This is a genomic window from Paenibacillus oryzisoli, from assembly GCF_050467285.1.
GTDB lineage: Bacteria > Bacillota > Bacilli > Paenibacillales > NBRC-103111 > Paenibacillus_E > Paenibacillus_E oryzisoli_A.
Genome location: NZ_JBCMUN010000006.1, coordinates 519,045 through 749,730, shown reverse-complemented (window position 1 = coordinate 749,730; position 230,686 = coordinate 519,045). Strand labels below are relative to the sequence as shown.

Sequence of the window (230,686 nt, the reverse complement as noted above, 5' to 3'; positions counted from 1 at the left end):
TCGACCCGGCCGAAGGCCTGTCGCTGCAGGACATTTTGCAGCTGCATCTGCTCAGCGAGCTGGAGAAGGAGCAAGCTGCTGAGCGGCGTGCGTCCGGCAGAAAAGAGGAGTCGGAAGAATCGGACGAGGACGACGATCGCGTGGAGCTCGAAGTTGAGCTGAACGCGCATCTGCTCAAGCTCATGCGGCAGCTTGCGCAGCCATCCGACATTCCTGAATTGCCTGTTCCTGAAGGCCTGCGGGCTGAACTGCGCGGCTACCAGCGCCAGGGCTTCACCTGGCTCAGCTATATGCGGCAGTCCGGTCTCGGCGCTTGTCTAGCCGACGATATGGGGCTCGGGAAAACGGTTCAGTTCATTACGTATCTGCTCCATCATAAGCCGCTGTCGGAGCAGCCTGCCCTTCTTGTCTGCCCGACTTCCGTGCTGGGCAATTGGCAGAAGGAGCTCGCCCGCTTCGCGCCAGAGCTCCGCGTCATGCTCCATTACGGCAAATCGCGGATGGGCGGTGACGAGCTAACTGAAGCTCTCCAACACACCGATATTGTGCTGACGTCCTACACAACGGCGCTGCTCGATCAGGAAACGCTCCAAGCGTACACGTGGAGCTCACTTTGTCTCGACGAAGCGCAAAACATTAAAAACGCCGCCAACAAGCAGTCCGCAGCAATCCGCTCGCTCAGCGCCCTGCATCGCATTGCGCTGACAGGCACGCCGATCGAGAACCGGTTGTCGGAGCTGTGGTCAATCTACGATTTTATGAATCCCGGCTTCCTCGGCAGTCAGCGCGGCTTTCAACAGCGCTTCGCGACGCCGATCGAGAAGCATCAGGATATGGAGCGCACCGCGCAGCTTCAGCAGTTCATCAAACCGTTTATGCTGCGTCGCAAGAAAAAAGACCCGGCCATCCAGCTCGATCTGCCGGATAAGCTGGAGAACAAGGTCTACATCAACCTCACGGCCGAGCAAGGTGCGATGTACGAACAGACCGTGAAGGATCTCATGTCACGCATGAAGCAGCTCGAGGGCATGGAGCGCAAAGGCGCCATTCTCGGCGCGTTGACGCAGCTCAAGCAGCTGTGCGACCATCCAGTGCTGCTGTCGAAGGAGCTGGAGATTGTGGAGAGCACACAGCTCTCCGAGGAGATCCGCGAGATGCTCATCGGACGCTCCGCCAAGCTGGAGCGGCTCGTCACGATGGTCGACGAGCTGCGCGATGAAGGCGACTCTTGCCTCATCTTTACCCAGTACGTCGGCATGGGCCGCATGCTGGCGAATCTGCTCAGTGCGCAGCGCGGCGAGCCGGTGCTCTACTTGAACGGCTCTACGCCCAAACAGGCGCGAGATGGGATGATTGAGTCATTTCAGGCATTTGACGGCGTAGGGCCGGGTCCCGGCATTTTCGTGCTGTCGTTGAAAGCCGGCGGTGTCGGCCTCAATCTGACCGCCGCGAATCATGTGTTCCATTTTGACCGGTGGTGGAATCCGGCTGTTGAGAACCAAGCGACCGACCGGGCTTATCGGATGGGTCAGAAGAAAAATGTCCAGGTGCACAAATTCATCTCTCTCGGCACGCTGGAAGAGCGAATCGACGAAATGCTGGAGAATAAGATGAGTCTCAGCGAGAATGTCATTTCCTCTTCCGAGGGCTGGATTACAGAGCTTTCCAATGAGGAATTGCAAGACTTGTTTACACTTCGGCGGACGTGGTAGAAAATTTTTTGGGAGGGCATGCATAATAATCCAATACCTCCGCAAACTACTCCCATACCCTTCCTTAAGGAGTGATAACCCATGGCTAGAAGCAAACAATTAGTCGTGCAAGAAGCAAGAGCAGCTCTAGAGCAAATGAAGTACGAAGTGGCGCAAGAACTCGGTATCGCACTGCCGCAAGACGGTTACTACGGTTACATGGCAACGCGTGACACCGGCTCCATCGGTGGTCAAATCACGAAGCGCCTTGTGCAAATCGCCGAACAGCAATTGAACGGCTTCCGCCGCTAGGCTCGAAGGCTACATAAAAAGAAAAAGACGGGATCTCACCTCACACGAGGCAGAATCCAGTCTTTTTCTTTTTAGATCACAAATGCTTCGAACACCGGTGAGCGCAGCCTGCCGCTTCGGCTCCATGCTTTTGTTTTGATGCTGGCCATGATAACCGGCTCCATATAAGCAAAATGTTCGTCTTCCTTATAGACGAGCCTGCCTTTTACCTGCTCAATCGCAAGCCGATGCTCCGGTTTTACGCCGTGCTCAATAACGCCTACCGGCAATTTATCCCCGTTCGGTCCGTCGATCGATGCAAGCAAGGCAAAATTGTTTTTGCGATACCCGGAGACATATACGTCCGCATGCGTCCAGTTCGTCACCTTTTGCCAAGCTTGAGAGCGTTTTCCTTGTTGGTAGACGGAATTATCCTTGATGGACTTGATGACAATACCTTCAAGCCCCTGCTTGCATATTTCCTCGAAATAGCTTGTAGTTGAACCTTCGTATATGGGAATTTTTTTGTAACTTGCAGTCTCTGTGAAAGCTTCGTCCAAGTATTGTTTCCGTTTCAGCAGCGGCAAATGCGTCACATCGATACCCTTATATCGTAAAATATCGAAAGCATAAAACACGACCGGACGCAAATTTTTACGGGAATAATACCTCGCCGTCATCGCCTCAAAATCCGGTTTGCCCTGATCGTCGAGGACCATCAGCTCCCCATCCAATACCGTTCCTTCTGGAAGTGGACATTGCAGCAGCTCTGGGAATTTGTGCGTAATGAGCTCCTGATTTTTCGTGTAAACATAAAGCCTATCCATTTGGGACACGATAACTCTAACGCCGTCGAGCTTCTGCTCGGCAATATGATGTTTACTGTTAAAAGGTTTATTGTTTTTCGCTTCATAAGGCTTCATAGGAGCAATGAACATGTATGATCACCCTAGCTTCCATGATACTGTACGCAGCGGGATGTGCCTATAGGAACTTGAAGGTAAAAAAGTGAAAAGCCTCCTTAACCGGAGGCTTTTCGACTATGCGTATGCGGTTTGGATTAGTGCATTCCTTCAAATGCAACGTCTGAGCGAACTTCTTCGCTCTTCGCTTTTCGACCGCGGCGCAGGAATAATCCGAGGACCGCTCCACAGATCGCCACGAACAGCATGATATGGAACGTCTGGCCAAAAGCGTCCGGCGCGACAGTCAGCATCGCTTTTTGCATATCGGCCGGCGAGGTTACCGCCAGCTTCTGCGCTTTGATCTCGGCCGTAACTTTGGCCGTTAGAATCGTCACGACAATCGCAACGGCAAAGGAGCTGATAACTTGCTGCATCGCACTGGTGAGCGAGGTGACGCGGCTGACGAGGTCTTGCGGCGCTTTCTGAATCAGATGCGAGTTGATCGGCATCATCATGAGTCCCATGCCTGCGCCCGCCATAATCAGCGGCAAAATAAGGTCGTGGCCTTCCGTTGTCGCACTGACATGCGAGTATTGGAAAATCGCGCCGGACACTAAGCTCAGGCCGATAACGACGAGCCAGCGAACGCCGATTTTATCGTATAAATAACCGCCAATCGGCATCATAAATGCCGAAGCTAGCGCCTGCGGGAACAGTGACAGCCCGGTGTCAAAGGCACCGTAGCCCCGCGCTTGCTGCAAGAACTGCGGCAGCAGGAAGATCGCGCCGAAGAGGCTGAACTGCACGACCCACTGAACGAAAATACCGAACGAAAAGTCTACGGATTTGAAAACGCGCAGCTCCAGAAGCGGGATTTTCGCACGCAATTCAACGATAACGAACGCGATTAAGGCGAGTCCGCCAACGATGAGTCCAGTCAATGTTTTCGTGGACGTCCAGCTCCCCGCACCTTGCGTAATGCCGTAGGATAGAGCGGCAAAAGCGATCGGCCCCAGGATCATGCCCGGAAGGTCGAAGCCTGCGACCGGCTTGCGCGGCGCGATCGGCAGCTTCCACATGCCGAACACAAAACTCACGATGCCGACAGGCAAGTTAATGATAAAAATCCAATGCCAGGAATGATATTCAACCAGCCAGCCGGACAGCACCGGACCGATTGCCGGCGCCAGCAGAATTGGCACGCCAAGCATGCCCATGACTTGCCCGATTTTGTTTGGCGGGCTCAAGCGATACACATAGGCCATCGCCACCGGCATGACAAAGCCACCGCCGAGACCTTGCAGAATCCGGAAGAAAATCAGCATTTCCGCGCTGTTTGGCGTCGCGCATAAGGCGGACGCGATTGTGAACAGCAGTACCGAGGTCAAGAAAACATTTTTCGCTCCAAAACGGTCCGATAACCAGCCCGCGAGCGGAATAACCGCCGCTGAAGCCAGCATATACCCCGTCACCGCCCACTGAATCGTCGGCAGATCCGTTTTGAAATCGACAACCAGCTTGGATAGCGCAACGTTCATCGCGGTCGTATCCAGAATAACCATGAAAATTCCCACAATAATAGCGATAAGCGGGACGATGATGCTCGTAATTTTAAACTCCGGCTCTGAGCTGCCGGTTGGCGCGGTTTGACTCATCCGAACTCCTCCTTAGACAATCTCTATCGTCTCGTGTTACAATGTTTACGGACAATTGTCCGCTAACTCATAATACGGGACAATTGTCCGCAATGTCAAATGAATTTTTTATTGTTGATTTTACACATCAGGAGGAGCCAGGTATGAAACAACCCGATGATCCAAACACACAACCTACACCTGAATCGGGCCAACCGAATGCTACCCCCGGCGGCCGCAGGGAAATCCGCGATCACGAATACCGACAGCGCATATTGAGCGCCGCGCGTACACTTCTTACGACTCAAGATCTAGAATCCGTTACCATGCACCAGATAGCCAAAGAATCCGGCGTCGGTCAGGGGACGCTTTACCGGCGATACCCGCATATCGGCGATATTTGCAGCGATTTGATTAAATCGACAACGCAGCAATTTGTCGGTGAAATGGAGGAGCGTTACGGCTCGCTGGGCCCTGATGATCGCGGACTTGCCGTTCTTGAAACCTGTTTGCGGGACTTCATCACTTTCGTCGATAAGCATGTTTCACCGCTAGCGATGATTAGCTCCATGCACGCCGCCGATAAGCGGCATCATACGATTTTGCAAAAGCCTTTTTTTGTCCGGCTGCACGGGCTCATTGTCCCTTTACTCGAGCGAGCGGTCGCCCAAGGAGATATCGAACCGCTCGATGTTACGCTCACGGCCAATATCATCCTCCTTTCGCTTATGCCCGAGCCTTATCTGTTCCACAAAAACAACTTGGGTTACACCAAGGAATCCTTCATTGACGGGATTTGCCGGCTGTTTGTGAAAGGGTTATGACGGAGGCGCAGAGATATGAATTCCTATCAGCAAATTTTCTGGAAAAAATATATCGCTCAAGCGAAGCTCGACGTTACCTACGCCTCTTACACCAAAGTTTCGCGGTCTTGGAACGACGAAAACCCCGCATGCCCGTTTAATCGCCTGTATTTGATTATGGAAGGCGAGGGATTCGTCCGGGTTGGCAAGCAAGTTTTCTATCCCAAGCCGGGCGAGCTCTACCTCTTGCCTGCCGGCAGCGATCAGGCTTACGGTACGATCAGCGATGACACCTTCGGGAAATATTGGTGCCATTTCAGCGCCAAGATTGGCGACTTGGATCTTTTTCAGATTTTGCAAGTATCGCCGTTTATCGAAGTGAAAGCGCTCGAACTGTGCAAAGAGAAATTTGAACACTTGATCACTTGGAGAAAAGACAACGCCATGACATCGGAACTCCGGCTTCATGCGGCGCTGCTCGATTTGATCGCCGATTATATCGAACAAAGCTCATCGATGAAGCTGAGCATCGGCAGCACCCCGACCTACGAGAAAATGAACAATGTGCTCGACTACATGGCTGCCCATCTGTCTGAGCAGGTGTCGATCGAGGAATTGGCGCAGATTACGCACTATCATCCGAACTATTTTATCAACGCTTTCAAACAATTCACGGGGTATTCCCCAATTCACTATATGAACCACCTTCGCGCGGAAAAAGCCAAAGAACTGCTGCTCACGACGGAGCTGAGCGTCTCGCAAATTGCCGAGTCGTTCGGGATGGAGCTGTCGTATTTTTCGCGGATGTTCAAGGAGCATACGGGTTTTAAACCAACCGGGTTCCGGGAGCTGCGGCCGCGGTAGAGGGTCGTTCGGTGCGGTAGAACGCGGTGGGATCCAGGTTATCGGGATAATAGATAGCGAGCGGAACGTCAGTGCGCGATTTGGGCAGAATCATACAGGTCTTCTCGATCCTCATCATCCGTGCAAGATCGGCACCGGACACATTCTGGCCAAACGTTTAGACTGGCTTGAAAATAGAAATAGCGGCAGCCTTGGGCTGTCGCTTATTTAATGAATGAACGCGCAAATTCCACCTGCGCAGGCTGAATCCGCATCAGTTGGACTGGCCGCGAGTCTGGAAAGCGAAATCCTCTTCTCTACTTAGATCGGAGCTTTTTTTAATGGCTTTTGAAGCGCGTCCACAGCGGCTGCGAATATACTTGTTGCTAGAATGCCCATCAGACATAAGGAGGTAGGCCCCGCTGCATCATCACTGTCCGTAACTGAAGCGAGCACCCTTAAACTTACGATTGCTATCACAATGAGAATAATAACGGCAAAAGCACATTTCTTTATGATCTGCAAGGATTTAAGGGCTAGGTCCGAGAAAGCATTGTTTTTTTCGATGTAGGTTAACAGTTTATAGGCTTGATACAACGCAACAGAAACCGCAGTACAGAATCCGTATGAACATATTAAAAAGGGGATGAGGAAGTAAGCCGTATCTGGATGTACCTTTGCATCTTTAACGCTTATCCCAGGCAGCCAGATGCATAAAGCAAGAACGCCAATCCCAGCCAGAAAAATAATTACCTTTAAGAACGTGGTTGAGCCTCGTCTAACATTCATTGAAATCACCTCACTTATTTAATAACAGCATGATCTTATCATATTATTTATCGTTTTACAATAAATACATGTTGTTATTAATTATATTATTATTGTTACAAATCTATTCTCTGAATTTAAGCAAAAAAATAAGAGCATTTCTTTAAAAAGAAATACTCTCAAGCAAAGTCCATTATTTTTTAAAATAATGCCCTTGTTCAAGGTCTTCAAGCAGACCAAGCTGTACAGGCCGCCAGCCGAGCAGATCCTGCGTCTGTGCACTCGACCTAGGAATATCAAGTGCAGCCAGGACGCCAAGAAAACCAAAATGAGCTTCTGCCTCCTCACGGGAGATGCTGACCACTGGCAGATTCAGGTGCCGCCCGATAGTAGCTGCAATGTCGCGGAATGGGATACCTTCATCGCCGACACCGTCCAGCCGCGAACCTGCCGGGGCCGCTTCTACAGCCAGACGGTACAGGGTTGCCGCATCCAGGCGATGAACGGCCGGCCAACGATTGGCTCCATCGTCGATGTACGCGGAGAATCCCTTCATGCGGGCGGTGTGGATCAATTGAGGTACAAACCCCTTATCCTGCTCCCCATGCACCGATGGCGCAAGTGACACAATGGATGTCCGTACTCCGCGTTCAGCCAGTCCAATTACCGCATTTTCAGAGGCAATCCCATTGGCGTGAGCCGTAATAACGAATGGTTTGCCTGTGCCTTGGAGCACGGCTCCCATTGCTTCTACGGCACGCAGATCCATAGCAAGCGATTCTGCAAAATTCGAAAAATCATGTATAAACGCCAGATGAATGACACCATCTGCAGCAGCGGCGCCGCGCCGAAGGCTGTCAAGATCATCGAGCGTACCGCGGTGAGCTTCTGCACCGACCTTCTCCAGTTGGGCGGCACCGTTGTCAGAACGGGTAAGACCCAGAACCTGATGACCTCCCGCTAACAACTCACGAACAACTTCGGAACCGATATAGCCGGTTGCTCCGGTTACAAAAATACGCATAATAATCACTCCTACAAAGTATTCCCACGCAATTGGGGTTGATGAATCGAACAATTACAGCATAAACTATAGAGTGAACTCTAAAGCAAGTCATTCTGAGGAGAAATCGAGATGAAAATTCAAGAATTAGCGGTAAAAATGGGTTTGTCCGTTCATACGATCCGTTTTTATGAAAAGGAGGGCCTATTCGACAGTCGCCATGTGCAGCGGGAGAAAAATATCTACCGCAATTACTCCGACGAAGCCGTAGAGCGCCTACAAATGATCAAGAAATTTCAAGGCCTCGGGTGCTCGCTGGCCGAGTTAAAAGAGATTTTTCAGGATAGCGATACCAACACGAAAACTCACCAGCAGATCATTGATTGGATCGAGCAAAAGAAAGCTGAGATTGTGCAGAAAAAAGCCGAATATGACCAAATTCTCGAGACGTTGGAATGGATGATTGCCTACAGGAAGCTCTTAATGACCGATCCGCAACAAGCTGAAACGATGTTCAAAGCTAGAAAGGCCGTCTCCCCTCACTAGGCCGCTCGCGCTCTTCTCGCATTTCCATAAAAAAAAGCGCTCCTCAGAGCGCTGCTGCTTGCTCTATCCGCTTACGGATAGAACGCATTTGCCTTTGTCGTTGTCGGACACCACCGGGTGTTTAGCAGGAACTTGATCAGCGACTGTTTCGCCCGCTCCGTGCCGATGTAGTTCAAAGATTCCGCCGCATGTGCGCGAACGTAACGATTCTCGTCACCTAGCGCAACCTCGAGCTGTGGCACGGCCGCTTCTGCCGCGCGACCCAAGCGGGACAGCGCGAGGCTCGCCATGAAGCGCACCTGCGCGCTCTCGTCCTGCAGCGCACCGGACAAAGCGGCAACGGCAAGATCGACCTGCACCTCCATCAGCCCTAGTGCATCCACCGCCGTGTGGCGCACCAAAGGGGCAGGATGCCGGAGCAGTGCCGCCAGCGCCGGCACCGCATCGGCCGCCAGACTGCGCAGCTCGCCGAGCGCGAACGCGGCGCGGGCGACGATCTCGCTGTCCGCTTGTTGCAACGCGGCGATCAGGCCCGGCACTGCGTCGGCGCCCGCAACGGATAGCCCGTAGGCGGAGACGCGGGAGATGTCGCGGTTGTCGCTTTGCAGTCCGAGCAGCAGCGAATGCACTCCGGCCTTGCCGCTGGCCGCAAGTTCATAGGCGGCGTCGATGGCAACGGGCTCGCTCGCACCGAGCTGCTCTGTCAGCTTTTTCAAATGAGCCGGCTCCGCAGCCACCGTACCGGCCAAACTGCCGACTCGCCCGGACAACCAGTTCCAGGTCTCCTCCCACATGCGGTCGTGCTCTGCGATCGGCAGCTTCAGTTCCGCAGGCTTTTGCCAAGTCGCCACCTGATTGTCCCAGCTCGGCGATTTCGGCATCTCTGTCCGCATAAACTCAAACTTCAGCATATACCGCGGCTGTCCCAGCACGTTCGGCGTTGAGCGATGCCAAATATCGTAATGAATCAGCGCAAAAGTTCCCGCTCCCCCACTCGCCAGCGCCTCACCCGGCGCCTCGTCGTCTTCAAATGTCCGCGTTTCATAATTTTGCGTCCCCGGCATAATACCGGTTGGCCCTAGTTCAACGGGCGTATCCTGCGGGAAATACATGATCATCGCCCAGTGGGGATGATGGTTCCGCAGCCGGCTGTAGCCCCAGTAGCTGTCTTTATGCCAGCCGCCAGGCTTGCTGGACGCGTTATAATGCCCATGACGATGCGCATGCATCATATAGTTCGGCCCAAGCACGCTGGTGAGTGCGCCGGTCACGACCGGATGGTCGAATACGTGTTGCAGTTCGCGGATGCGCGGCAGCAGATTATTCCCGGGATTCCCCTCCTCCTCATAAACCGAATTCAGCTGAGCCACCAAATTTTCATGAAATTCACGCGGAAAATCTGTTTTTAAAATCAAAAATCCTTGTGCGATAAACGTCCTCATTTGCTCGTCTGTGAGCAGTTGCATACCCTTCGGTTCCATGGGGCAGCCTCCTTGGCAAGTGTTGGATTGCGTCGTTCATGGCTCCATTATAAGGAGGCTGCCGCAGGCTTTGAATCCACAATCCTAATTTGAACTTGCACAATATTAAGCCGTTTCACGCAAATATTATCGCAATAGTTAGAAGAGATTAGGCCGCACCTCATCATCTTAATCTTGTGCAAACCCGGCATAGAAACGTGCTTACACCCCAGCCCTCCATTGCTTTACACTAGAAGAGATTGCGTGTTAAAAAGCTATTTATAAAGGAGCTGAGCACCTTGGCGGAACAGATTATGCAAGGATCATCCAGCATCGTGATGAACGAAAAAGACAACGTCGCCACCGTCCTGCGCGATGCTGCACCTGGCGAGACACTGACGAGCAGGATCGGATCGCTGACGTATATGACACTCGTATTGGAAGCGATTCCATTTGGTCATAAAATTGCGCTCTCCCTCATCCCCGCCGGCCAGATCATCACGAAATACGGCGACCCGATCGGGCGAGCCATCTGCGACATTCAGCCCGGCCAACACGTCCACATACATAACATAGAAGGGATACGCGGCCGCGGCGACCTTACCCATGCACCGATTGCAACGCCAAGAGCTGAATCCGAAGGGAGCTTGTCATGACGACTATTTTGGGGTATCCACGAGACAATGGTGAAATCGGCATTCGGAACCATCTGCTGATTATCCCGACCGTCATTTGTGCTAATCATGTGTGCAACCGCATCGCCCACGCCGTACCTGACGCTGTCGTCATTCCGCACCAACACGGCTGCAGCCAAATCGGTGACGACAAACATCGAACGTTCGACGTCCTAGCTGGCACAGGCAAAAATCCAAACGTCGGCGCCGTCATCATCGTCAGCCTGGGCTGCGAGGTCATCGATCCTTGGGCGTTAGCCGACGCCATCCGTCCGACGGGCAAACGCGTCGAAGTGTTTGACATCCAATCCATCGGCGGCTCGATCAAAGCGATTCAGCACGGCACTGACCTGGCGCGGACCATGCTAGCCGAGCTTGCCCAGCAGCCCAAAACACCTGTGCCGCTGAATCGGCTCAAGGTCGGCGTCAAATGCGGCGGCTCCGACGCCACCTCCGGTCTCGCTTCGAACCCGGCGCTCGGCGTGGCCGCGGACCGGCTGATGGCCGCCGGAGGCAGCATCGTCATCGGGGAGACGACGGAAATTATCGGGGCTGAGCATATCCTCGCCAGCCGATGCTCAACTGAAACGACCAGCCGCAAGCTGTACGATGCGATTGGCCGCTTCGAAAGCGAGATCTCTCGCATGGGTGCAGACATGCGCGGAGGCAATCCAAGCCCGGGCAATATTGCGGGCGGGCTCTCGACCATCGAGGAGAAATCGCTGGGCTGCATTTCCAAGTGCGGCACCTATCCCATCGAGGATGTCATCCGTTATGCGGAGGAAGTGCCGGCGCATGGGCTTTATTTTATGGACTCCCCCGGCAACGATATTGAATGCGTCTCCGGCATGGCCGCGGGCGGCGTGCATCTGGTCTGTTTTACGACCGGCAGGGGGACGCCGACAGGTTCGGCTGTCATCCCGGTGATCAAAATCACCGCAAACGCCCACACCGCCGTTAACATGGCCGACAATATGGACGTCGATGTCAGCGGCTTGCTAAGCGGCTCGCTTCCGCTCAATCACGCGGGCGAGGCTATTTGGCAGGAGATCCGTGAAGTCGCGGAAGGCCGGCTGACCAAGGCAGAGCTGCTCGGGCATCAGGAATTTAGCATCAATCGCATCGGTCCCAGCTTATAACAGCGCAGGCATCACGTATCCGTACACCGCAATGAAGTGACAGATGCTCCCGCCCAGCACAAAAAGATGCCAAATCGCATGATGATAACGCAGCCTGCGCCATAGAAAAAAGGGAACGCCCGCCATATAAGAGATGCTGCCATACAGCAGCAAATGGAACCCGGCGCCGGGCAGGCGGTGAAACAAAGGCACAATGACCCCGAACATGTTGCAGCCCATGATCAGGTAAAGGAGCAGCCCCCACGGCAGGAAGCGGTCGATGACTCTGCGGACGAACAGCACGCCGCCCAAGGCGAGCAGCCAAATCGCCGTAAGCAGCTCGGTCGCTAGCCTTCCCTGCCAGGCGATGAGCAGGAACGGCGTATACGTGCCCGCGATGGCGATAAAAATCGCGGCGTGATCGAGCCGTTCGAACCGCTCGCTCCATTTGGGCGAGCGTGTGCTGTGCAGCAGCGTTGACGCCGCGTACAGCAGGCAAAAGGAAGCGCCGAACACCGCGTTGCTCGCCATGTAGACGGCGTCTTCAAACAGCGCCGCACGCTGAAGCAGCAGCACGAGCCCCCAAAGGCTAAGGCCAATGCCGATGCCGTGGCTCAGCGCGTTGACAGGTTCTTCTTTGAGCAGGAATCGAAGATGCATGGCAGAGAGACCTCCTTGGACAGTGGTCTCTTTATTTTTGCCATCGATGGGGGTGGATATGTATGGAAAAGCCCCGCATGCGGTTTGCTTGCGGGGATTCTTAGGTATTATTCCGGCACAATGTTGAAAGTCAGCCAATCTGTCAAAAACACTTTGCCGTTAATCTTATATTTCAAACCAGTAATCCCATACACCGTTACGGGATTGTCCAAATTTGTTGATCTTACCAGCGCCACATCCACGTAAGCAGCGCCATCGGATACGTGCAATTCACTGTCAAGAGTGCTAAATGGAGGAAGCACAAGTGAGACATTCAGGTCATCCCCATTCAACTCGCCCTTAATTTTTTGGAGGTCACCCTCATGGTAGTCATAATCCGACAAATAAATTCTTAGCTTGTCAGCGGAAGTCAAGCTAATAGGCAGGTGGAATGTCATTGCTCCATTCTCAGTTGTGAGTGCTTGGTACACTTGCCCGGGAACCGAATCTAACGGTTGAATTGAATGAATAGCCAATTTCATCGCCGTTCTCAACATCGTCTGAACTGGCTCGCTACAGCCCAAGCTATTACATGCCTCAACTGAAATTGCAAGCTCGGAAGCGACTGGCAGATTAGTTAAATTAGCAAAAGGATCCTGGGTTCTTGCAATCTCAGTACCGTTAATTTTTACCACATACTCAATTTTATTGTCACCGTTGGAAAAATTATCATTGGGACTCCACGTTAAAATCGCGGTGTTACTGCCCGTGAATTGCATGCTCAACCCCACTGCTGCGTTAGGTTTCTTGTACAGGAACCCCATCCCCGAGGAATACGGCTCTCCAGATTGAAGTGCAAATTCCTCCGTGGTAATGCTGGAATATCCTTCTTTGGTAATTTGAAGCTTATATGGAACTCCTGAAGGAACCTGTTCGAATCTAAATTGGCCAGCACTATCGGTTTGCGTAATCTTGTCCGTGCCAATCAGCCTTACAGTGGCATTAGGAATGACTCCTTTAGCAAATTCAAACACGACTCCGAATACAATTCCGGGCAATTGTGTGTCCGGTAGTGGAAACTCTTGAAACGGATTGTTCGGCATAGGACAACCTGTCGTAGTACAAAGATTTTCTGTTCCACCTGTAAATGAAACTGGAGCTTTACCGCGATATATCATCGAATAATTTGCTCCTGCAGCTTGCGGTGGAACCGTCAGCAAGATATAGTTTTGCAGATAAGCGTATTGTGTCACTCTAGAGATTGGCAGATTTGGAATTTGAAAATCTTCCATCTGGGACTGTACAACAGGATGATCAAAATAGACAAGCAGCAAGTCCGATCTAACGCTCTGTACAGAATATACGGCTGCATCGTACTGCTTCACAATCAATGTAAAAACCTTTGTAGCTGCTGCTGCTCCATCACGAATTGTTAAGGTTAAATGGACCGTTGCATCTCCGGAACCCGAAGCAGGGCGATGAAAGTCTCCCCGTGTTGTGAGAATTTCAGGCCTGTCGCTCTCCCACTCATTACTTTGTCCCGGCATATTCATAGCTGGGAAATCTGGAAGTACAGACACGGACTGAGCTGAATCCTCTGCATAATACTGAATATGATAATTTTCCAATTGGGCTTGAAACTGCTGAATCGAATTCACTGCCTGTGTGTAAGTGGCTAAGTTCAACTCTGCTTCTGTAACGCCCAATCTTTTAGCATTTTCAATCGATTTATCAGCTTGAGTAATCAAGTGGTTACGATCTGTAATATCTAATTTCCAGTTGCTTATGACATCGATCGTCGCCGCCACAGCCGCCGCCCTCGCTGCCTCCCTCACCGTCGCATCAATTACTGCTGCCGGATAACTCTCAAGCAATTTTGCAACAGCATCCGGATCACCTTTAATGGTAACAGGGGTATTAGAAACGATTTGCTGAATTTGAACGACGCCTGTAACTGTTACAATTGGTGTCCCGCTCCCAAAATTAATCGTATGAATGACTGTAGGCTGAGAGTTCCCGATAGAGGGCGCTTCGATCTGGAGTTGAGCACTCCCCGCATTGTTCGTAACGCTGCCGTCGATGTTTCCGCGCAAAGAAATCGTTTTCCCTGCAGCGCCAGGCTGAATAGTAATCGCACCAAGCGTTCCCGTCGTCGTCGCCGACTCAAGAATCACCTGTGATTCAACCGATGTGCTGGTCACCACAGCCCCGTCCAGCGCCAAAATCCGAACCGACTGGCCGTTGTTATTGATCGCATTGACGACCAACATCGTGATCGTGGAACGACTTAATTTGATCGAGCTGACCGCACCGGACTTCACTTGAAGATTGTCAGCATGAATGTTAGTTAACGTGACTTCTCCACTCGGACCAGGGTCGAGAATTAAGGTTCCCACCGTGGTTTGACCAGAAGATGGGCCATAGCTGCCTGGATCGCTGACTGTAATGGTATCAAAGGCATTCCCGCTTGCCAGCTTCTGCGCAACAGAAGTACCTGGACTTGGGCTCGGTGTCGGAGAAGAAGGACCAGGAGCGCCACCACCGCCAAAAAATCCACCCATTCCTTTCACGACAAGCGCAATCGGCTGTCCCCGAAACGTTAATTGATACTCTGTACCCGAGTTTTGTGAACTTGTTGTCAAGACAATGACTGATTTGCTGCCAGACTTATAAGCCGCCTGTTCTACTTTGAGGGACTTATCAAAGCTGAAATCCGCTTTATCGAGTGCTTCCAAATCCTTATCAAACGTCACCTCAACGCTTGTACTGGAAACCGCTTCGATTTTGGTTACTTTCATCGTTTGAACGCCGTTTGCAAGCTCTTTCGACTTGCTAATATACGCATCGCGATGTTCCTTTACCTCATAAGCCAATCTTGCGATAGCTTGACGGTCTGCGAAACGTTTTGGCGCAAATAACGGCTCTCCGTTCGGACCGTCTTCTCCGTTTACAAGATGAATTTCAGATGCTAGGATAACCGCATTTTTCGCCCAATCCGAAACTTCCTTGATATCGGCGAAATCTTCCTTCGACATCGTTGACAACGTCAACTTGTCCAGTCCTAAAACGCGTGTCAGGAACACGACTAATTCTTCACGCGTTACATTCGCATCGGGTGAGAACTCATTTTCCGAAGTTCCTTGCGTAATCCCCGATTTTACTAAAGCATCCACGTAATTGGCATACCAGCTTGAAGCCGCAACATCCTTAAAAGAAGTAGAAGATGCACTCCCTTCATCAACTTTTAAACCAAGTGCCAGAACCAAAATCTTAGCCAGCTCCGCACGTGTCACCAATTTCGCAGGCTGGAAAGAACCATCTTCATAGCCGGAAAGCACACCGGCGCTGACCAAGGCCTCGATTTCAGATTTGGCATAAGATTGATTGATGTCAGAAAGCGGCTGGGCAGCGTCTCCCTCTGCTTGAGCAACAACCCCAAAGCTAAGAATCATCGATAAAACAAGTAAGCATGATATAAAACGCTGAACATATCGACGCACTGTTTCTCCTCCGTTATCCCCTGATTGTATGATACAAGCAACATTATAACGGAGCGGCCCTCCAAACGTAATAAACATTAAGGAAATTTAACCTTTTCCGACAAAAAACGACACAACCTCACGGCTGTGTCTCCTCTTTCTTTTTACCTAACCTTGCGAGAATCTCCCTCCGATGCTTCACCACAATCAGCGCCGCATTGCCCGCCCAGATCCAGAACCAAGCCGCCGGGGCACCGCGCACGAGCAAATAAACGCCGAGCAGCAGCACGCCGAGCACCACTTGCTGGCCGTCGATCTGCGAAGAGATCGGCTTCCATTTATGCACGATTTTCATGACCAATTGCAAAATCGCCAGGATGACCGCCAGCGCCAGCGAAACTTCAAAGCGCGACAGTGCGCTCCAGACGCCGAAGGTCACGGCGATCGCCTTGCCGCCCCGGCCCTTCAAGAATGGCGAGAACGCATGGCCGATAATTGGCGCAAGCCCAACCGGAATGAGCGCATAGCCCTCCATCCCGCCCCAATGTCTGGCCGCCAGCACGATCCCGTAGCCTTTTCCGAAGTCGAGCACGATTCCGGCAAGCCCCAACCGATAACCCGCCGACTGCCATAGATTAAGCGCACCAGGGTTCCCATCGCCGACGCTCCGCAGGTTGTGACGCGCCAACCGCCCGAGCCAATAGGAAAACATCAGCGAGCCTGATACAAAGGCGCACAATGTCCAGAAAAGCACGATCATAGCTCTCGCCTGCTTCCCACTTTGACATGCCGTCCCTTCCAGGCAACATGTCCCAGAAAGACAACTTGAAACATCGAATACCCCATCACCATGAGGAAAAACAACGTGGAAATCACGTACAATACTGGCATTGCTACTCCGAATATCCCTATGTAACCAACAAAATAAAATAACTGCGCCATATACAATACGTAGCCGATCAGCAGCGGCAAGCCCCATGAAGTCCCCAGCAGGAAGGGGAAGCAGCAGGAAAGTACCAGTCCGATCGCCCACAACGCAATGAGCGCAGTCGTCCCTCCTCTCAGCTTCGCGGTGCCAAGCACGGCGCCTTTGCCGAAACCCTGAATCGCGCTTCGCAGTCCTCCGGGATACATGCGGAACGATACCAGATCTTTGCCGATATAGTTGGTGACGGGAATGCCTTCCCGGCGATACGCTGCGCCAAGATTAAGATCGTCGAGCATTTCATGGCGAATGCCTTCATGCCCTTTTACCGCTTCATAATCGTCTCTAGCTGTTAAAATGCAGGAGCCGTACAACCCTTGCCGAGGGTTCGTCCTCTCGAACGGCGATGTGAACGCAAAGACGCCCAGCACATTAAAAATGAGCGCAAGCCGCTCTCTGAACGTTTCGGTATAATGAAAAGGGACGACGGACACAACGCCGCCGGTCGCCTCACGAGCACGAACAAGCAATTCTAAAGCTCGGGGAGCAAAACGAATATCCGCGTCAAGAAACGCGATCAAATCGCCAGTTGCATGCTGATAACCGTTCCAGACGGCCCAATTTTTCCCCGTCCAGCCTGGAGGCAAGCTCGAATTGGCGATCACAGTTACGCCGAAGCTCTCGGCAATCGCTTTCGTCTCATCCTCAGAGAAGTCGTCCACAACAATGATTTCATAAGGCTGCAAAGTTTGAAGCTGCAGCGAACGCAGCAGATGAGGCAAGTTGTCCTGTTCATTTCTAGCGGGAATAATAATTGACAGTTTAGGATCCTGCCTGAGAGGCGTATCGCTTGGGGGAATCACATTTCTGCGGAAAAGTATAAAACCAACCAGGCATCCGAGTATACAGACCAGAACAATTGCCACTTCGACAACGCCTCCTTCGCCTCAACCCTGCTACGGATTCTTGTGCGACTAAGATGACACATTCTTACTTTTCATGCCTAACAAACTCTACAGATGTATATGACGATTCGTCTGCGCTTCATGCGAACTATTCGTCCAGTATGCTATAATTAACGATAACACCCGAAAGGAGATGCTACAAGCATGAAAATTTATGTGATTCTATCCTTTGACGGGGAGAACATGGAAAATGTCTACGTGGGAACGGACGAAGAAAAAGCGCTCGGCTTCAAAGCTGCCGACTTCGAGAATTGCGCCGCACTCTTCGTGGAAATCTGGGAAGACGGCGAGAAAACCGACGACTTCCGCTTAGAGGAAGAACAAGCCTAGACATTCCTTTACTTTAATAGAAAGGTTGATACCGCACAATGGACTATGCCTTCGCCATACAACCCGCCAGCTTTACCCGGTTTGAAGAGGAAGCCGAGCTGACGCAACAATGCAAAGTGTGGGGACTGATTTCCGAGAAAGCGACGAAAGCCAAGACGTTTTATTACAAAAGAAGCAACGTCAGCTTGACCTGCTCGATTGTCGGCTATGTCGATGCTATGACCGCCGTGATCGAACTGGATTCGAATCAATTGCACTGCATCCATCCTTCGTATCTGAAGGAGATGCAAGCGGCAGGCTTTGGTCAGCGAAGCGCGACAGCATCCGAGGATGGAACTGCTGCTGAAGAAACGGAGCAGGCTCAGACGGAAGAAGCCGAAGCGCCTAAGCCGGCTCCTGACAAGGAAAAGCCTAAGAAAGCGGCTGCTCCGAAAGAGAGCAAGCCCAAGAAGGAGAAAGCTGCCAAGCTTCAGCTCCCCGAAGATAAGGTCAAAATGAAGGCTACGATTACCGAGTTTGCGACGGTGCCAAACCATTTTACCGAGACTGACGACGAAGTCATCATTTATGAAGCGGTTTCCATTCTCGATCCGGAGATGGAGATCGGAACCGCCTGGTCCAGCTACAGCAATACGTTGAAAAAACTGGAGCTTGCCGTCGGCGATATGCTTACCTTCGAATGCAAAATCGTGGCGAAGAAGCTCGCCAAGCACCCTGTGCCGTACAAAATCAATAACCCAGCGAAAATGCAAAAGGTGACGGAGTAGACGGTCCTTCATACGCTGGGGTGAACACAGAAAAACCAAGAGCTCCGCGAAAGCAACTCGCAAAGCCCTTGGTTTTTTTAGTTTTTCTCTATTGCTTCCGTCTCCTTCTAACGGCAAGCTCTTCCTTGAGCGCCTGCTCAATAGACGCGGCCATGAGGTCGAATTTTTCGGCGACCGTGTAGGGAAGCACACATCCGCAATGCTTGCAGCGCTGCAGATGAAGATCAGTTGGTTTTCGACATGTTGGACAAGTGTTCACTGGGTTGTCAGCCACCTTACATTTATAGAATGCTTCTAGCGTATGGACTCGGCTTTAATGCAGTAGTTTGCCCAACGCCTCAATTTCCTTCTCGGACAAGCCTGTTACTTCTACAATCAAAGAGATGGACATTCCTTTTTGCAGCATATTCAAGGCGATTTCCTTATCACGTTCTGTTTTGCCTTCCAACTTTCCTTCTTCTCTTCCTTCTTCTCTTCCTTCTTCTCTTCCTCTTGATGCTGCGTAGTCCAGTGCAGACTGCTCATCGAGCAGGGCTTTTTTTCGCATTTCGTACAGCATGCGCGCTTCCTTATCCTGACTTAAAAACTCCAACGTCGTCATCGCTTTTTTCAAACCTGGTGTATCCATGGCTAGTTCCTCCCATCGTTCTTGATTTGTGCCGTTAATGAACATCAACCAGTTGACTAGGCGGTTGTCCATTTGATGGGATTTGACCCCCAGCTTCGACAACTCCATAAAATGAATTTCAATATCGTCGATGAGCAGCTCGCCCGTATGGATTTCCTTCATATGAAAAATATGATGAAACCGCTCATTCATCATACAGTTAAATGTCAAAATGTTAATGGAAATCACTTTTTGCAAGCTTGCATAGAATTTGCCTTCCTCCAACTGTTCCTCGTACAGTTTCGCCGAGTAGTACAGGCTACGCTTTGCCATATCGTACTTGTTACTGACCTGGATTTCGAGATTCACCTGTTTGCCGTCTTCGGTTTTGGCGCGGACATCCAAGATCGACTGTTTGTCGTCCATGGCATTTTTATCGATTTGCGGATTGAGGATCGTCAGACTTACAAACGGCTTAGGCTCTGTCTCCCGCAATGCCTCGTTCACGAAATTAAGCAGGACCTCATCTTTATTTTCTTCACTGCCAAATATTTTTTTGAAAACAAAATCGACAGACGGCTTTAACAGTTCAGTCATCATTTCAACTCCAAACAGCGTGCGGATTTTTGGCATAATTTATTTCCATTATACCACAAAATAGATACGTCATAGACAGGAATGCGTCCTATTGATTGAGAAAAAGCCCCCGACCGAGACTCGGTACGGGGGCTTTGCATTTACGGCTCTTCCTTCAGCTGCACGAGGCCGTGTGAGACGGAAGTGCCGTTAAACAGGGCCGGATCGACTATGAGCCAGCCGCCGTCGGCGTAGGTGTCTTTCCGCGAATAGTAGAGCGGAAAGCCTTTGAACGTCACCTGCCGCAGGCCGTCGTCCCGCGTAATGAAGCCGAAGTCGTCCGCCTTTAGACCCGGCGATGCAACCGTGTATGCGGTATAGAACAGCGGATGCTCCTGCAAGCAGTCCGCCGAGCATACGCTCGCTCCCTCGGGATCGAGATTGTTCACGTACAGCGTGCGGCCTTCACCATCCGTCAAAATGCTTCCCGTGCCTGCCCTCTGCAGCTTCACGGTATCCGGCGCTTTGACGGTGTAGGTACCGTCGATGCTTTCGCCTTTGACATAGCCGGGCTGGAAGTCCCGGATGAAGTAATACAGCGGCATGCCTCGATAGGCGATCTGCCGCACACCGTCCGCGCGCGCCAGCACGCTGAAATCGGCCGCGTCCAGCTCAGCGGGCACAAGTAGCGCACCAGCCGCCGTGAACAGCGGCCAGTCGTCCACGCACGCGCCGGCGCAATTGCTTTGCATGCGCCCGTCGGACGTGCGCGCATACAGCGCCATGCCCTTCGCATCCGCCATGTACGCCCCCAGCCAGTCACTCGGCTGGAGCGTTACCGTCGGATAGCGAAGCGGCGCCGCCAAGGCGCCGTCCAGTCGGCTGGTCTTCACGAGCGTCTCGAACAGTTTATCGCTCGCACCCTTCACCGGCTGCTTCAGCAGTTCAACCAGCGCGGCTGCGAACTGCCGGCGGCTGACGCCGTCCCACCGCGCAGCGCGGGACAAGCCGGCGGCGCGCGCTGCGCTGCGCACGGAGGCGAAGGTGAAATCCTCACCTTCGCGGTAGCCAAGCGCCGTCAAGCGCAGCTTCTCGAGCTGCGCAGCCGTCAGCTCCGCCGACGGCGCAAACCGCTCGCCCCCGACGCCGTTCCAGCCCAAGGCGGGATTCGCCTTGAGATACGCGAGCACGGGCTGCTCGGTCGCGCCAACCTCCCCGGCGTCGGCGAACGTCGTCGCGCTGGTAAAAGCAAGCGCCTGCGCTTCCAGCCCCTGCAGGCGCAGCAATGCAAGAGCCGCTTCCAGGCGCGGCTCCGGCGCAGCCCAATAGGTCGCCGCGTCGCCCGCGACTTGCATCAGGCCAAGCGAGAGCACGAGCTGGGTCTCGCTCACCCCGAGCGGTTCGGCCGCCACCACCCCAACCGGCACACTAGCCGCGGCCTCAACATCCGCAGCAGCCCCATCCAGCAGCATTCCCAGCACGCCCAACCACACGCCGAGCCGCCTTCCGCCATGCACCGTCAGCCTCATTTCGCTCCTCCTTCCGCCCAGCATGCAGGCAAGGCAGCCTTCAGCTCGGCCACCACAGCGGGATGCACTTCCGCCACGTTGCGGCGTTCCCAGGGATCTTCGGCCACGTGGTATATTCGATCTGGCCGATCCCGCTCCACGATCAGCTTCCATACCTTGTTCGCCGCAACACGCCAAGCGCTCGGATGCTGCGGGCCTTCGTCCAGCCCGGACACCTGCGCATCCCGGGTATCGCTCGCATCACCCACGAGCACCGGTCGCAGCGAAACGGCATCCACCGCTTCAGGCATGACCAAGCCACCGGCCAGATCCAGAATCGTTGCACCTACATCCTGCAACTCCACTAGCGTGTCGCGAATCTCCCCGCGCAAAATGCCAGGCCCGCTCACGATGAGCGGGATCGAGATGGAGCCCCGCTCCGGCTTGCATTTGCCCCACTTGTCGTAGTCACCCAGCATATCGCCGTGGTCGGAGGCGTAGATGACGACCGTCCGATCCAGCTCGCCCCGCCGCCTCACTTCTTCCAGCAGCTCGCCGACATTTCGGTCGATATTCGCCAGCATGGCCGCGTAGTTTTGCCGGATCTCGTTGGAATTGGCTGCTATCTTTTGCGCGCCCTCCGGAGGCGGGAACGTCAGATCGGCCCAATCGCGCTTCATCCGATGCGTAACATCCCACGGCTCATGCGGCCCAGTAAAATTCACCATAAGAAACCACGGCTGCTCCTTCGGAAAATTCCGCAGCATAGAGACCCCATTACGCGTCAACCAATTGTCACAATATGCCTCATCCGGCAAATCCGTTGCATGGGTGAGATGCCCGCGTCCCGTCATATCCTTCAAATGAATATCGGCCAGACCTTCGCGATACAAATACGCCATATACGGGTCTTTCGGCGAGTCCTTGCCGGAAATAATGGCGTCAATTTTGCCCGCGTTGTCAATGGCATCGGTGAACCCCATCTCGCCGAGCTCGGGAATCCAGCCGTCCAGCCCCCACCAGTGCGTCGCCTTCGTTAAATCGAACTTGCCGACGCCGCCGACGCGATAGCCATTCTCCTTTAACACCGAATAGAACGTGCGCTGCGTCACATCGTAGTTGTGATGGTTGCCGACAACACCGGCTCCCTCGTAGCGTTTCCCCGATGCCAGGCATGCTCGCGCAGGTGCGCAGAGCGGAGACGGCGTAACCGCCCGGTTAAATGTTACCCCACCAGCCATAAGCGCCGCCAAATTCGGCATGCGCAGCGGCAATTCCTCCATCCCCAGCGCCGCCAGCACATCCGGCGGATAAGGCAGCCAATCCCCGCGATGCGTGTCGGGAAACAGAAACAAAAAATTCGGAGCCTTGCTCGCCCCTATCTCCTCAACCATCCCACTCCCCCCTTGCCATTTTAAACGTTCATGATCCCCGCAAGTGGATCTTTCACCCGCGTCTGCCACGCCAGCATTGCCTGTTCAAGCCGTCTCAGATGCTCCTGCATCTCCGGCTCTTCGGAACGATCCCTCGTCTCCCAGGGGTCCGAATCAAGATCAAAGAGCTGAATTCGATCCGTGCCAATATCACCTGCGCGCAAATAGCGAATATATTTCCACCTGCCGTCGCTGACCATGCGCTGAATATGCTTATACGCTGCAAAAACATGCTCCCTGCCCGCTCCCCGCAGCAGATTGACGCCCTCCACATGCGCCGGCACCGGCACGCCCGCCAGCTCGCAAAGCGTCGGAAAAATATCCATCTGACAGCCGAGACCGCTCTTCATAAAACCTTGCGGCAACCCGGGACCGCTCATGATCAGCGGGATATGAATACTGTGTTCGTAGATGTTTTGCTTGCCGAGTAGGCCGTGCTGTCCAAGCGCAAGCCCGTGGTCGGCGGTATACACGACGATGGTGTTCTCGGCGTGTCCACTCGCTTGAAGCGCTGCCATAATCCGCCCGATCTGCTCATCCAAATGCGAAATCATACTATAATAATCGGATAAATGCTGCCTGATCTCATCCGGATCGCGAGGCGTCGCCGCCAGCTGCTCGTCGCGAACGGTCAGCTCCCCGTTGTCAAACGGATGCTCGCGCATAAAATTGTCCGGCAGCGGAATGCTCGCCGCCGGATAGCGCCCCGCATACGCCGGCGGCGGGGTGCGCGGATCGTGCGGCGCAGTGAACGCCGCATAGAGAAAAAACGGCTCCTTCGAACCGTCAGCCTGCTCCCCAATAAAACGAATTGCAGCCTCCGCAAACAATTCCGAAGAGAACGTCGTGCTCAGCGTCGCCCGCTCGTCGGGATACACGCTGCTAGCATCGAAGTCGTGCACCGGCAACCCGACATGCTCGCCCATGCCGCCGAAAAAAATGCTCGCACCATCCGAGAAGCACCGCGCGAAGCTTTCTTTGCCGTTATGCCATTTGCCCGTCCCGAACGTACGGTAGCCGCTCTTCCGAAACATTTCCGGTAAATACGCAAACTCCGGATTCAGCGCCCAGTACTTGGCGTTCTCCGTCTGCGCCAATGTCACTTCGCCCGCCGACACGGTTGCCTTAAACACATTCGTCCCCGTCAGCAAGCTCGCCCGGCAAGGCACACAAAGCGCAGCCGTCTGTCCGCCCATTGTATAAATGGACTGGAACAGGACCCCTTCCGCCGCCAACCGGTCCAACACAGGCGTCTGTACGACCGCGTTCCCGTACGCCCCAATCCCGTCGAAGCGGTGGTCATCCGCAATCAGAAATACGACATTCGGTCTTGCGCGCTCAGCTTGCTTCTCTTCCATCGGTTCCTCCCCCTTGCTCACATGCCGCAATCTATTTCAGCGCGCCGCTGGTCAGCCCACGCTGCATATACTTTTGCCCGAAAATGTAGAGTATGACGATCGGAATGGTGATCAGCACCAGTGCCGCAAACACTTTATGGAAATCCGACGTATATTCATTGATAAAAAACTTCGGTGCCATCGTCACCGTCAGCATCGTTTCCTTATTAATAAACACCAACGGAAACAAATACTGGTTCCAGGAATTCAAAAACGCCAAAATGCCGATTGTCGTCAGCACCGGAACGGCCAGCGGCACAACCACCATCACGAATTTGCGCCAGCTGCCTGCGCCGTCCATTTCGGCGGCTTCCAGCAGTTCATTCGGAATGTCGTCAAAGCTGTTTCTGGCCAGCAGCAAAGAAAACGGAATGCTCATCGCCACCTCGGGGCCGATCAACGACAAGTACGTGTTCATCCAGTGAAGCGCTTTAATCGTTTGAAAAAGCGGAACCAGCATGGCAACCGGAGGAATCATCAGGCCGATCAGGCAGATGGCGAACACTGTACCGTCTCCGGGAAAACGCAGCTTGCTGAAACCGAACCCCGCCAGTGCCACGACGGCTAGCAGCAGAATGACGACCGACACCGACACGATAAAGCTGTTGATAAGAAAATGCGGAAACAAATCCAGCGTCAGCACGGCACGGTAATTGTCCCAGCCCCCGCCTTCCCACGAATACAGCAACAGATAGACGAGCGGCACAAGCCACAGCAGCGCCAGCACAATCAAAGCCCCGTTCATCGACAACCGCTCCGACAACTTCAACCGTCCAAACATGGCGTTACCTCCTCATCCGGTTATAAACGCGCAGCTGGAAGATCGTGTAGCCGAAAGCGATCAGCAAAAGCACGACCGACACCGCACCGCTGTAACCCGTATTGTATTTGAGCAGCGATTCCCGGAACAAAAAGGTGGAAATCAACTCCGTCGCGCCGCCCGGCCCGCCTTCCGTCATAATCCACACCAGATCGAACACCTTCAGGGCGTGGATAATGCCCAAAATGCTTAACGTAATGTGTGTCCCGCCCAACATCGGGACAATGATGTACCGGCACTGCCGCCAGACGCCGGCGCCGTCGATTTTAGACGCTTCAAAAATTTCCTGATCGATATTCAAAAGACTCGTATAATAAATCAGCATATAAAAGCCGCTATTTGCAAAAATATACACCGCTGCGATTGCGTTCAGTGCAGATGACGGCTCTGACAGCCACGAGCGGGTCAAGCCGCTGAGGTTCAGCGCTTTTAACACCCCGTTCAGCAGTCCGAAGTTGGGCTCATATATGCCCGCGAATGTCGTCCCGATCGTCACCACCGCAATCACGTGCGGCAGAAAGAAGATCGATTTGAACACCCCCTCCGCCTTCCATACGCCGTTCAGCAAAATCGCCAGCAGCAAGCCAAGCACCATCGAAAGCGGAATCGTCACCAGCAGAAAATAGCCGGTATGGCCAACTGCTTCATAAAAGTTCGCATCCTGAAACAGATGCACATAATTATCGAGCCCGACAAACAGTTTGGGGCCGATTCCCGTCCACTCGAACATGCCGATATAGATGTTGTAAAAAATGCCGAAAAAGGTGAACACAGACACGAAGACGAGAAGCGGAAGCACATAGAAAAGTCCCGTAAACCGTCTCCTGCTTCGTTTTTTGACAGCTCTGCGCATGCTGCTAGATTCGGTTATCGCCATTTCCACAGGTATCCTCCTCGCTTCGCATCCCCGAGAGGGAGAGAGCCGCCGTCAAGCAAGCCCTCCCACCCAAGTGAATGTCTTCTCCTAGGCGACTTTCCGAAATGGGCGGTAATTTCGGAAAGCGCCACTAATGAAACGAAATATAGTCGAGATGAGCAAAATAATTATTGGAATTCGCATTTTTCGTATGCTTCACGACCATTTTAATCGTATGCGATCCCGCTGTCAGCGCTTGATTGCTGTAAGCCAGCACTTTATTTTGCTGGGAAGCGGCGTAAGAATCGAACGTCGTCTGAAGAACGCCATCGAGGTAGATGTCGAACTTGCCACCGGCCACCCCTTTTTGCGTGTACAGCTTGACGCCTGTGCCCGTAAATGTATACTCCGCCGCATCATTCAGCGTGGAGCTGTACGAAATTGTCCCGTCATAGCTCGTTGAGCGGGAGATGTGGTTCCAAGCGCCCGTGTACGTAATGCCGGCATTCGTATCATCGACAATCGTATCGCTCGGCTGCGCTGGCGGATTCACCGAATACTCGAACAAGTCAAGGTTGACGTTGTAGCCTGAGGAGCTCGGGTTTTTCGTGCCGGTCACTACCATCTTGATCGTGTGCGCCGTATTCGTGAGCGACGTCGTTTCGTACGCCGTCACGTCAAAATCCGCAGATGCCGCATAGGAATCGTACGTCTCCACCTTCGTACCGTCGATATATATATCGAAGATGCCGAGGTTTGAATTCTTTTTCGTGATTAAACGAATGCCGGTTCCTGTGAATGTATATTCGGCGGAAGCACCCGTTTCCCCGCTGTTGCGGTCTGTGCTTTTGAAATAATTGGAGTTGCTCTGATCCGCCCAATTGCCTGTGTACGTGATGAGCGGGCTCCGGTCGTCGGTCTGCTTCCAACGGACAATTTGCCCAATATCGTGCAAAAGCTGAATGCCGGCGTCGGAAATTTTGCCGTTTGGTCCCGGCGGCACACTCACCGCAAACGAAGCGTAGCGTTTATTGTAATAATGCACTTTGTTCGCGTCATACGTCGCGCTGTTCCAAGGAGACACCGGGCCTTCGTTGTTGTGGAACGACCAGTAATCCGCATAGTAGCGCCAAGCTTCCTCCCATGGCGTATCGTTGCCCACAGGCGGATCGCCGTTCACGAGCTCCGTAATGTGCACATCGGACATCGAAGCTTTCGTATCGTCATGGAAAAAGACGAGCGTGTTCGGCTGAATCGACTTCACATACGTTTCCAGCTGCGCCGCCTGATTGTTCGTAATCGCGCTCGCATGGTCGAACCAGATCGCCGCTACATCGCCGTAATTCGTCAGCAGCTCGCCGAGTTCGTTCTCCGCAAACTGCGTATACGTGCTGTTACCAGACACGCCGTTCGGGAAATGATAACGATCATCAGCGTTAAAATAAATCGCAAACTTCAGACCGTACAGCGCACATGCATCGGAGATGGCTTTGACCACGTCCAGGTTCGGCGCCGAACTCGTCGCAATGTCGTACGTCGTGTACGCACTGTCCCAAGCCGCCCAGCCGTAACGGTGCTTCGCTACCGCAATCACATAATCCATACCTGCGTCTTTCGCCGCCGCCACCCATTGATTCGCATCAAAATCCGTCGGCGCGAATAAGGTGGACGGGAAGTTCTGCGGATCGCCGTCACCACCGTCCGTACCTGTGTACGTATTCAGTCCATAGTGTGGGAAAAAGCCGAAGCCAAGCTGCACGTACTCATCCGGTGTGATCGCTTTTGCACTGGGTACAGGTACGAGGAAGGAAATCAACGCTGCCGCAAGGAACAAATACAGGGAGCTCATGAAAGTTTTCTTTCGCATTGGACACCTCCATGTCAATTGAGTGAACTACCTTTTCACTGTGTCTGAAGCTTTCTGCACTTCCGTCATCGCTTGCTCGGCCGTAATCGTGCCGCTCGCCACCTTCTGCAAGTTGGTGAACAGCGCCTGCTCGATCGGCGCATTGTCCAGGAAGCGAATACCGCCGACATCCTTCGTCATTTCATTGATGATGAGATCGACGGATTGCTTCTCGATGTCAGTTTTCAGGTTCGTCGTATCCATTGACAACCCTTCCTTCACCGGCAGGAATTGCAGCCCTTTGCTGAGGATCGATTGGTAGTCGCCAGTCGCCATAAACTCCACGAAGCGCCATGCGGCTTCTTTGTTTTTCGAATCCTTGCTGATCCCGAGCGGCACGTCGGCGTTAATCAGCACGCTCGTTTTCCCGCCGGCAATCGTTGGCATCGGCACAAGACCGAAGGTGCGGTCGCCGATTTTGAGATTGTCTTTGTTCGCCACGTCCGTCATAATCCACGCCCCGACGAGAATCATCGGCAATTGGCGCTTCTGGAGATACATCTCCCGCAGATCTGGGTCGAATTTGGTAGTCAGGTTGCCGTCCTGGAAAATTTTATCCGTATAAAATTGCTTGAACGCATTTGTCGCTTGAATGAACGATGGATCGGTGAACTTCACTTTGCCTGCGTCGGCGTCGTACAGTTTGCCAGGCGCAATCTGATTCACCAGTGTGTAAAAGACGTCCGTTACCGTCGCGCTTTTGCCACCGGCGAAACCAAGCCTGGGCACAACGCCAGGCAGCTTGGCGTCTTCGAATTTTTTTACGGCTGCTTTCAAGTCGTCGTATGTTTTTGGCGGCTCAGCGCCGACTTTTTTAAAGAGATCGACGTCGTAAGACAGGAAAGGCGTGACCGCTACCCCGGTCGGCATCGTTTTATAATTGTTCTTTTTCGCGGAATCAAGCGCCGTTTGTTTGAAATTTTTCTCCCAATCTTTGCCCAGTGATTTCTCGGCAAGGGGTGCCAGGGGTTCGAGGATCGGGGAATAATTTTTGATCATCGGCCCGTTTGCGAATGCCATCACATCGGGAACTTCACCGCCTTGAATCGCCACCTGAATTTTCTTCTCATAGTCGGCGGACGGCGTGCGCACGTAGTTCACCTTGATATTCGGATACTTGTCGTTAAAAGCTTTGATTAGCGGCTGCCAAACATTATCCTCCGGCGACCAGGACCAGAATGAAATCTCGCCCTTGATATCGACCGGTTTCTGTGTTTCCGGCGCCTTGGATTCCGCTGCGGCTGTTGTGCTGGCGGCCGGCGACGCCGTACTGTTCGTGGATTGCGATGAGCACGCGCTGACCATCAACACCGATGCAAGCAGCGTACTTGCTAGACTTAACTTCCTCATGATCGAACACCCCTCGTTCAAAGTTAGGAAACGTTTTCAAGCCTATTCCCTATTTAATATAAACGTTATACTAATAAAATACATCCCTTTTCAAAAAATTATTTCGTTGCGTTTGAAAATCTTACAAAACTTGGATTTCCAAATACTCGTCGCTATTCCCTCCTTATACAAAAAAATCCCGCCATTTTCATCCATCGGGATGAATAATTGCAGGAATCTCCAGTCATCTGGTCGATTTCTCAATATTAACTTAAATTCACACCGTTTTACTCGGCTTTGAATTGATTTTCATATTAGCACCAGCTTTTCGCATCGTCAATCTTTTTTTGAATTACGATAATTCCTTTGACATCCTCGGTTTATTTGTATAATATTTTTACTAAATAAACCATTTCGGCTTACAAGTAAGGTGGGATCGCCATGAATGCGAAGGGGCCGATCGGCAATTTCGATCTTGTGAAAAAAATTAATATGGAGCATACCATTGGAACCATCCTCCGATATCGCCCCATTTCCCGGGCCAAAATCGCCGCCATTACCGGATTGAACAAAATGACGGTATCGAGCTGTGTAGACTTATTTCTGCAAAAAGGTCTCGTCATCGAGCTTGGCACCACCGGCACATCCAGAGGCCGCCCACCGACACTCGTAGACCTGAACGAGCAAGCGGGTATCTGCGTCGGGATCGACATTGAGGTCAATCAATTCACCGTGCTGGTTACCGATATTTCCGGCAAAAAGCTCGACAGCCGCATCTACGCCATGTCCTGCAGCGAGCCTCAGCCAGTGGTGGATGCAATTGGCCGGCTGCTCGCGGAGCTGAAGAATATACATGCCCATCGCGTGCTTGGCCTTGTCGGTGTCGGCATCGTCATTCCGATTTATTACAATACACAAGCTAACGTCGTCGAGTACAGCGCGAATCTCAAAGCGTGGACGGATTTTCCGCTGCTGGGCAGCTTGGAGAAGCAATTCCCGGATCTGCCGTTTTACATCAACCCTACGCCATATGCCGGCGCCATGGGCGAAGTGCAATTCGGCCGGGCTCGCACCGCCAATCATCTCGTCTATGTCTCCAGTTCGTGGGGACTCTCGGTCGGCGTGTACAACAACGGTGAACTGTTCACCGGAACTACCGGGACAGCCGGGCGGCTCGGTCATTCCACCATTCATATGAACGGCAAAAAATGCTCCTGCGGCAACCGCGGCTGTTGGGAAATGTACGCCTCCGTCAAGGCGCTCTACGATATGCTGGACACGACGCAGCCCCAGCTACCGTTCGCCGACATCGTCAGCGGCCTGCAGCAAGGCGACACCCGCATCATCGCTGCGGTGAGCGAACTCGGCCACTACCAGGGCATCGGCCTCGCCAACGTCCTGAACGCCTACAACCCGCGCATCATCTGCATCGGCGGACTGCTGGCCCTCCTCGGCGAGCCGCTGCTGAGCGCGATCTGGAAGACCCTGCACGACATGGTGCCGGAGCGCTTCCTCCAGCATCTCGAAATCTACTGCTCCGATCTCGGCGAGCTCGGTGTCGCGCACGGCGGCGTCTCCATGGCCATCCGCCACTTGCCGAGCGCCGTGATCACGTATTCGCTGCAGGAGGAGTAGGGGCGGCGCCTGCTGACGTGTAAGATCACCGTCCGGGCTCACGCTAATCTTGAGAACCTGCATTTCCTACAGCAAATCCAGCAAAATCAGCGAATTTCGCGAGGAAACCTGCAGTTTGTACAGTTAAATCGCGGCCTGTCCCCTATTTTCGGGAAAAATGGGCCAACTGAGGCGATTTTGATGTAGGTTTTACAGGTTGTTCCCTTCGGTTGACCCTTTTCGGAGGAAAAACCTGTAGGTTTTGCAGGTAAGGGGGCGAGTGGTCCGCTCTTCTCCCTCACTTGGTTGGAGAAATGCCAGCTTCGTGTCAACAAACGGTACGGCTAATCCGCTGTGCCGTATTTTTTCGCTCCGAGGCAGCTATCGCATTTATTTTCACAAAAATTGTATTATCTATCTTACAAAGATGAGGCGTACATGAACGAAACCGGAAATGGAAGCAGGGAGATCACTTATATAGGTTTTTGGCAGAGAGTGGGCATGCATCTTTTGGACCTTCTCATTATCGGGATTCCCGTTGTCTTGTTATATCGGTTTTCGCTAAGTGTTTCGATTACACTCGGCTCCCCTCCCGTTTATATACATTAGTTGCTGCTATGTTCTTTTTATGTGTTTATGGTAGTCAAGTTTGGCGGAACCCCGGGCAAATTAATCAATAAAGCGAGAATTGTCAATAAGGATGGCGGTTTTCTTCATTTTGGAGCTGCGTCCTATGGATTGTACGTTTCGCGCGCATCCGGCACGCCGTCCAGATAGGCGACCGCCTGCTTGCCGTCGTAGGTAAAGCCGACCACATGCCACGCCTCCCGCGACACCTCGGTCGCGCCGAGCTGTGCGGGTATCAGAACGGGTTTTATTTTAGCTTCGTCTTCACCAAAGTCATGAAAATAAGCCCTTCGGCGTACCGAAGGACTCATCAAACGCAATTTATTTTGCAAAATAATCGCTCTCGTGGATCAAATCCGCGATATGAAACGCGCTGAGCAGATGCTGTTTGTCCGCTTCTGTCGGCGGTGTGCCCACGATCGTGCCGTCATTCAGCATCGTATAGTCGCGCTGCGTATTCACGAGCACTTTCCCCATCGCCGTCCCCGCAAAAGCGCTCGAATCGACACCCATTAAATACGCCAGCGTCGGCAGTGTATCGATCTGGCCCCCAACCGTCGGAATCGTTTCCCCTTCTAGTCCTGGCTGATAGACCATAAACGGCAGCTTTAGTGTATGCTTGCGCCAAGCTTCGTTTTCCATCGGCGGCATCGCGTCCACCTGATCCTGATAATACTTATGAACACCCGTATGATCTCCGTAAATGGCGATCACCGATTGCTCCAGCAGGCCAAGCTGCTGCAATTTATCCAAAAAGGCGCCGATCTGCTTATCCGTGTAATGGATCGCCTGGAAATACGCGCCCATGATCGAACTGTCGAACGCCGGGTCGAGCTGCAGTTCTTTGGTCGCTTTGGGCATGTCAAACGGCCCGTGGCTGGACAGCGTAATGACGTGCAGCAGGAACGGTTGCTGCAGCGAGCCCACTTTCTCCCCAAGCTGGCGGAGATAGGACTCATCGGAAAGACCGAGGCCTACGACGTCATCGACCTTGTATTGACGCAGATCCCAGCTCGTCTGGTAGCCAATGTTGTGGTGCGCCTCCACCCAGTTCCAGCTGCCCGCCGGCTCGGAATGCGTGGATACGGTCTGATAACCCAGCCCAGCCATCAGCTTCGGCAGGGAATGGTACGTATTCGTCGGATAGCGGAAAAAGTTCGCGCCATACCGGATCGGATACGTCGACGTCGTCGTCATCAGGTCGCTGTCCGAGGACGTCCCGTTATTCACTTGCTCATAGAAATTCGAGAAATACAGCGAATTCCCCATCAAACGGTTCAGATTCGGTGTAATCTCCTGACCGTTCACTTTTTGATTCAGAACAAAAGCTTCCAACGATTCGACTTGAATCACGAACAGGTTTTTCCCTTGAAACTTGCCTTTGTAGGCGTTGTCGGGCAAATGCTCGTTGTTGGCGCTGAGCCACGCTTTAATTTCCCCGTCTTCCTGCGGAGTCAGCGACTTCATCTTGTTCGAACCCAACAAGCGAAGCCCGTCATAGAGATGGTAGCCGATCGGCGACATATCCGACATCGATTGGAACGGCGCCCAGCTTAAATTGAAGAAAAGCATCTGCCGGTTCGTGACATTCTTCACGTCGATGCGGTAGTGCTCCGTTTCGACGACGCCCACGGCCAGCAGCATCAACACCGCCGCCAGCACCGGCCGGCGGCGCTTGCCATCCGTGCGCGCGGAGTAGCCAGCGTAACCGTAGCTGCTGCCATAGCCCCCGCCGTAACCACCGCTGTAGCTGCTGCGTCCACGAAGGCGGATCAGCCCGTAGATCGCGAGCACGAGCAAATCAGCGGCAAACCACAGGTCGAACAGCCGGACATAGGACCACAAATCAAGCCCGAGCGGGTTGAAGCCGGCGGGATGCAGCACGAAGCGCAGCGATAGGAATGCCGCATAAGCGCGGTAATAGATGAGATCGCACATTAATCCGATGCTGAACAGTGCGTTGAACGCCAACAGATAGATGCGGCGCCCACGGCTGCGAAAGAAAAGCCCGATCGCGATCCAGAATACAATAAACATCAGATGCGACAGTACCGGAGGCACCGTAAAATACATGTTGGAAATGCTGAGCCCCTGGTTGTCCGGCGCATGCAGCGCAGCCAGGAGCAGCTGCGATTTGAGCAGAATGGCGGCAAACGTCCAAACGAGAAGCCCATTCCGGGTTAGGCCCAGCATAAGCCGCGCGGGGAGCGCTTGCCATGCGGAGCGTCTTCGTGATGATTGCAAATACAAGCCTCGTTCACCTCATGTTAGTCTGTAAGAGTAAGATTTCAATTTCTCCATTTTAACACAATTCGCTCCGAACTGTGAGCATATTTCCGCCAATTTCCAATTTGCGCATACGTAAAACGACCCCCATCCGAACATGTCGGAAAGGGGCCGTTCCTATTTGATGTATATCCAAATATCCGTCTAATGCTGAACGCTCGAGCTTGCCGCTTGAATGGCCCCGAACGCCCAGTAGGTTACCGGCACATCCGACCACAGCTGCGCTTTGCCCGTCAAGGCCGGACGCCCGATGACACGGTTCAGCATCGTCACGGCTTCCGCACGACTGAGCTCCCGATCCGGTGCAAAGCTGCCGTCTTCGTAGCCGTCCAGCAAGCCGGCATGCGCTGCCGCTTCAATGGCTCCCGCAGCCCAGTGGCCTTGTGTATCTGTAAAGCTTGGTACCGATTTCGCCATCTGCAGACCGGATACTCTGGCAAAAATCGCAGCAGCTTCTGCGCGTGTGACCGCGCGATCCACTTTGAATTCACCATCTTCATAGCCGTCCATGAAGCCAAGTGCGGAAATCACCGAGATCGCCTTGACCGCCCATGCGGGAAATTGCGCGCTGTCCCCGTATGCAGGTGCTTTGGCATCAGTCGCTGCGGCCCTGTTCCCGTACAGTCTGTCCAGCATCGCCGCCAGTTGCCCGCGTGTGACAGCAGCTTCCGGACGGAATGTTCCGTCTTCGTATCCCTCGATGTAAGCTTGCGTCGGCAGAGCTGACTTGGCATCAATGATGGTAAAGGTACTGAACTTCGTTACCGTAAAGCGGATTGCCGGTTTGCCTGCATCATCCGAAACCGGCTCCCCTTTCACCCATTCCTTCGTTCCGTCGCTGTGCTCGATGTAAACCATCAAGCGAGAATTTTTGTCCGCCGTGTAATCGCCAAGAGGCAAAGTCAATTGAACTGGCTGGGACTGCAGGTTCGTCTCAATCGTCATCGGCCTGCCGACGACGACAGCAGCCTCAGCAGCCTGGGAGCTGCCGTTAGCCTTAGCTCGTTCGCCCGCTTCCTGCTGGGCAGCGGCGTCTTTGACAGGGACGACGTGGAAGTACAAGTCCCCGCTCGAAGCCGACAACGAGGCAACCGGAATCTGAATGGACGCGCCGCGCGTTTCAATGGTGAGTCCAACACCGGCATTCGTCAGCTTCTCCAGCGCTTCGCGAGGCAAGGAGACCTGAACGTCAGCCACTTCATCTTTCGTATCCGGTACGACGATTACCGCTTGGCTCGTGCCGGATGCTTGAAGCGCTTCGACGGCGCGAGCCGCCAGGTCAGAAGTCAAGCTTACCTGATCGTGCTTGAGTCCTTTGTCATCTTTTGTCCGTACGATCTCGGCTTGAGAGACGACGCTGCCGCTGCTTGAGCCGCCAAGCACATCAATCTGTATGATTTCTTTATTCGAAGAGTCCGTTCCAGGACCCGTTGAATAGTCCGGCGGCGGCTCAACAGCCGATATAACCTGCGTCACCGAAGCATCCGGATACCCGGCAGCCTTCATCGTGATTGTTACTGCCCCTGCTTGAAATGTTCCTTTTTTGAATAGGAGCAGCCCTTCAGATAGCACATACGCGCTGCTGTCCGCTGTCTGACCGTTGTAAACAACGCTTGTTACCGCATTGCGCCAAATACCATTGTCCGCAAACGTAATTTCGATGTCATGCTCCGTGTCGTTGTTCGTCGAATCTGCCACCAGCGTCGGCGATGTGATCAACACAGTTTGCTGAACAATCGATTTTTTATATCCTGCAGCTGCGATCTCAATCGTATAGGTTCCGGCCTCAAGCGGCTGCGTAATGTGCAGCATCCCCGGTGACACTTGGTACGTCGCCTCTACGACGGTTTCGCTCTTTTTAACAGTCACGCCTGTAATCTGGGAGCGCCAGTCGGCATCGTCTGTAAATGTCAGATCTAGCAGATGCGCATCATCATTATTAGACGTGTCCGCCGTCAGCGCCGGCGAGGCCAAGCCTGTGTTGAAGTTGGGGTTCGTGGTACGGATGGTTTGGTAATCGTCCCCATCCACGATATAGTAGTACCCATTTTCATAAGCTACGCCATATTTCGCCTGAACCAGGCTGTCAAGGGTTGCAGCTTGGGTAAAACCATTCTCATCGAGTTGGTACACATACGCGCCCGGCGTTTCTCCAAACAACACAGCACCTGTCGTCGCGTGCATACCCCCTGCGGTATCTGTATACAGATTCATCATAGCACTTGGACTGTCGGCCACAACTACCCATTGCGGCGTACTTCCGGAGGTGTCTAATTTATAAAGCTTTGCTGCGTTGTTAAGCGGCTGCAGCGAATTGTATTTGCGAATATTGGCAAACACCGTACCCGCTGCATTTACAGCGACCCCTGTATACGCAAACTTGTCGTCGCCTGCATCCGGAAGCACAGGGATCTGCGACCAGTTGCGGCTTTCGTCCAATTTAAACAGGTTTTTGCTGCCAAACAAATATACGGCACCTGTCTGGCTAACTGTCAGTGGATTTAACGCCCCATCAGTCACTGCGTTTTGAGGCAGCGGATAAGAAGACCAAGATGACCCGCTATCCGCGCTGATCCGTACGACAATGCTGTTAGGCGTCATGGGATCGATGAGATCGCCAATGTATCGATCATTTCCGCGTGCTACATATGTATATACACTGCCAAACTCCTCTTGCGGCGGCCAACCCTGGGATTGCCATCTCATGTCGGACTCGCTTCGGAAAAAGAGTCCCTCCTCTCCCAATTGAACGCCATAAACCACGCCGCTCACTGAAAGAACAGGCGCCAACATCGAACTGTCTGCCGTAATATCGTACCAAACCGAAGGCACCAAACTCACGGTTTGTACAGCCGACGCATCGCTGTAACCCGTTGCTTTGACTTTCACTGTATAGCTTCCTCCCTTCGTCAAGCCAGTGATTGTGATCTTGTCGGCCTGCGTCCAATTCGCTTGCGCGGAAGGTGAGCTAGGCGAAATGTCAACCGCTGTGATTGCGTTCTGCCAGTCGGCATCTTCCGGGTAGGTCAGTTCAATGTCGTGAGCCGTATCATTGTCGCTTGTATCCGCCGTAAGCGTCGGCGGCGACTTGAGATTACCGAATGTCGGACTCGTCGTCCGAATGATTCCGTCGCTGGAATAATCCAAAATGTAATAGTATTCACCATCGAAAACAACGCCGCCTATCGTCCAGTTCGAATTGCTCGTTGTAGCTGTATTATCCAGCGAAGAACCGTCAAAGGTGTAGATATGGGGCTTTGAAGTCAGCATGAAGTTCGTGCTGCCATTTGCAATATGGATTCCCCCGCCGGCATCGACAAACATCGTCATATTGCCGCCAGACAGCGTTACGTTCACGAGATTCCAAGTCGAACTGTTGTACGCGTACACAGCAGCCGTTGAACTCATTCCATCCGTTTTCATCATAATGCTGTACAAATGGCCTAATGCATCCACGCCTGCGCTTGTATACCTGTATTGATAGCCGCCTTCTGGAGGCTTCGGCGCAATTATCGTCCAAGTCCCACTTGTATCGCGCTTATACAGTAAAAAAATACTAACCGCGTATAAATTCCCCTGCGTATCGAAAAACATCGATTGCACGAAGTTGCCGTTTAACGTTGAAAAACCGCCGGCAGGCCCAGGCACATCCGTCCAGGTTTGCCCATTATCCACACTTTTCATAATTTTAGAAGGAATAGCGTTAGGAAGCGCATTCTCATTCCCGCGATCGAGAATATAGAAATCACCGTTTCGCACTACGAGCTTATACGCTTGCGTAAATTGATTCGCTGGCAAATCAACCAGCTTGGACCAATTGGCGTCGCTCGCCCCTCTGACTAAGATTTTATTTCCATACAGCAAATAGAGCTTGCCGTTCTCCCCTGCTAAATAGCTTGCACCACTATCGGCATTTGACTTAATATCACGCCAGGCTGGGCCTGATGCATACGTCTGACTCTGGCTCCAGAGCAAACCCGGAACCACAAGGGCAAGCGCCAACAGCAGATGCAGCGCCTTCTTCCATGCGATATGCAGCTTCATTTCCGCTTCCATCTCCCCGTCGAAGTTTGTCATTTTTTGAGACTAAATAACTATAACAGGGAGCGCTGAACGAATTCTGAACATGCATGACTCAAGACCTAGTTGTGACGCGAAACCTCAATTACAGCCCATCAATTAACGCTTGTCCGTAGTCTTGAAACTCAGTCGTAGGCGGAGTCCCCATTTCTTCCGTCATCAGCTGGCAAAAGGCGGCATAACTTGCACGCAAGCCCTCCGCATCGCCGATCGCAGCCAAGCACGCAAGCTGTTCCCTCGCCAGCCTTTCCGAATACGGATGCAGCTCGCGAGCGCGTCTGACGCGCCGCAATGCCGTATCGAGCGATCCCGCTGCGCGTTCGGCAGAGGTGAGCCTCATCGTTAAAACGACGTAATTTTGGAGCAGTTCTTCCCTTCTGGCCTTTGCCCAAGGGTAGTCTTCTTTGTCAAGATAATGCCCTCTGTATAGCTCCCAGGCCGCAGCCGCCTCCGGTTCAACAAGCCCGCCTTGCGAAGCCGCATCGGCCGCCTGCAGGAATAGATCCACATCGGTACGTAGCCCTTCGCCGTGCAAGCGATAGCTTTCCAGTGAAAAGTCGAGCGCACCGCCAAGCCCTGTTTCCTTTAGCATGCGTCTTACTTGATAAATAGCCGTGTGCAAATGCGACGTCGCTTTGTCCAATTCATAGGAGGGCCAAATTTCATCCAGCAGCACATCTTTGGGCAGCCACACCTCCCGATGCTGAAGCAAATAAGCAAACAGTTCCTTCGACTTCAGCGTACGCCACTTGAGCGGAGGTTGATTGGAAGCTCCCCGAATGGACAAGTGTCCAAACAGCTCGATAGCGGGTTGCTCCGAAGTTGGGCTCGCTTCCTTCCGGTCCCGCGCTTGCCTCGCAACCGACTTTCGCACCCTCTCGAGCGTTGTCGCAAAGCGGCTCGGATCAATCGGTTTGAGTACATAATCCAGCGCATTGACGTTGAAAGCCTCGAGCGCATACGTCGAATAAGCGGTCACGAACACGACGCGGATCTCGTCATCCAGCGCTGCGATCGTTTCTGCAGCTTCCAGCCCGCCCATACCCGGCATTTCCAAATCAAGAAATACGAGCTCGACCCGCTCGCGCGACAGATGGCTCAATCCCTCAGCCGCTTGTTGATAGACTCCAACGATCTCAATGTCCGCTTCTTTCTCCAGCATCCATTGCAGTTGCAGCAGCGCATGCCGTTCATCATCAATTAGAATCGCTTTCATACTCCACACCCTTCGGGATGATAAAGCTGACGCGGGTTCCCTCCCCAGGCCAGCTCTCAATCTGCAATTGCTCGCCGTACATCAGCCGCAGCCTGCGGCTAATGTTGGCTAGTCCGACGCCGCCGGTTGCACTGATTTCCGCCAACCTGTCCGGGGGTATCCCCACGCCATCGTCCTCCACCGCCACTTGCCACACGCCTTCGCCGTCCATGACGCGAATACGAATCGTGCCGCCTTGCGGCTTGCGCATAATGCCATGCCGTACAGCGTTCTCGACAAGCGGCTGAATCGACAGCGGGGGCACGCCAATCCATTCCTTGCTTTCAATGTCATACTCGACCCGCAGCCGATCTTCAAATCTGGCCGATTCAATCGCCAAATAGGATCTCACCAGTTCCAATTCGCTGCGCAGCGGTACGCTTTGCGCCAGGTTGCCAAAATCAAAGCTGCCGCGCAAATAACGGCTTAATTGAAGCAGCAGCTCCTCGGCCCGTGGCGGTTCCAGCCGGCAGACGGTCATAATCGTATTAATCGCATTAAACAAAAAATGCGGTTTAATCTGTGCCTGCAGGAATGCAGTCTCTGTGCGCACGAGATTTTTGATCGAGCTGCGCAGCTGCAGCAGGGTGCCGACACGAGCTTTCAGCTCCGCCACCTCATACGGCTTCACCAGGATATCGTTGGCGCCCGCGCGAAACCCAACCAGCGATTCCTCCTGACGCCGTCCTTCGCTCAGCAGCAAAATCGGCAGCTCGGACAGCATCGCATGCTCCCGAATGCGCCTCACCAGCTCCATCCCCGAGATGTCCGGCATGATCAAATCCACGATGACGAGGTCAAACCGGCCGGCATCGGTGAGAAGCTCCAGTGCCTCTGCCCCGCTCTCGGCAATCCTGCACGAGACCCATGCATCACTTAGCAGTTGCCCCATCGCCAGAGCGCCGAGTCGATCGTCGTCGACGATCAAGATGGAGCCTTGAGCCCCTCGCTCTGTCCCATCCTCGAATGCAGCAGCCTCCTCGCTGGCCGCCGCATAAGCGCGTATACCGCCTGCCTCATCCGACGACATCCAGCCACTTGGCGCGTGTCTCTCGATATGCCCTTCCGCTTCGGAAGCAGCGGGCCAAGAGATGCACAACATTTCGTCGTCATCGTCCGCTTCGACGGTTCGCCAAGTGCCACCGCCCAGCTCGATCAGCCTCTTCGTTACCGACAATCGCACGCGCTCCGCCGATTCCGCCGCTGTTTCATCCGTTGCATAGAACTCCGATTCTTCCCGTTCAATGTCCAGCGCTTTACCGATTCCTGGCGCCCTGATGGCGAATGTCACTTGGCCATTCTCATCCTGCAGCGTCAGGCGCACGACACGGTCTCGAATATGACTCATGGCATAAGCAATCAGATTATGCACAATTTGCCCTAACCGCCGCTCATCGGCAATCAGAAGAAGTGGGCGTTCTGGCAGTTTTTCCAGCACCCATCTGCTGTTCGCATCAGACGGATACATATCCAGCACCGTACGAACCACAGACTGTACATTCACGATACGAGCATCGTAGTTGGCTTCACCACTATTTAATAGATTGAAATCGATCAGATCGTCGACCAAATAAGACAACCGTCGGGCAATACCCTGAATAAGATCCAGGCGTTCCTCAGACTGCGATTCGCGTCCTTCCAGGCCGTCTGGCACCTGTGCAAGGTTAACGATGCCGTGCAAGGGCTCCCGAATTTCGTAGGAGGTATTCAGCATAAATTCGTCTTTTCGCTCATCAAGCCGCAGCAGCCGCTCCGACATTCGCTCCGCATGCCTGAACAGCTCGGAGAATCGCTCAACAATGAGATACGCTTGCGAAGCGCTGAAGACAAGAATCGCATACGGAAGGAACGTTTGGTTCTCCAGTTGTCCAAACCCGCTAAGCAAATACACCGCAAGCATCACCATCACACTTTGAATGCTGGCCGCCAGTGCAAGCGTCTGCGCTCCTTGTGTGAGGATTGCCCGAACCAGCACATAGATGACATAGGCGATCGACAGGAAAGAACACACCAGCAGGAGCGCTTCCCAACGTGAAAACAGGGAGGTCGGAAGCCCAATCCCCGCCAACGTCAGCGCCAACGTCACGAGCAGCATCAACCGATTCAGCAGCCGGATGCCGAAATGCGGATAGAGCAGCACCACATACCGAGCCAAAAAATAGTAGACAAACGCGGATGAAATTAACTGGATCCGCAGCACTTCTTCATAATTTAAGGAAAGCAGCGCCAACGCCGCTTTCTCTCCATGCGTCAGCACAAAAATGAGGCAGGAGACGCAAAACCCGCCAAGCTGCGGTAAAGGCGCTTCCCGCCTTCGCAGCCGGAAGAACAGCAATAAAAACACCGCCGGAATTAAAAAGCCACCCGCTGTCATCCAGTATTCAAACAAATTGATCTCGCGTGACCGGGCGATCGCTTCCTGCGTCCCAAACCAAATCGGGGATATAATGCCGCCGGTAGCATAGCTGTAATTTGCCACTTGAACGTAAATCTCCGCCTCGTCCCCTTCCAATTGGAAGTAGCTGACATACGGCATATTGCCCGAAATGGTGTTCGACCGCTGGAATCCAGGACGACCGCTGCCGCCCACTTCTTTGCCGTTCACAAAAATCGTGCTGGACATTCGTATATTCGTCGTATGAATCCCATAAATACCCTCTGTGCCTTTGGGCAGAAGAAGACGAAGGCGATAAGTCGCCGTCCCTAATCCCCCTTGGAGCCCCTCCATATCGTTCCAGACGCCTGGTACAGATAACGTAAGCGGCGGAGGCCGTGATGCAGCGTCACGGTCTGATGTTAACAGCTGTCCCTCGTACAGCTGCCATTCACCGTTCAGCCGGATCTCGCCTCGCGACAACGCCTTTTCTTGGCGAAGATCTATAACGCCGCCCGAAGCCAATGGCGCTTGCTTCGTCCGCACGCCGTGAAGCTCGCTGGCGATCCAGATCGCAGGCAGAAGTGTGATGAAAATGAAACTGACGAATAGCTTGAGCCAATAATTGTTCATCGCATGCGGCTCCTCTCTATCAAGCATTATAACGATTTCACCGAGGAGGGGCTAGACATAACATTGTCCTCGCGCACGATAGGTGCAAAACAAAAAGCCACCTCCGAACCAAGCCGGAGAGGGCTGCTGCATGGTAATATCAAGTTCATTGTTGAGGCGTCACCCGATGATTTCATCCACCATGCGGTTCGTAAGCGCGCCTAATTTTTCAATTTCAATCGTCACGACGTCGCCATGCTTCAAATACACGCGCTCCGCCTCCGGTTTTCCGAGCACGACGCCTTCCGGCGTCCCCGTCAAAATGATGTCCCCCGGCGACAACGTCATATGCTGCGAGATGTAGCTGACGATTTCGTCACAGTAAAAAATCATATCGGACGTGTTGGATTGCTGCCGAACTTCCCCGTTCACCGTACACTTGATGCTCAATTCGTTCGGGTTGCCGACTTCATCTGCCGTGACCAGATATGGCCCCAGCGGGCTGAACTTGTCGCACGACTTCCCGAGAAGCCATTGCGGAGTACGCATCTGCAAATCGCGGGCCGACAAATCATTGACGTTGCAATAGCCCAACACATGATCCAACGCATTCGCCTTATCGACATACTTGGCCTGCTTGCCAATTACAATGACCAGCTCCGCTTCGTAATCGACTTGATTCGTAACGCGAACCGGTAGCGGAATGTCAGTCTGATGGGCGGCAATCGTGTTGCTGAATTTGTTAAAAAGAATCGGATACGCCGGAATCGCAGCGTTCGTCTCCTCGGCGTGCTTACGGTAGTTGAGCCCGACGCAGATGATTTTGCCCGGCTCGGGTACGCACGGTCCGTATGTAACGTCGGATTCTTGCAGCACAACGCCGGACAAGCTTTCGGTGGAAGCTTGCAAGTCTGCGACATAGCGCTGCAAGTTGGCGGAGCAGGCCGTCCAGTTGCGGATCAAATCTGTGATGTTGCTAGGCAGCCCTTCTTGCGGCTTTTGCGCCAGAGCAGCCGTCAAATCGAGGACAGCCTCCTCCTTTTTTACGCCCAGATGCCATTGATTGTCTATAGCGATGGTGACAAGTTTCATCGTGGAACACCCTTTCTGTGTCGTTGGACTGTGTCTTACGCGTTTTTGCCAAAAACAACGCCGCCGTCAATATAAAGCGGCGACCCCATCATAAACTTCGACTCGTCGGAGGCGAGGAACAGTGCCGCTTTGGCCACATCGTCAGGCCGCCCCAAGTCATTGCTAAGCTGCCTGGATTTCAACGAGGCGACAGCAGCCTCTTGGTCCGTGTAGGATTTTCGCAAATAGTCTTCGACGAACGGAGTCAGGATCGTGCCCGGCAGCAGCGCGTTAACACGGATGTGATACGGCGCATAATCGACCTGCATCGATTTGGTCAGCGCCAGCACAGCTCCCTTCGTCGCCGCATACGAAGCTCTTCTGGCCAGGCCGATCTCGGCGATGCAGGACGACATATTAATAATGCTGCCCCCGCCCTGCGCCATCATATGCGGCAGCACGTATTTGGACGGCAGGTACACGCCCCTGATGTTGACCGTCATGACCCGATCCCACTGCTCCGGCTCCACCTCATGCAAGGCACCCACGCCGCTAATTCCCGCATTGTTAAAAAGTACATCAATTCGCCCGCACTGCGCAATCGCCTGCTCCACCATCCGCGCAACCGACGCCGGATCGGTCACGTCCGCCTGAAGAAAAATCGCTTTCCCCCCGGCAGCGCGAATCGCTACGACGGTTTCTTCGCCTTTTTCCGGTTGAATATCGTTCACAATCACATAGGCGCCCTCTGAAGCAAAAAGATAAGCCGAGCTCTGGCCGATGCCGGAGCCCGCTCCGGTAATCAGCGTAACTTTATCCGCCAAGCGCATATAGGTCAACTCCCGTTGGTTTATTATAATAAACTAAGTTTATAATTAAGAACAACCTTATTGTACCCCCGTTTCGGAGAACGGTCAATGCTAAATCTGGAAGGGGGTGAGCACGAGCGGTGGAGAAATACGCTGCTGGGAGGTGAACCGGGATGGGGGCTGGATTGAAGGACAAAATGGTTGGTGCGGAGGCGGCGTTGGGAGATGGGAACGGGCTTGGGAACGGGGGCAGCTGGTGTGAAAGACTAGTTTGTTGGTGCGGCGGCGGAACTCTGGTGGCGGGGAACGAGTGTGTCGGCGGGGAAAGGGGCTAGAACCTGCAAAAGCTACATTACATTTTCGAAAAATTCCCGAAAATAACAAAACACCTGCAAAATGTACATGTAAATTGGCTGCTCCCTCTGCATTTGCCCCGATTTTAGAGGGAATCCGCAAATTTTCATGTAAGAAATGCAGGTAAATTCTCAATTCGGCCCCTTTCCCAGCAATTTTGCTGTAGGAAATGCAGCTTCTCCCGTCCTCAGTTCCTCTTCCTCAGGCTTCCGCTCGCCGACCGACCGGCCACCCTCACTTCCGCAGGCCCTGCGCCGCCCTTGCTCATCCGCGCCCTAACCGCCCTCCGCCGCCCGCGCCGCCGGCCCCCCCTCGCTCGCTCCGCGCGAGCAGCACAAAAAACGCGCGAGGCCCTAAGCCCTCGCGCGCGCACTTCCCCTCTGCGGCTAGATGGCCGCAGATAGCTCCAATGCAAACTGGCGTATCGCTTCCGCCGCCAGTCCCTGCTTCACTGCCCATTGGTGCATGGGCATGGTCGTGCTTACGGCGGCGGTGACGTCGCCGCCGCGCCCCCGCACGGGCGCCGCTACGCAGCAGAAGCCCTGCACGATCTCCTCGCGGTCGATCGCGAGGCCGGTGCGCCGCACCTCGTGCAGCTGCGCGAGCAGCTCGTCGCAGCTGCGCACCGTATGCGGCGTGAACGCCTCGAACGCGCCGCCGGCGTACAGCGCCTCCACGCGCTCATCCGGCAGCTGCGCGAGCAGCATTTTGCCCATCGCCGTGGCATACGCCGGCAGGCGCATGCCGGGCTCCGAGATCAGACGGACGTGGAGGCTTGCTTCCTTTTTCGCCAAATAGACGATGTCCCCTTGCTCCAGCTTCGCCATCTGCAGTGTCTCCCCGATCCGCGCCACGTAAGGCTCCGCCTTCTCTGTGAACAGCTTCACAAGGCTCATGCCCGTAAAATACGCATTGCCCAGCAAGCCGAACATGGCGCCAAGCGAGTACGTGTCTCCTTTTTCCTTGACGACCCAATTCAGTGCTTCCATCGTGTGCAGGAGGGAGAACATTGTGCTTTTATTGATCTGCGTCGCCGCGCTCAAATCCGTCAGCTTGAGCTTCGAAGGCTGCTCCGCGAGCAGCTTCAGCACTTCCTGCGCGCGTTCGAGCGCCGGTACCCAATATTTTTTATCCATGACTGCGTTCACCACTTCTATCCCAACTTGTCTTACCGTGATGATAACACAATCTTTCTTCGCGTGAAAAGCGGCTTACAGAATCGTTTGGAAGGTTGATCTGTGGGCGTTTTTGTACTTGATTCCGCCTTCGTCCCATACGAGCACATCCGTTACCTCGTCCTGCAGGTTGAGCGAATGCAGCATCAGATGTCCTCCAAGCTCCGACAGCCGGTAAATGTCCGTCGATGCGCAGGCGTACAATACACCAACCCGTCACTGGCTGATTGCCAGATGCGATCCGTTTCCATACAAATCCTCCCCTGCACAGCAAGTGCAGTGCTTTTTCTCCAAATACAGCTCAGCTGCGAGCCGCAAGTAGTCCACCGACTTCGAAACGTCCATCTCGGATGCGCGCAACCGATGCGTCTCACCATGAAATAAATCAACAACTTCAATATCCGCAGGCAGCTGCCCGAAGGCGCGTTGACAAAAAACGACGCTCATATGAAAATACAACTGCACCGCCGTCTCGCTGGCATCCACCATATATTTGTAAAGCGTCAGACGATGCTCCCCGCCGGATTGCGCCATAACCTGCACGATCATCGACAAGCCGAGATCAAGCTCTTCCACCCAGACACTGGTGCATTCGAATAGCAGGATCGGCCATTCTACTGCATTGTCTTCATCCGTCAATTTCAAATAGAGCTCCAGCAATAGCTGTTCCTTCACCTGTTTATAGTGACCACTGGAACCGAATTTCTGTACCTTATTCGTCCAACGCTGTTCAAAGGCCTGAGTCAGTGTTGCAAAAGTCCGGCTCACAGGCTGGAGCATATACCAATCGTTCACCGCGTGAAACGCCGCGTATTGTGCTAATTGCCGCCAATCCGTATCATCTATTTCCCGCGCGGGCTCTCTTTGGGCAATCGATCGCATCCATCGCTCCAATTGATAGTCCGCGACAACACGCATCGTTCCCGTTCCAATTTCGACCTCGCTGTTCATCGCGTCTCCCTCCGTTGTTGTGAATCTGATCCACGCATTCAATGATAATCATTTTCAATTAAATTTATTATTTGAATGATAATCGTTCTCAACAACAAAGTCAAGGCATGCGCCATGGGAAAATCTCTTACAAAACGACATCGCATTTCGACCAACTTTTTCTAGCAAATCCGTTACGCTATGAAAAAAGATTCATAGGAGGGCTGCGCATGATCCAAAATATTGAAATCGTCATGATTGCCGTTTTTGTGGTAGGTATTATGCTGTCTATGTGTCTCGACGTATTCAAACGCAACAAGAGCATCGTACAATCCGCCTATCTGCGCTCCATGCAGCAGCCAACTGCCCAGCGGGATCTGCGTGCGGCGCAGCCGAAAAAGGAGCAGCCCGTTACGGCTCCCCCTGTTCCATCCGCCCCAGCAGCGGTCTATCCGATGTATGTCGATTGCAGCCAGCCATCTGCTTTAGCCGGCAACCCCAGCGTATCTTCGCAAGCCTAGCGACCAAACCCATAAAGCTATCCCCAGTACTGCGAGCGTTACGAGCGGCACGCCCCACAACGCCCATTCGTAGCGCTCATGGTGCAGCAAATAGGCGGCCGGGTAGAAGCTCCCGATCGCATAGGGAAGCACATAAGTCAACAGCCCGCGCAGAACTGGATGAAAAATTTGCAGCGGATAGCGTGCAAAATCGTACAGCCACGTTACGGGAAAAATCAGCGATCGGACTTCATGCACCCAAAACGTCAGCACACTGATCGTAAGCAAAACGGCGAATTGAATCAGCGCGCTGCACAGCAGAGCCAATACGACAAACCCGACTTGCCCATACGACCACGTCATGTCCAGCTTCAGCGCCGAGTACGTCATGATGACGATCCCGGTGCACAGCTGCCCCACCCCGTTCAGCTCCTGCCCATAACCGATGGACTGGAACAGCACCCCGACTGGCCGCACCATCATCATATCCAGCTTGCCGTAGCGAATATAGCCTGTGATGAGAAAAGGCGCGTTCAGAAATGTCTGATTCAGCGCTCTTCCCGCGGCCGCCAAGCCAAACAAAAAGACGAGTTCATAGAAATCCCACCCCGCCAGCGCCGGAATCCTGGAGAAAATAACGGTTAAAAAAGCAAGCGTACTCCCCTGCGCAATGATGCCTGCCACAATGGCGATAATCGTGTCTGCGCGGTATTCCACGAGCGTTTTCACATATATTTTTAAAAATTGCCCATACATGCCGAGTAAAAAGCCTGCCTGCTGCAAGGCGTTACGTTTTGGCGCCCTCATCCGCTCACCCCCCGTTAATTGCCAGTCGTCTGGCCGCCTTCATCCACAGCAGCCGACTGATGCCAATCATCACCAGCGCCCATGCAAGCTGCTCGACAAGTGCCATGCCCATAGCGGGACCGGACAGACGCCCGGTATAAATCGACAGCGGGATGTAGGCCAGCGCTTGAAACGGCAGCACTTGCAAGATCATCTGCATCGCATGCGGAAAATAATCGAAAGGGATGAGCGTCCCTGCAAAAATGTCCACGATGGCCCGCTTCGCAATCTGCACCCCGAACGTATTCGTCGTAACGAACGAGATCATCATGATGATCGAATTGAGGCTAAACGCCACGAGGAATCCGATCGCGAGCGACACGACAAAGCCTAGCCCCGCTGCAACGTTCGGCGGCGGCTGTATGCCCAGCACGAAAATCAACAGCAGCAGCGCCGGCACGTTCACCCACAGCATTTCTACCACAAAGAAGCTGGCCGCTTCGACGAACCGCTGTACCTGAAAATCGACCGGACGTATCAAATCCAGTGCAATATCGCCCGTGCGCACGCGCATCGCCATCTCATAGGTCGGCGCCCGTTCCGCAGGAGACCATCTGGCGAAGTTCATCGTCTGACCCACCATGACGTAGGTGATCAGCTGCTCCCATGGCAGCACTTGCTCGGCGGAATAGGCGTAAATCGCCTTCCAGAGCATAAAATACAGAACACAGAACAACAGCGTCGAGATGAGCGTCATTATAAAATCAAATCGAAACTGCATCCGCTGGCGCACCGCAATGCGGGACATCCCGCCAATCCGTCTCCATGCATCCATCATCGGACAGCACCTTCCAACTGCGCCTTCGGGCGGTTCGACGGCTCGCCATGCGTAAGCCCTTCTCGATAAATCCGGGAGATGAGCGCATCGATGTTCTCATCCTGCATCGTGAGATCGCGCGGTTTCGTATACGTAATCAACGTTTGAAGCAGCTCGGACGTATCCGCCGCATGCTGATCATACGAGAGCGTCAGCATCCGCTCCTCAACGCACGCCCTAACCTGCTGATCGGAGAATAGGAGCGCTGCAGCTTCGGCCAGGCTGGGCTCCTCGTACGTCACGCGAATTTGCCGTGCCGTCGCGTAATGTTCCCGGATGTGCTGCAGGGAGCCGTCGTAAATTAATTGTCCTTTGTCAATAATCATCGTCCGCTGGCAAAGCCGCTCAATATCCTGCATATCGTGCGTCGTCAGCAGCAAGGTAATGCCTTTTTCGCGGTTGATTTGCTCGATGAAGGCGCGAATGCGTTCTTTGGCGACGACATCGAGCCCGATGGTCGGTTCATCAAGGAAAAGAATATCCGGCTCATGCAAAAGCGAGGCCAGAATCTCGCAGCGCATGCGCTGCCCCAGTGAGAGCGTTCTCACGGTTCGCTGCAGCAAATGCTCCACTTCCAGCACCTCGGCGAACGCTTTTAAATTGGCCCGGTACCGGTCCCAAGGAATGCTGTACATGTAACGATACAGCTCGTAGGAGTCGTTCACCGGCAAATCAAAGAGCAGCTGGCTCCGTTGTCCGAATACGACACCAATTTGATAAGCGCTCAGCTTCCGATTCAAATGCGGGACTCGGCCGGCGACCTCAATGCGTCCTCCGCTCGGCTCCAGGATGCCGGTCAGCATTTTAATCGTCGTCGACTTGCCGGCTCCGTTCGGGCCCAGATAAGCAACGCTCTCGCCTTGCTCAATAGAAAATGAAATGTCCTCCACGGCCACCATTTCCCGCCGCTCCGGCCGAATCAAGCTGCGAAGCGTGCCCAAGCGCCCCTCTTTGCGAACGGAAGTAACAAACGTTTTGCGTAAATGCTGGACATCGATAATTGGCATAAGGCACCTCCTCTCAGAATACGCATTTGAAAGTTAATTATAGCAAGAACGCATAATGATGTATTGCTTTTTTTACGGTGCGACCCTCCGAAAATTTTCCAATTCACGAATGCTATAGATAGTTGCCTCATCATATGTTTTACGCCATTTATAATTGGGTAAGGAGAGAAAAACATGAAGAAGCCATCGCGTATGAGAAAACTGCTCGTCGGCACGATCGCCTTCACGATGATCATGGGGGTTGGCACAACGGCTTTTGCCAGCGGGGGCGGCCGGGACCATGATGATCACAACAACAACAGCAAAAACAACAACCGCAGCACAACGCGCAATTATCCGTTAAAGCTTCATTTCAAAGACACGCAAGGCAAAGAGTACGAATGGGCGCTCCGTTATATTATCGATCTGGCGAGCCGCCGCGTCTTCGAAGGGTACGACGACGGCACCTTCAAGCCGCAGGCTACCGTGACGCGCATGGAGGCGATTGCCGCCGCTGTGCGGGTAATGGGGCTTCGCGACGAAGCGGAGTCCGCTAATGCGATGGCGACAAAGCTGAACTTCCTGGACGCCGCCAAGGTTCCGGCTTGGGCTGTCGGGTACGTGGCGGTCGCGCTGGAAAACGATCTGTTCGGCGAGACGGAATCGTATGTCAATCCGAACCAGCCAGCCGACCGCCTGTGGGCGACGACGCTGCTGGTCAAAGCGCTCAAGCTGCAAAATCAGGCCGAAGCGCAAATGAACGCCAAGCTGCCGTTTGCGGACAGCGGCTCGATTCCGGCAGGTTCCGTCGGCTATGTCAAGGTCGCTGTCGACCAAGGCCTCGTCGATGGCTTCGAAGACAACACGTTCCGACCGAAGCAGCTCGTCGCCAGAGCGCAGATCGCCGCGCTGCTTGACCGTGCCGGCAATCAACTGCCGGGTAACAGCGACGGCCTCATCTCCGGCACAATTCTAGCGCCGGTTACTGGCAGCACCGTCACGATCTCCACAGGCGGGCAAACTTCTACACTGGCGTTGGATGCCGATGTCTTTATTTTCAAGAACGGAAGTCGGGTTTCCACAGCAGCGCTCGCCATTGGTGATACAGTGAAGATCCGTTACTACAACGGCAGCGTCATTTATTTGGAAGTCACGCAGCCCGGCAGTACGTCGCCGGTTACGCCGGGGCAGGCGGTCGGCGTCCGCAACGGCATGGTTGCAGCAGCCGTGGCGAACAACCGGCTGACGCTCGTTATTAACGGACAGTCCGTCGCGCTGCCTTTGCAAACGAACGCCCTGTTCTTCCGGAACGGTTCGCAAATCAGCGCCTCCGGCCTGCAGATCGGCGATCTCGTCACGACCCGCTCCTACAATAACGGCATCGTCTACGTAGAAGTGACGCAGCCGGCGGGTTCGAACGGCTCCCAGCCCGCGCTTTCCGGCTCGGTCAGCGGACCGATCGCCTATCCGATCAGCAACGGCTCGCTGACGATGACCGTAGGCGGTGAAATTCGCGGCTACTCGCTCAGCAGCGGCGCCATCGTCTACCGCGGCGGCGTACTGACGACGACATCGTCGCTTGAAGTCGGCGACGTCATCACTGCGTATACCTACAACAACACTGTCGCGGTCATCGAAGTGACCCAGCCGGTCGTGAAGCCGACTTCGACCGGGGATTTGACGGGTACTGTTGTCGGCCCGGTGGCCAATAACGTGCTGACGCTCACAAGCGGCGGCATCACTTACAGTCTACAGCTTGACGCTAAGACATTCGTCTATGTGAACGGCTATCCGAATGCAGCTTCCGCGCTGCAAGCTGGCAGTGTCGTGAGCCTGCATTATTATAACGGCGTAGTGAATTACGTCGTCGTCTCGCAATTTGCCGGCGGCGCTTCCTCCCCGCTGCCAAGCACCAGCACCGCGACCGGCTCCGTCATTTCAGCGTCGGGAGATACCCTAGTGCTCGTGAACGGCACACAGGCACAGTCGCTTACGTTGGATGAAAATGCGTTTATTTACCGGGGCGGCGTGAAAGTGGCAAGCTCTTCGCTGCAAAACGGCGATGTGGTGAAAGCGGTCGTCTACAATAACAAAGTCGTCTATGTCGAGGTGACACAGACGACCAGCGGCTCGGGCCAAAACTTCTACGTCTCCGGCACATTTAACAGCGTAACCTTCAACAATCAAGGCAAAATCGCCACCATCTCCGTCAATCAGACCACAAGCAGCGGCAGCACCGTCACCTCGGTGTACGCGGTCTCCTCTTCGGTTGTGATTTCCGGCAGCATGTCGGGACTCGTCGCGAATCATGCCATTTACCTGCAAGGGAACGGGCAAGTGATTACGAGCATTACGATTCCATAAAAAGGAAAACAGCAGCTCCAATCGCGTGTTCTCGCGGTTGGAGCTGCTGTTTTGTTACTGTTTTGTTGAATAAGGTCCTCTCAATCCCTTTGACCAGCGAATAAGCCGAATCCGTCTCGCACCTCATAGAATCGCTTGGAACGCATGCCGAATCACATCTCCCCTGCTAATGATCCCCGCCAACACGCCTTGCTTCACGACAGGGAGCCTCTTGATCTGTTTCTTTCCCAGAATTGCCGCTATATTTTCAATCTCCTCATTGACATCCACCGTAATGACCTTCTTGTGCGCGATTTGCATAATATTCAGCGGGAGCACACCGCGAACACGATCTTCGAACTCTTCATTGTCTCCCTTAACAACAGCTGTATAAAAATAAGAATATAAAATATGGTCCTCATGCTTGCCAATATACCGCATAATATCTCCCGCGCTGAGGTAGGCAACCACTTCGTTCCGATCATTCACAACGGGTAAACCGCTAATGCGATATTTGATAAATTTCTCAATAACAACACGTACAGGGTCTTCTGTTTTCACTTTGTACACTTGTCGAACCATAATTTCGTGTGCTTTCATAACAGCTTCCCCCTACATCAAAGTATGGCGAACGACCTGCAACTGCTGCTCGATGACATCGTACACTTTCATTATACAACGAATTCGAGCATACGAAATAAAAAAGACACAACCTAATCGCTCAGGCGTGCCTTAATCTTTGCTGCACCTATTGAGGAACATTCATCGATTACCGTAAAAACATACTCAGCGGCTGAATCTTCAGCCGTTTCAATTCTTCATAAACGAGCCTAGCGACTTCGATGCCGCCTTTTTGCTGAAAATGCGTATTATCTTCCACGCCGTCCGGGAAGTTGACGAACTCGCCTGGCGCCAGCCACATGAACAACGTCTTCGTCCCTTCGGGGCCGAGCTGTTCGAACAAATCTTTGCTCCGCACCGCCAGATCGATCAGCGGAACTTCAGCTTCCTCCGCTAGCTCGCGCATCGCTGTCAAGTAAGCGCCGTGGGTATCGCGCAGCGTGCCGTCCTCCTCAAAGAAGCGGCGCTGCACGGAGGTGACGAGAATCGGAATCGCTCCGCGCTCCCGTGCACCGTCAATGTACCGCAGCAGCGTCTCTTTGTACGTGGTAAAGGGCTCCGTGCGCCGCTCCTCATCGGGCTTCTGATCATTATGCCCGAACTGAATCAGGAGGTAATCATTCGGCTTGATCTCGCTCCAAATCGTAGCCAGCACCCCTTCACTGATAAAACTTTTCGAGCTGCGGCCCGACAGCGCATAGTTGGCAACGGCCGCGTCCTGCTTGACGAACAGCGGCAGCATTTGCCCCCAGCCGGCATACGGATAGCCGTCCGCGGGCTGGTCCGTCACCGTCGAGTCGCCGGCTAGGAAAATCGTGCAGGCGCTCGGCGCCGCCTCGACTTCCACCGCGTTGATGCGCGGGGTCAGGCCGGTGAACGCCAGCTGGAGCTGTCCGTCCGTTACCCAGACGGAAAAACTCGCGCGAACGAACTGCCCTGCCAGCGTGCGCTGCTTATGCAGGACGAGCCGGCCAGCGTTCGTCTTGATTGTCGTCTCCGTATCGGCGATCTCATCGCCGAGCAGAACGGACACCTGGTGCGTCCCGTTCGGGACGTCCACCGCAAACGTGGCGCCCAGCGGGATGCAAAAGTCCTGGCGCAGTGCAGCCGGCTCGCCGCGATCTTTGGCGTACACGCGGCCGGCATCGTCAAAACCGTAACCGACGGCTTTCGTGTACACAGTCTCCGGCGTGACCTTGATGTAGCCTTCCGCTGCGGAGGCCACTTCCTGCGCCCCTGACGTCCCCGCCACCGCTGCGACTGGGCCAAAATCAAACTTCATTGGTGCTGTCATGTTGCATCGTCCTTTCTATAGCAGTCCAGCAGCCTTGCAAGGTGGCTGGCAGGCATTGGCTGGCTGCTCGCGCTGGCTGGACTATGAGCTTGCATCAAAAGCTGCAAAAAGGCTGGCATTTCTCAGCTTTTTCTCGATATTTGCGAAATGCCTGCGATTTGGCAGGCATTTTTCCGGATAAGCCCCGATTTCAGCCCATCGGGAGAAAAAAACTGCTTTTTCGCAGGCTTGTGCCTGCTTCCAAGCAAAATGAAGAAAATGCCTGCCTTTTTGCAGGCTTGACTGAGTTCGAGCGGCCCAGCCGGGTGGCGGCGGCAATGAGGGCCGCGGCGCGGCAGAAGCCAGCGGACCATCGCGCCCACCCGCAGGTCGCCTCACCTCCAGGGTATGAGAAATCGACAACTCCCTCCCCTTTCTCTAATCTGCCACTTCCTGTTCAACTGGAATTTCTCCATCTCATTTTAGCCAAATGGTACGTTTCTCCCCACTGAACTGGAAAACCTCCAGCACATTTTGGAAATCCCCTCGAATTTAGGCGATTATGCGTGAATGTGCTGGAGAAATTCCAGTTGAGCAACCTCTTTTCACGATTTCATCCCACCTAAACTGGAGAAATTCCAGTTCAGGTTTTGCACCTATGCGCGCTGAGGGGGATTGCCTGCCGCAGGGTAGAGCCGCCCCACGCTCTACGCACTTTGCTGCGCGGACGCCCTGCCGCGAGCAGCGCCTCCTCCGCGCGCTAAGCCCGCACGCGCCGCAACGAGGGCCGCGCCCCACACGCGGCTGCCCCCGCTCACCCCAGCGCCACCTCGCCGCCGGGGTACAGCGTCGCGTGCGACAGCCGCTTTGGCTGCGCGAGCGGCGCGGCGCCGGCCGCAACGCGCACATCGAGCGGCGCGCTGGCGTAAATCCGCAGGGTCTCATCGTCATAGATGAGCACCTGCTCGAGCCCGCTGCCAACGAGGTCGGCATGCACGGCGTAGCCCTCGTGCGGGAAGCTCACGACCGGCTGCCCCTCGCCGTCATACAGCGTCGGCAGCACGCCGCCGCCGCGCCGATAGGCGAGGATCAGGTCGGGCGCTCCTTCCGCCCAGCCGCGCAGCGGCTCAATAATCGTCAGCCAGCCGTCGGTCTGACGGTCTTCTTTCCACAGCTCGCGGCCCTCGCTATCGAGAAGGAAGAGCGCGTCCTTGCCTTTGAGTCCCTTGCCATCGTCCTCGCGGACGAGTCGGTCGAGTCCGGCGACTTGCAGGCCCGGCTGCCCCGGCAAGAACCGCCCCAGCGCGATATGCTGGGACTCGATCGAGCCGGCGTAGCGCCATAGCTCGCGCCCACGGCAGTCGTACATCACCGTCACGCTGCCGCCGATGACGAGCTCGGCTTCGCCGTCGCCATTCACGTCGCCGACCCAGATGCAGTCGGCGTGATCGTCGAGATCCCGGCAGCTCCACAGCAGCGTGCCGTCCTGGTCGAGCATGTCGTAGCCGGCCATCACTTCGTCAAAGCCGTCGCCGTCATAGTCATACACCCAGGGGTAATGCCCAGGGTTGCCTTCATGCGTCCACAGCAGGTTGAAGCTGCGGTCGAATGCCCAAAGCTTGTGATAGCGGTCTTTCAAAATCACATCGCCCGCATAATCCGTCCCCGTCAGCTTCGCCAAGATAATGCAGTCGTGAGCATGCTCATGCGGCAGCGTATGCGACGCCTTCACTTCCCCGTTCACACCATTCAAAACCACCAGTCGTCCGTCCATCACACAGACGACCTCCAACCGCCCATCGCCGTCCATATCGGCGATTTGCGCCGGATAGTCCGAGCCGGGTCTCCCCGCAGTAAGACTTGGCTTGCCGGTCTGCCACAACAGCTTCCCATCCAGATCGTACGCCGTCACGCACTGGACGTAGTGCGGAATGTACCGCACATCCTGCCGGTCATCCGGCTGCACGAGCACAACCTCCATGCGGCCGTCGCCATTGATGTCGCCGAGCAGCACTTTGCAGCGCGGCCCGGCGGCAGAGATATCGATAGCTCCCAAGCAATACGGTTCTTGTCTCATTTCACCATTTCCTCCTGGCGTTCCGCCCTATTCGGCAGGCTGTCTGCAATCAGTTCCAGCGCAATCACTGTATTCAGCGACCACTGCGCAGCCTCGTTCGTATTCATCCAGTCGAATTCGCGCAAAGGCTCGACATACATCACGTCCGCAGCCTCCGTCATCAAATCGACTTGCGCAAACGGATTCCCCAGCAAAATCTCCCAACACAACCGCGCCGTCTCGGCATCCTTCCGATAATAAGCACCATACGCGGTAATCGCCGCGCTCAGCACGGGATGCTCGAACCGCTTCGTCGACACCAGACCGCGTGTAAGCTCGTCCTTCTTCTCCTGCGTTTGGTTGTAGTACACACCGAATTCCGACAGCATGTCTTCCCACTCCGGATCTTTCAGCATGCCCGCCAGCTCAAACCATACCTGCGGTCCGCCCATGCAGATCGCCAGATGGCGGCCCCAGTTATCGTCGCCCATCGGCGTCAGCACGCCGGTCTTCGGGTCGTAGCCATACGTTGGCCCGGAGATCAAGCGGAAGTTCGCCGCCTTAATGCAGGCGAGGCCCGTTAAGATTTTATCCCGATACTGCGTATCCTCGTACCGTTCCCAGCGCGTCATCCAGTTGGAGGAGAAAGCCGCCCAGTCCGGACCAACCCGAATATGCGTCGGATGCTCGTCCTTCGGAAAGTACGCGCGCATCGGATCAAGATTGACCGTCGTAAAGTCGGAATCCTTCACTTCGTCCATCATATCGCCGATTCGCTCATCCGCTGTCAAATAGTAAAAATAACGATGAAGCCCTGCCATGCCAATGCGAGCTTCCTTGCAACCGCAGCCCCAGTGCATGACGTTGTGGCGTGAACCCAGACCTGCGTACTCTCCGAAATGGTACACGTCCACTTCGCTCGTATGGCGCGTCATCGCCTCCGCCAAGCGGAAAATATCGCCGCGCCCCGAGCGCAGGAACATCACCCACAGCCACATATTCGGTGCCAGCTCGGTGTTCTGCCACGCACAGCCACCCAAATCGTAATTCCAGACGTGCCGTACGGGATCGTAGCTGTGCATGAAATCGCCGTAGTCCCAGAAGCCGTACCAGCGCCGCTGCTCGACCTCCGCCAAATAAAAACCGATGATGCCGTCGAGCCGCTCCTCGAGCAGTGACTTTGCCGGCGTGCTGCGATCCGGCAAGCTCCAGATGCCGAAAGCGCCCGAAGCATGATAGTATGACGGCTCGCACACGAGCAGCGACGGGGACTCCGTCTCTGCTCGCATATGCCGCAGTGCCTCACTGTCCGGCGTGCGATCCGTCGCCCACAGCATCAGCTCGGAGGTATTGCCGATGCCGTAAGGTGTCGCGCGCAGCTCCTCGGCGCCTTCATAGGAGGACTCCACGTGCGTCTCCGTATCGTAATGCCGCAGATCCATCCCCCCGCCGTCGGGTGACCACAGCCACACCGTGAACTCCGCTTCCGCCGAGGACGTGCCGTGCACCACGAAGCCCGCGGGGTGCTTCTGCCAGAAATTGCGCAGACCAACGGCCAATCCGCCGCCTTCGCCGCCGACATAGCCGAGCCCTCCGGCACGGCGGCCTTCCGCCGCTTTGACCCAGGAGCAGCCGACTTTGGTCCGCTTTTGCACCAGATAGTGCTCGGAGGAGCCTTGCACCAGCTTGAAGCTGTCCCACGTAGCCGAATCGTCCAGCAGAGACAGGAAGTATGCATCCTCAGTCTGATCAAACGCAACACAGTCACCTGAGGTCTGACGCTCATATAACTCACGGTACTTCCCTTTCGTCCGACGCGTATGCAGCGTCTTCGGCGATTCGCTGAACGTGCCTTCATCCCCGGCAAAGCGAACGTGGCGATTATAATGCGCTCCGCGCATCGGCACTGAGAAACGAAGTCCCAGCCCGCGAATGAGATCCGTATGCGGATTGCCGTCGTAGAAGAACGTGTGCACCAACCGAATCGTATCCAGACCCGCATACACATACAGCCGCAGCGTAAAAGGAAGCCATTCCCGCGCGCCGCTCACAGCCCGCAGCCGGCCGTCGATTTTGACCACCCCGCGCACCGGTCCACGCTGTTCAACGACGGCTCGCATGATGCGGCTTTCATAAGCTGCTTCCTTCACCGTCCTGACGCCGGACGCCTCGCTGACTTCCTCTTGCAGGCAGACGAGCTCGCCGCCGCTGCACACTTCCGCGCCATCACGCATCACGCTGCGAATCACTTGCTTGCCCCGCTTGCCAACGACGAGCGCAATGGCCCCGGTATCGAGCGTAATCGCTTCCTCGGATTCTTGCACGACAATACCGTCCGTGCCGCCCGCCGTGCTTCCCGCCCTAAGCGTAAAGCCGTCCAGCCCCTCCGGCACGACCGCCGCATGTGCGGACCATTTTACACTGCCGTCCGGCCAATAGGCCGTCGGCCAGCTTTGCACCGGGATGTCCTCCGCCACAGCCGAACCACCCGCCAAATGAAACGTCTCCTCACGCTTCACTTCTCCTTCGCGCCAAGGCACGCCCCACGTAAGACCCACGGGACGCACGGCCTTTTCATTCAACCAACGCAGTTGCACATCTGTTCCCGACATTCAGCCATCATCTCCCTATGAAGTTTAGCCTCATTGTAGGGAGTCGTCACTTTACCGGCAAGGGGACTTTCTTGCGCACGCCAATAGCGGCGTTTGCACTTTTTAGCCCCATTTATACTTTTTCGAAATCAGTTTGATCGGCTCAGCTCACGATAGCGGGACGGCGTCATGCCCTCCAGTTTTTTGAATATGCGATTAAAATACGTATGCTGATAGCCCACATGATCCGCGACATCGTTAATTTTCATTTCGGATTCGCGCAGCAATTCCTTCGCTTTGTCCATCCGCAGCTCCGTCAAGTAATCGATAAAGTTTTTGCCCGTCACCTGCTTGAACGCTTTGCTGAGGAAAAACGGCGACGTGCCCGTATGATCCGCGCAATTATCCAGCGATATATCGCTTCTGTAATTTTGCTGCAAGTAGATCATCGTCTGTTCGATAATGCGTTTCACATGCGCGTCCGAGCGCCCGGACAGCTCTGTCAAAAACGGCGTCACGACCCTCTCCTGAAACCAACTCACCATTCTCGTCCCCTCTCTGATCTGGGAAAGCTGCTCGTACAGGTTCGCTCCTTTAAACAAGCGGCTCGGATTGATGCCCGACACCATAATCGCTTGCTGAACGTTGCCTAACAGCTGCAGCATCCCTTGCTGCACGTCAATCTCTTTGGCGCCATGGCACGATAAGGCATCTAGGAAGGCAAGCAGCGACTCGCTTGCTTCGCTTTCCCTTCCCGTTCGCAAAGCCTGAATCAATTCTCTTTCGATGGCAAAAGGATATTGAAACTCGCCTGCGTCTTCGCCTTCGGCAAGATCCGTTTCCAGATCGATAATTTGATTGCTATTTTCAAAATTGCGGTAGGACACCGCCTGCTTCGCCCGCTCAAACGCGAGCGGAATCTCGCCGATGCGCGCCGCAGGCCGGGAAATCGCCATTGTCACCCGCAGCTTCAGAATCGAGTTGATCGACTGCTTCACCTCTTCGCTAAACGCCTGACAAGCCTCCTGAACCGATTGCTGCTCCGGCAATACGAGCAAAACAGCCGCGGTCAAATCATGGAAGTTCAAAATGTCGCTCTGCTCGAAGTACTGTGAGGCCAGCTCCCCGATCATATTCACGGCCGCGAACGTGACGAGCCCTTCCTCGCCGCTGCGGAAATTCACTTCCTCGCTGGCAATCCCGATCAGCTGCACATAAATGACGACGAACTGCTTGTCCTTGACCTCCCATTTGAACCGCTCCATGCGCCGGTGCAGATCCTCTTCGGAGTAGGAATTCAAGTAGCCCAGCATCAACTGGTGCAGAAAGCTTTCCTTCACATGCGGCAGCTGCTCGATCAGCTTCGTATTGAGTTCTAGGCTTTCGTTATGCAAATGACGCCACTGCATTTCAATCAAGGAGAACTCGTCGCCTTGACTGCTGACCACCGCAGGGCCTCCGAGCAGCGTGACAAGCCGTTTCACAGGCAAGTAAATGCGCCGAGATGCCAGCCAAGCAAGCCCCGCGGCTATAAGCAGAATAATTAGGGAAATCGTAATAATCAGTTTCGAAATAAAGACGACCGGCGACGTAATATTCGAAATCGGGGAAGCCGATACGTACGTCCAATCTTCGGCAATCCGCGACAAACTGCCATACGATACCGTGTACGTCACATTTTTCCAGTCGATGACAAATGAACCTTTCTTCGTATGCAGCGAAGCCAGCTTCTCCCGCAGCGCATGAACAAACGGCGAATTCAGCGCGCTGCCGCTGGACGAGACAAACAGCTCGCCGTTCCCTTGAATGAGGAACGTTTCCCCTTCATCGTAAGGCGTCAGCATACTCAGCAAGCTGGCTACCTTCTGGCTGTCAAAGCGAAACACCAGCACGCCGAACGGTTTCAAGCTGCCGCCAGGCACGTGGTGAACGAGCGCCAATTCCTTATTCTCCGGATGCGCGGTGTCGAAAGACCATTGCGTCCAGTATGTCGTATTTTTATCCCGAATGAGCGGCTCGTACAGGGCTGTCGCGAGCTTCGTGTCGATCGAGTTGAATTCCGGATTGAACAGCACCGACTGCGTTCCGCCGACATACAGCTCTGCTCGCTTGACCATCGCATTGGAGCCTTGCATGGCGATCAGGGTGCGTGTAATATCCTGCGTGCGTTCAAAATTTCTAATAAAATCAAGACTGCCCAAACTGTAATCAAACTTGGTGTCAAACGCCCAATGTGAAAGCAGCAGCTCCAGATTGCCCAATTGATCGTCGACTTGTTCGGAGCGCTGCTCGATTTGCCGATTATGCAGCTGCAGCAGCTCGCTTTCCACGCGTCCGCCGGCGATCCAATACACCGTAGCGCCCATGATTAACCCCGGAATCCCAGAAACGATAAAAATCGTGATTAAGCTTTTGCGATAAAAGCGGCCCTGCGCTCCGACCAATCGGCCCAATCGTTTGACAAGTCCTTGTCTTACTGCATTCAGCATGCGCTCACCAACCATTCGAAAATATTGTACAAGCGTAGCCCCTAAGGCGTGTCTGGTGCATTCAGACACGCCCTCACCTTTGAGCGTATACCGGATCATCCCTGGCGTGAAGTGAATATACCGAGCATTTCTGCTACTTTTCCGACTTTCTCCCGCGCCGGATGTGGAAAAGAGCCGCGATCAGGGCGCGGCTCTACGTTGATTACTTTTTCACTGCTGCATACAGGTCATTCATTTCTTTCACCAGGTCGTCGCCGCCGGATTTTTTCCATGTGTCGAAGGCAGCTTTCAGGCCGGCTTCATCGGTTTGACCGACGATGAATTTGATGCGGGCATCGTTGATGATGTTGTCAAGCTGTTGACCCTTTTGCGAATATACGGTGGAGATGAATGGCTCAGCCGGATTCGCCACAACATATTGTTCCGCTTCCTTCTGGATTTTCGTCGTTTGCAGACGCAATGGCGTTTGTTTCACTTTAAGACCAGTATCTTCCGGAATGTATGGCAGCATTTGGTTCAGGCCTTCCACTTCGGACTCGAGCAGCGCTGTATCCTTAACTGGCACAACAGCGTCGCCGTCTTTCGTGTAGTGCTTGCCTTCGATCCCGAAGCCGGCAAGTGTCGTCAGGTCCGGTTCATTCATTTGATCGAGGAATTTAAGCACGCGTTTTAATTCAGCTTCGGTTTTCACAGTGGACTTGGAAATCGCCAGAATGCCTGCGAAGCCCGATGTCGGCAGTGCTTTCATGCCGTTTTTGCCCGTGACGCCGATCAAGTTATCCACATAGTGTATGCTTGGATTATCTTTGCCGTCTTTGGCGAGCGCAGCATGGATCTTGTCATCCAAGCGGGCTGCGTTGTCCGTAACGTCTACGATGACGCCAGCCTGGTTGTTGACGACCGGATCGTTCCATTTCGCGGAATCAAATACGGCGAAGTCCTGGTTGATCAGCTTCTCGTCATACAGCTTTTTCATAAACTTGAGCGCTTCCAGGTACTCGGCTGTTTGATGCTCCGGTACCAGCTTGCCGTCAACAACGCCCCATTTGTTCGGCGCGCCGAACCATAGCTTCATAATGTCGAAGCCGCTCGCCCATTGTCCTGTCCATTTGACCAATACCATACCATACGTATCGTCTTTGCCGTTTTTGTCCGGATCTTTCTCTTTAAACGCTTTCAACATGTTGTAGAAATCGTCGATCGTTTTCGGCGGCTGCATGCCGACCGCGTCCAGCCAGTCTTTACGGTAGTTGATGCCGTTCCGGCCGAGTGCACGGCCGCGGTATACCCCATAGTTTTTGCCGTCGATCGAGGAGTTGTTCATGATGACCGGGTTCGCTTTGCTCAGATTCGGGAAATCCTTCAGGTACGGGCCTACTTCCCAGAACGCACCGGATTTGGCGGCGTTGACGAAGCTCGGATTTTTCACATCGCCGACGTAAATGATGGACGGCAGCTTGCCGGAAGCCAGCGTAATATTGAATTTATCGGTATAGGAAGAGTTCGGCACCCATTCCAGATGAATTTTCGTATTGGTCTTTTTGTCGATTTCGGTGGTCACAGGGCCATCGTCTTTCGGATAATTCGTTTTGAAAATCGGCAGCATGATGCTGAGATCAAGCGGTGCCAGGTTCTGCGCTGCGGCTGTCGATGTCGCTTGGCCAGTTGCCGCTGCGCTTGGTGAAGCGGAAGATCCTTTGCTGTCGCTGCCGCACCCCGTTACGGTTGTAAGGACAACTGTGCCGACTGCTGCTGCGGCTACCCATTTTTTCGAATTCTTTTTCATATGTTCATGCCTCCCCATAAAATAGAATACCCTATATCAGAAACCGTCAGCCTTTCACGGAACCGATCAAAACCCCTTTGGCAAAATGCTTTTGCAGGAACGGATATACCAGCAAAATCGGAATGGTGCCGACCACGATGACGGCCATTTTAATCGACTGCTCCGGCGGCTGCACGAAGTTCGGGTCCATCGAATTGATATCGCCCGCCGCAGATTGCGAGAGCAGGACGATCTGCCTGAGCAGCACTTGCAGCGGCCATTTCGCCGGATCGTTAATGTAGAGCAGTGCAGAGAAGAAGTTGTTCCAGTGACCGACCGCGTAAAATAACGTGAATGTCGCCAGCACCGGCATGGACAGCGGAAGCACGATGCGCCACAGGAGACCGAGCTCCGTGCAGCCGTCCATTTTGGCCGCTTCTTCCAGCTCCGGTGGGAGCTCCTGGAAAAAGTTTTTGACAATGATCAAGTTAAAAGCCGAGATTGCGCCTGGGATCATGAGCGCCCAGTACGTGTCCAACATATGAAGCGAGCGAATGACCAGATAGGTCGGGATCAGTCCGCCGCCGAACAGCATGGAGAAAATAATCAGATTCAGCACGGTGTTGCGCCCCATCAGCGTACGCTTGGAAAGCGCATACGCCATCGTAACCGTAAAGAACAGGTTGACGAGTGTGCCGACAATCATTACGTACAAGGATACGCCGATGCTATGGATAATCGTATCCGTCGAAAATATAAATTTATACGCGGCCAAGGTAAACGTCTTCGGGATTAGAAACACCGCCCGCTGCGTCAGCTCCGCATCCGAGGCGAAAGAACCCGCCACCACGTAGATAAACGGCAGAACCGCCACCACGCCGATGATGCCCAGGATGAGATAGTTCAACACATCAAAGATTGTACCCGGGATCGTGCGATAGTGCCTACCCATGTGCCCCGCCCCCTTTCCCAGTTGAAATTAATAGATCCCCGATTGTCCGAAGCGTTTGGCCGTCCAGTTGGCACCAAGCACGAGAATGACGCCGACAACGGCTTTGAAAAGCCCGACCGCCGTACTGTAGCTGAACGCCCCTTGCGTAATCCCCATCATATAGACGTAGGTGTCAAAAACTTCAGCGACCTCGCGGTTCAGCGGATTGCGCATCAGGAAGATCTGCTCAAATCCGTTATCTAGCACGTCGCCCATACGTAAAATAAGCAAAATAATGATCGTGCTGCGAATCGACGGCAGTGTAATGTGCCAAAGCTGACGGAAGCGATTCGCCCCATCCATAATGGCCGCCTCATACTGCTGAGAGTCGACGCCAGCCAGCGCCGCCAGGAAGATGATCGTGCCGAAGCCGCACTCCTTCCACATCGTCTGCAGAATAATCATCGGACGGAACCAGTTCGGACTGGCCAGAAAATCGATTTTATGGCCGATGTACTTTTGCAGCATCTCGTTGATCAGCCCGCCTTCGGTCGTCAGGAAGACATACGTCAAGCTGGCCACGATGACAAGCGAGATAAAATGCGGCACATAGATGAGCGTTTGAATCGTTCTTTTATAGAAGCTAACCCGAATTTCATTGAGCAGCAGCGCGAGAATGATCGGCGCCGGGAAATAAAAAATCAGATTGTAGAACGAAAGCAAAAGCGTATTGCGCAGCAGCATGAAAAACTCGGGATTGTCAAAAAACACACGAAAGTGCTCGAAGCCGACCCAGTCGCTTTTCCAAAAGCCGAGAAAGGGCTGATAATTCTTAAAAGCCAGCAGCACTCCCCACATGGGCACATATTTAAAGATAAGGAAGTACAGGAGCCCCGGCGTCAAAAGTACATACAGCCATTTGTCTTTTCTCAGCCTGCCCCAGATGGCGGATTTGCGTGCGCCTTGTGCCCGTGACGTCTGAATGAATTCCCCTTTACGAGAAGCCGCTGCTTCTTTCATGCTTGTCACCTCCATATTTTCCTATTAAATGCGTGTTCAAAAAGTCGGGTTTTCAGCACCGAGAAGATTGCGAGAACCGTATGGCCTTATTATGCACGGACAGCGATTTGCCGCCTATCAGACATTTTTGAAAACCCTTCCAAACCGGGATCGAACAAGCGCTGCAAGAAAGTGCAAATGGGTTAAAAGAGTTGAAACCGCCTTCATTCCGCGGCAAAAAAGTATTATTGTCCCGGGGAGTAAATACTCCTATAGTAGAAACCATACAGGCAATCCTTATATAAATTGAAGAAAAGTGAGTGACTACGATGGGAAACAAGCTTTACCATGGCGCGGCCTGGTATCCTGAACTTTGGGAGCCTGCTGTGCAGGAGCAAGATATTGAATTAATGAAACAAGCCGGCATTAACGTCGTGCGGATTGGTGAATTTGCCTGGTCGACGATGGAGCCGACGGAAGGCGACATCTCTTTGGACTTTTTTGTTCGCACGATTCAAAAGCTGACAGACAACGGCATCGAAACCGTCATGTGCACGCCGACGCCAACGCCGCCGATCTGGTTCACGCACGGCCATCCGGAACGGATGTATGTGAACGAAGAACTGCAAGTGATGGGCCACGGTTCGAGGCAGCACGCCTGCACGAACAATGCGGTGTTCCGCGAAAAAGCCGCGATCATCACAGAAGCCATCGCCAAAGCGGTCGGGCCTCTGGCCGGCGTCATCGGCTGGCAGATCGACAACGAGTTCAAGGCGCATGTCGCCGAATGCCGCTGCCAGACGTGCCTCACCCTGTGGCATGAATGGCTGGAGCAGCGCTATAGCACGGTGGACAAGCTCAATGAAGCGTGGGGCGCGGACATTTGGAGCGAGCGCTACCTTAGCTTTGACCAGGTGCCGCAGCCGAATCCGGCGCCGTTCCTGCATAATTCGTCGCTCAGCACGATGTATCAGCTGTTCTCGTACGAGAAAATCGCCGAGTTCTGCGACGAGCAGGCAGCGATTATTCGCAAATATTCCGACGCGCCGATTACCCACAATAGCTCCGTCGCTTTCCATGTGGATAACGAGCGCTTGTTCCGCGATCTCGACTTCGCCTCATTCGATACGTATGCGACGTGGGATAACTACCCGAACTATCTGCTAAATAACGACCTGTGGCGTAATTTCAAGATGGGCCGCGACTTTTGGATCATGGAGACAAGCCCTTCCCATGCCGCTTCGCTGGAAAGCTATGCCAAGCCGCATCCGAACGGCTATCTGCGCGCCGAAGCCGTCGCCGCCTACGCGCTTGGCGCAGAAGCGTTCTGCTACTGGCTTTGGCGCCAGCAGCGCGCTGGCTGCGAGCAGCCGCACGGCTCCGTGCTCTCTACGTGGGGCAAGCCGACCGTAGGCTTCGCGAACGTGCTGGAAGTGGCGGAGGCCCGGGCGGCCATCGAGCCTGCCATGCTGTCCACGCGGCCGCGTCAGGCGGAAGTCGCGATGACATACTCGGACCGCGCCAAAGCGTTCCTCAAGACGGAGCCGCACCAGAAGCTCAATCACCGCGCGCTCGTGACCAATTTCTACGAGCGCATCCTACACACCGGCTTGCACCGCGATGTGCTGCCAGAAGGCTCATCGCTTGACGGCTACAAGCTGCTGCTGACCCCATTCCTTCCGCACATTTCCGCGGAATTTCTGGAACGGGCCATCGCCTTCGTGGAACGCGGCGGCGTGTGGGTCGTCGGCCCGCTGTCCGGCGGCCGCACGGAAGAACATACGCTGCACACGGACGCGGCCCTCGGCCGCCTGGAGCAGCTGGCAGGCGCCGAGACCGTGTACACGTTCCCGATGGACGGAACGGGCTCGATTGGCCGCGCCTTCGGCGCAGCGGAGCCGCTCTCGCTATGGAGTGCCGTCTTCGCGCCGCAGGACGGCGCTGTGGCGGTCGGCACCGTCGATGGCGGGCTGACGCCGGGCATGGCATTCTTGACCGAGAAGACACACGGTCAAGGCAAGATCGTGCTGCTCGGCAGTATGCCGACGGGCGAGCAGCTTTTACACAGCCTCATCGTGCATTATGCCGATGAGGCGGGCGTGACGGTCCGCACGGACGTCACGAAGGGCACAATCGTCGCGCCGCGCGCGGGGGATGACGGCGACGTCTGGGTCGTCGTCAACATGGACGGCGCGGGCGGCCGTGTGACCTTACCGCGCGCCGGGCGCGACGCGGTGACCGGCGAAGCGGTAGCCGCAGGCGTGCTGGAAGTGGCACGATACGCATACAAAGTAGTCCAATTTGCGGAATAAGGTTAAAGGATGTCCTGTGAAGGACATCCTTTTTTTACTTTTTCTGCACTGTGGCCGTGGTTTCCAACATATATCGGAGTCCGACTTATTATACTGATTACGTACGACATCTGGGTGAGGAGTGTGGCTGCCTTGGCAAATGAATTTGTTGCGCGGTCGTTGGATGAGGTGCGGTTCTGGTCGCGGATTATGAAAGAGCATTCCCTTTTTCTAAAGCTGGGCTTTCGCTGCGATGATACCCAGCTCATTCAGGAGGCGAATCAGTATTACCACATCTTCGAGGGGATCGAGGCGCGGTCTCACGCCTACACGCAGGCAACAGATCCCGAAACAATCCGCAGATTTAACATCGAAGCCCACCATGCGGCGGTACACATTTGGGCTTTCAAACGCAAGGTGCTCGGACTCATCGTCTCGTGCCAGCTGCCGGGCGCCAACAATTTTCCGCTGCTCGTCGACCATACGAGCCGTGAGGCCAACTACTTCCGCAACAGGCTGGAAGAATTGAATGCCGGGAAGCTGGAGCCGCTGCATGATGCGATCATCGATGAGAACGTGTTTTTCCTGCGCATTATGGCGGACCATGCCAAGTTCATCGGCCATTTGCTTGATCCTTCCGAGCGGCAGTTAGTCGAGCAAGCGCGGAATTTCAGCCATGATTTTGATCAACTGCTTTATCAAGCACTCGATTTGAGCAGCATGCGCCCGCAATCCCAAACCGATCCGCTGCTCGGTCAATTTCTCGATCAGAACCGGGTTTCCGTCGCTTCGCTGCGGGATTTTAAAAAGACCGCCCGCGACCTCATCGAAGCTTGCCGAATCAAAAGCATCATTCATCCGCTGCTCGCCGACCATGTTTTCCGGGAAGCGGAGCGCTTCCTGTGCCTGATTGATATGTTTGAAGCCAGCCTGACCGGCAGCAGCAGCACTACGGCTTTAGAATAATTTTGAGCGCATCGTCTTCCTTTTTTTGAAAAATAGTATACGCATGCTCCGCGTCATCGAGGCCCAGACGGTGCGAAATAATGTCCGTCGGGTCGAAAACGCCTTCCTTGATTTGGCGGTACAAGTCCGGCATGTAGTGGATGACCGGCGCTTGGCCCAACTTCACGGTAATATTCCGTGCAAACAAATCACCAAACGGGAAGGCGTTATAATTCATGCCATACACCCCGGTGACTTGGATGGTGCCGCCTTTACGCACGAGCTTCGTCGCCATGCGGAACGCCCCGAGGCCGCCGCCCTGCAGCTTGAGCATCGTCTCTACTTTCTCCAGCAGCGTTTTCTCCGAATCCAGCCCCACCGCGTCAATCACGACATCCGCCCCGCCGCCGGTCAGTTCGGCAAGATGATCCAAGAGATCGTCCTGCTTTTTAAAATTGAACGTCTCCACCTTATTCGTCCGCTTCGCATGCTCCAATCGGTACTCGATATGATCGATGGCGATGACGCGCCCCGCCCCCTTCAGCCAAGCAAATTTCTGCGCAAGCAGACCCACCGGCCCGCAACCGAGGATAATAACGGTATCTCCGGCTTTCACCCCGGCATTATCCACGCTCCAGTAAGCCGTCGGCACAATGTCGGATAGAAACAGGAGCTTTTCATCCTCCATCTCCGCATCCTCCGGCACCTTGAAAGGAACAAAGTTGCCATAAGGCACGCGCAGCAGCTCGGCCTGCCCGCCGGCGTAGCTTCCAAATGTCTCCGAATAGCCGAAATAGCCCCCAGTATCTCCATGCAAAAAATCGTTGGAGTTATCGCATTGGCTCTCTAATTGATGCGTACAGTACCAGCATTGACCGCAGGCGACATTGAAAGGGACAATGACACGGTCCCCTTTTTTCACCTTGGTTACCTCTTTGCCAACCTCCTCGACAATGCCCATCGGTTCATGGCCGATAATGAAATTGTCCGGCGTGTTGGGAATTTCTCCATTAAACAGGTGTAAATCGGAACCGCAAATCGTCGTTGACGTGACCCGGATGACAATATCGTCGGGTTTCTCGATTTGCGCATCCGGCATCTCTTTGACTTTTACATTTCGAATGCCTTGGTAAGTCACAGCTTTCACATCATCACACCCCTTATCTGGTTGGCATGTCTAATTTGTCCTACGCCCATGCTGCCTATTCTGGCCTGCGCGATTTTAGAAAGATTTAAGAAATCGTTGAGATCCCGTTGAGAATCGGCATGTACAATGGCAGCATAACCATTGTTGATAGAGGAGCAACATGGCATGCTGCTTGCTGCTCCCCGACCCTAAAGAATTCGGAGGCTCTATGAGTAAAAAACTTACCCTTACCGCTGTCTGTATCATTCTCGCTGTCGCAGCCGTCGCTGTCTTCCCTTATTTGTCGCTGAATCCCGACAGCAGCCGGACTTCGCTCACAACAAACTTCCCCCTGCATTATCCGCTACTAGTGCTTCATATTGCGACAGCGCTTCTCGCGCTGCTGAGCGGATTGGTGCAATTGAGCGCCCGCTATCGCGCCAAGTACCCGAACCGGCATCGCATCCTGGGCCGTGTCTATGTCATCAGCATTCTCATCAGCGGATTGCTCGGATTGGTACTGGCCTTTTATGCCGAAAGCTATACCAAAGCGCTCGCCTTTCTGGCCCTCAGCCTTCTGTGGCTGTGGACAACCTGGCAGGGCTACCGCTACGCGGTGCGAGGCAATCTTGTGCAGCACCGCCGCTGGATGATGCGCAGCTACGCGATAACGCTCGTCGCGATCACCGCGCGGCTGGTCGTCCCATTCTGCATCCTGTTCAACCTGATTTTCCACGGCTTCCACTTGCCGGAGGGCGGCAGGGAGCAGATGATAGCGGAGATTTTAGACGTGAATGTGTGGCTGGGGCTGCTGATTAACGTGATTATTGTGGAGTGGGGGTTCGTGCAACGGGGGAAGTAGCCGGGCATGTTCATGACAGGCAGCGCTGGATATATCCTTATTGGGCAGGGGATACCAGAGCACCAAGCCAGCAAAAAAGCAGGAATTTTCCCCTTTCCCTCCCTGTTTCCCTGAAATTCCTGCAAAAGCGCAGGCATTTCGGGTGTGCCTGCCCTTGTTGAGCGAGTTCGGGCGAAAAAACTGCCTTTTTGCAGGCATCTTGTGCAAGACGTCATTTTCGTGGAAAAAGCCTGCCTTTCCGCAGGAATTTCCTGATCGCTTCGGCAAGTACCTAAGCAGCCGACCATGCCGCTGTGCGGCACCGGCACCAGCACCAGCACCGCCTCCCTCCGCTCGACTCGCCAAACAAAATAAAGCTCCACTCGGCCAAACCCGAGTGGAGCTTCATCATTAACAACCGTTGCCGAACAGATTCTTCCGCGAGTTCAGCACTTCGGCCAAGAACGTCAGCGCCAGCCCCTGGCCCCAGCCCTGGATGCGCTTGTCCGGCACGCCTTTGTAGCCGGCGTCGTCGTCCATGACGGCAGTGCCGGCCGATACGCCGGTCACAAAGCCTTCCGGCGTGATCTTCGCCAGGATGCCGTCGATCGCTTTTTGCGTGTACTTGTTGTACAAGCGTCCTCGTGTGAGCAGCGCCGCGGCGATGCCGGCGGAGCCTGACGTTTCCAGCGGCGCAGACGGGTCGTCCAGCACCGTGTGCCACAGGCCGGATTCGTCCTGCAAGCGGACGAGCGTGCTCAGTTGATCGCGGAGCGAGCCGTCGATGATCATAAAGGACGGGTGCGTGACTGGGATCAGCACGAGCGCTCTTGCCATCGTCAGCGCAGCCCACGAGTTGCCGCGAGCCCAGTAGATCGAGGACATGTTGTGTCCTTTGATATTATCCCAACCATGATAGTATAGATTGGTCACCGGATTTTGCAGCACATTTTCATGACCGTGGTATTGTCTTAAGCCGTCTGCGAAATAATCGTCATTGCCCGTCAGTTTGCCGACACGGAGCAGGAAGTAGCCCGCCATAAACATCGTGTCCACCCAAGCCTGCTCCGGGAAGTTGTACGATTCTGAATTCACCGTGTGTTGAAGGATACCGTCCCCGAAACGCTCAGCGTCATGTGTCAGGAACTCCGCCATTTCCTTGACGATGTTCAAATATTTCTCGTCCTTCGTCACTTCGTAGAGCGTAATCAACGCATGCCCGATGGACACCGCATTGACGGACAGCTTTGGCAAGCCGTCTTCAATATTTTCGTCCACCCACGCTTGCAGCTTCGTTAAATAGTTTTCATTTCCAGTTGCCGCATATGCCTCGCAGACGCCGTAGAACGCGACGCCGCCCGGCCAGTCCCAGCTGAAATCCATTTGAAACGTACGTTCAACAACACGGTCGATCACCGCGCGCAAATTATTTTCATCCCATTCTAACTTAGGCATATCTTCGTTTTCCTCCTCCATGTTACCTTATCCTTTCAAGCCGCTTGTGCTGATGCCTTCCACGATATACCGTTGGAAAATGAAGAACACGACAACGATCGGTACAAGCGATGCAGATGCCATTGCGAACATGCCGCCCCAGTTGTTCACGGACTCGCCGTCAAGGAACAGCTTGAGCGCCAACGATACCGGGTACAGGCTCGGTTTGTTCAAGTAAAGCAGCGGGTTAATAAAATCTTCCCAGCGCCAGTAGAAGGAGAAAATCGTCGATGTAATGAGCGCCGGTACGATCAACGGAACCAAAATACGGAAAAAGATGCTGTATTTGCTGCAGCCGTCCATTTTCGCCGCTTCATCCAGTTCGATCGGGATCGTCCGAATGAACTGCATAATCAAGAAGATAAAGAACGGGATGGCAAAAAATTGCGGAATGATGATAGGTAAAAACGATCCAACCCAACCAAGCTTCGTGAACAGAACGTATTGCGGAATGATCGTAACGTCATGCGGCAGCATCATCGTCAGCATCATGCAGCCGAACCAGAAGCTTTTGGCGAAGAATGGAATACGACCAAACGCGTAAGCGACAAGGGCCGAACTAACGACTGCACCAATGGTAGACAGGATAACGATGTAGAACGAGTTCAGGAAGAACTTACCGAACGAGTTGCCAGCGAAACCTTTCCAACCTGTTTGAAAATTCTCCCACGCAATATGGCTTGGAATCAAGCTGTACGCCGTTGAAAAAATCTCATCATTGGGCTTGAGCGAGCTGACAAGGAGCCAAATAATCGGGTACATCATCACAATCGACAGCACGATTAAAAGGAGATGATAACCAAAGCGTTTGTAATTATTCGAGTAGGCCATGTTATTTCTCTCCTTTGTTTTCGTAGTAAACCCAGTATTTCGAGGTTTGGAAAATGACCAGTGCGATCACGCCAACCAGAATGAGCATTACCCATGCCATCGCGGACGCATAACCCATTTCGTAGAACTGGAACGCTCTGCGGTATAAGTACAGGGAGTACAGCAATGTGTTATCCAGCGGTCCGCCTTCGCCGCGAGAAATGATGTACGCTGGCGTAAAAGTCATGAACGCAGAGATCGTTTGCATGATCAAGTTGAACAGGATAATCGGGCTGAGCAAAGGAAGCGTGATTTTGAAGAACTGGCGAACCTTTCCTGCTCCGTCAACGCTTGCGGCTTCATAGTACGAAGCTGGAATGTTTTTCAGACCTGCAAGGAAGATCAGCATAGAAGAGCCGAACTGCCAGACGGACAAAGCGATGAGTGTCCAAAGAGCTGTCGACGGGTTTCCGATCCAAGATGTATCCGTATGGATGCCGATAACACCTAACGCCGAGTTCAGCAAGCCTTTATCTCCGAACACTTGCGTCCACATGATGGAAACCGCCACGCTGCCCCCGATCAAGGATGGCAAGTAAAACGAGGAGCGGTAAATGCCAATGCCCGAAACTGCTTTGTTAAGCAGCATCGCAACCATTAGCGCGAAAGCCAGTCTGAGCGGCACACTCGCAAATACATAAGTAAACGTTACGCTGACGGATTTCCAGTACTTGTCGTCTCCCGTGAACATTTTGTGATAGTTGTCAAAACCGATAAAATTAGGTGCATCGAACAGGTTGTAGTCCGTAAACGAATAAAAGAGCGATGAAATAATGGGATACAGCGTAAAAATCAGAAAACCCAGAATGAAAGGGGAAGCAAATACGTACCCCACCAGATTGTCGTTATAACGCAGCTTGTTCATTGGTGCTCAACCCCTTGCCATGGAATGTCTGAAGGATGAAGCCTCGCTTCCTCTCTTCTCTATGTCTTTATTATAAAAGAGTTGCCGAGCGGTCAGAAGGAAAAAAACCGTTGTGTTTGTATAAATAACAGAGGTGTAAAACCCTCTTGCCATGCGGTTTTGAAGCATGAAAAAAGCCCCCGCAACGAAAGGTCGCGGAGGCTTGATCTTAATATTATTTTTTGTTTTTGGCCAAAATAGCGTTCGCATCTTTACGGAATTTCGCCGCGCCTTCTTCCACGGTCAGCTTTTTGTACAGAATTTGCTCAGCTGTATCTTTGAGCAGTTTCTCTACTTCTACGGAACCGATTGGGCTCGGAGGATCCATTGGGGAAGCGTTTTTCTCAGCCCATGCCACGTATTCAAATACTTTCTTTTGCTCAGGAGACAGCAGCGGCATCAAAGCTTCTTTGACTTTGGAGGAAACAGGCACACCACGCTCGCCCATGATGATTTTGTTCGCATCAATGTCGTTGATCAAGAAGTTTACAAATTTAGCTGCTTCTTCTTTGTTTTTGGAGTTCTTGGATACAGACCAGAACATACTTGGTTTCAGGAACAGCGCTTTGTTTTGGCTCCAGCTTGGCGTTTTCGCGATATCCAGTGAACGCTTCGCCGCCGTATTAAAACCAATAAATTGGTTGGACCATTGGAAAGTGGCCGCTGCATTGCCTAACACCATCTCATCGTCTTCCGCAACGCCTTTTTTCTGTGCCAGTTTATCTAGAGGCAGGATGTAACCGGAGTCATACCACTTTTTGTACATCGTGTAGTAGTCGATGAACGGTTTATCGTCGGAGTAGCCCAACTGCGTTCCGTCAGCCGCGTACAGTTTTTGACCTACGCTTCTCAAATAGAACGGGAAGTAGACGTCATGACGGAGATCTCCGCCAAGCAGCTTGCCCTTCGCTTTCAGTGCTGCGCCAACTGCGTCCAAGTCACTGAATGTCCAATCATCCTTCAACGTAACGCCAGCGTCTTTCAACATTTGGGAATCAATCGTAGCACCCAAGGCATTCGATCCAGCGTTCATGGCAACCAGTTTCCCGTCGACTTTACCGCCGGACAAGTTGTTCTCAGAAATATCTTTCACATCGAGCACGCCGCTCGTTGTAAACGGTGTCAAATCTTCCAATTGACCTTTGGATCCGTACTGCGTCAGATAGGAGATGTCCATCTGGAACACGTCAGGCAATCCGTTTGCCGCAGCTTGCGGAGCGAGTTTTTTCCAGTAGTCGTCAAATGCCGCATACTCGGATTCGATTTTCACGTTCGGATTTTTTTGTTGGTACAGCTCAATCAATTTCAACGTGTAATCATGGCGTGATTGTCCGCCCCACCATGCTACGCGCAGGGTTACCGGTTTATTGGACGCTGCAGCCGTTGCTGCCGCGGACGCGCTTGGCGCAGTCGTGGAACCTGTATCCTTACTTCCTCCTGAAGAACATCCCGCTAACAGTAATGCAGCCGATAGTACAGTGAACATCGCTTTTTTCATCTGTGTATCCTCCCCTTATTGGTGAATATCTGCTGTTGTATTGCTTATCCTTATTATCGCGGGGAAAGGACAAAAGGAGAATCCAAAATACAGACGTGATTGTTTAATTTCCAGAGGTATCTGATGATTTCATGAATTCAGATGGGGTCGAACCCCGATATTTTTTGAATACTTGACTGAAATACTGGGGATTGTCGCCGAAGCCGAGCCGCTCCGCCAGTTCAAATATTTTAATATCGTCTTCCTGCAGGATGAGCTCCGTCGCCTTGTCAATCCGTGCTTTCATCACGTAATTGGAAAACTTCTCGCCCGTCTCCTTCTTAAATAATTTCCCCAGATAATCGGCATTCATGTACAGCATCTCATTCGCCACCCAGTTCAGAGACAGCTCGGAATTGCCCAGTTGATCGTGAATAATATCGATGACTTTGCGGACAATCGCGCTGATTTTGACTTTATTTTGCGAATAAAACTTTTCAACCATCGCATGGACGACCGTTTCCAGAAACGACTGGATCGACTGCAGCGAGTTCATTTCGACGATAAGCGGAATTTTCGCCACATAGTGATTCATCTCATCCGGCGCACATTGCCGTACCAGCGAGACGAACTGCTGAATGACGTACGACTTGGACACCTCGATATTGAGCTGCGCCTCCTTCAAGGAGCAGATCAGATCGGCCAAAGCTTCCTCCGCCTGCTCGCGGTTCCCGGATTTGACGCTCATATTGAGCCGCTCCTCGTCAAATACAAGCTCCTTCACTTGCCCGCCGACCAGCGACATGTCCGTATCCTTGCGGGTAATTAAGCTTCCTTCGCCCAAATAAAAGCGGTAATTCAGCAGCTGCAGCGCCTCTTTATACAGCGTTCTTGCCTTCGTAATATGCCCGGGCTCGCTGAGCGAGATCGTGGCGTCCATTTTGTAATATTTTTGAAAAATATCCCGCGTCGCATAGATGCGCTCCTGCAGCGCCTCGGGCTGGCCTGTGTCCTCCAGCACGATTAGCACATGATTCCCGATCGTCGTGCCGAGCAGCGGGTTGTCGAGCATTTCCTGAGCAATGTTCCGAATCGCGAACAGATGCTCATACTCGTATGTGCCCTCGAGCTGAAAGAGCAAGAGCCGAATGCGGTAATCCGGGTCCAAACGGAACAGGCTGCGAAAATATTCCCAGTCCTGCTCACCGTACGTTTTGTTCGTCACGAATTCCTTGAGGAACTGCTCCTTCACATGCGGCATGACCTTGGCGAGCTCCGCCTTCATATTTTGCACGAACGATTCTTCCTTCGCCGTTTGCGCCAGCTCCTCCATAATCTCCCGAAGCGCTTCTTCAATCTTGGCCTCATTCGTTGGCTTCAGCAGGTAATGGCGGACGCCATACTGCATCGCCTTGCTTGCGTAATCGAACTCCCCGAAGCCCGACAGCAGCACAAAACGAATATGCGGATGCGACTCGCTCACGCGGGCAACCAGTTCCAGCCCGTCCATCCCCGGCATGCGAATGTCACTGATCACGATGTGCGGAGCCAGCTCCTGAATCTTATCATAGGCCTCCACGCCGTTGCGCGCCGTTCCGACCAATTCCGTCCCCAGCGCAGCCCAGTCCACCAACCGCGAAATCCCGTCTAAAATTATTCGCTCATCATCCACAAGCATCACTTTGATCATAAGATAGCCTCCCTTTCACCTGGCAGCCGCAAAACAATTTTAGCGCCTTGCGTCGCTTCTTCGTCGACCTGTAACCCATAATGTTCGCCAAAAGCAAGCTTAATCCGCTCATCGATATTGAGCAGCCCAATGCCCTTGCCTTTGGTGCGAATCTCGCCGCTGCGCAGCCTGTCCAGAATGCCCGGCGGCATGCCCGGCCCCGTATCCTCCACAGAGAGGAACACGCCCTCTTCTGTACTCCAGCCGCGAACCGTAATCTGGCAAGGATCGATAATCGTCTCCAGCGCATAATGAATCGCATTCTCCATCAGCGGCTGCAGCGTCAATTTGGGAATCGGGCAAGCGAGCAATACATCGGGCACCTCCAGCTCGAATTGCAGGCGGTCTTCGAAACGCATTCGCTGAATTGTCACGTAGCTTTGGACAATGTCCAGCTCCTCGCGGAGCGGAATAATCGGCTCCTTCAAATCGATAGAGTTACGCAGCAAATGGGCAAGCGCTTCCACCATGGCGGAAATTTCCGACTGCTTGTTCACCTTCGCCATCCAGTTGATCGATTCCAGCGTATTGTACAGAAAATGCGGATTAATCTGCGATTGCAGCGCCTTGAATTCCGTTTCTTTGATTAACAGGCGGTTGGCGTAGTTCTCTTGAATCAGCGTATTGATGCGTTCAATCATAAATCGGAAGCTGCGCTGCAGCAGTCCAATTTCGTTCATGCTGACCTGTCCGCCAGATGCAAGCAGATTCGCTTCCTCGAAGTTCCCTTTCTCCGCCAGCTTCATGCGGGCCATCAGTTCTTCGATCGGTTTCGTCAGCCCGTACGAGAAACGGATGCCAATCGCAAAGACGACGATAAAAATGCCGATAAACACAAAAATGACTAATTCTTTAATAAACAGAATTCGATCGAAAATTTGCTTGAATGGCGTCACGTTAATATACGTCCAGCCGGTATTCGCCGATTGAATGCGCGTAATAAAATATTCTTCGCCGTTTATTTCCTGATTGGTGTAGCCTTTTCCTTCGGTAAACCCGGCTTCAATCTCGCTTAAAGAGAAAGGCTGGGCACGCGGATAAATGATGCTGCTGCCCGACGCGATGATCAGATCGCCCTCCGCCGGAGCGAGGTCCTGAATAATTTTTTCAATATTGATGCGGATTTCCAGCGTCCCCAGATAAGAAAGATCAAAGTTCGAGCTGTGAAAAGACCGAATTTCCCGCGTCAAAATGAGCGCAGAATCCACGGCATCCGGGTACATCCACCTGCTTTCTCCCGTTCCCTCCGCCGCCTTGTCAAGAATGCTCTTGCGCTTATTCGGGTCCTGGCTGATCATATTGCCGCCGGCATACTCGCTGCCGAAGGCATCAATCAGCTGGATCGAGTAGAGGTGCGGCTCCTCGCCCGCGTACGTGATTAATTTGTCGGTCAACATTGTACTGAGCAAATGCTTGTCATAATCGGACGGATTTGCCTTGAGCGCGCTTAGCCAATCCTGTACCTGATCCTCGCCCATCAGCCGGAAAGACAACTGCTGTATGCGCTTCAGCTCCGTCTCAATCGCCTTGGAGGACAAATTCAAGACGCGGGACGATTTGTCATAGATTTGTCCGTCATAGATCGAGAACGCATATTGCTGAAGCGCAATCGTAATTGATAGGGAAACCGCGATAATCAGCGTGATCAAAATAGAAAGCTTCGTCCGAATTCTCATGTGAAGGAATGTCTGAAAAAGAGTTCGTAGCTTCATCGTGCGCGCTCTCCTTGCTATCGATAGGTATGGCCCCGGCCTGCCAGTCGGTGCATTTGTTTTGATTCATTATTATGCACCTGCCGCGGCCCACGGTCAACGTCTTTCAGAGAAAACCAAAGAAGAGCCTCGCGAATACGTTCGCGAGACTCCGGATTTTATATTGCGCTAACCGCTATTTTACCAATCCTAAAGTTTTTAACTGGGCTGCAACCGAATCGCGGTAAACCTTGTACTTAAACTGGGTATCCAGTGTCTCAAGGAAAGCGTCATATTCGCTAAGCGGACGTTTGCCATAAAGGAACTTAATGATTTCCTCAGAGAAATAACGTTCGGCATCAGCCGGATTATAGTCGTTCGGAATATCCACTACGCCGTTATAGGCCATAATGCGGGGTTCTTTCGAGATAAAATCAATGTAAGGAGTTTGCTTGACGAATTTAGTAGCCAAATATTTCATTTCATTTCTGCCGAGGAATTGATACGTATAGAAATATCCGCCGTCCTGTGCGAGTAAAGGAGTTGCTGTAACTTTGCCATTATCTATCGTAAAATGCTTGCCTTCCACACCAAATTGCACCAGGTTCGAGCCTTTCTCTCCCGAAATATAATTCAGCAGCTCAATAATTTTCTCGATCTTTTTCGGGTTTTTCTCTAATGATTTGGGAATTGCGATTCCGCCTTGCCGCGAGCTGTCCCACGTACCGTCGAATTGCCCGCCCGGCCCTTTTGGCGCGTTAATCTGAATCCATTCCGCTTTAGGGTTGATTGCCTTAATTTGTTCCACATATTCATCCTTCGACATGTTCGCCCAATCAATATACACAATCCCAACTTGTCCTTGAATCGCTTTTTGCTGGTGCTGCAAAGCACCGTTCGTCACCACATCCGGATCGATCACTTTCGCATCGAACAGCTTTTTCGAAAAAGCAAGCGCATCTTTCATCGCCGGATCATGAAGCGCGTCTGTCACTTTGCCGTCCTTCACGTACATACTGCCCGGCACACCTACACCGTATCCGCCGAAGATTGGCGATAACGCCGCACCGATTCCCGGATTGAACTTGAAGTCACCGAAGCCTCCGCCTCCGCCTCCGGTAAGGCCAAACGTATCTTTTTTTCCATTCTGATCCGGGTCATCATTCGCAAATGCGACAGCCACCTTGGCCAGATCATCCAACGTCTGAGGCACCGGAAGCTTCAGATTGTCCAGCCAATCCTTGCGCACCCAATAGGAGAAATAGTCCAGTCCTGCCGCCCTTGGCAGTGCATACAACTTACCGTCAACATAATTTTTCTGGAAACCTCCAACAAATTTTTCCGCTTGCGCCAATTTACCGACGTAAGGCGTAAGATCAAGCAAAGCGCCTTTTCGGGCCAGTTGGGCAACCGTCTGGCGGTCGTTGATTTGGAACAGATCGGGCAAATCAGAAGAAGCGACCCGCACATTCAGCAAATTTTGATAATCTGTTGCATCCGTATAAGAGGATATGTTGATGTTCGTGTTCAACGCTTTGTCCAGCTCTTGTTTGATCACATCGGCATCCGGCGCCGGCAGCTTTCCTCCATTCACCATAATCTCCAACTTCATTGGCTCTGCGGATGCCGCGGCTGGTGAAGATGAAGCTGTGGAGGAGGAGGAGGACTCCGTGCTGCTTGTGTTCTCGCTGCTGCACCCTGCAAGCAAGCTGCTTGCAGCCAGAACGGATACAGCCGACAGAATGAGGTTACGTCTCTTTTTAATCAATCGATTCCCCTACTTTCGTTTATTATATATTGAATAGGCTTATCGCCATATTACAACCATGACTACCCCTTAACGGAACCTAGCATCATACCTTTGGTAAAATGCCGCTGCACAAAAGGGTATACGACAATTAGCGGCAAACACGCGATGATCACAGCAGCCATTTGCAAAGTGACGGTCGGAACCGAGTTATCCGCAGCATTCAAGCTGCTGCTGGACTGCATAAGAATATCTCTTACAACAACCTGCAACGGAAACAAGTTCCGATTCGTCACGTACATAATTGCCTGGAACAGCTCATTCCAATGCGATACCCCATAGAATAACGAGACCGTCAGCAGAACAGGAACGGAGAGCGGCAACACAATCTGCCATAAAACGCGCAACTCTTTAGCCCCGTCAATCTTCGCGGAATCAAACAGTTCCTCAGGGATATTTCCAAAAAAGCTTTTCATAATCAGCACATTATAGCTCCAAATGATGTTGGGAATAATCATCGCCCACAACGAATTGAGCAAGCCCGTTTGCTTTACGACCAGATAAGTGGGAATAACGCCGCCGTTAAAAATAAAAGTCAAGATTAAACCGGCCAGCAGAATCTTTCGGCCCGGCAGTCCCTGGCGACTTAATGGATAAGCAATTAAAGTCGTTAATGCCACATTAAGAAAGGTCCCGAGAAGCGTAATGATCATCGTTATTTTGAAGGCGGAAGGAATTTGATCCTCCGAGAACAACTGTCTATACGCGCCAAATGTAATGGATTTAGGGATAATGACGTAGCCGCCATTTTTCAGCACCTCGCTAAAAGGTGTCAGTGAGACGGAGAGTACATACAGCAAAGGGAATAAAGCCGTCAGCCCCATAAGAGCCAGGAGCAGGTTGATCGTGAGATTAAAGAGGCGTTCTCCTTTACCTGTTACCACACTGAACTCCCCCATTTCTTAGCCAACGAATTTGCCAAAAGAACCAGGATGATACCGATCACCGATTTGAACAGCCCCACTGCTGCACTCAGACTGAAATTCAACTGCTGCAGCCCTGTGCGGAATACCCAGGTGTCGATGATATCGGCTACAGGATAAACCTGAACATTGTACAGGATATAGATTTGTTCAAAGCCTGCATCGAGAAAGTGACCCAACCTCAGGATTAAAAGCAGAACAATAATATTTCTTATTCCCGGCAACGTGATATGCCAGACCATGCGCAACCGGCTAGCTCCATCCACTCTGGCGGCTTCGTACAGCGTAATGTCAATCGCGGTCATCGCAGCCAAGTAGATAATGGCCCCATAGCCAATTTGCTGCCAAATATCCGTGCTAATCAAAATACTTCTAAACCATTCTGTGGATGTCAGAAAGCCGATCGAACTGCCCCCCATATTCTGGATCAGCAGATTCACCAAACCCGAACTTTCCGATAGCAGCGACAGCAAAATACCAAAAATAATGACCCAGGAAAGAAAGTACGGCATGTAAGTCAGTGTCTGAATCAACCCTTTGAACCAAGCTGTTCTGCATTCATTCAGCAGCAAAGCCAGCAGAATCGGCGGCATCGTTCCAAACAGCAGCTTGTAAAAGCTGATGATAAACGTGTTCCATAAGAGTTCACCAAAATAGGGAGATTCGTAAAAAGTATGAAAATGCTTGTACCACGGATGCGCCCATGGACTTCCGACAATGCCGTCGGTGATGCTATAATCCTTGAATGCAATAATAGTGCCGTACATCGGGTAATAACGGTAGATAATATAATAGATTACACCCGGCAGCAGCATAAGATACAAGGCTTTATAGTTCCAAATCTGTTTCGCCAATTGAGGTTGCTTCGTAATGAGGATCACCTTCCTTATGATTGCGTTTTCACTTGATAAGGTAATTCTAGCATTGCAAACTCACAGAAAATATACATGCAAATAACAATAATGTACTTACATTAACACCAAAAAGAGCGCCGTCATTTGCACAATGAAAGCGCCCTCCTATTTGGGGACCGACTATACAATAATTGGCATACTGATTCTTACAATCGTGCCTCTGCCAGGTTTGGAAACGATGCGAAGTCCATACTCATTTCCGCAATGAATGCGAATGCGATTGTGGACATTCAGCAGACCAATGCTGTTGAATCCTTTGCTGAACGGACGGAGCTTCTGATCTGTCAGCATGTGTTCGACCTTCTCGTGACTCATTCCTTTGCCGTCATCCAGTACATCAATGAGCAAATGTCCATGAAGAATTTTGGCTCTGACATAAATATTCCCCGGCTTTTTAAGCGGAAATATGCCGTGGATGATTGCATTCTCAACCAGCGGCTGGATCGTCAGCTTAATGACCTGCATGGCAAGCAATTCAGCCCCCACCTCGATGTGCATTGAAAATCTCGGGCCATACCGAACCGATTGAATTTGAGCGTACATACGCAAGCCTTCCAGTTCGTCTGACAGCGTCACAAATTCCGAACGCTTGTCAAAGCTAAAGCTTAGCAGGCCTGTCAAGGAGCGCACCGTTGCCTCGACCTCCTGCAGCCGCTGCTGCTTGGCTAAACTCGATATGCAAGCCAAAGTGTTGTATAGAAAATGAGGCCCGATTTGGCTTTGCAGCATTTTGAATTCGTAGTCCTTCTTACTGGCCTCGATCTCTTTAATTTTGGATACGAGCAGCCAAATCCGTTCCATCATCCGGTTGTAGCTGTGCGTTAATTGGCCAATTTCATCCCCGCGATCTACGTGCAGCTTGGACAAGACTTCCAGATCATTGACCCGATCCATCTTGGCAACGAGCAGCTTTAACGGGGACACCCAAGAGCGAATTAGCAACAAGGATGCGATGCCAAGCCCGATGAACCAGAAAAGCGCCGCATTTCTGTAATTGATATTCAGGACACGCAAATTCCGATAAAAAAAGTCTTCATCCACAAAGGTTACAAGCTGCCAGCCCAGACGGCTGGAAATTGATTTAACAATAAGTAAATTTTTCTTAGCCCCTTTGATAACGCTGCTTCCCACTGGCAGATCCACTACCTGACGAAGAAAATCAGCGCTAGTCTGTGAATAGCCGTCATGAGGCAGCAATTTCGAATCAGCATCTACCGTCACGATGTTGTTGCCCAAAGAAATGACAGTAAATGTCTGATTATAACCCGAAAGGATCGGTGTTAAGCGGTTGGTGAGATTCAACAGATTGATCTCCACGATCACCGTGCCCGCTATGGAATTGGCGGAATCCGGAATCGTTTGTACGAAGGCCATGGTCTTGCCGGAAATTTTCGACTCGTAAGGTTCCGACCAGCTTAATACATTGGGCTTTTCCATCGCCAGCTTGGTCAAATCATCCAAATCGTCATTGCCGACAATACTGTAATAGAGCTGTTGATTGGATACCACATTGCCCTCTAAATCAACTATATAAATCGTTTCCACAATGGAGCCGTTCGAATCCCTGTATTGCTGCAACTCCCTGACAGCTTTCTCGCCGCCTTGGAGCAGATCACTGCGGCTCGAGAGCTGCAGCAAAATCGTTCTCATGTTGTCCACGTAGATGTCCAGCAGTTGACTTGTCTTTTCATTCAGTTGCTGAGTATCCGTCATAAATTGCTTTTGAAATGCCGACTCGGTCGCACGGGAATTATAATAGGAGAGCGTGTAAAACAAAAACGCAGTAATCGCGAACAGGCTGGCGAACCATTTTACCGCCAATCCTCGATTCCGCAGCCAGGAAATGATCTCTCTCATTATCGCATCACTCCTTCTTAAATTCCGAAGGCGTCAGACCGGTATATTGCCGAAATAAAATCGTGAAGTAGCGGTAGCTCTTAACCCCAACCTGATCTGCTACCTCATATACCTTCAGATTCGAAGTAGACAGCAGCTGGATCGCTTTCTGAATCCGCAGCTTGGACAAATACTCGTTGAACGATTCTCCTACGCCCTCGCGAAATAACTTTCCAAGATAGTGAGCGCGCAGCCCTACTTCCTCCGAAATGCTGTTCAGCGTGATGGGCTCAGAAATACGCCGCTGAATCTGTTCAATCGTTTTACGCACTTCCGGCCGTAATTTCGATTCAGAGTTAGCTTCTTCCGAGAGGAGATGAATAATACTTTGAACCAACTGCTCCAATGTGAACGCATGAATAATCGGATTCTGCCTCCAAAGCCAGGCATCTTGTTGAGTGGGCTTCGTTAAGCGCTGCAGCCATTGTGCCAGGAACCTTTTCAGCTCTTCCACGGTCGGCTGATACTCACTGCACCAGCGGGCAAAATCACCTGTAAAGTACTTATGCAGCTCCTTGCGGCTGTTCCCTAACGCTTGCAGCTTGAACTCCAGTTCATCCATAGCGGCAGAATCCTTCTCCGCCGTGTTTTCCAGGGCAAAGGAAGCCTGCAATACATGCACAGTATCCGGCATATAGAAGAAACGATAAGCATTCTTAACAATTCCCTGCAAGGCCATATAATGTTCTTCACTGGTGGCGCAGGGAGGGCTGACCCATCCGATCAGCCGGTATTCTCTGCCAATAAATGAAAAGGTGCGTCCCAGTTCCTTATACAGATTGTCTATATTGCTATGCAGTCGATTGACGATTTCGCACAGCGTTAAATTTCTATCATCATACAGCAAGAGATAGCCTTCATGAAGCGGATACCACGCATACGCAGCGTCGTCTCTGTTCAACACAGCTTGAATTTCCCGAGCCAGAAATTGCCGATCCTTGGAGTAACACTCCAGATGAATACCTGCCATACAGGAAGAAGGACGAATGTGAAGTCCTGCCGCCCCAAAAGCCTCATCTATCTCCGCAGGGGCAAGCTCGCTTTCCAGCAGTCTGTGAATATGCAGCGTTTGTGCCCAATGCCTGGTTGCTACCGTTCTCTCCTGAACAATACTCTCCTTCTCCATCATGGATCTCGCCCTGGTCAACGCATTCCGAAGCTCATTCTCTGTAAGCGCCGTCTTAATTAAATATTCAATAGCGCCATGCTGAAGCCCGCCCTTTGCAAAATGAAATTCACTATGGCAAGTAAGCAGGATTACTTGCGCCGGAATTTGTTCGGCACGCAGCCTTTCGAGAAATTCCATACCATCCATAATCGGCATTGTAATGTCGGTAAAAACGACATCCGGCATCTGCTCTCTGCAGAACACCAACGCTTCTTCTCCGTCTTCCGCTTCTCCAATAATGGTAGCCCCCATAGCTTCCCAATCATAGTTTTTTAATTGCTGCCTTAGGGGAAGTTCATCATCTACGATTAGCACCGTGAGTAGCTGCTGCTCCATGGCTCTTTTCATCCCTTTCACCGATTGCAATTGGATAAGATACAAACAGCCACACAAAACCTTTCCTAAGGAATGTGTGGCTTTATACTAAAATTATAAGGCATAATTATCTTAAATCATATATACAGAACCTGCTTTTAAGCTGCTATGCGTAGCAGCGCACTTCATACATGGCTGCCGATGGATCACCATTCGTCGCATGGATCACAATTCGCAGTTTTGTAGTCGTTACCGGGGGACTCATTGTATGACGGCAATGGCGTTGATAGTTCCCTTCGATGCGAATCACCTCCTGCCACGCTCCCTCGATCCAGGCTACGATGCTGTAGTCCTTGGCGCATTGCGGGTCCTTGTAAAAAGGAGCATAAGCGTGGTATTCACGAACCAGATGCCCTGGAAATGTAAGTTCTACTTGAGCAATGGTTTGAGCTGAATCCCAGCTAAGTTCAAGCCAAGGCACTGAATCCTCGTTCGGGTCCGATTTCCATAAATTTGTGAATCGATGCGGACGGGTTACGCCATTAACAGCATTTGCCGGACTATAGCAGGCTTGCTCCGGCTCAACGCGAAAGCTCATCGTGACCCCATTATCATATCTGCGCATTTTTCCAAGTCCCATTTCGAACGCCGCCATGTGACCGGTTTCAATAGCGCCTGCACGATGCCATTCCACATCTGGGTTCTCCGTTAAATCCAAACGAATATACCGTCCAGGGGCTAAGCCCGAAGCTTCATTAAGCTGGACAGGCCACGCGATCCACTGCTTGTCACCCGGCGGCACCTGAAGAAGGGTACGGGCAAGCGCTGGACCCGGATCTGTCCGGTAATCCCAAATATGCTCGACAGGCACAATTAAGGCTTCAATGGTTTGAATGTGATCCGTCGTATTGGATAGACAGACGGAAACGACATCCAGTTGATCGGAACCGATGGCAATCCATTGCCCTCTGCGCTGCATCAGGTGATCAGATTGGGTACGGTGATTCTGGTCACGCCATACATCCAAGCCTTCATGAAAACCGCCGCTTTCTGGCGTCACTTCATGAAGCTTGGCTGAGCTGCTCGCCGAGACAACGGCACTTAGGGCCAAATCCTTCGTATCCTCATTCTTATAATTCGGCAGAAAACAACCATCCCTCAGCAAAAGCTGCTGCACTTCCTTAATGCCTCTCTCAGGTACTTCTCCGATAAGCAATCCGCTCCTTAGCGCGACTGCAGCAGCTATGCCTGCAGCTTGCCCCATGAGCGCAGTCGTGGACATCACGCGAACCGTCCCCAATGCGGCATGGGATACGCTGACATTTCGCCCGGCCATCATCAGGTTATCCATATCCTTGGCAATGAGAATACGCAGCGGGATGCCGTAAGGACCGCAATAGCTTTTAATCGCATATTCACTCATCTGTGAGTAGCCCTCAGCGCTTGCCTGCTCACTATGAACAGCAAGCAGTCCACCCGGTGTATGCAAATCGAGAAACCAGCCGCCAAATGCGATTTCGTCCGCAAAAACAGTTCTATTGGCCGGATCATGCTCGGTCATAAAATACCTGCCCATAATGCGCCGGCTTTCCCGCTTTCCAGGTACCTGACCGACCCAATCCAAAGCGTAATTCGCTGACTTCTCCTTCAACAAGAGGTCCTTATTCTTGATCCAATCCCACACACCAAGCGTATGTCGGGTCAGTTCATGTCTGATATCCTCGGAATCATAAATCGTATGCCAGGGAACTCCGATCTCCAACCACCAATAGCCACCGCGCATTTCCTTGGGAATTCGTCCATCTTCATAGAAATAAGCGGCATCTTCATGCTGAACTGCCCAGTCCGGCGCCTTGAAAGGCACGGGTCTTCCCATGTCTCTGGCACGGAAATGAATGGAATTGCCCATCGTATCCCCACTAGCCTCCAAGGGTGCATGATACTCATTAAATTCCGCCCGTCCCTCTGATCCCATGCGCCACTCACAGCCAGCCAAATCCGCCACGATGCCATCGCCTGAGCAATCAATGAATAGCTTGCCGCTAATTTCTATTTCTGTCTCTGCATTTGCCACTCTACCGACCACAGCTTGAATCTGCCGCTCCGCATTCTTGACCACATGATGAATCGTCGTATTCAAATGCAGTGTAAGGTTAGGTGTGTTCACAGCCATATCGTACATCGTTAAGTCCCATACACTATTCGTCCAGCCATTCTCGAATATTTCCTCGTGGTTGCGGGCCCTCTCCTCTATGAGCAGCTCGGAAATAATGCCCGTTTCACGAGCATAGCTATGAAAGGCCGCCGCTCCATGCGGCGTTACACGCACTTCCGAGGAACTATTTCCGCCTAGAACGGGTCTATCCTGAATAAGGCTTGTTGTAGCTCCGTGTCTAGCTGCCGATACAGCTGCGCAAAATCCGGCTAATCCGCCTCCAATGACAACGACGTCATATTGTTCTTTAAGATTTTTCAAGAAAATAAACTCCTTTACGCAAAATTTAAAACGTTTTTTAATTCATACCCCTAACGTTTACAGGAAATATTAAGTCATTTTTTTATTTTCGTCAATATTTTATTAAAACGTTTTAGTTTCTATCAGAAAAAACCACGCTCATATCCGCCGTTAATTTCAATCCTGTCCAGCTAAACTCCCGCAAACCCCCCCTATACTCCATGAATTAAACCAAAAACCCCCGCTCATTTGACATGCCCATACGATAATTTTTAAAATCTTTGCAAAAATCAGGAATTCACAAAAATAAATTTAAAACGTTTTACTATAAAGCATTGACTATGGAATATATTGAAATATAATAGGGATTACCCGCCCACAAATAACTAAATCGTTTTATATCCATGGGTGTCAGTGAGAGGAGGAAGGGAGATAACACTTTTTGAAAACGCTTTACCAGGAGGAGATGTCCTAAGATATGTTCACGCTACACACCAGTCTTTTCTTATCCCATCTTACTTTTGAAAATGGAGGATGCCATTATGAAGACAGCTCGACAAAAGTTTCACATATTTTTAATATGCACCCTATTGTTCTCGCTGCTAGGCTATCTTACGCCCGGAATGGGTACTGTCCGGGCAGCATCAAAAACGGAGCTGCTGGATAATGCCTATGATCGCTTCATTGATAACACAGATGCAGAAAAAGTGCCTGGCGAATGGACTTCCAGCACGTTCAGAACCGGCTTTGAAGGCGCTGATTATTTGTACGCCAGTAAAGGAACGGGCAGCGTTAAAATTACGTGGCGTCCCAACCTGGCGATCAGCGGCACCTATAAGGTCTATTATCGACTGCCCAACGGAACTACGAATAGCGCTGATATTGCCAGCAATGCACCCTTTACCGTTAATTCCGCCAGCGGCACGACAACGATCCTGAAAAATCAACGAGCGGCAGGCGGGGATTATGTAGAGCTTGGGGAATTTTCCTTTGCAGCTGGAACGAGCGGCTACGTGCAGCTTACGAATCAGGTGGATTCCCAATATGTCCTTGCAGATGCGGTGATATTCGATTGGGTCCCTCCTGTGCAAGATGCTGCGGTTGCTCCAATGATTCTCGACAATACCAATCTGGCAGCAGCCGACATCGTTGGAACCTGGAGTACAGGCACCTCAAGAAGCAACAAATATGGGAGCAACTATTTGGCCGTCGGGAACGGCCCCGGCGACAAGCAGGTTACCTGGCGTGCTACTTTCACGAAAACGGGAAAATATGGCGTCTATTATTGGGTACCGGATAGTTTGTCCTCCGACAATTCAATCGCCGATGATGCTCCTTACACAATCAAACACGCCTTGGGAGAAGTAACGATCAGAGCAACGCAGCGCGGGGTCGGCGGACACTGGAATAAGCTGGGTTCATTTCTTTTCATTGCTGGAGAAGAAGGAACGGTGCGTCTCACTAACCAGGTCGCAGCCAACAATGTGATTGCGGACGCGATTAAATTTGACTACGAGCCAACCGTTAACGACATTATTGTCGACAATGTGGAGGCTGTTCAAGGAACGCATGGCGTGGGCTGGACATCCTCATCCTTCCGTCCGAACGCTTACGGGGGCAGCTATTACACCTCCTCCAATGATGTGAATACGGTTCAAGCCAACGAACTGACTTGGACGCCTTATATATCGAAAGCCGGGTATTACAATGTGTACTATTGGCTGCCCGAAAGCAAACTTGATGATACAACCATTGCCTCCAATGCTCCCTTCACGATCCATTATGCAAGCGGAGAAGAGACCGTCAATGTAAATGAGCGGCAGGAAGGAAAACAATGGGTCAGACTAGGCAGCTACCCCTTTGCCGAAGGTATCGCTGGCAATGTGCATCTCTCGAATAATGCCGATGGAATCGTAGTTGCCGATGCGATCCGATTTGTTCCGCTGGAAGTGACAACAGACAATACGGATACGACTGCAGTAACACCAACAGGCTCCTGGACTGCCTCATCTCAACAGCCCAATTTCCAAGGTCAAGATTATTTGGTTTCCCCGGCAGGACAAGGCGAAAATACCGTCGTATGGAGACCAACGTTAGATCAGACTGGCTATTACACTGTATCACTTTGGCATCCCGACGATGCGGGAAATGCCGCTTCCAATGCCATGGCTATCGTAACAGCCGCCAATGTAAGCGCAGCTGTTTATGTGAACCAAAAGGAAAATGGCGGGCAATGGAATTCGCTCGGCTCCTTTCTATTTAACAAAGGCAGCAGCGGCAATGTGTCCCTGTCCAATGACGCCAACGGCAAGGTTTACGCCGACGCCCTGCGTTTTACTTATACGGGCGTCGACCTGTTCTATGATGATTTTACACGTGATGATCAATCCCAATGGACCCGGTTAGGCAATTGGCAAAGATCAGGTTCAGGAAATCATTACGAATTGCAAGCCAATACGGGCAGCCCGATTTCTAGCGCTTCCGCTTTCGTTGGCGGTCAGGATTGGAAACATTACGCTGTCCAAACAACGGTCACCCCTGCTTCTGTAAATGGTGAATTCGGGCTTATAACCCGATACCAAGCAGATGGAAGCTACTATCTTTCGCGCTACAATGCTGTGACCCATAAGTTTGAGATTGTCAAAAAAAGCAGCGCTTCCGAAACGGTACTGGCCCAAAGCGATCTGGTTACCTTGTCCGCTAATCAGCCAATCGAACTGCAAGTCAACATGAAAGGGCCTCAAATCACATTGTTCGTGAATGGCCAATCCAAGGCAGTCGTGGAAGATTCAAGTTTCCTTTCGGGCAAGGCCGGGCTGTTCGCCAAAGGGCTGAATGCATCCTTCCAATCTCTCTCGGTATTCGCAATTTCCGGCCCAACAACGCGTTCGGGGAACTACACGATTCAAGGCGCGACGGAGAATATCATCAAGGGGCTTGGTTTTGAAATCCAAAGCGATTCCATCGGCTCGGATGATACCGGCGTAGGCTTGCCGCAAGCGCCAATCGGAGTGCCGCATGATTTGGCTGTGGGCGGCTACGACCAGTTCGGCAATCCGGCAGAACTGGGAGGCTATGACGCGAATGGCAACAAGCTTGACGAGCGAGAACGCCTCGCCAAGGAAATGCTCAGCGGATTCCGATATATGCGTCTCGCTGGCGGCCTGTATTATCGCGGCACGACCGAGGATGGCAAGCAGTTAAAAGAAAGATGGCCGACGCAGCTCACCGAATTGAGCAAGATGATCACGGATGCCAAGGTAGAAGGCGTCGATTTTGAATACTGGTCACCGACACCGTTTTACAAAACAAGCGGTTCCTACATCGGCGGCGTGTTAAAAGTCCCTTCTACCACAACCGTTACGGGAACCGTTTATCATTATGACCAATTTGCGCAATCCGTATGGACAGATCTCAAATATTTAATGGATCATAACATTCCAATTACAGCTTTTGGCTTGCAGAATGAAAGCATTAATTACCTTTATGAAACACTGGCCGGGCACCCTTTAAACTATTCCCATTCCCCCTACACAGCAACTCAATATGTGAATGCAATGAAAGAGGTTGCCCCCCTGCTCAAGCAAAAATTTGCTGATTTGGGCAAACCACTGGAAATTCACGCAGACAGCTGGGATGGGCAGCATTCAAGCGTTGGTCAAGCGCTTAGTGCAGCAGATACGGCAGATCCGGCTTGTATGTCCAATTCATTGATTGCTGATAAGTCTTACTGCACCCTGGTGAATAATATCGATGCTTGGACGTTCCACCGGATTGGCTATGACTCCAATACCGTAATAAGCGAAGCCGACCACTACAAAGATAAATCACTGGGCAAGCCTGTGTATCAAAATGAATTTGAGTACTTTGGCAACCAATTATCGTCAGCCAACTTTGTCAACACAGCGCAATCGGTGATGAACTGGTTTACCTTCGTCAATTCGCCAACCTGGTACTGGCTGCATGCGCTGAAACCCCTGTATAATTCCGAAGCTACCGGTTTCTCGCTTGGCTTCTGGCGCGCATCGGACGATGATCCGATCCCTGGCGAGCCGCATGCCAATCTGGAAAAAGGGCATTGGGAATATAACAACAAGAACTGGAACGCCTTGGCGGGCTTCCTGAAATATATGCCTTGGGATTCCGTCCGCTATGCGGTAAACGAACCGAAAGATGCCGCCAATCATTATTTGACCGACAATCGGATTATGGCCTGGAAAGCGCCTGCTGTGAAAAATCCGTTGAACACGGATAGTCTGCTTCAACCGGGCAAAATGGCCTTCGCCGTTACGAATCGCAGCTCGTCAGACTACTACACGTATAACGTTGAAGTAGGAGCAGGCAAAACCTACAAAGGTTACCGGTATACGGAGGCGGATCACGGAGCAAATTCAGAAGGTGTCGAAATCGGTACGCAAGTCACAACCGCAGAAAATACCACAATCACAACAACGCTGAAAGGATACGCTATCGAATTCTGGGTAGAGCAGTAATATGAAGTAAGGCACACTTCAGTCATGCAACAATAAAAGGCTGGCCCTTATCACCTTCGTGATAGAGCCAGCTTTCTTTTGCTCCTTTGTACTTTCTGCCTTGAAGCGATCTAGCTGCTGCCCGCTACAATGTCCGCGCTGCGCTGCGCAGTGCTCGCCCTTTTAATTAACTGCACATCGATCCATGTTTCTCGCTCGACTTCCTCATCTTGCAACAGTCGAATGATTTTAGCGGACGTCTCCATCCCGATCAAATCATTTCTAATGTGTACCGTCGTCAGAGGCACTTTCAACAAATGCGTGTTCGACAAATTATCTATCCCGGCCAGAGAAACATCTTCGGGTACCGAGACCCCCCCATCATACAGCGCTTCAAGAATACCTAATGCAATCAAGTCGTTGCCGCCAATAATCGCTTGGGGCAGTGCAAGCCCGGATTGCAGCCATTTGCGCATAGCCAAATAACCCGATTCCTGATAGTAGTCGGCATAGATCAACTGCTCGGCCTTAACCTCTAGCCCATATTCCTCATACGCTTTCCTGAAACCGATCAATCTATTCTCGGATGGCGGCAGCTTGGGCACATAGCCAAAGAAAGCGATATCGCGATGACCTAATTCAAGCAGATGCTTGGTGACGAGATACATGGCATTTGCATAGTTCGCATTGACCGAATAGGCCTCTTTAACATTAGGTCGATTGACAAACACAGAGGGGATGCTGCCAATAATGGCCATCGCCTCCTCTTGCGGCATCCGAAGGCCCATCATAACCATGCCGTCAAAACCTTTGCGTGAAACAAGCATTTTTAAATGTTTTAATTCCTCTTCGGCCGTCGTAATATGCAAAACCATCTGAAATGGCGTATTCGATATGCCTTTGGCAAAATGCTTTAACGTTTCAAAATAAAAAGGGCTGTTGAAATAATCGTATTGCGGCCCTGACATCAGCACAAGAATATTGTTGGTACGCCCTCTCTGCAGTCCTTGCGCCATCACATTAGGCACATAATCCAACTGCTGAGCAATCTCCAAGACACGCAACTTGGTTTTCTCGCTAACCCCTTTTCTTCCATTCAACGCCAATGAAACCGTAGCCGGAGAAACCCCTGCCAATCTCGCAATATCATGAATGTTGGATGTCATAGAATCCTCACCTAAATCCCTTTTTTTAAAATGATAAAACGTTTTAAATGTTATTGTCAAATATTTAAACGATATTTCCTGAAGGGAGCTATAAAGAGAAAAGCCCCGCGAACAGGTTCGCGAGACTCTTCAGGAAAGTATGCGTTAGTGTGCGCGCTGCGCCAAACGTTCATGCAGGAAGTCCGCGATATGCACGGCTTCCATCTTGCCCTGCTGCCCGTGCTTGGCGATGCCCAGCTTCATTTGCAGCAGACAGCCCGGGTTGCTCGTTACGAGGTAACGGGCGTTTGTGGCGTTCGCATTCGTCATTTTCTTCTCCAGCAACTGGCCGGCCATCTCCGGCTGTGTGAGGTTGTAAATGCCCGCCGAGCCGCAGCAGGAGCCCGCGTCTTTCATTTCGATGAAAGAGCAAGAGCCTGCCGAGTTAATGAGCTGCCGCGGCGCCGTGCCTCCCTTCATCACATTCTTCAAATGACAGGAGTCCTGGTATGTGACGCTGACTTCCGGCTGCGATCCTGCTTCTGCGAACGGAAGGGTATGACCGTGCTCTACGAGGATCGCGCTTAAATCTTTGACCCGCTTTGCAAACCACGCGGACGATTCCTTCCACGCCGGTTCGTCATGCAGCAGATGGTCGTACTCCATCAGAATCGCGCCGCAGCCGCCGGCATTCGAGATGATGTAATCGACGCCCGCCGCTTGGAACGCCTCGATGTTGCGTTTCGCAAGCTCCTTCGCCTGCGACGTCTCGCCGCTGTGCGCGTGCAGCGCGCCGCAGCAGTTTTGCGCTTCCGGAATGACAACGTCGAAGCCAGCTTCGGAGAGAAGCTCCACCGTATGCACGTTCGTCTGCGTGAACAGAACATCCATCAGGCAGCCGCGAAACATACCGACGGTGCCGACCTTCGTGCCTTTCGCCGGTACGAACGTACCAAGGTGCTCGATGACCCCTTTGCCGGACGCTTGAGGCAAAACCGCTTCCATCTCGGCCATGTGCGCGGGAAACATTTTCATAATGCCCGTGCCTTGCGCCAGCTTTTGCAAACCGGATTGTTGGTAAAAGCGCAGGCTGTAACCGAGCAGCTTCATACGATTCTGCGATGGAAACAACTGCTTAAAGACGAGGCTGCGGATCGGCTTGATCCACCAGCGGTGCTGCGTCGTATGCTCCTCGATCGCGTCACGCGTCTGCTCGATCAGATGTCCGTACTTAACGTCGGCCGGACAAGCGGGCTCACAGGCTCGGCAGCCGAGGCAGTGATACATCTGGTCTTCAAAGCCTGCACCCGGCTCAAGGACGCCGTCCACCGCCGCTTTCATCAGCGCAAGACGGCCACGCGGAGACTCGGCTTCCACACCGGTCTCCTTGAACGTCGGACAGTGCGGCAGACAGAAGCCGCAGCGCATGCAGTTCGTAAGCTCTTCATAATCTAGCTTGAGCCGTAGCGTTTCTTGTAGTTGTGCTGCACTAGCCATGCTGAACCACCACCCTGCGTCTGGATTCTTTGGCAAACAGCTTGCCCGGATTCAGGATATGATGCGGGTCGAACGCATCCTTGATGCCCTTCATCAGCTGAATGCCTGCGGGGCCGACCTTCCACTCCAGGAACGGCGCTTTTACGACGCCGACGCCGTGCTCACCCGTAATCGTGCCGCCAAAGGAAATCGCCGCTTCAAAAATTTCCTCGAACGCCTTCTCGACCCGTTCGATTTCTTCGTGATCGCGCGCATCCGTCGTCGCGGTCGGATGCAAATTGCCGTCGCCGGCATGACCGAATGTGCAAATCGTGACGTTGTACTTCTCCGCGATGCGGTTGATCGCCATGACCATATCCGCGATGCGCGAGCGCGGCACCGTCGCGTCTTCTAGAATTGTCGTCGGGCGCAGCCGCGCGAGCGCGGTCAGCGCGCTGCGTCGCGCCGTCAGCAGCTTGAGCGCTTCTTCCTGCGTGCTCGCGATGGAAACGGACGCTGCGCCTTCTGATGCGCAAATTTCACTGATGCTCGCAATGTCGCGCTCGACCGCTTCCTGATCGCCGTCCTGCTCGATCAGCAGGATCGCCGCCATATCGAGCGGCAGTCCCAGCTTCGCAAAATCGTTCACGACGCGAATCGTCGGATTGTCCATAATTTCAAGCGTTGCGGGGATGATGCGGTTTTCAATGATTTTGGACACCGTACTGGCTGCCCCTTGAATGTCCTTGTACATTGCCAGCATGGTCTTCTTATACAACGGCGGCGGAATGAGCTTCAGTGTCGCTTCGGTGATAACCGCAAGCGTCCCTTCCGAGCCAATTAGCAGCTTCGTCAAGTCGTAGCCAGCTACGTCTTTCATCAGCTTCCCGCCCGTGCGCACGATTTCGCCGTTCGCTAGTACGGCTTCCAGCCCAATGACATAGTCCTTCGTTGTGCCATATTTCAGGCCGCGCAAACCGCCGGAGCATTCCGCAATGTTGCCGCCGATGGTCGAAATCGCCATAGAACTCGGATCCGGCGGGTAAAATAAGCCGATCGCTTCAATTTGCTCGATGAATTGCTTCGTAATCAGCCCAGGTTGAACCGTCGCCGTCAAGTTCTGGCGGTCGATTTCGAGAATCTGGTTCATGCGGTGCATAACCATGACGATGCCGCCTTGCAGCGGAACGGTTCCCCCGCACAGGTTCGTTCCGGAGCCGCGGCTCACGAGCGGAATGCGGTACTCCGAGAGCACTTTCATAATGGCGGACACTTCCGCCGTCGTCGCCGGATAAATGACGCCGTCCGGTAAGCTTTGCAGCATCGGCGTGCCGTCGTAGGAATGCGTAACCAGCGTTTCCTGGTCCGTTTTAAAATAAGCCGGGCCCACAATGGCTTGCAGCTTCTGAATGATCTGTTCATTGAGCATGTATCTCGCCCTCCTCAATCGCTTACCCTCGATAATTCATCATGTGATCTGATGACTTTTCACTTATTGTAGCGTATTATACAATGCAGGTAAAGATGATTTTACGGGGGACTTTTCTTATGGAATATCCGCAGGTTAGACCGCAAAAAGGATCGGACATCGTGCTGGAGGAATTGCGAAGCCGCATAGATTCCGGCTTTTATCCAAAAGGCACGAAGCTGCCGACCGTCGTCGATCTCGCCGCCGCCTTTCAGGTCGGGCGCTCCACGATCCGCGAGGCGCTGAGCGGCCTCAAGGCGATGGGCTGGGTCGACATTCGCCACGGCGGCGGCACGTACGTCCGCTTGACGCTGCCGAATGAGCAGCCTGCGGACGGCGGCTTTTCGTTCGAGCAAAGCCAGTCCCTCCGGGAGCTGCAGGAAGTTCGCCGGTTCATCGAGACCGGCTGCGTCTCGCTCGCCGCGGCGCGGGCAACCGAGGCGGAGATCGCAGCGCTGCGCCGCATTGTCGGCGAGATGGAAACCGCCCTCGGCGATGAGGAAGCGAGCGAGCTGGCGGACATCCGTTTCCATCAAACGATCGCGCAAGCGTCGCACAACTCCCTGCTCATCGGCATGATGGAATCACTGACGGAACGCCTGCAAAGCGGCATGAAGTCGTCGCGGCGCCTTTGGTTTTTCGCCGAGCGGGCGTCCGCCGAAGGGCTGCTCGCGGAGCACCGCGCGATCGTCGATGCCATCGCCGCGCGTGACGAGGCCGGCGCGGCCGCGGCGATGACGCAGCATATTCAGAAGGTCGACCGCGTGATTCGGGCGCTGGCGGAGGAGTAAGCGAGCACTGCGAGCGCTGGCGTGGGCAAGCGAGCCCGGCATTGCTGGTAAGGGCAAGTGAATAAGCGCGGTTCACCGCGCTTATTTGCGCCCTGGCAGGCCACCTCTATTGGCGCCTTTTTTGCGATTTTGCGCCGATTGGAACACACATAGAAGCGGTTTGGTACGCTTATTTTCACCACATTTGGCAATAGAAATGAATTAAGCGTAGTTGACCGCTCTTATGCCTATTTGACACAACAACATGAGATCATGCGACAAATACAACTTGAGCACTATGCGCGATTTGTGCTAAAAGCAATCGAAATCACAGCTATTTTTCCGGGACGGCATGCCGTATAATGATCATCGGAAAATGTTGGAAGAGACGCGGTCTCCTGCCGCAACGATCGGAGGAAATGGACATGAGGCTAGAAGTTCAGCAGTCCTGGTGGGCTATGACAGGACTCGGCAACGGCGTTAGGGAGTGGACAGTGGAGGAAAAATTCGAAAAAATCGCGGAAGCCGGTTTTTCCGGCATTCTAGGACGGCTGCCGGAGCCTGCAGAAGCGGATACATGGCGCCGCTTGCTGGATGCGTACGGCTTCTCGTTCGGGGTACACGCCGCGCCGTTCCCGCAGCTGGGCGACGATTTGGCGCCTTTTTTCGCGCGGGCCAAGGCGTTCGGGGTTCAATACGTGAATGCGCAGATCATGCATCCGTATATGGAAGGCCAGCCGGCGGCTGACTTCGTCGGCGGCTTCATTCGGCAAGCGGAGGAGGCCAGCCTGCCGTTATTTGTGGAGACGCACCGCGGGCGCATCACGCAGGATCTGCGTCGCACCGCGCAGCTCGTCGAGGCACTGCCGCAGCTGCGCCTCACGATCGACTTCTCCCACTACGTGGTGGGAGAAGCGATGGACGGGGCCGTCGCGGACGAGACGGCCGAAGGGCTCTTGGCGACGCTGCTGACGCGCGCGTCCGCGATTCATGCCCGTGTGTCCAACGGGCATCAGGTGCAGGTGGACGTCGGCGAGGACGCCGGCCACCCGGCTGTGCAGCCGTTCCTCCGCTGGTGGCGGATCGGCATGGCGAACTGGCGCCGCACGGCGTCAGCCGGCGACGTGTTCCCGTTCGTGTGCGAGCTCGGGCCTCCGGCCTATGCGATCACGCACGGCGCGAACGGGCAGGAAGCCAGCGACCGCTGGAAGCAGGCGCTGGTGCTGAAGCGGCTCGGCGAGCAGGCTTGGGCCGAGGCTTAAGATTCGCTGCGAGGGGGATTCCCCGCGCGCAGCCCTTGTCTCGGAGCGGCCTTCACCGCGGCGCTTAGCCTGCAAAATGCCTTTGGCATTGCAAACCGTACTACACCGCTCCCGCTTCTAGCGGTGATCAAATCCTGCAAACGTGCAGGATTTTTCTAATTGGGGACCGGTTCGGGGGCAATGGGATGCGGTGGAGTCCGATTTTAAGCTCTCCTAGTGATGAGCACCTGCATTTTGTACAGCTAAAAGTGGGTAATCGTGTAAAAACTGCCCATTTACTTGTAAAACATACAGCTAAATCGTGTACCGTGTATATAAAAAGGGGCACAATCCCGCGTTTTCCGAAAATTAGATGCACATTTTACAATTTTTAGCCGTTTTTTGAAGATTTCGGACAAGTTTGATGTAGTTTTTGCAGGTAAACTGCGTTGTTGGCGTCGTTGAGGTGCCGGAGGTGCTGAAGTTACTGGGGTTGCTTGGGTTATCGGGGTGCTCCCCATCAATTCCCCACGCCCATCTCCTTATACGCCCTTGGAGACATCCCATACCGCCTTTTAAACTGCGCGGCAAAATGATTGTAGTTCTGAAACCCGACATCCACGGCGACTTCCGTGGCAAGCCGGTCCGTATGCGCGAGCAGGATGGCCGCCTGCCGAATCCGCATCTCGTTCAGCGAATCGATGATCGACATGCCCGTCGACGCCTTGTACACATGCGCTAGTCGGGAAGCGGATAAACCGACGGCCCGCGCAAGCGCCTCCACGCTCACCTGTTCCCGCATCCGCAAAGCCAGTAGATGCTTCACTTCCTCAATGCGCGGGTCGCTCTGCGTCGTGAGTCGCTGAGCCAGCAGCAAAATGACTTCACGCAGCGCATTCTCGCTCAGTTCCTGCCAATAGGGCGCCCGCTCCACGGAATCGGAGACAATGCTCGTGAACGCTCGCTGGATGCGTGACCGCAAGGAGGCATGCTCCACCGCATGGATCAGCAGCTCGGTCTCTGGCAGCAAGCTCGTTTCGGCCACCCGATCGGTAAAATGCACCCACAAAAAATGCCACTCCCCGCTCCCCCCATTCTTCCTCGTCCCATATTCGTGCGAGACGCCGGGCCGCATCAGCGTGACATCGCCGGCATGACAGAATCGTTCCTCTCCTCCGATGAGAAAATAGCCACTTCCCTCAAGCGTGAAAGTCATCAACCAATCGCTCATGCCGTGCGGCCTGCGCGTCGAGTAGCCCTCAAACTCATGAAAATGCCCTGCTATGACTGAAGTTTCCCCTCTTTCCCGAATAATCGAAGGCACATCCTGCTTGGTTGGTTTCATCGGCATCACCTCATGAGCGTCATCGTCTTTTTTATATTATAGCAGGATTCATATAGTTTTCAGCTACTTTCTTACTTCAGTCTTTCCCCGCGGTCCGGTACACTAAAGCTACAAGTTCAATAACCAAATGCCAAGGAGGAACACACCATGACTGTCACCCTGCAAAGATTGACCCCGGAGCAAAAAGCCCATTTTGATACCGAAGGGTATCTGATTATCCCAGGTTTATTTTCACCCGAACATCTCTCTGACATCGAGACAACCTTCGAAACCATTAGTACGCAAACGATTCCCGGCCATTTCGAACCAAAACTCGACGGCCATACGGAAGATCCGCTCAAACGGTATCCGCGTGTCATGCACCCGCACCGTTTTAACGAGACCGCCAAAGCTTACATGCTGCACCAGCCCGTTCTCGAGGTGCTCGGCGATCTGTACGGCGAAGAAGCGTATGCGGCCCAAAGCATGTTTTATTACAAGCCGCCAGGCTCCAAGGGGCAAGCGCTGCACCAAGACAACTTTTATCTAAAAGTGGAGCCTGGCAACTGCATTGCCGCCTGGACAGCCGTCGATGCGACGGATGAGGAGAACGGCTGCCTGCTCGTCGTGCCGAAGACGCAGGAGCATGAGATCGTCTGCCCCGACCGCGCAGATAGCGATGAATCCTTCACGACGCATTACGTCAAACCGCCAAAAGACGGTGTCGTGATCCCGGTCCGTATGGACAAAGGCGATGTGCTCTTTTTCAACGGCAATCTGATCCACGGTTCATACCGTAATAAAACGAAAGATCAATTCCGGCGGGCCTTCATCTGCCACTACGCGAACGCATCCGCCATGAGCATTAACCACCACTACAATCCGCTGTACAAAGCGGACGGTACGGCAATCGTGCTGGAAGCGAATCCGGACGGCGGGCCGTGTGGTATCGAGATCGGCGAGTTTACGTACCATTAATTTGGGTCAACACCGCATGAAAAAACGGAACTCTCAGCTGGAGAGTTCCGTTTTGCTGTTCATATCAACCGACCATCCTTGAAGCGGATGATCCGCTTCGCCTGCGCCCCCACCCATTCATCATGCGTAATCAGGACGACGGTGCGACCGTGTTCATGCAGTCTTTTGAAAATATCCAATATCTCTTTGCCCGTCTTCGAATCCAGCGCTCCTGTCGGCTCATCCGCCAGCAGGATGGCAGGGTCGCCTGCCAACGCCCGTGCAATCGCCACCCGCTGCTGCTGCCCGCCGGACAGCATGGCCGGCCAATGCTCCTGCCGGTCCAGCATGTCAACGGAAGCCAGCGCCTGCAGCACCATCGGCTCGCGCTCTTTTCGCGGAATATTGCGGTAGATCAAGGGAAGCTCTACATTTTCATAAGCCGTAAGCCTCGGCAGCAAATTAAAGTTCTGGAACACGAACCCGATTTTCTTGTTGCGAATTTCAGCAAGCTGTGCATCCTTCAGTCGGTGAATCGCTGTGCCGTCGAGCGCATAGAGGCCCTGATCCGCCATATCCAGGCAGCCGACAATGTTCATGAACGTGGATTTTCCAGAGCCTGACGGCCCCATAATCGCGACGAACTCTCCTTGCTCAATGTCAAGCGAGACTTGATCAAGCGCTGTAATGATTTCTCCGCCCATATTGTAGAACTTGCTCACCTTGTCAATATGAATGATCGTCATCCGCGTCGCCCTCCTGAAAGAATGACTTTATACAGTCTATTCCCGCCCCGCAGGAGGTAAGCTGAAAATGTTGGATGCTTGTCAGCAAGGCTGCAATCGGCTTATACTGTTGCTAAGACGAAGAACGTCCCATTTCATGCTGTGTGCATGCGACGGGACGTTTTGTTTTTTAGCCGATGAGAGGGAGTGTGTGCTTATGTCTTTTAAAAACGATCATGATGCTTGGTTAACCCGCCATATAACCAGCAGATCCGGTGAGCGACGCGGAAGACTGGGGAGGGGTCATCTCCATGGAGAAACGGCGTTTGTACGTGATGTGTGGTGGGCGGTTTGCGGACATTTGGCAGAGCTGCATCCCGAGTATGAAGTGATGGATTGGCGGGGCAGATCGTATTTTGCCGATTTCATGTGGAAAACGCCAGGCGCTCAGCTCCTCATCGAAATTAAGGGCTATGCAGCCCACGTACGAGACATAGACCGCAGCAAATATTGCCATGAGCTGAATCGCGAAACTTTTCTGCACGCCATGGGCTATCCCGTCATTTCTTTCGCCTACGACGATGTCGAGCAGCGGTCAGAGCTATGCCAGACTTTGCTGCGTATGGTGCTCAGCCGCTATCAGCCCAACAGTTCAGCTATCAGCCGACCCGTTATGGCAGAGAAAGAACTGCTCCGATTAGCGGTTCAACAAGCATCTTCTATTCGGCCTGTTGATGTCTCGCGCCATTTTGGCATCGATCACAGGACTGCGGTCGGCATGTTGAAGAAACTAAGCACCAAAGGGCTGCTGCTGCCCCTGGAGCGCGGCAAAACAAGCCGCGTCATGCAGTACGCCCTGACGCAGGAGGCGCTGCGCAGCTTGTGAAGCCTACTCCTGCTCAGAAAGGCGGCTTCGCCCCATCATGAACTGGAAAAGCTCCAGTTCATTTGGCCGAATGAGCGGCTTTCTCGCCGCTCAACTGGAAAACCTCCCGCTCATTTCGGGAGGTTCCGGGCTGCGGGCGCCGACTGGCGCTTCTGAACTGGAGGAATTCCAGTTCACTCACCCAAATCGGCGGAAAAAGCAAAAATGAACTGGAGGATCTCCAGTTCATCATCCACCCGCGCGCTACCCGGGCCCACCGGCAGCGGCACCGCCCCTCCATGAACTGGAGGATCTCCAGTTCATCCCTTTCGTGGGCGCCACGATGGCCCCGTGGTCTCCAACCATGCCTGCGCGCTGCCCTACACATACCGCTTAATAATGCTCTCCACGTGCTCCAGATGCGCGCGCATCCGTGCTGCGGCCAACTGCTTATCCTGCGCCGCCACCGCCTGCACGATCTGGTAATGCTCCTCGTACAACTGCTCGGCCACCTGGCTGTTGGCATAAATCTCCACGCGCCGCGTCTCGCGGATGGCCGCCTCAATCGGCGTCATGATCGACTCGAACAGGTGCACCATGATGCTGTTGTGCGTCGCCTTGGCGAGCGAGAGGTGGAACAGCAAATCCGTCCGCTCCCCCTCCGCCTCGCGGCCGATCGACGCCTTCATCTCCTGCATGAGGCTGCCGAGCTGCGCCAAATCCTCCTCCGTCCGCTTCTCGGCCGCGATGGACGCATTCGACACCTCAAGCGCGTGCCGCGCCTCCAGCAGCTCGAACAGCTTCGTCCGGTTGACGCGCAGCGACTCCAGCTCCGGCAGGTTCGGCATGTCGAGCTCCGCCGGTGCCGACGAAATCACCGTGCAGCCGCCGCCCTGGCGAATCTCGATGAGCCCCATCGCGCGCAGGGCGCTCAGCGCCTCGCGCGTCGTCGAGCGGCCGACGCCGAACTTCTCGGACAGCTCCTTCGTCGAAGGGAGCTTATCGCCAACCTGGAGCTGCCCTTGCAGGATCAGCCCTTTCAATTGCTCGGTAATTTCCTCATAGTGATTGCGCTTCGTCAATTTGGTTACGTCCACTTGGCACCATTCCTCTTAGCCTACGATAATCGCATGCACGATGCCGGGGCCGTGTACTCCGATCGTCAAATCGTTCTCAATATCGGCCGAACGGCTCGGCCCCGATATAAAATGAATCCCCGCCGGCAAGTTCTCTCTACCCGCCAGATCGAAGTTCACCAGCGCTTCGCCGAGACGGGTTTTCAAGCGCTCGATCGGGATGATCGCCATGAGCACCGTCGGCAGCAGCGACACCGAGCGGCCCTTGTCCTTCGAGGAAAGCACCGTCATCGAGCCGGTGTACGCCGCTGCATAGTCGGCGATCACGACGCCAAAATCCGCCTCGGCGGCGCGGGCTTTCCAATTCTCCTCGGGATCGCTGTTCCACACGCTGACCTTCGCCTCCGGCAGCTCAGCCTCCAGCCCGAGCGCGTCCAGCTCTCCCTGATTCTGGCGAATCACATACTTCGCCTTCATCTCCCCGGCTTTGCCGACGATGAACTGCTTCGCATCCTCCATGGACGCCACACGCACCACATGGCCCCCGGCCGCTTTAAAATTCTCTGTAAAGCGCTCCACGCGCTCCTCCACCGGCCACTCAAACGCCTGCCAGAAGTCCGGCGCCCCCCGGAAAGGATGAGCCGGCTTCTCCGTCACGCGCGCACGCCCGAGCTTCGCTGCGATGCCGTTCATGAACGACGCCTGCTTCGCGCGGGACGCTTCCTCCATCTGCTTCAGCCACGCCTTATGCTCTTGTGTATCAGCCATGACCATGCCCTCCTCCGGTTTTTCTCGCCTTCACGATCGCTTCCATCCGCTGCTGTACGGCAGGATCGATCTCCTGCAAGCCGTGGCGCAGCTCTTCTTCCAGCGTCTTCCAGCCCTCGCGGAACGTTTGCTTCGGCAGGCTCGGCGTCACGCGGTACGAGTTCCAGCCCTTCAGCGGGCCGAGCTTCGTACGGATTTCGCCGCCGCGGACGACGAGCTTCTGCCCGAGCTTGCCCAGCTTCAAAATCCCTTTCATCCGCCCGGAACCGCCCATCACCGCAGCGAATCCCTTCATCCCGATCGCTTCAATGGCGTTTCCGTGGCCGCTCTCCACCTTGCGGCGGCGCAGCGAGACGAGCATGTCGTGCAGCGGGATTTTGACCGGGCAGGCCTCATAACAGGCGCCGCACAGGCTTGACGCGTTCGCGATGTCGTCCCACTCTGCGACGTTCTTCTGCAGCGCGGGCGTCAGCACCGCGCCGATCGGGCCGCTGTACGTACCGCCGTAAGCGTGGCCGCCGATATGGCGGTACACCGGGCAGGCGTTGAGACACGCGCCGCAACGAATGCAGTTGAGCAGCTCCTGGAACTCCGGATCGCCGAGCTGCAAGGAACGCCCATTATCGACGATGATAATGTGCATCTCTTCCGGACCGTCGCCGTCCACATCGCGACGAGGGCCTGTAATGCCGGACATGTACACGGTCAACTTCTGGCCGGTTGCTGAACGCGGCAGCAGCGTCGCCATGACCTCAAGGTCCGTCCAGGACGGGATGATCCGCTCCATGCCCATGAGCGTGATTTGCGTTTTCGGCACGGTCGTGACCATGCGGGCGTTGCCTTCATTTTCAAACAAGACCATCGAACCTGTCTCCGCAATGGCAAAATTGCACCCGGTCATGCCGATGTCCGCTTCGAGGAACTTCTCTCTCAGCTTTTTGCGGACGAAGCCTGCGAGAATGGACGTATCCGGCGCCAGCGTCTCGCCCGCATCCTTGGAGAGCAAATCCGCGATTTGGTACCGATTTTTGTGAATCGCTGGAATTATGATGTGCGAAGGCGTCTCTCCCGCCAGTTGAATAATGTACTCACCGAGATCCGTCTCAATCGCCTCAACGCCGATCCCTTCCAGCGCATGGTTAAGATGCAGCTCTTCCGTCACCATCGACTTCGATTTGACGACGGTTTTCGCCTGCTTGCGCTGAGCAATTTCAAGCGCAATTTTCACCGCATCCGCCGACGTTTCGGCGAAATGCACGTTCACCCCGTTGGCGCGCGCGTTATCCGCAAACAAGTTCAAATAATAGTCGAGATGCGCAATCGTATGCAGCCGAATTTGGCGCCCTCTTTCGCGCCATTCGTCCCAGTTGCCATGCTCGGCCGACGCCTTCTTCTTGCCGCCGCGCAGCCGCTCGGTCGTAAATTTGACCGCATTGCGCAGAAACTCGTCGTTTAGCGCCAGCTCTGCGCGTTCTTTTACCGTTCCAGCCGTTCCGTGGTTGCCGCTCATGCCTGTTTCACCCCTTCATACAGTAGTTCCGCCAAATGCATGACTCTCACAGGCTCATTCCGGTAGCGCAAATTGCCGGCGATATTCATGAGACAAGCCATATCGAGACCGACGAGCACTTCGGCTTCCGTCTCTTTCACGTGGTCTACCTTTTCCGTCACCATCGCACCTGAAATATCCGCCATTTTCACCGCGAATGTGCCCCCGAAACCGCAGCAATCCTCCGCAAAAGGCAGCGGCACGAACTCCAGGCCCTTCACGTTCTCCAGCAGCTCCATCGGTTCGTCTTTTACGCCCAGCAGTCGACTGCCGTGGCAGGAAGGATGATATGTCACTTTATGCGGGAATTTTGCCCCCAGATCGGTCACATTCAGCACCTGCACCAAAAACTGCGTGAACTCATATGTCTTCTGCTGCAGCTTCTCCGCCTTGGCCAGCATGACCGGGTCATCCTTGAACAAATTGCCATAGTGATGAATCATGTACGTGCAAGAGCCGGAAGGCGCGATGACAAAATCGCTGTCTTCAAACGCTTCCACAATCGTTTTCGCCGTGGCGCGCGCCTCATCCCAGTATCCGCTGTTGTACGCCGGCTGACCGCAGCACGTTTGAATAGGAGGAAAATCAAGCTTCACCCCATGCTTGGCTAAAATCCGTACCATTGCCTCCCCGACACGGGGGTAAATCGCGTCCGATAAACATGTGATAAATAAGGACACTTTCATAGTTCCACCTCAATAAGTGTAAGATTGTCAGGTTGTCAGACAAGTTGAAGTAAAAAGAAGAACCCTTACAATCAGGTTCTCTCTATATTAAACGATTTTGACTGAAATGCCAATCTCCTCAATTTGCTCCCGCAGCTCGCCTGTCACCCGATCGTCTGTAATCAGAACGTCGACATCCGACAGTACGCCGACCTGCGTAAAGGCTCGCACGCCGATTTTGCTGGCATCCGCAATGAGAATGACTTGATCGGCCAGCTCGATCATTTTCTGCTTCACACCGGCCTGGAGCTCATCGGATTCGCTGATGCCCCGAGTGGCATGCACGCCTTTGCAGGAAAGAAACAGCTTGTCGACGTGATAATGATCGAGCGAACGCTCCGCCAAAGGTCCTACGTACGATAACGAGCGCTTGGCGAGCTGACCGCCGGTGGAGATGACTTTCACTTTCTCCTTGCCGGCCAGCTCCATCGCGACCTTGATCGAATTGGTTAGCACCGTGAGCGGAATGTCCGGAAGTATGGACGCCATATACCAAGCTGTTGTGGAGGCATCCAAAATGATGCGGTCATGCGGCTGAATCCAGTTGATCGCCTCGCGCGCAATTCGCTTCTTTTCCTCGGAGAACATCGTTTCCCGTTCAAAAAAAGGCGTCTCACTCGTCTGATTCTCCTTGACGGACACCGCGCCTCCGTGGGATCTGCGCAGACGGCCATCCTGCTCCAGCCGGTCCAGATCGCGGCGGATCGTCTCCTCTGTCACCTGGCACAGCTCACTAAGCTCAGACACACGAATGCTGCCGCGCTCGTTCACGACCTGCACAATCTTTTCATACCGCTCTGCTACTAACATACGAAACCCTCTTTTCTACGCCAAAATCCCTGTTACTGCGAGGAAACGACCGTAAGCGTCCTCCCAAGCGTCACGCTGCGCAGGCTCATACACCTTCACAGGGAACGACTCGCGAATGACCTTGCGCGCTTCCCAAATGTCCGCGAACTCCCCGCGGGCAATCCACTGAACCGCCAGGTTGCCGATAGCGCTGCCTTCCGCAGGTCCTGCCCATACCGGTTTGCCGATGGCATTCGACGTCCATTGGCAGAGCAGCTCATTATTAATGCCGCCGCCAACCATATGCAGGCCGTTAAAACGCTGCGCGGACACTTCTTCCGTCATCCCAAGCACATACCGATATTTTAACGCGAGACTCTCCATGATACAACGGACAACTTCACCAGGGCTTTCCGGCGCACGCTGCCCGGTTTGCTGACAGTACTGGCGAATGCGCGGCGTCATATCCCCGGCGTGCAGGAACAGCACATCGTCCGGATCGATCCAAGCCTGGAAAGCCGGCGCCTGATCGGCAAGCTGCACGAGCTCTGGGAAAGTATAGTTCTGTCCCGCGCGATCCCATTCGCGTTTGGTCTCCTGGAGAATCCAGAGGCCCATAATGTTTTTCAGCAGACGGAACGTGCCGCCCACGCCGCCTTCATTCGTGAAGTTCAGCCGCTGCGAAGTTTCGTTGATCACAGGCGCATCCACTTCCGTACCCATCAGGGACCAAGTGCCGCAACTTAAGTAGGCAAAAGATTTCTCAAGCGCCGGCACTGCCGCCACCGCTGAGCCTGTATCGTGCTCGGCGACGGCGATCACCGGAATGGCGCCGACGCCCAGCTCGCTCTGCACCGAGGGGCGAAGCTGACCAACGCTCGCGCCCGGCTGTACGACCGTACCGAACAAGGTTGCCGGCACGCCGATCGCCGCAAGCAAGTCACGGTCCCAGCTCATCGTGACCGGATTGTAGAACTGCGTCGTCGTCGCATTCGAGAACTCATTGAACATCTCACCGGTCAAGAAATACCGGAGCAGGTCGGGAATCATCAAGAACTTATCCGCTGCTTGAAGGACCGGCGAGTTCGCCGATTTCAAAGCCGCCAGCTGATAAATCGTATTGAACGGCAGAAACTGAATGCCGGTTTTGCCAAAAATGTGAGACGGCGTCAACTCCGCCATCAGCTTCTCCATCACACCGTCGGTGTGCGGATCGCGGTAATGGTACGGATTGCCGAGCAGCTCGCCGTTCTGGCCGATAAGGCCGAAGTCGACGGCCCAGGAGTCGATGCCGATGCTGTGCACCTCGTGTCCGCCTTGCTTCGCCCTGAGCAGCCCCGCCTTGATCTCATGATACAGGCGCAAAATATCCCACTGAAGCCGGTTCCCTACGGAAACCGGATCATTGGAAAAACGGTGAAGCTCTTCTGTTTCAATGCGCCGATCGGTCAAGCGGCCGAGCAGCGCTCTGCCGCTGCTCGCCCCTAAATCGTAGGCAAGGATGCTCACCAGGAAGCACCGCCCTTGCCTCTCACCAAAATATCTTTGCCGTACGCGCTGGACATGTACGCTTTCATCGGATCGAGCGGCAAGCCTTGCTCTTCGCGGATTGCGTGCAGCAGCGGCGTTACGTCGAATTCAAACGCTCTGCGCACCGCGTCTTCCGCGCCCAGCACGTCGCCGTTCGCTTGCGCTTCTTCGATCTCCGCGTGGTTGATCAGCAGCGCTTTCGCGAATTGCGTTTGCACGTTCAGGACGGAACGCAGCATTGCAGGAATTTTCTTCTCAATATTATGCGATTGGTCGATCATGTACGCGATATTCGCCACGTTGTCGCGAATCGCAGCATCTTGATCACGGGATGCATTCAAAATTTGATAGAAAATCAAGAACAATTCATACGGATTCGTTGTACCGACAATCAAATCGTCGTCCGCATATTTACGGGAGTTGAAGTGGAAGCCGCCCAGACGTTTTTCGTCCAGCAAGTAAGCCACGATGTGCTCGATATTTGCCCCTGGCAGGTGGTGACCTGTATCCACAAGCACTTCCGCTTGAGGGCCGAGCTTGAGCGCGTAGTTGAACGCCATGCCCCAATCCGCAATATCTGTGTGGTAGAACGCAGGCTCGAAGCATTTGTATTCGATCAGCATGCGCATTTCCGGTGTCATCGCTTTGTACATTTCACCAAGCGCTTCCAGCATCCAGTTTTTACGTTTGCGGATGTCGCCTTGGCCCGGGTAGTTCGTGCCGTCAGCAAACCAAAGGCTCAGATCGCGGGAGCCGGTTTCTTTGGCAATGTCCACGCACTCCAGCAGATGGTTGATCGCTTTGCGGCGAATCGCAGCATCCGCGTTCGTTACGCTGCCCAGCATGTAATCGTCTTCTTGGAAAAGGTTCGGGTTCACCGCGCCGATTTTGAGGCCCAGACCTTCCGCATGGTTGCGCAGCTTGCCGTAGTCTTCGACTTTATCCCATGGAATGTGGATCGCAACGGATGGGCAAAGGCCAGTCAAACCGTGAACTTGCGCAGCATCTTCGAATTTTTCGAACGGATTGCGCGGCACGCCTTCTTTTTGGAACACTTTAAAACGAGTACCGGAGTCGCCGTAACCCCAGGACGGTGTTTCGATTTTGAGCGCTTTTAGCTGCGTTTTCACTTGGTCAAGGTCAATGCCTCTTGCTTTTTGTTGTTCTTCAAATAATGCGTAAGCGCGATCTGTCATTGTGAACACCCTTTCAATAGTAGATAGGAAAGGAAGCGCCGACCTAAACCGACGCTCCTGTAAGTTGTCTTATCGTGTAAATGCCGCAGGTACGCCGCCGTCGATGGTCAGCATGCAGCCTGTTGTTTTATCGGACTTGGAGGAAGCGAAGAACGCAATTCCTTCTGCGATGTCTCTTGGGAAAATGTTTACGAGCAAAGTCGTACGTTTACGGTAGTACTCTTCCAGTTGATCCGGCTCGATGCCGTATGCTGCTGCACGCTCGTTTCTCCAGGAGCCGTTCCAGATCGCGGAGCCTTGAAGAATCGCGTCAGGCAGAATCGTGTTGACACGGATGCCGAACTCGCCGCCTTCTGCTGCGATACAACGTGCAAGGTGAGCTTCGAGTGCTTTCGCCGCGCTGTACGCTGTCGCGTTTTTACCAGCGTAGACGGAGTTTTTGGAACCGATGAAGACCATGTTGCCGCCGATGCCTTGTGTTTTCATCAATTTGAACGCTTCGCGGGCAACGAGGAAGTACCCTGTGCCGAGCACGTTCATGTTCAAGTTCCATTCTTTCAAGGAAGTTTCGTCAAAAGGACTCGACGTCGCCAGACCCGCGTTGTTGACGATAATGTCCACGCCACCGTAAGCGAGCGCTGTTTCCGCATAAGCCGCAGCAACCAATTCTTCGCTGGTTACGTCAACTTTTACCGCGATCGCACGGTTTTCGCCGTATTTCGCGTTGATTTCAGCCGCTACCTTTTCCGCACCTTCAAGGTTCAAGTCAGCCAGCACGACGTGCGCGCCTTCGGAGACGAGTCTGCGTGCCGTTTCGCTGCCGATACCGCCGGCTCCGCCTGTGATGAACGCGACTTTGCGGGAGAATTCCGCTTCCGCCGGCGCAAGGCTCAATTTGTACAGCTCAAGCGGCCAGTACTCCACGTTGTAGGACTCGTTTTCGCTCAGGGAAACGAAGTTGCCCAGCGCTGTTGCGCCGCGCATAACGGCTACCGCACGGTGGTACAAAGCGCCACTAACTTGGGAGTTTGCCCAGTTCTTGCCTGTGTTGATCATCCCTACGCCCGGGATCAAGATGACGCGAGGCGCTGCTTCAAACATCACGTCGCCTTCGTTTTTGTTTCTTTCAAAGTAAGCTTGGTACTGCTCTTTGTATGCCGAGATGCCTTCTTTCAGCTTCGCTTTCAAACCTTCCACGTCATCTGCATTTGGCTCCCAGTTGATGTAGAGAGGAACGACTTTCGTGTGTACCAAGTGGTCCGGGCAAGCTGCGCCAACTTGAGACAGCGTTGCTGCGTCTTGCGAACTTGCAAAGCCCAGAACGTCCGCTTCGTCGTCGAACGTCAGGATCATTTTTTTCACGTCGCTGACAGCGCCGCGGATGGTTGGCATCACTTGCGCTGCTACTGCGCGTCTAACTTCAGGCGCAAGTGCTTCGTATTTTGCCCCGCCGAACAGTTTGTCTTCGTTCACGCGAGCTTCGATGTAAGCTTCGGCTTCGGAGATGATTTTGATGGTTTGGGCATAGCAGGCTTCGGACGTTTCGCCCCAAGTGACCAGGCCGTGTTTTTCCATGAGAACGAGTTCAGCGTTAGGGTTGGCCAGTACGCCTTCTGCGATCATTTTGGAGAGCGTGAAGCCAGGACGTACATAAGGTACCCAAACGAAGCGGTCGCCAAAAATTTCTTTTGCGATTTCTTTCCCGTTGTCTGCGCAGCAGAGCGAGATGATCGCGTCTGGATGCGTGTGGTCGACGTGCTTGAACGGCAGGAACGCGTGAAGCAAGGTTTCAATGGAGGCACGCGGGTGTTTCGCGTCGATCATGCAGTTTGCAAGGTAAGCAACCATTTCTGCGTCCGGCATTTCTTCTTTCTCGAAAAGAGGGCGAATATCCTCCATGCGCAGACCTGTAAAGTTGCCCGCTTTCATTGTAGCGAGGTCGGAGCCACTGCCTTTTACAAACATCACTTCGACGTCGCGGCCGCGGAAATCTTTTACGATCGTTTTGGAGGATGTGTTGCCGCCACCCCAGTTGCATACACGGCGATCAGTGCCGATGATATTCGAACGATAAACGAGTTGATCCAGACCGCTTTGCAGTTTGGACGCTTCTTGGTTGTCCCACAAACTTTGTACCATGAAAATAACCTCCGTTTATTTGCATTTATTTTTGTTTTCGCTTTTATGTTTTTATATTAGCACCGAAACACAGATTTGTATATATAAAAAAAGAAAAACAAACACATATACAGAAAATCGGGGGCAAGCTGCCTCAACTGCTCAACTGGAATTATACGGGAGGAATTCCAGTTCAGTTTGCTGTCTCCCTTGCTCAGCCTACTCCTACTTATAAATAGGACACACCGCCGAAGCAGCATGTCCTTTTCTTCTGATCTTCGTCCGCGTCGTTGCTGTTACCGTTCTGCAGGCTGCCTCCGTTGCCGAGGCCATTGCTGCCATTTACCGCGATAATACTTTCCCCCATTGAGCAAAAAGAAACCCAAAACCGCTTAAAAGAACGGTTTTGGGTTCACAATACGCATTATTGAATTTTATAAGGCAGCTTAAACGTCCACAACAGCGTCCCATTCTCGGGCGTCGTGCTGTCGATGCCGAAATCGTTGTCGTTCGTAATCACAAGTGTATCGCCATTCACCAGCGAAACGCCTTCGATTTTTTCATACGGGAACTTGAAGCCTACCGCGTCCAGCACCGTCCATTTTTTTACAGGCAAAATGCTGTTCGTTTTCAGATCCTGCACGCTCATTTGCTCCAACGTCTTGCCAGCCGCATCCGCGCTGTCGTACTTGCCAAGAACGTTCGTCGCTGTCGACAAATCCACTTGATAAATGCGTTTCAGCTGCGCCTTATCGCCGGTGAACTTGTCGCGCTCGTCGATGAGCAGCGTGTTCTCGTTCACGGCCACAAGGTCGGAAATCACGATGTCTCCTTGCGCTAAATCCTTAAACTGCTTGGCATCCTCCAGCAAGTAGGTAAACTCGGCCACCGGCTTCAGCGTCGCCAAATCGAACTTCAGGATGCGAACCTGACGGGAGTTGTCCATCGCTTTGTCCGGATTGCGAAGCGCGTTTTGCATCGCCATGAACATGTATTTGCCGTCCGGCGTAATGCCGACCGCTTCCGCTCCGCGGTTTTGGCGAAGCTTGTTATAGACGGCCGGCAGCGTTTCACGCGCAGGCACGAGCGGCGTCGCCGCTTGCGACGCCCACCCTTGCGGTACGATACGCTCGATGATCGTGCCGTCACGCTTCACGTGAACGATGGACGGGCCGTACTCGTCGGAGATCCAGAACGTATCGTCCGTCGGATTGTACGCAAGCCCTTCGATATCCAAACCATATGGATCGTAAGCCAGTTCTTTTTCACCTTTTGGATCGAACGGCGCTTCGTCACGACCTTTAATGTTCGGCAAGCCCGTAATCGCGCTTGTTCCCGAAACCGGATCATTGCCGGACAGCTTTAGCGGCCATTTGTCCAAAATTTTAATCTCGCCGCCGCTCGCTTCAATATTATAAATTGTCGGCGTGTAGTTCGGGAGCGGGAATGTGCGGAGCGTTTTGCCGTTGACGTCGATTTGTCCGTTCGGCCCGCGATCCGCCGTCGTATAGAACACATTGTCCGGATCCCCCGGAAGGTGCGTCAGCGAGGAGCCTACACCCATTTTAATACCATCGGCCAAATTAGGAGCTTTCAGTTCGTATTTCCCGGTCAGAGCAGGCTTGTCCGTCATCGCTACGCTGCTGCGGAACTCGTCCCAATCGACATATTTGCCGGTAGCTTCCGCCAGCGCGCGCACAGGCAAGTACAAGCTGCCCTCAATATTAACAGCAGGGGTGCTCGGAACAACCGTTTTCCCATTGTTAGCGTATGTAATTTGTTCGGAAGTTTCGCCGCTCTTCGTTGCCGCGACAGCCGTACCTGTCACAGCCACGCTAAGTGTAAGCAGCATTGACGTTTGTGCGATCCATTTTTTCATCTCTCTGCAAAGCTCCCTTCGATTAGCACGAATAATAAGTCACCCTTTACTTATAGCAAAGGAATGTTAATCGAAGCGCAGCCCAATGATAAGATTTTGTAAATATACAGTTGATTTCTCAAGCTCTGCGGTTGCGGGATCGTGATATAATGATGGAAACAATCGACATCCAAAGGAGCAGGCTTATGATTTGGAATCAAATGAGTTTTCATAACACAGCGGAATTAGAAGCAATTCCGGGACTTCCCGGCTGGCGGCTGCAGCGTTTTCCCCGAGCGGTGCGCGACAAGCTGGGACACGGCGCCCATGAGAAGGGCCGCTTCGTCTCGCAAGCCTCCACCGGCTGTGAAATCCGCTTCGTCACGGATGCACCGTTTATCCGCATCGCCTTATCCGCCACCGTGGAAGACGGCGATATCGTTGTTTACAACGGCGATTTCTTTCATTCCATGCACCGCCTAAAAACCGGAGAAATCTGCACCCTGCAGTTGAACAAGCCGGAGCGATTCGACGAGGTTGACGCTTCCGCGTTACGGCAAGGCCGGTTCTCTCCGCAAGTGTGGCGTATTGCCATTAGCCGAAACTACTATCCGGGAAGGGCTTTTCAAGTCGCCTTCCATCATCTGGATACGTTCGGACACGACGTTCGGCCTCCGATGCCCGAAGAGCTTCCGGTGCTGACGATGCTTGCCTACGGCTCCTCGATCACACACGGCTCCGGCGCAACCGTTCAGCATCTGGCTTACATCCAGCAGACAGCCAGTCGCTTGGGCGTGGATGTCTGGAACAAAGGCGTCGGCGGATCCTGCCTGATTGAGCCTGCCATGACGGATTACCTCATGCAGCTGGAGGATTGGGATCTGGCAGTGCTCGAGCTTGGCGTAAATATGCGCGGCATGTTCACTCCGGATGAGTTTGAAGCGCGGGCACGCTACCTGATCTCGGGACTGCTTGCGAACCAACCGGGCAAGCCTGTTGTGCTGATTTCTATTTTTCCGAACTCGGCAGATGTACGAAAGGATGCGAATAATCCGCTGACTGAGTCCAATCGTGAATTCATCCAGCGCCTGCAGCGCATTTACGATGACCTACAGCATCCTCATCTGCATTTTGTGGACGGTCATGACATATTGACTGACTTCAGCCGTTTGACCAACGATCTGATCCATCCTTCCGATGAGGGTCACATCCAGATGGGGCAGCATTTGGCGGATCGGCTGAGAGCTCTTGTGGACAAGCTTTGAGCCTATCAAAAGGCGCAAAAAGGCATGCCGCCAAAGCAGCATGCCTTTTTCTTAACCCATTCGAAATGTGCAGCGCTATATGCTCAGCAGCCGTTCAATCTCTTCCCGTGCCGGGATCGACTGCTGCGCCCCTTCCTGCGATACAGCCAGCGCTGCGGCCGCCGAAGCAAAACGCAAACCCGACGCCACGTCCTTGCCCTCTGTGCTTGCCGCCGACCAGGCGCCGATGAACGTGTCGCCAGCCGCCGTCGTGTCAACGACATCGACGCGGAACGCCGGCGACAGCACGGCTTCGCCATCGCGCGCGCGATAATAAGCGCCGGCTTCGCCCAGCGTCAGGATGACCGCCTCTACGCCTTGCGCAATCAGCTTGTCCGCCGCAGCCTCTGCGGCCTCCTCCCCGCTGACCTCGATGCCCGTCGCGCATTCCGCTTCCGTCTGGTTCAGCACCAGCACATTCAGGTAGGCGTACATCTCGTCCGGTACGACCATCGCCGGAGCCGGATTAAAGCAGACCGCCACGCCATGTACCCCAGCCCATTCCATCGCAAAGCGGTTGATCACCCACGGCACTTCATTTTGCAGCAAAATCATATCGATAGCTCCAAGCTGCTCCAAGCTTGTCCGCACCTCGTCAATCTCAACCTTATCGTTGGCGCCGCCGGTCAAGACGATCGTATTCTCGCCTTCGCCATTTACAGTAATGGTCGCCAAGCCGGAAGACCCCGGTTTAACCGCGATATGCTGCGTGTTTACGCCATAGGCGGCAAGTGAATCAATGAGAACACTGCCAAAAGCGTCATCGCCGACTGCGCCGATCATCGAAACCTGTGCCCCGGCTTTGGCCGCGGCCAGCGCTTGATTCGCCCCTTTGCCCCCGCATCCGTACGTCGTGCCGTGGCTTTTGATCGTTTCACCCGGCTTGGGGAATTGATCTACTTCAGATACAACATCCATGTTCAAACTGCCGATAACCGCAATATGCGCCATAACTGCCTCCGATTTCTCGATAGTGTGTGCAACTAACCAATCTACTTATAGTATAAGTTGTACCCATTTGTTTCAGCAATTGCTAATTTCGCCTGCACAGCTTGATGTGAAATCGGGAATGTTGAGGCGGTAGATCAGCCTTGCGGTGAGAAGCTGTATTTCCTACATCAAATTTAGAAAAACAGACCTTTTTAATGAAGCATCTTGTATTTCCTACAGGTAAATCGCCGCTTACATACTGTTTTTTGCGAAAAGGAAGGGCAATGGCGATATTTTCCTGTATGTTTTACATGATTTTGGCGCATATGGACCCATTTATGGATAATTACCTGCATGTTTTACAGGAAAGTGATGGAAGGTCGAGGAAGCGATCGGTTCCCGACTTCAATAAAGCCGAATTTGCCCGAGATTTTCAAGGAAAATGTACAGGGAGATGCACCCACGCGTACCAAAAAAAGCTTGGCGCTAACGCCAAGCTTTTTTGAATCCGCTTCTACACATACGTAGCGGGCTTATACAACCGCACATCGCTAGCCTGCAGCCTCGCGTGCACCTTCTCGATCGCGACGCTGCGCACGTCGCATGCGTCCTCAAGGGCGAGGGACGCCGCGATGCCGGCGGCCTGCCCAAGCGCATAGCACGTCGGCTGCACGCGCATCGACGACATCGCGACATGCGTCGCCGAAATGGAGCGGCCGGCGACGAGCAGGTTCGTCACCTCGGCCGGCACCATGCAGCGGTACGGAATGTCGTAGCCGCTGACGTGGCGTTCGTCCGTTGTTTTGCTGCCGTCTGGGCTGTGGATGTCGATTTCGTAGTTCGTCTGGGCGACGACATCCGAGAACCGACGGCCTCCGACGACATCCTGCTCCGTCAGCGTATACAAGCCGCGAATCTGGTTGGTCTCCCGGACGCCGACCTGATTCGCCACATGCGAGAGCGCATACGTCTCGAAGCCGTTGCGCTGCAAGTAGTGCACGATCGAGAACACTTGACGCAAGGCCTCGGTCTCAGCGTAGTTCGTATCTTTAATCGTGGCGCCGTTGCCCTTGACCCGCGTCATATTCACAAGCAGTTGTCCGTCTTCGCCCCGCTCCCAATACAGGTGACGTCCTTGCGGAAGGTCGGACACCTTCTCATAGTAGTAGCAGCCTTCCGGCAGGAACGGCTTGACCGGTTTGCCGGTGTTCTGCATCATGAACATGAGCGTCATCGGCTGTGTCAGCCCGTCTTGCTCCCGGCCCGACGTATGCGGCACGCCGCTGTCGATCGCCACGCGGGCATCCCCCGTACAGTCGATGAACTGCGCCGCTTCAAAAGCTCTCAGCCCTTCCCTCGTGGACGCGACCACGGCCTGAAGTTTATCGCCTTCCTTGACAGCCCCGATAAATTCAGTATGGTAGATGACCTCGACGCCTTCCTTTTTCATCTTCTCATTCAAATACTGCCGCAGCACGAACGGCGAATATTGCGGAGCGATCGATGTGTCATGATCGTCCGGCAAGTAGGAAGCAAGCACTTCGCTGATCAATTCCCGATAAATGCCCGTCACATTCCCAATTGGCATAAAAATGCTAACGTTCCCGAGCGTTCCCATGCCGCCGAGTTGACCGGATTTTTCAAGCAAAATCACCTTCCGCCCGCAGCGAGCCGCCGCAATGGCAGCCGCCGTACCCGCCGGGCCTCCCCCGATTACCACAACATCGGCCCGTTCGTACGTCTTAATTTGCCGTTGAAAATCATAGGTGCGTTGTTCCGTCATGCTCATTCTCCTCCTGTTTGGGCGCGGCCCCTATCAAAAAAGCCTCCGCTGCCTGAAGTCCATAGCGCTTTCATGGCTTCATTATAAGCGGAGACTAACGGCCTGGCTTTGTCAAAACGTCGGGAGGATTGATCAAAACGTCTTTTTAATTAGGAGCCCTGACTTTGCTCGGGGCATACCCAAAACGCTGTCTGTACATTTTGGAAAAGTGATGCACACTGGAGAATCCGCAGCTGTCCGCAATCGTCTGAAGCGGCAATACCGTGCTCCGCAGCAGTTCTGTCGCGTAATCAAGCCGCAGCTTCAGCAAATATTGATGCGGCGGCATGCCGAACTGCTGGCGGAAATGCTCCGAGAAATAGGAGCGCGACATCAGCGCCTTATGGGCCATTTCCTCCACAGACAGCGGCTCCGACAGCCGATATTGCAAATAGGCCGGCACCCAGTGGAGCGAGGTGGAGCGCTTGCTCTCCGATGTGCTGTGCGATGCATACGTCTTGAGCAGGTGCAGCACAATTTCCGTGGCGTGCAGCTGCGCCTGAAGCTGATCAACCGCATTTTTCTCCTGCCAGTGTGTGACGATCTTCCGCAGCGTGCCCGCCAGCCACTCCGAGCCTGCCGTCTCCAGGACGTAGGGAATCGCAATGTCAGTGAAACTGCGCAAACTCGGCTGCATGCCCGGCGCGTCAGCGTCTTCCCTGCTATCCAGCGGCACAATCATGTTCGCCTTTGGATCCGTGTCAGAAGGGAACCAGTCCATATGCAGCGCCAAAAACAAAATATGACCATCCGACGCGAGCTGGTGAGGAACGCCAGGCCCGACAAAACTGAACTGCCCGGCCCCAACCCGGTGCACACCGCCTTCCACCTGCAGCCTGAACTCACCCTCCAACACGTGCAGCAACATATAATCCGTCACCATTCTCGGTGGCGTTCGCCAGTTATGATAGTGCAGCAAATCCGCATACCGAATATACGGCTGCAGCGCTTGTTTCAGGATGGAATCGGCAGACATGCGCTAAACTCCTTCTATTTATAATGGCCCCTCGGCTTCTTGCCCGACCATCGTTCATCCACCGCTTCACTGGCGGACTGGTACCTGGCGTCTACGCTGAGGCGGTATTGATTCGTTGTATTTTCGAGGGAACAATGGAGCAAAAACATGCCGAAAATCAGCACATCACCCGCTTCGAACTCCGCTGTCGCCCATTTCCCGCCGAATTTCTCCGTAATGAGCAGCGGATCATTCGTATAATGTCCGATCCCGTCGCGATCCGAGTCCTTCGTTCCGTACGTCGCCTTCAACTGATCGAATCGATGTGAGCCCAGACAAATCGCGAGTCCGCCCATCTCATAGGGGATATCGCCAAGCGGACTCCAGACGGTGTAGACGTTCTGCGTGCCCCGTCCCATATAAATAATATCATAATGCGCCCCCGTAAAGTCACCTTTGCCGACGGCCCGCAGCCATTTATAATGATACGTTAAGGAACGCTCACCGAGCAATGTATCCCAAAAACGCATCACATGGTCACCGTTCAGCACATTCAGCAAGGCTGGCAAATCTTCATTCGTGCCGCCCATGAAAATCGTTTTGCTGCCGTCCGCCATGTAGCCCTCTTCCAGCTCCGTATCTCGATCCAGCTTGCCCATGCCCCGCATTTTCTCCAAAATGCTCGTTCTAGCTAGTGCAACCTCTCCCGGATCATGGAATCCGCGCAGCAGCAAATAGCCGTCCGCCTCCAGCCTCGCCCGTAGCGCCTCCACATCGTGCATAATGTCGTTTGAGCTTCGCAGCTCCGTTAAATGGGGACCATGCATCTCCAGCTCCCGACTGCCAACTTTAACCATCCTCTTAGGTCGCCTCCAAACGTTAGGAATACGATAAGTGTACGGAAGAATGCGGCGTAGCACCATGGAGTTCTATCTTTATCACATGTATAATCGTACGTAAATCAAGAAAAGTCAGGAGAACGTCCATGAGCTTCATGAACATCCCTTATCGAGTAGATGTACCGCAGGAGTCTGTCTGCCGATTCGTTTCTATCTGGCACGTCCATGCCGACCCGTCCTACACAGTCAACAAAAAGAACGGCTTCGATGACCCGGGCATCTTTATCACCATCTCGGGGACAGGAACATTCCTGCAAGGCGGCAATTTAAACACGCTTGAACCGGGTACGCTTTTCTTCGTCGAAGCCGGAAGCCCTGCCGTCTACGCCTGCCATGCGGCCGAATGGAAGTTTTACTATCTCGACTTCAGCTCGCTGGACATGGTTCGGCAGCTCGGGCTGCCCATCCATACCGTCGTCCCTATCGCCAAAATGCCAGAAACGGAATACCTTTGCCGCAAACTGACGGAAACGCTCATTGCCAGGCCACTCGGCCACATGTATGCCTCGAGCCTGATCCTGCAGGAACTGCTGCTCCTGTTCGCCAGAACTTACGCCCAGCCAGAAGCTTCGTCCGGGCATCAGGAGCTGACCGATGTGCTCATGTATATTCATTCGCATTTTCATACCAGCCTCACGGTCGATGAGCTGGTTCGGCTCAGTCAGCTGTCGCGCACTGTTTTTTTCAAGCGATTCCGGGCGGTTACAGGCCAGGCGCCAAGCGACTACATCCTGACGCTCAAGCTGAATTCCGCGCAGCTGTCGCTGGAAACAACTCGGCACCCGATTAAGGAGATCGCGGCTAATCTTAGCTTTTATGATGAATTTCACTTTTCCAAGCTGTTCAAGAGAAAATTTGGACTTTCCCCCAAAGCCTACCGGGAGCTGAAAGAGCGCTAGTCTGCGGACATAGGAAAAGACCGCTCTAGTGAGCGATCTTGTTGTGATCTGTTCTATGTGGAATTGCATCGGGTGTATTCCTCCTCGTGTTGTGTAGGGGTGGGGCATGAAACGGCACCCCTCCCCCTTGCAATATATAAGTGGTGGTAAACAGAGTGAAAGCAGTAACGGATGCCACGGCGCTTATTGTCCCGAAAAGTGCGCCATATAGAATCTAACGGTCGCCACAGCGCTTATTTCGATGAAATTTAGTGAAATGGAGCCGATTTGGCTCGGTGGCAACCGTTACAGTTTGAAACGAACGATTTTGGGCCAAATAGCCGCTGTGGCGAGACTGTCGATTAATTGTTTATACTTTGGGAATCTGCGAGAGAACACAAAATGTATACGAAAAATCATATATAATGTGCTGCATTCACATAAAATCAATCAATTCTATTCGAAATATCATACACATTTCGTGATTTGAGGCCTGATTTTGAATATGTATTCGAANNATATGTATTCGAAAAATCATACACATTCTCTACGCGTATCCGTTCACGGATAAAACTGTTCACAGTTAATCGACAGCCTCGTGGCGAGCATTAGCACAGTAACGTACCGTTGTCGCCCCCCTGCGAAGCAAGAATAATCTTCAAAGGGGAATTTACGCCCCTCACAGCTCAAACCCATCCTGCGTCCGTTCCAGCCAGCCGCGCAATTCATCTTCCAGCTCCAGCATTAGCCCCTCCTGCGGGGCCTCCATAAGAATAACAGGATGCAGCTGATACGGATCTTCCTGATGGTCGTACAATATCCGCTCCACCGCTGCGCCTGGCATGTAGCCTTTATGCACGACATAGGTGTACCTCCCGGTGCGGATGCCCCGCCAACCGAATTGACGATTGTCGAGCCCCGCCGCGGCGTAGGCATCCATCGCCTCCTTGCGGCCGGGGAACGCGCAGAGAAACGCCGAAGAGATGTCCGTGCGGCTTTGTCCCAGCACATCGCCGGACAGGTCAAGCCCTTCCACCGTTGCAGGAACCTCAAGCCCTGCAAGTCCCAGCAGCGTAGGCATAATATCGACCGAGTTAAAAAGCAGATCCGTCCGCCCCGGTGCGATGCGGCCGGGCCAGTGCATCAAGCACGGGATGCCGATGGATTCCTCGTGCCACGAATGTTTCGCCATCAGGCCGTGCGACCCCATGAGCTCGCCGTGGTCGGAGGACAGCACGAGCAGCGTGTTCTCGGCCAGCCCAAGCTGCTGCAATTCCCGCCAGATGCGGCCGAACTGCTCATCAAGGCCAGACACTGCGGCGAAGTAATCGCGCGTATAGCGAAGCAGCGCCTCGTCCCCGCTTTCGAACGGCTCGCCTGTGTGCGCCGCGAGGTGATCTGCGCTGACATTCGGGCGCAGCGTCAGCTCCCGTTCGCGGTACAGCTCCTTGTACCGCTCAGGCACTAGCTCGAACGGACTGTGCGGCGGATTCCAGGAGAGGAACAGCGCAAACGGCTTCTGCCCCTCGCTCTGTTCGTCTTTGCGGTCGCCTTCGCCCTCTCCTTTGCCCTTGCAGTTGCCTTCGCCCCCGCCGCCGCGCGACCGGATAAAGTCCAGCGCCACGTCCGTTTCATGTTCGAGTGACCATTGGTCAATTTTGATCATTTCCGGCGTATCCCGCCAGTAATGGGGCTGCAAATGCTGATCGTACGCGCCGTACGAATACCAGAAATCGAACCCGTGCCGTTTCGGCCCCGGCGGGGTGTAGGCGTCCCACGCACGAGCACCGGACTCCGGCGCTGGGCTAAGATTCATCTCCGGCAAATCGAGATGCCACTTGCCGATATAGCCGGTCTGGTACCCGGCGGCCTTGAGCACATCGCCGATGCCCACCTCGTCGGGGCTGAGCATAAGGTCGGCCCCGATTTTGCAATTCGTATAGACGCCAGTCGATTGCGGATACTTGCCGGTCATCAGCGCCGCCCGGTGCGGTGAGCACAATGGCGTGCAAGAAAGCGCATGGTTGAACACCAAGCTTTCCTCGGCAAACCGGTCGATGTTCGGCGTGATTACCTCATCTTCACCCATAAACCCGGCCGCCTGCTTGCGCCATTGGTCCGCGAAAATATAAATGATATTTGGCTTCATTGGTTACCGCTCCCTTACCCTTTGACGGCGCCGGCAGAAATGCCTTCGACAAAATGATCCTGCGCCATAAAGTAGATGATAATGGTCGGAATAATGGCACAGACAGCTGCAGCCATCAGCGGCCCGTACTCTGTCGCGTGCTCCGACTGGAAGTGCTGCATGCCAAGCTGGAGTGTGAACAGCGCATCCGAGTTCAGATAGATGAGCGGCCCAAGGAAATCGTTCCAGGCGTGCATGAACGTGAAGATCGTCAAAGAGGCAATCGCCGGACGGATCAACGGCAGTATGATGCGGGAGTAAATACCGAACTCGCTCAAGCCGTCGATTCTCGCCGCCTCAGACAACTCCTCCGGGATCGACATGAAAAACTGACGGAATAAAAACACGCCGAACGGACTAAAGGCCCCGAGTAAAATGAGCGCCCAATGCGAATCAATCAAGCCGATTTTCTTCATTAACATAAACTGCGGAATCATCATCACCTGATACGGCACCATCATCGTCGCCACATACAGGAAGAACAAGCGGTCCCGCTCTGGAAATTTCACCTTGGCGAACGCATAGGCCGCCGTCGAGCACGTAATAATTTGCAGCAGCGTGGTGAGCACCGCGATTTTAATCGTATTCAAGTAGTAGGTGAAGAAAGGAAGCTCTGTCCACACCTTGCTATAATTCGACCAGTAAAAATGGCTCGGGATCCACTGAATCGGGAATCCGAATATTTCCGCTTCCGATTTGACCGATGCCGAAAGCATCCACAGAAACGGCACGACCATCGACAGAGCGACGACCGTCACGACGATGTACAGCACGGCTTTTCGGATCAAAGCCCCGACCTGCGGACGTCTCTGTACCGTGATGGCAGCCCGATTGGGCGCTGCTTGTGTATTCATACCCGCTTCTCCCTTCTCTCGTATCCCCTGCTGCCGCTAGGAGTAGTTCACCCAACGCTTCTGTCCTCTGAACTGAATGAGGGTAATGATCAATATAATCGCGAACAGCACATAAGCCATTGCCGACGCGTAGCCGTATTCAAAACGCTGGAACGCCGTATAATAAATATCGTACACAAGCATATGCGTGGAGCGCCCTGGCCCGCCCTTGGTCAGCACGAAGACCAGATCGAATACTTTGAAGGAATTGATAATGCCCATAATGACGGTGAAAAAAATGACCGGAGACAGCATCGGCACTGTAATATTTCGAAACTGCGATACTTTGCCTGCGCCGTCAATTTCGGCCGCTTCGTAAAGATCTTTCGGAATGCCCTGCAAGCCTGCGAGATACAGCACCATGTAATAGCCAATTGAATGCCAAATGCTGACGATAATGACCGAAAGCAAGGCCCATTTCGTTGAGGCTAGCCAGGTCGGCGGATTGTCGATCCCGAGACTGTGGAGGAAGCCGTTGATCGGTCCCATCGTCGGATTGTAGAGCAGCTGCCACACGACGGCTACGGCAATCGTGGCGGTAATGTGCGGCAGAAAAATGGCCGTGCGGAATATTTTAACGCCTCTCAACCCTTTGTTGAGCGCGACTGCTGCCAAAATCGCAAGAATCAAGGTCACCGGCACGGAAACGGCCGTCATCACTAAGCTGTTGAGCAAGGAAATGCGGAATGTTTCGTCGCTCCACAAGCGTGTGTAGTTGGATAGACCAGCAAACGTAATGTCGCCGAATCCGTTCCACTCCGTGAAGCTCATCAAGAATGAAGCGCCAACGGGAATACAGATAAATAACAGAAATCCGATGATATTGGGAAGCAAAAATGCGTACCCGGTCAAACGATTGCGCCGAAGCGCTTTACTTGCAGCCTTCATGTGCCTCACCCCTATGGAAGCGGCCGGGCTTCGCCTGTTAAAGCGAAGCCCGCCTGCCGCTTTGTCTGCCCGAACTATTTGCCTGCCTTGTAATCCTTGGCGTATTTATCTGCCCACTCGCTTTGCACGCGCTGACCGATCTTCTGAATCGCTTGATCAACTGTTTGCGCACCAGTGAGCGCCATTTCGCCCTCTTGCTTGTACACGTTGCCCACCAGGATATTCTTCACGCCCGGCAGCAGCGGGTATTCCGGATATTCTTTTTGTTCTACGAAGTAGTGGATGTTTTTCGGTTTCTGACTGCCATCGCCGATATACGTCTTGCGGATGTCGTCATTAATGTAGCCGGTGAGGAACCCTTTGGCCGCAAACTGCTTCGCGCCTTTGGCCCCGCTCATGAACTCCACGACCTTGAACGCTTCTTCTTTATGCTTCGAGCTTTTGTTCACCATCAGCGACACCGGCGTCGCCAGGCTCGTATTGGCGGCTACGCCGTCCGGATGCGGAACAGGCACCACGTCCCAGTCAAAGCTGATTTTCTTCTCCGCTTCCGCTTGGCGAAGCTGCGCCACATGCCAGTCGCCGATGAGGTTCATCGCGACGTTGCCTTTTTGGAACGCCGAGTTGTAATGTGCGGACGTCGTAATCTGCTCGGCCCAGCCCATGATCGAACCGTCTTTTTCCATATCCATCCGGAATTGCAGCCCTTTCTTGAACGGGGACAAGTCCTTGTCGATGATCGACGCGCCCGTCTGTACGCCTTGCATATACCACGTCTGCGCCCAAGGATGCAGGAATGCGCCGTAAATTTTGTTCGCACCCTCGCCTTTCGTCATCTTTTTCGCCAAATCGCGGAATTCGTTCCAGGTCATATCCGCCTTCGGATAGGCAACGCCGGCCTGATCGAATAGCGTTTTGTTATAAAACAGCATCCAGTTGGATTTCCGGTAAGGAAGCCCGTAAATTTTGCCGTTTACTTTCAAGGAGTCGAACAGCGGTCCATAACCGGACACGTCGACATTCGCCTTTTTCACATAATCGTCGAGCGGCTCGAGAATGCCGGTATCGAGGAACACGTCCATGTTGCCGCCGAAAATGTCGATATTTTCTCCCGAGGAGAGCTGCATGCGAAGCTTCTCGTAATATTGTGCCTGCGGGATTGTCTCGAACTGCACATCGATATTCGGATTCTCTTTGCTGAAATCGGCATAAGCCGCTTTAAACGTTTCCAAATCGTCGGTCAGCACGGTTGCTTTCAAGCTTACTTTCTCTGTTTTCGCCCCCGGCGAAGCCGAGCTTGAGTTACCTGTGGACGAACCCGCAGCGCCGCATCCGGCCAGCAATCCAATCAGAACAGAGCCTGTTACCGCAAGTGTTAAGCTTTTTTTCATTTGACACTCACCCTTTTTTTGATATGATTTGTTTGCGCTTTCTTAATTTGAATTATACGTAGAGATCTGCTCGGCAGACAGATGAATGTTTTATTCCCCCCTCAGATGCCTGGCAAAAAGGAAGTGATGTTATGCTGTTTGTGACGCTTGTACTGCTGATTTTCACCATATTGTTCACCTACAAAAAGCTCAATCACACGTCCACCCGCTTCATGTACGGCATCATTGTCGGCTGGGTGCTGTCGTTCGTGTCGTTCACCTTGTACTTGAGCAAGTTTAATTATTATTTCAATGTCATTCACAGCTTTTTCGATTTCAGCCCTGGCACTTGGAATTATCTCGTGCTGACCAAGTTTAACCCAAACTGGCTGATCCGTCTGCTGAACATTGGCGTTGGGCTGTTCTACTGCTCACTGCTTGGCTTCGCCGTCGCCTTTACCCGCAGTCTGCGCACTCGCAGCAATCGGGTGATTTACGGTGTAGTCGGTCTCTTTTTTGTCATCCAAACCGCCTACTATGACCCGGCTGTCCACATTGCGCTCACGAGGGAAATCGCCAGTGCAACCTTCTTCAGTGGAGTGGAAATCGGCTTTAAGAGCGTTCGGTATGTGATACTTTTTGTTGCTTTTGGCCTGTTGTTCAACTATTATTTGAATTATCCGAAAATTAGGTTTATCAAAAATTTGACCTTGTACCACGTTCTGCTCTTTATTCCGCTGGTCGTGATTCACCTGTTCATTTTCTCATGGGCCCCGAAAGTGCTGGTCAAGGAGACGTATCTGGACGGCTACTACAACTATTTGCAGCCTCCGCTCAGCTATCAATCGATTCTTCTTCCTGTCTTTCCATTCGCCATCTATTTAACCTTGTTTCTGCTGATTTATCTCGTGTATAAATTCAATTCCATCGAGATTTACCGCAAGAACCGGGACATTCAGATTAATAAAAGCATCGACACGGCCACGCTCGGCACGCGCGCGTTTACCCATGCGCTCAAGAATCATTTGATCGGCATCCAGTCTGAAGCGGCTTATCTCAAGGAGCGTCATCAGGATGATGCAGAGTCTGCGTACAGCCTCGATTTGATTCTGAAATCTTCGGAGGCAGCCCTTGGCTCCATTAGCGAAGCGGCCGACAAGCTAAAAAATATAAGCCTCAATCTCCAGCCGATGTCCGTGGAGCTGCCGATTCGGCAGGCGATCGACCGGCTGAATGAAACAAGCCTGCGCTGCGACATCTTGTATACGGCAGCGGTGCCGCCTGTGAACTGCTATCTCGACCTCAGCCATATGACCGAGGTGATTTATAATCTGCTGCTCAACGCCAGCGAGTCCTTGCAATTTCGGGATGACGGCCGGATCGTCGTCGAGCGAAGCCAGCAGAACGGCTGGGCGCTGATCCGCATTGCCGACAACGGCCCCGGCGTCGCCGAGGAGCATCTGGAGGCGATTTTCGATCCTTTTTTCACCACGAAAGCCTCCGTCAACAATTGGGGCATCGGCCTGTCCTACTGCCACAAAATCATTGTCGGACACGATGGCAAAATCGTGGTCGAGAGCGAACCAGGCGCCGGGACTACCTTCACCGTATTTTTGCCTATTATCTAACAACATGAATGCCTGACGAAAGGGGAATCTGCATGACGACACAACCACCGATCCGTATTCTGATCGCCGATGATATGGAGCCGCACCTGCGCAGATTGGAACGTACGTTCGCTGGACATCCCGATTGTGTTTGCATCGCTCGCGCTTCATCCGGCCACGAGGCCGTTCAACAAGCCGCTCTGCATAGGCCGGATGTCATTCTCATGGACATTGAGATGGAGTCGCAATATGCGGGCATCGGGGCAGCAAAGGAAATCCACGAGACGTATCCCGGCATGAAAATTATCGTGCTCACCGTGCACAAGGATGAGAATTTTATTTTCGCCGCTTTTCAGACGGGCATTACCGATTACTTGCTGAAAAACGCCTCAGACAGCGAGGTCCTTGAAGCCGTAAGAGCGGCCCATGCGAACGCATCCCCGATCCGCCCAATGATCGCCGAGAAAATCCGCGAGGAGTTTGCGCGTGTCAAGCGGGCGGAGAACAGCCTGCTGAATATTATTCAGATTATTTCGGAGCTGACGCCCAGCGAATTGCAGGTGCTTCGTCTGCTGTGCGAAGGCAAGAAGCGCAAGCAGATTGCCGAGGAGCGCTGCGTGGAATATGACACGATTAAGAAACAAATTAACTCGATTCTGAAAAAGTTTCAGATGCCCGACGCAGCCACGGTCGTACAGACGATCAATGACCTGCGGATTTTTGAGGTGATGAAGAAGTTGTGATCCCAAGAAGGGAAATCCTTGGCGAGCACCTCAGGACTGCTTCTAGGGAGCTGTCGACAGAGCTTGGGTCGTCCACGAACTGGAAAACCTCCCGTTCATTTCTTCACAAATCCGTCGTCCATACTGCTCAACTGGAAAACCTCCAGTTTATTTCAGGAGTTTCCGGAGATAGCCACAAAAAGTGGCAAGTATACAGGATAAATTCCAGTTCAGCACCACACTTGCCCTCATCCAGCGGAATTAAGCTGGAGAAATTCCAGCTCAGTCTTGAAATGGTGGATTCAGCCTGAATAGAACCCAAAGAACCAAGCGTGTGTGCTCGCTTAGCTCTTTGGGTTTTATGTCTTCTGGCCCCGGCGAGTTCGCTCGGATGCTGCGACAGCTAGCCTTCCAAGGCTCCGCCACTCGCCATCGCTTGCATAATCGCAGCATTGATGCGTTCCCGGCAGGCGAGCAGCCAAGCCTCGTCCCTCGGATAAGCCGCAAACGTAATCGGCTCGGAGGTGCCTTCCTCCATCAGCGCGATCGTCTGCTCACGCCCGATGAGAGAGCCGAGCAGCTCCAAGGCCCGCAAATCCTGCAGCGCTTCGCGGAACACTTCCAGCCGCAAGGAGACGAGCGGCGTCCCGTCTTGTCCCGGGTACACGACGAACGGATCGCCGGCAGGGAACGCATAATGCGCATCCGTATTCCGATACGGATCGATAGGGAATTTGGCATATTGTGAGAACCAGAAATTGTAGCCCCAATGGAGGAAGCCCGCAATGTTATATTTATACAGCTGCAAGCCAAGGATGCGGTTCCGTGCGGAAGCCATGCACAGAAAACGGTTGGCAACCGCTTGATACTGGGAGCAGCAATAGTAGGCCCACAATTGCGGAACTTCTCGTTCCAGATAAGGCTCGATATGGTTGCTCGCGACAACCGGCGTTTGCACTAGCCCCTGCTCGTAAAACGAAATTTCTGAAAGCGCATCCAGAGAAGGGATGTCCCCCATGAATTGCCGTACCCACCGACTAGCGCTGCTGTAGGGCACCAAATGCTCGTGCGTTGGTTCATCGGAAATATGATAATACGTGCGCTGCAGCAAGTCATTTTCCTTGAGGAAACCCACCAGTTCAGGCAAAAACTGCGCCAGAAAGCCCAAATATTCCTCGCCTGCCGCATCCGTCTCCCAACCGAAAATGCGCTGCAGACTGCTATCCACATACGCCATAATTTTGGGCGCATGCTTCGCCCCCCATTGCGTGAATAGATGTGAGAGCTCGAACACTTTCACGCCGTTGCGGTTACCCATCTCGACCCAGCGCTTCAGTCTTTCAAAGCCAAATGTATACGAATCGCCATCCTTCCAGACGTCCACCAATTGAACTGTAGGGCGTTCTCCACCAACCTGCGTATCAAGCGGCGGCGTAAAAATCGGCGTCAGCAGCATATTGCAGCCATACGCGACCGCCGTTTGCACATAAGACTCCACAATCGTCCAATACCGCTCGCTGAACACCTCCGTACCGTAATAGACAGCCAAGCTGTCCGTATGAAACCATTCCGTATGGAGCAATTTTTGTTCCGGCAGTACGGCTGCAAGTACGGTGAGCGTGAACGTTTCACTGGCAAGCGTTTCCCCTGCCGTACCCGTGAACGTGATCGTCACGTCGTGCGAGCCTGTCGGTGCGCCGCTACTCAAATCCACGGTGACCCAAATCGAGCGCCACTGATTCGGCACCGCTGCAAGCGTTCCGAAATCCGGTACAGGTTCGAGCAAGTCGGGGTATAAGCCTGGCGTATCGCGCAGCACGTCACCGTCATGGTTCGGGTAGTTGGGAAATTCAGCCGGCACAAGCTGCACGCTGCGCAGGCTGACGCCGTCTTGCAAAGTCGACGTTATCGCCAAAGAGAAAGAACTCCGAGCTTTAGCCCGATAAGCGATTTGAAAAGTGTAGATTTCCCCTTGCAGGGCAGATGCGGTATGGAACGCTGCTGCCTGAAGCTCTTCGTCTGCGAAAACTTTAACCAAAGAGGAGAGACACCGCGTCTCGAATTGCGGATTTAACGTTGGCATGACAGGTCTCCTTCACTTATACTGTGGATAACGCTTGCATGACTAATATAACTTCAGGGCAGCCCATTGGCCGCTTGAAGTTTATGTCATGCAGCTCCAGTTTACCGGGTCATCCTGCAGAAGGGAATGAAATCGATGACACGCTTCTTGGACTCTATGATCAGTCCGCAGCCTATTCGCATCGTGGATCTCAAAATCGATCCTTCCAAGCTCAGCATCCGCTCCCTCACGGTGACCGGAATGGGACATTTGCCGGGCCGGACCTTGCAGCGCAGCCAGGCCATCTTCGACAGTTGGGCCCTTCTGTATATCGCGGGTGGCAGTGGCTTTTACCGTGTGAATCACGGCCCTTTGCAGCGTGTGGAGAAAGGCTGCTTCTTCTTTGTATTTCCCGGAAGCGCGATCGATTTCGGTCCGGACGAGGGCGGACATTGGGATGAATATTACATCCGTTTCGAAGGCAGTCGCGTTGAGGAATGGCTGGGAAGCTGGCTCCTCCAGACAGACACCGTAAAGCGCGCAGGGTTTGAGCACATGTATATCGCGCAGCTCGATGCCATGTTCCTTCTCCTGGAAAGCGGGTCTCCCCTGCAGATCGATCAAGCAGCCCTTCAGCTTGAAGCGCTGCTGTTTAATTGGATGGCCAAGTCCATACTGCCGCAGAGCCAAGCGGCCACTTCCAAGGTTATCGATGTGCTGCAGGATATTGCGACGAGCCTGTACACCCCGCTTGATGCCGAGCAGCTCGCCAAACGTCATCATATGGCCGTCTCCACACTGCGCCGACTGGTTAGCCAGCATACCGGCTACCCCCTGCATGACTACATTCACCGCCTGAAAATGGAGGAGACGAAAAGGCTGCTGAGCACCGAACTGCCCATCAAGGAAATCGCCGATGTGCTAGGCTATCCCGATGAAAGCTATTTCTCCCGGCTGTTCAAAAAATATACGGGACTGGCGCCGAAGCATTATCGCGCGCGGAACTAAAAACAACGACGCCATTCACGAGGAATAGCGTCGTTGTTTGCTTATGGCTTTATATCGGCATTAGACGTAAACCTGCGGATTTTGACGGCGGCATTCTTCCATGACCCAAAGCTGCTGACGCACCTGTTGCGGCGTGATCTCGAGCGGCTTGCCTTCCACCAGCGTCGCATACAGCATGAGATACAGCTTCTCTGTCATGTGCTCGAAGGCGGTTTTGCCGTTCGGCAGCGCCAGCTCCCAAGCGCCGGTCTGCCACGGCAGCACTTCCGAGCAGTAGGCCGGTGTGCCGTCGCTTTTGAACAGCGGCTCCCGAATCAGCTTCTGCTCAGGCGCTTCGGACTCGACGAAGTATTTCCATTCGAGCTTCTCGGACGAGCCGTGCAGTCCTCCGCGCGTGCCTTGAATGTTGAACTGCTCATGCGGGAAAGCGCATGTCGATGAAATCTCAAGATCGATGGTCGGCTTGCCGGGCCCGCGCATAATAAGTTTCACGTAATCTTCGGCATCGCCAAACGTATTAGCCCGATCCAAGATGCACAGCACCTGCGGGTCGGCGCCTTCGCCGAACAGTTGAAGCGCCTGATCGACCGGATGCGGGCCGGTATTCATCAGACTGCCGCCGTTGTTGCTTTGCAGCGTCTGCCAATCCCAGCGGCGCGCAAAGTTGTTCAAGGAGAAGTCGATCTGCACAATGCGGCCCAGCACGCCTGAATCGATGACTTCGTGCAACTTTTCGAACGCCGGCTGGTAGCGCGATTGCTGGAACACCGCCAGGACGCGGTTGTTCCGCTCCGCCGCTGCGATCAGTTGGTCAACTTCCTCCGGCGTTTTGGCCAGCGGCTTTTCACACAGCACATGCAGCCCTCGGTTCAGTAAATCGAGCGAAATCGGAAAATGCTGATGGCTAGGCGAAGCGTTCACGATCAGATCCAGCTGCTCGCTTTCCACCATTTCCTCCCACGTTTCATACGCCTTACAGCCGTATTCTTGCTTGGCCCGTTCTTGGCGCTTCGGAATCGCGTCCGCTACGGCTGCAATGCGGTAATGCTCCGGCAGCTGCACAAGCAGATTGCCGTGAATGTCTCGGCCGCTTCGGCCTTGTCCGATGATGCCCACGTTAATTACTTTTGCTGTCATAAAATAATCTCTCCTCGTACTAGAAATTAGGTAGGATTGCCAAACGCTTTTTTATATTCCGTCGGGGTAATCCCCGTTCGTTTCTTGAAGGTGCGGATAAAATGGCTCAAATGATGGAAGCCGACCTGAAAGCCGATCTGCGTAATCGTATGCGTGTCGCGGCGGATCAGCTCCATCGCCCGTTCGATGCGAACCTCGTTCAGGTAGTCGACGAAATTTTGCCCCGTTTCCTTTTTGAAGACCGTGGAGAAGTAGGCCGGCGCCATATTGGCGAGAAAAGCCCCCTGCTCCAGCGGGATGTCCTGGCTGTAATTGTCGTGGATGTACCGCTTGACTTCCTCGATCGGCTGCAAGCCTGCGGACGACGACTTCGCGCTCTTCTTGCGGGTCGCCTTGCGGTATTCCCGATCAATCAGGATAAGCAGCTTGACGACGCTTGTCACTATGGCGTACTCGTAGCCAGCTTCCCGATGATCGAATTCGTCTTGAATGTCCTCCAGCAAATGCTCGACCAGCGGCTGCTTGGACTTGCCGATATGCAGCCAAGGCTGCGGCAGTTCCGCCAAGTTGTGCGGTTCCTCGAGACTGACCAGCAAGCGCTGCAGCGTATCCGCAAAGGGCCGAAGCTGCTCCCGCACCAGAAACGGCAAGAAGTCGATCAGGACGACTTCGAACTCCCGATCATCCATGGCGCTTAAGCTATGTTCCACGCCCGGCGCAATAATGAACAGGTCGCCCCGGCCGACCGTGAGCGTTTTGCCGCGAAGCTGATGATGACACATCCCGCTGCGGACGTAAGCAATTTGCGTATATTCGTGAATGTGCAGCGGCTGCTTCAGCGACTGGCTGGAATAGCGCAGCAGCTTGAGCGGGAATTCCTTTTGCAGCATCGTCTTGCTTTGAATATAGGGCATCTCGTTTTTTCTCATCCGTTTCTCACCTGCCAGCCGCTTTAATTCCTTCAAGCATATGCCAATCGCCGCAAGAGAACAAGCGCCATCTGAATGTGCGATCCGTAACAAACTGTCCGTTCGCCAGAAACGAATTCGTCGGGCTTATGCGCAGCACAAGTCCCAGTCTCAACGGCAAACGATGCCGTTATAGCGTCAACTCTCGCCCTTCGGCTGCGCTCAGGTAAATGTTTTCCACCAGCTGCACGGCGCGCAGACCGGATTCTCCCGTCACAAGCGGCGCATGCCCCGCTTCCAGCGACGTGATCACGTCGAGCAACTGGCTCTGGTGAAAATCCGCCACAATGCTGCGCGGGTCCGTCACCCCGCCGTATGTGCCGTCTTCCGACCGGCTCGGCTCACTGAAGCCCGGCACCGTCCAATGGACAATCGTCGAGCCTTCGAGCTTGATCGTGCCTTTGTCTCCATAGAGATGAATCGTCGCCGCAAAACCCGGCTGAATGCTGGTCGACGCCATAATCGTGCCGAATGCACCGCTTTCAAATTCCAGCATCGCAAGCCCCAAATCCTCGGCCTCCATCCGGTGCGTCTGGGTCGCGATTTTGCCGAACACCGTACGCACATCGCCGGCGAACCAGAGCAGCAGATCCAGGCAGTGGATGCCCTGGTTCATCAATGCCCCGCCGTCCTCGGCAATCGTACCGCGCCAATCCGCGCTGTCATAATACGCCTGCGTCCGGTAAAAAGGCAGAGACACCTCCGCCAGCAGCAGCCTGCCGAGCCCCCCTTCGTCGAGCACCCGCTTGATCGCCTGATTCTGGGCCTCAAACCGCCGCTGCGAGACGACGGACAGCGTCACACCTTGCTCCTCAGCCGCAGCAACCAGCTGTTTAGCTTCCCGCACATTCATCGCGATCGGCTTCTCCACGACGAGGTGCTTGCCGGCGTTGATGACGTCGAGGCCGATTTTGGCGTGACTGCCGCTGGACGTCGTAACACAGACGATGTCGATGTCAGGTCGAGCTAACAGTTCCTCGTAGCTCGCCGTCCACGCGCAGCCTTCACGCGCAGCGACCGCTTGCGCCTTGGCCTCGCTGCGGCTCGACACCGCAACCAATACCGCATCGTCAATCTGTCGGATCGCTTCGATATGGAAATCCGCCACGCTGCCGCAGCCGATAATACCAAACTTCCAAGTCGCCACCGCTACACCTCCTCGGTTGCATGGGCGCGCAGTTCGCCGTCTAGCGAACGACCAGCATTGAGCAGCGCCCGCAGCGCATCCAGCGACATACGAGTCCCCGTCATCGCGCTGCCGCCGCTCGGCACAAAATGGGTTTCAATCGTATACAACCCTGTATATCCGTCCGCTTCCAGCGCCTCAATCTGCGCTATCACCGGTACGAGCCCGGAACCTAGCGGCACGCAGCGGGGCGAGCCGTCCGCACGCAAATAAGCGTCCTTGAGATGCACATGCGCGAGCGCAGATTTCATAGCTGCATACCCGGATGGGTATGCCTCGCGGCCGCCGTATGTTTCATTGCCAGGGTCCCATAGACCGCGAACCGATGGCATCCCGGTCTCATGAATCAACTGCGCGACCTCCTCCGCATATCCGCCATTGCAGGAGGGCTCATTCTCAAGCAGCAGCTGAACGCCCGCCGAGTATGCGATCTCGCCTGCCCGCTGCAAATGGCGAACAATGTCCGGCACGTACAGCTGCGGCTCCGCTTCGCGCCAGAACGAGAAGATCCGAATGCGCGTCGTCCCGAGCAGCTTCGCAATCGCGATCACGCGATCCAGCTTGGCAAAATGCGCCTCGACGCCCTCCTCCCCTTGGCCGAACGTATCGCCGGACGCCACGGGTCTGCTTGGATCCAGCGCACATTTGAACAGTGGCGAGGCCACGGCCGATATGTACAGTCCTTTGTTTTCCACTTGACGCCGAACCGAGAGAACTTGTTCGTCCCCCAGATCTACAATATTTTTACCATTCACCATTCTGATTTCTACATGCTTCAAGCCCTGTGCAGCCGCCCATTCCAGCGCTTCCGCCAGATCGGGTGACACTTCGTCGGTAAGCACGCCCAGCCGGTCCCAAATCAATCTCATCCCTCGCAATCTCTCATCATCTCCTGATCTGATGTTAACTATAGCAAGATTGGATGCGGAAAAGTTGACGTTTCTTTCGAACGTTGTTGACATTTTTTGTGATGCTGCATACGCCGCCTGCCGTATTTCTCACGCTGCACTGCCACTCCGCTATACGCTTTCTTACAGCTCCACTCTACTCCCCGCCTGACCGAAGGGGATAGTGGTCAAAGCGAATCTGGCAGGCAAAGCAGCATCCTTAATACATTTGACCGAGGTGGATGGTGGAGCTTACATCAACATTTGCGGCAGGCAAAGCAGCATCCTCACTACCCTGACCGCAGGAGATGAGGTGTTGAGAAATAAGAGGGGTTCACCACTTCTATTTTCGATTTCTATGGCGATTTGAATAAAATAAGAGTGGTTGCATACGCTTACATCAACATTCGAGGCACGAAATTAGGGGGATGTTGAGAAATAAGAGGGGTTCATCACTTCTATTTTCGATTTCTATGGCGATTTGAATAAAATAAGAGTGGTTGCATACGCTTACATAAGCTTGTCCCCTTGGACGAAACGCCGAAAAAGCCGCCCCATCGCCTCACGCGATGGGGCAGCTTCTTCTCCTGCCGGCAGCCTCCTATCAGCCACCATAAAAATTCGCCCGCGGCCCCTGAACGGGCAGCTTAATTCGAAACAGCCCGCCAGCATGCGGCTGCTTCGCCCAGTCTTCCTCGCGCATGCCGACGCTCGCCGTCGTGATGTACAGCTCGTCGAGCTGCTCGCCGCCGAACGCGCACGAGCTCGTGCGCTCCACCGGCACCGGGATCGTCGCCAGCTTCTCGCCTGTCGCCGGGTTCCAGCAGCCGACCTGCCAGCCGCCCCACAGGGCGACCCACAGATTGCCGGCCGCATCGACGGCCATACCGTCGGGCGAGCCTTCGCCCGGCGGTATCGTCACGACCCTGCGGGGCTCCGAGATGGCGCCCGTGGCGGCATCGTACGAATACGCGACAACCTTCTTCGTCGGAGTGTCGATGTAATACATCGTCCGGTTGTCGGGACTCCAGCCGATGCCGTTCGAGATCGTGACCGCTCCACTCAGCACGGTTCTGAGCGTCCCGTCCGGCTCCAGGCAGTACAAGGAACCGGCTGCGCCCGTCTCGTTCATCTTCATCGTGCCGGCCCAGAAACGGCCGGCCGTGTCGCACTTCCCGTCATTAAACCGATTGCCGGGAAGATGCGCTTCCGGATCCGCGATGGCCGCTGCCTCGCCGGACACTCCACCGAGGAAATGAAAGCCATGTTCCATCGCAGCGACGAAACCGCCGGACGCCCTTGGCACGACGGCGCCGATTTTCTGATTCAACTGCAGCGTGTCCACCGCCCCCGCTGCCGGCTGATAGCGATGTACACGCATCCCGTCAATATCGACCCAGATCACCTCTTGCGAGCGGTGATCCCAGACCGGCCCCTCGCCCAGCATCGCCCGGCCGTCCCATACCAGTTCAAGCTCCGTATACTGCTGCATCCTAATCTCCTCCAATGAGAAAATGCTCCCAAGCTGGCAAGAACGCCGCCCGAGAGCATCCCATGTTTAATTCAAGCCCAGCGCCTGCAAGTTGCGCAGCGAAATGGCGATGCTGTCGAACGGATTGCGGTCATAGCAATCGTCCTGCTCTACAGCCGCCCATTCTACACCGATTTCCCAGCAAGCTTCAATAATACCGCGGAAATTCATGTTTCCTTCGCCAATCTCCGCAAACCGCTGCTTGCGGTCCGGCGTCACGATCATATCCTTGAAGTGCACCACTTTCATGCGCCCGTCCATCTTGCGGATCCACGCGATCGGATCGGCGCCTCCGGCTTGCACCCAGTACACGTCCAACTCAAAATCCACAGCTTCGGGATCTGTCTCTTCGAACAGAATGTCCATCCCGGTTTTTCCCTCATATTTGGCGAACTCAAAATCATGGTTGTGATAGATGAATTTCAGCCCCGCCGCTTGCAGCTGACGGCCGAATTCCGTCGCTTGCTTCGCAAACGCGGCATAGCCTTCGCGGCTGTCACGGAACTCTACCGGCAGTCCGCCGAGCCCGACATACTTGCAATCCCACGCTTTGTGCTGGGCAATAACGGCGTCCATGTTATTCAACAAGTCGTTATATCCGACATGCGTTGCGCAAATGTTCAGCCCTTCACGGTCTGCAAGCGCTCTAAATTCATGCACATCGATCGGTCCGACACCGGATGCTTGTACAGCGGTATAGCCCAGTTGCTTCACCTTTTTCAGGCTTTCGCTAATGTCTTGCGGGGTTTTCAAATCGTTACGCAGCGTATACAATTGCACGGCTAATTTCAATCTTCTCACTCCAATCGCGGATAGTCTGTCCTTTCATATATATCACGGAACAGGAGGAAGAGCCACTGCAAAATCGCGACATGAACATTATAGCGTCTAGGACAAAATCTTCGTTCCATATACTGATAGAAAGCTAGAGAAGGAGGATGCCTATGCGATTTACCGTACAGTATATTCAACTGGATAAAATCAAACCCGGAATCGCCTCTGTCATGACCTCGCACATCCGAAAGCTTCGCCACTTGATGTGGGATTGCATGCATTTGCTTGTCGTTCGCAAGAACCGTAAAGACGGTACGTATACTGTAGTTCTCGGACAAGAACGATACGATTATTTGCGCAAGCATACTAAAAAACGAACCGCGCCTTGCCTCGTGGATGAAAGCAAGTCCTCCGCGCAAGCGTCGCGCTGGCTCACCCGACTGCGAAGCCGCTCGGCGCGGCAGGCGTTTCCGGTCATCGATCGCAGCCGGCTCACCCCCGCTGCCTGGTCGATCATCCGCAGCTTCCTGCGGGAGGATAATGCCCGGCTGGCGCAGCTTAGCCGCAAGCAGCAGGCCCAAGTGTTCGCGCTGGCGTTCCGCTATCGCCGGACGGTCATCGCCGCGATGAAAGCGAAGGTCGACGAGATCGCCAAGAAAGACGACGAATAGATCTGTCAGCGCCTATCCCTCACCTCGGTTTATGACATTTGTCATCTCAAAATGATGATAGTCGTGAATTCCTGGATACACCGAATCACGATAAAATGAGAACAGACAAATCGATGTGAGGTGGACGCGTTGAAATCAATCATAACCCTGGATCGTGTAAGCAAAGCTTTTAAAGGAAAAATAGCGGTCGATGATCTGTCCTTATCGATCGGGGAAGGCAGCGTCGTTGCGCTGCTCGGCCCGAACGGCGCCGGCAAAACGACAACGGTCTCAATGATCCTAGGCCTTCAAGAACCGACCGAAGGGACAATCCGCCTGCTAGGCGGCAAACCGCGAGATACGGCTGTTCGCGACCGGATCGGCGCCATGCTGCAAGATGTGAATGTCATTGAAGGCTTGACAGTACTGGAGACGATCGACCTGTTCCGTCACTATTATTCCAAGCCGCTGCCCTTGCAGAAGCTTGTCGAGATTTCCGGTCTGGACGCGGAAAGGAACAAACGAGCCTCCGCCTTATCCGGCGGACAAAAGCGCAGGCTGGGATTCGCCCTGGCGTTAGCCGGCGATCCCTCCATTCTTTTTTTGGATGAGCCGACGGTCGGCATGGATATTACGGCGCGGCAGCATTTCTGGGAGACAGTGCGCGGCATGGCCGCACGAGGGCGCACCATCATTTTGACCACGCATTATCTGGAAGAAGCCGACAGCATCGCAGATCGCATCGTCGTCATCAATAAAGGCAAGCTGATCGCGGACGGATCGGCAGCAGAAATTAAAGCATCCACGAATCAGAAGACCATTTATTTCACAGCTGGGCCGGGACTGACCCCGGAGATGCTGGCTGGCATTGAGGCGATCACGGATGTCACGTGGAGCGGGCGCAGGGTCAAAATCATTAGCCCGGATACCGACCAGGTGATTTTCGCCATCGTACAGCGGCAGCTCGATATCAAAGATATTGAGATTCATACCGGCGGCTTGGAAGATGCTTTTCAATTTCTGGTGCAACAGTAAAGGAGATGTCCACGATGAGAGCCATGATTGCGCAGTGCAAAGCTGAATTGTTACGAACGTTTCGAAATAAGCGGTTTTTCGTCTTCTCGATGATTATGCCGGTGATCTTTTACTTTATTTTCACCTCAACGATTGGCGACAATACCGAGGTAGGCGGCGTCGCCTGGAAAGCGTATTACCTGATGTCGATGACGGTGTTCGGGGTCGTCGGCGCCTGTGTGAATACGCTGTCGATCAAATTTGCTCAGGAACGGACGCAAGGCTGGATCCGCATGATTGAAATTACGCCGCTTCCTTCCAGTGCGTATGTCATTTCCAAAATCGTGTCGCAAGCCATCGTCAATCTCGTCACCATCATTTTTATGTTCATTGTCGGGGGCGTTGTCAAGGGCGTTGATCTCTCCTTTGTCCAATGGCTGACGTGCGGCTTGTGGATTTGGCTCGGGGCCTTGCCTTTTATGGCGCTAGGCATTCTGATCGGCACGATGAAAAGCGTCGAGGTGACGCAAGTGGTTGCGCAAATTGTGTTTATGGCCACATCGATTGTCGGCGGTTTGTGGTTTCCGATTCAGTCCATGCCGAAAATGATGCAAGACATCGCATCCTATTCCCCTTCGTATCGCTTTGGCCAAGGCGCATGGAATTTGGTTGCCGGCGCTGGTCCAAGCCTGACAGGCACGCTGATTCTTGCAGGCTATCTGATCGTATTTGTGCTATTATCTTCTTATATCTTAAAAAAGCAGAAAGCGGTCTAACGCATGAACTCGCTGCACTCCATCAAAAAAAAGCCGTTTGAACACATGTGGTTCGCCTGGTTTTTCTATCTGATTTTCCCGATTGTGAATTTGATTTCAAAGCCGCCCGCACTTATGTGGTTCGGCTTTGCTTTGCTTGTCGTCCTCGCTGCGTTCATCCTGCTGGGCTTCAAAAACGAGAAGCAGAGGTGGTTCTATACTGTTGGGTTATTCCCGATCATCGCTTATTTGACGATCACCTGTAATCCATTTTTGATCTGCATGTTCTTTTATACCGTGCCGTTAATCTCCTTGCTGCCTTCAAAGCGGCAATTTTGGAGCGTGCTTTCAGGGCTGCTTTTGTCGGTGATCCTTGTTGTTTGGCTTGACTTTACACAATATTTTGACGAAGGGGCATGGTATATGTTCCCTTCCCTAGCCATTATGTTTGTCATTCCATTTGCCATGCGGGCGCGCCGCAGATCCAACGAACTGAAAGAAAAGCTGATTCTCGCCAATGATGAAATCACACGCCTTGCAACGATTGAGGAGCGGCAGCGCATTTCGCGCGACCTGCACGACACCCTGGGGCATACGTTATCGTTAATTACCTTGAAGAGCGAGCTGGCCGAAAAGCTGATTCTGAAGTCGCCTGAACGCGCGATTCAAGAGGTCAACGATATTCAATCAACGTCGCGGGCGGCGCTGCAGCAGGTCAGAGAGCTCATCTCCGGCATGAATGCGATTTCGCTCAGGGAAGAGATTGCTCGGTCCAGCGCGATTTTAAAATCGGCGGGCATTGCGTTTGAAACACACGGGAATGTTCATGAGTTTCAGGCGCCGCCGATGGTGCACAACATTTTTGGAATGTGTCTTAGAGAAGCGGTGACGAACGTTGTGAAACATAGCGGGGCCCGTTTGTGCACCGTCTCTCTGCAGGAGGAACCAGGTGACTGGACGCTGATCATTGCGGACAACGGCGTCCCGTGCAAAGAAGCGTCTCCGCACATTCCTTCCTCAGGGCGCGGCTTGCTCGGCATGAAAGAGCGGCTGGAACTCATCGACGGCACATTGGCCTTTCATACAGGTACAGGCGCAGGAACTCGGCTGATTATTCGGGTGCCGCGCATTATTCGGCATCCCCAAGTTTAATTCTAAGGAGAGAGACGAGCATGAGAGTGATTATAGCCGAGGATCAGGGTATGCTGCGGGGAGCTCTCAGCGCCCTGCTGGATCTGGAAGACGATATTGAGGTCGTTGGACAAGCGGACAATGGCGAGCAGGCTTTGGAGCTCATTCAAGATTTACTGCCGGATATTTGTCTATTGGACATTGAGATGCCGAAAATGACGGGGCTGGACGTTGCAGAGAAAGTGAAAACCGACGGCCTCGCCTGCAAAGTTGTCATTCTGACGACCTTTTCCCGTTCCGGCTACTTCCAACGGGCTATGCGGACCGGCGTCCACGGTTTTCTGTTGAAAGACTCGCCGATTGAAGAGCTGAGTGCGGCGCTGCGAACCGTTCAGCTAGGCGGCCGAGCCGTATCTCCCGCGCTGGCGCTGACCTTCTGGGATACGGAAAATCCGCTCACGAGCAAAGAGCAGGAAATTCTGAAGCTGATCGCGCAGGGGTTGTCCGCGAACGAAATGGCCAAGATATTGTTCTTGTCCAGCGGGACGATCCGCAACTATGTATCTGAAATTTTGCAAAAGCTGGACGCCAAAAACCGGATCGACGCCATCGCGATCGCCGAGAAGAACGGCTGGCTTTCATAACGATAAAGGCAGAGGAAGCCCGGCTTCTTCTTATTCTACCTGCCCCGCTCTCGCGATACGCGTATCGAAATGCACGTCATAGGAGGCGCTTGGGTACATCTCGTGCCACGATTCGCTTGTCAAATGAGAGCGATACACTTGACTGCGCATCAATTCACCGAAACCGATGGGGTCTGATGTCAAGGCAGTCAGCTTGTGCAGCAATTCCATCACGTCCGCTTCCGCTTTCTTACTGATCGCCTGTTCCAGCGCTGCAATCACCTCGGCATTACCAAGATCAAGCGGAGCTGAAACCTCCGTTAGCATGCCCTTCATGCGAATATCAACCTGAAATTTCAGGGGCTGTTGACTGACGAACTTCTTCTTGCTTTCGCTTTTAATATTCTCGATCACGATTCGCACCTTCTTTTCCTTGAGCTGCGAAGCAATCTTCCCCAAATCTTCCACATTGAGCGTTAATTCAATACTCCCCGCTTTATACCGATCCCTGATCATTTTCATATAAAAAGTTTCATCCGGATTCACCGTGCCAACCATGTGGTCTCCTCGAAAAACGGCCACATCCTTGAGCTCGATCGCATCTCCCTTGCGCTCCAGGAGCGGGATCATTGGATCTTCAAGTGAATAGAAATTCGAAAGAAATTCATGTAGGGTACTTGAAATAAACTGCTCGCGAATAATGTTCTGATGTATATTCTCCACGATATATGCCCCGACATCCGGTATCTCCGGATACTTATGCATCAGTACCTCTTCCACATCTCCCTTGCTGATGGCCATATAAAGCGTGCTGGAAATGGACGCGTCGCGAAACAATGTGTCAACGAGCGGCAGAATGCCCTTCTTGGCAAGCTTTTCGTTAAAAATTGCAACACGCAATTGGCCCGACACAATTTTCTTATGCGATTTCCGGTTCGCGGCAGTCCGCGCGCCCTTGCTTGTCATCGCTTCCGACGTTAGCCGCATGACCGGAGTTTTGGAGTTCGGATCAATCTGATGCAAAACGTACGTCGCTTTAATGCTCTCGCCATCCAGATTATCGTAACCGGCGGCAATGGTCATGCCCAAATCTTCAAGCACATTCTTCTTCAGATTCAAAGTCAACGGCAATGACATCACCAGGATTAAAAAGAAAATCATATTCATTTTTTTCATGTTCGCGCCTCACCCGCATTCAACGTCCTTTTCTGTTTCCTTACGTAAACGCAGGCAGCCGCATAGAGAACGAAGGGGTAGGCATAGACGAGGTAGATGCACCCCTTGGCAAACACGTCGTTAAGCATTACGATCTGAATTCGGGTACCGATCAACGAAGATGCCACGAACACAACGCCTATAACGGGATACAGCCAATATCGCTGCTGCCAGGCAAATATGCGTTTTAACCCTTTTGAAGCCGCCCAGCAAAAAAACAGCAAGTTCGGCAAAATCACCATCAGCCACAAACTGACGCCAATAAACTCGAACCGCTCTAGAAAAGGAAATTTAATCACTTTCAACATGGTGAACGTAGCCCAATTCGTTTTCAACAGCTCTCCTCCGCTAAAAAAAACGATGGACACCAGCATCACGGATGTATAAACCAACGTAACGCTCATTAGCCCTAATTGCGTATAAAGCTGAACTTTAGCTTTTTCCTTCGCATAGGCATAAATAAAATAGAGAATTTCAAAGCCAGTCATCGCGAGGCCCGTGGATTGCATCCCTTTGACAAATTGCTCCCCATTCACTTCCATCAGCGGCAGCAAACGGTTCCATTCCGAATATCGCAGTGGAAAATAGAGCAGCAGGATCAGCCAGGCTGTCATGCAGGTGAAAACAAAGCTCGCGCCTATGATAGTCCGCAGACCTCCTCTTACCCCGTAAAATACCGCACAGCTTATTAATAGCGATAGCACCCATTGCGGTGCCGTCGGAAACAACCATACCTGAACCATTTCCACATAATTTCGCAGTTCTACCAGCATGGCAAACACAAAATACCCGATATACACAAAGTTCATCGCGTATCCCAGCACTCTTCCATAAACCATAACATGAATGTCATATAAGTCTTTATCCTTAAATTTCATGAGCGTTCGAATCATCAGCCACACAACGATCTGATTGACGATGCCCACTGCCAGTACGGAAAGCCAAGCGTCATGTCCGGCATCCTTAAACACGAATCTTTGAAAACCTGGAAGACCAACGCCCACTTGAGCATCATGGATGAGAAAGATGAGCAGAAAGCTGCTATACAGAAAGGGAGTTCGTGATTTATTCATCAATATCCGGACTCCCCTTCTTTTGGTTCTCTGCCATATTGGCAAATACCGGCCGCTTTGGAGCCATTGGAAACGGAATGCGCAGAATGCCATCCCGCTTATTCTTCGCTTTTATTGCGTACGGCGGATAAAAATAAGGGTGCCCGGCGCTCGATAACTGCAACAGATGGATAACGAGCAGTGTTGTACTGAATACCATGCCAAACAATCCTAAAATTCCGGCGGAAATAATGATCGGAAAGCGGATAATGCGCACAGTAAAAGCCATTGACAAAACCGGTGTCGTAAATGACGACAACGCGCTCAAAGCTACGAGAATAATCAGAATATTGCTCGTAAACCCAGCTTGCACCGCGGCTTGCCCGATTACGATAGCGCCTACAATGCCCATCGTTTGCCCCACCTTGGTTGGAAGCCTCGCCCCAGCTTCGCTGAGCAGTTGAATGATCGTTTCCAGCATAAGTGCCTCGACAAGCGGAGGAAACGGCACTCTGGCGCGCGATTGGGCGAGAGGGACGAGCACCGCCTGCGGAATGATTTCATAATGATACGTAAGCGCCGCCACATAAATGGCGGTTGCATAGAACGAAATGCCGATCGCAATAATTCGCAGCCCTCGAAGAAACAGGCCGATGATCCATCTGGCGTAATAATCTTCGATTGACTTAAAAAAATCCAAGAAAGTCGAAGGCGCAACCATCACATGAGGGCTGCCGTCGACCGCGACGACGATTTTACCTTCAAGCAGCGGAAATATGGCCCGATCCACGCGCTCCGTTGTCACGACTTGCGGAAACATGGAGCCTGGGCTGTCCTCCATCCACTGTACGAGTATCGTCGTATCGATCAACGCTTCCAGCGCCAACGCCTGCAATTTATCATGCACATGCTTAACGATAGCGGCGTCTGCACGGCTGCTGATATAGATCAGACGGATATCCGTCTGGGTGATGTTCCCCAGTGTCATGCTGATTTCACAAAGATCGGGATGTCGCAAATACTGATGGATGAGCGCAACATTCGTTTGCAAGTTTTCCGAGAACCCCAGCTGAGGCCCTAAAATCTGGCTTTCATTCTCCGGTTTCATCAGCGACCGCTCGCGAACTTTCGCCGTGTCGGCCAAGATGCCGACAGGGTAGCCATCAAGGTGAACATATGTCCAACCGCGCAATATATACTTCTGCATCGTTTCCCAATCTGGTTCTGGCAACTGCTCGCAGATCGGCAGCAAGGCTGCCAACTGCTCAGGCGTCATCGAACCGACCGCCTGCAGCAGAGGATGAAACAGTTCTTGCAGCAATAAGTCGCCGTTGACCAAATTACTTAAATAATACACGCCAATAGTGGGCTCTGTCGGCAGCTCCCGAGAGACGAAATCCGGGAACATCTGAAAGGCTGTTTGCAATTGCTGCTGCATCTGCTTAAGCTCGGGAACGAGCGAATAGGAAGCAGATTGACCTGCGACCGCGCGGCTCACTTTCGGCCTCGATTTGAAAAAAAATTGAAAGAAAGAAAACATAAGGTTCACCCAGTTAGCCAATAAATTTGTTAGAGATATATTTTCCTGGAAACAAGCGGAATATGTAAAATATACGGCGGCGCTCAGGTAGTCAAAAAAATTTTCCGTAACTTCGTACCAGCCTTGCATAAATTTAAAAATGCTGCGCATGATACTAAAACACCACAGAAAAGGAGTGTTTCATTCCATGGCAAACAACAATAACACATTGGTAGTTCAACAAGCAAAAGCAGCTCTTGATCAAATGAAGTTTGAAGTCGCACAAGAACTTGGTATTCAGCTTAACCCTGACTACAACGGTAACCTTGCGACGCGCGAAGCCGGTTACATCGGCGGCAACATCACAAAACGTCTGGTTCAAATCGCTGAACAACAGCTGTCCGGTTCCGCAGGCGCTCGCCGCTTCTAATTACCGGATCAAGAAAAACCTATTCAAAACCCAAAAGACTGCAGACGCTTCGTTAAGAAGCCCTGCAGTCTTTTTATTTGCTCGCAAGCACACAACGTCATCTCTCCTCATAAAAATAGGCAAAGATAACCGCATGCAAAGCCTGCACAAATGGGGAGACGCACATGATTGTCGTTGGAGGTACGAACAACATCGCTTTCGGGACCGGGATCTTAACGGAGAGAACCCACGCCATTTTTCACACGAAGCAGAATAGCCCGCTGCGCTATCACTACGATTCAGCGGAAACTTTATTATTCGAGCTGACCTTGCGGTCGAACATCGTCGAGGCGGCGCGGGCCCTTAGCCGAAGCGGCGCTTATTTTGCCGATTTTCAGCATTCCTTCTGCAATCCGGTCTACTGGGAGCGGACGAAAGAAGGGAAGTTCAGGCTGCGAAGCGGTGCATCGTCGCATGACGCCATTCAAGATATTTTTGCCAATGGGACGGCCTATGCGTTCGAATGCTCTATGGCAGTAATCGTCGTGCTGCATAAAGGGATTCTGGACACAATCGAAGAGCGTCACTATGAGGCGCTGTTCGCTGATCTATTCTTGTTCGACGAAAATGCCAATCGCCGCCTCCAACTGATCGACCGCCGCCCTATCCAAGAAGCCGTCGCCGGCGATATCCTCTACGTCCAGAACCCAGACTATGATCCGACCATTCCTTGGGCAAAAGGCGAGAACGTTGTGATGCTCGACAATGGTCGTTTTTTCGGGCATGGCTATGGGATGGGCGTCGCTTCAGCAGAGGATGTGATGACAATTCTCAATAAGCAGCGCCTCCCGGAAAGCACGATATCCGCTTCGTTCACGGATCGGTTCGTTCATCCCGATTTCGCCTACTTTGCACAATGGGCTAGACGCGGGTACAACCAGCCGCTCATCGCCACAATCGGGGATTGGATGCATGTGGAAAAAATTTAGTTCCGCATGTGCCCGCTTTTTTACTCGGTGCATAAGATGGCTTATGCTTGCAACGAAAGGGGAACCAACATGACTGACTATCCGACATTCACCGAAGATAATCTTCCGCTGTACGCTTCCAACACCCGCAATGAGGCTCACAAAACGACCTCGCCGGCACCTGTCTGGACAGGTGCGCAGCTTCCGGCGCAGCAAGCGCCGACCGTCGTAACCCCCATGCCGCTTCCGGCTGCACAACCGCCAATCGTAACCGGCGATAACATGCCGATCTTCGCGCAGCCGGGCATGGCCGCAGCTGCAGGAACGGGCACACTTCCTTCGGCGTACACACAACCCGCCGCTGATCCGGGCACTGCCGCTCACGCCGTCTACCCTGCGCATCCCTATGCGTATCATCCGCATGTTCAGCATGGTTACCACCCTATGCATCATGCCGTTCATCATCCGATGCATCATCTCGTTTACATTCCTGCCCATCACCTGCCCTACTATCCGCATCTGTACCATCACGCCGTTCACCCGCATCATTATCCGCACCACGTCCACCATGGCCATCATGGCCATCACATCCAGCACCATGGGTACCAGCATGCGCAGCCGCATGGACAGCAAGGCACTCATCATCACGGTCAGCAGCATCATTAAACATAACAACCAAAAGAACCCTCGGCCCAATCATGGGTCGAGGGTTCTTTTGGTTATTATGATTCGAGAACCCACTATTGACACCTCACCTGACTCAGGCTACCGTTAGCTTTATAGGAAAAAATTCCTGCTGAGGAGGTTACCGCCATCACACAACCATCGCATTCAATCCAAGCTTCACAGCTTGATCGAAACATGAAAATTGAAGATGTACAGGACGAGGGCCTGGCCTGGCATTCGCCGCTCGAAGCACCGTTTCGGATTGACGGCTTCGCCTGGCTCGCAGATGAAGGCAAGTACCGCCGGCTGCCGATTGCTCCCGCACATCCACTGCCTTCTGCCGTCGATAGCTTGGCCAACTGTACGGCCGGCGGAAAAATCCGCTTCCGCACCAACTCCGCGAAGCTGTCCATCCGCGTCAAATTGACCGGCCCCGGCAATATGTATCACATGCCCGCAACCGGACAGTGCGGCTTCGATTGCTATCTCGGAGAACCGGGCGAGGAGCAGTTCTGGACGACAGCACGGTTCGACCATACGAAAGATGCGTACGAAGCTTCCTTCTATAGCTGGGACGAAAAGCGCGAGTTTTGCGTGAACCTGTATTTCCCGCTGTATCAGGGCGTCGAGGAGGTCTGGATCGGCCTCGAGCCGGATGCCGCGCTGAGCGCAGCGCCGGCGCTCGCGAGCGACAAGCCCGTCGTGCTGTATGGCACGTCGATTCTGCAAGGTGGCTGCGCCTCCCGTCCGGGCATGGCGTACCCGAACATTTTGAGCCGGATGCTGCCGATGACTTTTGTGAACCTCGGCTTCTCCGGCAACGGCAAGGGCGAGCCTGAGGTTGCTCGAACGATCGCGGACATTGCTGATCCCGCCATGTTCGTACTGGATTATGAAGCGAACGTCACCCCCGAAGGGATGGCTGACACGCTGCCGGGCTTCATCGGCATTTTGCGCGAGCGCCACCCGGAAACGCCGATTCTGGTTATCTCCAAAATCCGCTACGCGAAGGAGCGGTTTGATCCGCAGGTGCTGCGCCTGCACGAGGTACGGAGAGACATTCAGCGAGACACCGCTCAACGTCTCCAATCGGCGGGCGACCGTCACCTGCACTTCTTCGACGGCTCGCTGCTGCTCGGCGAAGACTTCAGCGACTGCACGGTCGACGGCGTGCATCCGACAGATCTGGGCTTTCAGCGAATGGCCCAGTCGCTGGAGCCGACGTTCCGCGCGCTGCTGCAGGCGTATTTGGCCTAGCTTTTAGATACCGGCGAATATTCGCGAAACACTTGCGTTGAAGCAGCTGCAAGGCTGATGAACCTGCATTTTGTACATGAATATCGGCAGTTTTCCCGTAACACAGGTGCACTTCCTGCATTTCCTACATGTAATTTTGGTGATTTTCTCCAAATGAGGCTAAAATGCGGCCTGGTTCGTATTTTTGATGTATGTTTTACATGATTTCGCCTGTAAACAGGAAAATCGGGGGAATTTGATGTAGTTTTTACAGGATCCCTGCTGGGGGGCAGGTTCGGGGACGGGTTCGGGAGCAAGTTCGCGGTTCGCGGTTCGGGCTCCGAGTTCCGGGTTCGGAGTCCATGCTCCACGAAAACCAGCACATCCCATCGCACCGCAGCAAGGCCCCCCCTCGCTGCAACACAAAGAGACGCCCCGTCCAACCAGACGGCGCGTCTCTTCCTCTTATCCCCTGCGTCGCCATCCGAATACGCGCACATGCACGATGCCTTTGGTCACCCAGTGGGTAATGACATACAACAGGATAAACAGCAAAATTAACGGCTTAAACAAGATCCATGCGGCAATCCAGGCGACCCAAATTTGCCATGACTTCATTTTGCGGATGAGCCGGGAAGGCGCCAGGAAGATGCGATACACCCGGTTGCTGATCTGCAGCGCCTCGAGATATTCATCCTGAAACTGCTTGGATTCGGGGTTCAAGCGTACAGCTGTGCGCATATACGTCTCTTGCTTATCGTAATCTCCTCGACGGGACGCCGCCCACGCCAAATAAAGCAGCACGAGCGGAGCTTCCGCATCGTATTGAATGGCTTGGCGCTCCAATCGCTTAGAAGCGCCGTCGTCACCCAGGAGCGCTTCCAGATAGCTGAGCATAGCCAAGTATAACGGAGATTCCGGCTCTAGCTCTACAGCTTGGAGCAATTGAACTCTGGCCTCCTGGAACTTGCCTTTTTTCGTCAAGCGATTCGCTTTCAGAAAAAAATAGTGCGCCTCATAAGGATCGACGCGCTGCGCTTCCGGGAGAGCACGCTCGAATTCGCGCTCATTGTCCGTTTCGTAATAGACCCCGACGAGAACGAACCAGGCATGGGGATGCTCCGGATTGCGCTTGAGCGCTTCCTTCGCTTGATAAAGCGCTTTGTCGTAATCGCTAAGCTTAAGAAACACGCGGGCCTTCAGCGCATACACGTCAGGATCCTCAGGATCCTGCTGCAACAATTTGTCCAATTCCGCGAGCGCTTCCTTATACCGCTTCCAATTGATGAGCTGCAAAGCTGAGGCATACGCCGCTTGTGTCGACGGATCGGCTATCATCGTTTTCACCTCCGCCGGCTATTTAATGCCGTGCTGCTTGATGTAATCGAGCACGATTTTGTAGTCGTGATTGACATCGCTGAAGGTCGCGTAATTATTCGCCGTCGCGAACCATTCCAGCGTCGTCGATTTGCGCGCTTTGGCCGCCGCCAGCAGATCCTCTTGCCTGATCGGCTGAATCTCACCCGTTTCAAATGTCCGCTCCATCGCACAATCGACGGCATCCTTGACGACTTGCTCCAGGTCCGCGCCAGAGAACAGCTTTGTCTGCGCGGCAATCTTGGCCAGCTTTAAGCTGCCCATCGGCTTGCCGGCAAGCTTCAGCTCGAGAATGGCCTCACGTTCCGCTTCCGCCGGCGGCGGTACGAACACGAGATGATTAAACCGGCCCGGCCGACGCAGGGCGGAGTCGAGATACCACGGCGTGTTCGTTGCGCCAATGACGAACACCTGATCATTATTCGCCTGCAGCCCGTCGAGCTCAAGGAGCAGTTGATTGACTAGCATCCGGTCGTGATGCTGTCTCATCTGATGGCGGCTTCCGCCCATTGCATCCAATTCATCGATGAAAATAACGCAAGGCTTATTCTCTCTGGCTTTTTCGAAAATATCGTGCAGATTGTGTTCGCTCTGCCCAGCATACATCGAGAGAATCGCTTGCAATTCAATATGTAAAAAATTTGCATCAATCTCGCCGGCAACCGCCCGGGCAATGAACGTCTTCCCGCAGCCCGGAGGGCCGTAGAGCAGCAAGCTTCCTCCCGCTTCTTTGCCGTAGGCCGCAAACACTTCGGGCTGCTTGAGCGGAAGAATAAAATTCATGCGAATTTTTTTCTTCACCTCTTCCAGTCCCCCTACGTCTGCAAAGGTCTCTTTCGGCTTCTCCGATTCTACCAGCATTTGATCATCCTTGCTGAATTGAATGAGTTTGAGTTTGTTTTTTCGACGCTGCGCAAGCTCGTCTTGATCGGACATCTGCCTCACCCCTTGTCAGAATTACATCTAGTTTACCATAACTGCTTGCCAGGCTCATCCTGCTAGAGTGATAGAGTCATAAAGAAAAAGAGCGACGCAACATCCGTATTCACGGCATCGGTCACTCTTCTATTCTTAATACACGTCGCGCTGGTAGCGCCCTTGCTCTTGAATCTCGGTTAAGTACGCTTCCGCCGCTTCACGGCTCAGCCCGCCTTCTTTTTCAATCACTTGCAGCAGTGCTTCATGAACGTCTTTGGCCATGTTCGTCTTGTCACCGCAGACGTAGAAGTAGGCGCCTTTATCCAGCCATGCGAACAATTCCTGGCTGTGCTCCAGCATTTTGTGCTGCACATACACCTTCTGGTCCGAATCACGCGAGAAGGCTGCATCGATACGGCTCAATACGCCGTCTTGCTGATATTTTTCGAGTTCTTCCTGGTAAAGGAAATCTGTCGCGGAATGCTGGTCGCCGAAGAACAGCCACGCTTTGCCTGTCGCCTTGGTCACCGCACGCTCCTCGATGAACGAACGGAACGGCGCAATGCCTGTGCCAGGGCCGACCATGATAATGTCTTTCTCCAGCTCTTCCGGCAGATGGAAATGCTTGTTGAGCTGCACGAACACCGGCAGCGTGTCGCCTTCTTGAACGCGTTCAGCGACCTGCACGGAACACACGCCTTTGCGCTCACGGCCGTGAGCGTTGTAGCGCACAGCGCCGATCGTGAGGTGCACTTCCTCCGGGTGCGCAGCGATGGAGCTCGCGATGGAGTACAGGCGCGGCGTCATTTTTCTCAACAGCGATACGAGATCCTGTGCCGACAGCTTCCAAGGCCCGAAGTCCTGCACCATGTCCAGCAAATCGCGCCCGTTGGTGTACTCTTTCAACTGGTTGGCATTCTCGGTCGACAACAGCGATTTGAGCGCTTCGTTCTCGGTGAATGCCGCAGCTTGCTGCAAAATTTTCTTCGATAACAGTGTAATTTCAAAGTAATTCGTTAACGCATCTTTCAAGGACAGCGTGTCGCCTTCCTTATTGATGCTAACGGACGCCGCACCGTCTAACTGTGCAGCTGCCAGCAGTGAAGCGACGAGTTCCGGATCATTTTGAGGGACAATTCCCAGCGCATAGCCTGGAAGATAGGTCAGATTGGAACCTGCGAGCGATAGTTCAAGATGCCGTGTTTCTTTATGAGAACCGGCTCCGTTCAGATTAACATTCTTGAGAACTTTCGCCGGGAAAGGGTTTGTTCTTGAAAATGCGGATTGTTGGACATCAGTTACTTGCATTCATCTTCACCTCAAAAATTATAATAATTTAGAATATCACAAAAATTAAAAATAAGAAATGTTTTCTTTATTTATGTTACTCATAATGCCCGGGGAAGTGAATGGAGAATATCCGGATTAGCAGGATACTTTCCCACGACCCAAATTGTCGAAAAGTTCAGTTAGCTCTGCCCGCCTTGCTCTGCTGCATCTACCGTATGCTTCAGCAGCATCGCGATAGTGACAGGCCCTACGCCCGCCGGAACCGGGGTTATCGCAGAAGCTTCCGGCAGACAGGCCTCGTAGTCCACATCGCCGATATTCCCTGGATTATATCCCGCATCCAGCACGACCGCCCCCGGCTTAATCCAATCGCCCTGTACAAAATTTGGCTTGCCAACCGCGGCCACGACAATGTCCGCCAAACGCACGAACGCCGGGAGTCCCTCGGTCTTGGAGTGACAAGTCGTTACCGTCGCATCCTGGTTCAGCAGCATCGCTGATACCGGCTTGCCCAGAATCGGGCTGCGGCCGATGACCACGGCATGCTTGCCCGCAACCGGCAGCTTGTAATACGCCAGAATCGCCATAATGGCGGCCGGCGTGCAGGAAGGAAACGCTGCGAAGCCAAAGGCGGTCTGCGCGAAGCCCTGCGTCGTCACCCCGTCGACGTCTTTCTCCATCGCGATGGCGTCAAATGCCGCCCGCTCATCAATTTGCTTCGGCACGGGGTGCTGAAGCAGAATCCCGTGCACCGCCGGATCGCTATTCAGCTCCCGGATGGCGGCGATCAGTTCCTCCGTCGTGGTCGCGGACGGCAGATCAACCCGGATCGAGCGAAGCCCGAGGCGCTTGCACGCGTTCCCCTTCATGCGGACGTACGTCGCCGACGCCGGATCGTCTCCGACAAGAATCGTTGCCAGGCACGGCACGATGCCCTTTGCCGCAAGCTTGGCGATGCGTGGAGCTAACCCTTCTTTAATTTCCGCAGCGACGCGATTTCCGTCTAATACGATTGGACTATTTTTCATGATTCTCATCCTCCCACCATGATAAAAACAGAAAGAGGCAAGGAGAATGGTTCCCCTTACCTCTGCCCAGGCGATCGGCCATATGACGTATGTGCTCCCTCGTGGTACTCCACGTTTCGCCAGTTACACATACCGAAAAGTTACTTGTATTTTGCCAGAAATTCATGAAAAAAACAAGACATAATTAGATACACGTCAAGCCTCCTGCCGCGATCCCTTCTTCACTAAAAGGAAATACGACAGCATCGCTGCGGTGCTCGTCGCCAAAATGAGTACGCCTAGCGGAACGGCCGTGTCTTCCCCGGCAATCCCGACGAGCGGCGAAACGACAGCTCCGAGCAAAAACGGAATGACGCCCATCAGCGCAGCCGCACTGCCCGCCATGTGCCCCTGACTTTCCATCGCCAGCGGGAACGCCGCTGTGGACGTAATCCCGATGGAGGCGACGAAGAACACCAGTGGAATGACCAACGCGTACAACGGGCCGTGGAAGTAGGCCACTACCAACACTGCGATGCTGGCAGCACCGGCCAGCCATAGGCCGAACACCAGGAACGCTTTCTCCGACACGCGGTGCGACATGCGTCCAACCAGTTGGGAACCGATGATCAAGGTAATCCCGTTAGAACCGAACAAAAGGGCGAAGACGGTAGGCGAAACGCCGTAAATATTTTGATAGATGAAAGGCGTACCTGATACATACGCGAAAACACCCGCGATCATAATCCCCTGCGCCAGCATGTAGCCGGCAAACGTGCGGTCGCGCAAAAGCGAGCCATAGTTCCTCAACTGCTGCATGAAATTACTGGGGCTTCGGCGTTCTACAGGCAGCGTCTCCTTCAGTCCCCATTTGGTCGAGGCCAACAGGAAAATACCCAGCAGCGACAGCGAAATAAAGACGCCGACCCAGCTTGTGAGCGAGAGCACGCCGCTGCCCGTCACCGGAGCCACGAGCGGACCCAAATTCCCGACAAGCAGGAGCAGCGAGAAAAATTTGGTAAGCTCATGTCCACTGAACATATCGCGTGCGATGGCACGGGAGATGACAATGCCTGCCGAAGCGACAAAGCCCTGCACGAGCCGGAAGGCGATTAACGTCCAAATGTTGGGCGAGAATGCGCAAGCTAATGAGGCGACGACATAAATAGCCATGGAAATGAGCAGCGGATTGCGCCTGCCGTGGACATCGCTAAGCGAGCCCATCACAAGCTGACCAACGCCGAGCCCAAGCAAACAGGCGGTCAAACTGAGTTGTACAAGTGAAGCCGTCGTACCGAATTGCTCCACAATTTGCGGGAAAGCTGGCAAATACATGTCGATGGTAAATGGCCCAAGCGTTGAAAATAGGCCTAGCAGCAGCGCTAGCCTAACGGCATGCTGATTGTTCGTTGTTGTCATTGCAAAGTTTCTCCTCTTCTCCATTCCATATCCGGAATCCTTATCTCTATGATTCCACCTTATCATAACTGTACAGTTTTTGACAACAGTTATCTTCGACCAAAAAGAAACCGTTTTCACTTTTTGTTTACAAATCTTCTAGATTACTGGTGTTTACAGGAATGTTCTGGTAATTTATAATACTTATAATTTATCAGGTAAAAAAAACTGCAAATGGCAAACTTATCGAAAGGTAAGGGCGCAAAGTTATGGGCCTAAAGCTTCAAAGCTATGGCTGCCAAACCGCCAGTTTGTGATAGCGAGCCTATCCCGAGCTCACGGGTCAGGCTTTTTTTTATGCCACTGCCTGAAAAAATTGTTGAAGATTGGAGGAATTCCCCGAATTTCCAGTTCGCAAGTCACCTCAAATACCGTTTAAGGAGTGCAGTAAAGTTGAAAACCAAGAACTATTTCGGCAAAAATCTACTATTTTCCATGCTGAATTTACTTGTCATCGGCGTGGTGCTGATTTCCGTCAGCGCTTATTTTCAAAGTAATCTATTAACCAAAACGCTCAGAGAGCAGACCCATACGATGACGTCCGTGTGGGCCCAAGGCATTACCTACAAAGATGTTCAAGGCGCGTTAAGCGATAAAAGCTATGAGGCCAGCGAGCAGCAAAGATTAACCAAGCTGTTTGACAGCTACACCGCCTTCAATGCCAATGTCGCGCAGGCTTACATCTTCGGTGTCGAGCTGCAGGATGGCAATAAAACATCGTTGATTGCGTTCCCTAGTCACGTTGTAAAAGCTTTTCAAGAAGCAGGCCTGAAAATCGGGGATATGTACGAGCAGCCGAAAGAAATCGCCAACGGTTTAAGAAGCATGTTGAAAACAAAAACCGAGACCTTCACTTCTTTTTACAGCGATGATTACGGTACTTGGGTCAGTGTTCTTTACCCGATTATGGACGATAGCGGCAAAGTGGCGGCCTACTTCGCTGTGGATATGAATGCCAAGATGATCCCCGAAGCCCAAAAATCGTTCCTGCTGCGCTCAATCATCTTGCTCTTAATCGCCTTGGTCATTTGCGGTGGCGCCCAATATGTTGTCGCACAGCGCACCCTCATGCCAATCAATCAATTGATGCGTGGCATCGAGCAAGCTTCGAAGGGGAAGTTTAATTTTACGCTTGAGGAAAAAGGCGGATTCGGCGAATTGAATCAAAAATTCAATACGATGCTTGCCAATATTCGTGAAATTTTAACGAGTATTAAGATGACCGCTACCCATGTAGCCGAAACATCCAACCAGCTCTCCGGCATTACGGAAGATAACCGACGCAGCATCGAAGTCATCACAGCGGAAATTCGGGACATGAATACGCATGTGGACCAGCAAAAAACGTCTACAGAAGAATGCGGACGTTCCTTCGTGGAAATTGCCGCCTCGCTGCAAGTCATTGCGCAAAACGCGAGTCAAGTGGCCCATGCTTCGCAAGATATGAAGAACCTGTCCGAGGAAGGCAATGCAGCAGCTCAAAGCATTTCGGAGCAAATGGGACTTATTAATTCCAATTCAATCTCTACGGCAGACACCATCAAGCTGCTGGAAGCGAAATCAGGCGAGATCGGCGAGATTCTTCGTCTAATCAAAGACATTACGACGCAAACCAACCTGCTTGCTCTAAACGCGAGCATTGAAGCCGCCCGGGCCGGCGAGCATGGCAGAGGCTTTGCGATTGTTGCCGACGAAGTCCGCAAGCTGGCCGAGCAATCGAAAAATTCGACAAGTCAGATTGAAACGCTCGTTGACGACATCCAATCCGAAACCCACAACGCAGTGACCTACGTAACGAAAGGCACAGGCGAAACCGAAAAAGGGCTGGACATCGCCAAAAGCACCGGCGAATCGTTCAGCAACATTTGGGAAGCCTCACAGGTCGTTTCCCATCAAGTGCTGGATATTTCATCCGCTACCCAGGAGATGTCCGCAAGCACTGAGCAAGTCACAGCCATGATGGGTGAATTGGAAGGCATTTCAAGAAAAACGGCAAGCAGCACAAGCAAAATTATGGATTCGGTGCTGACGCAGGAATCGTCCCTGCAGAGCATTTCCACTTTTGCCGGCAAGCTCTCCACCGTTGCGGAACAATTAAGCCATATGGTTGGCAAATTTGAAATCGAGATGAAAAAAAAATAGAGATATAAAGAGGAGAGAGAGACCATGCTTAATCTCGTCAAGAACACCCCGTCCATCTACAGCCGAATCAATCAAACCGATGAAGCGTATCCGGCAACCGAAACGATCTCCTCTATCTTCCGCCGTACAGCAGAGAGGTATGCGACGAAAGTCGCTATCTCTTACGGCGACAAGGAGCTTCTCTATGAGGAGTTATTCGGGAAAAGCGCCCAGGTGGCCAACGCATTGACGGACGCCGGCTGCCGAAAAGGCGATTTTGTCGGCATCTATATGGAGCGAAGTCCTGAAACTGTGATCTCCATTCTCGGCGTTATGCGCATGGGCGGCACCTATGTCCCGATCGACCCGGAGCATCCCGTTGAACGCAACCGGTATATCGTACAGGATGCCAGCTGCAAGCAGTTGATTATTAAAGAGAGACATCTTGAACGTGCAGCCGAACTATGCCTTGCGCTCGATATTGAGAAGCCGGTTTCGCTGGAAAGCTGCTTTTCCGAGTGTGCCACCCGCTTCGCGGATGCGGATATCGCGCCGGACGATTTGGCCTATGTGATTTATACGTCCGGCTCCACCGGGAATCCGAAAGGCACGCTGATTGCGCATCGAGGGGTTGTGAATCTGGCGAATACTTTCGCTAAGCAATTGGACATTACGAGCAACGACGTGCTAACGCAATTTTCCACCTTCAGCTTCGACGCTTCGATTCTCGATACGTTCAACTGCTTGCTGAACGGGGCGACGCTTGCGATTTTGACAAAGGAAGAGCAGTTGACGCCGGAGCTTTTTTTGTCGCTTCTTGAAAGGAAAAAAGTCACTATCATAGGATGTATTCCCACATCTGTCTTCAATCGGCTATCGGAGGCAAACATGCCTAACCCCGAATCTGCCTTCCGGGCGGTCAAAAATATTACGGTCGGCGGAGAGGCCCTCCTCTCCGATCATGTTCGGAAATTCCAGGATAAGTTCGGCCTGGGCACCGTCATTGTCAACGCGTATGGTCCGACGGAATGCACGGTCGTGACCACGACGTTTAAAATCACCGACTACTGGAACAGTACGTCGATCACTGTCCCAATTGGCTATCCAATCGGCAATTACAAGGTCTATGTGGTGAAGGAAGACGGGACGCTCGCGGAAGTCGGCGAAGAAGGCGAGCTCTACATCGAAACGTTTGCGATCGCACAAGGCTATTTGAATCTTCCGGATAAAACGAACGAAGTGTTCGTACCCAGCCCCTTCGGCATCGATCCGAAAGCCAAGGTGTACAAATCGGGCGACATCGTCAAGCTGCTGCCGGACGGCAGTCTCGAGTTTCAGTACCGCAAGGATGGGCAGCTGAAGCTGCGTGGTTTTCGCATCGAGATCGGCGAGATTGAGAACGCACTGTCCAAGCATCCCGCCATTCTCGATGCCGCCGTCGTCGCGATTCAGGAGAACAATACCGTCAAGCATCTATCCTGCTTTTATTCTGAGAAGTCCCACGTATCCAGCAAGGACCTGCGCGAGCATTTGAAAGCATTCGTTCCTTCTTATATGATTCCCGGCTTTTTCTATCGTCTTCCGGAGATTCCGCTCTCGCCAACAGGCAAAGTAGACAGAAAAAAACTGCTTGCGATGGACAACAGCGCCCTTGCGGAGACGGCGTTCCCTTATGAAGCCCCTATCGGGGACGTTGAACGCGCCATCGCAGCCGTATGGTCGGATATTTTAGGGATTGCCCGGGTCTCCCGCAACGAAAGCTTTTTCGAGATTGGCGGAGACTCGCTTGGGGTGATGAAGGTGTTGTCCCGGTTAAAACAGATGTGCTTCAACTTGCGGATGCATCATTTGTATGAACATCCAACGGTTAAAGCGTTGGCCGCCTGCATGTCAACCCTGGCCGATGAAGGCGACGAAGCTGAAGTTGCGCCGATCACCGAGTATAGGACGCTTGGAGAACTTCCTTCCCTTCCGAAGGTAGACATTCAAGGGCAGGATGGGTTAGGTTCGGACATCCTCCTCACCGGAGCAACCGGGTATTTGGGCTCGCACCTCCTGTACGAACTGCTGACGACCACCAAGGCCAATCTCCATCTGCTCGTTCGCCGCAAATTTGGTCAGAACGGCATTGCCCGGGTCTGGGAAACCTTAGACGCTTACTTCGGTCAGTCACTCTTTGCCGACTATTCGCATCGGATATTTGTCCTCGAAGGCGATTTAGTACAGGAGGAATTAGGTTTGCGTGAGGAAGAATACAAGATCGTTTCGACCCGCATCACCTCCATCCTTCATGCCGGTGCGGATGTGAGACACTTTGGCAATGCGGACGATTTCTATGCGACCAATGTGATCGGCACGCAGAATCTGCTGAAATTAGCTTCCAGTCGGGGGAACGTCCCTTTTCATTTTATTTCAACGCTCGGCATTCCCGAAGATTTGGCAGCGGCAGGCCATTGGGAAGCGGCAGCGCAGAACAGCCGGGATTTTTACGCTGTAGAGCTGGAAAATGTATATACGAACAGTAAACTTTTAGCCGAAAAAGCAGTGGCTGAAGCAATAACGGCGGGTGTTCCATGTTCAATCTATCGCGCTGGCAACTTATCGTGCCATAGCAGAACAGGACGCTTCCAGCAAAACATCCACGAGAATTTCTTCTATCGGATGATCAAGGCGTTCCTCCTGTTAGGAAAAGCGCCTGCGGTCGACGCCTATGTGGATGTGGCTCCCATCGACTTTGTCAGCAGCTTTATGGCGGGCTTGATGAAACGGCGGTCGTTCGGTGAAGTGTACCACATTTGCAACCCGGTTCAAGCACGGTTCCCCGCTATCATTGAAGCGCTAAGGGAACTGGGCCATCGCATTGACCTTTTACCGCAGAAGGCGTTTGACAAGTGGGTCTTGAACGAAGGCGGCAGCATTAGTCAGGAGGCTGTGCAGTTGGCTATTCCTTTATTGGAAGGCGACGGAGTTCGTCACTCCCCTTACCTGTATGGCTGCGACGACTCCATTCGGAAAGCCGGCCCGCTGCCTGCCTTGCCTGACTTGAATGCGTTAGTGACCAGACTCGTGGAACATGCTGTGGAACGCGGTTATTTTCCTCCCCCTCGCCCGCGCTGAAATAATACAAATTGTAGCATCAGGAAAAAAGCAGCTAATCCAGAAGTGCCTGGATCAGCTGCTTTTTTGCAGCCTGAATATGCGGATGGAGCTGAAGCGATCGTCACCTTACGCCTCGCTCGATATCAGAAACGGGCGGCCATCATTCCAGCCGACCTCCACCTTGGACAAATACCACGTCTTGCCATGGTCGTTGTTCCCTTGGTAGAACAAGTACGTGCGGCCATCGTCGTCTGCGAAAAGGAACGGATGCCCCGACTCGCTGGCATTCCAGCTTCCCGGCTCGCCGCACGGGAGCAGCGGCTCCTGGAACAGCCGTTCGAAGCGGATGCCGTCCAGGCTGACCGCGCAGCCGATCTGCTGCGGCTCGTTGTTGTAGGCGCCGGCGTAGAACATATACAGCTGGCCGTCCCGCTTATGCATGGCTGCCGCCTCGATGCATTTGCCTTCCCACGGCAGCTCAGGCTGCAAGATCGATTCGCTGCACGCTTGCGTCCAATCAGCCCGCCCGTAGTCCGAATGCAGGGGTGCGGTAGCGACGCCCTGCATCTGGATTTCGCCCTGCGGATCGCGGGTAGCGAAGTACAACAGCAAGCGATCCTCATGCACGATCACGTCGGCGTCAATCGCCCGGCCGTTGTTCCAGTCGCCGGTCGGCGCGAACACCGGATTGGTCGCATTTTTCACAAAGGTTACGCCGTCCTCGGAAACCGCATGGCAGATCGCATCCTTCGGAAAGTTGCCATACGTCTGATAGAACAAGTGAATACGATCCTGGAGCACAATCGCCCCAGGCGCGCAAATCCCCTTCGCCTCGCAGTCCTGTTCAATCGGAACTTCGCCGATTTTCGTCCACTGCTCCAAATCGTAACTCTCGGCGATGCCGATCCCCCAGCGGCCGTCCGTGAACGGCCCTCTGGAGTAGTACATCCAATACTTTCCTTTATACCGGACTACGGCGGGATCTTTCGCGTATGGCCTGCCCGCGGTCGTATCTGCAAATCTCATGGTGGCCCTCCTTAATTTTGAATAAATTTCCACATGTCTTTGGCTAGGAAAGCCGTATCTTTGTTCTCCGCGTACCATTTCAGATAGAACTCTTCCAGCTTCGCGCCGCCGGACTTCTGCCACATGTCCTTCGCGTCCGCAAACGCCTGATCCACACTGTACGAGGAGCCGGACACGATCGCTTTGTTATAGAAATCCGTAATTTTCGCGACGTTCGTATTTACAATTTTAAGGTCTTCCGGAAGCGCAGGCATATGCTCGCCGTACGTAATCGGAGCGTACTTCACATCGGAGCTGAGGTTCGCCTCATTGTTTTGCTTGATCAGATCGATAAAATCTTTCTGCAGCGGCTGGCTGGCATCAAGTTGGCTCGCCACGCTTGCGCAAGGTTCAAGCTCGATCTGCTGCAGCAACAGCTGGAAGTCGCTGTTCCACGCCACTTCTTTGCTGAACTGCTGAATATCCTTCGGTGCATAGCAGCCATTCGCGTTTTTGGCGGAGTCGACCTCCGGCGTACCATAGCGCAGCATCTCCCCTGTTGATTTCGATGACATAAAATCGATATATTTCATCGCCGCTTCCGGATCTTTCGTCTTCGCATTGATGACGGTCGTCATCTGCACTGGATTGTTCACGCCAACCGCAAAGCGACCGTAGGAAGACGCCGGCAACTTGATCGCTTTTACCTCAGCGCTCGGCACGTTTTTCTTCAGCGGCTCGTAGTACGTAGAGAAATTCACAGGGTCAATCGTACGGCCGACGAAAATGCCCGTCTTGCCGTTAATCCAATCCTGCAGCGCTTTTTGACCGTTTTTATCCGATAAAAAATCTTTATCAGCCAGTCCCGCATCATACAGCTTCTTCTTGAACGTGACCGCCGCTTTGGCCCTATCCCAATCGTGAACCAGCTTGCCGTCTTCCACCACCCACGTCACGTCCTGAAACATCGTGGAAATCGTGCCGCCGGTTTCACCGCTTAGCGCAATGCCGTACGTATCCTTCTGGCCGTTGCCATCCGGGTCTTTCTCGGCAAACGCTTTGGCGACCTCAAACAGTTCATCCACCGTCTGCGGCTCCTTGAGACCAAGCTTCTTGAGCCAATCCTCGCGGATAAACAGCGCCTGGAAGCCTGTCAGCTTTTGCACCCGTCCGAATTCGTATTGCTTGCCATCCGACTTCGTACTGGCTTTTTTGAGTTCCGGATATTTCGTCATCAATTCCTTATACGTCGTGCTGTACTTCTGAATCAGATCGTCGACCGGCATAATCTGTTTCTGCTGGTAGAGCTGATCCCTGAAGTTCGTGTCGAACTCTTCGATGACGTCAGGCGCGCTGCCGGAAGAAAATAAAATGTTCAACTTCTGCACCGATTCTCCGCGCGGGATCGGCACGTACTTGGCGTTAGCGGGGCCGTTCTCGTTCAGCCACTTCGTCCAGCGGTTGTTATCGATCGTGCCCACCCCTTGCGGAATGTTGCCGCGATCATAGATCGTCACTGAAATATTGCCTTTCGCCTTGGCCGTCGCTGCTGCCGAGGCCGTCGCTTCGCCCTCCTTCTTTCCGCTTCCGCTATCCGAACAAGCAACAAGCAGACATCCGCAAGCAAGCGGCAGCGCAACAGCCGCGACGGTATTTCTTTTCCAAGTTTTCATAGACCCTATCCCCTTTGTCGACATAGTCATTATCCTTTAACGGCGCCAATCATAACGCCTTTCACAAAATGCTTTTGCAAAAACGGATACACGATCATCACAGGCAGCACCATGACCATAATCGCAGCCGAGTTGATTTCTTCCGGCGTGAGCAGAATCTGATCCGCTCGATCCGAACTGTTCATCTGCGCCAGCATCGTCTGGCTTTGAATCATTTGCTGCACAAGTACGGAAAGGTTATACTTCGTCGTTTCATTCATATACATCAGCACGTTGAAAAAAGAATTCCAGTACCCGACGCCGTAGAACAGCGCGAGTGTCGTGAGCACAGGCATCGAAAGCGGAAGCACGATTTTCCTTAGGTACAACCAGTCCCCACACCCGTCCATCCGGGCCGCATCGTCCAATTCCGAAGGAATATTCTCGATGAAAGACCGGAGCACGAGCAGGTTGAACGTGCTGACCAAGCCCGGCAGCCATAAGGCCCAGTACGTATTCATCAGGCCGTAGCTTTTGATCGTTAAGTATGTCGGAATCAGTCCGCCGCTGAACAGCAGGGTGAATATGATTGCAAACGTATACAACTTTCTTCCATAAAAGTAGGTGCGCGTCAGCGGATATGCCGCCAGAATCGTAAAAGCCATGCTTAGGATAACCCCAACGCCGGTAATTTGCACCGAGTTCCAAAATGCCCGCACGATTGGGGTTCCCGTCATCAGTTGCTTATACGATTCGAACGAAAAGCCGATCGGATAGACCGTCACCCAGCCCGACGCTACGGCGTGCGTATCGCTGATCGACAACGAGACAATATGGATCAGCGGAAACAGGCAGAGGAGCCCCGCGATCACGAGCACCGCATAGCAGACGGACATCATCATTTTTTCACTTCGCGATAATTGCATGTTCGCCCTCCTTCACCACAATCCGTTACCGAATCTGCGCGCAATCCGATTGGTGATGACAACTAGGATTAAACTGACGAGGGATTCAAAAAAGCCGATCGCAGCCGTCAAGCTAAACTGAGAGCCCATTAATCCGATTTTGTAAATATACGTGGAGATGACTTCCGAAATATTGGAGACCGTCGAGTTCTGAAGCATGAACACTTGATCGAAACCGACCTCCATCACGCGTCCCATGGCTAAAATAAACATGAGCACGACGGTCGAGCTGATACCGGGCAGCGTCACATGCCAAATCTGCTGCCGCTTGCTCGCGCCGTCCAAACTGGCAGCTTCATACAGACTCGCATCAATGCTGCTTAGCGCCGCCAGGTAAACGATCGCACTGAAACCCGCTTCTTTCCAAATGCCGGAGGAGACGAAAATCGCGAGCCAGGAACCTTCATGATACAGGAAGGCGTACGACTGTCCGAACAGCACTTGCCACAGCGCATTCACCGTGCCCGCTTGCTGCGAGAATACGGTAACGATAATGCCGGCGACGATGATCCACGAGAAGAAGTGAGGTAAAAAGACGAGCGTCTGCACGATCTTTTTGAACCACATCGTCTTGACTTCATTGAGCATAATCGCGAGCAGAATCGGAAAAGGGAACCCGACGAAAATCGATAGCAGGCTGAGCACCAGCGTGTTGCGAATAATTTGTAGAGTGACGGGTGTGCTGAACAGCACGCGGAAGTTGTCCATGCCAACCCACGGACTGTGCCAGATGCCGTCGCCGAAATTATAATGTTTGAACGCCATAATGCTGCCCGCCATTGGGACATATTTGAAAGCAATAAAGAACACAATGATTGGCGCAAACATCACATATAACGAAATGTTGCGTTTCCATATGGCTTTACCGATCAGACTCACCTCCTATCGTGATGCGTCAGCGTCTCCTGCAGGAATGACCCGAACACACTTTTACTATACGAGAAGGAGAGCCGGGGCTTCAATTTCCATTTTTCCACGATAAACAAAAGTGTCGCGGAACGCAAAACCGCCTTAATTCCGAAATTAAGGCGGCTTCTAGCGGTTGGGATAAACAATTTTCCCCGATTAACATTTAGGTTAGGACGTCTGATTCAGCTTGCGATACTCGCCCGGCGTCATGTCTTCACTCTTTTTGAACGTGCGGATAAAAGAAATGACCTGCAAATACCCTACGCGCTCGGCGATGGATTGCACGGAATCGGAGGACTCGACGAGCAGCCGCTTCGCTTCCTCCACGCGAATGCGGATCAAATAGTCGACGAACCGTTCGCCCGTCTCCGCCTTGAACAGCTTGCTGAGCATGCGGGAGGACAGCTCGAACTTTTCGCTGAGATAATGGAGCGACAGATCCGGATTGCTGAAGTTCGCCAGCAGGAACGTCTTCACCTCGCCGATGAGGCGATGGTAATCCTGCCCATGCTGCCATGTCTCCAGCGTGTCGACCAGGTCACTGAGATAGGCGGTTAAGCCGCTCTGAATCTCGCCGATCAGATCGAGTTTCGTCAAGTCCGCCATCGCTTCCGCAGACGACGAGCGGGCAGGGAGCTGACCTTCGGGCAGCTCGGGCAGATCCTGCAACATTTTATCCAGCTCATAAAATAAATACTGCACCGCGTCCAGCACTTTCTCTCGGGGCAGCTGCTCGCTGCGCATCTCGGCGAACATCGCCTCCAGCTCGTCCTGCCATGTCGGCTCCGCAGCACGAACCGCTTTCGCGAGTGTCTTGGCCGCCTGCAAGGGACGATACAGATCGCCGCCGGTGTGCGGCTGGGTCTCGCGCGCAAAATAAACATGATTGTACCCGTGCAGCGTCCGGTACTCGCCTGCCCGCAGCGCATCCTGGTAGGAGTGGCCGATGTCTTCCGCATCGTGCGCTTCCGTCCCGACATAGATGGACGTCGTGAACTGCAGGTTGGACGCCACCCATGCTTTCACGGATTCCGCAATGTTGTCCACAGCGGTGTGTGCCTTCTCCGCATCGACATAGAGAATTGCGACCAGTTGATCGGCTTCCTTCCATTCGAGCCAGATCGGGACTTGCTCGCCTTGGGCGATTTCCTGCATGACGCCGTGGATGACAAATTTGAATAATTGCTGGTCGCGCACGGAATATGTACGGCGGAAATCCTGATAATTGTCAATTTCCACAATTATGACCATCGCGGATGCAAATGTCTCTGGCAGCTTGAGCTGATCGGCTTCCAGCCGCCATTCCTCCGGCGTTAAGGAGAAGTGGCCTTCCAGCAGCTCGTAGAACCAATACTTTTTGCGAATCGATAAATCTTCCAGATAGCGCTTCTCATATTGATGCGAATTCTCGACCAGATTATCCAGCGCGGAGGAGATGAACTGGAATTCGTCGTGCGCCGTTTTTTTGCCCATGGAGAGGCTTCGTTTGAGCGCGTAGCGGTCGATTCGGATCATGATTTCCTCAATCGGCTTATAGTTTCGGTGCGTCATGTACGTAAGGAAAAGCAGTCCGAGCAGCATGAGCCCGAGCACTGGTAGCATCCATGCCTCGAGAAAGAAGGCCATGACACTCGCCCGCTCAAGCGGCGGCACTTTCACTTCCAGCTTCCATCCTGTATAGGCGGAGCGCACACTGCTGCTTCCCCATTCGCCCGTTTTCACGTCGGCAGTTGCGGCTTCGAAGAAGGGATGCCCGTCGGCACCGATCAGATTGATCGAATCGGCGGCGCTCGCTTTGATCGATTGCAGCATGCTGCGCAGGGAGCCTGCTTGAATGTTGACGACCACGACACCGCTCGGGATCGCGGACGTAATCGGCACCGGTTTGGCGAGCGACATCGCTTTATCCGGCCGCACTTCCCCGATGAATTGGTTGTAGCTGCGCGGCGATGTCCATTTGCCGTTCATGGCGCCTTGGAACGCCGCTTCCACAAAGGCGCGGTCTGCAAACTGGTCCAGCTGAAACATGGCGTTGTCCGTGATCACTTCATTGTTTGATTTTTTGTACAAGTACACGTCGCCCGCAAAAGGGAACAGCGTCTTGATCTCATTTAGCCGCTGTGTAATCTGATACGCGACAAACGGGGCCGTCGGCCCTTCCGCGTTGTAGTAATTTTTGATCGTCTCGTCGGTGAGCATCTGCTGCACGATATAATTCTCGATGGTCAGGAACGAAGAATCCATCACATTCATGACGTGTGCGGCAAACACATCGTTCGTGTTCTGAATCCGCTCCTTCGTCTCCTCACTCCAGCGATAATAGAACGTCATGCACAGCAGCAGCACAACAAACACGAAAAACGGCATATACGACAGCAAGAGACGGTAGAACCACTTTCTTTGCATCGTCTTCCCCCTAAAAGAACACTTAGCGTAACCTATAAATAACATAGATTCTTTGTGAGTTATCTAATTTCCTGCCTGGCTAGCTTGGCTTCCTCCCAAAGCTGCAAAAGAGCAGGCATTTTCACTATCCCCCACTCGATTCTATCAAATTCCTGCAATTCAGCAGGCATTTCGGACCAGAGTCCGACTTTTGGGAGATTTCGGTCCGAAAAACTGCTTTATCGCAGGCATTCTGCTAAAAGCGCCTTTGTTGCCGGGGATTCCTGCCTCTTCGCAGGAATTTCATCGGCCAGGAAGCCGGGCCGGAGCTGCGGCAGACGGCTATCGAGGGAAACAGCTGCCGTGGGGAACGCTGCCATGGGGAACGCACGCACAAAAAAGCCTAACTCCCCCGAGGGAAATTAGACTTCCTGCCTTATGCATCGTACCGGGCTCCTTCTCCCGCTACTTCCCCGCCTCCACCAACCGTTTCCTGTATTCCGAAGGCGTATACTGCTTAATCCGCTTGAACGTATTGCTAAAATACGCAACGTCCGTGTATCCGAGCCGGTCGGCAATTTCGGAGATGCGCAGCGACGTCAGCTTCAGCAGCCGCTCTGCTTCGCCCATGCGGGCGTGCAGCACGTAATCGACGAACGTCTGGTTCATGCGCTGCTTGAACAGCTGGCTGAAGTAGCTCGGGTTGAGATGCACGGCCGACGCCGCGTCGGTCAGCGTAATCTCGCCGGGCAGCCGCTCGTGAATGAGCTGCACGACCCGTTCGACCGGCGTCAGTTCGGCCGCGTCTTTCGCCTCGGGCTTGGCCTCGAGGCGCTGACTGCCGACGCTGTCCATCCATTTGCGCAGACAAGCGTGCATCTCCTCTGTCTCGACGGGCTTCAGCATATAGTCGAAAACGCCGAGCCGCAGCCCTTGCTGGACGTATTTGAAATCGTCATGCCCGCTGACGAGCACGATCGAAGTCGTCGTGTCCCGCTCGCGCAGCTGGGACAGGAACGTCAAGCCGTCCATGACCGGCATGCGAATGTCCGCCAGCACGAGATCCGCGCGCTGATGCTGCAGCCAGTCGAGCGCTTCCAGTCCGTTCTGGCACTCCTTCACGACCTGGAAGGGAAGCGCCGTTCGCTCGATCGTTCGTCGGACAGCGGTGCGCACCCATCGTTCATCCTCCACGAGCAGCACGTTATACATCCTGACTCCCCCTTTCTTCCGCCGCCACTGTGAGCGGCAGGCGAATTTGGACAACCGAGCCCCGCTCCAATTGGCTGTCGATGGTCAGACCGTAGTCCTCTCCGAACAAATATTGAATTCTTCGGTGCACATTCACAATGCCGATACTCGGCCCGCCGTGCATAATATCCTTGTCGACCAAACTCTGCCGAATCTCCCGCAGCTTCTCTTCCGGGATACCCATACCAGTATCTTTAACCATGACAACCAACGTATTCGCCCCCTCGGCATAAGCCTTAATGCGAATGCGTGTGATGCCGAGCGCAGGCTCAATGCCGTGCACGATGCAGTTCTCCACGAGCGGCTGCAAGGAAAACCGGACGATGGGCTGCTTCTGTGCCCATTCCGGCACCTCAATCTCCACCTGCAGCTTATCCTCGAAGCGAAAGCTCTGGATGCGCAAATACACCTCGGCGTAATACAGCTCTTCCTTCAACGAAACCGTCTGCGACGTCATTTTCAAATTGTAGCGGAGCAGCCGGGCCATCGAGCCGGCAATCTCGGAAATCGAATCTGCCGACTGCTCCAGCGCCATCCCCCGAATCGTTTCCAGGGAGTTGTATAAAAAATGCGGATTCATCTGCGATTGCAGCGCTTTGAGCTCAATCTCCCGCTGTCTGAGCGCAAGCTCCGTCTCCCGCAGCTTGGAGAAATACACTTCGTCAAGCAGATCCTTGAGCCGACCCACCATGCGGTTGAAGCTGTGCGTCAGCATGCCGATCTCGTCCTTCGATTCCAGCTCCACGGAGCCGCTGAAATCGCCCGCTTCCACGCGTCTCGTATAGCGCGCGAGCTTCTTCACCGGGCGAATGATGCTGCTGCCGAGCCCGATGCCCAGGATCGCCGCCACCAGCAATGTAATACAGACGGTGAGGAAAATCGTATGGCGAATGTACGCCGTGCCCTGCAGCAGCTCCGCATACGGAATGGACGTGACGAGCGTCCAGCCGAGAAAAGACGAATGCGCATACGTCATCAGGCGCTTAGGGCCGCTCGCCGTGACGAACGAGCCGCTTTCGTTCGTGAGAATGTTCGGCAAGTTTTCGAACTCCGCCGGCAGCCCTAACGATCCGAGGTTCGGGTGGTAAACATACCGCCCCTCCGAATCGAGAATGTACATGTACCCCGTACGGCCGATCGTTACCTTTTCCGCAATTTCCTGGAAGCGCTTAAAATTCACATCCACGACGATCATCCCGATCGGCTGCAGCGTTTGCGGGCTGATGAGCCGTCTGGCAATCGAAATCACCTGCTCCCTGCGGTCGTCGATCATAATGACCCGGGTAAAAATTTTAAATTCATAGCCCCGGGACACGGTCCCGTACCAGTATTCATGCTGGATGTCTTTTTCGGCCAGCATGTTCGGGGCCGTCCACACGTCGAAAGTACGGATGTTGTCCAGCACCACAGTAATATTGGAAACGTCTGATCGCGAATACGCCGCCTGCCGCAGCACTTGCTTCACGCTGTCAGCCATGCCGCTTGCATTCAGCTCCTCTCGGCTGCCGATCTTTGTCAGCGCATTGATGACCGGATCGTTGATCGTCTTGAGGATGCTAATTTCAAAATCGTTCACGTAATACCCAACGTGCGTGTTTACTTGTTCGATAATTTGCCAGCTGTATTGCTTGGCTTCGTCCTCCAGTACCTCCGAGGAGCGAAGATAGGAGACGTAACCGATGCAGCACATCGGCACGACAACGAGCAGACCGGCATACACGAGCAGCTTGCTCGTGAGCGGAAGGTCGCGCAGCAGGAGCACTCGCACGATGCGCCGACAGACCGATTTCCATTTGCCCAGCACTCGCCTCGCCTCCCCGCCGCCTGATTGAAAAAGGGAGCCAAGTCAATCCGCGGCCCCCTCGCTCTATTTTATGATTATCTTCTAGCCTTGTCGATAGCTTCCAATTCACTCTTATATTCGGCGCGATATTTCTCAATCGTCGGTTTGACTGCGTCCTGCCAAGGCTTCACATCTTTGACCTCGGTGATCGTCACGCCCGCAGCGCGAATCTTCTCTTCCGATTTCTTCTCGAATTTCTTCCATTCGTCGCGTTGATACTGCACGGATTCCTGCGCTGCCGCCTTCATGATCTTCTTATCTTCGTCAGACAGCTTGTCGAACGCCACCTTGCTCATCATCAGCACTTCCGGCACCCGTTGGTGGCCGTCGAGAATGAGATTTTTGGCAACCGTGTAGTGGTTCGACGTATCGTAGCTCGGCCAGTTGTTCTCCGCCGCATCAATAACGCCCGTTTGCAGTGAGCTGAATACGTCGCCGTAAGCCATCGGAGTCGCGCTGGCGCCAAGCGCCGAGATCAGGTCGATGTTGATCTTGTTTTGGATAACGCGAATCTTTTGACCTTTGATATCGTTAATGCTCGTGATCGGCTTGCGGCTGTAGAAGTTGCGTGCGCCGGAATCGTAGTAAGCGAGACCGATAAACCGGGAAGCCGACAGACTGTCAAGCAGCTTGTTGCCGTCCGCGCTGTTCAGGAACTTCCACTCATGCTCTTCATTGTCAAAAATATACGGAAGGCTGAACACGCCCATCGCCTTGCTGAAGTCGGCCACGACGCCGGTGCTGACCCGGGTAAACTCGATCGCGCCGAGCTGCACTTGCTCGACAACCGCTTTCTCTTCCCCGAGCTGCGACGACGGGAAGACGTCGATTTTAATGCGTCCGTTCGATTTCTGGCTCACGAGCTCAGCGAACTTCTTATCCCCGAGCACCGTCGGATAATCCGGCGGGTGCGTATCGGCGAGCCGCAGTGTCAGCGTCGGCTTCTTATCATCCGTTTTCGCCGCTCCTGTCGCTTGCGTACCGCTTGTCGTTGAACTGCTGCTGCATCCTGCAAGCACAATTCCCGCCAACAGCAAGGATGCAACTGATCCTGTCATCACCTTTTTGTTCATATCCTTCTCCCCTTTTAACAAATAGTTAACCGCAATCGTCTCACTCGCTGTCGTAATTCAGTATAATTGCAAGCGCATTCATTTCATACGGGACTGTTTTTATATGTTTTTGTAATTATTTTAGCCCTGGGATCAACCGCCATTAATCAAATGCGGAAGCCACAGCGAAATGCTTGGAATGTACGTGATCAGCATCAGCACCACGCACATGGCGATAAAGAACGGCCACGACGCTTTCGTCGCCTGGTCAACGGATACCCGGCCGATTGCACAGCCGACGAACAGCACCGTGCCGACGGGCGGCGTAATTAAGCCGATACCGCAGTTTAGGATGAGAATGATACCAAAATGCACAGGATCGACGCCCAGCGACGTGACGACCGGCAGCAGGATCGGCGTCATAATGAGAATCATCGGCGCCATATCCATCGGGAAGCCGAGCAGCAGCAGCAGCACGTTAATCAGCAGCAGAATGACGATCGGATTGCTGGAGATATGCAGAAACAGATCGGTGACAAGGGAAGGAATTTTGAGATAAGCCAGAATCCAGCCGAAGGCATCCGATGCGGCAATTAAGAACAGCACCATCGCGACCGTGCGAAACGTTCTTTTGAGAATGAGGTAGAAATCTTTGAGCGGAACGTCCCTGTAGACGAAAAAGGTCAAGATGAACGCATACGCGCACGCCATCGCGCCAGATTCGGTAGCGGTAAACCAGCCGCTTAAGATGCCTCCTAAAATAATAACGCCTGTCAGCAAAGAAAGAAATCCGTCGCGCACGATTTTCGGCACATCCGCCCATTTGACAGGCTCGCCTTTGGCGTAGCCCCGCTTGACCGCGATGACATACGAAACGGCCATGAGTGTAAACATCAGGCACAAGCCCGGCACGATGCCGCCGAGAAACAGGCCGGAGATCGAAACGCCGCCAGCTGCGATGGAATACAGCACGAGGTTATGGCTTGGCGGCACGACCACACCTTGAATGGAAGCCGACGTCGTCACGGCAACGGCGTAGTCGGCGTCGTAGCCTTTTTTCTTCATCGCCGGGATAAGCACGGAGCCGATCGACGATACGTCCGCCACCGCCGAGCCGGAAATGTTGCCGAAGAACATACAGGCGACGCAGTTCACCATGGCGAGTCCGCCTCGGACAGCGCCGACAAATAGCTGCGCCAAATTGACGAGGCGAAGTGCCATGCCGCCCGCGCTCATAATCTGTCCAGCGAGGATGAAGAACGGAATCGTCAGCAGCGGGAACGAATTGATGCCCTGAATCATCCGCTGCCCGACCACGACCCACGGAACGTGGAGATACATCATCGTAACCAACGTCGAACCCGCCAGTGTAATCGAAATTGGAAAGCGCAGCACGATCAGCACCACGAAAGAGATTAACAGGATTGCGATTGCCGGTGCATTGCTCATTCGTCTCCCTCCCCAATCCCATGATGGCGCTTCGTATCCACGCCGATGAACTGCAGGAAGGCATAGACACAGATCATGGCGCCGGTCAGCGGCATCACGGCATACTGCACGCTGTTCGGAAGCTGTGTGGCGGGCATGATCGATTCATTCATCAGCACCGTAAAATCCCATCCGTTCACGAGCAAATACAGCCCGAACAGGAAGATGCAAGTATCAATGACCTTATCCAGCACCCAGTTCACACGGGCCGGAAAATGCTTGGTCACACTGTCCATGGCCATGTGCAGCTTCTCCCGAAAGCCAATGGCGATGCCCATGAACGAAAACCACACCATCAGCAGCAGCGTCACTTCTTCTGACCAGAAAAATACGAAGTTGAACAGCTTGCGGGTAATGACCTGAATCGTAACAATGATGGTCATCGAAGTTAAGGCAAGCAAGGCAAAATTTTCGAACACACTGTCGATTCCTAGTAGGATTCGCTTTAGCGTCTTCATGCGGTTTGCGTCCCCCTCTCTTGGCTTGAAAAGCCTATTGATTTTTCTTTCTCATTGTAAGGGCTTACAGGCGATAATTTAACGGCTGTCGTTTTAGAATCTTTTGTAATTTTTTTAGGTATTCGCTATAGTAAAGTTACATCATCATCCTTTTTCATCAGGAGTGAATTCATGTGACAGGTAGAGGCGTTGCCGAGTTAAACGAAGGGCCGCTTTATTTTGCTTATCGACGTTTGAGTGTCAATCATCAGCACAAAGAAACGTTCCATTCGCATCGCGGCACGGAATTATTGTTCATTCATCAAGGCAAGGGAACGATGATCGTTAATAACATCAGCTATGAAATTAAGCCGGGCATGCTTTGCATTTTCCAGCCGTATCAGCTTCACCACCTGCAAATCGATTATACGGATCAGATGACGTTTGAACGGTCAGTCGCCATCTTTGAACCGACCTTGTTTGAGGCTTATTTTGAGCAATGGCCTGTGCTCCACGCGTTCTATAAACATATTTGTACAAATGCGCTCCCCGCCCCCTGCCTATACGGTCTTGACGATCAGCATGAAATTGTGACGTTGTTTCGTTCCATGCAAATGAAGCTATCTGCTCCATCCGAAGCGGAACAGTTCGAAGAGATCTCGCTATTTCTCGTCCTTTTATTTCGTTCGATCAAGCCGCTGTGGCAGAACCAGCAAGAGGCGGACCAGCCTTACCGCACCCGTCAGAACCATCATGTCGAACAAATTCTGAATTGGATTGAACAGCATTACATGCTGCCCTTTCATTTGGAAGACATGGCGAAAGATTTGCACCTGTCGAGCTTTCACTTATCGCATCTATTTACGGAGGCGGTTGGCATCAGCATCACGGAGTACATCGCCACCCGGCGAATCCATCAAGCCGTGCTGCTGCTCACCACGACGGACAAGCCGATTGCACGAATCGCCGAAGACATCGGGATTACGAATTGCTCGTATTTCTGCAAATTTTTCAAATCCCGAAAAGGCGCGACGCCGCACCAATACCGCAAAAGATGGTCGAAATGAAAAGAAACCGCCTCCCCGTGCAGCGGTCAGCGATGACCTTCTTGCACGTCAGAAGCGGTTTCTTTGTCTACTCTACCTGCACGGCTTGGCGCTGTGCCATTACGCTTAACTCGGCTGCCTTGAAGGCATGTTCCTGCGTCATCGCGTTTTCCGTTCGGTTCATACAGTCGAGGATCAGCTGTCCAAAGTACGGATAACCGACTTGCCCCGATACATTCAAATAATGTTCGCCTTCCGCATTGACGAGGTACACATGGTTCCCCTGCGAGTGTCTGCCAATATCCACATATTTGCGCAGTTCAATGTACCCGTCCGTGCCGAGAATGACCGTACGCCCGTCTCCCCATGTGGATAGTCCCTCCGGCGTAAACCAGTCCACTCGAAAATAACCTGTCGCCCCATTGTCGCCAATTAACGTCGCATCGCCGAAATCTTCAAACTGCTTATACTGCTTGTAATGGTAATTGGCCGTTTTGCTTTGTGCCACTTGCGCGTTCCGCGCACCGGTATAGAACAGAAACTGCTCGATCTGGTGGCTGCCAATATCACAAAGAATACCGCCAAACCGTTTCTTGTCAAAAAACCATTCAGGCCGGCTCTCGAGATTAATCCGGTGCGGTCCCAAACCGATCACTTGCACAACACGACCGATCGCTCCGTGCGCAATCAACTGGCCCGCATACACGGCACTTTCCACATGCAGCCGTTCGCTGTAGTAAACCGCATATTTTTGCTTCGTTTCCGCAACCTTCTTCTTCGCCAGGTCCAGTTGTTCCAACGTCGTAAGCGGAGCCTTATCCGTAAAATAGTCTTTGCCATGCGACATAACACGGAGCCCCAGGTCACAGCGCTCCGAAGGGATCGCGGCCCCCGCCACAAGGCGGATGGAGCTGTCCTGCAAGATCTCCTGTTCGGAACGGGCCACTTTTACACCTGGATACTTCGCCTGAAACGCCGATACTTTCGCCGGGTCCGGGTCATACACCCACGCTAATTCCCCACCGGCCTCGATAAGCCCATTGCTCATGCCATAGATATGTCCATGGTCCAGGCTAACGGCCGCGAATTTGAATTCTCCCGGTGAGATCACCCGATTCGGTTTGCCCTGCGGGGCATAGAACATGCCATTCTTGTTATCCATCTTAGCTCTTCCCTCCCGCAAACCTGCCGGTTGTAATGGCGGCATCCGCAAAGTTCTCCACGTGGCTGCTCTTCTCATAGAAATGCGTGGCATGCTCCAGCACGCCTTCGCGCGTATAGAACGGATCGTCCGGCTCCAGCGGCAGCTTGACACATTCTCCCGTGCTCGCCGATTTGTAGATGCTCGTAATGAGTTCCAGCGTATCTCGACCACTTTGCCCGTCAATCAGTACGGGTGCTCCTGTTTCGATGGCGGTCAGCACATTATCAATTTGCGCTGCATGCCCTTCATAAGGAAGATTGGGAAGATTGTCATAATACTGTTGGATTGTAGCTTCCAACTCCGCATTTGGCCCAGGGAAACCGTTAGCCTTGGAAAGCGAAGCCTTAAGCTTCCAGGGAGCGGAAATTCGAGCGTCCAAGCCTTGGAAAATAATCTGCTGCTCCTCGCCGTGGTGGACAACCGAGCTTGTCACCTGGCCCAGCGTACCGTCGGAATACCGCAGCATAGCCACCGATAAATCCTCAATCTCGGCGTTATCATGGGCAACATTGCTCATGAAAGCTTGAACTTCAGTCGGACGTCCCCGCATCCACAGCAGCGCATCGATATGATGAACCGCATGATTCAGCGTTGGCCCCCCGCCTTCCTTCTCCCACGTTCCGCGCCACCACAAATCATAGTAGCAATGGCCGCGCCACCAGTGAGAATCCACTTGTGCATGAACAATTTTGCCGGCAAGCCCGCTGTCCAGCACGGCTTTCAATTTCATCATCGGGTTTCTAAACCGATTCTGTGCGATGACCGATACGATCTTGCCGTTCTTACGGGCGGCTTCATTAATCTCGTCGCATTCCTTCAGCGATGCCGCCATCGGCTTTTCAATGATGACATGGCTGCCTGCATTCAGAAAATCGATCGCGATCTCAGCATGCACATAAGGCGGCGTACACACGGATACAAGATCGATGTCCGCTTGCAGCAGTTCCTTGTAATCGCTGACGATCTTCGCATCGAGGTCGTATTTTGTTACGATCGCCTCCGCTTTGTCTGTGTAAAAATCACTGATAGCAACAATAGTACAGCGATCCTTGAATTGCAGATACCCTTCAATATGAGCAGTTGAAATCGCCCCGGCACCGATAATTGCTACTTTCAACATGAGCAGCCCTCCGCTTGATTCAGATGGAATCTTTTTGTCTCCCTAATCATAAACGATTGCGGGATCGGGATGTCCTGTTCGAATGCGGTAAAAATAACGCTGTCTTGCGATTCAAGCTAGCATTCTGTTGTAATCCTTTGAGGATGAGTGTACACATTGAAGGATTCATTTCGGATGAAGCCCACCGTTGTAATCCCCAAGTCTTCAGCCAATTGCAGGGCAAGCTCCGTCGGAGCGGATTTGGACAAGACCATCTCACACCCGATTTTGGATACCTTTAATAAAATCTCGGAAGAAATACGGCCGCTAAACACGATAATTTTCCCTTCGAGGCTGATTTTATTTTTTAAGCAATGGCCATATATTTTATCCAATGCATTATGTCTGCCGATGTCCATTCGCGACAAAATGATCGTGTCCTTCTCACAGAGCGCGGCATTGTGGACCCCTCCTGTGTCTTGAAACGTCTGGGAGGAGCTTTGCATCTCACGCATTAACCGAAGGATATCCTCATAGGTTACTTTGACCTGTTCCCTGCTCATCGTCTTGGCCATTTTCGCATCATTGACAAAATAAAAGCCTTGCCTGCTCTTCCCACAGCAAGAGGTAATATAGCGTTTGGAATGGAAATTTTGATAAAATTCATTGATCCAACGCGTTTTGATATGAACCAGGCCTTCTCTTTCCTGATACCAGATCTCCTCAATATCGTCATAGGTGCGGATGACCCCTTCGGAAGCCAAAAAGCCAATAATCATATCTTCAACGTGCTCTGGCGTACACACCATGGTGGCAAATTCCTGTGTATTGATTTTGATAGTGACGGGGTGTTCAGTAACAATTCGATCTTCGATGGGCTGAACTTTGCCCTGCTCGTAACGCAGGATCGGACGTGACACCTCAACGGCTTTGCTCATTTGCGCAGCTCCTTCCTTTTCGTATATATGTCTCTAAAGATTCGATTTGTCAATAGTTGAAGTTTTCTTGGAATCAAGCTATAGTAACAATATTAGATGAATTGACTCGCAAGTGAAATGTTTTTCATTTGCAGTTAATGAATATCCGTATGGCGGCTTGGCCCCCAAGTAAATGAACTTGGCAACTAATCCACCATGAACACGAGTGTTTGTTTAAACAAACGTTCATGTTTATGGTGGATTTTTTCATTCTCATCTGAAAGGAGTTCATATCGTGAACAATCACACAGTCAGCATCAGAATCAATGGCACCGAATATCGGGTAAAAGAACGTTCGACGATTCTGGAGGCTATTAATCACAACAAACTTCCGCATCCGCAAATCTGTTATGTGCCTGAGGTTGACCCGATTCAAACCTGCGATACCTGTATTGTAGAGGCCGATGGAAAACTGATACGCTCCTGTTCCACCCTCGTATCCGACGGCATGAACATCGAGTTATCGTCCCCCCGCGCCAAAGAGGCGCAAACCGAAGCGATGGATCGCTTGCTCGAGAATCACCTGCTGTATTGCACCGTTTGCGACAACAACAACGGCAACTGTACCCTGCACAATACCGCAGAGTTAATGGAAATTGAACATCAAAAATATCCGTACAAACCGAAAGTCGATCCGTCCGAAGTGGATATGTCGCATCCCTTTTATCGGTATGACCCCAATCAATGCGTCGCTTGCGGCCAATGTGTGGAGGTCTGCCAGAACCTGCAGGTGAACGAGACGCTTTCCATCGATTGGGAAGCGGAGCGTCCACGGGTCATTTGGGACGATGGGACGCTGATCAACGAGTCCTCGTGCGTTAGCTGCGGCCAGTGTGTATCGGTGTGCCCTTGTAACGCCTTAATGGAAAAATCGATGCTGGGCGAAGCCGGTTTTATGAGCGGAATCAAGAAAGATTTGCTGGACCCAATGATCAGCTTGATTAAAGAAGTTGAACCTGGCTACAGCGGGATCTTCGCCGTTTCCGAAGTTGAAGCTTCCATGCGGGAAACCCGAACGAAAAAAACCAAAACCGTCTGTACGTTCTGCGGCGTTGGCTGCAGCTTTGAAGTGTGGACCAAAGGTCGGAAAATTTTGAAGGTCCAGCCTTCCCAAGGTCCGGTTAATGGCATTTCTACCTGTGTGAAAGGGAAATTCGGATGGGATTTCGTCAACAGCGAGCAACGTTTAACGAAACCGCTGATTCGCCAAGGCGACCATTTTGTCGAAACCACTTGGGAAGAGGCGCTGGACCTGATGGCCAGCAAAATGGGCGCCATTAAACACACGTACGGCGGCAATGCGCTCGGATTCATCTCGTCATCCAAATATACAAATGAAGAAAATTACTTAATGCAGAAACTGGCGCGACAAGTCTTCCAGACCAACAACGTGGATAACTGCTCCCGGTATTGCCAGTCGCCAGCTTCCTGGGGATTGCAGCAAACGACTGGCATTGGCGGTGACAGCGGCACCATTCAAGACCTTGCCCACGCAGGATTAGTCATCCTGGTCGGGTGTGCGCCTGCGGAAGGGCATCCGGTGCTGGCTACACGCATTAAACGCGCGCATAAACTGCATGGGCAAAAATTGATTTCGGTCGATCTGCGCAAACATGAAATGGCGGAAAGAGCGGATCTGTTCATTCGTCCTAAGCAAGGCACCGACTACGTCTGGCTGACTGCCGTCGCGAAATATATGATTGATAACAACTTGCATAATCCGGCCTTCATTCATGAGCATGTGAACTTCTATTCGGAGTATTTGCAAAAAATCGAACCGTATACGCTGGAGTTTGCCGAAAAAGAAACCGGCATTGCGAAGGAAACGTTGATTCAAGTAGCACAAATGATTCACGAGGCTGATGGCACGGCGATTTGTTGGGGCATGGGCGTTACGCAGAACATTGCCGGCTCTTACACCTCCTCCGCCATTGCGAACTTGCTGCTGATTACAGGCAACATGATGAGACCAGGCGCAGGCGCTTACCCGCTTCGCGGGCATAACAACGTTCAAGGCGCATCCGATATGGGAACGATGCCGGACATTTTCCCTGGCTATCAGAAGGTGACCGACGATGCTGTCCGAGCGAAATTCGAGAAAGCCTACGGCGTAGAAATCTCCGGTGTGCGCGGCCTCGATAACATTGAAATGTTAGCGGCGATCGGCAGAGGCGAACTAAAGGGCATGTACATCTCCGGGGAAGAGATGGCCTGGGTAGATGCGGATTCCAACCATACGCAAGATATGCTCGCAAACGTTGAATTTCTGGTCGTTCAGGATGTATTCTTAAGCAAAACAGCCCAATTCGCAGATATCATTTTGCCGGCCGTTCCTTCTTTGGAAAAAGAAGGGACGTTCACGAATACGGAGCGACGCGTTCAACGGCTGTATCAGGCGCTGGAACCGCTTGGTGAGAGCAAGCCGGACTGGTGGATCTTCAGTCAAGTCGCCAAAAGGATGGGATTTGATTGGAATTATAGCCATCCCAGTGAGATTTTCGCAGAAATGGCTTCGCTTACTCCTTTCTTCTCGCAATGCAATTACGACCTGTTGGAAGGCTGGAACAGTTTCCATTGGGGATCTCTCGATGGCAGCAATACGCCATTGCTGCATTCGAATGGCTTCAACTTTCCGGATAAAAAGGCGCGCCTTGCGCGATTCGACTACGTTCAGCCCATCGTATTCCCGGCTGAGTTCGATCTGACGCTGAATAATGGACGATTGCTGGAGCATTTCCATGAAGGGAATATGACCACCAAGTCGGCCGGCATTCAGCTTAAGCTTCCACAAGTTTTCGTAGAAGTCTCGCATGATCTGGCCAAAGCGCGGGGCATTCAAGATGGAAGCTTGGTCCGTTTGGAATCGCCATATGGCGCCATCAAGTTAAGAGTCGTTGTCACCGACCGGGTGAATGGCAAAGATATTTACGTGCCTATGCACTCCAGCAGTCACGATACCGCGATTAATCTGCTAACCGGCGGAGCTGTCGATGTGATTACACATACGCCGGCCTATAAGCAGGTCAAGGTTCGGATGCAAGTTCTAGAGGTAGATGGCGACAATCCGCTGCCTTCGATTAATCCTAGAAATAAAAAGCGACATCCTCAAAACGGTGTAGAGGCAGCGCGAAAATGGAACAGACCTGGCTATGTCAGCTTAGTAGATCAAAATTAAGGAGGCCGGATAATGGCTAAGCCTACTTCTACCATTCACAAACACGTTCAAACCGATGAAGAGCTCCAAAAACAATCGCTTGATCAGCTTTCCGCAGAACTGGCCGATAATCGTGAAGCGCTCAAAAAAACATTGGACATCATCAAAGAACTCCACGAGAGCGGCCTTCTGGAAGCGGCCGAGTCTTTGCTGAAAGCGAAAGGCAGTATCTCCAGAGTCCTGATCGGTCAAGCTACGCGCAAGCCCGTGACAAACACCATCAACAATCTGATGGGCGCAGCAGGAGTCTTAGCCGAGCTGGATCCTGCCGTAACCAAGAAACTGCTGAACAGTGTCACCTCAGGACTGGCCGCTGCCGAAGAACGCTTGGAATCCGACAAAAAAGTTAGCATCCTGGAGCTTGTCAAAGTTATGAACGATCCCGACGTCAACCGCGCGCTGGGATTCGGCATTTCCTTTCTGAAGGGGCTTGGACAGGGATTGAATTCGGAATAGCCTGGGGAAAATTGTGAAGAAGTCAGCTTTGCATGCAAAAAGCCGAGGAGCTAAGCGAGAGTAGGCCGCGTAGATCCTCGTTTTTTTAATTATTTGTTTCCACAAAAAAGCTTGCGACTTGTTTATGCTTTTGTATGGCCTTTACCTTTTTCCTCTTTACCCTTGCCTTCCTTGTCGCCTTTACCTTTCTCCTCTTTACCCTTGCCTTCCTTGCCTTCCTTGTCTTTTCCCTTTTCCTCTTTATCTTTGCCTTCCTTGTCGCCTTTACCTTTTTCCTCTTTACCCTTGCCTTCCTTGCCTTCCTTGTCGCCTTTACCCTTTTCCTCTTTCCCCTTGCCTTCCTTGCCTTCCTTGCCGCCTTTACCCTTTTCCTCTTTATGCTCATGTCCTTTTACGGTATCTTTACCTTTTTCTTCGTTCTGTTCTGATCCTGTTGCTTCTTTCACTTCCTGTTCTTGATTACCGTTCTCATTCTTGTGTTCACCATGTTTATGTCCGTGTTTACCAGGACCTTTTCCACCAGGCATTTGCATTACCTCCCAATTATATTGTTACATGGATGGCGAATGAACACTTTTAATATGTTGAATATTCGTATAAAAGGTCATGCCTTCCGCTGTAATCATGTGAACAATATTATTATCAATTTCTTTTAATAAACCTATCTTACTGGGGCTCCTCCCCAAGTCAAAAACAACGATTTTACCTTCCAGCTTTTTCATTTGCTCCTCAAAAGTTCGAGATAAGGGCAAATCGGATGGATTTACAGGGAAAAATTTTTTATCCAGAAGGTACGGTGTATGATAATCGTTATAGGGAATTAGCCATTTCAAATGAATTAACGGTATAAACATTGTTTTGTAAACGGGAGAATAAAACTCGAAGTAATTTGTCATGATGTGGGTAATGTAGCCATGTATAGGCTGAAACCCGGATACAAATATTTCTGAGAATACCCCTTTAGCATTCATTAATATTTTCCTATACGAAATTTTATCACTATTGATTGGCTTTTCAGTAAGAGCAGAGAAGTCCGTTGAACTTTTTTTGGTATTCAAACTGACATTCAGAATATGAAAATAAGGAATATATATATACCTCTCCCCGTTATAGATAACCAGGATATCTTGCCCCGCGTCTACCAAAATGCCCGTGTGCCATTTATCACCGAGCAGTTCAACATCAATAACCGCTCCTAGCTTCTTCTGAAAAAGGTCCATCAATGTCACCTCCTCTCACTTGAATAACCAGCCCGTCCATACATATAAACAAAGGAGACTTATAAAAAGACCTATCGGAACAATCATGATCGTCACTTTAATATATTGACCCCAGGTAAATCTGATATGATGCTTTCTCAGTATGTGCATCCATATCAATGAGGCAAGTGTCCCCATCGGCAACAATAAGGAACCGATATCTGCACCAATGACTGTTGCCAAATAAGCCGTATGCATCGTAAAAGCGTCTAATCCCATATTTTGCAAAGATAAGGTACCAATCATAATGGAGGGTAAGTTATTAAACAAATTGGACATTACCGTAAGCAGCATCCCCATTAGAAAGATGGCATTAAAGTGATTCTCGGCGACTGCTCCACCAAGCCATTGAACGAGAAAGTCAGTCAGACCTGAATTATGAAGACCGTAAATAATGACATAGATACTAAATGCGAATATCAGAATATGCCACGGTGTTTTTACTAAAATATCCTTAGGTCCAATCCCTTTCCGTATCCACCTAATGATAATAAGAATCAAAGCTCCGATGATTGCAGGCCATTCCGTAGCTACCCCAAGAGGGGTCAGCAAGAAAAAGCTGCATCGAATCAAAATGACGATCAGGATGCAAATCCGAAACAATCCCCAATCAACTTCACCCTTGTCTTTAGGATCTACCTTGAGGGGATGAAAAGTGGATGAATTATCGTGTAGGATAGCGTTGATTGAAGAGGAATGTAAGGACATAATTTTCCCGGGAATCTCACGCTTAAAATAGACATAAAGCAAAATGGTAATTGCAATAATCCCCGTCATGGCAGGTACAAACATCATGGATGTATATGTGTTTAGGTCTAAACCAACTGTTTTTAACGCAATCAGATTGGCCAGGTTACTGACGCCTATAGGTGCGCTTGCTCCGGTTGCAACAAGAGCACCTGAGATGAGGTAAGGAATTTTTTGCCTCATTTTTAAATTAAGAATAGATAGGGTTTGGATGATAATGGGGGTTGTGATTAGAATGCTTCCGTCATTATTAAAAAACATCGTCATTAAAAAGCACAACATATTAATGTACCAAAAGAGTGCGAGACCGGACCCCTTCGCGCGAACCGCCAAATTAATAGCCGCCCACCTGAAAACCCCTATACTCTCTAATACAATAGACATTACAATTGTTGATATAATGGTTATGCTTGCCCCACTAACAATGGAGGCTATATGGTAAACACCTGTAAGGGGCACAATTCCTAAAGCCAAGAAAATCAAAGCACCTAGGGTCGTTGGGATAGATTCATTAATACCGAATGGCCTCCAAATTATCAACAACGTAACGGTAACAAATACAATGGATATTACCGCAGTTGTTATATCAAACATGATCGTGCACCTCACAAAGGTTGGCAGATGATGGTCCTGGGTTCCGTACAATGACAGGGAGGGTGAGAATTTCAAATAATGTCGATCCCGTTAGGCGTACAATGATCAGCATATTTCCCCCTCCTCCCACCAACAATTAAGATTCAGAGGTGAGTTATTTTTTTTCGTTATTATCCTGATTTTGTTCCTGATTTTTGTCTTTCTTCTCCTCTTGGTTCTCCTTTTTAACACCATAGGACATGCTTTTAATATGAAAATTAAAAATTGTGACTAATTCATGGTTAACAACCATCGTAATAGAATCATCATTGACATCGGATAATACACCTTGAATGCTCTCATGACCCCCACGGTTAACTTGACACCAAAGATTTTTCATACCATTCAAGAGACCAAGAAAATTCTCAGCTTCCAAAAGACGTAATGGTGTTGCATTCGTCTGTGAAGTCAGAGAATACTCCACAGCATCTTTCGAATTTACTGTGATACTTTTTAAGTGAGTTGTATTGTAGTAAATAAGCCCATCCTTCTCATTGTAGATACCTACGTAATCAGTCCCCACTGCAACAATCTCACCTTGCCGAGATTCAGGACCTCCGCGATCCAATCTTACTTGCTTACCCATTAACGAAGAATAATCAAATGCCATGATAATCATAGCTCCCTTCAAGTTGTGGTTTGTTGTTATTGCATAATGTATATATACTCACCCGGCAAAAGATTGTACTAAACGAATGCCCCGTCTCTTATAATCTCCACATCTATCACTAGTGGGTATTTGTACGTGGATATAGATACAGATCCCTTCCAATCCATAGGTTGTAAGGGATCTGCATGATGTCATATATTACGTTTTCTTGATATTTGATATTTCAGAAATACAACTTAACGAAACTGCGTACACGATGTCTCGCGTGGACAATACGACAATCTCTTCGTTGAGTCCGATAACTGCCGCATTTGATACATCAGTCAACTGTTCAGCGAGCGTACTAAAGTCAACTTTGGCTTTACCGGCTAATGAAGTGAACAAGCTTATCATACCTGAGCTCTCGCTGTTATCGGAGTCATTGCTTTCATTATCCAGCAACTTGCTATTATAATCTCCCGACCAGACTTCTACACCTGCAATAAGATGAATTGGTACGAAGTGCTCAACACCATTGCTTACAAAGTTTACGAGACCATTTTCGGCGGAAATGATGCCCACATTCGAATATTTGCTCGCGGAGTAGTTTAATGAGTGCAACTCTTTCAGTTTAATATTCTTGAGCTGATTTAGCAGATTGTGCATGCAGTCATGCTTCTTATGACAGCATTTACAGCTCTCTTTGCAAGATCTATCTTCCTGTTTAGGCGGCCCAGGCGGTTTTGGTGGTCCCGGTGGCTTCGGTGGTCCTGGCGGTTTTGGCGTCCCTGGAGGTCCTGGTGGCCCTTCCGCCCCTGGAGGTCCTGCTGGCCCTTCCGACCCTGGAGGTCCTGCTGGTCCTTCCGGTCCTTCCGGCCCTTTCTTCCCCTTCGGTCCTTCCGGACCTTTCGGGCCTCTCGGACCTTCTGGTCCCATGGGTCCTGGCGGCCCTGCTGGCCCCATGAGTCCTGGCGGCCCTGCTGGCCCCACGGGTCCTGGTGGCCCTGCTGGTCCTGCTGGCCCTGCTGGCCCTGCTGGTCCTGCTGGTCCTGGCGGCCCTGCTGGCCCCCTCCGGCATATACAGTGATGTTTTCTGCATCTATTTCTTTTTTTAATTTTTTTGCAGATCAATTTTTTCTTCTTTTTCTTGTGCTTGGGACATTTGCATGGCTCTTTCCTTTTACAGACGATACAAATAGCTTCTAGATCACCTTTGGATTTGGAGATGAACTGTTTTTCCTTTACTTTGTACGAATTAAACTTGGCAAAAACTTTGACTATGCGATATTTTTTCATACCTACAGCACGAGGATTAAAGAATACCTTCGTTCGTTTCACAATAACTTTACCCTCCTCTCAGAAATCTAGACATTGGTAGTAGGGAACATTTATCTAGTTGGGTGTTTGCAATATCAGTGTATGAACCTAAGAAATAGCCTGATCTAGTGAAAAAGCACATTTTGAGAATTTGAATTGCTAAAGTTGAAGAAATAGACTAGAGCCTTGACCCATTCCCATTAACGAGACATATACATGCAGTATAAATAACGGTTCGTGTCATTTATCAGGCCATACAAGAGTTTTCGTTGCACATTACCGAACAGGAGGTAATCTTATGTTTGTCGTATGCCTGCTTATTTTTTCTGGAATTGGATTGTATGCAACCTTAAAACCTCCGACGGAACTGCATGACCAACTTTCAAAAAGGGATATGTTTCCAGAAATTAAAATGGAAAGAGTTCAGCAAGTTTTTGTAAGTGCATCTTTCAAGAAAGAAGACTGACGATTCACACCTCCTTTAAAATGAAAGTAAAACAAGGGTTACCCTTTGCGCAGCTTGTTTCAGCTAACGTCAGGGTAACCCTTGATTGTGAGTGTCAATTGGTCCGTCACTGTTCTGGTAGTGGAGACTCTCGATCCTTAGTCGGTGAGTTTCCAATCGAACAATCGAGTAGGCCCATGCGCAATTTTGCATAGGCCTCTCACCTATTCTTCGAAAATTTTGCTCAGAAGTTCGCCAAGCACCTGGACTGCTTGCTCTTCTTGCTCGCCATCCGCTTCCAGCGTTACTTCTTCATTCTGCTGAATGCCCAGCGTCAGCATGCTCAGGGAGCTTTTAGCGTTCACCTTTTTGCCGCCTTTGCTGACGTTGATTTTGCAGGGAAATGCACTCGCCGCCTGCACGAACGCTTTGGTCGGACGGGCATGGAATCCGGATGGATTCAGGATTGTAAAAGTTTGAGAAATCATTGTCGGTCACTCCTTGATCTTATGGTTAACAAACGCTTGGATGCTGGCTTGACTGCCCATGGCCAGGGCTTGCTCTGCATAACCGGCCCATTCCCGCCGGGATAGCTCTTTAATCAACGCACGCGCCGGCAAAATCGAGCTGGCGCTCATACTGAACTCGTGGAGCCCGAGGCCGAGCAACAGCGGAATCGCCGCATGGTCGCCGGCCATTTCGCCGCACATGCCCACCCATTTGCCTTCCTTCTCCGCCGCCTGGATGACCATGCGAATCAAACGCAGGATGGAAGGATGACAAGGCTGGTACAGATAGGAGACGTTCTCGTTCATGCGGTCCGCCGCCATCGTATATTGAATCAGATCGTTCGTGCCGATACTGAAAAAGTCAACCTCTTGCGCCAACGAATCGGCGGCAAGCGCGGCAGCGGGCACCTCGATCATGATGCCAACTTCGGTATCCTCAGCAACCGGGATGCCTTCCTGCACGAGCTTCGCCTTCTCTTCCTGAAGCAGGCGCTTCGCCGCTTGCAGTTCTTCCACCACCGCGATCATCGGGAACATGATCTTCAATTGACCGTAGCTGCTTGCTCGCAGTAATGCCCGCAGCTGCGTCCGGAACAAGTCCTGGCGATCCAGGCACAAGCGAACCGCTCGCAGCCCAAGAAACGGATTGCTTTCGGCCGGAAGCTTCATGTACGGAAGCTCTTTATCGCCGCCAATATCCAGCGTGCGAATGACAACGGGCTTGTTCGCCATCCGCTCCAAGACGTGTTTATAGATCTGGAACTGCTCTTCTTCGCTTGGAAGCGCGCTGCGTCCCATGTAGAGAAATTCGGTGCGGAACAGACCGATGCCTTCGGCTCCGTTGTCCAGCACCTTCTGCAAATCTTCCACGCTGCCGATGTTCGCGGCAAGCTCGACCCGATGACCATCTTTCGCATACGTAGGGAGGTCCTTCAGCTTACGCAGCTCCTGGCGCCGCTCATCGTACGCGACTTTGCGAGCCTGGTAGGCGTCGAGCTCCGCTTCGGAAGGATCGATGAGGACCGTGCCTTCAACGGCATCCATAACGATCATGGTCCCCATCTCAATGTCTGCGGCGCCTTCACCAACGCCGACAATGGCCGGCACCTCAAGGGAACGGGCCATGATCGCCGAGTGGGACGTCCGGCTGCCGATGACCGTGACGAACCCGAGCACATCGTCGAGGTTGAGCTGAGCCGTATCCGAAGGCGTCAAGTCATCGGCGATGAGAATGCACGGCTCCTGAATCGCCGAAACCGCCGCATACGTCTCGCCTCGCAACCGGCTCATGATTCTTCCCGACACATCGCGCACGTCTGCGGCACGTTCCCGCAGCAGCTCGTTGTCCATGGCGCTGAGCATGTCGATGAAGCCGTTCGCTACCTCATGAAGCGCGTACTCCGCATTCATGCTTTCGTTCTCGATGTTCTCGATGATCGCATCGATCAAATCGGGATCCTCCAGCAGCATCAGATGCGCTTCGAAGATCTCCGCCTTCGCCGCCCCCATCCGCTCCTCGGTCAAGGCTCGGATTCCTTCCAGTTCTTCGCCCGCTTCCTTCACCGCTAGACGAAAGCGGGCCGTTTCCGCTTGAGCGTCCGCTACTTTGGCTGCGGCGGGCACGTAATGCGTTTGCTGCAATCGGAATGCTTTGGCAATGGCAATACCGGGGGAAGCGGCAATGCCGGACAGCCGTTTGGTTGTCATTTTCGCCATCGTAGAACTCCCCTTCCTTAAGGTTGTATAGTTAACCGTTCATAGTGATTCTTAATCTCGGCATGTAACGGATGATTGGCATCAATCGATGTATATTTGGTAATCGTGCGGTCAATACCGAGCTCATGCACGTCCTCTTGGATTTGCACGGCTTCCTCGTCAGCCTCGTCATCAAAATGAAAGGCCGCCGCCATCGCCATCGGCAAATAAACGACGGGAATTCCCCGTTCATACGCCTGCAGCGCCGGACGAACGAGACGATCATTGCTCGACAGCTTGCGGATCGGCGATCTGCCTACACGCGCAACTTCGTCAATCAAGTACGGATTCATGAAACGTTGAATGATTTTCTGAATATAAGTCCCGTGCTCGGCAGCATCAAATCCATACTTTTGGACCAGAAGCGCCCCTGTCTCTTCCATCACATGCTTCACTTGCTCGGCGACAGCCCCATCAGCCATCGCTTGCTGAATCGTAGCAAATCCCCGAACATGACCGAGATAAGCTGCCGCGCAGTGCCCTGTATTAACGGTAAACAATTTGCGTTCAATATACGGCTCGAGCGCCTCGACATAATGAATGCCCCCGATCCGGTGGAACCCTTCGAACATCTGCGATTCATCCACAACCCATTCGTAAAAGGGCTCTACCCGCACTTCCAATGGGTCTTCGTTATGCTGAATCGGCACGATGCGGTCGACGGCCGCGTCAGGAAACGCGACGCATGCGCTCACTTTCTCCTGCAGGTCTGCGCTCAGATGGCTGTATACGTGCGCCTTAAGCTGCGTGCTGCCGCCGATCGCATTCTCGCAGGCGATCACGTGCAGCTGCGCGGCGCCGCGCGCCACGCGCTTTTCAAGACCCTTCGCAATGCCGACGGCGATATGCTGCAAAATATTGACGCCCACGGCCGTCGTCACCAGATCAGCACCAGCTACGGCTTCAGCGACATCGTCCAGATTTTTGCCGTTAATAGCCGTGACGTTCGTCACATGAAAAGCTTCCTGGGCCTCATTCGCCAAACGAACTGTATACGCCTTCTTTTGCTGAAGCCGTTCAACAAGCCCATCATTCACATCCGAAAAGCAAACCTCATAGCCCGCACGCGATAAAATCAGCCCGATAAAGCCCCTGCCGATATTCCCTGCGCCAAAATGGACCGCCCTCATGACTCCATCCCGCTTTCAAAAATGTGCAGGATTTCCTCCGGCGTGGACGCCTTCATAATGCGCTCCACATTCTCTTCCTCGGAACAAATCATCGCCACATTGGTAAGAATATCCAAATGATCGTCGCCTACCGCGGCGATGCCGATCACCAGGGTCGCTTTTTCGCCGTCACCGAAGTCTACGCCTTCCGGAATTTGTACGATGGACAGCCCGGTCGATGAAATCAGCGATTTCGAATCCTGCGTCCCATGCGGAATCGCCAGTCCGTTGCCCATGTAAGTGGACAGCGTTTCTTCGCGCTCCAGCATTTTATCGATATAAGCAGCCGACGCATGACCGGCCTCGATAAGCAATTGCCCCGCCATAATGATCGCTTCATTTTTATTGAAAGGCTGTGCGTTCAGTTTGATTTTGTTGATGGATAAAATACTCATCGTAGGTTCTCCCCAATCCTGTTGTTATTTACTCTCCAAAGATAAACGGATTCTCCGTCCTTTCATGGACGGGAGCGTTTACTGATGGCATAGAGCCACTTCGAGGAAATTACTTACTGATATGCTAAAAAAGCGGCAAGTTCCTGGGATAAAAAATGCTTGATCTCTTGTTCGCTGCCAGTCTTGAGCAGTTCGATCATGACCGGTACCAGCAGGTAGGAGCTGATTTCGCTGAGCACTTCCAGACTTTCCTTGGAAAGCTCTCTGGGGCCGAGCATCAGCAGCACTTGCCTCACGCCCGAAGGTTCCAAACGGTCCAGCAGCAGATCCTCCTCCAACCGGAAAAGGGTAAGCGACGGCACCTTGACCTGCTCGCTCCGGATATGAAACAGCGCCAGACTTGTATCCGGAATGACCTGGCTGCTCTGCCGTTCTCTCGCCAACAATAGCTGAACAATCGGCTCGACTTCCTCGATATAGTCAGATTCGCGCGCGTGTTCGCAGATGACGCGGAGCGTCTCTTGCAAACTGTCGAAAGGTCCGAGGAGCGGATGCACGGCAAAATGATCGATAATCCGCACAATTTCATTGACGTAATGCTGGATACGGCGGAGCCGGTCCGCTTTGGCTTCATCCTCTTGCGCTTCTTCCAGTCGCTGTTTGGGCTCGCGGTCTTTCAGCAGCGTCACATTCTGGATAAAGCTGCGCAGCCGCTCCGCTTCTTCCTTCGTCAGCAGCGGGCTCAGCTTTATGTATCGATCTTCACTCACAGGCAGATCGATGGTGGAAATGATCAAATCATACTCGGTTTCCGGAATCCTGGCCGCCTCGAACCAGGAGGCATTGCCGAGAATTTCAATCTGAGGCAGCTCCTTCGTTAGCCGGACGGCAAGCATTTTGGAAGTCCCGATCCCGCTCGTGCACACAAGTATCGCCCTCACATTGCGATGGAACTGTTTCTTTCGCTCGATCGAAGCGCCAAAATGCATGACCAGGAAGCCGATTTCTTCATCAGGTACAGCAATGTCCGTGATCGTCGCATGAACGGATTGACGTATCGCTTCGAATAACGGTTCATAGTCCCTTTTAATTTGCGCAAGCAGCGGATTGCGAATGGGGACTCCGCCCCTGATGCGGGTAAGCGCGGGCTCCAAATGATCGAGCAGCCCGTCTCTCAGGGAGCGGTCCGTGCTGAGCCTGATGCCGGTCTTGTCTTCCATGCAATGAATCAGCTTCTGGATGATTTCCATATAATTTAGCTCTTCGCGCGGCAGCAGCTGGTTCGGGTGTGCCGTGTCCTTCGGCGCAAGAAGTCCGGCGATATAAGACATTTCAGCGTCAGGAAAGACGGTCGCGGTCTGCTTAGATAAATGGCTGAGCGTCTGCGCGGGCAGTTCGCTCTGCTGGCTGGCAGGATGCTCCGCAGGGGCATCCATGGTTTTGCCTTTCTTGATTCGCGCGATAGCGATCGAGATATCGATCAGCAGGTTCGTATACGCATTTTCGGAAAGCTCGTTCAGCCCTTCATCCGCCACTTGCCAGAGCGCAGCCTCCACCTGTGTGAAATGATCTCTGCCAATCAGCTCCAGCAGCTTGGCGATAACCGGCACGGGCGCGGGGTCCGCTTTCCCGAACAAATCGGATTCGTCCAAGTAAATTCTCGCCATATGCGAGATCATCGTGCGCTTATTTTCCTCCGATCCGCTCAAGCCAACGCCGTAACCTCTCCTGCGGACGAGAACAAGACCGGCCCTTGTTACCCAAGGCTCCAGCTCATCCAAATCATGCGTAATCGTCGGGATCGTTACACCAAGCTCATGTGACAGGGTGAACAGCTTTACCGGTTCCTCTTCCTCCAGCAGTGTGCAGAGAATGAACAGCTTGCGTTCCTGTGCCGAGAACTCGATGGCTGTCTGGCTCTGCAGCTTCATCTTGAACGATGCCAGTTTGGCTGGATCGTCCGCTTGAAGCTGGATACCTTTTCCCGATTTTTTGTGCAGCGTCAATCCCGATGCCGCCACGATCGCCTCAAGCTCCGACAGCTCCCGATGCACGGTTCGCGAGCTTATGCCGATCTCCGTCGCGATGTCTCCGGCTGTAATTTCATCTTTGCGACTCAGCAGCAACTCCAAAATTTGACGGTGCCTGTGTGACAGGCTCATAGGTATGCTCCTCGTATCAAAATGGAGATAACGCCGGCATAGCCAGCGTTAGTTAGGTAGATTAACTTTTTAACCGATTAACCAGCGTCTCATATTCCGGACTTTTCATGAAATTCTCAATCGAAATATGTTCAGCCTTCGGTGCCTGATTGCGCGCCCGGTCTGTCAACGATTTGTGGGTAACGACGATATCGGCGTCGTCCGGAATTTCACTGATCGCGGTATTGATGACGGTGACGTCGACGGCGGCTTCCTTCATTTTCTTTCTTAGAATGGAAGCGCCCATCGCGCTCGATCCCATACCTGCGTCACAGGAGAACACGATTTTGCGCACGTCAGCTGCCGCTTTCAGCGGAGTTTCAACCGCGACAGCTGTAGCGGAGGCTGCGGCTGTGCTCGGCTTCTGTTTCATTTCCTTCATTTTCGCTTGAGCTTGCTCCAAGCTATCTTCGTCATCCGCTTGTTTGCCTGTTTTCAGTAAGAGGGCTGCAACAACGAAAGAAACGATTGTCGCGGTAATGACACCGGTGAAGATAGAGAGAAGACCGCCTTTTGGCGCCATTGCGATATAAGCGAAAATACTTCCCGGCGATGGCGGAGCCACCAGACCTGCACCGAACAAGCTGAACGTGAACGTGCCTGTCACGCCGCCGGCAATAACCGCCAAGATTAAACGCGGGTTCATGAGAATATACGGGAAGTAAATTTCATGAATACCGCCGAAGAAGTGAATGATCGCCGCGCCAGGAGCCGACAATTTCGCGGCACCTCGGCCGACGAGCCAGTAGGCCAGCAGAACGCCTAGCCCTGGACCCGGGTTGGACTCCAACATGAACAGAATCGATTTGCCTGTCTTGGACGCTTGCTCGAGCGCAATCGGACTCAGCACGCCATGGTTGATGGCATTGTTGAGGAACAGCACCTTGCCCGGTTCGATCAACACATTCGCAAGAGGAAGCAGCCCTGCATCTACAAGCACTTGAACGCCGGAAGCCAGCAGCTTGCTGACGACTTGCACCGCCGGGCCGACGACGGCGTAGGCGAGAACCGCCAAGATCCCGCCGATAATGCCTGAGGAGAAATTGTTAACGAGCATTTCGAAACCGGATTTGATTTTGCCTTCAATCGATCTATCGAACTGCTTCAGTACCCACGCTGCGAACGGTCCGACGATCATCGCTCCGAGGAACATGGGAATGTCCGTACCGATGACAACGCCCATGGTCGTCACCGCGCCGATGACGCCGCCCCGCGTCCCGTGTACCATCGTTCCGCCTGTGTATCCGATCAGGAGAGGCAGCAGGTAAGTGATCATGGGTCCGACAAGCTTCGCTAAATATTCGCTTGGAATCCAGCCAGTCGGAATAAATAAAGCTGTAATGAGCCCCCATGCAATAAACGCTCCGATATTCGGCATGACCATTCCGCTCAAAAAGCGACCGAAACGTTGCACCTTCACACGGACTCCATCCGTCGAAGCTTGTTGCTTTGCAGCTAGTGTGTCCATATAGGATAACCTCCTTGTATCTCTTTCATGTTCCTATCGTAATGCAAAAGCGCTTTCATGATCAATCAAATCAAAATCCCTTTTCGTCATGAATGATGTTGACAACATTTTGGTTGGGTGTCGTTCTTAGTGTCAGCTTGGCCGCGCCATGTCAATGAGATTTAGTATTTTCCGTAATGCCGGAAATCATAAAAAAAATCGTCAAGGCATCGATTACCCTGACGATTTCTTTTTTTCTTAAAATGGAATTAAACTCGGAATTACGATTTGCTGGTCCCTGGCTTCGCCAACGCCGCCGTTTAACCGCTGAATCAATAACTCGCCGATTGCCTCGCCCAATGCCTGCGGCTGCTGCTTGATGGCTGAAAGCCTGTGTGTGAATAAGGAAGAGAATTCAAGATCCCCGAACGACACAACCTCGAGGGCGTCCAGAGGAACACCAAGCTCCTGCAAGCCCAGATAAATCCCGAAGGTCATCTCGTTATTGGCGGAGAATACAGCGGTCGGCGGCTTCTCCAATTGGTAAAAATGCCGGATCGCCGCGATTCCCGATTCACGCGTGTAGTCGCCTTCGTAGAGCAAATCCGGCGCGATGGCGATTCCCGCCTCCTCGAGCCCGATCAGTGCTCCCTCTCTTCGTTCATGCGCCGTACTGATCGTTTGTGGTCCGTTCACAAGCCCAATCCGCTCATGATGCTTGTCCACTAAATAGGCGATTGCACACTTGGCTGCAGATCGATTGTCCTCTGATACGGTATCGAGCGCGAGGTCCGGAAACCGCCGGTCGAGCAGAATGACATGGGTGCCTGAATCGCTGATGGACTGAATTTGCTCAAGATTCCCCCCTGTGCTGGCGAGAATGAGCGCCTCAATTCTTTTTTCAAGCAGAAACTGGAGCGCTTCGCTCTCTTTCTCCGGATTCTCCTCCGTATCCATGAACAGTAAATGATACCCCTCTTGGAAGCAGCGATGTTGGATCGTACGGGAGATCCTCATAAAATACGGGTTGGCCATATCCGGCAGCACAATGCCGACGCTTCGCGACTTCTCCTGCTTCAAGCTTCTGGCAATCGCATTCGGCTGATAGTTAAATTTACGGATGACTTCTTGAACGTGGTGTTTGACCTCAGGGCTCACATAGCCGGAACTGTTCAATACACGTGAAATCGTCGCCGTAGATACGCCGGCTTCCCGCGCGATATCTTTAATTGTCATTTTGCTCAAACGGGTCCCATCCTTTTGAGCGGAACCGTTAGCCGATCCGCTATGTTAACGTTACCACAATTGTAGACCGCGGCCTTCCGGCTCGTCAACCTGTGAGCAAACTGAAAAGCCGCGGCTCTCTCGATGTAGATGGCCGCAGCTTTTTGGATTAGTAATCGAAGCACGTTTTTAAGTCATTTGGGTTGAAGCCCAGAATATCAGGCAGCGGCAGCCGCTGGGAGACCGGAAGGATGATCGGGTGGTCCTTGTGCGGCTCCGTCTGATACCAATAGGCCGTGCTGGCATAGTCGTCGCTGCGGTTATTGTTATGACCGTGCTCAATGGTGACACGAATGGACTTGTCAAACATGACCGGGTCTTCGATATGGAAGCGGTACGCCGAAATTTTGCCGGACCAGTTCGGTCCTCCGCCCAGAATAATGCCGTGATATGGTGTACACTGCTCCTGCTGCGGACACCAGGCCGTATTGAAGTAGTCCTCCATCCCCGTTCCGTGAAGCGAAGGTGGCCATGGCTCGCCGTCAATGAAAATCATGTCATCCCCTTCTCCGTACCAGTTCCACTCCCGCGTCATCCGCAGGTTGTGAATGTTCAGGTTGCAGCCGACATAATGGCCCTTGCCGACTGCATCCAGCAGCACATAGTTGCCGTCGCCGGTCGTATTTTTACCGCCGAATTCATATAGCGCATTCGACACGTTGTCATCGATGCCGTCGGTCAGCTCTCGGCGCCAAATGGCGTGAAAGCGGAGCTCGCTGTCGATCGGGAAATCATACTGCTCGTAATCGACGTAGTAGTAAAACTTGATCGGCTGATCCGCTTCGGACGTGATCTCGATACGGGCATGGCTGCCAAACGGCATTGGGAAGAAGCAGTTAAGCGCTCTTCCGTCTTCAGGGCTCATCGCCAGCGGAGCGGAACTGTAATTTTTCGTAATACCGTGTCCCATCCCGAAAAAGTCGCCAATCGGCGCCTGAACGCTTGGATTTTCTTCCCCATCCCAATACATGTTCAGTACGACTTTGCGGTGCAGATACGTTTCAACGGCCGCATCGTCCAGCGGCGCCATCGTCATCCAAATATGCGTAATACAGCCGGAGCCAGCTACGTCGAAGATGTTAATGGTGTCCCCCGGATACAACTTTGCGTAATCGCGGTTGCCCCCCGTCGTGTCGTAGCTCGACGCCCGTTTGCGCTTTCCTTGACGTGTGCGGTATAAATCTCTTAACGATGAACCTAACATAACGAATCAGCTCCTAGATGTATTGGATTGAACCAGCAAACGGAAACCTTATTTGATCCCGGTCATTTTAATGCCTTCCACCAAATATTTCTGCATGATAAAAAAGAGCAGGAACGTTGGCAATGCCGCGATGACCGCAGCGGCAAGCACAATATTCCACGGCGTCACATAGCCGCCGCCAACCAGATTCGCCAGTTGGACCTGAATGACCCACATCGTTTCCTTCTGTGTAATAATGAGCGGCCAGATATACGAATTCCAGTTAGCCAGAAAGAAGCCGATCGTCAGCGGCGCAATAATCGGCATCGACAGCGGCAGCGCGATACGGAAAAACGTCCCTGCTTGAGAAAGCCCTTCTATATAGGCTGCCTCTTCCAGTTCCTTTGGAAATTCCCGATAAAACTGGCGGAACAGGAATATGCCATAAGCGTTAAAAATGGCAGGAATAATCAACCCGGCAAAAGAATTGGTCATGCCCAAATTTTTGGTAATGAGATAAAGCGGCAGCATGATGACGGCAAACGGAATCATTAAGGTGCTGAGCATCCAGGCGAAAATCAGTTTTTTACCGGGAAATTGAAAGCGGGCAAGCGCATACCCGGACATCGCATGGAACAGCATCGCCACAACGGTGACTGTCGTCGACACGATGAACGAATTTAGAATGGACCTAAGCAAATGCGAGGACTTTACGGCTTCTACAAAGTTGCCGACGGCGAATTCCGTCGGAAGCAGCGAAATCGTAAACACCGTCGTTTCCGAGCGGAACGAACTGATGATCAGCATGTAGATGGGAAAAATCATGGCAGCTCCGATAAGGATCGAAACCGAAGGCAACATATACCGGTTCATTATTCTCATAGCAGCACCGCCTAATCTTTTGAAGAGAAGAATTTTAACTGAATCATGGAAAACACGAACACGATAAGAAACAGGACGAAGGCAAGCGCTGAAGAGTACCCCATATTGAGCATTTGGAACGCTTCCTTGTAGATGTAGAGCACGCTGACCTCGGTTGAATCCATCGGTCCGCCTTTGGTCATCACGATGATATGATCGAAGATTTGAAAAGAAGCGATCGTCGTGACGATGAGAATAAACGTATTCGTCTCGCGCAGCAGCGGAAAGGTCAGATAGCGAAAGCTTTGAAAGCGTGTTGCGCCGTCCATATGCGCAGCTTCGAAATAGTCCGCCGGTATTTCTTTCATTGCGGATAAGAAAATCGTCATGTTATAGCCGACATTGATCCATAGCAGCGTCAGGATGACACAATAAATCGCCTGCGTCGGAGAACCTAGAAATTGCTGAGTCCCGATTCCGACTGCCGCAAGCAATTGATTCGCCAGCCCGTTGCGCGGATCAAGCAGAAACATCGCAATGATGGCCGAGATGACCGAGGTCACGGCAAACGGCAGGAGAAACATAGTGCGCACGACACCAACCTCTTTGCCTCGCAGCCTGTTCACGAGCAGTGCGGAGAGCATCGAAAGGCAAAATAACAACGGAACGTACACGACACTAAAAAGCAGCGTGCGTGTAACTGAGTGCCACCACCCGTCATCCGATAGCAGTGTCACATAGTTCTGAAAGCCGACGTACACCTTCGGCGATAACGCGTTCCAATCATGCAAGCTGACATAGAACGCATATAAAATCGGTACAAAAACGAAGATCATCAGCCCCGCGATATTGGGCAGCAGAAAGCTGTAAGCCGTCGCCCATTCTCGGAGCATGCGGGCATTGCTGCGTCTTGGCGTCACTCCTTACCCCTCCTCGGATACAAGGGGAGCCGCCCAGCCATTTTCGGAGCAAGCGGCCCCACCCAGATTCCTGTTACTTCTGTTTGCTTAGAATATCCGTAATTTTGGCATCTACCGTTTTGGCTGCTTCTGCGCCGGACATTTTGCCGTACATGACGTACTGCATCGCGTCGCCTACAGCATCCACCACTTCAGACGGATAACGAGGCTCCGGAATCGCGGAGTTGTAGATTTCTTCCGTGAACACTTTACGCAAGCCCTTGCTGTAAATGTCTTTCCCTTTGTCCACAACGGATTTGCGCGGGGAGTAAGCAAATTTCACTTCCGTGCCCCATTTCAGCGCGTGCGTCAGATCGGAGGAGCCGAACGCCCACATCACGAATTTGGCCGCTTCGGCAGCATGCTTGCTTTGGCCGTTAACGGCCATTTTCCAGCCGCCCGCATCCGTCGCCGCTTTGCCGCCGGCCGGTGTCGGAATCGGCGCCAGGCCGATCGGCACATCTTTATATTTTTCCTCAATGCGGTTGATTGCCCACGTGCCGACAATTTGCATCGCTGCGGTTTTATTCCCTAAGTTGTCGATCTCCCAAGGACCGAGCTGAAGCTTCTTCGGCGATAAGCCGTCTTTAAAGAAACTTCCCCAGAAATCAAGGGCTTTTGCCGTCTCTGGCGTATTGAAGGTGGATTTGGTTCCGTCTGCGTTCAGCACGTTGCCCCCTTGCTGCCACAGGAACGGGTACCAGATGAAGTTGAAGTAAGGTCCTTTATCGGGAGGAATGATGAGGCCTGCTACCTTGTCGGTCGTCAGCTTTTTGGCTGCTGCATAAAGCTCATCCCATGTTTTCGGCACGGCGACGCCAGCTTTATCCAGCATTTCTTTATTGTAATAAAGGCCAAGTGTTTCAAGCTCGAACGGCAGCGCCATAATTTTGCCGTTATAGGTAACGGCATCGAGTGAGGCAGGGAGGAAATCTTCTTTCACACCAGCCGGGAAATCGCCAGTCAAATCCTTCATGAGGCCGGACTTGGCAAATTTCATGAAGTCGCCGGGGCTGATCATGTAAATGTCCGGACCGTCTCCGCTCGCGAAGCCGGTCGGCAGTTTCGTTGTTGTGTAAGAAGCTTGGTCATACGTGGAGTACTCGATTTGAACTTGATCCTGCGATTTGTTATATTCATCCACCAAATCTTTGAAAAATTTGCTCTCCGCTTCCGTGTGCATATCCCAGAATGCCAGCTTTACTTTGTCCTTCTTCGCTGCGCTGGTGTCCTTCGGCGCCGCTGTGCTTGCCGGCGCTGTGCTGCCGGCAGGCTGTGTGCTCGCTGTCGAGCTCGTGGTCGAGGAGCTGCAGCCCAATTGAAGCGCGAGCATGGAGCTGATCGTTGCAGCTCCGACTACTTTCCAAGTTCGTTTCATTCGTTGTATCCCCTTTCATTTCGTCTACACCTTGAGTATAAACGGGGGGACCAACACCACATAACGAGAAATAATTTAGCTGGGGGGACTATTTTTGGATGACAGAGACGAACTGGTCGATTCGATCCTGCATCGTTTGAACCACCTCTTTGCCGCTCTGTCCGCTATAGAGTAAGCTCTGCAACGATTGTGTGAAAATCCGGTTAATCTCCTCGGGATACTGCGGCTCCATGCGCTCCGTGCCGAAAATGTCATTCGTGAACACCGCACGCAGGCCCTTGCGGTAATAGTCTTTGCCCGCTTCCATCACGGATTTACGCGGAGAATACGCGAACTTCACGTCGCTGCACCATTTGAGCGGAATACTCGTATCGCCGGAGAACGCCCACATGACGAACTTCGCCGCCTCGCTGGCATATTCGCTGTTCGGATTGACCGCGATTTTCCAGCCTCCTGCGATGGTCAGGCGCTTATCGCCGTCTGGCGTCGGCAGCGGAACGACGCCGATCGGTTGATCCGCGTACTGTGTCTCCAGCATGCGCAGATTCCACGTTCCGCTGATCTGCATGGCGGTCTCGCCGTTCGTCAAGATGCCGATATCCGTCGCCGGGCGTGAAGGCTGCATATTGATTAACCCCATCTCGACCATGCTGCGGAAAAAGTTGTACATGTCGGTGCCCTTCAGCCCTGTCTCGTCCTTTAATCCGGCATGCTTGCCGTCCGGCGTAAGCAAATCCGCCCCGGTCTGCCATAGAAAAGGAAGCCACGAAAAATTCTGATAGACACCGCCGAACGTTTCGATCGTCAGTCCGCTGACCCGCGATGTTTTCAGCTTTCTCGCTGCTTCCAGCATCTCATTCCACGTGCGAGGAGGAGCAAGATGCTGCTTGTCGAACAGCGCTTTGTTATAAAATAACCCCATTAGCTCCGTCTCAATCGGGACGGCATAAATGTTGTTGTACATCGAAACCGAATCCAGCGCCGGCTGGTAGAAGTCTTCCTTGATTTCCGGCGTAAAATAGCTGTTGAGCGGCATGAGCATGTTAATATCCGCAAGCCGCTTAATCATCGGGGACGAGACGAAGAAAATATCCGGACCTGTCCCCGAAGCAAACGAAGCGAGGAGCCGCTCCCCGGTAAAATAATCATCGCTGGACACGTACTCCACTTTAATTTCGGTATCCGGATGCAGCTGTTGATACTGCTTGGCCAGCTCCTGCCAAAACTCAAATTCCTTGGACGTATGAAACGACCACAGCCGCAGCACCTTCTTCGGCGCATTGAGCTCACTTCCTGCCTGGGCAGGCATGCGAAACAGCTTGTCCAGCTCCGGCGCACTCGCTTCCTTGCCAGGGTCGCAGGCTGCCAGCATACTGATTAGCAGCAGGCAGCCCGTCAGCTTTGCGGCGAATGCGGACCGCTGTAGAAATCCCATTTTCATCCTAGTCCTCCTTCCGGAAAAAGAACTGCCGGTATTCCGCGGGGGTCACACCCATTCTTTTCTTGAAAAGTCTAGAGAAATACTTAACTTCCTGGTAACCCACCAGTTGAGCAATCTCATAGAGTCGCAGCTGCGCATCCATCATCAATGTCTTCGCCTTCTCCATCCGCACGGACGTGACATATTCGACAAAAGAGCAGCCTGTTTCCATTTTAAAATACGAACAAAAATAGCTGGCATTCATATGCACATGCCGTGCCGTATCTTCCAGTGAAATGTCTTTCGCATAGTTGCCCTGAATAAAGTCAACTGCTCTCTCAATCGTCTGATTGTGCTTCTGAGTTCGCTTCCACTCCATGGACACGATGCAGGCTTCCATCAGGCTATGCATGAAATCCACATACTCTTCCAGCGTGAAAGAGCGATCAAACAAGTCAATGGGGCGCGTTAAATGGGTAAGCACAAGCTCATAGATTTTGAGTTCATAGGCCAGACGAATCACGGAAGAAACGAGCTGTAAGCAAAATCGCCGGAATAAGCGGAAGGAGACATTTCTTTGCTTGGCTGTTTCTATAAACGTCTGAAGAATACAAGCAGCACGCTCTAACTGTCCCCCGCGAATTTCCTTCATTAGCTCCGTTTCCAGCTCAATCGGATAGCCGACTTCGATGATGTCTTCCAATTTCAATTCATCATACTCCCCGACCGTCCCGCAGCCGTAAAAGCATTTGTTTTGCAGTGCAACGCCCGCATGCTGCACGAGATAGGGCAGCGCAGCATAATGGTCGGATGCCTCGCTGATGCCGATGGACGTCGAAATGCGCAGCCACATCTTCACTTCCTCGATACATCGCTTGGCCAGCTGTCGGCTTTCCGTCTCATTCATCGTGAGAAGATACAGCTGCGCGCCATTTGCAAATAGAAAATGAGCGTCCGCCTTCATTTTATCGGTGACATCCTGGACAATATTGCGAACCGCAAACAGCACCAATTGGCGATCGCCCCATTGATCCTCGTTGATCAGCTCATCGATCTCATCCACTTCGATCACAAAGATCCGGAACTGCGCCGCTCCGGTTGCAAACATCGCGCTCAACTGCGCCGGCAGCTCCTTCTCCTCCTGCAGTCCCAGCAGCCAATCCTTCCACAGCTTGGAATAGTTCGGCATGCCTGAACTGCTGCGCGAATCGATAGGCTTGAGCTGCCTTTCTTTCTTCACGCGTCCAAGCACACTCTCAATATCCTCCGGCTTTAGCGGCTTCAGCAAATAATCAAAAGCACCGTATTTAACCGCCGTTTGCGCATATTCAAAATAGCCATAACCTGATAAAATCACAACATGCACGGGATATTCCTTGAGATGGCTTAGCAAATCAAGTCCGTTCATCTGCGGCATGCGAATATCGGTAATGACGAGATCCGGCAGCTCTTTTTTGACAGCTTCAAGCGCTTCATACCCGTTTCTGGCCTCGCCAACCACAGACCATTCGGCATCCAGCTTTGGAATTAAGCTTGTGAGCCCTCGTCGAACACGAGGTTCGTCATCGACCACGATTACCTTGTACATATGGTTCTCCCCCATGATTTTTTAACAAATATAAGGCAGGACGACGGTAACCGTAGTACCTTCGCCGTAAACCGAATAGATCGTCGTTCCATAGCTCGGTCCATATTCCATTTTAAGCCGCTCATCGAGATTATAGATCCCAATCCCATGGCTGCGCCGCTCTTTGATTTGCTTCAGCTTATCCGCTTGAATGCCACCGCCGTTGTCTTCGATGGTAACCATCAGCTTCCGATCTTCCTCGTCCCCGGTCAGCTGAACCGTAATTCGAATGACACCGCCCTTCTGGGTATCTTCCATCCCGTGAATGATCGAGTTCTCCAAATACGGCTGAAACAGCAATCTCGGCACTTTCAACTGCACATTCTCAATCTGAACCTCAAAAATCACTTCAAATTTATCTTCGAATCTCATTTCCTGCAAATACGCATAGTTTCTTGCCCATTTCAACTCTTCCTCCATCGTGACCAGATGCTCGCCGGGCTTGATGGCATATCGCATAATGTCGCTTAACGAGGTGATCATCCTGCTGATCCGATCCTGCTCGTTCTCAATCGCAATCCAGTTGATGGCGTCGAGCGAGTTGTACACGAAATGCGGGTTGATCTGCGCTTGAAGCGCTCTGACCTCCGCTTCTTTTTCTTTATGCGAAATCATTCTGACTTCCTTAATCAGCTCATTAATTCTACCGCGCATACTGAAAAATGCGGCCTGCAGCATGCTCATCTCATCCGAGGATTGCGCCCCTGGCATCGGCTCGAAATTGTCTCGATCGATTTGCTTCATCGCCAGCGCCATCTGCCGAATCGGCCTCGTAATATAATTCGATGTAAGCGCCGCCAAAAGGATGAACAACGCTGCGAAGGCGACAACTGTCGCGCCGAGAAAGCCTTTGAGGTCCTTCGTCTGCGCATTCAAATCGGCTTGCGGAACAAAAGAGAAATAATACCAGCCGTTATAGGCCGACCGAAGAAAGGTGCCCCGGTAGGTCGTACCGTTAATGGTTTCGATAAACCGCCCTTCATTTTGCTGATCCAATTGCTGAAAGAACGGATAATTGGCCAATTGAATGCCGTAAGCTTCTGAATTCCGGTTCCAGATCAAGTTGCCTTGATGGTCGGTAATAAAGAGGACGCTGTTCGGGCTTACTTGTACAGAGCTGATGATTTTGTCCAAAGCTTCGATTTTGATATTCGCAATCAGGGTGCCCAGCGGCTGCAAAGCATCATACACGTCCTTGACCTGCATGCCAAGCGCAAAATAATGGGACGTCTTGGAATTGTATTGGTTAGGCGGAAGCTCATACGTCGGCAGCCAAACCGGACGCCCTGTGCCCAGCGAAATCATCTGCTCCCACATGGGGTGATTTTTATAAATGTCCGAAAAAAAATTAGGCCCTTTAAAGTCCCCGAAATACGTCGTTTTCAGCGTAAACAAATAAACGGAATCCAGCTCATCTTTCCCTCTTAAAAAGTCGCGCAGAAAGCGATTGACGGCATCGTCGCTCGGAGGGATCGGCCCGCTGGATTGTAACAGGGACGACTCTCTAATCTGTTTGATGACCGCTTCCTGCTCATAAATATCGTTTAATTGGGATTCGTAGCTCTTCAGCAGCTGACTGACGTTCTGATTGACGAGCGTGAGCACCTGCAGCCCCTCTTTGTCCGTCCGCTGCGATACGAGGTCCGTCGAGCTCTGGTAGAACAGGAGGCCAAACAGCATAAGCGGCGACAAAATAAACACCACGAGCGTAATCATGAGCTGTGTCCGAAGCTTCCACGTTTTAAGGAACGATGCGCGCATGGCTTTGACTCCAATCCAGTTGAACGAAAAAGTGCTTATACCTGATCGGTAAAAGCACTAGCCCGCTGCCTATTTATTTCTGATTCGTCTCAATTGTTTCATGACAGAATTAGCGCCTTTGCCGAACAGATCATGCAAGCTTCGATATTGTTCATATAAGTCCTCGTAAACGTCAACGTTCTCCGGAATCGGCCGCACCGTCTCCTCTTTTACTCTGGCCATATGCACAGCCGCCTCTTGAATGGAGCTATACCCGCCTGTTTCGCGACCGGCAACGACAGCGGCAAACATGGCGGCGCCAATCGCAGGGCTCAGTTCCGTATCCGACAGGGTAATCTCCATGTTGTTCACGTCCGCGTAGATTTGCATGAGCAGCTTGTTGCGATTCGGCAAACCACCGCAAGCGTACAGTTCATTCACTTCCAACCCCCCATTGCGGAAGGCCTCGACAATCGTACGCGTGCCGAACGCCGTCGCTTCGAGCAGCGCGCGATACATCTCTTCCGGTTTCGTGGCGAGCGTCATGCCCAGCATCAATCCCGACAGATCTGCATCCATCAATGGGGAGCGGTTGCCGTTGAGCCAGTCCAGCGCCATCAGCCCGCTTTCCCCTGGCTTCAGCTGTGATGCCTTCTGCTCCAGAAGCTCATGGACGGTGACGCCTTTCTCTTGCGCTTCTGTCAACACATATGCAGGGACGGATTCGTCCACAAACCAGGCGAAAATATCGCCCACCGCCGATTGCCCCGCTTCGTAGCCGAATAAGCCCGGAATGATGCCGTCCTCCACAACGCCGCAGATGCCCTGGGCGGCGCGCTCCTCTTCGGCAAGCAGCAAATGGCAGGTCGATGTGCCCATCACCATCACCATCTTGCCCGGTGACACAACGCCGACCGCAGGCACAGCGGCGTGCGCGTCAATATTGCCGACGGCGACGGCTATGCCAGGGCGGAGATTCATCTGCTCCGCCATAGCCGGTAGCAGTCCGCCGGCTCTGCTTCCAAGCGGAGAAACCTCGCCCCGCAGCTTGGATTCGTACAAATCTTCAAAGGCCGGATCCAACTGCCGCAGAAAATCGCGGGACGGGTAACCGTCCGCTTTGTGCCAATTGGATTTATACCCTGCGGTACAGCTGTTGCGCTTCAGCTCGCCGGTCATCTGCGCGACGATCCAGTCCGCCGCCTCCACGAATAGATCTGCCTCGCGATATACCTCTGGATCCTCCTTCAAGATTTGCAGGCTTTTGGCCAGCATCCACTCGGAGGACAGCTTGCCGCCGTAACGCGACAGCCACTTCTCTCCGCGCGACTGCGCGAGTTCGTTAATCGCCGTCGCTTCTTTCTGAGCTGCATGATGCTTCCACAGCTTGAGCCAGGCGTGCGGACGGTCCTTCCAGTCGTCCTTGAAGCAAAGCGGCTCAAACTGCTGATCAACAGGCAGCATGGTGCAAGCTGTGAAATCGATGCCGATGCCGATGATGTGAGACGGATCGACCCCGGACGTCCGGATCACCGCCGGAACGGCCGTGCGCAGCACCTCCAAATAATCCGCCGGATGCTGCAAAGCCCATTCCGGCTTCAGCTTCATGCCGCTGGAGGGAAGAAACTCATCGATGACGCCGTGGCGATAAGGCATCACATGAACGGCTTCTTCATGTCCGTTACGGATATTAACGAGTACGGCGCGCCCTGATTGCGTACCGTAGTCGACCCCGATTGTATATAAGCTATTCGCTGCTGTCATAGATGACGCTCCCTTCAATTATCGATACAACGGTCCAAAATTTGCGCAAGCGCGGAAATCGGCGCCTGCAGTCTCCATCACGCCGAACGCTGTCCATGTGCTCGGACGGAAGATACGTTCCTCTGCAACGTTATGCATGCAGACCGGGATGCGAAGCATGGAGGCTAGCGTAATGAGATCGCTTCCAATATGTCCATAGCTGAGCGCGCCATGATTGGAGCCCCAATGATTCATCACGGCATACACGTCCTTGAATGCACCTTCACCGGTCAGGTTCGGCACGAACCAGGTCGTCGGCCATGTCGGGTTGGAGCGTGCATCCAGGATGTCATGCACATCGTCGGGCAGCTCCACCGTATAGCCTTCAGCCAATTGCAGCACCGGCCCCAGCCCTTTAATCAAGTTGATCCGGGCCATGGTAACCGGCATGCCTTCACATGTCGTGAAGTCCGTCGAGTAGCCGCCTCCGCGGAAGAAATCGACGGCTGGGCACCACTTCGTCGCTTCCAGGCATTGCTGGACTTCGTCCTCGGTAATTTCCCAGAATGGTTTCATTGCCGGCTGGCCATTCTTCTTCTGTCTGCCCGTACCGTCGAGCGCTGCAGGGCCCGAATTAATCAAGTGAATGATACCGCTTTCCGCTCTACCCGTCAACTCATATCCGGTCACTCGTTTCACCGCATCCGGACTCCAGTACGTACGCACATCGGCAAAAATTTGAGCGGCGTCGGTAAGCAGATGGCCGAACAGCATCGTAATGCCGTTGAGCGTGTCATTTTCTGTCGCGAGCATGAACGGCTCGCGAATGCCGTTCCAATCGAAAGAGCTGGTCAGGATCGCTTCCATAAAGTCGCCGTTTGGAAAATGGTCCGTCCACGCGCGCTGCCCCTGGAAGCCTGCCGCCAGCGCGTTGCGGCCGAGCGCTTCCTCGCCGAAGCCCAGCTCCGCAAGCTTCGGATTACCGATCATCATATCGCGAGCGATGAGCGTCATTTTGACGACGGTTTCCCAGTCGCCTTGCTTCTGGGCTTCTGTTCTCGTCAGATGCGGCGGATTGACATCCGCGCCGATCCGGCAGTTTTCCTTCGTCCACGCCAAGGCTTTCTCGTACTCCGCAGCATCGTAGATCCCGCGTTCCATCCGGCGAATGAACTCGCTCATGTCCACATATTCGTTGCGCATCCCCAAATACTGCTGGAAAAAGCTCTCGTCCACGATGCAGCCTGCGATCCCCATCGAAACCGAGCCCATGGACAAATACGATTTCCCCCGCATCGTTGCAACCGCCAGGCCGGCTTTGGCGAATTGCAGCAATTTCACCTGCACATCCTCCGGAATGGACGTGTCGCCCATATCCTGTACGTCTTTGCCGTAGATGCTGAAGGCGGGCAGCCCCTTTTGGTTATGCGCGCTTAATGCGGCTGCAAGATACACCGCTCCAGGACGTTCGGTTCCGTTGAAGCCCCAGATCGCTTTGGGCAGGTGAGGATCCGTATCCATCGTTTCCGTCGGGTAGCACCAGGATGGCGTTACCGTGATCGTCACCCCGACACCGCTGCGCGCGAATTTCTCTGCAGCCTGCGCCGCCTCCGCCACACCTCCGATACAGGTGTCGGCAATGACGCATTCGACCGGCAAGCCGTTGGCATGCTTCAGATGCTCACTGAGGAAGCTTGCGACGGTGACAGCCATCTCCATCGTGACATCTTCCAAAGACTCACGGATGCCTCCTCGCCGCCCATCGATCACAGGACGAATTCCGATTTTCGGCATTGAACCTTGCAGACGATTGATCATTTTACCATTTTCCATATGGGATCACTCCTGATTCATTCGAATGTGTAAACGATTACGTAATCGTTTACACACAGTTTACGTGCCGCCCCCAATTCCTGTCAACCCCTATTTTTCGCGTTTTTACACTGTGCAAAATTAATCTCCCCTGCCAAAAAATTTCTCCTTAAATCAAAAAGAGCATTCGTTTAAGGTAAGAGTAGAAAGAAAGAGAGAAGCCTTCTTCGCTGTAGATCCTGCGGAGGGAGGGAAGCTGATTGTTGAAAGAAGTTCACAAACTTAACTGGATTGGTTGATGCTCAATTACGTTGAAAGGAGGCGCCATTTTATGAAGAAACTGCCCATATGGCTTGCAAGCTTTGCTTTATCCTTGGGATGTATCCTGCTTACAACGAATCATCAAGCGCATGCGGTCGTTCCTGAAGAAAGCACATTCTTCTCAACGGCCTTTGTCGAGGAAGGCAGCATTTATAACACGAACAGCGATGGCGATCTATGGCCGTCGGCCTGGTCGAATGACGATTATCTGTACTTGGCGAACGGCGATGGCTGGGGATGGACGAACCAGGGCTGGTCGGACATTGTATTCAGCCGGATCACAAGCGGGCACCCGGACAACAGGAACTTGATCGGCAATCGGATTAATGCCGGCATAGGCAAAGTGTGGAACACCGCGAAGTGCTCCGACGGGAGTGCCGCCTATAACCGCAAGCCGACGGGTCTGACCTCGCGCGGAGGCATCCTGTGGCTGGCTGTGCAAGATCTTAATCGGTGCCCCGGCACCCGGTTTTTCGGCCCTACCTTTAATGATGCTCCGAATGCCACCATCCTGAAATCAATGGATAAAGGCGTAACCTGGACGTATAACACGACGACACCTATGTTTTCGAATAATGCCTTTACGACGGTTATCTTTCTGGACTGGGGCAAAGATGGCGTAGACAATGATCCGAACTCCACGAGAGACGATTATATTTATGCGTACGGCTTGGACTACAACTGGCGCGATTCGTTCAGCAACTCCGTCCCCGATCCGACCAAGCTGTATTTAGCTAGAATTTTGGCGACGGACAACGTGCAGGATCTTTCCAAATGGCAGTTCTGGACCGGCGGCTTGAACGACGGCGCGGAGTCATGGTCCTCTTTCGGCAGCATCGCCTCGAAAAAGCCCGTCCTCCAGGACGATTCAAGGGTTTACTCGACTACGACTTCCGGGTTTCCCTCCGCTGATATTAAAGATATGACGAAGCTTTCGCAGGGCAGCGTGACCTACAATCGCGCTTTGAACCGGTTTATTTACCTATCCTGGACCGAATATACGTATGAATTTTACGAAGCGCCAGCACCTTGGGGACCTTGGAAGAAGTTTCTTTCCAAAGACTTCGGCCCTTACAATTCACCATGGACGACGGGCAAAAACGGAGGCTATACGACCGTCATGCCGTCCAAATACATCAGCGCGGATGGCAAACGCATGTGGTTTAACGCGAACACGTTCGAAGGTCCGGTCAATAACTATAATTTTTCGCTGCGGCAATTGTATGTCACGCCTTATAACGCCAGCTTGACACCTGTCAATACGAAGAGCAGCACGAACAATTTAGCTGTCAGCGGCGAGAGCAAAACACCGTTTACGAAAGCGAGCTTTCATCAAGGCAACCCTTGGGCGCTGAACGACGGCGTCAAAAATGTCAATGCGGACGATTGGAACGGGGAAGCCAAGACGGAAAGCTACTGGGGCTATACCTGGGGACGTCCGTACAATCTCAATAAAGTCGTCTACACGACAGGAAATTCGTTTCCGGACGGCGGTTGGTTCAGCAACGGGGTGAAGGTGCAAGTACGTCAAAACTTCAATTGGGTGGATGTGACCGGCCTATCCGCATCGCCGGATTACCCGAGCGACGGCACAGCGGCTCCGTATAAGACGTATACGCTGAATTTTGACGATACATGGGGGGACGGTGTTCGCATCATCGGGACGCCTGGCGGCACAGCCAAATTCACCACGATCAGCGAGCTTGAAGTCTACTATGCGGATCGATTCGCCTCAACAGTCACGGACACGTTTGACGGTCCTTTATCCAGCAGCTGGACATGGAGCGCTCCGTTAGCAGGCCCGACGAACGCTTTGGTGAACGGGAATTTCAGAATGAGCTTGCCGAGCACGAACACCTACGACAATTGGACGACGATTGACAATGCTCCAAAGTTGACAAGGACGGATATGGGGGCCGGCGACTGGACGATCGAGACGAAGCTGAATCTGTCAGCCTACACCGCGAATTCGAACTTCCACACCGGGCTGACGGTCAAATTCGGGCCGAACAACTATTATGTTTGGGGGAATTTGCAAGGCTCTGGCTTGGAGCTGAGCAGGTCCGGTTATCCGGCACTCACCGTTGTCCCAAGTTATTCAAACCCCTCCGTCTACCTCCGCATGAGGAAAGTGGGCCAGCGCTATTACGCCGATTATAAAACAAATGCCAACGATCCTTGGACGAACGTTTCGAATGACTACTATCCGTATGCGTCTCCTGTTGCTGTCGGTCTCTTGTCCAAAACATGGTCCAACCTTAACCTAACTGCGGATTTCGATTACTTTACACTTTCCAAATAAATAGCTGCGCCCTGCCCCCCATCATTGTTAAGATCAATGATAGGAGGGCAGGGCGTTTGTTTTCGGCCGACGACCGTGTATAAGACCCTTAAAGACCTAAGGAACTTCCCTTTTCCAAACGGAGAATATGCTTCTCCCCTTCATCCGACAAGGCGCGAAATTGATTGATCGTTTCCCGCATTTTCGGAAGCGCAGCCTGCTTGTAGGAACTGATGGAATCAAAGGCAGACAGCACATCAGCGAAGGCTTGCTTAAGTGTGTCTACGGAAACGCTGCTTTCCATCGCTTGCTGCTGAATGGCTGCTCCCTGATTTTTGAGCATCTTGGACGTCCCTGCAATCAGGTTGTTAGTCGTTTGATTCAACAGCTCAATCTTTTTGAGGACAATGCCCTGATTGTAGAGCGCGCTCGCAACGGTAACCGCAATTTTAAGCGCCGAAATCGTGACTGTTTTGGCCCGGTCAACGCCGCGGATCAGCTCGCGGTTATTTCGAATCACCACTTCATAGGCCATAATGCCCTGCTGATTGACGACCAGCATCTGCTGCAGATCCATCACCCGCTGACGCATCGGGAACAGCACTTCTTCCGTGATGAAACGAATCTTGTCGGGATCCTCGCCGCGCTGCTTCGCCGCTTCGATTTGTACTTCAATCGAGGCATCCATCATTGTGCCGAGCTGAATTTCTTTCTGCAGCTTTTTCGTGAGTTCCCGAATCGCTTGCTGTTCGAGCTCCAGCGTCGTGTTGTCGTTCTTTAAGATCGTTCTCCCTTTATCGAGCGAAACCACGATGTCAGCAATGACATGATCCGCCTTTTCATACTTGAGGAAATAGGCGCGCAGCGGATTGAACAGATTGCCGAGAAAGCCTTTCTTGGCAAAATCTACAAGGCTGGGATCCAAATCCTTCAACTGGATATGCAGTTCCGAGAGCCCTTTGGCAACGGGCCCGCCTTCATCCCCGCTTTTGGCGAGATTGCCGACCGATACTTGAAGCAATGTATTTTTTTGCGAAGAAACTTTCATGGTATCAAGACCGAAGCTCTCGATCGACTGGAGGATGTCTTTCCGCTGCTCCAGCGCGTTCTCATCCAGATTCAGGATCGAGGCCACATTGGCATCCGCGATCTCTTTCAGCTTAGCGGTCTCTTCCGGAACGGGTTGCACCGTTTCTTCAATTACAGCTTTAATTTGCTCAACATTGGCAACATCCATCGTAAACGACATACACATTCCTCCTTGGATTGGAATTACATTTGAACGTTAAACAGGTTGCCGATTTTGTACACGACGTCATCGGTATCTGCATTGATGCTGGCTGCTTCATTAATGCCCGAGATGCTTTCAAGCGCCTTGATGTTCGCATTGTAACCGACGGTATAAATTGGAATTTTGTACGTCTCGATGAGTCCCTTAATATCGTTGAGCGAATAGCCTTTATTCGTTTCACCGTCGCTAAGAACGAAAATAATCGGTTTGATATTTGGGTTCGCGGCAAGCTGATCCTGAAGCATCTTCAGTGCGACGATAATGCCATCAAAGGTGGCCGTATTGCCGCTGGCTTGCAGGCTGTTCACGGCGCCTACGAAGAGCGACTGCTGATTCAGATCGTATTTGGCAATCGGGAGCTTGATCGTCACGTTGTCCGAATAGGAAATCAATCCGATGCTGTTGTCTCTGCCAAGATACTTCTGCCCTTTGATCAGTGATTCCTTCAAACGGTTCAACGGCGCTCCGCTCATGCTGCCGGAGGTGTCGGTGACGAATACCGCTGTGATCGGCTTACTGGAGTTCTTCTTTTCCTTCCACACTTTTTGTGCAGAGATAAGTACTTTTCCTTCAATGGGAGCCATTTCGGATGTATAATCGTCAAGCCCGTTAAATCCTTTATCCTTGGCTGTCTTTGCATATTTGTCCTGGGTGACGAAGGCAGCAAACTGCTTCAGGATGTCGAGCTTGTTTTGGGAAATATCGCCGAGCGCATAGAGCGGGCTATCATGCCGTACGCCAAACGGGGTGAACACATATCCATTTTTTAATTCAGGCGCGTTCACGTAGGTTTGGTATTCCAGCACGAAGCCGTCGAGCGCACCGGAAGTAGCGGCGTCGCGCATTTGGATGGTCGTCGAAGCGATGAACGGAACGTTGGCTTGGAATTTCTCAAATCCTTGCACGGCCTTGTCGCTTAAAACATTGGCGCTATCATAAGCATTAAGGGCAGTAATCAGAAAATTAAGGCCGGTCGAGCTTGCAAACGGGTCGGTATAGCCCATGGACAACTGATTGTTCGCGATGGCATCCGTGATCGTTTGAACGTTGATGGAGCCGTACTTGGCAACCAGCGCATCGTATTTGGCCTTCGCGATGACAATCCCCGGGACGTTGCCGACAAGGCGCTTGGATACGAGCTGCGTCTTCACCCCGCTAGCCTTCACCATTTCTCCCCATAGCTCGTTGGAAGGTGTAAACGCATCGGGTACAACCTTGCCGGATCGAATGAAATCCGCCGCCGTTCCTGAGGCGATATTCCGGATTTTCACAGATGCCGGTTTGCCGCCCACCATCACATTCGCTTTGTTGAACTCTGTCGCCGTTTCCGTCAACCAGCCGTCAACCCCTGTTCCCGATTTCTCGGTGGAAGAGAAGATTTCAACGAAGTTGTCGCTCGTGTTGTTCACCGTCACAGGGAATTTATTAATGTCCGGCAGGGTAGAGGCGACATCAACGGGATCAAGATCGACTTGGCCTTTGGCCACTGTCTCGGTCTTAGGCGCAATGTTCTTGTAGTATTTGTCAAGCTGCTTACCTGCGTCCTCCACCGTCACCTGAGCAGCCGATTTGCCCAAGTTGGCGGTAAATTTGATCCCTCCGTACACGAGGAAAAAGACCAGCGCAAGGAAGATCACCGAGAGGAAGAAAAACGTTTTTTTACTCTTCATTCACAACACCTCTAGTTCTTATAATATTTGGTTTGCTTGATGAGCGTATCGATTTCCTGCATGCAAGGCATCTTCTCAATGTCACCGATTTCAAGACTGTCGAGCCTGGATATTTCCAGCAGGAGCTTGTCGAGCTTCAGCAAGATTTCCTCATTCGTTCCTAAAGAGCTGCTTGTAAATGAAAGGTACTCGTTATAGACGGCTTTTCTTTCTTGAAGCAGGGCCGGTGGAAGCTTGGAAGAACCCGCCCCGGTCACGCTTTTGAATTCCGTTTCATCGAAAGCGCCCAACCTATTCAAGATACTCTTCAAATTGCGATAAAACAGATTCTCGATCTCCTGAATTACCGAAACGAATCTTGCATAGCTGAGCTCACTTGCTTCAAATCGCTGATTGAGCGTTTCGAGCAAAGTCGCCTTCTTCTTCTGAATCCGCTCCAGCTGGCTCAAAGCCAAACGCATAGGCTCTTCCAGCACCTTAACTCGTCTGTAGTGCGACAACGCCTCCGCGTAATCTTCCTGGGTTTGGATTTGCTTTATCGGTACAGCGGCGGGCAATTTGAAGATCAGGCTGTACGTTCCATAAAGCAAAGCCAACGCGCTTGCCAGGATCAACGTCGCGCCAAAAGCCGATGACAGCGCCGACGCGCCGAACTTGGCGCCAATAAATCCGGGTGAGAACACCGCAATGTTCACCGCGACAATACCGAAGATAAGACCGAAAAGCTTTATGTATCTGGTACCCATTCAAACGCATACCCCCTCTGCCTTGAAACATGTTCAGTTTCCAAAATGATACCATATTTTTCCGGCGCCGTCCCTCAAATACGTTAAAAAACCGCCATAATGGCGGTTTTTCGTCAGTTATACATCTATTCTCATCATGTCATAAGCCAGAGTAACCTTGGCCTCTGTTGCCGCGCCGCACGCCGCTAACACTTCAGCATACGGCTCACCGTCAGTCAAGTGAACCGCATACACCCGCTCGATCTGATCGATCGGATAATAGTCAAGCAGTTCCTCCAAACTGGTATGGCCGTTTGCAGAGCCCTTCGCTTTCGTTGCCTCATGGATAAGGACGTCGATTTTCCCTTGTCGGCCAATGCTCTCATTCGGCATCGTATCGGCCGAGTAGATCAATACGGAGCCCACCGACTCTACTTTGACCCCGACTGTCGCACCTACATGCAGACTGGGAAACGTCGAAACCGTTAGCCCCTCCTCGGAAATAACCACAGCAGGCTCCGTCCAGTCAAAATCGTGAATGTGAATGGTGAATAGTATCGGCCATTCCGCCACCCGATAGCTTGCCAGGATGGCCGTCAGCTGATCTTTGTGCTCGCTTGCACAATAAATGGTAAGGGGATCACGCCTGCGAGCGATCCACATCCCCCAAAGCAAGGAAGGTAAGCCGTAAATATGATCAACATGAAAATGCGTCAACAGCACGCCTTGGATCCGGTCAAGCGAGATTCCCGCTTGCTTCAGCTTGCCGAGCGGATTGCCGCCGACGTCGATCATCCAGCACCGTTCTCCGCTTTCAAGAAGCAAGTACGTATTCTCCCGCTCCACGCTTCCGGAAGCGCTGGCGGTACCCATAAATAGAACATTCAACATAGCAGCGTTTCATCCTCCGATCCTCGTTCAGCCAAGCTCCAAAATATACCGCTTAATCACCTTCGAGACCCCGTCTTCCTCATTGGAATCCGTAACGACATCCGCCCCAAGCTTGACTTCTTCCTGCGCATTCCCCATCGCTACGCCCAGTCCTGCTTCAGCGATCATGGCCAAATCGTTGGCGCTGTCTCCAACCGCCACAACCTCCTGCATACCGATGTTCAGCAATTTGCAAACCTCGCGCAGCCCGCTCGCCTTCGTAATCCCAGCCGGATTGACTTCAATATTGGTGGGATGGGAATTCGTGAGCTCAAAATCCCCGATCTGCGAAATTCTCTCATGAAGGATGGCCAGTTTAGCCGGATCTTCCGTACGATAGCCGAATTTGATCCACGCCATTTGACTGCCGCAGCTTTCGTCCCATCGATCCCGGGTCGGTTTGCCTTCTGTATGGTACGCCCAGTACCACACGTTCAACTCGAGCGCAATCCGGCGCAGCTCCTCGATCTGGCCAAAAGGGATCACATGCCGCAGATGCAGTTGATCCCGCCTTTTCCACACCTCTCCGCCATTTACGGCGACGATCGGCGAGTCCAGCTTAAGCTGGTCGAAATAGGGAAGGATGTGTTGAATCCCTCGACCTGTCGACAAAACGACGGTGACGCCTTGTTCCCGGCATTTTGCGATCCATTCCGCATTGGGCTGGGAGATTTCTTTTCGATCATTAAGTAAGGTACCATCCATATCCAGGGCAAGCAATTTGTATGTTGTCATGCGTCTCCTTGATTACTTCACACCTGAATGCATGAAGCTGTTGATAAACTTTTTTTGGAATAGAAAAAATCCTAGCAGCAGCGGCAAAGCGATAATTAACGTGGCTGCCGTTACTTCCGCAAATTGAGCCCCGGTCTCCGACGCATGCGCAAATATGGCAAGCCCCACGGTTAAGGGCCGATTTTCCGGTGAATTCGTTACGATCAGCGGCCACAGGAACGCGTTCCAGTGGTGGCTGATGGAGACAATGCCGAACGAGATGATGGAAGGAACAGCCAACGGCACGTACACCCGCATAATAATTTGCAGCAAATTGCAGCCGTCAAGCCTAGCCGCTTCTTCCAGTTCGTACGGCACGGACTTGAATGTTTGTCTTAATAGGAAAGTTCCGAATGCGGAAGCAAAATAAGGAATCATAATGCCGAGCTTTGTATCCAGCAGATGCAAACCTTTCAACACCTGATAATTTTGGACAATCAGAATATCGGGAGGAACCATAATCTGCATCATGACGAGCATCAGAATGACATCTTTTCCCCAGAAGTTCATCCGGGCAAACGCGTAAGCCGCCAATGTGACGGTAACCAGCTGAACGGCAAGAATGCCGATCGCGATCTCAATCGTGTTTACATAATACTGCCCGAATGGCGCCGCATTCCAGGCTGTTTGATAGTTAGCGAAGGTAAACTGCAGCGACCATCCTGCCGAAACGATAAGATCGCGAGGCCGGAACGATGTCCATACTGTCCATAGGATAGGGATGATCCAAATGGCAGCCAGCAAGTACATCACGCCATATTTTAAATACCGCATTTCGATCATCCTAACTATAATGAATTTTCTTGTCCAGGCCGAAGAACTGAATGCACGACACGATCAGGAGCAGCACAATTAAGACCACGGTCAATGTCGCCGCCATCCCCTCATCCCAGAACTTGAACGCCGTCTCATAAATCAGATACAGCAGCAGGTTGCTGGCATTGTCAGGTCCCCCGCCGGTCATGACCGGCAAGTGGTCGATCAATTTGAATGTACCGGTGGTCGCGATGATGAAAATAAACAACGTACTCGGCATCAACAAGGGGAACGTAATTTTTCTGAAAACAAACCACGGTCTCCCCCCGTCGATGTCTGCGGCTTCGTAAAGATCCTTTGGAATATTTTGCAGCCCGGACAAGTAGAACACCATCAGAAACCCTGCTTCCTTCCAAATCGCCATCGCGATCGTTGCGCCAAGAACCGTACCGACATCGCCCAGCCAATTGATCGAAGGGATGTGGAACCAACTGAGGATGCTGTTTAAAATGCCGTATTTCGGCGTGTAAATGAACAGCCAAATGTTGGCGATAGCGACAGCCGGAATGACCGTCGGGTAGAAGAAGAACGTTCTCATAAATCCGTTGCCCCTGACCGCCCGATTCACAAATAAAGCCATCGCGAGGGCAACGGCCATGGCAATCGGCACCGTCCCCAGCACAAAGATGATCGTATTGCCCAGCACCTTCCAGAACTTCGCATCTTCCCATAAACTCCTGTAGTTGTCCCCTCCAACAAATTGCGGTACGCGAACCGCCAATTTCTTCAAATAAAAACTGGCCGCTACCGTTTTATACAAAGGGTAGAACGTAAACATGGCGAGAAAAACGAAGGTAGGAAGGAGAAGCAGCCAGGCTTGCATATTTTCACGCAATTTTCTGGCGAATAACCGCTTCTCCATGGATCACTCCTCCAATCTTGATGCACTCGATTATTTATTAAATGGAGCGAGAAGCTTCTCCGCCGCTTCCTGCGCGTTCTTCAGCGCTTCCGCAGGCGGCACGGTGCCTACAATGGCGGACTGGAGCCGGTCATTCAACACTTTGCCGACTTCCCCGGAGTTATGCGTAGAGAACGACGCCGAAGCATACTTCAGTTGGTCGCGTGCCGTAACAGCCTGCGGGAAAGACGCGATGTACTTTTTCATAATCTCAGTCTCATTCGAACTTCTCGTTGGCGCGACGTAGCCCGTGTCGATACTGAATTGCGCTAGGCGTTCCGGCTGCGTCAACCATCGGATATATGTCCACGCCGCTTCTTGCCGTTCTTTCGCAATGCCTTTGAAAATGTACAGATTCGCTCCGCCTACAGGCGTACCAAAATTTTTGCCGGCAGGAAGGAACGCTGTTCCAAATTCAAATTTCGCGCCATTTTTGACGGCTCCCAGATTGCCTGTCGTGTGATACATCATCGCCGTTTTCCCACTGGTGAAATCGGATGGAATCGTCGCCCAGTTGGTCGCACCCTCCGGCATCACCTTTTCTTTCTTGATCAGATCGATCCAAAATTGGAGCGCTTCTACATTTTCCGGCGTATTGATAAATACTTTTTTGCCGTCCTGGTCCATCAGGTTTTTGCCGTTCTGCAAGGCCAGCGCCTGGAACATCCAGCCGACGTAATCGGTCGAGGAGATCTCAATTCCCCACCGGCCGGGCTTTGTCAGCTTTTTCGCATACTCCGTCAATTCCTGGTAATTTTGCGGCGGCTTGTTCGGATCAAGACCCGCTTCTTTAAACGCTTCCTTGTTGTAGTACAGAATGATCGTGCTGCGCTGGAACGGAATACTGTACGTCTTGCCGCCCGTTTGCGCATTCGCCATGAATCCTTCATAAAAATCCTTGAGATAGGCGTCCCCGCCGTCTTTGGCGGCCAGATCGTTGAGCGGGATAATCGCGTCCATATCGAGCAGTGTGAACAAATCTGTGGAAGACGACAGCATGAGATCGGGTGGCGTGCCGCCCATCACGGCGGTTTGCGCTTTCATTAGCGTGTCCTGGTTGCTGCCGGTATAGATCGGCTTCACGGTAATGCCCTCTTTGTTTTCCTTGTTAAACTGATCTGCCAAGCTATCGAATATTTTGGTCAACGGTCCTCCGACAGCTACCGGAAAATAAAAGGAAAGCTCGATCGGCTTGGCATCCTTTTTCGCCGGCTCGCTTGACTTCGCGTCGGTTACGCCCAGTGAGGCACCTCCTGTTGATGCGGGACTAGCCCCGCCGCAAGCCGTAAGTGCCAATGCACATGCGGTGAGAGCGGTTACAACTTGGATTCTGGTTTTGGAAAAAAGCACGCGTTTCAACTCCCTTTGTCGAAATCGTTATGGTAATTCCTCCAGCTTTTGGTACGGACTGCTCGGATGATCCCCCCTTTCCAGACGCTAAAAAACCCAATTGCAACCATTCTCTTTTCCCCAAGGAAAAAAGTAATGAGTAGCAATTGGGTTTCTCCAATACTCAGCCCGCAGCCAACACTTCAATTGTATGAATTTTTTGGATTCTCAGACAAATATACGCTAATCATGATGAGACTGCAACACATTTTTTATTCTGCCTATGGCGGCAATGTTGTTCATACAACCTAGCGCAGCTTGAATACCTGCGCTTCATAAGGCCGCAGCGCCAGACGCTTCAAATCCGTATGCATGGCAAGCAAAAAAAGGTTGAAAAGGAGATTCCCTAGTTCAACCTCTTTATTTCACCGCTTCGCCTTAAGTCAAGCTCTTCATGCCTCGCAACCACTCATAAAAATCATCATCAAAAAAAAGATCTGGGATATACGTCTGAACATAATTGCAATTAGGGCAAAGAAGAACTAATCCTTGTTCAAGAACCTTAGGATATAATTTCTCGTGCTTACTGTTGTTTCCGCAAGTAAGAGGCCGCACTCCCTCTGTCTGCTGGTAATCTTTAATACGCTGCTTGACGACATCCTCTTGGTTCATGTTTATCCCCTTCATTTGTTAAACTCCGCATGCTTTGCCCAACTTTACGAATTTAATTATACACGATGTACGAATTAACAACACCCAAAAATCTATGATTGAACGATTTGTACGCTTGCCCTTGTTTGTTTCAGCGAGCCCTAGGCCCTACATCCTCGACAGTGAGCGGCCGTACAAAACCATCTAGGAAAGTCCCCTCAGCTTTCGGCAGCTCGCTTGTTTCCAATCGCATCGTTCCTGAATGACTCAAGATCAGGTTATCATAAACATTCGTGCCCACAGGCTGGTAAGCTTTACCGCCAGTCGAGATACAATCGGTATCATTTATGTTCACCAACGTATTGTTGTAAATCTGCACATGGTACGGCCGCCAGTGCCCGCGAAGAAGCTCGGTCCGCTGCTCGGCGGGCAGATCCCCCAGCGTCGCAGACATTTCTTTGCCCTCCTTCATCCACTTGACGGTGGGGTTCGTTCCGCCTTCAGGGCCGGCATCATGGGACCCGCCATCAAGCCTTATAACGCGGTCCGTCAGGCCTTCCATATAATTATTATAAATTTTATGGTCGTTCCCATAAATACGGAAGCCGCTCATCCCCGGCTTCTTCCCGTCGCCGAAGAAGAAGTTACCGTAAAAGTTGTTGCGATGGCCGTGCCTGGCGACGAATCCCCCATATGATTGGCGAACTGTATTATAGCGGATGGTATTGTCGCTGCTTTTCACCGAGATAATCTCATCTTCGCCATCGAAGCCGTCGAACAAATTATACTGGATCGTGGCATACGCAGGTGCCAAGGAAACGCTGGATAAACCAAGCCGGATCGCCTCTAATCCGTTCGTCACCCGCGGGCCGATATCGTGAAAATAGTTATATTCAATGACGTCATGCTGCGAAATCGTCTGTCCGGTATGTCCTTCCCCGTCATAAATGAGGACGGCGCCGAACGCTCGCTTGGGCCCAATGTCGTTGTAGGCAATCCGGTTATGGCTGCTCACGCCCTCCACCCGAATGAAATGGCGGTGCGTGCCATTGTCGGTAATCAGATTGGCGTCGTCATAAGGCGTCGGGCCGCTGTATACGTCCCCGTTCGGGTCGTAACGGCTGCCATACCGGCAACTGCCCGCGATGCCGTAGAGCCCCCACACAGGAACCTTATCCACAAGGAACCGGAACGGCTGACCAATTTCATTCAGGGCAAACGTGTTGCGCAAAATGGAAACATGGCTGGCGCTTTGCAATTGAATGCCCGGATGGACACCCGTCAGACTGCGGTGGGACAAGCCTCTGTCGATCAGCGACTGCTCGCTGGAGGCTGCACCTATGCCGCTATGAAAGGTAAGTCCGACAACTTCAATATAGCTGGAATTTTCAATATGGAGATAGCAGTCCCCTGTGATGATGGCTTTTCCCAAGTGAACCGCTTCAATCCGTATAGGCTGAAGCACTGACCCATGCTTATCCTTTATAACGAAAGGGCCGCTTTGTTCATACGACCCATTTTTCAATTCAATGACCGTTCCTGCCGTCGCTTCATCCAAGGCTTGCTGCAATTCCGCGGCCATGCCGACCTGGATATGCTCCAACTTTATCGCCTGCATATCTTTCATTCTCCTACACCTTCCTCATCTTGCTGTCTTAGAATACACGATGCTGCCAGCCCTGCAGCTTGGCAAGCGCCTCCACATAGTAATAGTCGCCGTAGATCAACGAGACATCGACATTGGCCTCTGCCGGCTTATGCCCCGTTCCTCCGTGCAGAATGCCCTCATGCTGCGGCTCATCGAAAGCGGCATAGTTCTCGGACAGGGAACGCAAAATCCGTTCAGCAGCTGAACGGTACTTGTGCCCGTCTTCCGCTCGAACGACGTAGGCAAGCTCAAGCAGCCCAGATGCCGCAATGCTCGCAGCGGACGTATCCCGTGGCGCCTCGGCCGCATCCGGCACCCGAAAATCCCAAGGCGGCACCATCTCGGCCGGCAACGAGCTGATGAAGTGATGGGCGACTTGCTGCGCAGCATGCAGGTACTTGATCTGCTTGGTGAAGCGGTACGTATTCGTCATGCCGTACAGGGCCCAAGCATTCCCCCGGGACCAGCAGGAGTCCGGCGCATAGCCTTGCCAGCCTTTGTATTCCAGCAATTCCCCTGTCAGCGGATCAAAGACAGCGACGTGACAAGTCGATCCATCCCCGCGGATCATATGCCTCAGCACCGTGTCCGCATGCGCGCAGGCGATTTGCGCAAAACGCGGATCTTCCAGCTCGTTCGAAGCCCAGAACAAGAGCGACAAGTTCATCATGCAGTCGATGATGGCCCATCCGGTCAAATCACGATTCCAAGCCCGCAGGAACTGCCCGGCCAGATTGAAGCGGCCGGCCAGAAAGTTGGCTGCCGCGAGCCCGCGTCGTCTGCCGTCCGGATCGCCGGTCAGTTTGTATTTGAGGACGGATGTCGGCAAATGCTGGAACCCGACATCATGATGGAAATGGTTGTCCTCGAGCAGATGACGTTCCATGCGGACATCCCAATCCCAGGCGGCAGCCTTATAGCGCTCTTCACCTGTCAGATCATAAAGAATCCACAACATTCCCGGCCAGAAACCGGAGATCCACTGATCCAGCTTCAAGCCGTCGTAAGCTCCCGATTTGGCGACATGCGGTGCAAGCTCTATACCTCGGCTTAGCATCCCATCCGCCTTGCGCTGTACGCCTTTCCACCAAGCTTCCAGAGCGGCGGATTCAATCCCCGTATGCTTTTCCATGTCCATGTTTCTCCTTTAATTATCCTTTAATCGCGCCAATTAAAGCGCCTTTGACGAAATATTTTTGCAAGAAGGGGTAGACGATCAGAACCGGTACGGTCGCGATAATAATGGTCGCATGCTTCAACGTTTCACCGATGATGGAGACCTCGCCCGAGCTTGCGCCGCTCGCCATGGAACTCGCCTCGTTCTGCAGCAGCAGCTCTCTGAGCACAAGCTGAAGCGGATAGAGCGAGCGATCTTGCAGGAAGATCAGCGCGTTAAACCAGGCGTTCCAGTGACTCACGCCGTAGTACAGCAACATGACGGCCACGACAGGCATACAGAGCGGAAGCATGATCCGAAATAGCACAACAAATTCATTCGCCCCATCCATCTTCGCGGATTCTTCCAGGCTGTCCGGGATCGCTTCGAAAGCGGTTTTCATCAAAATCAGATTGAAAGCGGAAATCGCCTGCGGAATGATGAGCGCCCATAACGTATTCGCCAAGCCGAGTCCTTTCACCGTAAAATAAAACGGGATCATACCGCCACTGAAAAACATCGTAAACACGACATACAGCATAAGGGGTCTCCGATACCCCAGACATTTGCGGGACAGTGCATAGGCGCCCAGCGAAGTCAGCAGAATGTTCAACGACAAGCCCACGACGACAATGATCATCGTATTGACATAGCCGTGCATAATGGTCCCGTTCTCGAACACCAATTTGTAGGCTTTGAGATTAAAATCAAGCGGCTTCCAAAGAATTCCGCTGTGCTGCATATACAGCGTAGGATCGCTTAAAGATGCGAACAGGACATACACGATCGGGTATATGGTAACCAGCGCGAGCACGGATAGCACCATATAGTTGCCGAGATCAAACGTCCATTCCCCCCATGATTTGCGATGCATCGTCATCCCCCTTACCACAGACTGGTATCGTTCAGCTTGCGGCTTAACCAGTTGGACCCGATTACAAGGGCAAAGTTAATGGCCGAATTGAATAGTCCCACAGCCGAGCTGAAGCTGTAATTGAATTCCTGCAGGCCCATGCGATACACATAAGAGCTGATCACATCAGCGGTGTCGTAAACGGTAGGATTATAGAGCAAAATAATTTTCTCCGACCCTACGTTCATCATGCGCCCCATCTCCAAAATCAATAAAATCACGATCGTGGGCATGATGCCCGGCAGCGTGATATGGAGCGTTTGCCTCCAGCGCCCTGCGCCGTCGATTTTCGCAGCCTCATACTGCTCCGTATCAATGCCGGCTAGTGCGGCCAGATAGATGATCGTGCCCCAACCAATATGCTGCCAAACACCGGAGGACACGTAAATCGCGCGGAAAAATTGGGATTCAAGCAGCAGCGAGAGCCGTTCGCCGCCCAGAAAAGCGATCACATCATTGACGAGCCCATTGCTTGCGGTGAATTCCTTGATCATGCCGCATACGACGACGAGCGAAACGAAATGCGGCATGTAGGTAATGGTTTGAATCGACCGTTTGAACATGGTCTTTTTAATTTCATTGAGCAGCAGCGCCAGGATGATGGGAGCCGGGAAGCCAAAAATCAGATCATACACGCTGATGAAGATCGTATTTTTTAGCGTCCGCCAGAAATAAATGCCTTCGAAAAAGGTTTTAAAATGTTCGAGCCCGGCCCACGGACTTCCGAGAATGCCAAGCCTTGGGGAGAAGTCCTTAAAGGCGATAATCGCCCCATACATAGGGACATAATGAAACGTCCCGAAAAACAAAAGAACAGGAAGCAGCATGAGATAGAGCAGTTTATTTTTCCGAATATCTTTCAGAATTGACATATCCCCTCCACTCCCTTCCGTATCCAAACCTTGGCGGCTTCTATCGCTTGTTATAGCGATCCAGCGAGTTCTGATAAATCTCTACCGCGCGATCAATGCCCAGCTTTTTAATTTGCTCGACGTATTTGTCGTAGTTTTCAAGCGCCTCTTTACCCATAATGAACTTCGAAAACATCTCTTCCTTATAGTTGCTTACATCGTTAACAATTTTGCCGAGCTCTTTGCTTTCATCGGCGGTAGGCGTAAGAAAGGCCGGTATCGTATGTTTAGCCGCGTCGGTATTCATCCATAATTTGACGGCTGCATCCTGCTGCGGGTATGTATTCCAGTTGCGTCGTTCATCCGCTTCATAAGGACCGTTCGGCTTCGTATACTGGGAGACCATCTGCTGCAAGCTGTATTTATCGTTTTTGACAATCTGATCGGTGTACTCAGGCTTCCCGTCTTTCATGACATAGCTTTCACCCTCGACGCCAAAGTTGAACAAGAGGCCGCCTTGCGTGCTGTAAGCGTAATCCAACCAGCGAACTGCGAGTTCCGGATTTTTCGTCGTGGCCGAAACCGCTTTGCTTGGACCTGGGTTGTATTTGAAATCCATCTGCCCGGTAAATGGCTTTTCGCCTTTTTTGAGGGTTGGATACGGCGAGCCCACCAGATTAAATTTCGGATCCTTCGTTTTCATGGCATCAAGCCATTTCCCCAGGCCTCCGCTCAGCAAGCCAACGGTTGCCCCGGTTTGACCGCCAAGTATTTTCGTATCCAGCGCTTTCCCGTCCGTCAAGGCAAAATCTTTATCAAACAATCCTTCGGCATACCATTTACGGAACAGGGCTAAGAAATCTTTATATTGCGGGTCGACAGGGCCATACTTGACTTTACCTGCGTCATCGAGATAGAACGTGTTCGACGTATGATAAGCGCCGATAAAGGCGTCGCGAATCTCGAAATTCCCGTTGACATATGTGACACTGAATGGCGCCGTTGCTCCCTTTTTGTCACGGAATGCCTTTAACGTCGTCTCCCATTCATCAATGGTCTCTGGCATCGGCAATTGCAGCTCATCCAACCAGTCTTTGCGAATGATCGGGCCCCGGAAAACAAGGCCGGAAGGGTTGCGAATCATCGGAAATACGTAATATTTGCCGCTGTCCGTCTTGATCATTTTGTCGAGCTCTTTATCCTCAGCCAGCTTTTTCTTCAAGTTCGGCGCATACTTATCGATGAGATCATTGAGCTCCAGAATGACTTTATCGTTAATCGCCTTCTCAGGGCCACCCGGGTAAGATCCCGCGCTTCTCCCCGTCCAATCATATTCAATAACATCCGGCAGCTTGTCAGCCACAATCATCAGATTAAATTGCTCCTTCATCTGCTGGTCGTTCGGGTGAATATATTTCACCTCAACGCCCGTTTCTTTGGCCAGCTGTTTGCCGAATGGCGTTTCAGCCAGGTTCTGATAAAACGTGATTGCATTATTGTTTAAACTTTCCCAGGATGTCAGCGTTTCTTTCGCATTCAGCGGGTAGACGGCCTTGGCTGCATCTGCCCCTGACGGACTCGCACTTTCCTTACTTGTGCTGACGGTCTCCGAGCAAGCGGAGAGCACCATGCTTGTGAACAGGAGGGCACTGAGTCCCGCAGCGCTGTAGGTACGATACTTGCTTTTCAATGGATTGCTTTCCATGTTATCCCCCATTTCCGTAGTTAAACCGTTGAATTCAACTGAAAACGCTTGCATGCTTCATTTTGCCGAATTTCCAGGAAAAAGACTATCTTCAATATCGAAACAGGTATGCAAAAACCGAAAGTTCCAGTTTTTGCATACCTGTTTCGTTTTTAAGTTACGGGCTGTCAGGTCCTACATCCGAAGCGCTAAGCGGCGCGCGGACGATGGCCGTCGAGGAGCTGAAATATTCATCTGCGCCGACATCGTTCGTTGAACGCGTTTGACCATCCATATCCTCAGTTACGTAAGAGTAACTGCCTACAGCGGCATTAACGGCTGCGCTGCTGGAAGTTAACTTCTGCAAGCCGTTAACCGTGGTGAACGATGGGGTGATGTTGCGAATTTCCGATGACGTTCTCGCACGATTATTTAACGTGCTGCCGTAGCCGATGTTTCCTTCAAATACGGCGTTCGACGTTTTCACTTCTTCGTATAGGGTGCCTGTGCTGTTGCGAACGATGTTATTAGCTACTCGGCTGTCTACCGGCGCTGACGTATAGCTTCTGCCGATGATAATGCCGAATGTGCTGTCAACGATGGTGTTATTCGTCACTTGCGCCCGGTACACGCGCCAGTGCTTGCTTAAATCCCCACTGCTGTAGTTGGTGGAATCCGATCCGCCATCCCAATCTCCGCCATCGAGATTAATCGGATCGAGCGTAAGCCCTTCGAAATAGTTGTTATAAATGCGATGATCCGTGCCATAGATGCGGAATCCACCTACACCGGATTTGCTCCCATTGCCCAAGAAGAAATTCCCGTAAAATTTATTGTTGTTGCCGTGCCTTGCCGTTACCTGCCCTTGCGAGTTTCGAATCGTATTGTAGCGAATCGTATTGCCGCTGCTTTTCACCGAAATGATTTCCGGGTCTCCATCGCTGTTCTCAAACAGATTGTTCTCTACCGTCGCGTTCCCGTTTAATAAGGATACGCCGGATAAGCCGAGGCGAATGCTCTCTTTGCCGTTGGTAATCCTTGGCGTGCTGTCATAGAAGTAGTTGCGATCGATAATCGTGTAGCGCGACATATACGTACTTCCATCGCCATCTACCGCGATAATCGGTCCTGGATCCGCTTTGGATACGAATTTATTCCGATCGATCCGATTGTTGTCGCTGTTGATGCCTCTGATTTTGACCCAATTGTTCGTAGCTCCGGTTTCATTCAGATTGAATTCATTGCGTGTCACGCGAATGTGGCTGGATTCATCCATTTTCACAGCATTGTTGCTTGCGCTGGTCGTTGTTGTAAATTTCAACCCCGAAATCGTCACATATGACGACTGATACAGACTGAAATAAGCCCCTCCGGATATAATCGCTTGCCCGCGGTTCACGGCCTTAATGACGATTTCTTGACCGTCCTCACCATGAATGTCGTTGACTGTAATAGGGCCGGATTGTGAATAAGTGCCATTCTCCAAATAAATGATCCTGCCGGGTACAGCCTGATTGATCGCGCTCTGCAGCTGAGCCGGAGTCGAAACCGTCACAGAATCCTCAGCAGGGGTGCCTCCCCCACTTCCATAAACCTCGACCTCCAAATAGCTGTTCCAAGCGTTCAATGAATTCCCATGACCAACGATTCGCACATATCTGGCGGACGCCACATCCGGGAAATCGAAGGTTTGGAGACCATCGACCAAGCTGCTGGTGACATTCGCTTGCCGGGTTGTGAACGTGGCATTGTCCGCCGAAGTCTGAATATCAAACGTGGAGGTGCGCGTAGATCCATTTAAAAAGGCAATTTTGACAAAAGCTACAGTTACACTGCCGCCAAGATCGAATTTGATCCATTGGCCGTCTCCGCTTGCTGACCAGCGGGTTCCCATATCGCCGTCAACCGTATTCGAAGGCACATTTCCATCGTCGGTACTTGCCGTCACGTTGGAACCCGAGATGGTGAATTTCGTGTCTGCTGCTGCAGCGAAGCCTGGAATCAAGCTCACCAACAAAAGAACACACAAAAGCATGGCTCCAGCATGTCTAAGCGACATCTTCATGTAACAAACACCGTCCTTTTCACTGAATATGATAAAACTTTCGAAGCGAAAGCGCTTACCAAAATACTTAAAGCGTTCCTCCCTCCCTTCCCTTCAAATTGTGTGTGTGAATCTCCGATGTCATGCTTATTGAACCTCATTTGGTTGCATTTGTGGATTAGCAAAACCGGGGATAACAAGCAGAAAATAAACTCCCGCCATAGCAATTTATCAAACGAACTGTCAAAAAAGAAAAACGCCCCGTTTCAGGGCGTTCCGTAAACTTGTCAACACTAAATCTTCTGATATTTTCCGGGTGTCATGCCTTCGAATTTTTTGAAAATGCGCAAGAACGTGCTCACATCGGCATAACCGACACGCCCGGCGACTTCGTTAATCGTCAGATTTTGCTCGGATAGCAGCGTCTTGGCCGCAGTCAATCGCGTTTGATTGATGAGATCCAGCAGTGTTTCTCCTGTGTGCTCTTTGAATATTTTGGACACGTAGGACGGCGTCAGCGAAAAGGATTCTCCGATCATGGAGATACTCAGGTTGACATCTCGAAAATGCGTCTGAATATAGCCGCGTATATCATCGATCAGATAGCTATGGTGATTTTTCTTGTCGGTTTGAATCCATTCGCAGACCTGCTCGAGTACCCGGTTCATATGCGTCATCATGTCCTGAACCGTGTCACAGTTGAGCAGCCGTTCCACATCCTCGGCATGAGCCTCGAAGCTTCGCTTGCTGATCGAGCTTACCTCATCGAGCGTTTTCAGCATCGTGCTTGCCAAATTAAACAGAAGACATCTCGCAAGTGGTACCGAAACAGGGTGAACCTCGAAATTCGCCTCGTAAATTTCGCCTAACAACGCCTGCGATTTGGACAAATTCCCCGTCTTTACATAGTACACGAGCTGTTGCTCAACGCTCAAAGGATAATAATAATTTCGGCTGGACCGCGCAGCCCGCATGCAGATCTCCTTATATTGAATCAACTGTCCGTTACCGCGTACGATGCGATGTTCCAGCGCTTCCATTGCTTCTTGATACGATTGCGAAATCCCGTAAACATCGTTGTGAACGCCGCTCAGGGCGATCGTCATTTCCGCATGAATATATTCCTTCATGAACGCTTGCGTTTGGCTGGCCATTCGAATTAAGGCCTTGTCCTCCTCCTCTTCCGAAGGAAAGGCTTTCAAATTAATGATGCAAGCGGTCAGCTCATTCACTTCCGTCGCATACACCGTTGCGTCCTCGCCCGCGAGCTCCTCAATCACATTACTCAGGATAAAATGAAACATCTGCGTCTTCTGCCCGCCGGAATCCTCCACATCCTGGGATTGCAACTTGCCGTAAGCATCAACATTGAAAAGCAGCACCGCAAACCGGTCCGAATGGAACTGAACGTTATGGGCGACGAACGACTCCTGAAGCGGAAGCTTCCTCTCCAATTGCCCCTTCAATAAACGCGTCAAAAAATGCGCTCTAATCGTATTATAATGCAACTTTAATAGCTTGCTGATTTCATCTTTCTCAATAAAAGTATGATGAAGCGCATACTGCAGAAACGAGTACTCATTCGACTTCCCATCAAAACGAAATCCCGACCGTTGCATCATGTTCTGCAGCAGCACTTGAATTGGCATATAATTTTTTTTCAAAAAAATAATCGTAACAAGGATGCCCATCATCAGTCCTAGTGCAATGCTCATCCAGGTAATGCCTTTTAAATATTCCATCTTTTCATTGAAGATATCCGCCGGGAGCACGGATACATACTTCCACCCCGTCAACTCTGATGTGATGTAAGATAGGGCAGCTGTATTTTGATTCATATCCGCATAAACGAGCCCTTTTTTCCCGAGCAAACGCGCTGAGGGCAAGTGATCTTGAAGCTCCTGTTTATCTTTGGACGCTGCAATAAAGCGATTATCTTTATCCAGAATCAGCACCGATGAATCATTGTATCGCGGAATGCTTTCCAGCAGCTTATTCTCATTGATCAAGAAGATCAGTATGGGGTACGGCTGAAGCGGATTATTCAGAACGAGCGAGCGGGCAAACATCACCCCGGACATCGGCATTCCATCGTTCCAATACGTCATTGGCGCATACTTGTATACATATTTTTGGTCAAAAAGTCGTCTCCACTCTTCAAAAGAAGTCCCCTGGCTCGGCCTCATGAGGGCATACAGCCCGCGGGAATCGGTGTGGTTGAACGTAGATACCACCGTATCGCTGTTCGCGTACATCACGTAAATTTGCTCAATATAGTCGTTTGCTCTTTGATACGTTCTTAGACTTTCGGCGATATTAAACAATTGATAATAATGATCGTCGGATAATGGCTTTTGTACATTCGTAAAAGAAGAGACATTTTTATTTAAGGCTACTTCCAAGCTTAATTGTTCCAACCCTTTTAACTTACTATCAATGGACATTTCGATCTGCGTGAGAAGCAGCTCGTTCGCCCGATTGATTTCCTTCTCCACCAAACTGTGAGTTGCAGAATACAGAATCAAACTAATGACAATAGGAACCAACAAGACCGACAAATACGATAACAGCCATGTGGCCTTGACGCTCCTATTATATTTCCGAAACTTCTGCAGCATGCGAATGACCTCCTGGCAATATTCCTTATAGAAGAACGATGACAAGTGAACATTCATTGGGCATGAGGGCATCCTTCATTATTCTTGATATGGGGATCATTGTAAATATTCAAAATGTAAAGTCGTCTGCATTTTGTGGAACGAGCAGTATGAAATAAGGTCAACCCCGCGTTCGGGGTTGACCTTGGTCTTATAGATCTTATTTATGCATTCAAATAACCTCTTTCCGTCTATACAAATACACATATAAAATGAAACTGGTTATCGAACATAATGCTGCACACAGTCCGATGAAGCCATAGCCGGCTTGAAGTCCACGAAGCAGGCTTGTAGACGAATCTTCCCCTGCAAGGTGTTTGACCAGTTCGATGACGCCCCCAATCAGATAATTTCCGATGACACTGCCTAGTCCCATCAAAGTTACCGTAAAGGTAATGGCTGTATCGCTGCCCTTTGGAAATCTGGTCGCAATAAAAGCCATCACGGTCGGATAAATTATGGCAATACCGATACCGGATGCAGCAAACAGGAAGGC

The 230,686-nt window shown here is 52.5% G+C and carries 185 protein-coding genes and 2 riboswitches (2 of these 187 only partly in view); of the genes, 45 read left to right on the top strand and 140 right to left on the bottom strand.

Translation table 11 applies throughout. The features are described from left to right. Together ABE504_RS12055 and ABE504_RS12050 are read left to right on the top strand one after the other, a co-directional pair. On the top strand, nt 1-1,712 hold the 3' portion of the coding sequence (locus ABE504_RS12055) for a DEAD/DEAH box helicase (RefSeq protein ID WP_430088702.1). Its footprint begins 1,240 nt before the window's first position; only the last 1,712 of its 2,952 coding nucleotides appear in the window; the start codon falls outside the window, past its left edge; the stop codon is at nt 1,710-1,712. Nucleotides 1,713-1,793: 81 nt separating this feature from the next. Continuing rightward, nucleotides 1,794-2,003, top strand: coding sequence for a small, acid-soluble spore protein, alpha/beta type (locus tag ABE504_RS12050; protein ID WP_430088447.1), 210 nt, complete (start codon nt 1,794-1,796; stop codon nt 2,001-2,003). Between the two features lie 71 nt (nt 2,004-2,074). Here ABE504_RS12050 and ABE504_RS12045 read toward each other — a convergent pair whose 3' ends face one another. Together ABE504_RS12045 and ABE504_RS12040 are read right to left on the bottom strand one after the other, a co-directional pair. Continuing rightward, on the bottom strand, nt 2,075-2,920 hold the full coding sequence (locus ABE504_RS12045; protein WP_430088445.1) for an RNA ligase family protein: 846 nt from the start codon (nt 2,918-2,920) through the stop codon (nt 2,075-2,077). Between the two features lie 122 nt (nt 2,921-3,042). Then, complete coding sequence (locus tag ABE504_RS12040) at nt 3,043-4,542, bottom strand: MDR family MFS transporter (RefSeq protein ID WP_430088444.1); 1,500 nt, start codon at nt 4,540-4,542, stop codon at nt 3,043-3,045. Between the two features lie 143 nt (nt 4,543-4,685). On the opposite strand from ABE504_RS12040, the gene ABE504_RS12035 reads away from it, so the two are divergent. Together ABE504_RS12035 and ABE504_RS12030 are read left to right on the top strand one after the other, a co-directional pair. Next, a complete protein-coding gene (locus tag ABE504_RS12035) occupies nt 4,686-5,345 on the top strand; it encodes a TetR/AcrR family transcriptional regulator (protein WP_430088442.1) in 660 nt (219 codons plus the stop codon). Between the two features lie 15 nt (nt 5,346-5,360). Continuing rightward, a complete protein-coding gene (locus ABE504_RS12030; protein ID WP_430088440.1) occupies nt 5,361-6,188 on the top strand; it encodes a helix-turn-helix domain-containing protein in 828 nt (275 codons plus the stop codon). A 300-nt stretch (nt 6,189-6,488) separates the two neighbouring features. On the opposite strand, the gene ABE504_RS12025 is transcribed toward ABE504_RS12030, so the two are convergent. Next, nucleotides 6,489-6,956, bottom strand: coding sequence for a DUF2975 domain-containing protein (locus tag ABE504_RS12025; RefSeq protein WP_430088438.1), 468 nt, complete (start codon nt 6,954-6,956; stop codon nt 6,489-6,491). Nucleotides 6,957-7,128: 172 nt separating this feature from the next. Continuing rightward, a complete protein-coding gene (locus ABE504_RS12020) occupies nt 7,129-7,959 on the bottom strand; it encodes an SDR family oxidoreductase (protein ID WP_430088436.1) in 831 nt (276 codons plus the stop codon). 111 nt (nt 7,960-8,070) lie between these two features. Between ABE504_RS12020 and ABE504_RS12015 the strand changes: the two genes are divergently transcribed. After that, nucleotides 8,071-8,484: a MerR family transcriptional regulator gene (locus tag ABE504_RS12015; RefSeq protein ID WP_430088434.1), complete on the top strand. Its 414-nt coding sequence runs from the start codon at nt 8,071-8,073 to the stop codon at nt 8,482-8,484. A 71-nt stretch (nt 8,485-8,555) separates the two neighbouring features. On the opposite strand, the gene ABE504_RS12010 is transcribed toward ABE504_RS12015, so the two are convergent. Next, a complete protein-coding gene (locus ABE504_RS12010; protein ID WP_430088433.1) occupies nt 8,556-9,965 on the bottom strand; it encodes a HEAT repeat domain-containing protein in 1,410 nt (469 codons plus the stop codon). Between the two features lie 278 nt (nt 9,966-10,243). On the opposite strand from ABE504_RS12010, the gene ABE504_RS12005 reads away from it, so the two are divergent. Then, nucleotides 10,244-10,600, top strand: coding sequence for a UxaA family hydrolase (locus ABE504_RS12005; RefSeq protein ID WP_430088431.1), 357 nt, complete (start codon nt 10,244-10,246; stop codon nt 10,598-10,600). Further along, entirely contained in the window at nt 10,597-11,757 is a 1,161-nt protein-coding gene (locus ABE504_RS12000) for a UxaA family hydrolase (RefSeq protein WP_430088429.1), read from the top strand. Before ABE504_RS12005 ends, ABE504_RS12000 begins: the two co-directional genes overlap by 4 nt. Here ABE504_RS12000 and trhA read toward each other — a convergent pair. The 4 genes from trhA to ABE504_RS11980 form a co-directional block, all read right to left on the bottom strand. Next, nucleotides 11,752-12,396 (bottom strand): PAQR family membrane homeostasis protein TrhA, encoded by a 645-nt coding sequence (trhA, locus tag ABE504_RS11995; RefSeq protein WP_430088427.1) that lies wholly within the window; start codon nt 12,394-12,396, stop codon nt 11,752-11,754. The two genes, ABE504_RS12000 and trhA, sit on opposite strands and share 6 nt — an antisense overlap. 107 nt (nt 12,397-12,503) lie before the next feature. Next, nucleotides 12,504-15,875, bottom strand: a complete 3,372-nt coding sequence (locus tag ABE504_RS11990; RefSeq protein ID WP_430088425.1) for an S-layer homology domain-containing protein — start codon at nt 15,873-15,875, stop codon at nt 12,504-12,506. Nucleotides 15,876-15,993: 118 nt separating this feature from the next. Then, a complete protein-coding gene (locus ABE504_RS11985) occupies nt 15,994-16,614 on the bottom strand; it encodes a glycerol-3-phosphate acyltransferase (protein ID WP_430088423.1) in 621 nt (206 codons plus the stop codon). Next, nucleotides 16,611-17,705, bottom strand: a complete 1,095-nt coding sequence (locus tag ABE504_RS11980; protein ID WP_430088421.1) for a glycosyltransferase — start codon at nt 17,703-17,705, stop codon at nt 16,611-16,613. The genes ABE504_RS11985 and ABE504_RS11980 overlap by 4 nt, the downstream gene beginning before the upstream one ends. 183 nt (nt 17,706-17,888) lie before the next feature. Here ABE504_RS11980 and ABE504_RS11975 point away from each other — a divergent pair, with 183 nt between their 5' ends. Further along, complete coding sequence (locus ABE504_RS11975) at nt 17,889-18,074, top strand: hypothetical protein (protein WP_126144597.1); 186 nt, start codon at nt 17,889-17,891, stop codon at nt 18,072-18,074. A 38-nt stretch (nt 18,075-18,112) separates the two neighbouring features. Beyond that, nucleotides 18,113-18,841 (top strand): hypothetical protein, encoded by a 729-nt coding sequence (locus ABE504_RS11970; RefSeq protein ID WP_430088420.1) that lies wholly within the window; start codon nt 18,113-18,115, stop codon nt 18,839-18,841. A gap of 313 nt (nt 18,842-19,154) precedes the next feature. On the opposite strand, the gene ABE504_RS11965 is transcribed toward ABE504_RS11970, so the two are convergent. Next, a complete protein-coding gene (locus tag ABE504_RS11965; RefSeq protein WP_430088418.1) occupies nt 19,155-20,045 on the bottom strand; it encodes an Rpn family recombination-promoting nuclease/putative transposase in 891 nt (296 codons plus the stop codon). Between the two features lie 140 nt (nt 20,046-20,185). Beyond that, a complete protein-coding gene (locus tag ABE504_RS11960) occupies nt 20,186-21,184 on the bottom strand; it encodes a COG4315 family predicted lipoprotein (RefSeq protein WP_430088417.1) in 999 nt (332 codons plus the stop codon). Between the two features lie 13 nt (nt 21,185-21,197). Here ABE504_RS11960 and ABE504_RS11955 point away from each other — a divergent pair, with 13 nt between their 5' ends. Next, nucleotides 21,198-21,353, top strand: coding sequence for a hypothetical protein (locus tag ABE504_RS11955; RefSeq protein ID WP_430088415.1), 156 nt, complete (start codon nt 21,198-21,200; stop codon nt 21,351-21,353). A 196-nt stretch (nt 21,354-21,549) separates the two neighbouring features. Here the strand turns inward: ABE504_RS11955 and ABE504_RS11950 are convergent, their stop codons facing one another. The 6 genes from ABE504_RS11950 to ABE504_RS11925 all read right to left on the bottom strand — a co-directional run bounded on the left by ABE504_RS11950 (nt 21,550) and on the right by ABE504_RS11925 (nt 29,294). Next, nucleotides 21,550-22,926, bottom strand: a complete 1,377-nt coding sequence (locus ABE504_RS11950; RefSeq protein WP_430088413.1) for a sulfatase family protein — start codon at nt 22,924-22,926, stop codon at nt 21,550-21,552. Nucleotides 22,927-22,946: 20 nt separating this feature from the next. Next, nucleotides 22,947-24,323 (bottom strand): sulfatase-like hydrolase/transferase, encoded by a 1,377-nt coding sequence (locus ABE504_RS11945; RefSeq protein ID WP_430088411.1) that lies wholly within the window; start codon nt 24,321-24,323, stop codon nt 22,947-22,949. Between the two features lie 31 nt (nt 24,324-24,354). Next, on the bottom strand, nt 24,355-25,143 hold the full coding sequence (locus ABE504_RS11940; RefSeq protein WP_430088409.1) for a carbohydrate ABC transporter permease: 789 nt from the start codon (nt 25,141-25,143) through the stop codon (nt 24,355-24,357). Between the two features lie 4 nt (nt 25,144-25,147). Further along, nucleotides 25,148-26,059: a carbohydrate ABC transporter permease gene (locus ABE504_RS11935; protein WP_430088701.1), complete on the bottom strand. Its 912-nt coding sequence runs from the start codon at nt 26,057-26,059 to the stop codon at nt 25,148-25,150. Between the two features lie 130 nt (nt 26,060-26,189). Continuing rightward, nucleotides 26,190-27,905 carry an alpha-L-fucosidase gene (locus ABE504_RS11930; RefSeq protein ID WP_430088407.1) on the bottom strand — a complete coding sequence of 572 codons (1,716 nt, stop codon included), beginning with the start codon at nt 27,903-27,905 and terminating at the stop codon, nt 26,190-26,192. A gap of 27 nt (nt 27,906-27,932) precedes the next feature. Next, nucleotides 27,933-29,294, bottom strand: a complete 1,362-nt coding sequence (locus ABE504_RS11925) for an ABC transporter substrate-binding protein (protein WP_430088405.1) — start codon at nt 29,292-29,294, stop codon at nt 27,933-27,935. Nucleotides 29,295-29,714: 420 nt separating this feature from the next. Between ABE504_RS11925 and ABE504_RS11920 the strand changes: the two genes are divergently transcribed. Further along, on the top strand, nt 29,715-30,908 hold the full coding sequence (locus ABE504_RS11920) for an ROK family protein (protein ID WP_430088403.1): 1,194 nt from the start codon (nt 29,715-29,717) through the stop codon (nt 30,906-30,908). A 710-nt stretch (nt 30,909-31,618) separates the two neighbouring features. Here the strand turns inward: ABE504_RS11920 and ABE504_RS11915 are convergent. From ABE504_RS11915 to ABE504_RS11885, 7 genes are all read right to left on the bottom strand, one after another. After that, a complete protein-coding gene (locus tag ABE504_RS11915) occupies nt 31,619-31,846 on the bottom strand; it encodes a hypothetical protein (RefSeq protein ID WP_430088401.1) in 228 nt (75 codons plus the stop codon). Further along, nucleotides 31,836-33,758 (bottom strand): LTA synthase family protein, encoded by a 1,923-nt coding sequence (locus ABE504_RS11910; protein ID WP_430088399.1) that lies wholly within the window; start codon nt 33,756-33,758, stop codon nt 31,836-31,838. Before ABE504_RS11910 ends, ABE504_RS11915 begins: the two co-directional genes overlap by 11 nt. 186 nt (nt 33,759-33,944) lie before the next feature. Next, nucleotides 33,945-37,844 (bottom strand): hemoblobin-interacting domain-containing protein, encoded by a 3,900-nt coding sequence (locus ABE504_RS11905; protein ID WP_430088397.1) that lies wholly within the window; start codon nt 37,842-37,844, stop codon nt 33,945-33,947. Between the two features lie 121 nt (nt 37,845-37,965). Next, the gene (locus ABE504_RS11900; protein WP_430088395.1) at nt 37,966-39,096 is read right to left on the bottom strand and encodes a response regulator; all 1,131 of its coding nucleotides are present in this window, start codon (nt 39,094-39,096) and stop codon (nt 37,966-37,968) included. Continuing rightward, nucleotides 39,077-42,142 (bottom strand): response regulator, encoded by a 3,066-nt coding sequence (locus tag ABE504_RS11895; RefSeq protein WP_430088393.1) that lies wholly within the window; start codon nt 42,140-42,142, stop codon nt 39,077-39,079. Before ABE504_RS11895 ends, ABE504_RS11900 begins: the two co-directional genes overlap by 20 nt. Nucleotides 42,143-42,301: 159 nt before the next feature. After that, on the bottom strand, nt 42,302-43,213 hold the full coding sequence (locus ABE504_RS11890; RefSeq protein WP_430088391.1) for a fumarylacetoacetate hydrolase family protein: 912 nt from the start codon (nt 43,211-43,213) through the stop codon (nt 42,302-42,304). A gap of 35 nt (nt 43,214-43,248) precedes the next feature. Beyond that, nucleotides 43,249-44,022, bottom strand: coding sequence for an SDR family NAD(P)-dependent oxidoreductase (locus tag ABE504_RS11885; RefSeq protein ID WP_430088389.1), 774 nt, complete (start codon nt 44,020-44,022; stop codon nt 43,249-43,251). Nucleotides 44,023-44,174: 152 nt separating this feature from the next. Between ABE504_RS11885 and ABE504_RS11880 the strand changes: the two genes are divergently transcribed. Then, nucleotides 44,175-44,336: a hypothetical protein gene (locus ABE504_RS11880; RefSeq protein WP_430088387.1), complete on the top strand. Its 162-nt coding sequence runs from the start codon at nt 44,175-44,177 to the stop codon at nt 44,334-44,336. A gap of 405 nt (nt 44,337-44,741) precedes the next feature. Here ABE504_RS11880 and ABE504_RS11875 read toward each other — a convergent pair whose 3' ends face one another. Then, a complete protein-coding gene (locus ABE504_RS11875; RefSeq protein ID WP_430088385.1) occupies nt 44,742-45,491 on the bottom strand; it encodes an IclR family transcriptional regulator in 750 nt (249 codons plus the stop codon). 255 nt (nt 45,492-45,746) lie between these two features. Next, nucleotides 45,747-46,481, bottom strand: coding sequence for a hypothetical protein (locus tag ABE504_RS11870; protein ID WP_430088383.1), 735 nt, complete (start codon nt 46,479-46,481; stop codon nt 45,747-45,749). A gap of 209 nt (nt 46,482-46,690) precedes the next feature. Between ABE504_RS11870 and ABE504_RS11865 the strand changes: the two genes are divergently transcribed. Continuing rightward, nucleotides 46,691-46,981 (top strand): hypothetical protein, encoded by a 291-nt coding sequence (locus ABE504_RS11865; RefSeq protein WP_430088381.1) that lies wholly within the window; start codon nt 46,691-46,693, stop codon nt 46,979-46,981. On the opposite strand, the gene ABE504_RS11860 is transcribed toward ABE504_RS11865, so the two are convergent. The 3 genes from ABE504_RS11860 to ABE504_RS11850 are packed head-to-tail and all read right to left on the bottom strand — an operon-like array spanning nt 46,946 to nt 49,630. Next, nucleotides 46,946-47,767 (bottom strand): ABC transporter permease, encoded by an 822-nt coding sequence (locus ABE504_RS11860; RefSeq protein ID WP_430088379.1) that lies wholly within the window; start codon nt 47,765-47,767, stop codon nt 46,946-46,948. The genes ABE504_RS11865 and ABE504_RS11860 overlap by 36 nt on opposite strands. Nucleotides 47,768-47,771: 4 nt before the next feature. Beyond that, nucleotides 47,772-48,581, bottom strand: coding sequence for an ABC transporter permease (locus ABE504_RS11855; protein WP_430088377.1), 810 nt, complete (start codon nt 48,579-48,581; stop codon nt 47,772-47,774). Next, nucleotides 48,581-49,630, bottom strand: a complete 1,050-nt coding sequence (locus ABE504_RS11850; protein ID WP_430088375.1) for an ABC transporter ATP-binding protein — start codon at nt 49,628-49,630, stop codon at nt 48,581-48,583. Before ABE504_RS11850 ends, ABE504_RS11855 begins: the two co-directional genes overlap by 1 nt. Nucleotides 49,631-49,804: 174 nt before the next feature. Between ABE504_RS11850 and ABE504_RS11845 the strand changes: the two genes are divergently transcribed. Next, the gene (locus ABE504_RS11845) at nt 49,805-51,973 is read left to right on the top strand and encodes an S-layer homology domain-containing protein (protein WP_430088373.1); all 2,169 of its coding nucleotides are present in this window, start codon (nt 49,805-49,807) and stop codon (nt 51,971-51,973) included. A gap of 123 nt (nt 51,974-52,096) precedes the next feature. Here ABE504_RS11845 and ABE504_RS11840 read toward each other — a convergent pair whose 3' ends face one another. Together ABE504_RS11840 and ABE504_RS11835 are read right to left on the bottom strand one after the other, a co-directional pair. Then, nucleotides 52,097-52,552, bottom strand: coding sequence for a CBS domain-containing protein (locus tag ABE504_RS11840; RefSeq protein ID WP_430088371.1), 456 nt, complete (start codon nt 52,550-52,552; stop codon nt 52,097-52,099). 169 nt (nt 52,553-52,721) lie between these two features. After that, on the bottom strand, nt 52,722-53,867 hold the full coding sequence (locus ABE504_RS11835) for a rhamnogalacturonan acetylesterase (RefSeq protein WP_430088369.1): 1,146 nt from the start codon (nt 53,865-53,867) through the stop codon (nt 52,722-52,724). 89 nt (nt 53,868-53,956) lie between these two features. On the opposite strand from ABE504_RS11835, the gene ABE504_RS11830 reads away from it, so the two are divergent. Continuing rightward, complete coding sequence (locus tag ABE504_RS11830) at nt 53,957-54,358, top strand: hypothetical protein (protein ID WP_430088367.1); 402 nt, start codon at nt 53,957-53,959, stop codon at nt 54,356-54,358. Between the two features lie 302 nt (nt 54,359-54,660). Here the strand turns inward: ABE504_RS11830 and ABE504_RS11825 are convergent, their stop codons facing one another. The 6 genes from ABE504_RS11825 to ABE504_RS11800 all read right to left on the bottom strand — a co-directional run bounded on the left by ABE504_RS11825 (nt 54,661) and on the right by ABE504_RS11800 (nt 64,698). Next, a complete protein-coding gene (locus ABE504_RS11825; protein WP_430088365.1) occupies nt 54,661-55,923 on the bottom strand; it encodes an FG-GAP-like repeat-containing protein in 1,263 nt (420 codons plus the stop codon). Beyond that, nucleotides 55,920-58,514, bottom strand: a complete 2,595-nt coding sequence (locus ABE504_RS11820; RefSeq protein WP_430088363.1) for a hypothetical protein — start codon at nt 58,512-58,514, stop codon at nt 55,920-55,922. Before ABE504_RS11820 ends, ABE504_RS11825 begins: the two co-directional genes overlap by 4 nt. A gap of 128 nt (nt 58,515-58,642) precedes the next feature. Beyond that, on the bottom strand, nt 58,643-60,982 hold the full coding sequence (locus tag ABE504_RS11815; RefSeq protein WP_430088361.1) for a helix-turn-helix domain-containing protein: 2,340 nt from the start codon (nt 60,980-60,982) through the stop codon (nt 58,643-58,645). A gap of 202 nt (nt 60,983-61,184) precedes the next feature. Further along, nucleotides 61,185-62,768 carry an extracellular solute-binding protein gene (locus ABE504_RS11810; protein ID WP_430088359.1) on the bottom strand — a complete coding sequence of 528 codons (1,584 nt, stop codon included), beginning with the start codon at nt 62,766-62,768 and terminating at the stop codon, nt 61,185-61,187. A 46-nt stretch (nt 62,769-62,814) separates the two neighbouring features. Then, a complete protein-coding gene (locus tag ABE504_RS11805) occupies nt 62,815-63,699 on the bottom strand; it encodes a carbohydrate ABC transporter permease (RefSeq protein WP_430088357.1) in 885 nt (294 codons plus the stop codon). Between the two features lie 27 nt (nt 63,700-63,726). Continuing rightward, nucleotides 63,727-64,698: an ABC transporter permease gene (locus ABE504_RS11800; RefSeq protein ID WP_430088355.1), complete on the bottom strand. Its 972-nt coding sequence runs from the start codon at nt 64,696-64,698 to the stop codon at nt 63,727-63,729. 308 nt (nt 64,699-65,006) lie between these two features. Here ABE504_RS11800 and ABE504_RS11795 point away from each other — a divergent pair, with 308 nt between their 5' ends. After that, nucleotides 65,007-66,989, top strand: a complete 1,983-nt coding sequence (locus ABE504_RS11795) for a beta-galactosidase (protein ID WP_430088353.1) — start codon at nt 65,007-65,009, stop codon at nt 66,987-66,989. A 132-nt stretch (nt 66,990-67,121) separates the two neighbouring features. Further along, nucleotides 67,122-67,934: a DUF2935 domain-containing protein gene (locus ABE504_RS11790; protein WP_430088351.1), complete on the top strand. Its 813-nt coding sequence runs from the start codon at nt 67,122-67,124 to the stop codon at nt 67,932-67,934. On the opposite strand, the gene ABE504_RS11785 is transcribed toward ABE504_RS11790, so the two are convergent. Beyond that, entirely contained in the window at nt 67,918-69,060 is a 1,143-nt protein-coding gene (locus tag ABE504_RS11785) for a zinc-dependent alcohol dehydrogenase (protein ID WP_430088349.1), read from the bottom strand. The two genes, ABE504_RS11790 and ABE504_RS11785, sit on opposite strands and share 17 nt — an antisense overlap. 208 nt (nt 69,061-69,268) lie before the next feature. Here ABE504_RS11785 and ABE504_RS11780 point away from each other — a divergent pair, with 208 nt between their 5' ends. Then, entirely contained in the window at nt 69,269-69,901 is a 633-nt protein-coding gene (locus ABE504_RS11780; protein WP_430088347.1) for a DUF2306 domain-containing protein, read from the top strand. Between the two features lie 390 nt (nt 69,902-70,291). Here the strand turns inward: ABE504_RS11780 and ABE504_RS11775 are convergent, their stop codons facing one another. The 12 genes from ABE504_RS11775 to ABE504_RS11720 form a co-directional block, all read right to left on the bottom strand. Beyond that, nucleotides 70,292-71,335 (bottom strand): glycoside hydrolase family 88/105 protein, encoded by a 1,044-nt coding sequence (locus ABE504_RS11775; protein ID WP_430088345.1) that lies wholly within the window; start codon nt 71,333-71,335, stop codon nt 70,292-70,294. A gap of 27 nt (nt 71,336-71,362) precedes the next feature. Further along, complete coding sequence (locus tag ABE504_RS11770; RefSeq protein ID WP_430088699.1) at nt 71,363-72,139, bottom strand: carbohydrate ABC transporter permease; 777 nt, start codon at nt 72,137-72,139, stop codon at nt 71,363-71,365. Between the two features lie 67 nt (nt 72,140-72,206). After that, the gene (locus ABE504_RS11765; protein WP_430088343.1) at nt 72,207-73,109 is read right to left on the bottom strand and encodes a carbohydrate ABC transporter permease; all 903 of its coding nucleotides are present in this window, start codon (nt 73,107-73,109) and stop codon (nt 72,207-72,209) included. Nucleotides 73,110-73,323: 214 nt separating this feature from the next. Beyond that, nucleotides 73,324-74,646, bottom strand: coding sequence for an ABC transporter substrate-binding protein (locus tag ABE504_RS11760; protein ID WP_430088341.1), 1,323 nt, complete (start codon nt 74,644-74,646; stop codon nt 73,324-73,326). Between the two features lie 103 nt (nt 74,647-74,749). Beyond that, nucleotides 74,750-76,315: a response regulator transcription factor gene (locus ABE504_RS11755; protein ID WP_430088339.1), complete on the bottom strand. Its 1,566-nt coding sequence runs from the start codon at nt 76,313-76,315 to the stop codon at nt 74,750-74,752. Beyond that, nucleotides 76,312-78,066 carry a histidine kinase gene (locus ABE504_RS11750; RefSeq protein ID WP_430088337.1) on the bottom strand — a complete coding sequence of 585 codons (1,755 nt, stop codon included), beginning with the start codon at nt 78,064-78,066 and terminating at the stop codon, nt 76,312-76,314. The genes ABE504_RS11755 and ABE504_RS11750 overlap by 4 nt, the downstream gene beginning before the upstream one ends. 175 nt (nt 78,067-78,241) lie before the next feature. Next, on the bottom strand, nt 78,242-79,813 hold the full coding sequence (locus ABE504_RS11745; RefSeq protein ID WP_430088335.1) for an extracellular solute-binding protein: 1,572 nt from the start codon (nt 79,811-79,813) through the stop codon (nt 78,242-78,244). A gap of 62 nt (nt 79,814-79,875) precedes the next feature. After that, nucleotides 79,876-80,736 carry a carbohydrate ABC transporter permease gene (locus ABE504_RS11740; RefSeq protein WP_430088333.1) on the bottom strand — a complete coding sequence of 287 codons (861 nt, stop codon included), beginning with the start codon at nt 80,734-80,736 and terminating at the stop codon, nt 79,876-79,878. After that, complete coding sequence (locus tag ABE504_RS11735) at nt 80,730-81,590, bottom strand: ABC transporter permease (RefSeq protein ID WP_430088697.1); 861 nt, start codon at nt 81,588-81,590, stop codon at nt 80,730-80,732. The genes ABE504_RS11740 and ABE504_RS11735 overlap by 7 nt, the downstream gene beginning before the upstream one ends. A 219-nt stretch (nt 81,591-81,809) precedes the next feature. Beyond that, a complete protein-coding gene (locus tag ABE504_RS11730; RefSeq protein WP_430088331.1) occupies nt 81,810-83,546 on the bottom strand; it encodes a sensor histidine kinase in 1,737 nt (578 codons plus the stop codon). Between the two features lie 7 nt (nt 83,547-83,553). Further along, entirely contained in the window at nt 83,554-85,089 is a 1,536-nt protein-coding gene (locus ABE504_RS11725; RefSeq protein WP_430088329.1) for a response regulator transcription factor, read from the bottom strand. Between the two features lie 145 nt (nt 85,090-85,234). Further along, nucleotides 85,235-87,544: an FAD-dependent oxidoreductase gene (locus tag ABE504_RS11720; RefSeq protein ID WP_430088328.1), complete on the bottom strand. Its 2,310-nt coding sequence runs from the start codon at nt 87,542-87,544 to the stop codon at nt 85,235-85,237. A 521-nt stretch (nt 87,545-88,065) separates the two neighbouring features. Between ABE504_RS11720 and ABE504_RS11715 the strand changes: the two genes are divergently transcribed. Next, nucleotides 88,066-92,016: a hypothetical protein gene (locus tag ABE504_RS11715; RefSeq protein WP_430088326.1), complete on the top strand. Its 3,951-nt coding sequence runs from the start codon at nt 88,066-88,068 to the stop codon at nt 92,014-92,016. Nucleotides 92,017-92,126: 110 nt separating this feature from the next. Here ABE504_RS11715 and ABE504_RS11710 read toward each other — a convergent pair whose 3' ends face one another. From ABE504_RS11710 to ABE504_RS11700, 3 genes are all read right to left on the bottom strand, one after another. Beyond that, on the bottom strand, nt 92,127-93,161 hold the full coding sequence (locus ABE504_RS11710; protein ID WP_430088325.1) for a LacI family DNA-binding transcriptional regulator: 1,035 nt from the start codon (nt 93,159-93,161) through the stop codon (nt 92,127-92,129). Nucleotides 93,162-93,305: 144 nt separating this feature from the next. Then, nucleotides 93,306-94,637, bottom strand: coding sequence for a (Fe-S)-binding protein (locus ABE504_RS11705; RefSeq protein ID WP_430088323.1), 1,332 nt, complete (start codon nt 94,635-94,637; stop codon nt 93,306-93,308). Further along, nucleotides 94,630-96,045 carry an FAD-binding oxidoreductase gene (locus ABE504_RS11700; protein ID WP_430088321.1) on the bottom strand — a complete coding sequence of 472 codons (1,416 nt, stop codon included), beginning with the start codon at nt 96,043-96,045 and terminating at the stop codon, nt 94,630-94,632. Before ABE504_RS11700 ends, ABE504_RS11705 begins: the two co-directional genes overlap by 8 nt. Before the next feature lie 119 nt (nt 96,046-96,164). Between ABE504_RS11700 and ABE504_RS11695 the strand changes: the two genes are divergently transcribed. Together ABE504_RS11695 and ABE504_RS11690 are read left to right on the top strand one after the other, a co-directional pair. Continuing rightward, the gene (locus ABE504_RS11695) at nt 96,165-96,875 is read left to right on the top strand and encodes a FadR/GntR family transcriptional regulator (protein ID WP_430088319.1); all 711 of its coding nucleotides are present in this window, start codon (nt 96,165-96,167) and stop codon (nt 96,873-96,875) included. Between the two features lie 404 nt (nt 96,876-97,279). Continuing rightward, on the top strand, nt 97,280-98,116 hold the full coding sequence (locus ABE504_RS11690; protein ID WP_430088317.1) for a sugar phosphate isomerase/epimerase family protein: 837 nt from the start codon (nt 97,280-97,282) through the stop codon (nt 98,114-98,116). A gap of 499 nt (nt 98,117-98,615) precedes the next feature. Here the strand turns inward: ABE504_RS11690 and ABE504_RS11685 are convergent, their stop codons facing one another. Then, nucleotides 98,616-99,440, bottom strand: a complete 825-nt coding sequence (locus ABE504_RS11685) for a helix-turn-helix domain-containing protein (RefSeq protein ID WP_430088315.1) — start codon at nt 99,438-99,440, stop codon at nt 98,616-98,618. 147 nt (nt 99,441-99,587) lie between these two features. On the opposite strand from ABE504_RS11685, the gene ABE504_RS11680 reads away from it, so the two are divergent. Then, nucleotides 99,588-100,397 carry a phytanoyl-CoA dioxygenase family protein gene (locus tag ABE504_RS11680; protein WP_430088313.1) on the top strand — a complete coding sequence of 270 codons (810 nt, stop codon included), beginning with the start codon at nt 99,588-99,590 and terminating at the stop codon, nt 100,395-100,397. Nucleotides 100,398-100,456: 59 nt separating this feature from the next. Here ABE504_RS11680 and ABE504_RS11675 read toward each other — a convergent pair whose 3' ends face one another. Further along, on the bottom strand, nt 100,457-101,122 hold the full coding sequence (locus ABE504_RS11675; RefSeq protein ID WP_430088311.1) for an ABC transporter ATP-binding protein: 666 nt from the start codon (nt 101,120-101,122) through the stop codon (nt 100,457-100,459). 196 nt (nt 101,123-101,318) lie between these two features. Between ABE504_RS11675 and ABE504_RS11670 the strand changes: the two genes are divergently transcribed. Together ABE504_RS11670 and ABE504_RS11665 are read left to right on the top strand one after the other, a co-directional pair. Beyond that, entirely contained in the window at nt 101,319-101,987 is a 669-nt protein-coding gene (locus tag ABE504_RS11670; RefSeq protein WP_430088309.1) for a hypothetical protein, read from the top strand. A 37-nt stretch (nt 101,988-102,024) separates the two neighbouring features. Then, complete coding sequence (locus ABE504_RS11665; protein WP_430088307.1) at nt 102,025-102,195, top strand: hypothetical protein; 171 nt, start codon at nt 102,025-102,027, stop codon at nt 102,193-102,195. 151 nt (nt 102,196-102,346) lie between these two features. On the opposite strand, the gene ABE504_RS11660 is transcribed toward ABE504_RS11665, so the two are convergent. From ABE504_RS11660 to ABE504_RS11615, 10 genes are all read right to left on the bottom strand, one after another. Further along, entirely contained in the window at nt 102,347-103,063 is a 717-nt protein-coding gene (locus tag ABE504_RS11660) for a FadR/GntR family transcriptional regulator (protein WP_430088305.1), read from the bottom strand. Between the two features lie 15 nt (nt 103,064-103,078). Then, nucleotides 103,079-103,810 (bottom strand): LutC/YkgG family protein, encoded by a 732-nt coding sequence (locus ABE504_RS11655; protein ID WP_430088303.1) that lies wholly within the window; start codon nt 103,808-103,810, stop codon nt 103,079-103,081. Then, nucleotides 103,803-105,320 carry a LutB/LldF family L-lactate oxidation iron-sulfur protein gene (locus ABE504_RS11650; protein WP_430088301.1) on the bottom strand — a complete coding sequence of 506 codons (1,518 nt, stop codon included), beginning with the start codon at nt 105,318-105,320 and terminating at the stop codon, nt 103,803-103,805. The genes ABE504_RS11655 and ABE504_RS11650 overlap by 8 nt, the downstream gene beginning before the upstream one ends. After that, entirely contained in the window at nt 105,317-106,045 is a 729-nt protein-coding gene (locus tag ABE504_RS11645) for a (Fe-S)-binding protein (protein WP_430088299.1), read from the bottom strand. Before ABE504_RS11645 ends, ABE504_RS11650 begins: the two co-directional genes overlap by 4 nt. An 87-nt stretch (nt 106,046-106,132) precedes the next feature. Then, nucleotides 106,133-106,894, bottom strand: coding sequence for a DeoR/GlpR family DNA-binding transcription regulator (locus ABE504_RS11640; protein ID WP_430088297.1), 762 nt, complete (start codon nt 106,892-106,894; stop codon nt 106,133-106,135). Nucleotides 106,895-106,909: 15 nt separating this feature from the next. After that, nucleotides 106,910-108,382, bottom strand: a complete 1,473-nt coding sequence (locus ABE504_RS11635) for a rhamnulokinase (protein ID WP_430088295.1) — start codon at nt 108,380-108,382, stop codon at nt 106,910-106,912. Beyond that, nucleotides 108,379-109,599, bottom strand: coding sequence for an L-rhamnose isomerase (gene rhaI / locus ABE504_RS11630; RefSeq protein WP_430088293.1), 1,221 nt, complete (start codon nt 109,597-109,599; stop codon nt 108,379-108,381). The genes ABE504_RS11635 and rhaI overlap by 4 nt, the downstream gene beginning before the upstream one ends. A 69-nt stretch (nt 109,600-109,668) precedes the next feature. Next, a complete protein-coding gene (locus ABE504_RS11625) occupies nt 109,669-111,738 on the bottom strand; it encodes a bifunctional aldolase/short-chain dehydrogenase (RefSeq protein WP_430088291.1) in 2,070 nt (689 codons plus the stop codon). Between the two features lie 208 nt (nt 111,739-111,946). Next, nucleotides 111,947-112,084: a hypothetical protein gene (locus ABE504_RS11620; protein ID WP_430088289.1), complete on the bottom strand. Its 138-nt coding sequence runs from the start codon at nt 112,082-112,084 to the stop codon at nt 111,947-111,949. A gap of 57 nt (nt 112,085-112,141) precedes the next feature. Then, the gene (locus tag ABE504_RS11615) at nt 112,142-113,596 is read right to left on the bottom strand and encodes an esterase-like activity of phytase family protein (RefSeq protein ID WP_430088287.1); all 1,455 of its coding nucleotides are present in this window, start codon (nt 113,594-113,596) and stop codon (nt 112,142-112,144) included. A 185-nt stretch (nt 113,597-113,781) separates the two neighbouring features. Here ABE504_RS11615 and ABE504_RS11610 point away from each other — a divergent pair, with 185 nt between their 5' ends. Continuing rightward, nucleotides 113,782-114,840, top strand: a complete 1,059-nt coding sequence (locus tag ABE504_RS11610) for a GDSL-type esterase/lipase family protein (protein ID WP_430088286.1) — start codon at nt 113,782-113,784, stop codon at nt 114,838-114,840. Between the two features lie 75 nt (nt 114,841-114,915). On the opposite strand, the gene rbsK is transcribed toward ABE504_RS11610, so the two are convergent. The 4 genes from rbsK to ABE504_RS11590 form a co-directional block, all read right to left on the bottom strand. After that, the gene (gene rbsK, locus ABE504_RS11605; RefSeq protein WP_430088284.1) at nt 114,916-115,830 is read right to left on the bottom strand and encodes a ribokinase; all 915 of its coding nucleotides are present in this window, start codon (nt 115,828-115,830) and stop codon (nt 114,916-114,918) included. A 493-nt stretch (nt 115,831-116,323) separates the two neighbouring features. Then, on the bottom strand, nt 116,324-117,592 hold the full coding sequence (locus tag ABE504_RS11600) for an FAD-dependent oxidoreductase (protein ID WP_430088283.1): 1,269 nt from the start codon (nt 117,590-117,592) through the stop codon (nt 116,324-116,326). A gap of 145 nt (nt 117,593-117,737) precedes the next feature. Next, entirely contained in the window at nt 117,738-118,607 is an 870-nt protein-coding gene (locus ABE504_RS11595; protein ID WP_430088281.1) for a helix-turn-helix domain-containing protein, read from the bottom strand. A 14-nt stretch (nt 118,608-118,621) separates the two neighbouring features. After that, nucleotides 118,622-119,443, bottom strand: a complete 822-nt coding sequence (locus ABE504_RS11590) for a phytanoyl-CoA dioxygenase family protein (RefSeq protein WP_430088279.1) — start codon at nt 119,441-119,443, stop codon at nt 118,622-118,624. A 128-nt stretch (nt 119,444-119,571) separates the two neighbouring features. Here ABE504_RS11590 and ABE504_RS11585 point away from each other — a divergent pair, with 128 nt between their 5' ends. Then, entirely contained in the window at nt 119,572-120,384 is an 813-nt protein-coding gene (locus ABE504_RS11585; protein ID WP_430088277.1) for an AraC family transcriptional regulator, read from the top strand. Between the two features lie 658 nt (nt 120,385-121,042). Here the strand turns inward: ABE504_RS11585 and ABE504_RS11580 are convergent. The 4 genes from ABE504_RS11580 to ABE504_RS11565 form a co-directional block, all read right to left on the bottom strand. Further along, the gene (locus tag ABE504_RS11580; RefSeq protein ID WP_430088275.1) at nt 121,043-122,512 is read right to left on the bottom strand and encodes a sulfatase family protein; all 1,470 of its coding nucleotides are present in this window, start codon (nt 122,510-122,512) and stop codon (nt 121,043-121,045) included. Between the two features lie 14 nt (nt 122,513-122,526). Beyond that, on the bottom strand, nt 122,527-123,405 hold the full coding sequence (locus tag ABE504_RS11575; RefSeq protein WP_430088273.1) for a carbohydrate ABC transporter permease: 879 nt from the start codon (nt 123,403-123,405) through the stop codon (nt 122,527-122,529). A 36-nt stretch (nt 123,406-123,441) separates the two neighbouring features. After that, complete coding sequence (locus ABE504_RS11570; RefSeq protein ID WP_430088271.1) at nt 123,442-124,332, bottom strand: carbohydrate ABC transporter permease; 891 nt, start codon at nt 124,330-124,332, stop codon at nt 123,442-123,444. 74 nt (nt 124,333-124,406) lie between these two features. Further along, nucleotides 124,407-125,723 (bottom strand): ABC transporter substrate-binding protein, encoded by a 1,317-nt coding sequence (locus ABE504_RS11565; protein ID WP_430088269.1) that lies wholly within the window; start codon nt 125,721-125,723, stop codon nt 124,407-124,409. Nucleotides 125,724-125,854: 131 nt separating this feature from the next. Between ABE504_RS11565 and ABE504_RS11560 the strand changes: the two genes are divergently transcribed. Both ABE504_RS11560 and ABE504_RS11555 read left to right on the top strand, forming a co-directional pair. Continuing rightward, nucleotides 125,855-127,330 carry a sensor histidine kinase gene (locus ABE504_RS11560; RefSeq protein ID WP_430088267.1) on the top strand — a complete coding sequence of 492 codons (1,476 nt, stop codon included), beginning with the start codon at nt 125,855-125,857 and terminating at the stop codon, nt 127,328-127,330. A 32-nt stretch (nt 127,331-127,362) separates the two neighbouring features. Further along, nucleotides 127,363-128,052, top strand: coding sequence for a response regulator transcription factor (locus ABE504_RS11555; protein ID WP_430088265.1), 690 nt, complete (start codon nt 127,363-127,365; stop codon nt 128,050-128,052). A 382-nt stretch (nt 128,053-128,434) separates the two neighbouring features. On the opposite strand, the gene ABE504_RS11550 is transcribed toward ABE504_RS11555, so the two are convergent. Next, entirely contained in the window at nt 128,435-130,114 is a 1,680-nt protein-coding gene (locus ABE504_RS11550) for a DUF4091 domain-containing protein (protein ID WP_430088263.1), read from the bottom strand. 135 nt (nt 130,115-130,249) lie between these two features. Between ABE504_RS11550 and ABE504_RS11545 the strand changes: the two genes are divergently transcribed. Continuing rightward, nucleotides 130,250-131,101: a helix-turn-helix domain-containing protein gene (locus tag ABE504_RS11545; RefSeq protein WP_430088261.1), complete on the top strand. Its 852-nt coding sequence runs from the start codon at nt 130,250-130,252 to the stop codon at nt 131,099-131,101. Between the two features lie 60 nt (nt 131,102-131,161). On the opposite strand, the gene ABE504_RS11540 is transcribed toward ABE504_RS11545, so the two are convergent. From ABE504_RS11540 to ABE504_RS11515, 6 genes are all read right to left on the bottom strand, one after another. Continuing rightward, nucleotides 131,162-132,238: a Gfo/Idh/MocA family protein gene (locus ABE504_RS11540; protein ID WP_430088259.1), complete on the bottom strand. Its 1,077-nt coding sequence runs from the start codon at nt 132,236-132,238 to the stop codon at nt 131,162-131,164. A gap of 26 nt (nt 132,239-132,264) precedes the next feature. After that, on the bottom strand, nt 132,265-133,167 hold the full coding sequence (locus ABE504_RS11535; RefSeq protein WP_430088257.1) for an AraC family transcriptional regulator: 903 nt from the start codon (nt 133,165-133,167) through the stop codon (nt 132,265-132,267). A 169-nt stretch (nt 133,168-133,336) separates the two neighbouring features. Then, entirely contained in the window at nt 133,337-134,353 is a 1,017-nt protein-coding gene (locus ABE504_RS11530; RefSeq protein ID WP_430088255.1) for a Gfo/Idh/MocA family protein, read from the bottom strand. 2 nt (nt 134,354-134,355) lie between these two features. After that, the gene (locus ABE504_RS11525) at nt 134,356-135,261 is read right to left on the bottom strand and encodes a sugar phosphate isomerase/epimerase family protein (RefSeq protein WP_430088253.1); all 906 of its coding nucleotides are present in this window, start codon (nt 135,259-135,261) and stop codon (nt 134,356-134,358) included. Between the two features lie 622 nt (nt 135,262-135,883). Continuing rightward, nucleotides 135,884-136,771 carry an SMP-30/gluconolactonase/LRE family protein gene (locus tag ABE504_RS11520; RefSeq protein WP_430088251.1) on the bottom strand — a complete coding sequence of 296 codons (888 nt, stop codon included), beginning with the start codon at nt 136,769-136,771 and terminating at the stop codon, nt 135,884-135,886. Between the two features lie 66 nt (nt 136,772-136,837). Further along, nucleotides 136,838-137,611, bottom strand: a complete 774-nt coding sequence (locus tag ABE504_RS11515) for a sugar phosphate isomerase/epimerase family protein (protein ID WP_430088249.1) — start codon at nt 137,609-137,611, stop codon at nt 136,838-136,840. A 143-nt stretch (nt 137,612-137,754) separates the two neighbouring features. Here ABE504_RS11515 and ABE504_RS11510 point away from each other — a divergent pair, with 143 nt between their 5' ends. The 5 genes from ABE504_RS11510 to ABE504_RS11490 all read left to right on the top strand — a co-directional run bounded on the left by ABE504_RS11510 (nt 137,755) and on the right by ABE504_RS11490 (nt 141,778). Then, nucleotides 137,755-138,255 carry a hypothetical protein gene (locus ABE504_RS11510; protein ID WP_430088247.1) on the top strand — a complete coding sequence of 167 codons (501 nt, stop codon included), beginning with the start codon at nt 137,755-137,757 and terminating at the stop codon, nt 138,253-138,255. Between the two features lie 129 nt (nt 138,256-138,384). Next, nucleotides 138,385-139,269 carry an ABC transporter ATP-binding protein gene (locus ABE504_RS11505; RefSeq protein WP_430088245.1) on the top strand — a complete coding sequence of 295 codons (885 nt, stop codon included), beginning with the start codon at nt 138,385-138,387 and terminating at the stop codon, nt 139,267-139,269. A 14-nt stretch (nt 139,270-139,283) separates the two neighbouring features. Further along, nucleotides 139,284-140,024, top strand: coding sequence for an ABC transporter permease (locus tag ABE504_RS11500; RefSeq protein WP_430088243.1), 741 nt, complete (start codon nt 139,284-139,286; stop codon nt 140,022-140,024). A 3-nt stretch (nt 140,025-140,027) separates the two neighbouring features. Then, a complete protein-coding gene (locus ABE504_RS11495; protein ID WP_430088241.1) occupies nt 140,028-141,155 on the top strand; it encodes a histidine kinase in 1,128 nt (375 codons plus the stop codon). A 20-nt stretch (nt 141,156-141,175) separates the two neighbouring features. Further along, nucleotides 141,176-141,778 carry a response regulator transcription factor gene (locus ABE504_RS11490; protein WP_430088239.1) on the top strand — a complete coding sequence of 201 codons (603 nt, stop codon included), beginning with the start codon at nt 141,176-141,178 and terminating at the stop codon, nt 141,776-141,778. A 30-nt stretch (nt 141,779-141,808) separates the two neighbouring features. Here ABE504_RS11490 and ABE504_RS11485 read toward each other — a convergent pair whose 3' ends face one another. Genes ABE504_RS11485 through ABE504_RS11475 form a run of 3 tightly spaced genes read right to left on the bottom strand, consistent with a single transcriptional unit; the run spans nt 141,809 to nt 145,522 of the window. Next, on the bottom strand, nt 141,809-142,933 hold the full coding sequence (locus tag ABE504_RS11485; protein ID WP_430088237.1) for a Ger(x)C family spore germination protein: 1,125 nt from the start codon (nt 142,931-142,933) through the stop codon (nt 141,809-141,811). Then, a complete protein-coding gene (locus tag ABE504_RS11480) occupies nt 142,930-144,045 on the bottom strand; it encodes a GerAB/ArcD/ProY family transporter (protein ID WP_430088235.1) in 1,116 nt (371 codons plus the stop codon). The genes ABE504_RS11485 and ABE504_RS11480 overlap by 4 nt, the downstream gene beginning before the upstream one ends. Next, nucleotides 144,038-145,522: a spore germination protein gene (locus ABE504_RS11475; protein WP_430088233.1), complete on the bottom strand. Its 1,485-nt coding sequence runs from the start codon at nt 145,520-145,522 to the stop codon at nt 144,038-144,040. The genes ABE504_RS11480 and ABE504_RS11475 overlap by 8 nt, the downstream gene beginning before the upstream one ends. A gap of 229 nt (nt 145,523-145,751) precedes the next feature. Between ABE504_RS11475 and ABE504_RS11470 the strand changes: the two genes are divergently transcribed. The 3 genes from ABE504_RS11470 (at nt 145,752) to ABE504_RS11460 (ending at nt 147,586) form a co-directional block, all read left to right on the top strand. Next, nucleotides 145,752-145,973, top strand: a complete 222-nt coding sequence (locus ABE504_RS11470) for a small, acid-soluble spore protein, alpha/beta type (RefSeq protein WP_430088231.1) — start codon at nt 145,752-145,754, stop codon at nt 145,971-145,973. A gap of 164 nt (nt 145,974-146,137) precedes the next feature. Beyond that, nucleotides 146,138-146,941, top strand: a complete 804-nt coding sequence (locus ABE504_RS11465) for a protein-glutamine gamma-glutamyltransferase (protein ID WP_430088230.1) — start codon at nt 146,138-146,140, stop codon at nt 146,939-146,941. Nucleotides 146,942-147,010: 69 nt separating this feature from the next. Next, nucleotides 147,011-147,586 carry a hypothetical protein gene (locus tag ABE504_RS11460; protein WP_430088228.1) on the top strand — a complete coding sequence of 192 codons (576 nt, stop codon included), beginning with the start codon at nt 147,011-147,013 and terminating at the stop codon, nt 147,584-147,586. A 177-nt stretch (nt 147,587-147,763) separates the two neighbouring features. On the opposite strand, the gene ABE504_RS11455 is transcribed toward ABE504_RS11460, so the two are convergent. Then, complete coding sequence (locus ABE504_RS11455) at nt 147,764-147,913, bottom strand: hypothetical protein (protein WP_430088710.1); 150 nt, start codon at nt 147,911-147,913, stop codon at nt 147,764-147,766. Here ABE504_RS11455 and ABE504_RS11450 point away from each other — a divergent pair. Then, the gene (locus ABE504_RS11450; RefSeq protein WP_430088695.1) at nt 147,848-148,843 is read left to right on the top strand and encodes an SGNH/GDSL hydrolase family protein; all 996 of its coding nucleotides are present in this window, start codon (nt 147,848-147,850) and stop codon (nt 148,841-148,843) included. The two genes, ABE504_RS11455 and ABE504_RS11450, sit on opposite strands and share 66 nt — an antisense overlap. A 444-nt stretch (nt 148,844-149,287) precedes the next feature. On the opposite strand, the gene ABE504_RS11445 is transcribed toward ABE504_RS11450, so the two are convergent. The 5 genes from ABE504_RS11445 to ABE504_RS11425 all read right to left on the bottom strand — a co-directional run bounded on the left by ABE504_RS11445 (nt 149,288) and on the right by ABE504_RS11425 (nt 154,833). Continuing rightward, the gene (locus ABE504_RS11445) at nt 149,288-150,160 is read right to left on the bottom strand and encodes a tetratricopeptide repeat protein (protein ID WP_430088226.1); all 873 of its coding nucleotides are present in this window, start codon (nt 150,158-150,160) and stop codon (nt 149,288-149,290) included. Between the two features lie 18 nt (nt 150,161-150,178). Beyond that, a complete protein-coding gene (locus ABE504_RS11440) occupies nt 150,179-151,135 on the bottom strand; it encodes an ATP-binding protein (protein ID WP_430088224.1) in 957 nt (318 codons plus the stop codon). Between the two features lie 135 nt (nt 151,136-151,270). Continuing rightward, nucleotides 151,271-152,425 (bottom strand): sulfite reductase subunit alpha, encoded by a 1,155-nt coding sequence (locus ABE504_RS11435; RefSeq protein WP_430088222.1) that lies wholly within the window; start codon nt 152,423-152,425, stop codon nt 151,271-151,273. 161 nt (nt 152,426-152,586) lie between these two features. Then, nucleotides 152,587-153,435 (bottom strand): bifunctional 5,10-methylenetetrahydrofolate dehydrogenase/5,10-methenyltetrahydrofolate cyclohydrolase, encoded by an 849-nt coding sequence (locus ABE504_RS11430; protein ID WP_430088220.1) that lies wholly within the window; start codon nt 153,433-153,435, stop codon nt 152,587-152,589. A 57-nt stretch (nt 153,436-153,492) separates the two neighbouring features. Beyond that, a riboswitch (ZMP/ZTP riboswitch) is annotated at nt 153,493-153,572 on the bottom strand. A gap of 58 nt (nt 153,573-153,630) precedes the next feature. Further along, nucleotides 153,631-154,833 carry a multidrug effflux MFS transporter gene (locus ABE504_RS11425; RefSeq protein ID WP_430088218.1) on the bottom strand — a complete coding sequence of 401 codons (1,203 nt, stop codon included), beginning with the start codon at nt 154,831-154,833 and terminating at the stop codon, nt 153,631-153,633. A gap of 205 nt (nt 154,834-155,038) precedes the next feature. Next, nucleotides 155,039-155,123: riboswitch (cyclic di-GMP riboswitch) on the top strand. 142 nt (nt 155,124-155,265) lie between these two features. On the opposite strand from ABE504_RS11425, the gene ABE504_RS11420 reads away from it, so the two are divergent. Both ABE504_RS11420 and ABE504_RS11415 read left to right on the top strand, forming a co-directional pair. Further along, complete coding sequence (locus ABE504_RS11420) at nt 155,266-157,014, top strand: methyl-accepting chemotaxis protein (RefSeq protein ID WP_430088216.1); 1,749 nt, start codon at nt 155,266-155,268, stop codon at nt 157,012-157,014. Between the two features lie 24 nt (nt 157,015-157,038). Continuing rightward, nucleotides 157,039-160,110, top strand: a complete 3,072-nt coding sequence (locus tag ABE504_RS11415; RefSeq protein WP_430088214.1) for an amino acid adenylation domain-containing protein — start codon at nt 157,039-157,041, stop codon at nt 160,108-160,110. A gap of 108 nt (nt 160,111-160,218) precedes the next feature. Here the strand turns inward: ABE504_RS11415 and ABE504_RS11410 are convergent, their stop codons facing one another. The 10 genes from ABE504_RS11410 to ABE504_RS11365 all read right to left on the bottom strand — a co-directional run bounded on the left by ABE504_RS11410 (nt 160,219) and on the right by ABE504_RS11365 (nt 173,100). Further along, on the bottom strand, nt 160,219-161,118 hold the full coding sequence (locus ABE504_RS11410) for a family 43 glycosylhydrolase (protein ID WP_430088212.1): 900 nt from the start codon (nt 161,116-161,118) through the stop codon (nt 160,219-160,221). Between the two features lie 11 nt (nt 161,119-161,129). Further along, nucleotides 161,130-162,770 (bottom strand): extracellular solute-binding protein, encoded by a 1,641-nt coding sequence (locus ABE504_RS11405; protein ID WP_430088211.1) that lies wholly within the window; start codon nt 162,768-162,770, stop codon nt 161,130-161,132. Nucleotides 162,771-162,799: 29 nt separating this feature from the next. Further along, nucleotides 162,800-163,675, bottom strand: a complete 876-nt coding sequence (locus tag ABE504_RS11400) for a carbohydrate ABC transporter permease (RefSeq protein WP_430088209.1) — start codon at nt 163,673-163,675, stop codon at nt 162,800-162,802. A 12-nt stretch (nt 163,676-163,687) separates the two neighbouring features. Next, nucleotides 163,688-164,593: an ABC transporter permease gene (locus ABE504_RS11395; protein ID WP_430088207.1), complete on the bottom strand. Its 906-nt coding sequence runs from the start codon at nt 164,591-164,593 to the stop codon at nt 163,688-163,690. Between the two features lie 198 nt (nt 164,594-164,791). After that, on the bottom strand, nt 164,792-167,029 hold the full coding sequence (locus ABE504_RS11390) for a helix-turn-helix domain-containing protein (RefSeq protein ID WP_430088205.1): 2,238 nt from the start codon (nt 167,027-167,029) through the stop codon (nt 164,792-164,794). Nucleotides 167,030-167,473: 444 nt separating this feature from the next. Continuing rightward, on the bottom strand, nt 167,474-168,220 hold the full coding sequence (locus tag ABE504_RS11385) for a response regulator transcription factor (RefSeq protein ID WP_430088203.1): 747 nt from the start codon (nt 168,218-168,220) through the stop codon (nt 167,474-167,476). Further along, on the bottom strand, nt 168,213-170,063 hold the full coding sequence (locus tag ABE504_RS11380; protein ID WP_430088201.1) for a sensor histidine kinase: 1,851 nt from the start codon (nt 170,061-170,063) through the stop codon (nt 168,213-168,215). Before ABE504_RS11380 ends, ABE504_RS11385 begins: the two co-directional genes overlap by 8 nt. Nucleotides 170,064-170,137: 74 nt before the next feature. After that, nucleotides 170,138-171,175 carry a TRAP transporter substrate-binding protein gene (locus ABE504_RS11375; RefSeq protein WP_430088199.1) on the bottom strand — a complete coding sequence of 346 codons (1,038 nt, stop codon included), beginning with the start codon at nt 171,173-171,175 and terminating at the stop codon, nt 170,138-170,140. Nucleotides 171,176-171,307: 132 nt separating this feature from the next. Next, nucleotides 171,308-172,603 (bottom strand): TRAP transporter large permease, encoded by a 1,296-nt coding sequence (locus ABE504_RS11370; protein WP_430088197.1) that lies wholly within the window; start codon nt 172,601-172,603, stop codon nt 171,308-171,310. After that, nucleotides 172,600-173,100 (bottom strand): TRAP transporter small permease, encoded by a 501-nt coding sequence (locus ABE504_RS11365; RefSeq protein ID WP_430088195.1) that lies wholly within the window; start codon nt 173,098-173,100, stop codon nt 172,600-172,602. The genes ABE504_RS11370 and ABE504_RS11365 overlap by 4 nt, the downstream gene beginning before the upstream one ends. A gap of 173 nt (nt 173,101-173,273) precedes the next feature. Here ABE504_RS11365 and ABE504_RS11360 point away from each other — a divergent pair, with 173 nt between their 5' ends. Further along, nucleotides 173,274-174,146 carry an AraC family transcriptional regulator gene (locus ABE504_RS11360; protein ID WP_430088193.1) on the top strand — a complete coding sequence of 291 codons (873 nt, stop codon included), beginning with the start codon at nt 173,274-173,276 and terminating at the stop codon, nt 174,144-174,146. A gap of 67 nt (nt 174,147-174,213) precedes the next feature. Here ABE504_RS11360 and ABE504_RS11355 read toward each other — a convergent pair whose 3' ends face one another. The 3 genes from ABE504_RS11355 to fdhD form a co-directional block, all read right to left on the bottom strand. Beyond that, nucleotides 174,214-175,287 (bottom strand): Gfo/Idh/MocA family protein, encoded by a 1,074-nt coding sequence (locus ABE504_RS11355; protein ID WP_430088191.1) that lies wholly within the window; start codon nt 175,285-175,287, stop codon nt 174,214-174,216. A gap of 1 nt (nt 175,288) precedes the next feature. Next, nucleotides 175,289-176,449 (bottom strand): Gfo/Idh/MocA family protein, encoded by a 1,161-nt coding sequence (locus tag ABE504_RS11350; protein WP_430088189.1) that lies wholly within the window; start codon nt 176,447-176,449, stop codon nt 175,289-175,291. Nucleotides 176,450-176,565: 116 nt separating this feature from the next. Further along, nucleotides 176,566-177,366 carry a formate dehydrogenase accessory sulfurtransferase FdhD gene (fdhD, locus tag ABE504_RS11345; protein WP_430088187.1) on the bottom strand — a complete coding sequence of 267 codons (801 nt, stop codon included), beginning with the start codon at nt 177,364-177,366 and terminating at the stop codon, nt 176,566-176,568. Between the two features lie 274 nt (nt 177,367-177,640). Here fdhD and fdhF point away from each other — a divergent pair, with 274 nt between their 5' ends. After that, nucleotides 177,641-180,580, top strand: a complete 2,940-nt coding sequence (gene fdhF / locus ABE504_RS11340) for a formate dehydrogenase subunit alpha (protein ID WP_430088185.1) — start codon at nt 177,641-177,643, stop codon at nt 180,578-180,580. A gap of 12 nt (nt 180,581-180,592) precedes the next feature. Further along, nucleotides 180,593-181,075 carry a DUF1641 domain-containing protein gene (locus tag ABE504_RS11335; RefSeq protein ID WP_430088183.1) on the top strand — a complete coding sequence of 161 codons (483 nt, stop codon included), beginning with the start codon at nt 180,593-180,595 and terminating at the stop codon, nt 181,073-181,075. Nucleotides 181,076-181,197: 122 nt separating this feature from the next. Here ABE504_RS11335 and ABE504_RS11330 read toward each other — a convergent pair whose 3' ends face one another. The 5 genes from ABE504_RS11330 to ABE504_RS11310 form a co-directional block, all read right to left on the bottom strand. Further along, entirely contained in the window at nt 181,198-181,602 is a 405-nt protein-coding gene (locus ABE504_RS11330; RefSeq protein ID WP_430088181.1) for a hypothetical protein, read from the bottom strand. A 24-nt stretch (nt 181,603-181,626) separates the two neighbouring features. Next, on the bottom strand, nt 181,627-182,295 hold the full coding sequence (locus ABE504_RS11325) for a DUF2642 domain-containing protein (RefSeq protein ID WP_430088179.1): 669 nt from the start codon (nt 182,293-182,295) through the stop codon (nt 181,627-181,629). 15 nt (nt 182,296-182,310) lie between these two features. Further along, nucleotides 182,311-183,675 carry an arsenic transporter gene (locus ABE504_RS11320; RefSeq protein WP_430088177.1) on the bottom strand — a complete coding sequence of 455 codons (1,365 nt, stop codon included), beginning with the start codon at nt 183,673-183,675 and terminating at the stop codon, nt 182,311-182,313. Between the two features lie 154 nt (nt 183,676-183,829). Next, nucleotides 183,830-184,324 (bottom strand): spore coat protein, encoded by a 495-nt coding sequence (locus tag ABE504_RS11315; RefSeq protein ID WP_430088175.1) that lies wholly within the window; start codon nt 184,322-184,324, stop codon nt 183,830-183,832. Between the two features lie 198 nt (nt 184,325-184,522). Next, complete coding sequence (locus ABE504_RS11310; protein ID WP_430088173.1) at nt 184,523-185,641, bottom strand: hypothetical protein; 1,119 nt, start codon at nt 185,639-185,641, stop codon at nt 184,523-184,525. Nucleotides 185,642-185,918: 277 nt separating this feature from the next. On the opposite strand from ABE504_RS11310, the gene ABE504_RS11305 reads away from it, so the two are divergent. Continuing rightward, nucleotides 185,919-186,086: a hypothetical protein gene (locus ABE504_RS11305; protein WP_430088171.1), complete on the top strand. Its 168-nt coding sequence runs from the start codon at nt 185,919-185,921 to the stop codon at nt 186,084-186,086. A 203-nt stretch (nt 186,087-186,289) separates the two neighbouring features. Here the strand turns inward: ABE504_RS11305 and ABE504_RS11300 are convergent, their stop codons facing one another. The 16 genes from ABE504_RS11300 to ABE504_RS11225 all read right to left on the bottom strand — a co-directional run bounded on the left by ABE504_RS11300 (nt 186,290) and on the right by ABE504_RS11225 (nt 207,569). Further along, entirely contained in the window at nt 186,290-186,553 is a 264-nt protein-coding gene (locus tag ABE504_RS11300) for an HPr family phosphocarrier protein (RefSeq protein ID WP_430088169.1), read from the bottom strand. 6 nt (nt 186,554-186,559) lie between these two features. Further along, complete coding sequence (gene ptsP / locus ABE504_RS11295) at nt 186,560-188,281, bottom strand: phosphoenolpyruvate--protein phosphotransferase (RefSeq protein WP_430088693.1); 1,722 nt, start codon at nt 188,279-188,281, stop codon at nt 186,560-186,562. Between the two features lie 26 nt (nt 188,282-188,307). Next, the gene (locus ABE504_RS11290; RefSeq protein ID WP_430088167.1) at nt 188,308-189,459 is read right to left on the bottom strand and encodes a mannitol-1-phosphate 5-dehydrogenase; all 1,152 of its coding nucleotides are present in this window, start codon (nt 189,457-189,459) and stop codon (nt 188,308-188,310) included. Further along, nucleotides 189,456-189,893 (bottom strand): PTS sugar transporter subunit IIA, encoded by a 438-nt coding sequence (locus ABE504_RS11285; protein ID WP_430088165.1) that lies wholly within the window; start codon nt 189,891-189,893, stop codon nt 189,456-189,458. Before ABE504_RS11285 ends, ABE504_RS11290 begins: the two co-directional genes overlap by 4 nt. Nucleotides 189,894-190,006: 113 nt before the next feature. Then, nucleotides 190,007-192,055, bottom strand: a complete 2,049-nt coding sequence (locus tag ABE504_RS11280; RefSeq protein ID WP_430088163.1) for a BglG family transcription antiterminator — start codon at nt 192,053-192,055, stop codon at nt 190,007-190,009. A 61-nt stretch (nt 192,056-192,116) separates the two neighbouring features. Then, a complete protein-coding gene (locus tag ABE504_RS11275; protein ID WP_430088161.1) occupies nt 192,117-193,562 on the bottom strand; it encodes a PTS mannitol transporter subunit IICB in 1,446 nt (481 codons plus the stop codon). A 237-nt stretch (nt 193,563-193,799) separates the two neighbouring features. After that, complete coding sequence (locus tag ABE504_RS11270) at nt 193,800-194,777, bottom strand: LacI family DNA-binding transcriptional regulator (RefSeq protein ID WP_430088691.1); 978 nt, start codon at nt 194,775-194,777, stop codon at nt 193,800-193,802. A gap of 157 nt (nt 194,778-194,934) precedes the next feature. Next, nucleotides 194,935-196,029, bottom strand: coding sequence for a glycoside hydrolase family 172 protein (locus ABE504_RS11265; RefSeq protein WP_430088159.1), 1,095 nt, complete (start codon nt 196,027-196,029; stop codon nt 194,935-194,937). A gap of 48 nt (nt 196,030-196,077) precedes the next feature. After that, nucleotides 196,078-196,890 carry a carbohydrate ABC transporter permease gene (locus tag ABE504_RS11260; protein WP_430088157.1) on the bottom strand — a complete coding sequence of 271 codons (813 nt, stop codon included), beginning with the start codon at nt 196,888-196,890 and terminating at the stop codon, nt 196,078-196,080. A gap of 11 nt (nt 196,891-196,901) precedes the next feature. Next, nucleotides 196,902-197,789 (bottom strand): carbohydrate ABC transporter permease, encoded by an 888-nt coding sequence (locus ABE504_RS11255; protein ID WP_430088155.1) that lies wholly within the window; start codon nt 197,787-197,789, stop codon nt 196,902-196,904. Nucleotides 197,790-197,862: 73 nt separating this feature from the next. After that, nucleotides 197,863-199,206 carry an ABC transporter substrate-binding protein gene (locus ABE504_RS11250; RefSeq protein WP_430088153.1) on the bottom strand — a complete coding sequence of 448 codons (1,344 nt, stop codon included), beginning with the start codon at nt 199,204-199,206 and terminating at the stop codon, nt 197,863-197,865. Nucleotides 199,207-199,294: 88 nt separating this feature from the next. Further along, on the bottom strand, nt 199,295-200,647 hold the full coding sequence (locus tag ABE504_RS11245; protein ID WP_430088151.1) for an ABC transporter substrate-binding protein: 1,353 nt from the start codon (nt 200,645-200,647) through the stop codon (nt 199,295-199,297). 1 nt (nt 200,648) lies between these two features. Continuing rightward, the gene (locus ABE504_RS11240; RefSeq protein WP_430088149.1) at nt 200,649-202,214 is read right to left on the bottom strand and encodes a response regulator transcription factor; all 1,566 of its coding nucleotides are present in this window, start codon (nt 202,212-202,214) and stop codon (nt 200,649-200,651) included. Between the two features lie 21 nt (nt 202,215-202,235). Then, nucleotides 202,236-204,014 carry a cache domain-containing sensor histidine kinase gene (locus ABE504_RS11235; RefSeq protein ID WP_430088147.1) on the bottom strand — a complete coding sequence of 593 codons (1,779 nt, stop codon included), beginning with the start codon at nt 204,012-204,014 and terminating at the stop codon, nt 202,236-202,238. A 69-nt stretch (nt 204,015-204,083) separates the two neighbouring features. Beyond that, nucleotides 204,084-205,757, bottom strand: coding sequence for a ribulokinase (locus ABE504_RS11230; RefSeq protein WP_430088146.1), 1,674 nt, complete (start codon nt 205,755-205,757; stop codon nt 204,084-204,086). An 18-nt stretch (nt 205,758-205,775) separates the two neighbouring features. Beyond that, nucleotides 205,776-207,569 (bottom strand): L-fucose isomerase, encoded by a 1,794-nt coding sequence (locus tag ABE504_RS11225; protein WP_430088144.1) that lies wholly within the window; start codon nt 207,567-207,569, stop codon nt 205,776-205,778. A gap of 310 nt (nt 207,570-207,879) precedes the next feature. Between ABE504_RS11225 and ABE504_RS11220 the strand changes: the two genes are divergently transcribed. Continuing rightward, nucleotides 207,880-210,171, top strand: coding sequence for a hypothetical protein (locus ABE504_RS11220; RefSeq protein ID WP_430088142.1), 2,292 nt, complete (start codon nt 207,880-207,882; stop codon nt 210,169-210,171). An 88-nt stretch (nt 210,172-210,259) separates the two neighbouring features. Here ABE504_RS11220 and ABE504_RS11215 read toward each other — a convergent pair whose 3' ends face one another. The 17 genes from ABE504_RS11215 to ABE504_RS11135 form a co-directional block, all read right to left on the bottom strand. Further along, complete coding sequence (locus ABE504_RS11215; RefSeq protein WP_430088140.1) at nt 210,260-211,399, bottom strand: toxic anion resistance protein; 1,140 nt, start codon at nt 211,397-211,399, stop codon at nt 210,260-210,262. Nucleotides 211,400-211,422: 23 nt separating this feature from the next. Further along, nucleotides 211,423-213,111 (bottom strand): VWA domain-containing protein, encoded by a 1,689-nt coding sequence (locus tag ABE504_RS11210; RefSeq protein WP_430088138.1) that lies wholly within the window; start codon nt 213,109-213,111, stop codon nt 211,423-211,425. A gap of 11 nt (nt 213,112-213,122) precedes the next feature. Next, the gene (locus ABE504_RS11205) at nt 213,123-213,857 is read right to left on the bottom strand and encodes a hypothetical protein (RefSeq protein ID WP_430088137.1); all 735 of its coding nucleotides are present in this window, start codon (nt 213,855-213,857) and stop codon (nt 213,123-213,125) included. Between the two features lie 117 nt (nt 213,858-213,974). Then, entirely contained in the window at nt 213,975-214,727 is a 753-nt protein-coding gene (locus tag ABE504_RS11200; RefSeq protein ID WP_430088135.1) for an MBL fold metallo-hydrolase, read from the bottom strand. 27 nt (nt 214,728-214,754) lie between these two features. Continuing rightward, nucleotides 214,755-215,501 carry a Cof-type HAD-IIB family hydrolase gene (locus tag ABE504_RS11195; RefSeq protein ID WP_430088133.1) on the bottom strand — a complete coding sequence of 249 codons (747 nt, stop codon included), beginning with the start codon at nt 215,499-215,501 and terminating at the stop codon, nt 214,755-214,757. 12 nt (nt 215,502-215,513) lie between these two features. After that, a complete protein-coding gene (locus ABE504_RS11190; protein ID WP_430088131.1) occupies nt 215,514-216,314 on the bottom strand; it encodes a carbohydrate ABC transporter permease in 801 nt (266 codons plus the stop codon). 10 nt (nt 216,315-216,324) lie between these two features. Then, nucleotides 216,325-217,218, bottom strand: coding sequence for a carbohydrate ABC transporter permease (locus ABE504_RS11185; protein WP_430088129.1), 894 nt, complete (start codon nt 217,216-217,218; stop codon nt 216,325-216,327). Between the two features lie 30 nt (nt 217,219-217,248). Next, nucleotides 217,249-218,607, bottom strand: a complete 1,359-nt coding sequence (locus ABE504_RS11180) for an ABC transporter substrate-binding protein (protein WP_430088127.1) — start codon at nt 218,605-218,607, stop codon at nt 217,249-217,251. Between the two features lie 417 nt (nt 218,608-219,024). Next, nucleotides 219,025-219,258 (bottom strand): hypothetical protein, encoded by a 234-nt coding sequence (locus tag ABE504_RS11175; RefSeq protein ID WP_430088126.1) that lies wholly within the window; start codon nt 219,256-219,258, stop codon nt 219,025-219,027. Between the two features lie 130 nt (nt 219,259-219,388). After that, the gene (locus tag ABE504_RS11170) at nt 219,389-220,855 is read right to left on the bottom strand and encodes a polysaccharide lyase 6 family protein (RefSeq protein ID WP_430088124.1); all 1,467 of its coding nucleotides are present in this window, start codon (nt 220,853-220,855) and stop codon (nt 219,389-219,391) included. Nucleotides 220,856-220,892: 37 nt separating this feature from the next. After that, nucleotides 220,893-222,017 carry a glycoside hydrolase family 88 protein gene (locus ABE504_RS11165; protein WP_430088122.1) on the bottom strand — a complete coding sequence of 375 codons (1,125 nt, stop codon included), beginning with the start codon at nt 222,015-222,017 and terminating at the stop codon, nt 220,893-220,895. A 19-nt stretch (nt 222,018-222,036) separates the two neighbouring features. Next, nucleotides 222,037-222,915, bottom strand: a complete 879-nt coding sequence (locus tag ABE504_RS11160; protein ID WP_430088120.1) for a carbohydrate ABC transporter permease — start codon at nt 222,913-222,915, stop codon at nt 222,037-222,039. Nucleotides 222,916-222,926: 11 nt separating this feature from the next. Continuing rightward, nucleotides 222,927-223,826 (bottom strand): ABC transporter permease, encoded by a 900-nt coding sequence (locus ABE504_RS11155; RefSeq protein WP_430088119.1) that lies wholly within the window; start codon nt 223,824-223,826, stop codon nt 222,927-222,929. Between the two features lie 40 nt (nt 223,827-223,866). Then, nucleotides 223,867-225,510 carry an extracellular solute-binding protein gene (locus tag ABE504_RS11150; RefSeq protein WP_430088117.1) on the bottom strand — a complete coding sequence of 548 codons (1,644 nt, stop codon included), beginning with the start codon at nt 225,508-225,510 and terminating at the stop codon, nt 223,867-223,869. Nucleotides 225,511-225,667: 157 nt separating this feature from the next. Further along, entirely contained in the window at nt 225,668-227,524 is a 1,857-nt protein-coding gene (locus ABE504_RS11145; RefSeq protein WP_430088689.1) for a chondroitinase-B domain-containing protein, read from the bottom strand. Nucleotides 227,525-227,826: 302 nt separating this feature from the next. Next, nucleotides 227,827-230,151, bottom strand: a complete 2,325-nt coding sequence (locus ABE504_RS11140) for a helix-turn-helix domain-containing protein (protein WP_430088115.1) — start codon at nt 230,149-230,151, stop codon at nt 227,827-227,829. Between the two features lie 211 nt (nt 230,152-230,362). Continuing rightward, a protein-coding gene (locus ABE504_RS11135) for an MFS transporter (protein ID WP_430088688.1) crosses the window boundary here: on the bottom strand, nt 230,363-230,686 show its 3' portion. It continues 876 nt past the right edge of the window; 324 of the gene's 1,200 nt are visible here — the last part of the coding sequence; the start codon falls outside the window, past its right edge; it ends in the stop codon at nt 230,363-230,365.

Excerpts from the sequence above, each read along its gene's own strand:
- ABE504_RS11170 (WP_430088124.1), bottom strand. The coding sequence starts at position 220,855 with ATGCAGGCGATAAAGTTGGAGCATATCCAGGTCGGCATGGCCGCGGAA.
- ABE504_RS11495 (WP_430088241.1), top strand. The coding sequence starts at position 140,028 with ATGAACTCGCTGCACTCCATCAAAAAAAAGCCGTTTGAACACATGTGG.
- ABE504_RS11480 (WP_430088235.1), bottom strand. The coding sequence starts at position 144,045 with ATGAATAAATCACGAACTCCCTTTCTGTATAGCAGCTTTCTGCTCATC.
- ABE504_RS11930 (WP_430088407.1), bottom strand. The coding sequence starts at position 27,905 with ATGCGAAAGAAAACTTTCATGAGCTCCCTGTATTTGTTCCTTGCGGCA.
- ABE504_RS11875 (WP_430088385.1), bottom strand. The coding sequence starts at position 45,491 with ATGGATAAAAAATATTGGGTACCGGCGCTCGAACGCGCGCAGGAAGTG.
- ABE504_RS11845 (WP_430088373.1), top strand. The coding sequence starts at position 49,805 with ATGAAGAAGCCATCGCGTATGAGAAAACTGCTCGTCGGCACGATCGCC.
- ABE504_RS11805 (WP_430088357.1), bottom strand. The coding sequence starts at position 63,699 with ATGGGTAGGCACTATCGCACGATCCCGGGTACAATCTTTGATGTGTTG.
- ABE504_RS11700 (WP_430088321.1), bottom strand. The coding sequence starts at position 96,045 with ATGCTCAATGAACAGATCATTCAGAAGCTGCAAGCCATTGTGGGCCCG.
- ABE504_RS11965 (WP_430088418.1), bottom strand. The coding sequence starts at position 20,045 with ATGACTGAACTGTTAAAGCCGTCTGTCGATTTTGTTTTCAAAAAAATA.
- ABE504_RS11610 (WP_430088286.1), top strand. The coding sequence starts at position 113,782 with ATGATTTGGAATCAAATGAGTTTTCATAACACAGCGGAATTAGAAGCA.
- ABE504_RS11290 (WP_430088167.1), bottom strand. The coding sequence starts at position 189,459 with ATGAGGGCGGTCCATTTTGGCGCAGGGAATATCGGCAGGGGCTTTATC.
- ABE504_RS11145 (WP_430088689.1), bottom strand. The coding sequence starts at position 227,524 with ATGCTTTTGTGTGTTCTTTTGTTGGTGAGCTTGATTCCAGGCTTCGCT.
- ABE504_RS11350 (WP_430088189.1), bottom strand. The coding sequence starts at position 176,449 with ATGTTGAAAGTAGCAATTATCGGTGCCGGGGCGATTTCAACTGCTCAT.
- ABE504_RS11385 (WP_430088203.1), bottom strand. The coding sequence starts at position 168,220 with ATGTATAACGTGCTGCTCGTGGAGGATGAACGATGGGTGCGCACCGCT.
- ABE504_RS12000 (WP_430088429.1), top strand. The coding sequence starts at position 10,597 with ATGACGACTATTTTGGGGTATCCACGAGACAATGGTGAAATCGGCATT.
- ABE504_RS11940 (WP_430088409.1), bottom strand. The coding sequence starts at position 25,143 with ATGTTTGGACGGTTGAAGTTGTCGGAGCGGTTGTCGATGAACGGGGCT.
- ABE504_RS11645 (WP_430088299.1), bottom strand. The coding sequence starts at position 106,045 with ATGAAAGTGTCCTTATTTATCACATGTTTATCGGACGCGATTTACCCC.
- ABE504_RS11595 (WP_430088281.1), bottom strand. The coding sequence starts at position 118,607 with ATGTCTGCCGATTCCATCCTGAAACAAGCGCTGCAGCCGTATATTCGG.
- ABE504_RS11400 (WP_430088209.1), bottom strand. The coding sequence starts at position 163,675 with ATGCAATTATCGCGAAGTGAAAAAATGATGATGTCCGTCTGCTATGCG.
- ABE504_RS11815 (WP_430088361.1), bottom strand. The coding sequence starts at position 60,982 with ATGCTGAATGCAGTAAGACAAGGACTTGTCAAACGATTGGGCCGATTG.
- ABE504_RS11330 (WP_430088181.1), bottom strand. The coding sequence starts at position 181,602 with ATGCCTGGTGGAAAAGGTCCTGGTAAACACGGACATAAACATGGTGAA.
- ABE504_RS11410 (WP_430088212.1), bottom strand. The coding sequence starts at position 161,118 with ATGAGATTTGCAGATACGACCGCGGGCAGGCCATACGCGAAAGATCCC.
- ABE504_RS11880 (WP_430088387.1), top strand. The coding sequence starts at position 44,175 with ATGGGGGCTGGATTGAAGGACAAAATGGTTGGTGCGGAGGCGGCGTTG.
- ABE504_RS11825 (WP_430088365.1), bottom strand. The coding sequence starts at position 55,923 with ATGAGACAAGAACCGTATTGCTTGGGAGCTATCGATATCTCTGCCGCC.
- ABE504_RS11210 (WP_430088138.1), bottom strand. The coding sequence starts at position 213,111 with ATGAAGAGTAAAAAAACGTTTTTCTTCCTCTCGGTGATCTTCCTTGCG.
- ABE504_RS11270 (WP_430088691.1), bottom strand. The coding sequence starts at position 194,777 with ATGACAATTAAAGATATCGCGCGGGAAGCCGGCGTATCTACGGCGACG.
- ABE504_RS11470 (WP_430088231.1), top strand. The coding sequence starts at position 145,752 with ATGGCAAACAACAATAACACATTGGTAGTTCAACAAGCAAAAGCAGCT.
- ABE504_RS11950 (WP_430088413.1), bottom strand. The coding sequence starts at position 22,926 with ATGGTTGAGGAGATAGGGGCGAGCAAGGCTCCGAATTTTTTGTTTCTG.
- ABE504_RS11320 (WP_430088177.1), bottom strand. The coding sequence starts at position 183,675 with ATGTTTGATATAACAACTGCGGTAATATCCATTGTATTTGTTACCGTT.
- ABE504_RS12015 (WP_430088434.1), top strand. The coding sequence starts at position 8,071 with ATGAAAATTCAAGAATTAGCGGTAAAAATGGGTTTGTCCGTTCATACG.
- ABE504_RS11430 (WP_430088220.1), bottom strand. The coding sequence starts at position 153,435 with ATGAAAAATAGTCCAATCGTATTAGACGGAAATCGCGTCGCTGCGGAA.
- ABE504_RS11490 (WP_430088239.1), top strand. The coding sequence starts at position 141,176 with ATGAGAGTGATTATAGCCGAGGATCAGGGTATGCTGCGGGGAGCTCTC.
- ABE504_RS11535 (WP_430088257.1), bottom strand. The coding sequence starts at position 133,167 with ATGAGAAAAAACGAGATGCCCTATATTCAAAGCAAGACGATGCTGCAA.
- ABE504_RS11305 (WP_430088171.1), top strand. The coding sequence starts at position 185,919 with ATGTTTGTCGTATGCCTGCTTATTTTTTCTGGAATTGGATTGTATGCA.
- ABE504_RS11460 (WP_430088228.1), top strand. The coding sequence starts at position 147,011 with ATGACTGACTATCCGACATTCACCGAAGATAATCTTCCGCTGTACGCT.
- ABE504_RS11750 (WP_430088337.1), bottom strand. The coding sequence starts at position 78,066 with ATGAAGCTACGAACTCTTTTTCAGACATTCCTTCACATGAGAATTCGG.
- ABE504_RS11165 (WP_430088122.1), bottom strand. The coding sequence starts at position 222,017 with ATGGAAAAGCATACGGGGATTGAATCCGCCGCTCTGGAAGCTTGGTGG.
- ABE504_RS11390 (WP_430088205.1), bottom strand. The coding sequence starts at position 167,029 with ATGCAAAGAAAGTGGTTCTACCGTCTCTTGCTGTCGTATATGCCGTTT.
- ABE504_RS11235 (WP_430088147.1), bottom strand. The coding sequence starts at position 204,014 with ATGCGCGCATCGTTCCTTAAAACGTGGAAGCTTCGGACACAGCTCATG.
- ABE504_RS11675 (WP_430088311.1), bottom strand. The coding sequence starts at position 101,122 with ATGACGATCATTCATATTGACAAGGTGAGCAAGTTCTACAATATGGGC.
- ABE504_RS11820 (WP_430088363.1), bottom strand. The coding sequence starts at position 58,514 with ATGTCGGGAACAGATGTGCAACTGCGTTGGTTGAATGAAAAGGCCGTG.
- ABE504_RS11590 (WP_430088279.1), bottom strand. The coding sequence starts at position 119,443 with ATGGTTAAAGTTGGCAGTCGGGAGCTGGAGATGCATGGTCCCCATTTA.
- ABE504_RS11670 (WP_430088309.1), top strand. The coding sequence starts at position 101,319 with ATGTCTTTTAAAAACGATCATGATGCTTGGTTAACCCGCCATATAACC.
- ABE504_RS11560 (WP_430088267.1), top strand. The coding sequence starts at position 125,855 with ATGCTGTTTGTGACGCTTGTACTGCTGATTTTCACCATATTGTTCACC.
- ABE504_RS11705 (WP_430088323.1), bottom strand. The coding sequence starts at position 94,637 with ATGGCTAGTGCAGCACAACTACAAGAAACGCTACGGCTCAAGCTAGAT.
- ABE504_RS11925 (WP_430088405.1), bottom strand. The coding sequence starts at position 29,294 with ATGAGGAAGTTAAGTCTAGCAAGTACGCTGCTTGCATCGGTGTTGATG.
- ABE504_RS11185 (WP_430088129.1), bottom strand. The coding sequence starts at position 217,218 with ATGGAGAAGCGGTTATTCGCCAGAAAATTGCGTGAAAATATGCAAGCC.
- ABE504_RS11800 (WP_430088355.1), bottom strand. The coding sequence starts at position 64,698 with ATGAAAGAAGCAGCGGCTTCTCGTAAAGGGGAATTCATTCAGACGTCA.
- ABE504_RS11855 (WP_430088377.1), bottom strand. The coding sequence starts at position 48,581 with ATGGATGCATGGAGACGGATTGGCGGGATGTCCCGCATTGCGGTGCGC.
- ABE504_RS11585 (WP_430088277.1), top strand. The coding sequence starts at position 119,572 with ATGAGCTTCATGAACATCCCTTATCGAGTAGATGTACCGCAGGAGTCT.
- ABE504_RS11710 (WP_430088325.1), bottom strand. The coding sequence starts at position 93,161 with ATGACATCCAACATTCATGATATTGCGAGATTGGCAGGGGTTTCTCCG.
- ABE504_RS11900 (WP_430088395.1), bottom strand. The coding sequence starts at position 39,096 with ATGAAAGCGATTCTAATTGATGATGAACGGCATGCGCTGCTGCAACTG.
- ABE504_RS11725 (WP_430088329.1), bottom strand. The coding sequence starts at position 85,089 with ATGGAGCAGCAGCTACTCACGGTGCTAATCGTAGATGATGAACTTCCC.
- ABE504_RS11315 (WP_430088175.1), bottom strand. The coding sequence starts at position 184,324 with ATGGCATTTGATTATTCTTCGTTAATGGGTAAGCAAGTAAGATTGGAT.
- ABE504_RS11245 (WP_430088151.1), bottom strand. The coding sequence starts at position 200,647 with ATGAAAATGGGATTTCTACAGCGGTCCGCATTCGCCGCAAAGCTGACG.
- ABE504_RS11230 (WP_430088146.1), bottom strand. The coding sequence starts at position 205,757 with ATGACAGCAGCGAATAGCTTATATACAATCGGGGTCGACTACGGTACG.
- ABE504_RS11685 (WP_430088315.1), bottom strand. The coding sequence starts at position 99,440 with ATGAAACCAACCAAGCAGGATGTGCCTTCGATTATTCGGGAAAGAGGG.
- ABE504_RS11570 (WP_430088271.1), bottom strand. The coding sequence starts at position 124,332 with ATGAAGGCTGCAAGTAAAGCGCTTCGGCGCAATCGTTTGACCGGGTAC.
- ABE504_RS11620 (WP_430088289.1), bottom strand. The coding sequence starts at position 112,084 with ATGGGGGAAAGTATTATCGCGGTAAATGGCAGCAATGGCCTCGGCAAC.
- ABE504_RS11890 (WP_430088391.1), bottom strand. The coding sequence starts at position 43,213 with ATGAAACTTGTCACCATCGCTATAGACAATCAATGGCATCTGGGCGTA.
- ABE504_RS11365 (WP_430088195.1), bottom strand. The coding sequence starts at position 173,100 with ATGAAGACGCTAAAGCGAATCCTACTAGGAATCGACAGTGTGTTCGAA.
- ABE504_RS12050 (WP_430088447.1), top strand. The coding sequence starts at position 1,794 with ATGGCTAGAAGCAAACAATTAGTCGTGCAAGAAGCAAGAGCAGCTCTA.
- ABE504_RS11355 (WP_430088191.1), bottom strand. The coding sequence starts at position 175,287 with ATGGATAACAAGAATGGCATGTTCTATGCCCCGCAGGGCAAACCGAAT.
- ABE504_RS11525 (WP_430088253.1), bottom strand. The coding sequence starts at position 135,261 with ATGAGATTGATTTGGGACCGGCTGGGCGTGCTTACCGACGAAGTGTCA.
- ABE504_RS12020 (WP_430088436.1), bottom strand. The coding sequence starts at position 7,959 with ATGCGTATTTTTGTAACCGGAGCAACCGGCTATATCGGTTCCGAAGTT.
- rbsK (WP_430088284.1), bottom strand. The coding sequence starts at position 115,830 with ATGGCGCATATTGCGGTTATCGGCAGTTTGAACATGGATGTTGTATCT.
- ABE504_RS11905 (WP_430088397.1), bottom strand. The coding sequence starts at position 37,844 with ATGAAGCTGCATATCGCATGGAAGAAGGCGCTGCATCTGCTGTTGGCG.
- ABE504_RS11205 (WP_430088137.1), bottom strand. The coding sequence starts at position 213,857 with ATGGGTACCAGATACATAAAGCTTTTCGGTCTTATCTTCGGTATTGTC.
- ABE504_RS11665 (WP_430088307.1), top strand. The coding sequence starts at position 102,025 with ATGAACTGGAAAAGCTCCAGTTCATTTGGCCGAATGAGCGGCTTTCTC.
- ABE504_RS11375 (WP_430088199.1), bottom strand. The coding sequence starts at position 171,175 with ATGAACAAAAAGGTGATGACAGGATCAGTTGCATCCTTGCTGTTGGCG.
- ABE504_RS11810 (WP_430088359.1), bottom strand. The coding sequence starts at position 62,768 with ATGAAAAAGAATTCGAAAAAATGGGTAGCCGCAGCAGCAGTCGGCACA.
- ABE504_RS11920 (WP_430088403.1), top strand. The coding sequence starts at position 29,715 with ATGAATGCGAAGGGGCCGATCGGCAATTTCGATCTTGTGAAAAAAATT.
- ABE504_RS12040 (WP_430088444.1), bottom strand. The coding sequence starts at position 4,542 with ATGAGTCAAACCGCGCCAACCGGCAGCTCAGAGCCGGAGTTTAAAATT.
- ABE504_RS12045 (WP_430088445.1), bottom strand. The coding sequence starts at position 2,920 with ATGTTCATTGCTCCTATGAAGCCTTATGAAGCGAAAAACAATAAACCT.
- trhA (WP_430088427.1), bottom strand. The coding sequence starts at position 12,396 with ATGCATCTTCGATTCCTGCTCAAAGAAGAACCTGTCAACGCGCTGAGC.
- ABE504_RS11485 (WP_430088237.1), bottom strand. The coding sequence starts at position 142,933 with ATGAAAAAAATGAATATGATTTTCTTTTTAATCCTGGTGATGTCATTG.
- ABE504_RS12030 (WP_430088440.1), top strand. The coding sequence starts at position 5,361 with ATGAATTCCTATCAGCAAATTTTCTGGAAAAAATATATCGCTCAAGCG.
- ABE504_RS11600 (WP_430088283.1), bottom strand. The coding sequence starts at position 117,592 with ATGACGGAACAACGCACCTATGATTTTCAACGGCAAATTAAGACGTAC.
- ABE504_RS11640 (WP_430088297.1), bottom strand. The coding sequence starts at position 106,894 with ATGTTAGTAGCAGAGCGGTATGAAAAGATTGTGCAGGTCGTGAACGAG.
- ABE504_RS11160 (WP_430088120.1), bottom strand. The coding sequence starts at position 222,915 with ATGCATCGCAAATCATGGGGGGAATGGACGTTTGATCTCGGCAACTAT.
- ABE504_RS11545 (WP_430088261.1), top strand. The coding sequence starts at position 130,250 with ATGACACGCTTCTTGGACTCTATGATCAGTCCGCAGCCTATTCGCATC.
- ABE504_RS11615 (WP_430088287.1), bottom strand. The coding sequence starts at position 113,596 with ATGAAAAAATGGATCGCACAAACGTCAATGCTGCTTACACTTAGCGTG.
- ABE504_RS11565 (WP_430088269.1), bottom strand. The coding sequence starts at position 125,723 with ATGAAAAAAAGCTTAACACTTGCGGTAACAGGCTCTGTTCTGATTGGA.
- ABE504_RS11215 (WP_430088140.1), bottom strand. The coding sequence starts at position 211,399 with ATGTCGTTTACGATGGATGTTGCCAATGTTGAGCAAATTAAAGCTGTA.
- ABE504_RS11275 (WP_430088161.1), bottom strand. The coding sequence starts at position 193,562 with ATGGACACACTAGCTGCAAAGCAACAAGCTTCGACGGATGGAGTCCGT.
- ABE504_RS11455 (WP_430088710.1), bottom strand. The coding sequence starts at position 147,913 with ATGTGCGGGAGCAATCGGCAGCCGGCGGTACTTGCCTTCATCTGCGAG.
- ABE504_RS12010 (WP_430088433.1), bottom strand. The coding sequence starts at position 9,965 with ATGGAACCGAAGGGTATGCAACTGCTCACAGACGAGCAAATGAGGACG.
- ABE504_RS11520 (WP_430088251.1), bottom strand. The coding sequence starts at position 136,771 with ATGCAGCAGTATACGGAGCTTGAACTGGTATGGGACGGCCGGGCGATG.
- ABE504_RS11510 (WP_430088247.1), top strand. The coding sequence starts at position 137,755 with ATGCGATTTACCGTACAGTATATTCAACTGGATAAAATCAAACCCGGA.
- ABE504_RS11285 (WP_430088165.1), bottom strand. The coding sequence starts at position 189,893 with ATGAGTATTTTATCCATCAACAAAATCAAACTGAACGCACAGCCTTTC.
- ABE504_RS11885 (WP_430088389.1), bottom strand. The coding sequence starts at position 44,022 with ATGCGCTTGGCGGATAAAGTTACGCTGATTACCGGAGCGGGCTCCGGC.
- ABE504_RS11555 (WP_430088265.1), top strand. The coding sequence starts at position 127,363 with ATGACGACACAACCACCGATCCGTATTCTGATCGCCGATGATATGGAG.
- ABE504_RS11435 (WP_430088222.1), bottom strand. The coding sequence starts at position 152,425 with ATGCAAGTAACTGATGTCCAACAATCCGCATTTTCAAGAACAAACCCT.
- ABE504_RS11865 (WP_430088381.1), top strand. The coding sequence starts at position 46,691 with ATGATCCAAAATATTGAAATCGTCATGATTGCCGTTTTTGTGGTAGGT.
- ABE504_RS11550 (WP_430088263.1), bottom strand. The coding sequence starts at position 130,114 with ATGCCAACGTTAAATCCGCAATTCGAGACGCGGTGTCTCTCCTCTTTG.
- ABE504_RS11985 (WP_430088423.1), bottom strand. The coding sequence starts at position 16,614 with ATGATCGTGCTTTTCTGGACATTGTGCGCCTTTGTATCAGGCTCGCTG.
- ABE504_RS11265 (WP_430088159.1), bottom strand. The coding sequence starts at position 196,029 with ATGTTAGGTTCATCGTTAAGAGATTTATACCGCACACGTCAAGGAAAG.
- ABE504_RS11140 (WP_430088115.1), bottom strand. The coding sequence starts at position 230,151 with ATGCTGCAGAAGTTTCGGAAATATAATAGGAGCGTCAAGGCCACATGG.
- ABE504_RS11755 (WP_430088339.1), bottom strand. The coding sequence starts at position 76,315 with ATGATCAAAGTGATGCTTGTGGATGATGAGCGAATAATTTTAGACGGG.
- ABE504_RS11540 (WP_430088259.1), bottom strand. The coding sequence starts at position 132,238 with ATGACAGCAAAAGTAATTAACGTGGGCATCATCGGACAAGGCCGAAGC.
- ABE504_RS11795 (WP_430088353.1), top strand. The coding sequence starts at position 65,007 with ATGGGAAACAAGCTTTACCATGGCGCGGCCTGGTATCCTGAACTTTGG.
- ABE504_RS11650 (WP_430088301.1), bottom strand. The coding sequence starts at position 105,320 with ATGAGCGGCAACCACGGAACGGCTGGAACGGTAAAAGAACGCGCAGAG.
- ABE504_RS11835 (WP_430088369.1), bottom strand. The coding sequence starts at position 53,867 with ATGACAGCACCAATGAAGTTTGATTTTGGCCCAGTCGCAGCGGTGGCG.
- ABE504_RS11840 (WP_430088371.1), bottom strand. The coding sequence starts at position 52,552 with ATGAAAGCACACGAAATTATGGTTCGACAAGTGTACAAAGTGAAAACA.
- ABE504_RS11500 (WP_430088243.1), top strand. The coding sequence starts at position 139,284 with ATGAGAGCCATGATTGCGCAGTGCAAAGCTGAATTGTTACGAACGTTT.
- ABE504_RS11975 (WP_126144597.1), top strand. The coding sequence starts at position 17,889 with ATGAAAATTTATGTGATTCTATCCTTTGACGGGGAGAACATGGAAAAT.
- ABE504_RS11175 (WP_430088126.1), bottom strand. The coding sequence starts at position 219,258 with ATGAACCAAGAGGATGTCGTCAAGCAGCGTATTAAAGATTACCAGCAG.
- ABE504_RS11680 (WP_430088313.1), top strand. The coding sequence starts at position 99,588 with ATGACTGTCACCCTGCAAAGATTGACCCCGGAGCAAAAAGCCCATTTT.
- ABE504_RS11190 (WP_430088131.1), bottom strand. The coding sequence starts at position 216,314 with ATGCGGTATTTAAAATATGGCGTGATGTACTTGCTGGCTGCCATTTGG.
- ABE504_RS11945 (WP_430088411.1), bottom strand. The coding sequence starts at position 24,323 with ATGGAAGAGAAGCAAGCTGAGCGCGCAAGACCGAATGTCGTATTTCTG.
- ABE504_RS11575 (WP_430088273.1), bottom strand. The coding sequence starts at position 123,405 with ATGAATACACAAGCAGCGCCCAATCGGGCTGCCATCACGGTACAGAGA.
- ABE504_RS12035 (WP_430088442.1), top strand. The coding sequence starts at position 4,686 with ATGAAACAACCCGATGATCCAAACACACAACCTACACCTGAATCGGGC.
- ptsP (WP_430088693.1), bottom strand. The coding sequence starts at position 188,281 with ATGACAACCAAACGGCTGTCCGGCATTGCCGCTTCCCCCGGTATTGCC.
- ABE504_RS11415 (WP_430088214.1), top strand. The coding sequence starts at position 157,039 with ATGCTTAATCTCGTCAAGAACACCCCGTCCATCTACAGCCGAATCAAT.
- ABE504_RS11440 (WP_430088224.1), bottom strand. The coding sequence starts at position 151,135 with ATGTCCGATCAAGACGAGCTTGCGCAGCGTCGAAAAAACAAACTCAAA.
- ABE504_RS11850 (WP_430088375.1), bottom strand. The coding sequence starts at position 49,630 with ATGCCAATTATCGATGTCCAGCATTTACGCAAAACGTTTGTTACTTCC.
- ABE504_RS11150 (WP_430088117.1), bottom strand. The coding sequence starts at position 225,510 with ATGGAAAGCAATCCATTGAAAAGCAAGTATCGTACCTACAGCGCTGCG.
- ABE504_RS11200 (WP_430088135.1), bottom strand. The coding sequence starts at position 214,727 with ATGTTGAATGTTCTATTTATGGGTACCGCCAGCGCTTCCGGAAGCGTG.
- ABE504_RS11935 (WP_430088701.1), bottom strand. The coding sequence starts at position 26,059 with ATGGCGATAACCGAATCTAGCAGCATGCGCAGAGCTGTCAAAAAACGA.
- ABE504_RS11370 (WP_430088197.1), bottom strand. The coding sequence starts at position 172,603 with ATGAGCAATGCACCGGCAATCGCAATCCTGTTAATCTCTTTCGTGGTG.
- ABE504_RS11860 (WP_430088379.1), bottom strand. The coding sequence starts at position 47,767 with ATGAGGGCGCCAAAACGTAACGCCTTGCAGCAGGCAGGCTTTTTACTC.
- ABE504_RS11655 (WP_430088303.1), bottom strand. The coding sequence starts at position 103,810 with ATGGCTGATACACAAGAGCATAAGGCGTGGCTGAAGCAGATGGAGGAA.
- ABE504_RS11895 (WP_430088393.1), bottom strand. The coding sequence starts at position 42,142 with ATGAACAATTATTGGCTCAAGCTATTCGTCAGTTTCATTTTCATCACA.
- ABE504_RS11715 (WP_430088326.1), top strand. The coding sequence starts at position 88,066 with ATGAAGACAGCTCGACAAAAGTTTCACATATTTTTAATATGCACCCTA.
- ABE504_RS11155 (WP_430088119.1), bottom strand. The coding sequence starts at position 223,826 with ATGTCAATTCTGAAAGATATTCGGAAAAATAAACTGCTCTATCTCATG.
- ABE504_RS11780 (WP_430088347.1), top strand. The coding sequence starts at position 69,269 with ATGAGTAAAAAACTTACCCTTACCGCTGTCTGTATCATTCTCGCTGTC.
- ABE504_RS11335 (WP_430088183.1), top strand. The coding sequence starts at position 180,593 with ATGGCTAAGCCTACTTCTACCATTCACAAACACGTTCAAACCGATGAA.
- ABE504_RS11195 (WP_430088133.1), bottom strand. The coding sequence starts at position 215,501 with ATGACAACATACAAATTGCTTGCCCTGGATATGGATGGTACCTTACTT.
- ABE504_RS11765 (WP_430088343.1), bottom strand. The coding sequence starts at position 73,109 with ATGAACAAGCTGCGTTATAACGACAATCTGGTGGGGTACGTATTTGCT.
- ABE504_RS11225 (WP_430088144.1), bottom strand. The coding sequence starts at position 207,569 with ATGGAAAATGGTAAAATGATCAATCGTCTGCAAGGTTCAATGCCGAAA.
- ABE504_RS11770 (WP_430088699.1), bottom strand. The coding sequence starts at position 72,139 with ATGATGTACCCGATTATTTGGCTCCTTGTCAGCTCGCTCAAGCCCAAT.
- ABE504_RS11445 (WP_430088226.1), bottom strand. The coding sequence starts at position 150,160 with ATGATAGCCGATCCGTCGACACAAGCGGCGTATGCCTCAGCTTTGCAG.
- rhaI (WP_430088293.1), bottom strand. The coding sequence starts at position 109,599 with ATGACAGATCGCGCTTACGCATTATTTGAAGAACAACAAAAAGCAAGA.
- ABE504_RS11760 (WP_430088341.1), bottom strand. The coding sequence starts at position 74,646 with ATGAAAAAAGCGATGTTCACTGTACTATCGGCTGCATTACTGTTAGCG.
- ABE504_RS11970 (WP_430088420.1), top strand. The coding sequence starts at position 18,113 with ATGGACTATGCCTTCGCCATACAACCCGCCAGCTTTACCCGGTTTGAA.
- ABE504_RS11220 (WP_430088142.1), top strand. The coding sequence starts at position 207,880 with ATGAAGAAACTGCCCATATGGCTTGCAAGCTTTGCTTTATCCTTGGGA.
- ABE504_RS11250 (WP_430088153.1), bottom strand. The coding sequence starts at position 199,206 with ATGAAACGAACTTGGAAAGTAGTCGGAGCTGCAACGATCAGCTCCATG.
- ABE504_RS11580 (WP_430088275.1), bottom strand. The coding sequence starts at position 122,512 with ATGAAGCCAAATATCATTTATATTTTCGCGGACCAATGGCGCAAGCAG.
- ABE504_RS11870 (WP_430088383.1), bottom strand. The coding sequence starts at position 46,481 with ATGAACAGCGAGGTCGAAATTGGAACGGGAACGATGCGTGTTGTCGCG.
- ABE504_RS11260 (WP_430088157.1), bottom strand. The coding sequence starts at position 196,890 with ATGAGAATAATGAACCGGTATATGTTGCCTTCGGTTTCGATCCTTATC.
- ABE504_RS12025 (WP_430088438.1), bottom strand. The coding sequence starts at position 6,956 with ATGAATGTTAGACGAGGCTCAACCACGTTCTTAAAGGTAATTATTTTT.
- ABE504_RS11325 (WP_430088179.1), bottom strand. The coding sequence starts at position 182,295 with ATGGACCTTTTTCAGAAGAAGCTAGGAGCGGTTATTGATGTTGAACTG.
- ABE504_RS11405 (WP_430088211.1), bottom strand. The coding sequence starts at position 162,770 with ATGAAAACTTGGAAAAGAAATACCGTCGCGGCTGTTGCGCTGCCGCTT.
- ABE504_RS11300 (WP_430088169.1), bottom strand. The coding sequence starts at position 186,553 with ATGATTTCTCAAACTTTTACAATCCTGAATCCATCCGGATTCCATGCC.
- ABE504_RS11695 (WP_430088319.1), top strand. The coding sequence starts at position 96,165 with ATGGAATATCCGCAGGTTAGACCGCAAAAAGGATCGGACATCGTGCTG.
- ABE504_RS11625 (WP_430088291.1), bottom strand. The coding sequence starts at position 111,738 with ATGGTACAAAGTTTGTGGGACAACCAAGAAGCGTCCAAACTGCAAAGC.
- ABE504_RS11280 (WP_430088163.1), bottom strand. The coding sequence starts at position 192,055 with ATGAGCCTGTCACACAGGCACCGTCAAATTTTGGAGTTGCTGCTGAGT.
- fdhD (WP_430088187.1), bottom strand. The coding sequence starts at position 177,366 with ATGAGCAAAGCCGTTGAGGTGTCACGTCCGATCCTGCGTTACGAGCAG.
- ABE504_RS11240 (WP_430088149.1), bottom strand. The coding sequence starts at position 202,214 with ATGTACAAGGTAATCGTGGTCGATGACGAACCTCGTGTTCGACGAGGG.
- ABE504_RS11465 (WP_430088230.1), top strand. The coding sequence starts at position 146,138 with ATGATTGTCGTTGGAGGTACGAACAACATCGCTTTCGGGACCGGGATC.
- ABE504_RS11735 (WP_430088697.1), bottom strand. The coding sequence starts at position 81,590 with ATGCTGCTGCCGGGTGTAATCTATTATATTATCTACCGTTATTACCCG.
- ABE504_RS11730 (WP_430088331.1), bottom strand. The coding sequence starts at position 83,546 with ATGAGAGAGATCATTTCCTGGCTGCGGAATCGAGGATTGGCGGTAAAA.
- ABE504_RS11690 (WP_430088317.1), top strand. The coding sequence starts at position 97,280 with ATGAGGCTAGAAGTTCAGCAGTCCTGGTGGGCTATGACAGGACTCGGC.
- ABE504_RS11775 (WP_430088345.1), bottom strand. The coding sequence starts at position 71,335 with ATGCCTAAGTTAGAATGGGATGAAAATAATTTGCGCGCGGTGATCGAC.
- ABE504_RS11425 (WP_430088218.1), bottom strand. The coding sequence starts at position 154,833 with ATGACAACAACGAACAATCAGCATGCCGTTAGGCTAGCGCTGCTGCTA.